The organism is Alcanivorax xiamenensis, from assembly GCF_009846745.1.
GTDB classification, from domain to species: domain Bacteria; phylum Pseudomonadota; class Gammaproteobacteria; order Pseudomonadales; family Alcanivoracaceae; genus Alloalcanivorax; species Alloalcanivorax xiamenensis.
Map to the genome: position 1 here is coordinate 115,344 of NZ_AQPF01000002.1, position 178,322 is coordinate 293,665.

The following is a 178,322-nucleotide window of genomic DNA, read 5'->3' on the forward strand; positions in this document are numbered from 1 at the left end:
CAGTAATGTCGCCCTGCTGACGTGCCTGCCACAGATCATACTGAATCTGCTCGCGGAGCCATGTTTCAGCACGCGCTCCACGCTCCAGGCCGCCGAGCCAGACCTCAAGGCGACGGGCCAGCTCGATGGAAATGGCAGCCTTGCCGTTGAGAACACGAGACAGAGCTACCCGGGATACGCCGAGTTGGCGAGCCGCTTCACTGACGCTGAGCCCCAAAGCCGGGAGTACATCCTCACGCAGGGTTTCCCCGGGGTGAGGAGGATTGAACATCTCCATAGCGACCTCCTAATGGTAGTCCTGATAATCCACGAGAATGGCATCGCCGTCCTCGAATGCGAAAGTGAGTCGCCAGTTACCATTCACCCACACGGAATAGTGACCGGCCAAGTCACCTTTGAGGGGATGAAACTTCCAACCGGGGACGTCCATCTCCTGAGGTGAAGCGCAGGCGTTGAGTCGGCTCAACTGACGGCGAAGTTTCGGCACATGGGGCGACTGAATACCGGCGGTGCTGCCGGTAGTGAAGAACTTCTTCAGCCCCTTATGGCAAAAACTTTTAATCACTGGCCGCCCCCACTTGCTGCTTGCGAAAATTGTATCGCGTATCGCATCACGATACAAGCCTTGATTATACCCGCCTCGAGCAGGGCTGGAGCCGCCCAAGTGTGCCATCACGGTATTACTATTTGATATCATATATCGCAAGCAGCGCAGCACCCTGAAGGCCATCTACTCCAGTAAGAGCCGTATCAGGTACGTGACGCACGGGCCTTCCTTGAGCAAGCAGGAGTTACCCCATGAATGCAATGACCTACAAGGGCTATGCAGCCCGCATCAATTACAGTGACGAAGACAATCTATTCGTGGGACACATCGCAGGCATTCGTGATGTGGTGGGCTTTCATGGCGAGTCCGTTCAGGAATTGCGCGCCGCCTTCGAGGAAGCCGTCGATGACTATCTCGATACCTGCGCCAAGCTGAATCGCCAGCCGCAAAAGCCTTACTCCGGCAAGCTCAGCCTGCGACTGGAGCCAGAGTTGCACGCAACGGTTGCGGTCAGAGCTGAACTCGCTCACAAGAGCATCAACCAATGGGTCGCTGATGTGCTGAGCCGGGAAACTCGCACATAACAGTCCAGCAATAAAGCCATCCCACCTAAGGACGCACCGAAGGTGGGGAGAAGTGCTCGTGCGGCTCCGGTCGGTATTGGAACGCTTCCGGCGATGCCGGGAAGGCCATTGGCGTCGCACATTCAGGGCCACTGGACGTGAATGCCACGTCCGCGCATAACGGCTCCGGAGTGAGGCTTTCCAGGTAGGCGCGGATGGCCGGCGCCTGCTCGGGATAGATCCAGTCCAGCACATAGTCCGCCCGCGCCTTTACCCCGGTTTGCGCGATGCGATGCCGCCAGCCCTGGCGCACCCTGTAGTCGGTGTCGGTGACGGCAAGATCCCGTTGGTATCCCAGACGAAACCCGCTCAGGGCCTCTTCGAACAGCATGGCCAGGTCTTCGCGGGGCGTGGTGTAGGCGTAGAAGTCGTTGGTGACGTCGGCGAAGAACCAGTCCGCCACCCGATCCGGGTCCAGTTGCTTTTGCGCTTCGGTGATGGGGTCGCCGTAATAGCGGACCCGGGCCAGTTGTGTCAGGTTGGTGTCCCGGGGGCCACCGGGCAGGGTCGCCGACACCGGCGAGCGGCGATTGACCTCGTCGACGATACGCAGCTCAGCGTCCAGAAAGGGAAGCACCGAGGGCGGCAGATAATCGTTGGCGTGGGCCAGTTCGTGATAAAGGGTGTTGGTCAGTCGGGGGCGCAACCGATCTTCGCTGATCACCACCCGCTCGCCAGCGGCGGGCGAAGCGGGCATGGGCCCGTCATCGGAGAGAAAACGGCTGACGATCCGGAACGGCAGGTCTTCACCGAAACCACTACGGGCATCCGGCTGTTCGTTGATCAGATCCCGCTCCTCCGGGGTGAGCCACAGGTAGCGGGGATCCAGGTAGATGGCGCCGGTGAGCGCCCAGTAAAACGAGGGGCGCAGGTCGCTGGAGATCACCACGGCGGTCACTGGCCGCAGCAGGTGGCGCAAATCCGCTTGCGTCTCAGGGTCGCGTAATAGCGCTTCGAGACGCTCGCCCATCCAGTCGTGGCTGACCAGCACCCGATCCATGATCCGGTCCACCGTGGGCAAATCCCCCTGCCCTCCCAATGGCGGCAGTTCCGACACCCGGCACAGCCGGGCGCCATCCAGTTGATTGTCATAGACACAACGTTCCAGTACCGGCCGATAGGTGGAATCCCGCCGATAGGCTCGCACTTCTTGCAGCGGTGTCGTCGTGGCGCAGTTCGCGCCATCTCCGGCACAGAAGTAGGGGCTGGTCACCGGCGGACGATTGCGTACCACTACCCGCGCCTGGTCAGTGAAGGTGCCTTCGGCGGTATCGACACTGGCTTCGAACATCAATACCCGATCGCCGGGCACATCCGGCGCGGTCAGGTACACGACCGCCGGGTCGCTGCCGTAGGCGAGGGAGGCGGCGGGTCCGCTCACTTGACGAAATCGGGGTGCCGAGACCGGCGCCTGGTCATCCAGCCAGAAACGCAGGGAGGTGCGCCCACCGGCACTGACCGAGCGATCCGCGCGCAGAGCAGCCCTGGCCGGCTCACCATCATCAGCCACGGTGACGACAAACTCATCGCTGATGCTGCCCTGGTCCGAGCCGGCCTGGAAATGAAATCGATAACGCCCGGGGTCGCTGACCCGGAAGCTGATCGCCGGACCGTGGCGATCTGGTAATACCACCGGCGTGCCTTCCAGCTGAGTCCATTGGTATCGGTCGTACCGATCCGGCAAAACCGCGACGATACCCACCACCTGATCGACACCGGCAACGCTGTCGCCATGCAAGGTCAGTTCGGTGATGTCATCTTGAAGCCGTGGCTCGCCACCGCTGGAGCCACAACCCGCCAGCGGTATCAATAACAGCAGAACTATCGCGACTCTGAACATGATCCCACCCGGTCCGTATCAAGCACAGCCTGGAGCAAGGAGGGCGGGAAAAACAATAGGGTTTACGTTAACGGGAGGAGAGGTTGAAACAAAAACGGCGCGGCCGAAGCCGCGCCGTCGGGATCGTCCAGAGAGGCGATCAGAAGGTGTAGTTGAGCTGCGCGCCCACTACGTTGGCATCCAGTTCGTAGGTGCCGGACAGGGGCGGCTTGGTGCCGTCCTGACGGGTGATATCCGCGTCGCTGACGAAGATATGCGCGTAGCCTACATCGATGCTCATGTTGTCCGTGGGCTTGAAGCCCGCACCGAGGGTAACCCAAACACGATCGGAGTCCGGAGACGCCGCGGACCGGTTGGAGGTACCTTGGGTGGAGTCTTCCTTGGCCACGCCGAAGCGCAACACGGTGTCGTTGGTCAGGGTATGGCGCAGCCCCAGGGAGTAACGCACGGTGTTCTCCCAGTCGAAGTTTTCCACCGCGGGGTTCGGCAATGGAGCCGGGCCATTGTGTTTGACGTCCAGTGTGCTCAGATCGCTCCACTCCATCCATTCGACGCCCAGCAGCAACTGGGTACGCTCGGTCATGTTACCGGCGTAAGAGAGCTGCAGGCTGGCCGGCAGATCAATGTCGGCTTTGCCGGAATATTTTCCTGCCAGGGGGCCGGCCGCCGCCGGGTGGAAAGTAATATCACCGTCCACGGTGTATTCCATCTTGGAGCGGTAAGCGATACCAAAGCGGTTGTTGTCGTCCGCCTGGTAGGTCAGGCCGACATTCCAGCCCACGGCGTCATCGTCGCCTTCCAGACGGGTGGCGGCGTTTTGCAGATCCGCGTCGATGCGCTGGTAGCTGACGCCCACGCCCACGTTCAGCTTGTCGGTGACCTGAATGCCCAGGGACGGGTTGATATTCACTGTCTTGACGTCGGATTCCTGCGCGTAGAAGTCACCGGAGGTGATGCCCGGAGCCACGGCATTACCCCAGCCGTTCTGGTACTCGATCTTGGTGCCAAAAGGCGCGGTCAGGCCAAGACCGAAGGTCATGGTGTCATTGATCGGCACCGCCAGGAACGCGCTGCCCACGAACGGTTCAACATCCTTGAAGTTGCCCGGACCGGAGGCACTGTCCGCTTTGAAGTCGGTATCGATCCAGACCTGATGACCGGTCACGGTGACCTGGGCCTTCTTCAGGCCGGCCAGCGTTGCCGGGTTGTACCATTGGTTAGAGGCGTCTTCACTGAGCACCCCGGAACCGGCATAGGCGGTACCCAGGGCGGAAACGGATTGATAAGAGACAGAGAACCCGGAACCCATTGCCGAACTCACCGCCAGTGACAGCGCCGATCCTACCAGAATCGCACCTTTTATTTTCATGATTTTCTCCATCGTCCTGCGAGCTGAATAAAGGCGTCCTTGGGCGAGACTCATACGAGCCTCAAATCCCTTATACACCTGATAAAAGCACCCGCCTAGCCACCCCATGGGCCAAAATCACCGCTCCGGAAGGCGGCCTTCCGATATGGCCGTCACGGCGTCGCTCCGACGTTCCCGGAACCCGGGTTCCTTTTATTTCTCCCCTCCCCCGTCACGAGTTCATGGACCCGGTTCCGGAGTAGTCGGCCCGTTCGTACCTTCCTTCCCGGCGGATGATTGGCACACGCCGCCACCGGAACGGGCCTGGGACGTCTCAGCGAGCACTTCTGGGCAAAGGTTATACAGAGATATACATTTGGGGAAGATTTGTATTGTAAAACCGCACCCGCGTACCGAATCATCCGGAGACGACCCGGTACGCGGCGGAACAGGCGTGGAGGAGCGGGTCAGCCGGCGAGCAAGGCCCGGCTGATGATGGTCTTCATGATTTCATTGGTGCCGCCATAGATACGCTGCACCCGCGAGTCAGCGAACATGCGCGCCACCGGATATTCCCACATATAGCCGTAACCGCCGTGCAGCTGCACGCATTCATCGACGATCTCGCACTGCAAATCGGACACGTAATACTTGGCACCGGCGGCGGTGGGAACATCCAGCTCCTTCTTCAGGTGCAGTTCCAGGCAGCGGTCCACGTAGGCGCGGGCCACTTCCAGCCGGGTGTGCATCTCCGCCAGTTTGAACTGGGTGTTCTGGAAATCGGCGACGCGACGGCCAAAGGCGGTGCGCTCCTTCACATAGTTGAGGGTGTGCTCGAAGGCGCTTTCCGCCATGGCCAGACCGTTAATGGCGATGCCCAGGCGTTCCTGCGGCAACTCCTGCATCAGGTAGATGAAGCCCATGCCTTCCTCGCCGATCAGGTTCTCCGCCGGTACTTTCACATCCTGGAAGAACAGTTCGGAGGTGTCCTGGGCCTTCATGCCCACCTTCTTCAGGTTCTTGCCCTTCTCGAAACCCGCCGTGCCCGCGTCCACCAGCAGCAGGCTGATGCCCTTGGCCCCCTTATCCGGATCGGTCTTGGCCACGACGATGACGATATCGGCGTTTTGACCATTGGTGATAAAGGTTTTGGAGCCGTTGAGGATGTAGTGATCGCCCTGCTTCACCGCATTGGTCTTGACCCCTTGCAGGTCCGAGCCGGCACCGGGCTCGCTCATGGCGATGGCGCCGATCAGTTCACCGGTCACCATCTTCGGCAGATACTTCTGCTTGAGCGTCTCCGAGCCATAGTGCTCGATATAAGGGGCGACGATCTCGGTATGCAGCCCCCAGCCAATACCGGTCAGCCCCGCCCGGGAAACTTCCTCGCTGACCACCACGCTATATAGAAAATCCGCGCCAATGCCGCCGTAGGCTTCGCTGACCATGGGGCACAGAAACCCTTGTTCCCCCGCTTTGCGCCACAGTTCACGAGGCACCTGGCCCTCCTCTTCCCACTGTTCATGGTGAGGCACGGCTTCATTTTCCAGAAAACGACGGACGGTATCGCGGAACGCTTCGTGGTCGGAACTGAACAGGGTACGGGGGATCATGATGTTCTCCGGTTATTGTTGGCAGAACCGGCGCTCGGCCGGCGAAACAGTCAACCAGAGTGAAACAAGTGGTGCGGGGGGACAATGACCAAAACGATCAGGCCAGGTGCTCTCTCGCCAGGTATTCTTGCGATTGCATTTCCAGCAAACGACTGCGGGTGCGCTCGAACTCGAACTCCAGGCGCCCGCCCGCGTAGAGGTCCTCGATCGGCACTTCCGCGGTGATCACCAGTTTGACCCCACGGTCATAGAATTCATCGACCATGTTGATGAAACGGCGGGCGCGGTCATCGGTGGCCACCCCCATGCGTTCCACGCCGGACACCAGGACGGTGTGGAATTCCCGCGCGATTTCAATGTAATCGTTCTGGCTCCGCGGGCCGTCACAGAGGGCCTCGAACCGGAACCAGACCACATCGTCGGCGGATTTCACGGTGGCGATCTTGCGCCCTTCCACCAGAATGTTGCCCTGCTCCCGACGCCGACCATGGTCACCGGACAGCGCTTCGAAGCGTTCGCGAATAAAGCGGTCCGCCTCCGGTCCCAGAGGGCAATGGTACAGCTCGGCTTGCTCCAGCAACCGCAACCGGTAATCCTTACCGCCGTCCACGTTAAGCACCTTGGTGTGCTGTTTGATCAACGCGATGGCCGGCAGGAAGCGGGCCCGCTGCAAACCGTCCCTGTAAAGCCCGTCCGGTTCAATATTGGATGTGGCCACCAGCGTCACGCCCTCATCGAACAGCGTTTCCATGATGGTGCCGAGGATCATGGCGTCGGTGATGTCAGTGACGAAGAACTCGTCGAAACACAGCACCCGATAGCGCTGGGCGAATTCGCGGGCGATGCTGGTAAGCGGGTTTTTCTCCCCCTGGCGGGCACGCATTTCCCGATGGATTCGTTGCATGAAACGGTGGAAGTGCATGCGCCGCTTTTCCTCGAACGGCAATGCTTCGAAGAACACGTCCATCAGGTAGGTCTTGCCGCGCCCGACCCCGCCCCACATATACAGGCCGGTTTCCGGCGTAGGCTTGCGCTTGCGCAGCCGACCCAGAAAACCACCGCCATGACGCGGCTTCAATAACCGGTGATAGAGCGCGTCCAGAGCCCGCACGGCCTCTTCCTGGGCGGCGTCATGCAGGAACTCCGGGCTGGCCAGATCGGCCTGGTACTTCTCTAGCGGCGTCATCGGTTGAACAAACTCAAACGGCCAGTGGACGGCGGCTCAATGTAGCGTTCTCATTGCCGGGAGACAAGCAACACGGGCGGCGATTCACGGCAACCGTGAGGCGGCGACGTCACGTAATTCCAACAGATGGCCGTGGAAGAAGTGGCCACTTTCGGGGAAACGGATCAGGTCCGGCGCCAGCGGTGTGGTCTCGACCCAGCGGAACACCTTCTCCACCGGAACCACTTCGTCGTCCTCGCCCTGCACCACCGTCACCGGGCAACCGACCGATTCGATCTCGTCGAAGGGGTAGTTGTGCACCGCCGGCGCCACCAGGAACAATGCCTTGGGCCCGCTGCCGTTGGCGGCCAGGATCTCGGCGCCACGGGCGGCCACGAAAGTGCCAAAGGAAAACCCGGCCAGCCAGAACGGTAATCCCGGGTAACGCTTGCTCAGCCAGTTGTGCACCGCCATCAGGTCCTCGGTTTCGCCAATGCCTTCACTGTAGGCTCCCTGACTGGCGCCGACACCGCGGAAATTGAACCGTACCACGGCGGCCTCCGCCTCGCGGGCGGCGCGGCTCAGCGTGGTGACGACCTTGTTGTCCATGGTGCCACCGAACAACGGATGAGGATGACAGATAATGGCGATCATCTTCGGGTTATCGATGGTCCCTTCTAGCACGGCCTCGAGTTTGCCTTCCGGCCCGTCCAGCAACAGCCGTTCCGAGCTCATGATTATCCTCCCGAATTCCTGGTGTAACGCGTGTGTTCACGCCGGTCCCTGAGACTGATCCGGCTCATGTTTTTAAATACCGGCGGCCGTTTACAGTTGGCGCCCGGGCGATGTCTGTGCTGCAATACGGCTTGATCCGGGTACGGCACCAAACCGCGCGGTCGTGGTTGTATGGTGCATGACAATGGTGGACGGCGCGAGCCGTGTGGAACGGAGCCGGTCCACCGGGTATCTGGTGCGCCATCCGGGTAGTAGGACCTGTTCAGGGTCGCTAGGAGTATGACATGGATATGCTGACAACCAATCTGATCTCATTCGTGGTGGGCCTGGTGCTGGGCGCCGGCCTGCTCTATTGGCTGCTGCCCGCGCGGCGCCAGTCCAGCCGCGTGCTGCGCGATCGTGATGACGCCCGTCAGGCGCTCAATCACTACCGGGATCAGGTGGATCATCATTTCCTGCGTACCGCCGAGTTGGTCAACGAACTGACCAACGCCTACCGAGCGGTGCATCAGCAATTGTCCGAGGGTGCCAGTGAATTGTGCAGTGAAGCGGGCCGTCAACGGGCCGCCGCCAAATCCCTGGATGCCGCCGGTGAACAGAACATGCCGGTATCACAGCCGCTGGATTACGCGCCCAAGGCCAAAGGAACCCTGGCCGAGGACTTCGGATTGCGCGCCAATCCGGACGGCCCGTTCGAGCCGGTCAACGTGGACGACAACGCCAAGCCGGCGAACTTCGTCGAGCCGCCGCGGGATTACGCGGACGTGGACAGCGAAAGCGATGACAAGAAAGCCTGAAACCCTTCGCGGCCGAGGCCACTTCCCACAGCAGCCTGGTAGCTCCTCCGTGGGAAGCGGCCTCGGCCGCGAATCAATTCTCGATAGCCTTCAAGCAGCCGATCAGCGGGCGGAATGCCCTGTCAGTTCCACCTTCACCTTCTCGTGGTCCTGCAGCCCTTCGTAGTAACGGCGCAGCACTTCCAGTACTTCCGGGCGGCTGAAGTTGTCCGGCACGTCGCCCCCTTCGCTCAGCAGCTTGCGCAGCTTGGTGCCGGAAACCAACACGCGGTCTTCCGCTTCGTGCGGACAGGTACGCATGGAAGCCATGGTGCCGCACTTGTCGCACCAGAAGGTCCAGTCGATTTTCAGCGGTTGGGTGATCAGCGCGTCATCGGCGATTTCATCGAAAATGTGATGAGCGTCAAACGGACCGTAGTAATCGCCCACACCAGCGTGGTCGCGGCCAACAATCAGATGGGAGCAGCCGTAGTTCTGACGGAACAGGGCGTGCAACAGCGCCTCGCGAGGCCCGGCGTAACGCATGTCCAGCGGGTAACCGGATTGCACCACGGTATTCTTCACGAAGTACTTGTCGATCAGGGTGCCGATGGCTTCCTGACGCACCTCGGCGGGGATATCACCGGGTTTCAGGTTACCCAGCAGGGAATGCACCATGACACCGTCACAGATCTCGATGGCGATTTTCGCCAGGTGCTCATGGGAGCGGTGCATCGGGTTGCGGGTTTGGAAAGCGGCCACGGTTTTCCAGCCTTTTTCCTCGAACATGGCGCGGGTTTCAGTGGGCGTCATGTAAATGCCGGCGTATTTGGTGGGGAATTCGCCCTGGCTGAATACCTTGACCGGACCGGCCAGATTGACCTCGCCCTGGGCCATCACCATCTTCACGCCCGGGTGCTCTTCATCGGTGGTCTTGAACACCTGCTGGCATTCGTGGGCCTTGTCGATGCCGTACTTCTCGGTCAGCGTCAGCACGCCCATGATCTCACCGGACTCGTCCACCAACGCCACGTCCTGCCCTTCATTGAGGCCTTCGGCGGTGGCCGCGTCAGTGGACAGGGTGATCGGGATCGGCCAGAACACACCGTTCGCCAGCGTCATGTTGTCACACACGCTCTGCCAGTCGGCTTTGCCCATGAAGCCGTCCAGGGGGGTGAAACCACCGATGCCGAACATGATCAGGTCACCCCGCTCCCGCGAGCTGAGTGTGATTTTCGGCAGGGTTTCAGCGGCTTGCAGTGCCTGCTCCCGCTCGGAGCCTTCCAGCAGCAGGATCTTCAGCGTATCGCTGCCATGCGGTTTCACCAGTTGTGACATGTTCACTCCCTAGAGGTCATTTTTTGGGCATTAACGGGCGCGGATTATACCGGCCAGCGGCGACGATCCTCCACCACTACTAAGAATATTACGTTTGAGTCTTATTCTATGGGGGCCAGGGATCATGATGACAGCCGTGGGAGGCCAGCTTGCTGGCGAAGAGGTTACGGACCTTCGCCAGCAAGCTGGCCTCCCACAGCGGCTAAAGAGCCGCGTGCTTTGTCTTTTCTCCGCCAACCGCCCACTGTCAATTATCAACTACCGCGGCACCCGGACCGGCACCGCCTGATTCTCCAGCAGGATTTCCGCCGGCAACCAGCCAGCGGGGTCGCCATCCGCCTGGATCGGCTCCGGGCCCAGTTTCGGCCAAGCCACCTCGCCCACCGGCCGGACGTCACTACCAGCCAGGTGCCGGGACACCTCCACGGTGACTTTCTCCGCGCTCACCGAAGCCACGCCGTCACGCCGTTCCAGCCGCCCCATCATCAGCGCCACCAAGCACCCCAACAGAAACCACACCCCGGAGCGCTGAAACAGCAGCACCTGCAGTTTGGCACGGGCGATGTTGGCCTGCCGGCTGAGGACGAAGCTGCCGCCGTAGTAGCGGCCATTGGTGATCACCGCGGAGAAACAGTCCAAAGGCCGGCCATCCACCGACACCCGGTAGCTCACTTTTCCGTAACGAGCCAGTTGCCGGATCATGCTGAGGGCATAAGCCAGCTTGCCGATCCGACGTTTCAGGATCAGGTCCACCTGATCGACCACCCAGGCGTCGTAACCCACTCCGCACATGACCATAAAGCGGCGACCGTTGAGCGTCGCCGGCGTCACCGGCAGGGATTGGCCAGCCAGCACCACTTCCGCCGCTGCTTCCGGACGGCGCGGCAACCCCAGTTCCTTGGCCAGCACATTGGCGGTGCCAATCGGGAACAAGCCCAGCGCCACGCCTGGGCGCAGCCCATTGAGGACCTCGTTGACGGTACCGTCGCCGCCGGCGGCGACCACGCAATCCCCCTGGTCTTCCAGCTCCCGCAGATAGCGAATCGCGTCCCCGGGGGCGCGGGTGTGATAGAGGCGAACGCGCGCGCCGCCCTGTTCCAGGGTGCGGATAAAATGCCGCAGCCGGCGGTCCCGGCCGCCGCCGGCGGTGGGGTTGAAAATGACGGTTATGTTCATGCTGTCCTGTACTGCATGCGCCCGGCGGGAATGGCACGCCATGACGAATCAGAAGGGGGCCTCAAACCGGATTGTCGATGTCAATGAAGGTGTGTTCCAGGCCGTATTCGTCCGCCAGCCATTCCCCCACGGCCAGCACTCCGTAGCGCTCGGTGGCGTGATGGCCGCAAGCAAAGTAATGAATGCCGGTCTCGCGGGCGAAATGGGTGGTCGGCTCGGAAATCTCGCCGCTCAGGTAGGCGTCCACACCCAGCGCCTGAGCCTGATCGATAAAGCCCTGGGCGGCACCGGTGCACCAGGCCAGGGTCTCGATCTCATCCTGGGTATCGCCGATATGCAGCACCTGGCGCCCCAGCACCGATTCCACGTGAGAGGCGAACTCGTCGGCGGTCATCGGCCCGTCCAGACGCCCCACGTTGCCGATCGGAAAACTGTCCCGTGGCTGCAGTCCGCCTTCCACCACCAGGCCCAGACGCCGCGCCAACTGCGCATTGTTGCCCAACTCGGGGTGGGCATCCAGTGGCAAATGATAGGCGAACAGGCTGATGTCATGGCGCAGCAGGCTCTGCAGACGCTGCTTCTTCATGCCGCGTACCCGGGCGTCCTCGTTCTTCCAGAAGTAGCCGTGATGCACCAGAATCGCGTCCGCTTCCTCGACAATGGCGGCATCGATCAGTGCCTGACAGGCGGTGACACCGGTGACCAGATGGCGCACCTGCTCGCGACCCTCCACTTGCAGGCCGTTGGGGCAGTAGTCCTTGAACCGGTGACTTTGCAGCTCGGTGTCCAGCACCGACAACAGACGGTCTCGTTTCAGCATGGGGCACCCTCCCGGGGATCGATTGGCGGCTTTTCCAGCAGCGACGCAGTGGCGCGCGGATCATCAACAGGCTCCAAAACAAGCTCATTCTACCGTTGATCTGCTACCATGAGCGCTTTATGGAACCAGCGCGGCGGCCCGCTCAGCCCGGCAAACTAGCCGGTTCGCCGGACCGGAGCAAGTTTCTCTCCGTTTCTCCACAACCGGTGCGCGCACCGAGGCAAAGAACGAGGCATTTTCATGGGGGCTGTAACTCGACTGATCCGTTTCCTCGCCTTACCGGTGCTCGCCGGTCTGCTGGTGGGATTCGGTGTGCTCTGGTGGCATCAGCAGGGCCCGGGCTCCGCGCGCGGCCAGGGCGCCCCCAGCCCGGACAGCTACGCCAGCGCGGTCAACCAGGCGGCGCCGGCGGTGGTGAACATCTACACCACGCAGATCGTCTCCACCGGTGCCATTACCCAAGACCCTCTGTTCAACCGTTTCATGGAACGGCCCCGCCGGGAACGCGCCCTGGCCAGCCTGGGTTCCGGTGTAATCGTCGCCGATGACGGCTACATCCTCACCAGTTATCACGTGATCCGGGATGCCGACGAGATCCTGGTGTCGCTGCGCGACGGCCGGGATGCCCCGGCCCGGGTGGTCGGCACGGATCCCGAAACGGATCTGGCGCTGCTGCAGATCGCTCTGGAGGATTTGCCGAAAATCGAACTGAACGGGCCGGACCAGGTGACCGTCGGCGATGTGGTGCTGGCCATCGGCAACCCGCTGGGGGTGGGCCAAACCGTGTCCATGGGTATCGTCAGCGCCACCGGCCGCAGTCATCTGGGTATCGCCACATTCGAGAACTTCATTCAGACCGACGCCGCCATTAACCGCGGCAACTCCGGTGGCGCGCTGATCGATACGCGCGGCCACCTGATCGGCATCAACACGGCGATTCTGTCCTCCACTGGCGGCTGGCAGGGTATCGGTTTCGCCACTCCCGCGTCCATTGCCCGCGAGGTAATGTCGGATCTGATCGAACATGGCCGGGTGATTCGTGGCTATCTCGGCGTCACGGTACAGGACATCACCCCCAATCTGGCGGAGACCTTCGGCATGGACCGGGTAGCCGGCGGCGTGATCACCCAGGTAGTGGTGGACAGTCCGGCCAATCAGGGGGGGCTGCAACCCGGTGACGTGCTGATCGGCATCGACGGTGAGACCATGAAGGACGGCTACGAGGCCATGAACCGCATCGCCGGTACCGCTCCGGACACCAAGGTGACGCTCAACGTGATCCGCAACCGCACTCGCATGGATGTGGACGTCACCATCGGCACCCGGCCGGCGGCGGAGGGCTAACACCGATTCGCTGCCAAGGCAGCTTCCCACAGCGGCTCCGTAGCGCCCTCTGTGGGAAGATGTCCGGGCGGCGCTCCGCTTGGCAGCGAATCCGCCCCCTAGCATTCCCACCTGCCGCCTAGCGCGGCAGGCCTTCCACTCCGAGCAAATCCATATCGGTGGGATAACGCAGCTGGAAGCCATGCTCCAGGCGCGTCTCCTTGTCCGCGGACACGGTGCGTTCCCAGGCCATCAGCCCCTTGATATCGCGGACGTTGCTCTGATCCGGTTCGGCCCCGGTGGCCTCCAGCTTGATGCGATCGTCATTGGGCACCGGTTGACGGTCGTACAACACCACGTCCACGGGCCTATCGTAGCTCGAGGACACGGTGATGCCGCGCGTCACCGTAAGCGTGTTCTCCTTGCTGATCAGGCCGGCTTCGCCCCGGCTGGCGGGTTCGGTGACCACTTCCACCCGCAACCGGGGGTCGTCACCAAAACTCATCCGCACCGTTTCTCCGAGTTGAATGCCTGCCGCGCGGCCGTAGCTGGAGAGTCGCTGCCCGTCACGCAGCACCGTCACCTGACCGCTCAGCCAGGGCACGCCGCTGCTGTTTTTCCACTCCCCCACCAACAGCACCGCGGGTTGTTGCCACAGGTAGCTTTCGCGGCTCAGGGTCACCGGTACCACCGCATCCTGATAGGCGATACGGGCGGTGCTGCCATCGCTGGCCAGGGACAGCGGCGCGTCCAGTGGCACCCGCATATCAAACCCGTGGGCCACCGGCTGCGGTGTCGGGGCCGGGGCCGCGGCGCCCTTCTTAAGGCTGGAACTCGCCATATCCGCCATTTCCGCCACGGGCTCCGCCATCACCGCCCGTGCGAAACGGTCGCGCTCCGGGCGCGGCCGGGCCAGACCGACAATCCACGGCGTCGGCTCCGGTAATGACCGGTATCCCGACGGCAGCAGCCCCAGAGTGGCTTTGACATCACGCCAATCCTCGCCGGTGCCATTGCGAACCTCGGCGTAGGCGTTCAGGGCGATCTGTTCGGCACCACTGTTCAGGTTGGCTTGCAGTTGATTGCTCCAGCCGGCCTGGTGGGTGTAGTAGCGCAAGGCCAGATCGGCGGTGCCGGCCTGCTCGGCGACCAGATCCACCACCAGCACCTGGCGTTGCTGCTGTTGCTGGCCCAATTGTAAGCGTTGCTGTTGCAGCGCTTGCAGTTGCCGTTGCCAGTCCGGCCGTTGCGCCGCCCGCTCATTGATCGCGGTCTGGCGCTGATTCACCGCTTCACGGATCTGGGCCCAGGCACTGGACCACTTTTCCACCGGTACTTCGCCGTACAGCGCTGGCCCTTGCGGCGCCTGTCCGAGCAGGGATTGCAACTGCTGAATCTGCTCCTGATCGAGTCGGTCGGCGGTGCCGGCTTCCTGGAGGCGGCGCTCCAGCGCGGCGATTTGTTCATCCAATGCCTGGCGGCGCTCGGAAACATCCTCGGCGTTACTTTCCCGGCGGCGCTGGACGCCTTCAAGCAGTGCCCCGTTGACCTCGAGTTGCAGGCGGTCCAGATCCAGTTCCGGCAAGCCGGAAATGATCAGTTGATGCTGTCCGGCCGGCAATGACTGGCGTAACGAACGGGTCAGTTCGGCCTGAGCGGGAAACAACACCACCTCGGTAACCGGAGCGGTGACGGGGAAGACCGCGGCAAGCGCCGCGGGAGGACACAGGCCCGCGACCAACGCGGGCAACAGCAGGCGTCTCATCATGGCGTCCTTGTATGACTAAACGAGAGTATGACTAAACGAGAGTATGGCTAAACGTCTCTATGACCAAACAGGGTGATGTCTGGCAGGTTATAGCAACCGGTCCAGCGCGGCCACCAGTGTCTGGTTCTGCTTCGCGTTGCCGATGGTGATGCGCAGATAATCGGCGATGCGCTCGGGCTTGCCGAAGTGCCGCACGATCACACCCTGCTCGCGCAGGCCGCGGGCCAGATCGGCGCCGCGATGATCGGGGTGGCGGGTAAAGACAAAGTTGGCGGCGGAAGGCAGGGTGTCGAAGCCACGCTCGGCCAACTGTCCAGTCAACCAGTCGCGCTGCTCCATCACCTGGTCCCGCCCCTGGCGGAACCAGGCGTCGTCCTCGAAAGCCGCCTTGCCGGCGGCGACCGCCAACCGGTCCAGCGGATAGGAATTGAAGCTGTCCTTGATGCGGGTAAGCCCTTCGATCAGTGCTTCGTCCCCCACCGCCAGGCCGATACGCAAGCCGGCCAGGGAGCGTGACTTGGACAGGGTCTGGGTCACCAGCAGATTCGGATAGCGATCGATCAAGGCGATGGCACTGTCACCACCGAAGTCGATATAGGCTTCGTCCACCACCACCACCGACTCGGTGTTGCGCCGCAGCAGCGCCTCGATGTCCGCCAGCGGCAGCAAGCGGCCGGTGGGCGCATTGGGGTTGGGGAAGATGATACCGCCATTAACGGCATCGTAATCGGTCAACCGGATGGACAGGTCACCCTGGCCCAACGGCACGGTTTGGTAATCAATGCCATACAACCCGCAATAGACCTTGTAAAAGCTGTAGGTAATGTCGGGGAACAGCAACGGCCGGGACTGGCGAAACAGCCCCATGAATATGTGCGCGAGCACTTCGTCGGAGCCGTTACCGACAAACACCTGCTCCGGCTTGACCCGATAATAGTCGGCAATGGCCTCGCACAGCTCGGTGCTGCGCGGATCCGGGTACAGGCGCAGACGATCATCCGCTTGCGCCCGGATAGCGTCCAGCACTTTCGGCGAGGGCCCCAGCGGGTGCTCGTTGGTGTTCAGCTTGACCAGATTGGCCATCTTCGGCTGTTCACCGGGCACATAGGGCGCGAGATCGCGAACGAACGGACTCCAGAATTTGCTCATAACCCATCGCGGTCGCTGGACCGCTCCTACGGTGCGTTGATCCTGTCATGGGAGCGGACCGGGCCACTCCCCACGACGTTAATCCTTCTTGATGCGGTATTCGGCGCTGCGCGCGTGAGCGGTCAGACTCTCGCCGCGAGCCAGAGCGGAAGCAATGCGCCCCAACTCGTTGGCGCCCTCCGGCGAGCAGCCGATCAACGAACTGCGCTTCTGGAAATCGTACACGCCCAGCGGTGAGGAGAACCGGGCGGTGGCGCTGGTCGGCAGCACGTGATTGGGGCCGGCGCAGTAGTCCCCCAATGCCTCCGGCGTATGACGGCCGAGAAAAATGGCGCCGGCATGGCGCACCTTGCGCGCCCAGCTCTCGGCATCGTCCATGGACAATTCCAGGTGCTCGGGACTGACGCGATTGACCACGTCCAGGGCCTGATCCAGATCCGCCACCTGAATCAGGGCGCCCCGATTGGCCATGGAAGTGCGGATGATGCCTTCCCGCTCCAGGGTCGGCGCCAGGCGATCCATGGCGGCGTCCACCCGCTTGAGGAATTCCGCGTCCGGGCTGACCAGAATCGACTGCGCTTCCTCGTCGTGTTCGGCCTGGGAAAACAGATCCATGGCGATCCACTCGGGATCGGTTTTGCCGTCGCACACCACCAGAATCTCGGACGGGCCGGCGATCATGTCGATGCCCACCTTGCCGAATACCTGGCGCTTGGCTTCCGCCACATAAATGTTGCCAGGCCCGACGATCTTGTCCACCGCCGGCACCGTTTCCGTGCCGTGGGCCAGGGCCGCCACGGCCTGGGCGCCGCCCAGGGAAAAGAAGCGCTCGACGCCGGCCACCGCCGCCGCCGCCAGCACCACATCGTTCAACTCGCCATCCGGCGCCGGGCTGACCATGACGATCTCGCCCACTCCGGCCACATGGGCCGGCAGCGCATTCATCAGCACCGAGCTGGGATAGGCGGCCTTGCCGCCGGGCACATAAATGCCGACCCGGTCCAACGGCGTGACTTGCTGACCCAGCAGGGAACCGTGCTCGTCCCGATACTGCCAGGAGTCCTGCTTCTGCTTTTCGTGGTAGGCGCGCACCCGATCGGCGGCGGCCCGCAGAGCGTCCCGCAGTTCGGCGGGAATGCGCTCCAGGGCGGCCAGCAACTGCTCCCGATCCACGGTCAGTTCGGCCATGGACGTCACCTGCCGGCGGTCGAACCGGTTGGTGTACTCGATCACCGCTTCGTCGCCACGCCGGGCCACATCCCCGAGGATGCCACGCACACGCTCGGCGACTTCCTCGTCGCGTTCGTCCGACCAGGCGGTGAGCGCGGTCAGGCGCTCGACGAAATCGCTGTCGCCGGCGTCCAGCCAGTTGGTTTTCATGTCATTACTCCCGTCGCGCCGCCACCGCTTTCGCCACCTGATCCAGGATCTCCTGAATCTGGCCGTGGCGGGTCTTCATGCTGGCCCGGTTGACCACCACCCGGGAAGAAATAGTGGCGATCATTTCAGTGGGTTCAAGGCCATTGGCGCGCAGGGTGTTGCCGGTATCGACGATGTCCACGATACGGTCCGCCAGCCCCACCAGCGGCGCCAGTTCCATGGCACCGTACAGTTTGATCACCTCCGCCTGGCGGCCCTGCTGGGCAAAGTAGCTTTTCGCCACATTGACGAACTTGGTCGCCACTCGCAGGCGGCCGCTCACTGGCGGCGCGTCCTTGAGTGCCGCCACCATCAGCTTGCAGCGGGCGATCTCCAGGTCCAGTGGCTCGAACAGACCGTCCGCGCCGTGCTCCATCAACACGTCCTTGCCGGCCACGCCGATGTCGGCGCCGCCATGCTGCACGTAGGGCGGCACGTCGGTGGCGCGAATAACGATGATCTTCACGTCTTCGCGGGTGGTGTCGAAGATCAGTTTGCGCGAGGCGGACGGATCCTCGGTCATTTCAATGCCCGCCTCTTTCAGCAGAGGCAGCGTGTCTTTGAGGATACGGCCCTTGGAAAGGGCAATGATCAGCGGTTTCTGGCTCATGGCTTCACGGTCAGGAGGGGACACGACGAATGGTCGCCCCCAGGGATTGCAGTTTTTCCTCGATGCACTCATAGCCCCGGTCGACGTGGTAGATCCGGTCCACCAGGGTATCGCCCTTGGCCACCAGGCCGGCGATCACCAGGGAAGCAGAGGCGCGCAGGTCGGTGGCCATCACCGGAGCACCGGTCAGCGACTCGACACCACGACAAATGGCGGTATTACCCTGCACTTCGATATGGGCGCCCATGCGATTCAGTTCCTGCACGTGCATGAAGCGGTTCTCGAACACCGTCTCGACGATGGTGCCGGTGCCTTCGGCCACCGTGTTCATGGCCATGAACTGGGCCTGCATATCGGTGGGCATGGCCGGATAAGGCGCGGTGCGCAGACTGATCGCTTGCGGCCGCCGGCCCTCCATATCAAGGCTGATCCAGTCCTCCCCCGTTTCGATCAAGGCGCCGGCCTCACGCAGTTTCTGCAACACCGAATCCAGCAGGGCCGGATCGGTGTTCTTGGTCTTGATCCGGCCACCGGTGATGGCGGCGGCGATCAGGTAGGTGCCGGTCTCGATACGGTCGGAGATCACGTCATGGTGACAGGCGCCCAGCGAGGCAACCCCTTCCACCACGATGGTATCGGTACCCGCGCCGGTGATCTTGCCACCCATGCGGTTGATGAAATTGGCCAGATCCACCACTTCCGGCTCCCGCGCGGCATTCTCCAGCACCGTGGTGCCTTCGGCCAGGGCGGCGGCCATCAGCAGGTTCTCGGTGCCGGTCACGGTCACCGTATCCATGACGATGCGGGCGCCCTTGAGGCGGCCCTGAACCTGGGCGGAGATGTAGCCGTTCATCACCTCGATCTCAGCGCCCATGGCTTCGAGCCCCTTGAGATGAATGTCCACCGGCCGCGAGCCGATGGCACAACCGCCGGGCAGGGACACCTCGGCGCGACCGAAGTGCGCCACCAACGGTCCCAGTACCAGAATCGAGGCGCGCATGGTTTTCACCAGCTCATAGGGCGCGGTGAATTCGCGGATACCGGTGGGGTTCACCGCCACGTTCATGTGGTCATCCAGCACCACATGCACTCCCATCCGGCCAAGCAGCTCGATCAGGGTAGTGACGTCCTGCAAATGCGGCAGGTTACCTACGGTGACGGTCTCGTCGGCCAGCAAGGTGGCGGCAAGAATCGGCAACGATGAGTTCTTGGAGCCGGAAATGCGGATCTCGCCGTCCAGGCGCTGTCCACCGGTAATCTTCAGTTTGTCCATGCGGATCTCTTAGAGCCTGTTGATAAAGGCAAATGGCGGGCCGCCCGGGGCTCAGGCCAACCCCATCTTCTGGGCTTTTTCCCACTCGGCCCGGGTATAGGTCTGGATGCTTACGGCGTGAATGGTGCCGTCGGCGATTGCCTGGTTAATGCAGCCATAGACCAGTTGCTGCTTTTTCACCGGCATCAGGCCTTCGAAGGCATCGGACACCACGCGGATCAGGAAGCGGTCACCGCCGCCGTCCACCGCCACCTCGGCATCGTCGAAGCCGGCTTCCACCAGCGCCTTCACGTCTTCCGGATTCATGGGAGCTCCTCATTCGAATGAACCGGCAATAATACGCGACGGCGCGGGGCCTTGCCATGCCGGCCCCGCGGCGGTAGACAATCAGAAAGGCGGGAATCAGTTGACGTTGGCCTTGTTCTCGACCTCGTCGGCCACATCGGCGGCGGACCAGTTGGCGATGACCGTGTCCATATCATTGTGCTGTTGCATGGACTGGGCGAACTGCTGCTTGTAGACCTGGCTCAGATCAAGCCCATTGACATAAACATTGACCACACGCCACTGGCCACCGTCCAGGAACAGGGTAAAGAAGATCGGCACCACCTGGCCTGAGTTGGTGGAGAACTCCATGCGCACGCGCGCATAGTTGCCACGGCGGTCTTCCTCGCGCAAAGGCAGGACTTTCATCTTCTGGCCGTCGTACAGTGTTACCCCGGAGGCGTAAGTGTTCACCAGACTGTTCTCGAACACCTCCAGGAAACGGTACTTCTGATCCCGGGAGGCCTGGTCGAAATAATCCCCCATCACCACTCGGGTAATCCGCTTGAAGTCCACCAGATCGCCCAGTTCCTCGCGCACCAGTTCGCGGGCGTACTGGGGGTCGTTGTTGAGCTTCTGGCGCTCCCCATCGATGCGCTTGGTCATGCGCTCGACAGTTTGCTCCACCAATTTGCGCGGATCCTGCTCCGCTTGCGCCAGGCTGGCGGTCAACAGCAGCAACAAGGCCGCCATCATGGAAAACAGTTGTTTAGGATAAGTCATGCGCTCGCTCCCTGGTCATTCGGTGATCCGGCATTGATGGTCCCGGCAAACTCACCGCATCCTACACGCGCGGGTTCCGCGCGCGCCACGGCTCTTGCTCGATTTGACGGCTTTTGACAACGGAGGTTCCATGCTTACTGCCCTTTTGGCCAGCCTGATCGCCCTGGCAGTACTTTCCTGGAGCGCCGACCGTTTTGTCACCGGCGCCGCCGGCCTGGCCCAGGCTTTCGGGCTGTCCCGGGCACTGGTGGGTCTGACGCTGGTCGCCTTCGGCACCTCGGCGCCGGAAGTCCTGGTCTCCGCCACCGCCGCCCTGAGCGGAAGTTCCGCCCTTGGCGTGGCCAATGCGCTGGGTTCAAACATCGCCAATCTGGGACTGGTGCTCGCACTGACTCTGCTGTGGCGCCCCGTGCCCTGCCCCGACCACAGCCGCCGGCAGGTGCTGAGCGCTTGCTTGCTGGTCACGGCCCTGGCCGGAGTGGTGCTGATCGACGGCCACCTGACCCGCACCGACGGCGTGGTCCTGCTCCTTGGCCTGGCGACGCTGGCACTGATAACGTGGCACCGCAAAACATCACCACCACAGCCGCCACCGTCACAACGGGATCGGAGCCGGCGTCACGACTTGCTGCTGTTTCTTGGTGGTTTGGTGCTGCTTCTGATCAGCGCCCGGACACTGGTCTGGGGCGCCACGGAAGTAGCCCGGCAGATGGATGTCGGCGAAGCCCTGATCGGCCTGACCCTGGTGGCGCTTGGCACCAGCCTGCCGGAACTGGCCACCTGCCTGGCGGCCACCCGTCGCGGGCACGGCGATCTGGCCCTGGGCAATGTGCTCGGCTCCAACATTCTCAATTTGCTGATGGTACTGCCGATGCCCGCCCTGCTTGGCCCCGGCGCACTGGCCGATCCCGCTCTGCTGGATCGCGACTACACGACACTGGTACTGCTGACCCTGATCATGACCTTCGGCATGGCGCTGGCGGTGCGCCGCCCTCTGGGGCGTGGCACCGGTCTGGCACTGTTCGGCGGATACGCGGTCTATTTGACGGTGCTCTGGCGCAGCCTGATGGATGCCGGTGTATAATCGGCGGCTTCATCAGGCTCCGCCGACAAATCCTGGCAGCGGACCGGGCCGCGACCGTGAAGGGAGATTCCATGCCTTACAACTTCATCGCCACCGCGCGCCGTGTACTGGACGAGGAAGCCCAGGCGGTGGCCGCGCTCAGTGCGCGCGTGGATAAGGATTTCGAAAACGCCTGCGAGCGCCTGCTCGCCTGCACCGGTCGCATCATCGTCACCGGCATGGGCAAAAGTGGCCATATCGGCACCAAGCTGGCGGCCACCCTGGCCAGCACTGGCAGCCCGTCGTTTTTCGTGCATCCGGGCGAAGCATCCCATGGCGATCTGGGCATGATCACCAGTGAAGACGTGGTGCTGGCACTCTCCAACTCCGGCGAGACCCAGGAAGTGCTGACCATCATCCCGGTGATCAAGCGCAAAGGCAGCGGGCTGATCAGCATGACCGGCCGCCCGGAATCCTCCCTGGCCCAGTTATCCGATGTTCATTTGAACGTGGCGGTTAAGGAAGAGGCCTGCCCGCACAATCTGGCGCCCACCTCCTCCACCACCGCCGCTCTTGCCATGGGCGATGCCCTGGCCATAGCGCTGCTGGAGGCGCGCGGGTTCACCCCGGAGGATTTCGCCCTCAGCCATCCCGGCGGCAGCCTGGGACGCCGGTTGCTGCTCAAAGTGGACGATGTCATGCACGGCGAGGAACAGTTGCCGGTGGTCAACGCCAGCACCCCACTGACCGATGCGCTGCTGGAAATGACCCGCAAGGGCCTGGGCATGACCACGGTGGTGAACGACGACGGCAAACTGATTGGCATCTTTACCGATGGCGATCTGCGCCGCACTCTGGAGAAAGGCGTCGATGTCCGTGTCGCCGGCATTCGCGACGTCATGTCACCACGCCCGGTCACCATCCAGCCTGGCCGTCTGGCGGCGGAGGCATTGCAACTGATGGAGACGCGCAAGGTGAACGGTCTGATCATTTGTGATGACCAGCAGCGTCCGATCGGCGCACTCAACACCCAGGATCTGCTGCGCGCGGGGGTAATGTAATGACGCTCGGGGTAAAACCGGAACAGGCTCTGCGCCTGCGCCTGATGGCTTTCGACGTGGATGGCGTGATGACCGATGGCCGCCTCTATTACGGTCCGGATGGCGAGATACTGAAAACCTTCAGCACCCTGGATGGCCATGGGCTGAAAAAACTGGCGGCCAGTGGCGTGACCCTGGCCATCATCACCGGCCGCGACTCCGCCATGGTGGCCCGCCGCGCCCGGGACCTGGGCATCAAGCACGTGATCCAGGGCCGCGAGGACAAAGGCGTGGCCCTGTCCGCGCTGGCACAACAGCTCGGCCTGAGCGCCGCCGAGATCGGTTACATGGGCGACGATGAACCCGACGTGCCGGCACTGGAATGGGCCGGACTGGGCTTCGCCCCGGCCAACGCCCACGCGGTGGCCCGCACCGAAGCCCGTGGTGGCGAAGGGGCGGTGCGGGAAGTGTGTGACAGCCTGCTGCGACTGCGGGAGGGGCAGTGAGACGGCCCGGCCTGCTCAGCGCCAGCGGCGTCATTCTGCTGGGATTGATCGTGATGATGACGCTGCATGAGTGGGGCAACCCGCTGGAGGGCGACAACGAAGCGTTCCTCAGCGCGCCGGCCATCACCGCCGAAAACATCGTTGCCCGCCAGTTCAATCGCGACAGCGGCGAGGTGGAATACCGGCTTCTCGCCGACAACCTGGAACAATACGAACGTGAAGCGCTGACGCTGCTCACCGGCCCGGACCTGAGTCTGAACAACGGCAACAACCAGTGGACCATCCAGGCGGACAATGGTGAAGTACGCGACAACGGTGACCTGATCGTGTTCGAAAACAATGTCGAGGCGGTCAGCAAGAACAACGGCGTCACCCTCGACACCCGGGAGCTGCACTACCTGAGCCGCGATCGCCAGGTTTCCGCCCCGGACACCGTCACCATGCGACACAGCGAAGGCAGCACCCGGGCGGGCAGCATGGACGCGGATCTGGATACCGGGCGCATGACTCTCAAGCAAGGAGTAGTAAGTGAATTCAAAGGACCCAAGCCCTAACGGTCCGGTGCACGGCCCACTGCGCCGCCTGCGCGTGGTCATGGCCGCCGCCCTCCTGGTCCCGGCACTGGCCGTGGCCCAGTCCGGCGCCGAAGGCCCGGTGGAGGTCAGTGCCAACCAGGCCGTGTTCGAACGGGACGCCGGCACTGGCGTATACCGGGGCGACGCCGAACTGATTCAGGGCAACCGCAAACTCAACGCCGACGTCTTGCGCCTGTTCACCGAGAATGAGCAACTGGTGCGAGTGGAAGCCACCGGCAGTCCAGTGCGCATGCGCGAAGGCAAGGACCTGAACGCCCACGCCGACAAGCTGGTTTACGACCTCAAACGCCGCCGCCTGATCCTCACTGGCAACGCCTATGTGCAGCATCAGGGCAATACCTTCGAGGGCGCACGGGTGGAATACGACCTCAACTCCCGGCGCATGGACGCCAGCAGCGAGGGCGACAAACGGGTGCGGCTGGTGATTCCGGCCACGAACGCCTCCCAGGCACAGAATGGCGACGACGAAACGTCGCAAAGCAAGCAGACCGGCCAGGATCAGGGCGATGACAATACCCAATCGCCCACCAGCGAAACCCCGGCCTCCACGCCGGCGAGCCCCCCCAGCAACACGGAGAGCCCCTGACCATGGCGAAACTGAATGCCCGCCAACTGGCCAAAAGCTACAAGGGGCGCCGGGTCATCGAGGACGTCTCCCTGGAGGTGGAAGCGGGCCAGATCGTCGGCCTGCTGGGCCCAAACGGTGCCGGCAAGACTACCTGTTTCTATATGATCGTCGGGCTGGTGGAAGCGGACGCCGGGCGCATCGAGATCAATGGTGAGGACATCACCCACCTGCCCATGCACGGACGCGCCAAGCGTGGCATCGGCTATCTGCCCCAGGAGGCGAGCATCTTCCGCCGCCTGACCGTCGAGCAGAACATCATGGCGATCCTCGAAACCCGCAAGGAACTGAGCAAAACCGAGCGCGAGCAGGAACTGAACAACCTGCTCGAGGAATTTCACATTACCCATATCCGCGACAGCATGGGCATGAGCCTGTCCGGCGGTGAGCGGCGGCGGGCGGAAATCGCCCGTGGCCTGGCCACGGACCCGGCGTTCATTTTGCTGGATGAGCCGTTCGCCGGGGTGGACCCGATCTCGGTGAATGACATCAAGGGCATTATCCGCCACCTCAAGGATCGCGGCATCGGCGTGCTGATCACCGACCACAACGTGCGCGAAACGCTGGATATCTGTGATACCGCCTATATCTGCAGCGCCGGCCACATCATCGCCGAGGGCGATTCCCAGACCATCCTCGGCAACCAGCAGGTCCGCGACGTCTATCTGGGTGCGGACTTCCGGCTTTGACTTATCAGGAGAACCGCTGGCGCCCCATAAATTGCTGGCACGCTTACACGCAACACGCTGGCACGCCAAGTCCAAGACCTGAAAATGTCATGCCGGACTTGATCCGGCATCGCCCTCCGGCAACACCCGGCATTTGGAGCCGCCATCCATGGCGGCCGCCCCCACAATCGCGGGACACCAGTGACTCTCTTCATACTGGAAGGAACCACGATTCTCCTTACTCTTTTTCAATTGCAATTTCAACATTGGCATACATATTGCTTAAATGGATTGCTAAGCGTTGAAAGACGCTGCTATTCTGCCGCCTTGGCGATTCACCAGACCACCAAGGCAGTATGAAACCGAGTCTACAACTCCAGATCGGCCAGCAACTCACCATGACGCCGCAGCTGCAACAGGCGATTCGCTTGCTGCAGCTGTCGACGCTGGACCTGCGCCAGGAAATCCAGCAGGCCGTGGAAACCAACCCCCTGCTGGAACTCGAGGAGGGAGGCGAAACCTATACCGAGGATGACTCCCCCGCCGACGAGGATTGGGAAGCGGAGGAAATGGACCTCGAACGGGACCAGGCCCTGGACGATCTGGTGGAAGGGCCGGTGGAGAGCGACAGCGAATGGGACGACCTCTATGTGGGGCAGTCCGGTTCCGGCTCGGGCAGCGGCGAAGACGATGACGCCGACGCCTGGCAGCAGCGCCACGTCGCTCCGGTCACCCTGCAGGACCATCTGCTCTGGCAACTCAATCTCAGCCCGATGAGCGACCGGGACCGCGTCATCGCCGGTATCCTCATCGACGCCCTCGACCACCGCGGCTACCTGTCCCTGCCCCTGGATGATGTGATCGGCACCGCCGAGCGGCAAATCGCCGACGCCGATGATCCGGTGGAGGAAGACGAAGTGGTGGCGGTCCTGCATCGGCTGCAACAATTCGACCCGGTCGGTGTGGCCTGCCGTGACCTGGCCGAGTGCCTGGGCGTGCAACTGCGACAGCAGGCCGCCGACACGCCACACCTGGACACCGCCACTGCCCTGCTTGAGCACCTCACGCTATTGGAGAAGCACGACTATGCCGGGCTACGCCGGGCCATGGGGGTGACGGAAGGCGAACTCCTCGATGCCCTGGCGCTGCTGCGCACCCTGGACCCCGCCCCGGGCGAACACATCGGCGGCGAAGTGGCGGAATACGCGGTGCCCGACGTGGTGGTGCGCCCTTTCCGTGGCGGCTGGCGGGTGGAACTGAACGAGGAGGTACTGCCCAAGGTCAACCTGAACGCCCAATACGCCCGTCTGGCCCGCCGCACCGAGGGCGAGGACGGCCAGTACCTGCGCAACTGCATGCAGGAGGCACGCTGGTTCCTGAAAAGCCTGCAGAGCCGTAACGACACTTTGCTGAAGGTGGCGCGCCGCATCGTCGAGGTGCAGCAGGACTTCTTCCACTATGGCGAGGAAGCCATGAAACCGCTGGTGCTGGCCGATATCGCCGAGGCGGTGGAAATGCACGAATCCACCATCAGCCGGGTCACCAATCAGAAGTTCATGCTCACCCCCCGCGGGGTGTTCGAGCTTAAATATTTCTTTTCCAGTCACGTGGACACGGAAGGCGGCGGTGAATGTTCTTCCACCGCCATTCGTGCCATCATTAAGAAGCTGGTCGCCGCCGAGAACCCTCGCAAGCCGCTCAGCGACAATAAGCTGGCCAGTTTGCTTAATGAGCAAGGGATCAAGGTGGCGCGCCGGACCGTCGCCAAGTATCGAGAGGCGATGCGAATCCCGTCTTCCAGCGCTCGCAAACGCCTGGTTTGACGACGCGGGAAACGGCTTGTAACCCGGGCCTGGGGCCAGGGTTAAATAACGAGGCAAAGGAGCCAGCTATGCAAATCAACATCAGTGGCCATCACCTGGATATCACCGAAGCCCTTCGTGACTATGTGGACGACAAGTTTTCCAAGTTGGAACGGCACTTCGACCAGATCACCAGTATTCAGGTGATTCTGTCTCCGGAGCCGAAGACCCACAAGGCGGAATCCACCATCCACATTTCCGGCGCCGAAGTCTTCGCCACCGCCGAGGCTGGTGACATGTACGCGGCTATTGATGCCCTGACCAGCAAGCTGGATCGTCAGATTCTCAAACACAAGGAGAAGACCGTGAGCCGCAAGCACGGTCACTAAGCGGATCTATGCGAGTACGAGAACTCCTCACCGAGGACCGCACCCATAACGGTATCGAGGTGGGTAGCAAAAAACGTCTTCTGGATCAGGTTGCCGAACTGGCCGCGGCCAGTTGCGGCGACCTCGGAGCCCAGGAGGTGTTCGATGCACTGGTGGCCCGGGAGCGCCTGGGCTCCACCGGTATCGGTGAAGGTATCGCCATTCCCCACTGCCGACTCGGACGCTGCGAGCAGGCGGTGGGCCTGCTGCTGAAACTGGCCGAACCGGTGGACTTCGATGCCGTGGACGGCCGACCGGTGGATCTGGTGTTCGTTCTGCTGGTGCCTGAACAAAATCCCGAGCAGCACCTCAAGACCCTGAGCCACCTGGCCAACCTGTTCAACGACGAGGATTATCGGCGTGAACTGCGCCAGGCAATGGACGATCACCAGCTTTACATTACCGCCGTGGAGTCCGAGGCCGAATTGCGCCTGGCTTCATAAGCTACGACAGGGCCCGCGCGGCCGGTTTTCCCCGGCCCGGGCGTCTTTTGGGGGAAGAAAGCGGCAATCGCCATGAAACTGACCATTCTCAGCGGCCGGTCCGGATCCGGTAAAACCACAGCCCTACAGGCACTGGAAGACCATGGCTATTATTGCGTGGACAATCTGCCATTGGGTCTGCTGCCGCAACTGGCCGGGCAGTTGGATGATGAAGACCGGGTACTGGAGCGGGTCGCCGTCGGGGTCGATGCCCGCAACCTGCCGAGACAACTGCTGGCGTTCCCCTCCACCCTGGCGGAGTTACGCAAGCTGCAGGTGGAAACGGAAATCATCTTTCTCGACGCCGATCACGGCACCCTGCTCAAACGCTTCAGCGCCACTCGCCGCCCCCACCCGCTCAGCGGCGATGATCGCACCCTGGCCGACGCCATCGCCTATGAAGCCGAACTGCTCGCCGACATCCGTATGCGCGCGGACCTGGTGATCGACACCAGCACCCTGGATGTCCATTCCCTGCGCAACCAGATCCGTCAGCGGGTCGCCGGCCGCAATGTCCGCCTCTCGTTGCTGATCCAGTCGTTCGGTTTTAAGAATGGCTTACCCAACGACGCCGATTTGGTCTATGACGTGCGCATGCTGCCCAATCCCCACTGGCACGGTGATCTGCGCGCTCTGACCGGTCGCGACGACGAGGTGGCGGCCTTCCTGCAATCTCATCAGGAAACCGAAGATTTGATCGACGATATTTTCCAGTTCCTGGTTCGCTGGCTGCCCAGCTACGCCGCCAACGACCGCAGTTACGTTACCGTTGCCATCGGCTGCACCGGTGGCCGCCATCGCTCCGTGTATCTGGCCGAACAGCTGGCCCAGCGCCTGCGCAATAAAGCCATTCCCTTGCATGTGCGGCACCGGGAGTTGGAGGGATGATCGAGAAGGAACTCACCATCATCAACAAACTGGGGCTGCATGCGCGCGCCGCCGCCAAGGTGGTCAGTGTGGCGTCACGTTACAGCTGCACCATTCAAGTGCTTCATAACGAACGCCGGATCGATGCCAAGAGCATCATGGGCCTGCTCACCCTCGGCGCCGCCAAGGGCACCAGCCTCACGGTGCGGGTGGACGGCGATGATGAACAGCCGGCCATGGAGGAACTGACCGACCTGTTCGCCCGCCGCTTTGACGAAGCGGAATAAGTTCGCGGGAGCGGTCCACAGACCAGTGGCGTGCCATCTATTGGTCTTGGAGATATGAAATCGCGCTGTATTCGCTGCCAAGGCAGCTTCCCACAGAGAGCGCGACGGAGTTGCTGTGGGAAGCTGCCTTGGCAGCGAACAGGACGTCATTTCGCGTCTTTCTCCTCCCTCTGACTGCGCGCCCAGTTGATGACATAACTGCGGCTGACGCGATCGTGCAGAAGGTATCCTTTCAGGAACAGGTTCACCAGGATCACCACCTTGCTGGTCAGCGCATTGACCACCACGAACGCTATGACCCGCCATAAATTGTGCAGGAAGGGCAGCCGCTGAAACTCCCGATTCGTCACCCTGAGCCCGAGCATCCGTTTCCCCGGCGTCGCCTGCCTGGGCCCGGCCTCCATTACCAGCGCCATCAGCAAATAGGCCGGCACGACGAGCACCAGAAAGAAGCTCATGAACGACTCAATACGGATATCACCACCTGTTCCGTTGAAATCCGCCACCATGATGCTCACCACCCATATCGGCATGACCAGAAGCGCCGCCAGGACCAGCAGGTCGATGACGAGGGCGACCATGCGTAAGGTCATGCCGGTGAAATAAAGGGTTTCGGGTTTCGGCTCGGCGTTTGCCTGACGCGCCGGCGGCACCGTCTCCTTGCCGCCACGCAGCCCCCGCAATAACGCCTGGTCGCCGGAAGAGCTCGCGTCCAGGGGCGCCAACACCCGCTCCATGGCGGCATCACCAAAACGGGCCGCCAACAAACCACGACGCCCCTCCCAATCGAACAGGCTGTTCAAATAACCGAGAGTGGCCGCATCCAGAGGAGGTGTGCCCTCTTGCTGCCGCGACCGCTCCACCAGCCGGGCCATCAGGGCATCGCCCAAACCATGATGAAAGGCGCTGTCCAACATCCAGGGATTGCTGGCCAGAAAACGCCATTCCGTTTCCGCCGCCGGCTGCCCCTCCCGGTCCAGAAGAGCCTGGCACTGAATCAGCAGCCGTTCGTGCTCACGACTGGCCGCCAGCCGCTCGTCTTCTTCCGGCTCCCGTTCTTCCAGCTCCCGTGCCGCGGTCCAGGCCGGCTCCGGGTCCCGCGCCGGCGGGGGAGGCTGATCCAGGAACGCCGGCTCGGATTCCTCCGGTGCCACCAGCGGATCATCTGGAACCACCGACGCTGGCCATTCCGGCCTCTCTGGCGAAGGCGGCAGAGTCTCGGCGGCGGTGGCAACGGGCTTCCTTTCCGCTTGCTCCCCGGTTGCCGTTTCCGGCCCCGCATCAGCGGCACGGGCATGTTGCTCGGCAAGGCTCAGGGCACGTTTGTAGGCGGCGTGCAAAGCCTGGAATTGCCGTGGATGCTCATCCGGGCGCGTACTTTTCAGCAAGCGCGCGTAGGCACGCTTGATCGCCCGGGTATCCCCGGTGGCCTCGAGCCCCAGGACATGCCAGGGATCCATCAGAACCAGTCCTCACCTTCCAGACTGTCCAAGGCCTCCCTGAACTTCTTTTGAGCCCGGGCAATGTCCAGCGGATTCTGCCGATCCAGCACCTGCTCGAATCGGCCCATCAAGTCGGCGACCCACTCCCTGCGCTCCCCGAGGCTGGACTCATAAAGCCGCTCGCCACGGGCCAGCAGCGCCCGGTTCTCCTCACCGTCTCGAGGGTGGAACTTCAAGGCGGCCAGACGTTCCAGGGATCTCGCCTTGTCGTCCTCGCTCAAGGCTCCGGGCGTATGTTCGATCAACTGATAATAGGTCTTGCCGGTGGATTCAACTTTCACGTCCACCTCCAGAAGACCATTCATGTCGTAGCTGTAGCGGACGGTCACGCTTTCCTGTCCTCGTGGTCCTTTCGGCACGGCGACGCCCAACTCTCCCAGGTAGACATTCTTCTCCACCAGACGATTTTCGCCTTGATAGATGAGAATCTTCATCTTGGTCTGGTTGTCGGATGCGGTGGACAACTGCCGCTCGACGCTGATCGGTACCACGCTATTGCGTTCGATGATCGGCAGAAAGTAATCCCCCAGCTTGGGGTTGTCCTCGTTGACCACCCCCGTGCCGAGCGTGTAGGGGCAGACATCGGTAAGCACCACGTCATCCAGGCCCTCTCCCCGCTCCAGCAGACCGGCCTGAATAGCCGCCCCCATCGCCACGACCGTATCCGGGTCCAGATGACAGGATGGCAGCCGGCCGAACATCTTGCCGACGGTGGAGCGGAACAGGGCCAGGCGGGTGGACCCGCCCACCAGGACCACATCATCCACCTTGTCCGGGTGCAGACTGGCATCACGCAACGCCCGCTCAATCGGGTGCTTCACCCTCAGCAGCAGTGGCGTGACCACACCGGCGAACCATTCCGGCGTGACCTCATGAATCACTTCCCGGTCCCCCAGCTTGAGAGTGAGCGTCTGGGTATTACCCAGCCGGCGCTTGGCGCCTTCCATCTGCAAATACAGATTCTGCATGACACTGGCGGGCAGGCTGTCCCGACTCAGTTCATGCCGGGCCAGCACATCGTCGATCATGGCATCGACGAAATCCTCTCCGCCGAGAAAGTTGTCACCGGCGCTGGCGTGCACTTCCATCACACCATCGAAGAATTCCAGCAACGATACATCGAAAGTGCCGCCGCCCAGGTCGAGAATCAAAAACAGGCCTTCCTGCTTCTCGTGCAGGCCATAGGCCATGGCCGCGGCGGTGGGCTCATTGATCAGCCGTCGCACCGTCAACCCCGCCAGCTCCGCCGCCTGTTTGGTGGCGTGGCGCTGATTGTCGTTGAAATAGGCCGGCACACTGATCACTGCTTCCGTCACCGGCTCCCCCAAGTGCGCCTCGGCGTCTTCCTTGAGCGAACGCAATACCAGGGAAGACAGCTCCGTCGCACTGAAACGCTGATTGCCGAGAGTCACCTTGTGGTCGGTGCCCATGAGGCGTTTGAACGCGGCCACCGTTCGGTCGCTATGATGAATCAGCCGCTGACGGGCGGTGCGACCAACCATGATCTCTCCACTGGCATCCACGCCCACCACGGACGGTGTCAGCACGTCCCCCAGCCGATTGGATATCAACTCCACGCCTTGTCCGGTCCACACACCGCAGGCGCTGTTGGTGGTACCCAGATCAATTCCGACGATCGCCATGGCTGCTCCTTTCGCCATTCACGGCCTCAAACGAACGCCGGGCGGTATCAAACCGCCCGGCGAGAATCCCGGTGGCCAGCACCGGGCAATGTCATGCAGAGCGAATCAGACAGCGTCAGGCTGCCGCGGCGTGGCTTCGCCCAGTTCGAAGATATCGCGGAACGAACAGTAGATGGTGGCGGAATACAGCGCCATCAGTACCAACATCACCAACAGCATCACCACACCAAAGACGAACATCAGGATACCGCTGATCACGCCTTGTCCGAGCACTCCGGTAATCACTCCGACAATAATCGCCACCGCGATACCCAGCACCAGGAAAATCAGGAAGCCGATGATGCCGTACCACAGCAGGGGCAAAAAGTTGCGGAATACCGCGGTGAAGCTTTCCACCATGGCCGCGAACGCATTGCGGTGCCCGAAGAACACCAAAGGCACCTGGAACCAGATCGCCGCCATGTAGGGGATGATCAACAACAGAGAGACCAGGCCGAACAGAATCATCTTGGCGAAGCCAAAGGCCGGGTTCATCATGGGCGCGGCGTAGGGGTCGGAGAAGGAACTGAACATCATCATCAGTTCACTGCCATAGAACAGTGCGCCAAGAATGCCAATCAAAACAACGAAGACCAGCATCGCCACGATCTGCGCCAGACCGGCCATGAACAGCGGCCCGGTCTGATTGGAAAAGCCGACGAAAAGATCGCCGAAGGAAAACGTGTTTTGCTCAAGTACCCTGTGGGCAATGAAATACAAACCGACGATGAATACCGGCGCGAACAGGGTGGGAATGAACGTGCCGATAAACGGAATGAACGCGGTAATCAGACCAATGGCCATGAAAATCAGCATGAAGACAAAGGTGGCCAGTGCCCACATCAGCTTGTTCTGACTCACGATCCCCCAAGCCTGCGCCCACCAGGCGCCGCCGTTCCCCACCGGCCGCTTCCGTGCCTGCCCTACCGTTCCCGATCCCGCCTGTGTCACCAGCACGTCCGCGCTGGGTCCCTGGTATGGATTATTGGATTCCATAATGTATGCTCCTTGTCCTTGGTTAAGCCAAACAGTCAATAGTCATTCTGAAAGACGAAAAACTAGCGCCCGGCAACTTTCATGGGCGACAACAGTAACGAACCACAGTGGATATTCCCCCTTCGATCCACATCCGTGCCACTGCCCAGAATACCTCCGAACATGTCCTTCAGATTTCCGGCAATAGTAAACTCTTGCAGTGGTCTCTGTATAACACCGTTTTCCACCCAAAAACCCGCGGCGCCACGAGAATAGTCTCCTGTGACGAGGTTCACACCTTGTCCCATCACCTCGGTGATCAGAATTCCCGTTCCCAAACGGCGCAACAAGGCTTCCCGGCTTTCCCCGGTGTCGCTCAGAATGACGTTATGTACTCCTCCTCCGTTACCGGTAGGTGACATTCCCAGCCGGCGGGCCGCATACAGCCCCAGCGCATAGCCTTTAAGCTCACCGTCCTCGATGAAATCCTGATCCCGGGTGGGCAGACCGTCGCCGTCGAAGGGGGTGGAACCATTACCCGCCGGCATCAACGGCCGTTCTCCCAAACGGAATCCTTCCGGCAGCACCCGGGAACCGAGCGCGTCACACAGAAAAGAGGCGCGCCGATACAGCGAGCCTCCGCTGATAGCGCCAATTAAATGGCTGATCAGGCCACTGGCCATTTCCGGAGAGAACAGCAGCGGGAATTCCCCGGTGGCGGGCACATCGGCTCCCAGACGGGCCAGCGTGCGCTCACGGGCCTTTGCCCCCACTTGCTCCGGGCTTGCCAGCAACTCCGCCCGGCGGCCGCTATCGTACCAGAATTGCCGCTGCATGCCGGCCTCGTCCTGAGCCACCACCGCGCAGCTGCGGCTGTGATGGGTGCCGGCGAACCCTTCCAGAAAGCCCGCGCTGGTCCCCAATACATACAAGCTGGCGCCGGTATTGAGCGAAGCGCCCTCTGAATTGACGATACGCGCGTCGTCGCGAGCCACCGCCTCACACTGCTGAGCCTGTTCAATGGCCTGGTCGGTGGTCAGCGCCCAGGGATGATACAGGTCCAGATCCGGCACCCGCGGCGCCAACAAACCGGCATCGGCGATCCCGGCATGAGGATCCTCCTCGGTATGACGGGCAATGGCGCAGGCCGCGCGTACCGCGTCGCGGAGGCTTTCGCGGCGGTCATCCGAAGTGCTGGCCTGCCCCTTGCGCTGGCCGAAGTACACCGTCACCGAGACACCCCGGTCACGGTGGAACTCGACTGTTTCCACCTCGCCAAGGCGCACATCCACCGACAACCCCTGGGACAGGGACAAGCCGACTTCCGCATTGCTGGCGCCCTGCCGGCGCGCTTCTTCCAGTACAAAAGCCACGGTGTCCTTGGCCGCATTCAGCTGGTTTGGGCCGAGATCGGCTGACGGACGGGGGTGATCGGACATAAACTAGGGTTTCCTTCAGCTTGATGGCGGAGCGTTCGTGTCGTGGCGGACCGGCTCCCATAAACAATGACCGAGTATAACGAGCCCTTACCTCCCAGCAAAACGCAGCTCAAACAGGAAATGACGGACCTGCAGCAGACCGGGCTGGACATCATGGCGTTGAAACCGGCGCAACAGGCGCGGCTGCCGCTCAACGATCCATTGCGGCGGGCGCTGGAAGAAGCCCGCCGCATCACCAATGCCGACGCTCAACGCCGCCACGCCCTGTACGTCGGACGTTTGATTCGCGATGCCGAAACCGATGCCATTCTCTCCGCCCTGGCCGCGCTCAAGGATCCGTTACGCCAGCAGCGCCTGCAGCAGTGGACCGAACGGATCGTGACCGCCGCTTCAGCCAAGGAAGTGGAGCCTGTGATTCAGCAAATTCTTGAGTTCTATCCGCAGGCGGATCGTCAGGCCCTGCGTAATCAGGCGCGCAATCTGATCAAGGCTCGCCTGGACGATCCCGGCGCCGCTGAACAGGAGCAACGTGAACGCTTCAAGCGCGAGCGCAAGCGCTTTCTCGGCGTGCTCAACGATCTGGAAAGAAACGCGCCTTTGTATTGATTGGCTACACTGATTCGCTGCCAAGGCAGCTTCCCACAGCGGCTGCGTAGCTACTTTTGTGGGAAGCTGCCTTGGCAGCGAACGGTTGAGGCCAACGCTAGCCGATCGGATCGCCGTCAGCGGACAGCACACCGGCAATAAACTGCACCAGCAGCAAGGCCGACAACAGCGCCAGCGGTATTCGCCAGTTACCGGCGGCATCATGAAGCAGTCCCAGGGTCACCGGCCCCAGGGCCGCCAGCAGATAGCCGACGGACTGGCACAATCCCGAAAGGCCAGCAGCGGCCCGGGCATCCGCGCCACGCAGGGCAATCAGCGTCAAACCGGTACTGATCATCGAACCTTGCCCGAGGCCGAGCAGCACCACCCACAGTACCGGCTGGCTGGTTGGCGCGATCATCAACGCCGGGACACTGATCAGCAGCGGCACGTGTAATAACATCATGGCCAGACGCCGGTTAGGCATCCGGGCAAAAAACAGCGGCGCGCAAAAATTGGCGGGCATGCCGGACAGATTGAACAGCGTCAGCAGTTCCCCCGCCCGGGCCTCGCTCATGCCGGCATCGACGAACACCGTCGCCAGCCACGCGGTGAGGCTGTAATACAACAGGCTTTGCAAACCGAAGAAGACACTGAACACCCAGGCGCGGGGATTGCGCCACAATCCCAATGACGGCGCTTTGCCGGATGCGGCGGGAGTCCGGTATGGCAGCATGAAGCACCAGCCGATACCACCGGCCAGGGCCACCAGAGCGCAGCCCGCCAATGGATAACGCCAGTCGCCGCCGAAGGCATCCCGTATCGGCACCGCCATGCCAGCGGCGGAAGCCGCCCCCAGAGTCATGGTGACCGAATAGAGCGCGGTCAGCGCCGCCACTTTGTGGGGAAACCGGCCGCGCACCAGGCTCGGAATCAGCACATTCATCACCGCGATGGCGGCACCCAGTAACACCGTGCCCGCCAGCAGCCAGAAGTAGCTGCCGAACAGCCGCAACACCAACCCCAGGAACAGCAGCCACAGCGCGGTCAGCAGCACCGTCTCCAGCCCCCAGCGCTCGGCGAAACGAGGCGAGAAGATCGACAGCACGCCAAAGCACAGCAACGGCAACGTGGTCAGTAGTCCCAAAGCACCACCACTGAGCGCCAGGTCTTCCCCCATGCCATTGGCCAGGGGCCCGATCACGACGATGCCCACGCGCAGATTCAGCGCGATCAGCAACAGGGCGATGAGAAACAACGGTAACGGCAAACGCCGCGCCTGCAGGGTATTCAGCACGCTCCTAACCCAATGGCGGCATGAAGCGCGCCAGCCGGGACGAGGTCTGACGCAGATGAGTGCACAGCACCAAGGCGATGTTCTCCATGACCACCGCCGCCGCCCGGGGGCGGCGGCGGCGCAGTTGTTCAAACCCTTTGCGGGTCAGCACCACCAAAGCGGCGTTCTCCACCGCCCGCACGGTGGCGGAGCGGGGTTGTTGATCCACCAGGGCCATCTCACCCAGCGAATCACCGGGCTTGAGCCGTGCGATGACCACCTCGCCCTGCTCCGCGTGATGCTTGATGATGTCGAGATGACCGCTGGCGACGAAGCAGACAAAGTCGCTGTGATCTCCTTCCCGGCAGGCGGTTTCCCCCGCCTTGACCCGATTCACGAACACCAGTTTTTCCACCACGGCCAGTTCTTCGGCTTCCAGACCATCGAACAGCCGCATATGAGACAGCAATTGCGACAACGGAATGCTCCGCATTCCCGTCCTCCCTGCAATACAACTCCACCAGCCCGGACGGGCTTCCCCCTCGTTTTTTCTCTCAGGCGGTCCCGCCGACCGTCAGGGAGTCCACCCGCAAGGTCGGCTGCCCCACGCCCACCGGCACCGACTGGCCCTCCTTGCCACAAACGCCGATGCCCGTGTCCAGAGCCAGATCGTTGCCCACCATGGAAATCCGGCTCATGACCTCCGCGCCACTGCCAATCAACGTGGCCCCCTTCACCGGGCAAACGATTTTTCCTTTTTCCACCAGGTACGCCTCGCTGGTGGAGAACACAAACCGGCCGGAAGTGATGTCCACCTGACCGCCGCCGAAGTTCACCGCGTAAATGCCGCGGTCCAGGCTGGCCAGTATTTCCTCGGGATCGGATTCACCCGGCAGCATATAGGTGTTGGTCATGCGCGGCATCGGCAGATGAGCGTAGGATTCCCGGCGGCCGTTGCCGGTGGGCGCCACACCCATCAGACGGGCGTTGGTTTTATCCTGCATGTAGCCGGTGAGCACCCCTTTCTCGATCAGTACGTTATAGCCGCTGGGCGTGCCTTCGTCGTCCACGGTGAGCGAGCCGCGGCGATCCGGCAAAGTACCATCATCCACCACCGTACACAGATCCGACGCCACTTTTTGTCCCATTTGGCTGGCGAACATGGACGTTCCCTTACGGTTGAAATCCCCTTCCAAACCGTGCCCCACCGCCTCGTGCAGCAACACTCCGGGCCAGCCAGGACCCAGCACCACCGGCATGGCGCCAGCCGGCGCCGGCGCCGCTTCCAAATTGACCAGCGCCTGCCGTACCGCGTCACGAGTCCAGGACGCCATACGACCGTCCTGTTCCAGCCATTGGTAGGACACCCGGCCACCGCCGCCGGCGCTGCCCCGTTCGCGCCGGCCGTTGCGCTCGGCAATCACGGAAATATTGAAACGTACCAGCGGCCGGACATCGGCAGCCAGGGTGCCATCGGTGGCGGCCACCAGAATCACATCCTGAACACCGCTGAGACTGACCGTGACTTCCTTCACCGCCGGGTCCAGCGACCGCGCCAGCCGATCCATCTCCTGCAATACCGCCACCTTGCGTTCACTGCTCCATACCGGCAACGGATCCAGCGGTGCGTAACGTTCAGGCATGGCCCGGCCGCCTTGCACACGCACCGCCTTGCTGCTGCCTTGGCGTCCTATCGCGGCGGCGGCGTTGCCCGCCTGGGTCAGAGTATCCAGGGAAATGTCGTCGCTATAGGCGAAGCCGGTTTTATCGCCACTGACGATACGCACGCCAGCACCACGCTCCAGGTTGAAACTGGCGTCGCGTACCAGCCCGTCCTCCAGCACCCAAGCCTCATGACGGCTGTGCTGAAAGTAGATGTCGGCGTAATCCGCCTGTCCGGCCAGCTTGCCGCCCAACAGGGTCTGCAACTGGTCCGGGGCCAGCTCCGCCGGCGTCAGCAGAATATCCGCCGCCAGAGTAAAGCGCTCATCGGAGATCATAGAAACTGTCCACTGTGAATCGTTGATGCTGGTGCACCGGCAACGCGGAACGCACCTGCGTAAGGGTCGCGCGGTCCACGTCACCGAGAACCACCGAAGGCTCGCCGCCAGCCTGGGCGACCACCCTACCCCATGGGTCCACCAGCATGGAATGACCAAAACTCGCCCGTTTCTCGCTGTGTTGTCCGCATTGATTAGCGCCCAGCACGTAGCAACCGTTTTGCACCGCGCAAGCGCGCATCAGCAATTCCCAGTGCGCGGCACCGGTGGTGGCGGTGAACGCACTGGGGTAAATCAATAATTCGGCGCCGCGTGCCACCAGGGCACGGGCCAGAAGCGGGAAGCGCAGGTCGTAACAGATCGCCATGCCCAGGGTCAGACCGGCCGCTGGCGCGGTGACCACGGCATCGCCGGGCTCGAATACCGCCGACTCCCGATACCGTCCCTGGCTGTCCTGCACATCCACATCGAAAAGGTGCAGCTTGTCGTAACCGGCGAGCACCTCGCCCTCCGGATCCAGCAACACGCTGCGGGTGCGCACCCGCGGTGCCGGCACTTCACTGCCGTCCGGGCGGTAACGCGCCGGTAGACTGCCGGCCACCAGATACAATTGATACCGCCGCGCCTGATCCGCCAGCCACGCCAGCAGGTCATCATATCGTGCCGCCAGTTCACGGTAATCCACGCCATAACCAGCGAAGTTTTCCGGCAGCAGCGCCAGCCGGGCGCCGCCCGCGGCGGCCCGCTCCAGGCCGGCTTCCGCTTCACGCAGGTTGTCCGCCAACACCTTGCCGCTGTTCATCTGCACCGCGGCCACGGTGATCAGGTCGCTCATCACCTCACTCCGCTTCCGTCACCCGGGGTTCCTTCCACGGCCCCGAGACCTGGTATTCCATGGTGGTGGTCTTGTCCAGCTTATCACCCCATAGCCGCTCCACCACGAAAACCCCGGCACAAACCGCCGGACCGGCCAGGCAACCGGCATACAGATTGCTGGAAATAGGCAAGGTCATGGCGACCCGGTTGTTCAACGTCTGCTCAGCCAGGTTCACCTGACCGGATACCTGAAACGCGGCTGATGGAGAATCGATATGCAAATTCTGGGTTGTAACCCGGGCCCCCTGGAACTGGAAGTCGCCCGTCAGGGCGTCGCAGCTGAGGCCCTTTTTATAGAGGTCGGAGAAATCCAGCCGCAGACGGCGCTGCAGCGTACCGATATTCAGAATACCCAGCACACGCAAAATAGAGGTGCGCGAATCGGTGTCCGGGATCCGGCATTCACCGATATCGAGGTTCACCTGGCCTTGCAGCCCCAGCAGCGGCGGAGCCAACGGCCAGCCGTTCCAGGACAGGTTCAGCGAAGCGCGGGCGTCCTTACTCTCCACCAGTGGCGGCAGCCCCCAGGCGGACAACGCCTTACCCAGGTCCTCTGAAGCCAACGCACCCTGGAAGCGCGTGTGCTGAGTACGGTCATCGCCGGTCCAGGTCAGGGCACCGTCCAGGCTGATACGGCGCCAACCGCCGCGCAAACCGCTGATGTGCACGCCGCCGTCCACCGGGCGCAGGTTGCCGCTCCATTCGCCCAGTTGCTGATCCCCCAGCCGCAAATCGCTGATCGTGGCGTCCAGCGGTGGCAGCACGGAAGGAACAATCGGGGCCTTGTCCGTGCCACCCTCACTTCCACCGGCGGCGCCCTCGGGAAGGTACAGACGGGACACCGTCAGCAGCAGCGGTCTCTGCCCGCGCGCCTGAAAGCCGCCGGGAACCTGCAGCGATGCCGCCACCTGATCCCCCAGTAACCCCAGTTCCCAGCCGGAACCCGCCGGCATGGCGGAAAAACGTACCCGCTGGAAGCGCTGCCCCGCCAACGTCAACTCGCCCACATTGAACACCGCCCGGTTGACCAGAGCATTCTGATCACCGCCGGAGCCATTACCCGAGAGGCCACCGATGAACGCCATCCAGGCATTGGCGTCCGCCCTGTCCACATGCCCGAGAAACGTCAGCCCCCTGGATGGCATGTTGGGCAGATCCCCCTCGCCCAGCCGGATCACGCCGGCCACCGGATCACCGATGCGGACCCGCCCTCGACCAACACCGGCGTATTCCAGGCGCAGGTCCTGCCGGTCCGGATCCAGACTCAGCCATAGCCGGCGGCGGCTATCCGCCGATTTACCCAACGGCGCCGGTGCGTTCACGGCCACCCCCTGCAACGACGACGACGCCTCCAGGTGGAAACTCCGCCCGCGCCAGGGCATGCTCATGGTGATATCCACCGGCACGGTTCCGGATACCGGAGAGAGCCAGTCGAATCCGAGCCATTGTCGTAACCGCGACGCCGGTACCCCGCCACTCAATACCAGACGGCTGTCGGCATCACGGGTGGTCCAGGCGCCAGTGAAGCGCCCCCCCAACCCTTCTCCCTTGAGGTCCGGCAGATTCAAGCCATTGCGGCTGTGAAAATGCACCGGCGAGGCCACCCCGGTCAGGGTCAGCCGGCGCGCCTCATTGGCCACGGTGACGCCACTCGCACTGCCATCCGCGACCACCGTTACCTGCCGCCCTTTGCCTTTTCCGAGCGGCACATCCAGCAGCAGATGCCCTTGCATCCGGCCCTCACGGAAACGCCAATCCAGTAGTTCCTTCGGCAGGGTTCCGGCCAGCGGCGTGTCATGAAAAATGCGATCCACATCCGCGGCCGGCCCGCTGACCTTGCCCTGCACCACCAGTTGACCGCCCTGCTCGGGAATATCCACCGCGACCTGGCTGATCTGGCTGTCGAGCAGAGTACCGCTGCCGGCGGTGGCCACGAGGCGCCGCCCGTCCACCAGCACTTCCGCGTCCGCGGCGGTGGCCACCGGCCAGTCAGGCAGGAATGACAGAGCCACATCGTGAGCCTGATAGCGCATTTGGAAGGTGCGGTCCTGTTGGCGTTCGCGATCGATTTTCACCGGCCCCTGATAAAGGAACTGCCCATGATCCAGATGGCCGCCCTGGAACGCCTGGCCCAGCCAGTCACCAAGACCGTCGGGCAGGCGCCTGAGCGGTATATAATGACTGGCGCGCGCACCGTCCCCATCGAATAGATCCGCCAGCAGACGCAACTCCGGGATTTGCTCCGCCCCGCCCCGCACCCGGGCCATGGCCACGCCCCGGGCATCCGGATTGCGGGCACGTATCGCGCCGCTATCCAGCGTCCAGGACTGACCGTCCAGCGACCAGCGCACCGCGCCGGTAAAAGCCGCTTCCAGGGCATGGTCGTAGAATTCCGGCAGCATCAGGGCAAGCGTCTCTCCCCGCAAGTCCGCCAGCCCACCCTCCGGCGTGGCCGCCAGCCAACCGTTGAGGCCCGAGACACCCGGCAGCTTGCCCTCCGGCTGAACCGCCAGATCACTGAAACGGGCCTGGAGCGAACGCCAGTCCGCCCCCTCGCCGGTCAGATACAGGCTCCGTAACTGGCCGTGGGGTTGAAATACCTCGAGCTTCTGCTGAATCGGCGAGATCGATGCCGGCCACGCGAATGGCCATTGCGCCAGTTGCCGGGCCAACGCCTGTAAACGCAGCCGCTCGCCCCGGGCCGCCCACAACAGCGCCTGGCCCTCTCCGGGCTCGTGCCAGGACGCCGCCAGAGGCCCCGGGGCCAGATCGCCGGCCGGCGTTTGCCCCCGCACATTGGACAGCACCACCTCCCCGCCCTTTTCCGGGTCATAACGGAAGCGCGCGTCCAGATTCAGGTCACTGATCGCCCAGGGCGTTTCCCCATCTGTGAGCACCACCCGTGGCGCCGTCAGGCGGGCGCTACCGCTGGCGGGGCGGCCGTCCCTGACATCCAGCCACAGTTGTGTCCTGCCCTTCAGGTTCTCCAGGTCCAGCGGCCATTCACGGGTATCCGGCAGCCACTCTTCCAGTCGCTCTCCATCCAGTGACACATAGGCACCGGCATTCACCTGCTCCCAGCGCAACGGGTTGCCGTCCAGACGCAGCCGTCCGTCCACGGAAAACGGCCGGTCGCGGGCTTCCAGCTTCACCGCCAGACGATGCTGGTCGCCGTGATTCACCAGCGCCAACCGCAAGGACGACGCCAGCGGCGGCAAATCCGGCCATTCCAGGGAGAAGCGGGCGTCGTCAATGACGATACGGTATTGGTGATAGAGCAAGGACAGCCAGCGATCCCATTGCGGCTCGCCACCCTCAAACGCCTCCAGGCCGCGCAGGTGAATCCGCCCCTGCTCGTCGCGAACCAGATGCAGATCCACGCCTTCGACACGCAGTTCGTTGAGGCGGGGTTCACGGGTCAGTAGCGAAGCCAGGACCCGAACGCTGACTTCCACCCGACCCAGGGTCAGCGGGGAGTCACCCTCCACCGTGGGCAGACTCAGCCCGGACAGGCGGATGCGCGGCGACAGCCCCTCCATCTCGCCTTCGAGCCGGTCAATCTCGATGTCGGTGCCGAAGCGCTCCGCCACCAGCGTTTCCAGTTGTGCCCGGTATTCCGGCAGTACCGCCATGAACTGCCGCATGGCGACCACGTACACCGCCAGCAATACCAATGGGATGGCCACCAGCCACCATAACCGGTCGCGCCAGAAGGCATGTCCGTGCCTGTCGTTTTTTCTGCTCACCTTGGCCTCGTCACCCACCTGCGCACCCTATTCAGCGGGCACGAAGATACCGTAGGGAACCCCTGCCCATTCCAGCAGAGGAAGGGTCTGCTCCAGGGGCAGCCCCACCACCCCACTGTAACTGCCGGCCAGGGACGCCACCAGAGCGGCGCCCAGGCCTTGTATGCCATAAGCGCCGGCCTTGTCCCGGCCTTCTCCACAAGCCACATAGGCACGCCGCTGGGCCGCGGTGAGTGCCCGGAACCTTACCCGGGTCGTCGACATGGCTGTGCGTGTCTCCTGCTGATACAAGACGCAGACCCCGCTGAGCACCCGGTGTTCCCGAGCGCACAGGGCATCGATCATGGCCAGGGCATCCTCATCGTCCACCGGCTTGCCAAGAATGCGCCCCTCCAACACCACCGCGGTATCCGCTCCCAGGACGGCGCCGGGAGAGGGCCGCTGACCCTCACCGGCGGCGGCCTTGGCGCGGGCCAGGCGGATCACGTATTGCTCGGGGGATTCCCCAGACAAAGGCGTTTCATCCACGCCAGGAGCCGGCAGGCGGGTGAAGCCCGCGCCCACCTGGGTCAAAAGTTCGGCCCGCCGGGGTGAACCGGAAGCGAGAAACAGCGGCGTCCCCCGCTGAGGTAAAACAACGTCCGTCATGTCGTTCCGCCATCGGTCTGATCGGTCAGAGTGCCGTTTTCATGAGGTCCCGGACAGGGTCCGGAACCTCAACCGCTTTCAGCGCACCAGAAAACGCAATTGCACCCAACGCAGCGCCGCCACAACCGGGCGCCATAGCACCGCGCTGGCCAGCGTGCCGTAAAGGATCGTATAGGGAGGATAGTAAGTGCGCCCCACGGATTCCTGCACCAGATAGGCTAGCAGATTCGAGGAACCGACCAACAGGAACACCACCGCGGTTTGCTGCAATGCCGGAAAAACACGCATGCGTTTGTAGGCGGCCAGCATGAAGTAAGCCCCCAGGCTATAGGCCAGTGCCCATTGTCCCAGCGTGGTCCCCACCAGCACGTCATGATACAAACCGACCACGAAGCCCCACAGCACACCAACCCGATGCGGCAACGCCAGCACCCAGTACATCAGCACCAGCAGCAGCCAGTCCGGACGCAACCAGTTGAGGTCCTCGGGCAGCGGCACCACTTCCAGCAGACCGGCAAGGAACAACGTCACCAGAATCACGCCGGTGCCAGCCGGTTTTTCCTTGCTCATTGGCCGTCCTCCTCCGTCACATCCGGCGACGCTTGCCCTGTTTCGCCCTCATCGACGGCGGCGGACTCCACCGATTCGGATTCCACCAGCAGCACGTGACTGGCACGATCGATCTGCGCCTTGGGTCGGGCCACGATATCGGCGAAGGCGGCGCCGGACCGGTGATCCACACTGACCACCTCGGCCACCGGGTAGCCACGGGGATAGAGCTGGCCCAGGCCGGTACTCACCAACAGGTCTCCCTGCTGCACGTCGGCGGTATCCGGCACGTACAGCAGGCGCAGGGTGTTACCCTGGCCGGTACCAGCCAGAATCGCGCGCACCCCGTTGCGGTTGACCTGCACACTCATGGCGTGGCTGGCGTCGGTGATCAGCAGCACCCGGGAAGCCAGCGGCCCCACTTCCACCACCTGGCCGATCAGGCCCTGGGCCTCCAGCACGCCCTGACCTCGGCGCACGCCCTCGCGAGCCCCCTTGTTGATCACGATCTCCTGGCGGTTGGGGTCCGGATCCAGACCGATGATCTCCGCCACCAGCACCGATCCTTCCAGGCTCGCCGAGGAGTTCAGCAGCTCACGCAAGCGGGTGTTTTCCGCCTCCAGCACCGCCAGCTTCTGCACCCGCTGTTCCAGGATCAGCACCTGGCGGTTGAGACGTTCCTGATCTTCCAGCAACTCACCGCGGCTCTGGGTCTGGCGCGAAACAAAACGGGCGGTGTCCACTGGCAAGTGGGCCAGATACTGAGCCGGCGCGGTGAGGTAGCCGAACACATAACGGATCGGCTGCGCCCAGGGGGTGCGCTGGTCGAGCACCATCAGCACCACGGCGAGGACCAGCGCGATGAGAAGACGGTAAGTGGGATTGGAGGATGACATGGCCGTCGGTTACCAGGACACTGGCGCCTTGGCGGCGCCGGTCGATTAACCCATGGCCAGCATATCAAGCCCGTGGGTATCCATCATTTCCAGGGCCTTGCCGCCGCCACGCGCCACGCAGGTCAGCGGATCGTCGGCGATGATCACCGGAAGGCCGGTTTCCTCGCTCAGCAGCCGGTCAATGTCACGCAGCAGCGCACCGCCGCCGGTGATCACCAGGCCCCGTTCAGCGATATCGGAAGCCAGTTCAGGAGGCGACGCCTCCAGGGCATTGCGCACCACATTGACGATGGCGGCCAGCGGTTCCTTGAGCGCTTCCAGGATTTCCTCGGAGTTGAGGGTGAACTGTCGCGGCACCCCTTCCGCCAGATTGCGCCCGCGAACGTCAATTTCCAGCACTTCGCCACCGGGGTAGGCGGTGCCGATTTCGTGCTTGATGCGTTCCGCGGTGGATTCGCCGATCAGGGACCCGTATTCCTTGCGCACGTAGGCGACGATGGCTTCGTCGAAGCGGTCACCGCCAATACGCACGGACTCGGAATAAACCACACCATTCAGGGAGATAAGAGCGATTTCGGTGGTGCCCCCGCCGATATCCACCACCATGGAACCACGCGCTTCTTCCACCGGCAGGCCGGCACCGATGGCGGCGGCCATCGGCTCTTCGATCAGGAACACGTCGCGGGCCCCGGCGCCATAGGCGGAATCCTGGATTGCCCGGCGTTCCACTTGCGTGGATTTGCAAGGCACACACACCAGTACCCGGGGCGCCGGCGGGAAAAAGCCGGTGTCATGTACCTTCTTGATAAAGTACTGGAGCATTTTCTCGGTGACGTCGAAATCGGCGATCACCCCGTCCTTCATCGGACGAATAGCGGTAATGTTGCCGGGAGTACGACCCAACATCCGTTTTGCGTCGGCGCCAACCGCGGCCACGCTCTTTTGGGCACCGTGATGGCGGATCGCCACCACCGAGGGCTCATCGAGGACAATACCCCGACCACGCACATAGATCAGCGTGTTGGCGGTCCCCAAATCAATGGAAAGATCGGTGGAAAACATCCCCCGAATACGTTTGATAACGGACATCCTGGCCAGTTTCCTGAAGTCTCGTCGAGAGGAAGGCGCCGTCCTGATCCCGTTTTCACAGGCGACGGCAAGATGGCGCAACTCTAGCAACGGCGGGCCCATCCGGCAAGGCCGGCGGAGCAGCGGCAACGCTCCCGGAGCCTCTCTTTTTCCCGTACCGGGAAGCGATCCTTCATAATCCCCCGGGGAAGCGCCCGGATTTGCCCATCTCCGATGCCGGTTCAGTGGCTCCCGGAGGCCGGTCTGTGGTACTTTTTGCGCCTTCCTGAAGCCGATTTCCGATCCCGTGCCGACGCCACGGCGTACTGACGTCACGGGGCGTGCCGATTCTTGCGGAGAGAACTACGGAGAGAACCATGGCTATTGATTCCAAGGTGGTCGCTCAAGTCGCCCACCTGGCGTGTCTGCAAGTGGACGACAACGAGACCGCGGCGTTGAGCGAACGGCTCAACGATATTCTCGCCATGGTGGACCAGTTGCAGCAGGCCGATGTGGACGGCGTAGCGCCCCTGGCCCATCCCCTGGATGTGAGTCAGCCGCTACGCGACGACCAAGTTACCGAACCGGACGTGCGTGAACGGGTCATGCCCATCGCCCCGGCCACCGAAGCGGGCTGTTTCCTGGTCCCCCGAGTCATTGAATAAGACGCCATGCATACCAAGACCCTGACCGAACTCAGAGCCGGCCTGGCCGCCCGGGAATTCTCCTCCCGCGAGCTGACCGAGCACTTTCTGCGCCGCATCCGGCAATTCGACGGCGAGATCAACAGCCTGATCACCGTTACCGAGGAGCAGGCCCTGGCCCAGGCCGATGCCGCCGACGCCACCCTCGCCCGGGGCGAGGGCGGCCTGCTTACCGGCCTGCCCGTGGCCCACAAGGACATCTTCTGTACCGAAGGCGTCCGCACCAGTTGCGGTTCACGCATGCTGGACAACTTCATCGCCCCCTACACCGCCACCGTGGTGGAAAAGATGGCGGCGCAAGGCGCGGTGATGCTGGGCAAGACCAATATGGACGAGTTCGCCATGGGCTCCTCCAACGAAACCAGCTTTTATGGCCCGGTGAAGAACCCCTGGGACCAGGAGCGGGTGCCCGGCGGTTCCTCCGGCGGCGCCGCCGCCACTCTGGCCGCGCGCCTGGCTCCGGCCGCCACCGGCACCGACACCGGCGGTTCCATCCGCCAGCCGGCGGCACTGAACGGCGTCACCGGCCTGAAACCCACTTATGGCCGGGTATCGCGCTGGGGCATGATCGCTTTCGCCTCCAGCCTCGATCAGGCCGGCCCCATGGGGCTGAGCGCCGCCGACTGCGCGCTGATGCTGGCCGCCATGGCCGGCCACGACGACAAGGATTCCACCAGCCTGGACGAGCCGGTGGGCGACTATCTCAGCGACCTGAACCAGAATCTGGAGGGTCTCAGGATCGGCGTTCCGGAAGAATTTTTCCCGGACACCCTGGATGGCGCCATCGCCGACAGCAGCCGCGACGCGCTGCGTGAGCTGGAAAAGCAAGGCGCTAAGCTGGTGCCGCTATCGCTGCCGAGTATCAACCTGTCGGTGCCGGCCTACTACGTGATCGCGCCGGCGGAGGCCAGTTCCAACCTGTCCCGCTTTGATGGCGTGCGCTACGGCCACCGCTGCGATGATCCGGTGGATCTGCTGGATCTGTACAAACGTTCCCGTTCCGAAGGCTTTGGTGAGGAGGTCAAACGCCGCATTCTGGTCGGCACTTACGCCCTGTCCGCCGGCTACTACGACGCCTATTACCGCCGCGCCCAGCAGGTCCGCCGCCTGATCCGTGACGATTTCGCCCGTGCCTTCGCCGAGGTGGACGTGATCATGGGGCCGACCAGCCCGGAAACCGCGTTCAAGATCGGCGCCAAGGTGGATGACCCGATCAACATGTACATGGCCGACGTCTTCACCATCGCCGTCAACCTGGCGGGACTGCCGGCGCTGTCCATGCCCAGCGGTTTCGTTAACGGCTTGCCGGTGGGCACTCAGGTTATCGGTAACTACTTCCAGGAGGGCCGCATCCTCAACGTGGCCCATCGTTATCAACTGGCCACCGACTGGCATCAACGGATTCCGGGAGCGTTCGCATGAGTTGGGAAACCGTTATCGGCCTGGAAGTGCACGTGCAACTGGCCACCGCCTCCAAACTGTTCTCCGCCAGCAGCACCCGCACCGGCGACGAACCGAACAGCAACGCCAGTCTGATTGATCTGGCCATGCCCGGCACTCTGCCGGTGGTTAACCGTGAAGCCATCCGTCACGCAATCCGTTTCGGTCTGGCTATCGATGCGGAAATCGGCCGCCGTTCCGTGTTCGAGCGGAAGAATTATTTTTACCCGGATTTGCCCAAGGGCTATCAGACCACCCAACTGGCCGAGCCCATCGTCGGCGCTGGCGTGGTCGAGCTGCAACTGGAGGACGGTACTCGCAAGAGCGTGCGCATCCACCACGCTCACCTGGAGGAAGACGCCGGCAAATCCCTGCATGAAGCGTTCTCCGACGACATGGGACGGGCCATGACCGGCATCGACCTGAACCGGGCCGGCACGCCGCTGATCGAAATCGTCTCCGAACCGGACATGAGCAACGCGGAAGAGGCCGTGGCCTTCGCCCGCAAGCTGCATGCCATCGTCACCTCCCTGGGCATCAGCGACGGTGATATGTCCCAGGGCAACATGCGCTTTGATGTGAACATCTCCGTGCGTCGCCCGGGTGAGCCGTTGGGCACGCGCACCGAAACCAAGAACCTGAACTCGTTCCGGTTCATGGAAAAAGCCATCAAGCTGGAAGTGGAACGGCAGATCGATGTGCTTGAGGACGGCGGCGAAGTGGTACAGGAAACCCGCCTGTACAACGGCGACACCAACACCGCCCGCGCCATGCGCAGCAAGGAAGACGCCAACGATTACCGCTACTTCCCCTGCCCCGACTTGCTGCCGGTACTGGTCAGCGAAGAGGAAATCAACGAACTGCGCGATGCGCTGCCGGAGCTGCCGGACGCCCGCAAGGCGCGCTTCGTTGAGGCCTATGCTCTGTCCGAGTACGACGCCGACCTGCTCTCCGCCGACCTCGCCACCGCCGCCTACTTCGAAGCGGCGGCCAAACAGGGCAGCGACGCCAAGCTGGCGGCCAACTGGGTCATGGGCGAACTGACCGCGCGCCTCAACGCCGACGATATCGGTATCGCGCGAAGCCCGGTGAGCGCCGAACATCTCGGCGAGTTGATCCTGCGCATCAAGGACGGCACCATCAGTTCCAAGATCGCCAAACAGGTCTTCGACGCCTGCTGGGCCGGCGAGGGCAGCCCGGATCAAATCATCGAGAGCAAAGGTCTCAAGCAGATGAGCGACACTGGCGAGCTGGAAAAGATCGTCGACGACATCATCGCCAACCACCCGGCTCAGGTAGAGGACTATCGCGGCTCCGATGACGCCAAACGGAAGAAAAAGATTGGTTTCTTTGTCGGCCAGGCGATGAAGGCCACCCAGGGCAAGGCCAATCCGCAGCAACTGAACCAACTGCTGCAACAAAAGCTGAACGGCTAGGGAACCGCTGAAAAACGTCATGCCGGACTCGATCCGGCATCTCCCTCCACGAAGCCATGCACCCTGTAGAGGGAAGTCCCGGGGTAGAGAGTTCCATGGTCTTAAGCCATGGAACTCTCTACCCCGGGATGACGGAGTGTTTTTCAGAGGTTCCTTAATCAAACCGTCACGGGAACCGGCTTACGCTGCGGCCTGGGAAGGACCGCCCCGGCGCCCGAACAACAACGCGATAACAAGGAAATTACCATGGATGGTTTTCGCCACACCCTGCTCCTGTCCGCCCTCGCCCTTCTCTGCGCATGCGGTGGGGGCGGGGGTGGCGGCTCAAGTACTCCCGCGCCCACCTGGCAAGCCGGGCAGTTCGCCGACGCCAGGCAATTCGCCAATCAGTGCCTGAGACCACGCACTGGCAGCCAGTACCCCGATGTGGCGGGCTCGGTGCTGGATGAAAACAACTGGCTACGCTCCTGGAGCCACGAAACCTACCTCTGGTACGACGAGATCCAGGATCGCAATCCCGCCAACCATGATGAGTCGCTCGCTTACTTCGACCTGCTGAAAACCGAAGCCATCACCGCCAGCGGTGCGCCGAAGGACCAATTCCATTTCGCCATGCCCAGCGGCGAATGGAACGCGCAATCCCAATCCGGCGTGGCCGTGGGTTACGGCCTGCAATGGGTGATCATCGAGTCTCTCCCGCCCCGGGACGTGCGGGTGGCCTATCATGACCAGCAAGACCGCTCCGATTTGCCACCACGTGGCACCCGGCTTTTGTCCGTCGACGGCGTCAGCATGGTGTCGAGCAACGACATCGATACGCTGAACGCCGGGCTTTACCCTGGCGAGAACGGCGAGCAACACAGGTTGGAGTTCGAATATCCGGGTGGCACGCGGCAGACCCTCACTCTCAGCGCGGGAACCGTCACCTCCGAACCGGTGCAGCGGGTACGGGTCCTGACCAGCACTGGCGGCACACAGGTGGGCTACATGCTGTTCAACGACCATATCGCCACCGCGGAGGGGGCCCTGCGGGACGCCGTGGCGCAGCTCAGCCAAGGCAATGGTATCGACGACCTGGTTTTGGATCTGCGCTACAACGGCGGTGGTTACCTGGCGCTGGCCAGTCAACTGGCTTACATGATCGCCGGCCCTGAACGGACCGCCGGTCAGAGCTTCGAGATCGCCCGGTTTAACGATCAGCACCCGACGACCAACCCGGTCACCGGTCAGCCCCTGGCTCCGACGCCATTCTACAACACCACGCTGGGCTTCTCGGTTCCGGCCAACGAACCGTTGCCCAATCTGAACCTTTCTCGGGTGTTTGTGCTTACCGGCGCCACCACCTGCTCCGCCAGTGAGTCCATCATCAACGGGTTACGCGGCATCGGTGTGGAAGTGATCCAGATTGGCAACCGCACCTGTGGCAAGCCCTACGGCTTCTATCCCACGGACAATTGCGGCACCACCTATTTCACAATCCAGTTCCAGGGCGTCAATGCCCAGGGGTTCGGCGATTACCCGGACGGCTTCGTTCCCGGCACCGACGACGGCCAGGCCGGCGTGCGGGGCTGTCAGGTGGCGGACGATTACGATCATGATCTGGGCGACGTCGATGAAGCACGCTTGTCCTCGGCTCTGCACTACATCGACAATGGATACTGCCCACCGTCGACAAGCCGCCATACCTTACACCGCCGATCGTTGGCCGCGCCGCCCGCCGTTGATGGCCGCGTCCACAAAGCCCCATGGCGGGAAAACCGCATAATGACCCCGACCCGGTGACACCATGAGCCCGGCAAAAACAGCAGCAACGCTCGGCCTTCTGGTACTGCTCGGCGCCTGCCAGTCGCAACCGGCGGACGGCGATACCCCGGCGCTGCTGTCCGGCACGGAAGCGGGCCGGCTGGAACTGCGGGAAAAAATCCGTACCGCCCTGTCCGCCAACGGCCCCGTTCTGCTGGCCGATGACGCGCTCACGCGGGACAGTCTGCTGGTGATCGAGCGCGCCCAACACCGGGACCTGAGACGTCCACCACTCAATGGCCGGGACCCGCGACGGCCGGAGACTTTCCGGCTGTTGCTCAATAACCAACGCTGCTGGTTGGAACGGCTTGGCGATGGCAAACGATGGGAGATGATGGAAGCCTCCTGCATCCCTGCCCCCGGCCACTGACCCGCGACAGGAGAGCACTATCATGACTGACACTTTTCGGGATCGTCTGACCCTTGATATCGCCGATCACATCGCCACCGTCACCCTGACACGGGCGGAAAAATACAACGGCCTGGATCTGGAGATGCTTCAGGCCCTGGTCGATTGCGCGAAAAAACTGAGGAAGAACCGCCAGGTGCGGGTGGTCATTCTGAAGGGGGATGGCAAAGCGTTCTGCGCCGGCCTGGATTTTGGCCGCGTCACCAAGACCCCGATGAAGATGCTGCTTGCCTTCACCCGCTTCGGCATCAAGAAAACCAATCTGTTCCAGCAAGCCTGCTGGGCCTGGCGGCAATTACCCATGCCGGTCATCGCGGTAACGCATGGCTACTGCTACGGCGGCGGCCTGCAACTGGCGCTGGCCGCGGACTTCCGTATCGCCACGCCGGATTGCGAATTCTCGGTAATGGAAATCAAATGGGGACTGATCCCGGACATGACCGGCACCGTTACCCTGCGCGAATTGCTACCTCTGGACGTGGCCAAGGAACTGACCATGACCGGCCGCCGCTTCGACGCCCGTGAAGCGGAACGTTTGCACCTGGTCACCCGGGTGTCCGAGACGCCCGAGCAGGCCGCCCGGGAACTGGCCGGCGCGCTGCTGGAACGGTCGCCAGATGCGATCAGTGCCGCCAAGGCGCTGTTCCATGACACCTGGAATGCCCCGGAGGAACAGGCATTTCTGCGCGAATCCCGGCTGCAATTCAAACTGCTGCGCAGCCGTAATCAGCGAGAGGCAATGAACGCCAACTTCAACAAGGAAGCTCCGCGGTTCGGACCACGGCAGCGGGATTATTGAGTCGATTCGGAGGTCGGTGATCACACGGTGACGGAAACCACCGCGCGGGCGACCGCGTCGATGACGAAGTGACGGACATCATCGCTACCGTAACTGCCCTGGTGGTCGTGTCCTGCCGTCACGCAAAGGACCTTTGGGTTGGCCCTGGACACACCGGCGGCCCCCTCATCAGCGGGCACGGTACCATCACCCGGGTCGGCGGCGGGCATAATTTCGCACCGGACCTGTTCATTGAGCCCGTCATCCACACTGCGAGTTGGCCGGCCGCCCCACTGATACGTCACCGACCACCCGGCGGGATCACCCGCGATCGGTTGCGCCGGGCGTTTTTGCCAAGCCTGGGCGAGATTGCCCGGGCCACCCCGCATGGCCTCCATGGCGGTCGCCGTCCAGGTTATCGTGCCCCAGATTTTTTGCCCGCCGTCACGCCCATAGTGGGCATAGGTTTGGGGATGGAAGCCGGTATTTCCCAGTGTGGCGTGGTAGCCCTGCGCCTTGGCCAGCGCTTTGACATGATTGGCCAGTGAATCCGACACTTGGGCGGGATTCAGCCAATCCGGATTGATGGCCCGCCACCATTCCCTGCCTGCCCGATAGATATCGTTATAGGGGTTTCCCGACTCCGGCAGGCTTTTCAGGGTGCCCCCGGCGGCGGCTTTGATGAACAGCCAGGGACGCCCGCCGTTGTATAGTTGGTTGGGAGCCAGCTCCAACGGGCCGGGGGCATGCCCCAGAACCGGGGTGGTTTCCTGTGCCGTCGCCCCCAGGACCTGGGCCGTCATATATCCCATGGCCTTACCCTTGAAGCCTTCACCTTCACCAAACCCGCCGCCGACGAGTCGCTTGTAGAACAAGGCCGCGCCATCGGTGGGCATGACACCGTGAATAACGGCAAGAATCTTGTCTCTGGCGCCGGAGGCCTCCGATGCCGCGCGGGCCACCAGCCCTCCCATGGAATGGGTCACCACGATCACTTTTTCACAAGTGTGGTGTTCCTGATACCGCCGGATGATGGCTTCAATTCCCTGTGCGACCTCCTCACCAGAATCCAGGTTGGAATTAAGCCAGTTGTAGCCCAGGGCATGGACGGGGAAATAAATATCGAGCAGTTTCCTGACCTGGTCTTCCTGCAGGGCACTGACGTTACCCGCGGTGCCCGGAGGAACGGCACCACATAGTTGCAGCAGTTCATTTAACACCGCATTGGGGCTGCCGGCTTCCATGGCCCCACCATTCAACTGTTCCTCGAGCCAGTCCACGAATGGTCCGTACGAGTACCAGCTAATCTGTCCCCAGCCGCGCGCACGCGCTTTCGCCAGCGGCAATTCAGAGAGCTCCGTTCGTCCTGAAGGCGTCGAATGGACGGATCCCATCGCACCCGGGTGATGATTCTGCCCTTCGGCGATCAGCCCTCCATCATCAACTTCCACATTTTCACGGTTCAGCAAAAGCTGTCGTTCCGCGGCCCCCCTCCCCAGCCAGTCCAGGGGCCCTTCGCTCAGGCTGATCTTGACCGCCTTATCCACGTCCCAAACGCGATCCCCCGCCCGGGCCAGTTGCCGTCTGACCGGCTTCCCCCTGACCACGGCATTCAACTGGATATCCCGCTTGGCGCGCAGGTTGGATCCCATGACACCGGGTAAAAAGACAATGGGTACGGCCACGGCCGGAGGCGCCACCACCTCATCGGCGGTGTCATCCGATGCGGAGGACATGGAATGGGACGATGACGTTACGCCATCCTCATCCAGAGAAGTATGAACCCGACGCGTTTTTACCATACTCAACATTCCCTGTTTTCAGTACAAATCAGCATGCAGCCGTCAATGCCCGCGAAATTCCACGGACGCCAGCACGGCATCCCACAGTGCGAACATCCGTTCTTCCGATGACGCCGTCTGTTCCTCGTCCCTGGTGTTCATCTCCACCATCGCGCTCTGACCTGATAGCGACTCATCCATCCAAAGAAAAGTGTAGAGCACGCCCCCATTATTCAGCTCTTTCTTCCAAGCCGCTTCCCCTCCTTTCACCCCGGCCAGCTCACGGCTGCCTTTCCTCAGCACCTCGAAATGCTTCGGGTAATCCGGCTCTTTTCCAATACCCGGGTAGGCTTCAGCCTGACGCCGGTACTTCTCTTGCTCCAGCTCCAGACTGCCGGTCGCGGTAGCAAGGCGTTCGTCCAGGCCTTCCGTGTCCTGAACGTCATGAGGACTACCCAGTTTCGCGTAGCTCACATACAGGTCCCAACCCGGCTGTCCAGGAAGGGACACCGTCACGTCCGCCGCCACATCAATACCATCATCGGCGAGAGAAGCACCATCGATGCAGAACCCGTTCGAGGTGGATTCCCCGGGTTGTCGCAAGGAAAATTTCGCGAACACCCGGGAGAAACTTTCCAGGTCCTGCTCCACCTTTCCGAAGTGAGAGCCTGAATCGAGAAAATACCCCCTCCCCGCTCCTTCATCGCTCCCCACCCAGAGGTAGCGCTCCATCTCCACCACTTCCGTTTGGAACGCATCCTCCCTGTACAGCAGGATAGTGCCTTTGTCTCCGAACGAACGGAACGTTACCAGACGGTTGGGTTCGACGTTATGAGGCAACGCGGCAAACTTCTCTTTTCTACTTTCCACGTAGGTGTCGAAGGCCGTTCGGTCGAGCCCTTTCAAAAGCGCCAATCCGGCACCATCCACCGTTGCGCTCCAGGCTCGGCGCCCTTTGTCCGGCAATCCGATACGCATATACCCGACACACTCGGCGGTCAGGGGGATCTGGTTCATAAGCGCGTAATCCTTTGTGTCGTTCCCGGGTGAATCACAACCGATCGATATCAAAGCCAGGGCAGCCAATGCCAGCGAAAAAAGGGTTCTAGTCACGGCTCCTCCGCGCATTCCGCCTCCCTTGCCGCCCCCTCCGGACATCAGCCTTTGTCCGGGCCAAGAAGACGCATGCTGTATTTTTCAAGCGCATTCGCACTCTGCACCTCGGCCCAGCCATCCGCATCGGTCACGCCCTGTATTCTGGCGCCGTCGGCGCGCACTATTTCGTAGCGGTAGTTCTTCGCCGGAGCACCACTGGGCATGCTGACACGCACTTTCTTGTTAAATTGGTTACTTGGCCAGCTGTTCATTTCCCGGCTTAATTGGGTGCCCCCCAGGAACGACTTCTTGCCGGCTTCCACCTTGATTTCGCCGGGGCAACTGACGATCAGGTCGCCGCCTTCCAGGGTCAGCCGGGCACCGGCGCTGGTGGCCAGGTGCAGGGACTGCCCGGCGGCCAGTTCCAGCGGGCCGTTGGCGCTGGTGATGTTGAGGTCATCACGGCTTTGCACGCGCAGGCGTTCATGCTGGGCTTCGAAGCGGACCTCCCCTTCGGCGCTGACCAGGGTCAGGGCGTCACCATCGGTGTTCTCGGCGGCGGCCAGCAGCCCCAGGGACTGGCCGCTGTGCAGGCGCAAATCACCGCCCACCGCCAGATTGCTGTCCTGGCCGCTGGCCAGGGCGAGGGTTTCGGCGCTACTCCAGGTCAGGCTCTGGCCCGCCAGCAACCCGATGCCGGCGGGGGCCGTCAATCCCAGCAAGGCGTGGCTGCTGTGAGGCACCCGGTCATTACCGCCATCGGTATTGTGCTGGGACGCTTCTCCCAGAGCCGCGCCGCAATCGGCGCCGGTCACCCGGGTTGAAGTGCTTGTGTAGAAGGCGTTCAGAGGCGCTTCCTGATCGATCAGCCAGGAGGCGCCGGATCGGTCGGAGCCTTCGGCGGCGGCCAGCACCGGCGTGCCGTGACGGGCACAGGCCTGGGACAGGGTTTGTCCGAGTTGCCGCAGATGATCGAGCAGAGCGGCGGCTTCTTCCATATCACCGGCGGGCGCGTCGGGATCATCCCGCCCCCAGGCACTGAGCCACAATCCCTGCTCGGCCCGGACCGCCCCCCATTCATCGGTCCTCAATTCCACCCCTTCACCCCGGAAGCTGCCGCGATAGTTCCCAGCCTGGTGGATCAGGTGGCCGAGATTGAGCTGACTGTCGCCATGGCTGCTGGCCAGTTGCAACCGCAGCTGGTCGTCACTGTCGTCGAACACCAGCCGGTTGTAGCCGTCTCCGCCCCACTCCTTGGACTGCACACCCCACAAGGCGGCGGCGTTACCGTGGCCGGCGGTATCGGGACTGGCGCCATGCCAGGGCGGCGCGGCACCGCCGCCGCGATTGGCACGGGCGCTGGCGGCCTGATCGTGGGCGTGGGCGAAAACCTCCGTGCTGCTCTCTCCCGCCCCGGTTCCGCCAGGTGTCGGCGCGATACCGCCTTCGCCCTGGCCGTTATAAAGCGCGCCGAGAATCACCGGCCGATCGATGTCACCGCCAATGAAACCCACCATCACTTCCTGGCCAATGCGCGGCACGAACTGTACGCCGGCGCCGGGGCCTGCCTGCCATTGGCCCACCCGGAGCCAACAGCTACCGCGATCATCCACGCTATCACCACGCTGCCAATGGAAACGCACTTTGACCCGCCCGAGGCCGTCACTGAACACCTCTTCGCCGCCGCTCACCCGGGGCTCACCTTCCGGTCCCACTACCAGGGCGGTCTGATACCCCCGCGCCACCGGGCGGCCACGCCAGCGGCCCTGCTCATCGGTGGCCTGGGGCCGCCAGGGACGTCGCTGATCCTGGGCCTCAAAAAGGTTCGCGTAACCCAGGTGCGCGGCCCGTTCCGCCAGACGCTCGCTGGCCTCTTCGGCCTGGGCGTCGGGCCAGGGAGGTGCGTCTCCCAGGGTGTGCGCCACCTGCTCCTGGGCCGTGGCCGGCAGATTGTTGATGCCCAGGTGCCGGACCCGGGTCAGCAGCAAGGCCTCCGGCACCGCCAGCCCTTGCGGCGGCTGCCGCGCGGCAGGTGCGCACGGCGCCTTCGCCTTGCCAGTAATCACGCACGCTTTCGGCGTGGGCCGCACGTAATTCGGCGTAATGGCGGGCTTCGTCCGTGTCTTTCCAGGCGTACTGCCCCACGCTGTCGTATTGTTCCACCGGCCGGTCGCGCTCACCACCGGCGGCGAGCGTCACTTGTACCGGGGTGGCCTGACGGGTTTTGTAGTCCTCGCTGAGCAGTGTCAGTCGCTGAGCCCCGGCGCGGCGGCGGCGACCCAGACGGTGCAAGCCATCGCCTTCCTCGCTGGCATCACCGCGATGGACCAGCACGCCGCCCTGGGCCTCGGAGGTGGCATCTTCCGGTAACAGGCGGCTGTCGGCGAACAGTTCCAGGTGATGGCCGGCGGCCGCATCCTGGGCTTCGACCAGACGGAACCCCAGACCTTCCTCAGCGAGCAGACGCCGAACAAAGTCGCCGTCCATTTCCCGGTACTGAGTGCAGTAGCTGCGCGGCCTGACGGTCCGCAGGAAAGGCGCCACGTCATCCCGTTGCCGCCAACTGGCCCGCTCACCGTAACGCTCGAATACGGCGCCGATGATATCGACCACGCTCCTGCCCTGGAATACTTGACTATGACGGCCGTGGCTGAGCTGCCAGCTCCAGGGCCTCAGGGTGAAGCGGTAGCGGGCCAGACCGCCATCGGCACCGAGCAGGGCCACTTCTTCCACCAGGCCAGTGCGGGGCGTTTCACTGCCATCGCCGAGACGGGTGAACAGGGTTGCCTTACGGCCCAACCACTCGCCCAGCGGGCACTGGGCATTACCGGTGAGGACATCCACCCACCACACCGGATGCGCGGACAGGGCTTCATCACCGCACCAGCGTTCCACCAGCAAGGGGGTAGCGTCGTCGTCGAGGACAAAGCGATAAAGACGGCGATGGTCTTTCAGCGACAGCGTGGACGCCAACAGGTCCCGCAGCTCGTCAAAGGGGGGCATGGTCTGACTCCATTCAGTCTCAGAGCCTGTCCTGGGGCTCTTACATCCTTGATGACGGCCAAAATCATGGCACAGGCACGGTTTCAATGCCAGACAGGCCCCTGCATGGGGCCGCCGGGTGCGTATAATGTCAGGCTGGTTACCGGGGGAACGTTATCCGTGAAATCGCAATCCATCGCCATTATCGGCGCCGGCACCGCCGGACTGGCCAGCGCCCGGGTATTGGCCGCCCAGGGGCATCAGGTCACCTTGCTGGAGCAGGCGCCGGCACTGGCGCCGGTGGGAGCCGGCATTTTACTGCAGCCCACCGGCCTGTCGGTTCTTCGGCAACTGGGTTGTTATCAGGCCCTTGCCGAACTGGGGGCCCCGATGGATGGGCTCCATGGGGTGACCCGATCCGGACGGGTGCTGATGGATACCCGCTATCACTTGCTGGGTTCGGGAATGCAAGGCCTCGGTGTACACCGGGCCAGCCTGTGCCACGTTCTGAGCGACAGTCTGAACGCCTACGCCCATCAACGCTGGCTGGGCAGCCGGGTGGACGCCCTGCGCCACGATCCTCAGGGCGTCACGGTGGTCGTGGGCGCCGGCGTCCACCAGGGCGAGCACCGCTTCGACGCGGCGTTGATCGCCAATGGCAGCAACAGCCATTTGCGCCCCGCCGACTGGGTGCGCTATGACCGCCAATACCCGTGGGGCGCACTGTGGGCGATTATGCCAATGGAGGCCGGCTTCGACGGCGCCTGGCTGCGCCAGTGCTACGAGGGCGCCCACCGCATGGCCGGGGTTTTGCCTACCGGCCGCACTCCTGACGCCCCCGGCACCCCGCTGCTGAGCTTTTTCTGGAGCCTGCCGGTGGCCGATATGCCCCACTGGCGCGATGGCGCCCATCCGTTCGAGCAGTGGAAACAAGAGACCGCCGCGTTCTGGCCGGACCTGACGCCACTGCTGGCCCATTTGTCTTCTTCCAGGGACCTGCTCCAGGCCACCTATCGTGATGTGATTCTGAGCCATTGGGGCGAGGGCCGGCTGGGCATCATTGGTGACGCCGCCCATGCCATGAGCCCGCAACTGGGTCAGGGCGGCACCATGGCGCTGCTGGATGCCCAGGCTCTGGGCCAGGCGATGGCGGAGGCGGATCAATGGCCCCAGGTGTGGGCCGGTTTCCAGCGGCGCCGGGCCGGCTCAATCCGCTTCTACCAGAACATGAGTCGCTGGCTGACGCCGTTCTTCCAATCCCATGGGAAGTGGATTCCGGCGTTACGTGACGTTGCCTTTCCGTTGATGTGTCGCATGCCCTGGCTGCCGCGACAGATGGCGCTGACCGTGGCCGGCGCGAAACGGGGGCTGTTGCGTTGATAGCCTATCCCCGGGGTGGTTTTTTGCGGGCTAAACAAGGGCTGCCTATACTTTAACCATGCATGGCAGGATCACCATGCCAATAAAACTGCAAAGGATGTACTCATGAGTATCAACGGAGACCTGCTCCGGCCCGTGTGCTTTTATCTGGGGTCGATACTGGCAATGAGCGGCTGCGCGGATCGTGCCCCCCGGCTGGATCTGGCTGAACTGGACAGCGGCACCGCCATCGCCCAGGCCCTCGATAAAACCAGCATCCCCTACACGCAGATCCCCTCCGACAAGATCAGAAATTTTGAGGTTCTTCTGTTCGGCGAGAAATATCAGGCCCGGGATGTTCTGCAAACCGCCTTCACCATTGACTGGGAAGCGGAAACGGCCCTCCCCAATGTCTACTTCCACGATATTCCACTGCGGGCGCCGTCCTTTCTGACCGATGAAGACAACACCTTGTATATCGTTACCTCCCGCATCGGCAACGCCGATGGTGTAAAAGGGGAAGTGGCGATGGGCGCCTTCGACGACGATCAGATCATGGCCCTCAAGGCCAGATTCGAGGACGACTACGGCCCCGCCACCGCAAGCAAAGAGGATTTCCGCGGCAAGGTTTATTTCTGGCGTGTACCGGATGGCGCCGTGCGACTGGCCATTGAGAACGAGTGTCTGTGCGCCCCCGCGGCCCGATGGTCGGACGATGAGCGCCCCGAAGGCGGGCGGGGTGGCACCCTCGCACGGTACTACGACCCCGCATTGCCGAGTTTCCATGATGACGACCACGAATACTGAAACCGCGACCCGTCTCTGTCTGCTGGCGGCATTAATCACGGCACCGGGCATCGTCCTGGCGGAAAAAAGCTATTGGCAAGTGCGAGGCCCCGACGACACCAAGTTCGTCCTCGAAACCGCCATGCTATCCCCCCTCTCCCTGGCGGGACTCGGCAAGTCCAGCTTCTTCGTCCATGACGACGAAGACGGAAGTCTGGTTGCCTATGACGCCAAAGAACCGGACAAGCCACTCGCCCTGCTGCCCGAGCCGGACGACAAGCGCATGAAGCGTTTGAAAACGAAACTGACGGCGAAGCTGCTGGACGGCCAACTAAAGCTGCTGATGTCCGATGGCCGTGAGAACATTTTCTTCGTAAAACCCCAACCGTTGGCTGACGAAGCGGCGTTCCAAAGTGCCTTGAACGAGCGCCACCAGCATATCGAGACGATGAAACGGGAGGTGGCGAAAAAACACGCCGACATAGACATTCCCACTCAGGATGACGACAACGAGACCGTTGTTTTCCCCGACGCCTTTAGTCTGGACTTGCCACCGGGGAATAGCGGCTTTTATATCCACCAGGAGAGCCCGACGCGCTGGTTCTTGTTCAGTCTGGCCGACCCGGGGGCCGACCAACCCTTGTTCAATCAGGTGAATCCGGACTTGACGTTGACGATCAAGGGCGCGCCTCCGGAGGAGGTCGCGGAAGAAAACCGCTGGCCCGGAACCCATCGCCTCCATGAACAGGACGGCCTGTTTGTCGACGCCTTCATCGAGTACGACGAAGCCGGGGATGAGGCCTATCTCGCCGGCTATGACCTGTACCGAACCGTGCCATTAAACCAGGGGCGGACCCTGCTGATCACCACCCGCACCCTGAAAAGCTCCGATGAAACCAAACGATTCGCTGTTCTCGCCAACAGCGCCCGCCCCACCAACCCCGGCGATACCGCCAACGTTGATGATTACATGAACAACACCCTCGGACTGTTCTCGCCGGCGCAATCGGTCTCCCTGTTCGAGGGCGCGAAAATGAATCTGCCTCTGAATTACACGGCCGAACGCTGGTCCGGAGGTGGCTATTTCGTGCTTTCCCTCGGGCCAAACATGATTTTCGAAAGCGGCGATGGGGAAAGCGACTACATTGGAGTGGAAGGCGCCCTGAAACCAGGGGAATCGGAGTTCGAACGTCCATCCGGCGGCATTTATATGCGCGATGACGACGGCTTCGTATTCGATGCCGACAAAGTGGCCGGAGATCAAAGCATCCTGGTCGCCGACGACAGCGGGCTGGTGTTTGAGTCCAAACAAAACTGGCATCTGGCACGCTACGTCCGGCTAGGCCAAACCCACGTGGTCTACTATATGAACTACAGAGAGAAGCGCACCGAAGCACTGGAAGACTTCTATAGCTCCCGCCATGCTATCCGTTTTGAGCCATGACCCCTGGTCACCCGGCCTCCAAAGCGTGCCCTGAGTTTTCCTGGTATTACGCGGGCTTCTGGCGGCTGGTTTTTTTTGTCGCATTGGGCGGTTGCGGCGGCTTTATTCTGAGCACCATCATTGTTATCGGCTTGGCGCTCTATACCGACACATCCCTCAACGGCTTGGATCTGTTCCTGGCCTGGCCGCTCCCCGTTGTCACGGCATTGCTCTGGCTAGCGCACCGCCTCTTTGACGACGGCAAGCGGCTACTTTGCAAGAACGGCCGCCTGACGCTGTCATCCGACCGCAATGGGTTGCTCTACGACATTCCCGTTGCGCGGATAGAGCGAATCACCGTTCAGGACAATACCCTCAGCTACAGAGCGCTGCCCATCCGGCCCAACAAGCTGATCGTGACCACCCGTGACCGCGAGCATGTGATGAATATGTGGGGCGACTTCGTCTGGAACTTCGCCAAACTGAGCAGGCACGCTCAAAGTCTGAATACCTTTTTACTGGAATCTTCTCGGAAGCGTCGGCGCTGATCTCCGCGACAGCGCCTCAATGCAATCGAACAAGGACCGAAGACATGGTCATTCGCCCCAAGAAAGTCACAAGGACGACTTACCACCTCGGGCCTCTCTGGTGCTTGAGCCTGACGTGGCTGATGCTCGCCATCTTCCAGCCTCCGGAAGCCATGGCGGACACACCGCGCCCTCTGGAACCCGGAGAAGGCATTGAGGACACCTTGACCGCCGATGCCCCGAGAAACTTCAACGACGGCAGTTATTACCATCTCTATCGTGTCGACCTGGAAGCGGATCAGGTGGCCCGGTTCGATATCACCGGTGAGCCGAACAGTTATCTCTCTTTGTTCGCTCCCAACGGCAAACTGCTCAGGCATGAAAAGAACGACCAGAGCGAAACCGCCCAGCACAGCTACCATGGACAGCTGAGTTACAAAATTGAAGAAAGCGGTTCTTATCTCCTGGCGGTGGGTAGCAATTCAAGCCGCGCGCTGGGACGATACCACGTGAGCCTCAAGACCATCGAACTGGAGATCGTTGATCCGCTGGTGCCCGGCGCCGCCATCAAGGGCTGGCTGCAGGGGTTCAAAACAACTCATACGCTTCGTGTCGATACCATCGGCCAATACCGAATCCGATTCGGTTCCGACGATTTCAGCGCGTATCTTATGGTCGATCAGGGCAGCCACTACCAGTCGATCGACAGTGGTGACGATACCAACGAAAAATTGGACGTCTTTTTCAGAGCCCCCGGTGACTATGAGCTTATCATTCGCGACTCGGATGACAGGTGGAAAAATGGCTTGTACACCCTTGAAGTCGAAGCGCTTGCCTGCTGTCAGATCAAAACGCCCTGACCAACGCCGCACCGCGCGTTTCGGGATTTCGCGGGGGCTGATTCTGACCCTTGTCCTGGCTACCGCATCCACTCTTTCCGCCGCTCCGGAAGCGCCTTGGCGGCCACGGTTGTCCGTTGCGACGATCACCGCCACCCATCCTGATCTCGAGACGCCCTTTCGTTTCCCCTGGATCGCGGGCTCTTCCTGCGGACCGACCGCGCGCTGCAATATCTGGCAGGTCACATGGCGGATCAACACCTGGCTCCAGGCCACCGCTCTCAATCAGCTGCCGGTTCAGGACCGCATCTTGTTCGAAAAAGTCTGGCCCACCCCGGGCGACTCCCACGGTATCACCAGCCTGGATTACACCGTCCTCGCCAATACTTCCGCCTTTGTTTCACTCACTCTCCATGGCAACCATTCCGGCGGCTATCCCACCCCCTTTACCTGGGCCTACAGCTTCGACAGCGCCACTGGCCTGCCGTTGACCCTGGATGATCTGTTCAGCAACGAAGGACGGCAAGCACTGAATCAGGACGTGCGCCGACAATGGAAGCCCATGCTCATGGCCGCGCTGGCGAACGAGACAATGGACTTTCTCAATGATGACGAGAAGGCATCGCGACGCGACTATTACTCTCAGTGTCTGGAAGCAATACTCAACGATGAAAACGCCGCGGACACCATGGTCCTGGAACCAGGGCGGTTGATACTGACACGCGATTGCCCGTTTCCCAGGGTGGTCCGCGCCCTGAACGATTTGGGACAGCTGTCCGTGAGTTACTCCGGCGAAGCGCTGAAGCCCTGGCTGAACGACTACGGCCACTGTCTGTTTGAACATGAACCGGATTCGTTCTGTCCCCTCCCCCAACGAACCTCCCCTCATCCCGGCGCCTATCGGGGACGAGTTCATCAGGGGGAAATGATCAGCCTGATTATCGGCATGGGCCCCGATGCCGACCAGGCCGCCTACTCGATATCCGATAACCGCTCTCTACTGCCCCTTGAAGGGCAGCTGACAACTCCCCTGGAGTTGATCGGGCCGGACGGCCAGGGGCGCTTTCTGCTGGAACCGGATCACAACGGCACCCTCCGGGGCTCCTGGAAGAATCCGCGGGGGGGCACCCGTCCCGTGCACTTCAGCAATTGACCCGCGCCGCGCCTGAGGCATAAGTGATATCGCGGTTAACGGTTATCCAATTTGCGCAGCAAACCCACCGCCATGACGACCACCAGGACCGCACCGAGGATCAGGACGCCCCACAACACGATACGCCGTGCGGGTATCGGTTCCGGCAGTGGTTGCAAGACCGCCTTCCCGCCCAGTTCTCGCCGCTGCTCCATCTCCGCCCGCGCCGGTGCCGGCTCCACCCCCAGCGCGTCACAGTCCAACACCTGAGCGGGAGGCACCCGGCGGCTGCCGTAGGCGAGCAGGAAAGGCCCTTCACCCTGGGCCAGGAAGCCCAGTTGTAGCGGCGGGTACCCCAGGTGCAACGATACCGGCTCTCCCGCCAACGACTCACCTCCGGACAACACTTGCACCCGCCATAACGGGTCCGTGGTCGGTGTCATGTTCCGCGCTTCGATTTCACCGCTGCCGGCAGCGGAAGCAACGGAGCCCAGATAGCGCTCGCGCCAGGCGGCGGTGTCATCGGCACGGGAACTGAGGCGGACGCTGAGAACCCGGTTCGGCCCCGGCAAAGTCAGACGCCACTGTCGGGCAAACGCCGGACGGGCGCTACGGAACACGCTTTCAAGCGGTCCTTCCCCTGAGCCTGTCCGCTCCACTTCGCTCCATATCAACGGCACCGCATCCACTTCGGTATGTGTGGTCAACACTCGCGCCTGCCGCAACCAGTCCCTGGCGCGTTCATCCTCGGGAATCAGGCGCAAGAAACGATAACGCTGTTCCGGCAAGGCGACGGCGGCGGTTTCCAGCTTTTCGCCATCCAGCCGTAATAGCGTGGTGCGCGTCACCACTGTATGCCATTGATCCAGATCCTCGCTGGCGGCGATCCGTATTGGCAATTCTTCCCGCCCTTCCGGAGAGCGCCATTGCCAGTCCAGCCGGATGCCGCTCAACGGTTGCTCCACCTCGCGCGCATCCACTATGTACTCGAAAGCGCCGGAGGCGGGTATGTCCTGGTTCGGATCCGATCGTTGCCAGCGCATGCTGAGGCCGTCCGCGGTATCGATGGCCAACTGCCCGCCAAGCTGCTCATCGGGCCGACGCCCCGGAGGCAGGCCATGCAGCACCACCGGATGGGACACCGTATTCTCCTGATGCTGATCCCGAGGGTGGCAGAACGCATGTTGCACCACGTCACCGGCGCGGCTGAACAGTCTCAAGTCGCCAAAATCGGCGCGGGTACTGACACCATACACCGGCTCCGGCAACGGCAGTTGATAGGCACGCCCTTCGCGTACCGGCACGATGGGAATCCCTTCGGCGAAATCATCCGGCATCGGTGCCGCGCCGGACCCGAGACTGAATCCCAAGGCCATGATAAAACAGGCCGCTCTCCAAGCAGGACTCCACACAAGCTTCCATACAGGATTCCATGCACGCATCAGGCAGACTCCTTTGCTCGAGGTGGCAACGGCGAAAAATAGCCCACCACCAGCAGTATCAATCCCACGCCCAGGAAGGACACGATACGGGCCAGGGTTTCCGTGCCCGCCATATCGATGAGAAACAGTTTCACCACCACAACCCCCAGCAACGCCACGCCAAGAATCCAGACGGAGCGCCAGCCACGACGGGTAGCGGAGATCATGGCGGCCAGCCCCAGCAAGGCCCAGAACAGGGACAGCGCCATCTGCACGGTAGTCGATTGCACCATCCCGGCAGCGTCCAACGGCGTCCCCAGCCCGTGGTGCAAAGCGCGTACCAGAGCGGCACTCAACCACAGGAAAGTCAACGCCACCAGCACCGGAACACCACGGAGCCGATACCGCTCCGCCGTGGCCCACCACCAGCCGATGCCGCACAACATGACCAGGGCCACGCTGATATCCAGCGGATTGAGCAGAGGCCAATAAGGCAGCGGAGCAGCGTTTCCATCACTGGCAAGGTTGACCCAGACCAGCCAACACGCCGCCACCACCCCCAGCGGCACGCCTCCTTGCCAACGATAGGCCCGCGCATGTCCTCGCCAGGGCCAGTATTCCGGTGCGCGAGCCGCCAGCACCAACAACGCCGCCGGGACCAATCCCCAACCGAGCACCGGCCAGACGCCATCAAGCGCCCCGTCAATACGCCAGGCAAGCTCCGGCATCAGCACCAGGGCCAGAGCCCACATACCCAGCGCATGCAACCAGGGCGTCAGACCTGGAAGCAACACGTCATCCTCACGATCACGCCACCACAGGGTTCCGTGGAACGTCAGCCACAGAACCGGCCATCCCCACCAGGCGCCCCGATCCAGCGGGTGAGGGAATGCCAGCAACGACCCGCTGGCGATGGCGACAAAAACCGCCCCCAGCAAGGGCGCGACCAGATAGCTCGCGTTCCAGCGCAGCCGCTTTCCCAGCACCGCCAACAGCATGATGATCAGGGTCGGCACCAACAGCAGCCAACCCGCCTCGCCATGGGCGGGAGCGTATTCGCCGGTATCGGCGAAACCGGCGAACAGCGCCCAGAATATGGCCCAGGCCAGCATCACCTGGGCAGCGCCCCGCTCGTAGGAGGCCCGTGCCTGCCCCAGGCGGAATAAAAACAAGCCGCTCGAATAACCGGCCACGGCCAATCCGAACGCTGCCATGAACAAACGATTGAAGACCGGTATGGTGGGAGTGAGGTAGTCCGGCATGGCGTGAAGCAATTGCCCCGCCGCCAGCACTTGTAGCAGCACGCCGAAGGCACGGGCCAGACGCCGGCTCTGGCGAGCGCCCAACCACAACAGCCCGGCCCCTTCCACGGCCCAGATCGCGGCCGTGGCGCCTCCGGACAGGGCCAGGGGTACCGTCAAGCTCGCAAAAATAACCCCCAGGGCGGCAAACGCCTCCGCCAACAAACGCCAGGTCTGCCCCTTCAGACGGAACAGAAGCAACGCCAGCGCCAGATAGAAAACGGCGAACGCCAGCGCGCTCCAGGCCAGCCCGTATTCAATATCCGCCACCAGCGAGCCATGCAGTGTAAACACCACCACCGGCAAACCGAATACCAGGGTACCGGACACATAATCCATTCGCCTGGTGTTCTGACGCCGGGCGAACAACAGCGCCACCGCCACGTACATCAGGAAGAACAGGATCAGAAAGCCGTCGGTGCTGACCAGATCAGCCGGCGAATAGCCGCCTCCGCGCCATAGCGCACTGACGCCGAAAGTAAACAGAAAGCCCACAAGATTGAGCGGCCGCCAGGCACGGAACCAGGCCACCGCGAACACCCCCAGGTTGAGAACCGTGTAGTAGCTGAACAAAGCAATGTGGCTGCCCCCACCGCTGGATGTCAGTAGCGGCGCCACGAAACCGCCGGCGAACCCGATCACCGCCAACACCAAAGCGTTCTGCGCCACCGCCAATACCGCCGCGGCCAGCGCCACCACCACCATCAACATGAAGGCCAGACCGGCGGGCAGCAGTCCGAACAGGCGGAAAGCGGCGTACAGGGTCAGATACAGTATGGCCACGCCGCCGCCTTGCAGGCTCAATGCGTAACCAAGGTGCCGCTCGCGCAGCCACCAGCCCAATCCCAGCAAGCCGATTCCGAGCAGCCCCACCGCGGCCAGCCGCACTTCCAGGGGAAACAGCCCGCTTTCCGCGGCGTATTTGGCCAGCAGCGCGGCGCCAATGAACAGCACCAGAACACCAACGCGGGCGATGGTGTTGCCTCCTTTCAGCCAGGCCCTGGCGCGTCGCAAGAAGCGGAAAAATGGCGAGGGCGCGGCCGGAGCCCGGGGCGGCGGCGTAATCGCCTGCTCAGGCGCCGCTACCCTGTGAGGCGAGTCGGCGGTGGCACCAGACGTCCGCACCTGCGCTGGTGGCGGAGGGGCGGGTCGCGAGAGGGGCGGAGCGCTGTCCTCGGCCATGGACTCTGCGGGCGGCGATCCTTGCTCCACGGACGCCAGCAATGCCCGGATTCGTTGTTCGCTGGCCGTCACCCGGTCCCGGATCAGCACTAAAAGAACAATGGCGAATCCGGTCAGAGCTCCCAGTGTCCCCAATACCCCCAACAGAATACCCACCGCTATCCAGGAGCCACTCAAGGCCCCCAGTAACATCGCCACGAAGGCCATCACGGCGCCACCCGCCAGCGCTCCGGCCAGTGCCATGAGCACCATCGAAGCAAGCGGCCAGCGGGGTACGGGGTTCAGGCTCATGGCATCCTCATCCTTTGTGGTCATTCCGTTTACGAGCTTCAGCCCTTAGACCCCACCTCCGGGGCACTACGGGAATTTTTGTCCGCATTCGTCAAGGATGTCACCGACCAAAGCCTCCGCCGTCACATCCTCGCCCTCACCGGTCAGATATTCAGGATTGGCGGGCAGTTCGTAAACCCGGCGGACCATCTTCTCGAACAGCCCGCGCTCCTCCGGCGACTCCGTATTTTCCTTGTCGAGTTCCTTCAACACCCATTCCAGCGACCGATCTTCCTCATAACGTAGCGAGGCCACAATAAAGAAACTCATTTCCAGCCGATCACACACTGGCCACGCGCCGCCCCCGGGAGGCGGTCTGGTGGCCTGAACAGGCGAACTCAGAAGCGCGATTACCGAGAAAAGAAGTGCTGTTTTCACCATCACATCCCTGCTCCCTGGTTTTCTGTTCCATCCGTCAGCTCCATCGTACTGGACCAGGGCGCTTTCCGCCGGGCCACACGGCATCACGCCCACAGTCCCCGGGAGAGCCTCTGCCGACGATTCTACAAAACCACGACCATGCCAAGACCGCACAATATGAGGTTACAAACTATTGCCTCCGGGTTCTCTCTTTACCCACCGGCCCGCGACACCTCACCACCTCATTCTTCCCACTGATTGCCGGGCAAACGTTGCAGATGCATATGGCCGCACAGGCGGATCGTGGGCCGGATCAGGAACTGGAAACTGCCTACCAAGGACAACCAGGCCGCCGGTGTTTCCATGCTGGGATACAGAAAGAAGATACTGCCCAGTAGAAACCAGATAGCGATAAGGCAGTCGTTGGCGATACTGAGCGTTTCATAACGACGGCGGCTCACCAGTTCCTCATGCCCAAGATGTTTGGCCGCGCCGCTGAGGGTCAGCCCGCCACGAAGAAAACCATCAGCAACAACGGCAACAGCAGTGGCGTCAGCGCCCACCAGGAGGGCCAGCGCCAAAGCCACAGCGCGGTGACCAGCAACGCCAGTGACGTGGGCAACCAGATGATAACGCCCAGCATCCGCCAGGCCAGACAATCGGAACGGGACGGGCAATCGTCCATTGTCGCCATCCCCACTACAACCAACCCCAGCCCCAGCAGGCCCAGGATGGCCAGTAACACCACGGTCATCATGCGGATCCCGTATCCCACGGTACTCCTCCCTGACTTTTTTTGTCACTTTGCACAGTATTGTGCCTGTGTTCACGTCTATCCATAGCGCCCAGAGGCGATGATTAAAGACGCCCGGGAATGGCACGACCCCTGCTTGGTCAACGCCACCTTACTTTTCGGCTACCGCGGACGACAAAACACCATGATGACACTTGGCGACCCTCTCCCCGGCTTTGCCGCGCTGGCACGGGACTACAAGCGACTGGGCAGTGAACTGACCGTGGCTCTGGCGGACCTGGCCATCTCTCGCCCACAGCCGCCGGCGGACAGGCTACCGCTCCACGAAGACTGTCTGCACGTGGTACGGGGCGGCATGGTGGTGGCCCGTCACGGCGAAAGCCCCCTGTTTCTGTGTGATGAAGGGGATGTACTGCCACAGTATACGGAACTGAGCTACAAGGCGGATAGCGCCGTGCTGCTGGCCGCCTATCCGTGGAAAATTGTGCTTCAGAGAGTGCGAAAAGAGCCTCATCTCACTGCTCTATGGGAGCACCTGCGGAACCAGAGGGAGCGCTTGCTGTTGCACATGCTGGCGGCCAGGGCCGGCGAGGATCATCACGCTCACTCCGCCTTTGTCTACTTTCAGCCCGGTGAAATACTGATCCGTCAGGGAGAATACGCAACCGATGTCTATCATTTATTCGAAGGCGAAGCGGATGTACTGGTGGATGAGGTGGCCGTCGGCCAGGTCGGCGAGGGTGAGGTGCTGGGCGCCATTGCCGTGCTAACCGGCGCCCCACGCAGCGCCACGGTGAGGGCGCGGACACGCTGTTCCGCGGTGCGGGTGCCCGGCAGCCAGTTCCATCAGCTGATCCGGGCTCATCCCACTCTGATTCAAAGGCTGATGACCGACATGGCACGGCAAATCACCCGGCTCAATCATCGTGTGGTGGCTCTATCCGGCTGACCCGGAGCGATCACTTTCGGCGGCCGCCTCCGTCGGTTCCAGCCATTGTGACAATACCGCGTGCAGTTGTGGCGGCTGCAAAGGTTTACGCAACACCAGATAACCGTCCCGTTCCGCCTGCTCCAGTACAGGGGAATGAAATTCACCGCTGACCATCGCACCACCGGACTCCGGGCACGCCTCCAACAGCGCCTGGAAGACTTCAAAGCCACTCTCCCCGGAGCGCAGCCTTTGGTCGCAAAGAATCGCCTGAGGCTGAAACCCTCCCCGTAACACCTCAAATGCCTCGGCACCGGAAGCGGCGCAATGGACCTCCACTCCCCAGGCTTCCATCAAACTTTGCCAGGCCTTGGCCACCAGAGGATCATCATCGATGACCAGACAGCTCCCACTCAGCGGCACCAGCCGGGTCAACGACATAGTCGTGGCGTTATTCGAGCCTGTGTGACCGGTTTTCAAGTGTTTCATGGCCGGCAATGATAACCAGAACCGGGAGCCACGCCCTTCCACCGAGTCCAGACCATAGCCGGCCTCCATGATCTTGGCGCTGCGAGCCACCATCGCCAGCCCGAGGCCATGGCCGGCACTGTCGATCCCCCAGGAATAAGCATTGCGGTAAAACGGAGTATAAATATTTTTCTGTTCTTCCAGCGCCACTCCGATTCCGGTATCCCAGACTTCCAGCAGCCAGCTTCCCCGACGGCGGCGTACCGACAGCAGGACACCGCCATGGGGGGTATACCGCAGAGCATTGTGAGTGAGGTTGATCAAGCAACGGCGAATCAGGCTGGCGTCCCCCAGAACCACCGCCTCCCGCCGGGCGATACGGATACGCAAATCCAGACCACGACTGTTGGCTTCCTCGCGAAACATAGTCGCCACATCCTTGATGATCGCGTCCAACAGCACCGGGGTGCGCTGCGCGATCACCGCACCGGCTTCCATCTTGGAAAGATCCAGCAACGAGTTGAACATCAGGTCCACCGAACGCACGCTCTGCTGCAAATCCCGCAACGGGCCATTCAGCGTTTCATCACGATTACGGTGGGCGATGGCCTGAATCAAAAAACCCATGGCATGCACCGGTTGGCGCAGATCATGACTGGCGGTGGTCAGAAACCGGTTCTTGTCCTGCAGGGCCTGCTCCGCTTCTTCCTTGGCGGCACGGAAACGTTTAGCCAAAGCAGCACTGTCCTCTTCCAGTTTCATTTGCTGCACAAAGAAGCGGTGGGAGGTAATGCCATGGCGATACATGGCAACGCCGAACAATACCCCCATCAGCAACACGAAATGCCAATGCTCGGGAACCGTCCAGGGCATCATTAAAACCACCGGCCCCCAGCAACACAGGAAAAAGCGCAGAAACACACCCCACACCGGGGTCTGATGTGTTGCGTTGGCGGCGATGGTACCCGCGTAGGTAATGTGCAGCACGGCGGCAAACTCGAACGTCACCTTGCCCGCCGTCAGAAACACGACCAGGGCCAGTCCAAAACCATGCAGAACGGCGATGCGCTTGACGATCGGCAGCCATTTTTCAAGCACCGTCTCACTATCGAGGGACGCCCTGTCCGCCAGGTAACGCTGGCGCAGAACGAACAGCCGCCAGACGCCCAGCAGGTACGCGGCCAGTTCCACGAGCAACCAGGAAATATCCTGCCCCTGAAGATAAAACCAGACGATGAAGGCCATGCCCGCGAATGGCGTTACCGAAGCGCTATAAAACAGCCTGACACGAGTAATGTCCAACAAGCGGGCGCGACCATCGGCGCTCAGATCGGCCATGGCGGGCGCCGCGGCGTTACCTCTGGCAGGGGGAGAGTTCATAGCCGCAGGCGCCGCCCGTGCAGTAACGCGATCACTTCCACCCGATTACTGGCGCCGAGTTTCTGCAGGATGGACGACACGTGTTCCTTCACCGTCTGCTCCGTGACGTTGAGAGCGGTGGCGATCCGTTTATTCGGCAACCCTTTAAGCATCATCGCCAATACCTCGCCCTGGCGCCGGGTCAATCCCAGATCCGCCGGGCTGATCAGCAGTTCCCGGCGGGACCGGAGTATTGCCGCCGACGCCGGGTCGGCATCCGCGAACCAGGTTTTCCCCCGGCGCAAAGCCGCCACCGCCCGGGCAAACGTCTCCGGTGATTCATTCTTATGAATAAAGCCGTGGGCACCGGCGTCCCGTGCCTGGGCGTCGATACCAACGCCATCATCACCGCTCATGACCAGCAGACGGGTTGAGGGGCAATGATCGGACAAGGCCTTCACCAACGGCGGCGCGGCACCATCGGCAAGCCAGAAATCGATAATGACCAGGTTGGGCGCTCCGTTATCGGTGATAAATGCCATGCAGGCGTCACCATCCGCAACGCTGTGCACTGAACGGTAACCGCAGTGTGACACCAGGTACTCCACCACACCGCGTACTACCAAAGGATGGTCGTCCACCACCAGGGCATACTCAGCGTTTCCCTTCCTTTCTTCCGGTTTCCCGTGAAGCCCCTCTTCCTCACTCATTCGCCATTCCATCCTAGGTCGTTGGCGACGGCTGAAAACCCTACCACGGTAGGGTGGTTCAGACCGGGCACCGGCGATAGCTTTCATTTAACCGGGTGACAACACTCCGGAAGCTGCGCCGGGAACACATCGATACCCGTGTTCCCCTCCCAAGAGCCATGGCTATGCACTCCGGCATTATTGTCCCCTATTTTACGACACCCGACGTCGGAATCGGTATGGGTTCTCCACGTCGGTGACTACTTTTGCCAATTGTCCGGAGGGCGCGACCATTCCGGGCCTCTTCCATGAACAACGGTTAACCGTACGGAGACCGACAATGACACTTAAACCCCTGCTCATCGCCTCCTCCGCCGCCTGCGCACTGGCTTTCTCCGTGAACGCCCAGGCCGGCTTCCTCGACAAGATGAATGACGCCCTGGACAAGACCTCCAACGCCATCAACAAGGTGCAGGAAACTTCCGACAAGGCCACCAACGCCGTGAACGGCACGGTTAAATCCGTGCAGGACACCGGCCAGGCGGTCCAGGACACAAAGGATGACATGACTTCCATCGGCAAGAACGACGACTGATTGCCAAATCCGGCAAATCGCTATTCGACCGACCCTCCCGGGAGCGCCGGATCGGGGAGCATCGTTGATTACTGATTCTTTACCTGGCGCCCCTGGTTTGACGACAGGGGGTGCCCAACACGATGCATGAACAAGGATGCTGTTATGTTCAAACGTACCTTTACATTCCTTTTCGTTTCGTTGTTTTCCATCACCCTGGTCGCCTGTGGTGGCGGAGGCGGAAGCAGCGGTGGCGGCGACAATAACGGTGGAGGGGACAACGGTGGGGGAGATGGTGACGGCGGTGGCGATGGCGACGCCAGCACATACCACTATGAATTTCTGCCTGGAACCCAGTTCAGCGAAACGCAATTCATCAATATGGGCGCCGAAGGCTATGTTTTCCTGGGGCCAGTGAAATTTGGTTCCGACGTGGATGTGGGGGGGCTGCTGTTCGGCCGCCAACAGGATGCCACCCATGAGTACCGGATCAGTCCGCAACAACCCACGCTGGATCAGTTGGTGGCCGAGGCCAATGCTCAAGGGCAAGAGGGTTTCTCCCTGAACGCTCCTTACATCAGCCTGCATGGCGACACGACCATTCAAACCGTTTACATGCGCCAGCAGGGCACCAGTGCCACTTACGAAACCAAGGTGACGCCGGGTCTTGCAACCAGCGCCTCGGCACTCATTGACGCGGCCAATGAGGAAGGAGAGGACGGTTACCTGCTCCTGGGACCGATCACGGATGGCAGCGGCAATGCCGGTTACCTTTGGCAGCGCTCCGTTAATGGCACGGCCCGTTACAGCTACCGTTCCACTCCAGCCGACCGTGAAGAGACCGAGGAAGAGTTCCTTACCGCCGTCTCTGAGCAAGGCAATCAGGGTTACCTGTGGATTTACCCCTTCGCGTTCGTCAATACCAACGGTGCGGCGGAATACGCCAATCTCTACATCAAGGATGAAAACAGCCAGGCTACTTTCAGCTATGAACTGGCGGAGTCGGCGGGCACCTACACGGAAGTGGTGGCGGATGCCAATGCCAAGGGTGCGGAAGGGATTTACTTCTTCGGCTTCGTGGCCTTCGTCAGCGATGATCCGGTCAACGATCCCACCGGTGAACGGCTGCTGTTCGTCACTCCGGAAAACTGCTCCGGCAGTCCGCTGTGCGCCTTTCCAACCAAGGTGCTCTGATCCGTAATCGTTGAGCAACCGCTCCATTCGCGGCCAGAGCCGCTCCCCACGGTGACTTTGTGGTTACTGCCGTGGGAAGCGGCCTTGGCGGCGAAGACTACGCCAATCCATGTCTCCTGAGCCTGATCATCCGTCTTCCCTGGCGACGGGATCACCGCACACCGGGCAATGCGGGTCCTTGCGCAGTGCCAATTGCCGCCAGCTCAGGGCGCGCCCATCGAAGACGTGAAGTTTCGGAGCCACCGGTTTGCCGGTGAGCAGGTGCATGGCCAGCAGTGCCTGCAAGGTACCCACGGTACCCACCACCGGCCCCAGGATCCCCGCCTCACTGCAGAGCAGATCGCCCTCGGTACCGTCGCCAAACAAACAGGCATAGCAGGGGCTGTCGATTCGGCGCAGATCGAAAGCAGCGATCTGACCTTCCAGACGAATGGCCGCGCCGCTTACCAGCGGCTTGCGGTGACGCACACAGGCGGCGTTGACCGCTTGCCGGGTAGCGAAGTTGTCGGTGCAATCCAGCACCAGATCCACTTCCGGCAGCTGATGATCGAGCCAGTCAGCGCCGACTCGGGCCACCACTGGCGTGATCGACACATCGGGATTCAACGAACGCAATTGCGCCGCCAGGGCCAGGGCTTTGTCCTCCCCCACCTGATCGGCGCGGAAAGCCACCTGCCGATGCAGGTTGGACGCCTCCACGCGGTCGTCATCCACCAGCAACAACCCACCGACACCGGCGCCGGCCAGATACAGGGCCGCCGGATTGGCCAGACCGCCACATCCCACCAATAACACCCGGGCACGGCTCAACGCCTCCTGACCGTCCAGATCGAAGTCCGCCAGCAGCAACTGCCGGCTGTAACGCATTAGCTGGTCGTCGTTGAACATGGTGTCTCCGCCTGTCGTCGGCACCGATTATCTTTGCCCGAAAGTGACGCGATCCTGCCCTCCCAGATCGCGGAGCGTCTCCACTCCTCGATACTCTCGCTCCGTCAACAGAGTGCGTACCGCCTCGCCCTGATCATAACCGTGCTCCAACATCAGCCAACCCCCTTCCACCAGGCGCGTCATGGCCTGATCGGCAAGCACACGAATATCCGCCAGCCCCTGTTCCGCCGACACCAGGGCGGTACGCGGCTCATGGCGAACATCGCCCTGCTCCAGATGCGGGTCTTCGGGATCCACATAAGGCGGGTTGGATACGATCAGTTCAAACGGGCCCGACAGCGCCGCCAGCCAGGTTCCGCCAACCATCTCGACCGTCGCCCCAAGAGTCCGGGCATTGTCCTTCGCCACCTGTAGAGCCGCCTCACTGATATCCACCAACAACACCGACCAGGCCGGCCTTTCCAGCGCCAAAGTGATGCCGATGGCGCCGGTGCCGGTGCCCAGATCCACCGCTCGTAACGGCGATTCAGGCATCCGTTCCAGCACGGCGTCAATCAGGGTCTCGGTGTCCGGTCGCGGAATCAGGGTGTCCGGCGAGACCCGAAACCGCCGGCCATAGAACTCCCGCTCACCGATCAGATAAGCCACCGGCTCACCGGCTTCACGGCGCGCCAGCAGTTCCAGGAAATGCCGCTGCTGGGACTCATTCAGGGTCCGTTCCGGCCAGGTGAACAGATAGGTGCGCGATTGGGCCAGCACGTGGGCAAGCAGACACTCCGCATCCAACGCCGCGCTGGGCGAGGCCCGCAGACGGGAGCGGGCTTCTCGCAGTGCCTGGTCGATGCGCACCGGTTACTCCGCGCCGCCGGCGTCCGCCAGCGCCGCCAGCTGTTCCGCCTGATGTTCGGCGAGCAGAGCGTCCAACACTTCGTCCATGTCACCGGCGACGATTTCGTTGAGGCGGTAGAGGGTCAGATTGATGCGATGATCGGTGAGGCGGCCCTGAGGGAAGTTATAGGTGCGGATACGCTCGGAGCGATCACCGGAGCCCACCAGGGACTTACGCTGGGCGGCCTGTTCCGCATGGGCGGCGCTTTCGCGGGCGTCCAGCAAACGTGCTTTCAGCAGGGACATGGCCTTGGCCTTGTTCTTGTGCTGACTGCGTTCGTCCTGACACTCCACCACCACGCCGGTGGGCAAGTGGGTGATGCGTACCGCCGAGTCGGTGGTGTTGACGTGCTGCCCACCGGCACCGGAGGAACGATAAGTGTCGATGCGCAAATCCTCGTTGCGAATCTCGATATCGCCGGCATCCTCGGCCTCCGCCATCACCGCCACGGTACAGGCCGAAGTATGAATACGGCCCTGGGATTCGGTGGCGGGCACACGTTGCACCCGGTGGGCACCGGATTCGAACTTGAGGCGGGAATACACACCATCGCCCATCACCCGCGCGATCACTTCCTTATAGCCACCGTGTTCGCCTTCGCTGGCGCTCACCGTCTCCACCTTCCAGCCGCGCTGATCAGCGTAACGGGAATACATGCGAAACAGGTCACCGGCGAACAGCGCCGCTTCGTCACCGCCGGTGCCGGCGCGGATTTCCAGGTAAACCCCGGCATTATCGCGGGGGTCCTTGGGCAGCATGGCCCGTTGCAGGTCGCTTTCCAGTTGCTCCAGACGCGCCTGCCCCTCGCGCAGTTCCTCCTGCCCCATGGCACGCATTTCCGGATCGCTGTCCTCGGCAAGCGCACGGGCTGCGTCCATATCCTTCTCGGTGGAGCGATACTCCCGGAATCCCCGCACCACCGGTTCCAGCTCCGCGTACTCCTTGGAAAAAGCACGGAAGCGCTTCTGCTCGGCAATCACGTCCGGATCGGACAGCAGGCCGCTCAGTTCCTCGAAACGTTCCGTCAATTTCTCGAGCTTGGCGCTCAGCGAAGCTTTCATAGAGGTTTCCGATGTTGAAAAAGAGGGACCGGGCGACGCGGCGTCAGGTCTGATCAGGCTCGTCGCCGAGCAGCAGTTCCCGGGCGGTGCGCAGATCCTCCACACGACCTTCGGCGGCCATCCGCCGCAGTGACACGCTGGGCTGGTGCAGCCATTTGTTAACCAGGTTGTGCTTGAAGCGGCGCAGGACATCCTCCGGATCCACGCCGTTCCGCAGCTGCGACAGTGCGCGCTCCAGCTCCTGGTCCGCCAGCAGCACACGCTGCTGCCGGTAATCCCGCAACACACCGGCGGCGCGCTGCTCACGGCGCGAACGGCGATGACGGTGCACCGCCTCCCGGATCAACTCACCGGCCTCGCGGGCCGCCTCCTGGCGGGCGCGAACATTCTCCTCGATGGCTTCCTGAAGGTGATCCACCGTATATAGATAGACGTCGTCCAATTTACCCACTTCCGGCTCGATATCCCGGGGCACGGCGATATCCACCATGAACACGGGGCGGTGCCGGCGCCGCTTCAGCGCCCGTTCCACCGTGCCCTTACCCAGCACCGGCAGCGGTGAAGCGGTGCAGGAAATAACGATGTCCGCGTGCTCCAGCGCCACCGGCAATTCTTCCAGGGCGATGGCACGTCCCGCCACCTCGGACGCCAGCTCACTGGCCCGTTCCAGTGTCCGGTTGGCAATGACGATTTCCCGCACCTGCTGTTCATGCAGATGCCGGGCCACCAACTGGATCATCTCCCCGGCTCCGACCAGCAATGCACGGCTTTTCTTCAGGTCAGAGAAAATATGCCGGGCAAAGGAGACCGCCGCATAGGCCACCGATACCGGATTGGCGCCGATACCGGTTTCCGTGCGAATGCGCTTGGCCACCGAGAAGACGTCCTGGAACACCCGCCCCAGTTCGCTGTTGAGCAGGCCAGCCTCATGGGCACGGGCATAGGCTTCACGCATCTGCCCGAGAATCTGGGGTTCTCCCAGCACCAGGGAATCGAGCCCACCAGCCACCCGCATCATATGTTCCAGCGCTTGCTCATCACGATACTGGTAGACCACGTCACGCAACCGCTGCGAGGACATACGCCGGGCACGGGCCAGCCAATCACTGAAATCGGGGATGGGGCCGTCCACCAGGCAATACAATTCGGTACGGTTACAGGTGGACAACAGCGCGGCTTCGCGAACGCCGGGCAGCTCATCGCGCAAGACGGCCAGCACCTGGTCGGCCTGATCCGCTGAAAACGCCAGTTGCTCACGCAACTCCACGTCCGCGGTGGTGTGATTGACCCCGACTGCGAAGAGATTCATATGGACAGGACGACCCGGCATGGGTCACGCATTTTGCTCGAAAGCGCCCGCGGAAACAATGAGAGCCTGTTTATAGTCTGTACGGCACCGCGCCACCAGGCCCGGGAGCAGCAGCGGGAGCCCCGTGGCGCGGCCCCTTGGGTGACGCAAATGTCTGTGCCATGATAGCCGCTCACCCGTGCCGTGACAGCGAGTTCGATGAAACCACGTTCGCCGTTTTATGCCGCGATCCCGCCACTGATCGCCAGTTTATTGCTTGGCGGTTGCGCCAGTCCGGCCCCCAAGGTCGAGGATCCCGCCACCGCCTCCGAGCCCACGCCCACCATTCCGCCAGTCAAGTACGATGGTACCGATATCGGTGACCTGTTGGTGGCGGAAGCCGCCGCCCAGCGTCAGGCGCTGGATCTGACCCTGGATTACTACGCCCCGGTGGCGGAGCGCACCGGCGATCCCAAGGTGATTGGCCAGGCCACCCAGTTGGCCGCCTACCTCGGCCACTTCGACCAGGCCCGGGCACTGTCCAACCAATGGCTGGCGCAGTCTCCTCGGGACCCCGACGCCCTGCGTCTGGCCGCGCTCGCCGACATCCACCTGGGGGACGGTGATGCCGCCGCCGATCATGTGGATCGATTGGTGGCCCATCACGGCACCGAAGCTCTCGTGCCTCTGGTAGCGGAGGCCCAGAATCTGGATCAGCAGGGCAACCGGGAATTGCTGCATGCACTGTCCAGCCTCGCCACCCGTTACCCGGAGCACGCTCCGCTGTGGTATGCACGGGCTCTGGACTTGCGTGAACAAGGCGATCTGGAAGGAGCCATGGAAGCCACCGACGAGACCCTCAAACGCAACCCGGATCACAACGAAGCTCTGCTGCTGAAAGCCCAGCTCTGGCATGACATGGGGAAGCAGAAACGCGCCCAGCGCCACCTGCGCAAGATGGTGAATAAGGCACCGGAGCAGCGCCGTTACCGCCTCGCCTATATTCGTGTGCTGCTGGCCGATGGCGAGCACGAACGCGCCGAGGAACAGCTGGAAATTCTCGCCGCTCAGGACCCCGACGATCTGGATCTGCAATATTCCCTGGCCCTGATGGCGCTGGAGTCCGGTGCCGCCGAGGTCGCGCAGGAGCGGCTCCAGGCCTTGCTCGATCAGGGCTACCGCCCGGATGAGGTGCGCATGCAGCTGGCTCAGGCGGCGGAGCAGCAGGGCGTGCCCAGCCAGGCCATCGACCTTTATATGCAGGTGCAGGGTCCTCAGACTCTGCCCGCCCGGGTCCAGGCGGTACGGCTGATGTACGAGCGCGGCCAGACCGCCAAGGGGCACGCCTTGATGACCAGTCTGATGCAACAGCACCCGGCCCATACCTCACTGCTGTACGTTACCGAGGCGGAGATCCGCACCGACATCGGTGACACTCCCGGGGCCATGGCCCTGTTGGATGAAGCGGTCAGCGAGCTACCCGACGACCCCGATCTGCTCTATGCCCGCGCCATGACCGCCACGCTGCTCAAGGACTGGGACCGGGCCACCGGCGATCTGCGCAAAGTGCTGGCCTTGCGCCCGGGCAATACCGATGCTCTTAACGCCCTGGGCTACACCTGGGCGGATATGGGGATCAATCTGGATCAGGCCCACGACATGATTCGCCAGGCTCTGGAGCAGGAGCCGGACCATCCCGCCATTCTCGACTCCATGGGCTGGGTGCTGTTCCGGTTGGGACGCCCCCAGCCAGCTCTGGACTATCTGCAGCGGGCCTACGCCCAGTATCCGGATGCCGAGGTCGCCGCTCATCTGGGTGAGGTATTGTGGAATCTGGGTCAGCGCGACGAAGCTCGCACGGTCTGGCGCGACGCCCTCGCCGACGACCCGGAAAGCGAGCTGCTGCGCGACACCCTGCAACGTCTGGGAGTGTCATTATGATGCGCATCGCCGCCCTGGCACTGGCCCTTTTTCTGGCCGCCTGTCAGCAGCAACCGGTGAGCACCGATTTCACCCGTCCCGACCAGATTCTGAAGTGGCGCATGTCCGGCAAACTGGGCTACCGCACCGACGCCGACGGCGGCTCCGCCACTTTTGACTGGCATCAGACGCCGCGCCAGGGCGAGATCCAGTTCTCCGGTCCCCTGGGTTTCGGCAGTGCCGAACTGCGCTGGGACCCGGGCCTGGCCCATCTGCGCACCGCCAAGGGGGAATGGCAGGCCCGCACTCCCGGAGAGCTGGCCTGGCACCTGACCGGATTCTGGCTGCCGGTCTCGGCACTGGAATACTGGAGTCGCGGCCTGGTCTGGCCGGGCGCCCCGGCGCGGAGTGACCGCGACCAGGCCGGCAATCTGACCACATTGAATCAGCTCGGCTGGCATCTGCAATTTGACCGCTATGAACCAGTCGGCCGGGTCACGCTGCCCCATCGCATCAAGGCGGAGCAGGACGGCAACCGGTTCACTCTGTTGATCCGCGACTGGCAACCGCTGCCATGACCCCCTTCGATCTACCGGCGCCGGCCAAGCTGAATCTCTTTTTGCATATCACTGGCCGCCGCCCGAACGGCTACCATGAGCTGCAAACCCTGTTCGTGATCCTGGACCATGGCGATCGCCTCTACTTTGAGCCGGGCGACGATCTCCACCTCCAATGTGACACCCCCGACTTGCCCATCGATGACGACAACCTGGTACTGCGGGCCGCCCGGCTTCTGCGCGAGCACACCGGATGCCGCCAGGGCGCGCGTCTGCGTTTGCAAAAACGGCTACCCGCCGGGGGCGGGGTCGGCGGCGGCTCTTCCGACGCCGCCACCGCTCTGTGCGGTCTGAACCTGCTTTGGGATCTGAACCTGGAAGAGTCGGAACTGATGGCTCTGGGGCTGAAGCTGGGTGCCGACGTCCCGGTATTCGTGGCCGGCCACAGCGCCTGGGCTGAAGGCGTCGGCGAACGCCTGACTCCGGTGTTCATGCCCGAAGAATGGTTTCTGGTGGTGCACCCCGGCATTGCCGTTCCGACCGCTCGAATTTTCGGCGACAAGGAATTGACAAGGCACACACCCCCCATTACAGTACCGGCCTCGCTGGACAGGGGCATCCTGGACAGTCTGCAAAATGACTGTGAAAGCGTGGCCAAACGGCACTTTCCGCCCATAGCGGAAGCCCTGGACTGGCTCCAGCGAGAAGCGGGCAACGCCCGCATGACCGGCACTGGCGCCTGCTGTTTCGCACGCCTTGCCGGTGAGCAAGCAGCCCGGCAATTACTGCCGAGGTTGCCACAGCACTGGACAGGTTTTGTGGCACGAAGCAAACAAATCTCCCCACTCCGGGAGGCACTGGCAACGCTTCGGGCCAGACAGAATTCAGGAACGTCCTGAGCAAGTTAGTGTTGGGGTATCGCCAAGTTGGTAAGGCAACGGGTTTTGATCCCGTCATTCCCAGGTTCGAGTCCTGGTACCCCAGCCATCTTTCCTGTAGTACTTCAAAACAGTACTTTCAACATCCTAGGGGACGCCAGTGTCCAAACTCGTCATCTTTTCCGGTAACGCCAACCCGGTTCTCGCCGAGGCCATGTCCCGGCATCTCAGCATTCCCCTGGGCGATGCCGAAGTCGGCACCTTCAGCGACGGCGAAGTCGCCGTGGACATCCAGGAGAATGTACGCGGCAAGGACGTGTTCATCGTCCAGTCCACCTGCAACCCCACCAATAACAACCTGATGGAAGTGCTGGTGATGGCGGATGCCCTGCGCCGCTCCTCCGCCGGCCGCATCACCGCCGTCATGCCCTACTTCGGCTATGCCCGTCAAGACCGCCGGGTTCGCTCCGCGCGGGTGCCCATCACCGCCAAGGTGGTGGCCGACATGATTACCGCGGTGGGTATCGACCGGGTGGTGACGGTGGACCTGCACGCCGACCAGATTCAAGGCTTCTTCGATATCCCGGTGGACAACGTCTACGCCACGCCTCTGTTCGTGGCCGATATCGAGCGCCAGAAGTATGACGACGCCATGGTGGTGAGCCCGGACGTGGGCGGCGTGGTCCGCGCCCGTGCCCTGGCCAAGCAGCTCAATGACCTGGATCTGGCGATCATCGACAAGCGCCGCCCGAAAGCCAACGAATCCCAGGTCATGCACATCATCGGTGAAGTCGAGGGCCGCACCTGTATCCTGGTGGACGATATCGTCGACACCGCCGGCACCCTGTGCAAAGCCGCCCAGGCCCTGAAAGACCACGGAGCCGCCAAGGTCTACGCCTACTGTACCCACGCGGTACTCTCCGGCCCGGCCATCGACAACATCCGCAACAGCCCGCTGGATCAGCTGGTGGTCACCGACAGCATCCCGCTGTCCCTGGAAGGCGAAGCCTGCCCCAACATCCGCGTCCTCAGCCTGGCACCGATTCTGGCTGAAACGGTACGCCGGGTGAACAACGAGGAATCCCTGTCCGCCATGTTCGACCGCCTCGAGCTGGTGTAACGCCGGACGCCTGACGCTGGATGCCTGACGCTTTCCAAAACCCCGCCTCGGCGGGCTTTTTGCTTTTCGTCCGGCGTCCGGCGTCTAGCGTCTAGCGTTCTTTTCCGGCATAATCCGCCCCCTTCCGGCCTGGTTGCCGGTTCCATTCGATTGATCCCTCCCGGTGCGCCTGGTCGCGGGGCGCCGTGGAGCTTTACCGGAGAATACTCATGAGCAATGAGTTTGTACTGAACGCTGAAGCACGCAGCGACAAGGGGAAAGGTGCGAGCCGCCGCCTGCGTCGTCTGCAAGACCGGGTTCCCGCCGTTCTCTACGGTGGTACCGACGAGCCCGCCATGCTGTCCCTGGAAATGCGTGAGCTGCGCAAAGCCCTGGAAAACGAAGCCTTCTACAGCCACGTGCTGACCCTGAAACTGGAAGGCAAGGAGCACCAGGCGGTACTGCGTGATCTGCAGCGCCATCCGTCCAGCGGCTTCCCGATCCACGCCGACTTCCTGCGCGTGGACACCAGCCATGCCATCACCATGACCGTTCCGCTGCACTTCATTAACGAAGAAACCAGCGTGGGCGTGAAGAAGGAAGGCGGTGAGGTCCACCACAACATCTCCGAGGTTCAGGTCAGCTGTCTGCCGCAGGACCTGCCGGAATTCATCGAAGTGGACATGGCCGATGTTGCCCTTGAGCAAGTGGTTCACCTGTCCGACCTGGTACTACCGAAAGGCGTGACCCTGGTCGAGCTGAGCCACGGCGAAAGCCACGACCAGCCGGTTGCCGCGGTGCACAAGCCGAAAGTGCGTGGCGGTGGCGACGACGCCGAGGAAGGTGGCGAAGCGGAAGGCGAAGGCCAGGAATAATTGGCCCGAGACGAAACGGGGGCCTCGGCCCCCGTTTTTTATGACTTCAGGATAGCGACATGGCACCGGTCCGACTGATTGTCGGCCTCGGTAACCCGGGGCAGGAGTACGAGCAGACCCGCCACAATGCCGGCATCTGGTATGTGGACGCGCTGGCCCGTGCTCACGGGGTTCACCTCAACGAGGAAAAGAAGTACTTCGGTGTCACCGGGACGTTCACCTTCGAAGGCGAAACCATCCGCTTGCTGGTGCCCACCACTTTTATGAACCGCAGTGGCCAGTCCACCGCTGCTCTGGCCAACTTCTTCAAGATTCCCACCGAGGAAATTCTGGTCGCCCATGACGAGCTGGATCTGCCACCCGGCACCGCCCGGTTCAAGCAAGGCGGCGGGCACGGAGGCCATAATGGCCTCAAGGACATCATCAGCCGCCACGGCAACAACCGGAACTTTTACCGGCTGCGCATCGGCATCGGCCACCCGGGCAGCGCCCAACTGGTCACACCCCATGTGCTCAACAAACCGTCCACCGCCGACCGTACGCTCATCGAACATGCCATCGACGAAGCGGTGCGTTATACCCCCGATTTGCTGCGCGGCGACCTTAACACCGCCATGAACCACCTGAACGGCTTTCGCGCCTGACCGCCACGCCTTCTACCGGTCACTCAGGTAACGCTCCTTCACCCATTGCCCGGCGGGCCGTTCGCGGTTGGCCTGGAATTGCTGCTGGACCGGCTCCGGCAAACTGGCGATCTCAATCCCTTCCCAAGGGGTGCCGGCAATCCCCATCATCGGCGCCAGCAGACTGGCGGCGGTAATGTCCGCCAGCGTCAGGCTTTCTCCCACCAGGTAATCGCCCCCGTTCCGGGCTAACAGATTCTCCACCAGCGTCAGCCCTTCCTCGACCCGTTCGCTGGCATAAACCACCGATTTCGGCTCGATGGCGTACTTGCGACGGATCACCTGACGCAGGGGCGACGCCAGCAACCGCGTCAACCAAGGGGCCATTGCCGCCGGCGACAGCAACAGTTCCATGGTTTCCGGGCGATCCAGCACCTGTCCGTACATCCAGGTCCGTAAATGAACCCCCAGGCGGTCGAACTGTTGCTCCAGTTCAATGACCCGATGACGCAAGGCCGGCGCCTCGGGAATCAGGGAACGCTCGGGATAGTACTTCTCCAGGTAATAGGCAATTCTGGTCGAGTCCCCCACCCTGCGCTCACCGTCACGCAGCACCGGCACGGTACCGATCCGGGCCAGCCAGCGCGTTCGCGGCCAGTGCGCTCCGGGCAGCAGGTCGCGGGTCTCGTACGCCAGCCCCTTGTGCTCCAATTGCCAACGGCTCTTCTCGCAGTAATGGGAAATGGGAAACTGGTAAAGGATACGCATGATCATCGGACTCTTGGTTTTCTGACCAGCCAGTCTAGCCGCGCCCCGGCGCCGTCATATCGGCGCCAGCGCCTGTTCGCCACGGCTCCCTGGCAACCCCGCCATGGCGGTCGCTTTTTGCCGGCGGCTTGAGTAGCATTGCGCCCTCGAACGTGGAGGTATGGTTATGGGTATTCAGTGCGGCATCGTGGGACTCCCCAACGTGGGCAAGTCCACTCTTTTCAACGCCTTGACCAAGGCGGGCATCGACGCCGAGAACTTCCCTTTCTGCACCATTGAGCCGAACACCGGCGTGGTGCCCATCCCCGACCCACGGCAGGACAAGCTGGCCGCCATCGTCAACCCGGAGCGGGTGCTGCCGGCCACCATGGAATTCGTCGATATCGCCGGTCTGGTGGCCGGCGCTTCCAAAGGCGAGGGCCTGGGCAACCAGTTCCTGGCCAACATTCGCGAAACCGACGCCATCGCTCATGTGGTGCGCTGTTTCGATGACGAGAACGTGATCCACGTGGCCGGCAAGGTGTCCCCCCTGGACGACATCGCCGTCATCAACACCGAACTGGCGCTGGCCGATCTGGACACCGTGGAACGCGCCCATCAGCGCGCCACCAAGGCCGCCAAGGGCCAGAACAAGGAAGCCCAGGCGCTGTTACCGGTGTTGGACAAAGTGCTGCCGTTACTGAACGAAGGCGAACCGGCCCGGGCCGCCGAACTGAGTGACGACGAACGCAAACAACTGCGCAGCCTCAACCTGCTCACCCTCAAACCCACCATGTACATCGCCAACGTGGACGAGGACGGCTTCGACAACAACCCGCTGCTGGGCGCGGTACGGGAACTGGCGGAAAAGGAAAACGCTTCGGTGGTGCCGATCTGCGCCAAGATCGAAGCGGAAATCGCCGAGCTGGACGACGATGAAAAAGCCGACTTCCTGGCTGACCTGGGCATGGAAGAGCCTGGCCTGAACCGGGTGATCCGCGCCGGCTACAATCTGCTCGGTCTGCACACCTACTTCACCGCCGGCAAAAAAGAAGTGCGCGCCTGGACCGTCAAGATCGGCGCCACCGCCCCGCAAGCCGCTGGCGTCATCCACACCGACTTCGAGAAAGGCTTTATTCGCGCCGAGGTCACCGCCTACGACGATTACGTCGCCTACAACGGCGAACAGGGCGCCAAGGACGCCGGCAAATGGCGCCTGGAAGGCAAGGAGTACGTGGTCAAGGACGGCGACGTGGTGCACTTCCGCTTCAACGTCTGATCCCGCTTGCCCCTCGCCCCAGGCGACCAGGGCCAACCCGCCCGTCAGGCGGAAACCGGCCCCACCGGTTTCCGCCCATGAACCTTTCAGCCCACCTTCAATCCGATAGCAGCCAGCTTACGGATAGACGCCGTTTCACTTTCAATGGGACGGCGCCATACTGCCTTTCCTGAATACGGATAAGAGGGCTATCGGTGCCAGGCAGGAAGATCACGGTCGCTGGTTTGTTGCTCGCCGCCGGTGAGGCCCGCCGCATGGGATCACACCATAAATTGCTGGCCGAATTCGACGGCTGTCCGCTGGTAAGACGATCAGCGCAAACCTTGTTGTCGTCCCGCCTTTGCCCGGTCATCGCGGTCACCGGACATCAGCACTCACAAGTCGAGTCGGCACTGCGTGAACTCGAGGTGGAACCGCAATTCAATCCCGCCCATGGCACCGGCATCGGCAGTTCCCTGGCTTGCGGGTTTGCTCATCCGGCGATCATGAAAACCGGCGGCACTCTGGTGATGCTGGCCGACATGCCGGCGATCACCCCGGATCATGTCCACCGGCTGGTCCAGGCATTTCGCCAGCACGGCGGTAACGTGATCGTGCGCGCAAGCTGCGACGGGCAACGCGGCAATCCCGTCATCATTCCCGAGGCCCTTTACAACGACATGCGGCAGCTGTCTGGCGATACCGGAGCTCGATCATTGATCGAGCGGTCGGAGTTGCCGGTCCTCGACGTGGAAACCGGCCCGGCCGCGCTTCTTGATGTGGACACGCCAGAAGCGGTCATCCGGGCGGGCGGCGTGCTGAAAATCTGACACCCCGCCAGCACCGGGCACGATCCACCTTACCGGGATTCAGACAAAGGTCACCAAGCGCGTCGCGGCGACATCGGCGAGCACCGAAATGGCCAGGGACGACGCCTCTCGCGCCGGCCCGAACAGGCCAATCGGCGCCTTGATCCGGGCCACGTCCTCATCACTGAAACCGAGGCCGTGCAAACGTTCGATGCGTTTACGGTGGGTTCGGGTACTGCCCAGGGCGCCGAGATAAAAGCCCGGAGCGTTCAGCGCCTTTTCCAGGAACGGCAGTTCCACATCCAGATCGTGATGCAGAAGCACAATGGCGCTATGGGCATCAGCCACCCCGTCCAACCCTTCCCTGGCCCGCGACGGGTCGAGAACGACGGCATCGTAGCCCGAGCATTCCGCCAGCAGGGCGACGCGTTCCGCTTCAATGCCGCCCCCGGATATCACCACCCGCGTCACCGGACGATAGACCGACACAAAGGTGTCATCGCGCCACCCCGCCTGTTCCGGTGACGCGACGCACCTCAACGTTTGCTGTTGCGGAGAGTAAGCCAGCCCGGCCGGACCGCGCTTGTCGAGACACGCGATAACCTGATCGATGGCGTCGATGTCTCTGAGTACATGAATGGCGACGGTGATGCCGCCTCCGCAGGGCAGCACGATGTCAAAAAATGGCGAGCCCTCGCCGTAGAGCACGGAGCGATCACGGCCCTCGGCCAGCGCGAGAAGCGCCTCGGCGGCGACGGCCGCTTCCACACAGCCGCCGGAAACAAAGCCGGCGAATTCGCCCTCCTCGGTGACCACGACCTGCGAGCCGAGCGAGCGCGCCGCCCCTCCTCTTATGTCAACGAGCATGGCGATCGCCACACCGCCTCCGCGGAAGCTGGCCCGCGCGAATTTCAGCAGTTCGAGCGGGTCATCGGTCCGCAGCGTTCGGACCGGCGATGCGTGAACCCAATGGTGTTCCTTCAAGACCGACTCCGAAACAGATCAATCCGCGATCCGACTTGCCACATTCAGGTCACCGTCCCCACCGGCAAGCTGCGCACGCGCTTACCGGTGGCGGCGAAGATGGCATTGCACAGGGCCGGAGCCACCGGTGGCACCGGCGGCTCGCCCACGCCGCCCGGCGGCAAATCATGGTCATCGTTGAGCAAATGAGTACGTATCACCCGCGGCGAGGCGTTGTGGCGCAGCACCTGGTAGTCGTGGAAATTGCTCTGTTTTACACGCCCTTTCTCGAAGGTAATCTCGCTGGTGAGGGCCAGACTCAACCCCATGACCGCGCCGCCTTCCATCTGGGCACGAATGCGCTCGGGGTTGATCTGTGGGCCACAGTCCATGGCCATGTCCACCGCCAGCACCCGGACCGCGCCCTTCTCGTCCACGGCCACCTCGACCACGGTGGCGGTGTAGCTCATGAAGCTGTAACAGAAGGCCAGGCCCAGACCATGCCCCTTGGGAAGCTCCCGCCCCCATTTGGCGCCTTGGCAGGCGGCCTCGATGACGCCACGCAAACGGCCCGTGTCGTAAGGATAGCGTTCCGGTGACTCGGTGTAGTTCCAGGTGTCAGCCATGTCGCCGGGATCGATGCGGCGTGGCGGACCAATCAGATCGAGCGCGAACTGCCGGTGGTCCTTGCCGGCGCGGTGCGCCAGTTCGGCGATGAAACATTGCGCCGCGAAAGCATGAGGAATGTTGGCCACCGACCGGAACCAGCCGATGCGCGCGTGGGCGGCGACCTCCGCGGTTTCGACCCGTACATTCGGAATCCGGTAAGGCATGTTGATGGCCGACATGGCCGACTCGAAAAGCTGCTGCCCCTTGGCGCCCTCGGCGAACAACGAGGCAATAGTGGGGGCGGCGCTGCGATGCAGCCAGGACTGAACCTTTCCGGCCTGGTCGATGACTGCTTCCAGCCGTTCCGCCGAAACGGTGTGCAGGTAGTCGTGGTGGATGTCGTCTTCGCGGGTCCATACCAGCTTGACCGGCGTCCCTTCGGGCATGGCCCGGGCAACGATGGCCGCTTCGTCAACATAATCCGGTTTGGATTTCCGGCCGAAGCCGCCGCCCAGCAGCAGCACGTTGACCTTGACGTCCTCGGGTTTGAGTTTCAGTCGTGCCGCGACCGCCTGTTGCGCCGCCGCCGGATTCTGCACCGAGGTCCAGACCTCGGCGCGCCCCTCCTTGATCAGCACCGTGGCTACCGGCGGTTCCATCGACGCATGCGCCAAATGCGGGATGTAGTAGTCAGCGGCGAACCGCTCCGTCTCGGCGGCGTCGTTCCACACGCTCACGGCATCACCGTTATCACGAATGGTTTTACCCGTTGCACGCAAGGCCTGCGCCAGTGTCTCGCGGAAGTCGGCGGAGTGGTAGCCACCGTTGGGGCCGTCGTCCCACTCTATCTCCAGAGCTTCGCGGCCCTTGATCGCGGCCCAGGTGTTGCGCGCCACCACGGCGACACCGCCCAGCGGCTGGAATGCCGGCGCCCCCTGGAAAGCGGGAATCTCCACCACCTTCACGACACCGGGCACGGCCAGAGCTTTCTCACTGTCGAAACGGCGCGGCTTGCCGCCCACCACGGGCGGGCGCGCCACCACGGCGTAAACCATGCCAGGCAGACGCATATCCATGCCATAGGTGGCCTGGCCCTTGCCAATGGCCTCCAGGTCGACCAGGCGCACCTGGTCCTTACCTATGTAACGATAGTCGTCACGCGTCTTGAGTTTGAGCTGCTCCGTTCCGGGCACCGGTTGCCGGGCCGCGTCGGCCGCCAGCTCACCATAGCCCAGACGTCGCCCGGAGCTTTGGTGAATCACCTCATGCCGCACCGCCCTGACCTCGGACACCGGCACCGACCAGTGGACGGCGGCCGCCGCTTCCAACATCTGTCGGGCCGCCGCGCCCACACGTCGCATCGGCATCAGAAAATGGCGCATGCTACGCGAGCCGTCCACATTCTGGTTGCCATAACGGGCCTCGTTGGCTTCCGCTTGCACCACCCGCACGCGATCCCAGTCGGCCTCCATTTCATCGGCCACCACCATGGGCAGACTGGTACGCACGCCGGTTCCCATTTCGGCACGATGCGCCACTATGGTGACCGTGCCGTCCTCGGCGATGGACACGAAAACCAGAGGATCGTCCACCGTACCGCCCGGCATGGAGTCGGCACCGTATTTCTTGGCATCCGCATCCGCGGCTCTGGCGATGGTAACCAGCCCCCCCGAGGTCACCGCCAACGTCAATGCCCCCAGGCTGCCCTGGAGGAAACGGCGCCGGGAAAGTTGTAAGGTCGTCGACATTATTCGCCTCCTTGCGCCAGACGGCCCGCCGCCTGCTTGATCGCGGCACGAATACGCGGGTAGGTGCCACAACGGCAAATATTGCCGCCCATGGCGCCATCAATCTGCTCTTCCGTGGGCGCCGGCGTCTTCTTAAGCAACCCCACCGCCGTCATGATCTGCCCGGCCTGGCAATAGCCACACTGGGCCACGTTGTGCTCAACCCAGGCCTGCTGCACTACCTGGCCGACACGGTCGGATGCCATACCCTCAATGGTCGAAATTTCACGCCCCGACGCCGCGGAAGCCGGTGTGACGCATGAACGAATGGGGGCGCCATCAAGGTGCACGGTGCAGGCACCACATAACGCCATGCCACAACCGAATTTTGTACCGGTCATACCGAGTTCATCGCGCAACACCCACAACAGGGGCATCTCCTCGGCAACCTCAACGTCCCTGGTTTTGCCATTGATTTTCAGTTGCGTCATGACGAACTCCTTCGCGTTGCAAATTGGCGTGGCAGCCCCTGAATAAGGGCCTGAGTTCATACCGCAAATCAAGAGCCGTGCAAAAAAACACGCATCCGGCCACTACGGTTCCATGGCTTGTTTGCGACATTCGTCACCGAATGATGTTTATCAACATCCGACAAAAAGCAATGTCAGGTCAATACCGCACTGTTGCCTGTTCCTGCCGGAATGATCCCGCCGTGGAGCGATGCCGGATCAAGTCCGGCATGCCGTTTTCAGACTTTTGGTTTGAACCCACTTCATGCCGTCACCAACGAGACAACCGGTCCAGCCAGGGCGCCGAGTGCAGCACGCCCATCAGAACATACATCGCCGCCATTCCCGTCAACCAGGACAAGTCATGCGCCGAATGATGAGAGCCGGCCAGCCCGGTCATCAATGCCATCATGATACACAGAGGGGTGGCCGCGAAGGCGAGAAAGCCGGCCACACCGGAAGTGGGCCGCCTTTCAGCTCCATTATTCATCGCTGTTTCTCCCATGCCAGCCGGTTATCTACACAGGCTCATAGGCGTCACGGTGCCGCCACCAGACACCACCGCTTTCGTTGCGCCCTTTGGGAGCCCGGTCAAGCCATTGGTAAGCTCCCCAAAGGCCATCGAGGCCGCGGGCGTAAGTGGAGTAGGTGTGATAGACCACGCCGTCTTCGAGTATAAAGGCGCTCATGCCCGGCCGATCCCGTTCAAAGGTCGGTGCATCCACGCCACACATAGCCGCGAACGTGGCTTCCGCTTCCTCGCCGCCACCTTCCTTATTCGCGCGCCAGGGCCGTTCCGGTTCGCGATGGAAGTTATATTCAATGCCTTCGCTTTGTTGCTGTTTGGTGTACGAGGCGGAAAAGTCGAAATTGAAATCGCTGTGTTGCGAAGAGGCCCAGGAAAAATCCCAACCCATACGCTGCTTGAAAGAGCACAGCTTCTGTAATGGTGCCCGGGAGACGGCCCACAACATGACATCGTGCCGCGCCAAATGCGTGACGAAACCATTGAAGCCATCAGCGATCATCGAACAGGATGGACACCCCGCCTTCCAATCGGGGCCGAACATGAAATGGTAGATCAGCAGTTGGGATCGCCCCTCGAACAGATCGGCCAGGGAAGCATTGCCCCTATCGGTTTCAAACACATAGCTCTTGTCCACCGGCACCCAAGGCAGAGCCTGCCGCCGCCGTGCCAACTCATCGCCGCGCCGTGTCAGTTCCTTTTCCTCCCGCAACAGTTGTAACCGCGCCTTCAACCATTCTTCATGGGTTCCAATAACGTGGCTTGTCATGATGATGCCCTCCAAGTGATTGTTGGTCATGGGCTATGCTAGGTATCAACCAGCGGGCAGTGTGAGTAACAAAGATGGCGGGATTCCGATGGATTCATTGATCACGGCGGCGGCTCGTGCTCTCGCGGCGGGCGATCCGCTGGCCGCGCTCAACCAGGTCGCCCTGCGTGATGACGCCGCCGCGCTGGCCATGCGCGGCATTGCGCTGGCGCAACTCGGGGACTTGACTCGGGCCGGTGCTCTGCTGAAAGACGCGGCTCGGGCCTTCGGAAAAAAAGAGGCTCTGGCTCGGGCCCGCTGCATCGTCGCCCAAGCCGAGGTCGCGCTGGCGTCACGCGATCTGGGTTGGTCCGAGCAGCCTCTTGAGTTGGCAAGATCAACGCTGGAAAAGCACGGCGAGCGGATCAACGCCGCCCATGCCCGACATATCCGAATCCGGCGCCAACTGCTGCTTGGCCGTCTTGACGACGCGGAGCTGGGACTGTCCGGAATCGACGCCTCGTTCTACCCTCCTCCCTTACAAGCCGCCCATGAATTGGTGATCGCCGGCATCGCCCTGCGTCGTCTGCGAACACGGCGGGCCCGAAGGCGGCACGCCAAAGCGGCATTCCAGCTCTGATCGCGGAGGTGGAACAGGTCGCGATCACGCTGACGGTGCCAGCGGCGCGATTGATTCATGCAGGCCGGCAACGAACTCTACTGCTGGAGGAAGTGGAAACGCTGTTCGCTTCCGACACGCTGATCGTGGATGAATGCCGGCATCTGGTCCGTCGCGGTCGCATCACGGTTCCGCTCATGGGACGCCCGGTACTGCTCGCGCTGGCCCGCATGCTGGCCGAGGCCTGGCCGCAAGACGTATCCAGAGACGCCCTCATTGAAAGGGTATTCCGAACCCGCTTCGCCGACGATTCCCACCGCGCCCGGCTGCGGGTGGAAATCGGGCGCCTGCGTCAGCACCTGCGAGGCCACGTCGGCATAAAAGCAACCCGCCGGGGTTTCACCCTGGCTCCCGGGCCCGGCATGGAGGTGGCCGTGCTCGCCCCTCCGGTGGACGGAAAACACGCCGCCATGCTGGCCCTGCTTGCCGACGGCGAGGCCTGGTCCAGTTCGGCTCTGGCGCTGGCATTGGGCGCCAGTCAACGTACCGTGCAAAGAGCGTTGGAATCGCTGGCTCGGGCGGAAAAGGTGCAATGTTTTGGTCAAGGCCGCGCTCGCCGCTGGCTGCTTCCTCCGATTCCCGGATTCACGACAACCTTGTTACTCCCTGCCCCGCTGCCGGGTGGTTAGGATGAAAACACCTAGAGCAGCAACGAGGACAACCTCATGAAGACATCAGCAGCCGATCTGCTCCGTGAATACGGACCTTTCCCCGACATCGACGCCGTCCACGGCGTGTCCTTCGACGGCCGGCACGTCTGGCTTGCCACCGGGGAGACGCTCACCTCCTTGGATCCCGAGAGCGCTGAAACCGTGCGCTCATTGAACGTCCCCGCGGATGCGGGAACCGCTTTCGACGGGCAATATTTATTTCAGATCAGCGGCGACCGGATACAGAAGATCGACCCGCGAAGTGGCACGGTCATCGCCACACTCCCCGCGCCCGAAGGCGGCAACTCGGGTCTCGCCTGGGGCGAAGGCGTACTCTGGGTTGGACAGCATCGCAGTCGCAAGATCCATCAGGTCGACCCGGACACCGGGGCGATTCTCCGTACTCTTGAGTCCAACCGCTTCGTCACCGGAGTAACCTGGGCGGAAGGCGAGTTGTGGCACGGCACCTGGGAAAACGATGAAAGTGAACTACGACGTATCGACGCCACCAGCGGAGAACTTCTGGAGCGCATTGAGATGCCGGCCGGAATGGGCGTATCAGGGCTCGAATCCGATGGCCGGGAGCGTTTCTTCTGTGGTGGCGGTGGCAGCGGAAAGCTGCGAGCCGTACGCCGCCCTGAATGACGCAAGCGAACCAACAATATAAGAGGGAAGCGCCCGGCATAAACCGCCGGGACCGCTTCCCTCCATTCTTCTTTTTTTGGGATTATGGCTTTCTCACCTTGCTACTCGGTAGGCACCCGCTCCCGCCGGCCATGCACCACCGCCAGCCCGGCCAGGATCGCGATCATCCCGGCCAACGACATGACCGACAGAGCGTTGCCAAACACCAGGTAATCCAGCACTACCGTCACCACTGGAACCAGATAGAACAGGCTGGTCACATTGACCAGATTACCGGAGCGAATCATTCGATAAAGCAGCAACTGCGCCGCCACCGAGACGCCCAGCCCCATCCAGACCACCGGCACCAGGAACCCCACACTCCATTGCCAATGAAAAGGCTGGAACGGGATCAGCAACGCGCATAACACGAGAGTCACCGCGTACTGTAATGGCAGCACCTCACTCGGCGGCAGCGCGATACGTTTCTGCCAAAGCGCGCCCACGGTGACACAAAGCAAGGCACCCAGGGCAAACGCCATACCAGTCCAGGACAACCTGGCCAACACCAGACTCTGGTAGACCACCAGAGTCAGCCCCAGCAAAGCCAGCAGCAGCCCAGCCAGACGCCACGGAGAAAAACGCCGCTCGGTGAGAACCAGAGTAAGGATCGGCTGAGCCCCCAGCACCGTGGCCAATAGTCCCGGTGTGACCTCATACTCCAAAGCCAGGAAGTAACACAGGGTATAAAAACCAATCAGCAACAAGCCGACGCCAGCCACGGGCAGACGCTGTCCTCGAGGAGGCAGCAAGCGCCCACCCCGGATCAGCAGCAAGACGCCCAGCGCCAGAGCAAAACGCAGGATCAAGAGGGCAAGAACCGAGCCGTGGTCCAACCCCCAACGAGTAACGATGGCGGCACTGCCCCACAGCAACACGAATGTGGCCATGGCGCCCTGGGCCGCCCAGAAGTTATTTTCCGTTTTCATGAAACACTCATCCATCAAATACGAACGGACCCCGACCTGGCGGCCGCGAGAACAAAAGACGGCGAAGCCGTTAAAACAGATCGGGGAGAGAAATCAGCGGTATCAGCCGCGAACGACTTGGCGTACTACGGCGACGGATGTCCGCGCCACCGCGGCGAACAAGAAAACCGGAGGGGACATGCCATGATCACGCACGCGGTCGCCGGGGAGGCGGACAACGACAGCAACCAAGCACGCGACGACATTCATGAGGGATAGATCCGTTCGTTCAGGATTAGACGGCGTCCATGTTAATACGGGAGCCGCTCATGCACCAGCATGATGCATGAGCGCTCCCGCCAGCCTGACCTGTGCGACAACCAGTGGACCACTGTCAAATTGCCGGTTGGGCCATCGGTGCCACCGGAAACACCCGGTCATAAGCCCAGTTGAAACCGAAGGCATAGAACAAATAGAACACCACCATGGCCAGGTCCATCATCAGCGCCTGCATCAAACCGATCCCCAGATACCAGGCCACCATCGGCAGCAGCATTACCAGCAAGCCCCCCTCGAACAGCAGCGCATGCCCTACCCGCATGCGCAGGGTCTTCCTGGTATGGCCCAGCCAACGGAACATGGCGTGGTCGAATCCCAGGTTGAATACGAAATTCCACACGGTGGCGATGGTGGCACCGGCCACTCCCAACACGCCCATGTGGGCAGCCGGCAACTGGAATAGGTAAGCGCCGACCGGGATCATGATGGCCAACCCGATGACCTCGAACAAAACCGCGTGACGAACCCGGTCCTGAGCCGTACGCAATGCCATGATGGAGCACTCCTTGATGATTTGACGTGCGTCTAATCTATCGCCAAGATCGCATTAATAAAGTTAGCAACCATCTAATATTCAGATAGATGAGTGTTTCTCTAGACCAGTTACAGGCCTTCGTCGTCGCCGCCGAGACCGGTTCGTTCTCCGCCGCCGCCCGGCGACTGCGCAAGGCCCAATCCGCCGTCAGCACCCAGATCTCCAACCTGGAAGAGGACCTGGGGCTGGCGTTGTTCAGCCGCGCCGGGCGCAGCCCCACCCTGACCCCGGCCGGGGAACGGTTGCTGCTGGAGGCCCGGGTGATCCTCGACCGGCGCGAACACCTGATCGGCGTGGCCCGCAGCTTCGAAGCCCATGTGGAACAGCGGCTGGTGGTGGCGATTGACGAGATTTATCCGGAACAGGCCATGGCCGAGGTGTTCGCCGAATTCGCCCGGCACTTCCCCCACGTGGAACTGGAGCTGCTGTTCCCGATGATGGAGGACGTCAGCCGTCTGGTGCTGACCGGCCAGGCCGACATCGGTGTGATGTGGCGTCAGGAAATCCTGCCCACCGAGTTGGGCTTCCAAACCCTTGGCTGGGTGCCGATCAAAATGGTCTGCGGTAACCAACACCCATTAGCCAACGTACGGGTGGACTGGGAGGATCTGAAACGCCATCGCCAGATTCTGGTGGCCGCGCGCAACGACGGCCCCGAGAAACAGCGTTTACGAGTGGCACCGGAAGTGTGGTGGGTGGAAAGCCACTGGGTGATCCTGCAACTGGTGCGTCAGGGTATCGGCTGGGCCTTTGTCTCCAGCCATGTGATCAAGGCGTCACCGGTGGCGGCGGATCTGGCGATCCCGGAACTGCAGTTCGACGATTTTGATCTGCCGGTGGCGGTGGAGCTGGTCTGGCACAAACAGCGCCCCTGTGGTCCAGCGGCCAAATGGCTGCGGGAACGCTTCGCCGCCATCCGAATCTGAGGCCGTTTTTCTTCAGCGAAACACCAGCTCCGTTCTCACCATAGAAATAGAATCCACCACTGTCTGCGTATCACTCTCCTCAACCGGCCCGCTTCCGGCATGGTGAAAGAGAGTCAGGCCGGCGCGTCGGCTTCACCGGCATCGGGAAAACGCCGCGCCCAGGGCTCCGGCGCCAGTCGGGCGGTGTTAGCGATGAAACTGACGGTGGAATAGAACCCGCACAAAGCCAGCACTTCCAACTGCTGCCCGGTTTCCCAATGCCGGACAAACAACGAGTGCGCCTCCTCACTCAAGTTGCCATCGTCATGCAGTTCATCAACCACCCGGATCAAGGCTTGTTGCTGTTCGGTCCAGCATGGTGCTTCCGCGGTCCCGTGCCGAGTGGCAACCAATTGTGCGTCATCCAGCCCCGCCGCCTTGGCGAACACCTTGGCGTGCACTCCCCATTCGTACTCGCATCCGTGATGCGCCGTGGTACGCAGAATGACGATTTCTCTGTCCCGCAACGGCAGGGGGCTGGCCTCGTCCAGCAACCCCGCCGCGCCGAGTTTGCGTAACAGACGGGGACTGCGGGCGAAGACCCGGAACAGACTCAACACCTCACCCTCCCGTTGTGGGTAATACTTGTCCAGAATCGCTTGCGTCTCGGCATCGAAGGGCGGCCCCGAAAGGGGCTTCAAGTCGTGTGTCATTGTCGTCTCCCGGTCGCTACAATATGTGTAGCACATCTTCAGTCTCTGCTACTTCTTATGTAGCGGTCAAGTTATTCGACAAGGAATCACCATGGCCAGGAAGACCGTCAGCCAACCCGTCCGGGGATCGACCTCCGGCCGCCCGATCATGGTATTGCTGGATATTCTCGGGCAACGCTGGACGCTCCGTATTTTGTGGGAACTGCGGGATGCCCCCCTGTCCTTCAGAGCCTTGCGTCAACGCTGCGACCAGGTGTCACCCACGGTCCTGAATGATCGATTGAAAACCCTGCGCGAGCTGGATCTGGTTCAACGGGAAGACGGAACCGGTTATCGTCTCAGTCAGGCCGGGGAGGAACTGGAGAGCACGCTGCTGGCGCTCAACCGCTGGGCCGAACAGCACTGGGCCGGGCACTGAGCCCCCTCTGCTTTGCCCCATCCGGCACCGGAAGGAAGCCTTCGTTGAAGGTTGGACCGTTGTACTGTTCAGTCGCCTGCTGGGCGCCCTGATCGGCCTGCCATTCGCCGTGCCGACGCTGACGTCGCCCGATTGGCCGCAATGGGGATTGTTCGTGGGCCTGGTTGGTCCTCGGCCAACCCCTGGGGCTTCACCATTTGCTTGGTGCCCCACTGATGCTGGCCGGGGTTTATCTGACGTTGCCACGGGCCTCTTCGCCGGCCTGAGTGGCTTTGGCGGACTCCTCCCGGCGCCGCCAATACCAGGCCAGCACGGCGCCAGAGAGGTTGTGCCAGACGCTGAACAAGGCGCCGGGCAAGGCGGCCATGGCGGTGAAGTGTTTTACCGCCAGCGCCACGCCGAGACCGGAATTCTGCATGCCCACCTCAATGGCGAGGGTGCGGGCGCGACGCGGGTCGAAGCGGAACAGCCGGGCAACACCATAGCCGGCGGCCAGACCAATGCTGTTGTGCAGCACCACCGCCAGCATCACGAGAACGCCACCACTGGCGATCCGGGACTGGTTCAGAGCCACGATGATACCGATCACCAGAACAATGGCGGCCACGGAAATCAAGGGGAAGGCATCACGCACCCGGTCCAGTCGGGCGCCCAGGAAAGAGTTGATCAGAGTGCCGCCGATCACTGGCAATAAAACGATCTTCACCAGGGACGCCAGCATCGCCGCCACCGGCACGGGCAAGGTTTCGCCCAGGTACAGCCAGACCAAAGCCGGTGTGGCCAACACCGCCACCAGGGTGGAGACCGCGGTCATGGCGATGGAGAGCGCCACATCAGCGCGGGCCAGATAGCAAATCACGTTGGAAGCGGTGCCGCCGGGACAGGCGCCGACGATCACCAGACCGACCATCACCTCCGTGGGCAACGCCAGGATCTTGGCCACCAGCAACGCGGCCAGCGGCATGACCAAGTATTGAAGAACCACGCCCAGGCCAATCACCCCGGGCGCCTTGAACACGCGCAGAAAGTCATCCCAGGTCAGCGTCAGTCCCATACCGAACATGATCACCATCAGCAACGGCACGATCCAGTCGGACAGCGCCGCCAGCGGCGCCGGCATGAAATAGGCAAAGATGGAAAACAAAATCGCCCACAGCGGAAACAGTCTCGCGATCATGCCCTGCCCTCGTTTCTGATGTTGTTATTCTGGGTAACGCCACGCCGGGAGTCAGTCAGTGCCCTCGCGCGCCTTGATCGACGCGAAATCCTCGTCGTTCAATTCCGGCAGTTGCTCGTCGCAGCCCTGAATCCCCTGGCGCCGCAGGTTCTCGCAAACCCGGTCCAGCTTGCCGTCCACCGCGTGCATATGATCCAGCAGCGTGCCAATGGCTTCCGCCACCGGGTCGGGCATGTCGTTGCTGACGCCATAAGCCTGGAAGCCGATTTTCTCCGCCATTTCCCGGCGGTTACGCTCCTGCTCATTAGCCGGCTGGCGAATCACCCGGCCGGGAATACCGATCACCGTGGCCCCCTCCGGCACCTCTTTGGTGACCACCGAGTTGGAACCGATCTTGGCGTTCTTGTGCACAATGAAAGGGCCCAGCACCTTGGCACCGGCACCGACCACCACGCCGTCTTCCAGAGTCGGGTGGCGCTTGCCCTTGTTCCAGCTGGTGCCCCCCAGGGTGACGCCGTGATAGAGCGTGACGTCGTCGCCGATTTCCGCGGTTTCGCCAATCACCACCCCCATGCCGTGATCGATGAAGAAGCGCCGGCCAATGCGCGCTCCGGGATGAATCTCGATGCCGGTCAGCCAGCGGCTGAAAGTGGAGATCAACCGAGCGAGCAGTTTCAGACCACGCCGCCAGCACCAGTGCGCCAGCCGATGGAACAAGACGGCGTGCAGCCCCGGATAATTCAGCAATACCTCAAGGGTGTTACGCGCCGCCGGGTCACGGTGAAAGACGGATTGGATGTCCTCTTTGATCTGCTCGAACATAGTTACCTCTGAGAGCCTGTTTGCCTGCTCTATGAGCGGTCATCCAGGGCCTTCTCAATGGCCACCAGGGTGCCGCGCAGGATATTGATTTCCATTCTGTCGGGGCGTGCGCGCAGGAACAATCGCCGCATGCGGGTCATCACCTGGGCCGGTTTCTCCGGGTCCAGGAAGTCACTGCGCACCATGATCCGCTCCAGATGATCGAGGAAGTGCTGGACCGCGTCGTTGCTGGCCGCCGGCTCGTCCCAGTACATCCGGGGTGGCGTCATGGTGGCGCGATTGGCCCGCGCAGCCTTCGGCACGGTGTCGTCGTCAGCCAGTACCAAACGCAGTTCATAGGCAATCAACTGCACCGCCGACGCCACGTTCAGCACACCATACTCCGGGTTGGTGGGCACGGAAACATGCAGGTTACAGCGGTGCAGTTCTTCGTTGGTCAGGCCACGATCCTCACGCCCGAACAGCACCGCGATACGAGCATCGGCGGGCTCCTGTTCCAGTTGCTGGCCAAGCTCACGTGGCGTCAGGCAGGGCCAGGGGATACGGCGGCGGCGGGCACTGGTGCCCACCACCAGAGTGGCGCCTTCCAGGGCTTCGTCCAGGCTCTCGCAAACCCGGGCCGCGGCGAGAATGTCACCAGCGCCGGAGGCACGGGACGTGGCTTCGGCACTGGGGTAGATCTTGGGCGTCACCAGGCGCAGGTCGCTCAGCCCCATGGTCTTCATGGCACGGGCCGCCGCGCCGATATTGCCCGGGTGGGTGGTCCCCACCATCACCACGCGCACGTTATCTAACATGATGTATCCAGATCACGGGAAAGAAGGGAGTTTAACAGATTCTCACCTGCCCACGGTCCTCCGCCTCTGCTAAACTTCGCGGCAACACGGCCGTTGGCCGAATCGCTCTTTTAAACCGACAGGATACCGGCATGCACGCGCCGCAAGTGAACATTGCTCTGCGAGCCGCCCGCCAGGCGGGCAATCTGATCCGCCGCGCGGCGGAGAACAACGATCCCCTGACCGTGGATCAAAAGGGCATGAACGACTTCGTCACCCAGGTGGACCGGGCGGCGGAAGCTCGCATCATCGAGGTGATTCGCAAAGCCTATCCGCAACACGGCATCCTCGCCGAAGAAGGCGGCGAAATCGCCGGCACCGGTGAAGGTGTCGATTATCAATGGATCATTGATCCTCTGGACGGCACCACCAACTTCATCCACGATTTTCCGCAATATTGCGTTTCCATTGCCCTGGCCATCAAAGGCCGGGTCGAGCACGCGGTGGTCTACGATCCGCTGCGGGACGAGGAATTCACCGCCAGCCGCGGTCGCGGCGCGGCCCTCAACGGCCGCCGCATCCGGGTCAGCAAGCGCGCCGGCCTGTCCGGCGCCCTGATCGGCACCGGCTTTCCGTTCCGCGCCGACCAGGTCCAGCATCTGGACGCTTATCTCGGCATGTTCAAGTCCATCGCCGAATCCGCCGCCGGCCTGCGCCGTCCCGGCTCCGCCGCCCTTGATCTGGCCTGGGTCGCCGCCGGACGCATGGACGGTTTCTTCGAGATCGGCCTGGCGCCCTGGGATATGGCCGCGGGCACGCTGCTGATCACCGAAGCCGGCGGCCTGGTGGGCGATCTCGCCGGCGGCCACGGACACCTGGACTTCGGCCATGTGGTGGCCGGAGCACCCAAGGTCTTCAAGGGCCTGCTGCAAAAAATCCAGCCTCATCTCACCGCCGCTCTACGCCGCCAGTAAGTCCTTGGCGGACCCGCTCCCAACGGGGCCGCCACCTACCTGTTTTTCTCGATCACGCCGATTTGTAAATCCGATTTACCGGGGGATGGGATTGCAGGCCGGGCTCTGCTAGCGTAACCCTATACCTCTATTCTCACGGGCGCGGCCGCACTTGATGCGCTTTCAGGAGAGCCACGCCATGACCCAGCACAACCTCAAGGACTCTGATCTGTTCCGCCAGCAGTGTTTCATCAACGGGCAGTGGTGTGATGCCGAGGGTGGCGCCACCCTGGACGTGGACAATCCCGCCACCGGAGAGATCATCGGCACCGTGCCGCGCATGGTGGAAGAGGGAACCCGGCAGGCCATCGCCGCCGCCGACAATGCCCTGCCCGCCTGGCGTGACAAAACCGCCGAGGAGCGCGGCAAGTTGCTCTACGCCTGGTATGAGTTGATGATGGCGCACCAGGACGACCTGGCCACCATCATGACCCTGGAACAAGGCAAGCCGTTCGCCGAATCCAAGGGCGAGATCGCTTATGCCGCCTCCTTCCTGAAATGGTTCGCCGAGGAAGCCCGGCGCGCCTATGGCGACACCATTCCCGGAGCCCGTCCCGGCCAGCGTATCGTGGTGATCAAGCAACCCATCGGCGTCACCGCCGCGATCACTCCCTGGAACTTCCCCTCGTCCATGATCACCCGCAAGGCCGGCGCCGCCCTGGCCGCCGGCTGCACCATGGTGGTCAAACCGGCCAGCGCCACTCCCTACTCCGCGCTGGCACTGGGTGAACTGGCTATCCGGGCCGGCATTCCCGCCGGTGTGATCAACGTGATCACCGGTTCCGCCGCCGCCATTTCCACCACCATCACCCAGTCTCCGGTGGTGCGCAAAGTCAGCTTCACCGGCTCCACCGAAGTGGGTAGCCAGTTGATGGCGCAGTGCGCCGAGCACATCCAGAAGGTGTCCCTGGAACTGGGCGGCAACGCGCCGTTCATCGTCTTCGACGACGCCGATCTGGACAAAGCGGTGGAAGGCGCCATCGCCAGCAAATTCCGCAACACCGGGCAAACCTGTGTATGCGTGAACCGGTTCCTGGTACAGGATGGCGTGCACGATGCCTTCGTGGAAAAACTGGCGGCGGCGATCAACCAACTGAAAGTGGGCGATGGCTTCGAGGACGGCGTCACCCAGGCACCGCTGATCAATGGTGGCGCGGTGAAAAAAGTGCTTGAACACATCGAGGACGCCAAGTCCAAGGGCGCCAAGGTGGTGGTCGGCGGCGCCGCCCATGAACGTGGTGGCAACTTCGTGCAGCCAACGCTCATCACCGGCGCCACTCAGGACATGGAGTTCTGCCACGAGGAAACCTTCGGGCCGCTGGCCGCGGTGATCCGCTTCCAGGACGAGCAGGAAGCGATCCAACTGGCCAACGACACCCCATTCGGCCTTGCTTCCTATTTCTACAGCGAAAACATCCATCGCGTGTGGCGCGTGGCGGAAGCGCTGGAAGCCGGCATGGTGGGTATCAACGAAGGTCTGATCTCCAACGCCGCCGCCCCGTTCGGTGGCGTCAAGGAATCCGGCCTGGGCCGTGAAGGCTCCCATTACGGCATGGAAGAGTATCTGGAAGCGAAATACCTCTGCATGGGCTGATAAATGACCATGGTTTCCATCGCGTTACTGCCCGGTGACGGTATCGGCGGCGAGGTGATGGCCGCCACCGTGCCGGTCCTCGATACACTGATCCAGCGGCACCGGTTGCCGCTGGATTACCGGATCCTCCCCTGGCCCGCCACCGAATGGCACCGGCAACACGGCAGCATGATGCCGGACGACGCGCTCGACCAGTTGCTCGGCTACGATGCCTTGCTGCTGGGGGCGCTGGGGGATCCGGGTCCCCTGGAGCAAGCGGACCGCTATCGCCTGCCCGACAGCATTTCCCTGGCCCCTTTGCTGGCACTGCGCAAATCGCTCAATCTCTGGGCCTGCGAGCGCCCCGCCCGTTATCACCCCGGCGTTCCCTGCTACCTGTCCGATCCGCGCGCCAAGGAACTGGACATGCTGGTGATCCGGGAAAACAGCGAAGGCGAATACGCCGGCCAGGGCGGCCGGCTGCGCGCCGGCACCGAAGACGAGGTCGCCACCCAACTGGAAGTGTTCACCTACGCCGCCACCGAACGGCTGATCCGCCATGCTTTCGAACGGGCCCGGCAACGGGCGCGGGAGCGCCGCGATGAAAAACGCGTGCGCGCTTTCACCGGCCCCGAGGGCGAAACCCGGGAATCCCAGGTTTGCCTGATCACCAAACGGAACGCCCAGGCCTTCTGGGGCGGTCTCTATGACCGCGTTTTCCAGCAGGTGGCGAAGGAATACGCGGATGTCGCCACCCACCACGAACTGGTGGACGCGGCGGCGATGAAATTCGTGCAATGCCCCTGGCGCTTCGATGTGGTGGTGGCCAGCAACCTGCATGGCGACATTCTTACCGATCTGGCCGCGGTCCTGGCCGGTGGTCTGGGGGTGGCGCCTTCCGCCAATATCAACCCCGCCGATCTCAGTGTGCCAGCGTTGTTTGAACCGACCCATGGCTCGGCACCGGATATCGCCGGCCGTAATCTGGCCGACCCGCGCGCCACTTTGTTCAGTCTGGCGCTGCTGTTGCAATGGTTAGGAGAACGGTTAGGAAAACGGTTGGGGCAGCGCTCGGATGCCACCGCCGATATTAAGAACTCGAATGAAAAAAGTCGGCTTTTTTATAGCGCCGCACACCAATTGCATGAGACGCTGATTACGGATCTCGCTGCCGGACATCCGGTCAGTGGCACCGATGCCGTGGGCCGACGCATAGCCAACGCTCTACGGTAAGCCGAACGGCATCGGCGCTGGCCCCCGGGGCTTAGAAGCCTGTTCAAGGGCTCTACGACACGGAGGAGAGAGCGATGCATCATCTGTCTCCATTGCTGGTGCAATCCAGCGGCATCTGCGCGGAGCGCGGCGAAGGAAGCTGGTTGTTCGATGCCGAGGGGCATCGCTGGCTGGATTTCACCTCCGGCATCGGCGTCACCGCCACCGGCCATTGCCACCCCAAGGTGGTGGCCGCCGCCCAGGAACAGGTGGCCCGCCTGGTCCACGCCCAGTACACCACCGTCACCCACCCCAACATGCTGCGCCTCACCGACCGGCTCAGTGAGCATCTGCCCGCCGGCCTCGATGCCGTGGCATTCTCCAACTCCGGCAGCGAAGCCGTGGAAACCGCCATCCGGCTGGCGCGGCATGCCACCGGCCGCCCTAATCTGATCGCCTTTCAAGGCGGCTTTCACGGCCGCACCCTGGCGGCGGCCTCGCTGACCAGTTCCACCACCAAGGTGCGCAGCGGGTGGGGGCCAATGATGGCAGGAGTGTTCTTCGCGCCGTTCCCGCACACCTACTTGTACGGTTGGGATGAAGAAGCCACCAGCGCCTTTTGTCTGCGTCAGCTCGACGAACTGTTGTTGACCCAGAGTCCGCCGCACGATACCGCCGCGCTGATCATCGAACCAGTACAGGGGGAGTTCGGTTACTACCCGGCACCGGCCTCGTTCCTGGCCGGTCTGCGCGAGCGCTGCGACCGCCATGGCATCCTGCTGATCGCTGATGAGATTCAGGCCGGTTACGGCCGTACCGGCCGCTTCTGGAGCCACGAGCATGCCCGGATCCAGCCGGACATAGTGGTCACCGCCAAGGGGTTAGCCAGCGGCTATCCACTATCCGCCGTGGCCGCCGCCAAGGGCTTGATGGCCCAGGGACGCCCCGGTTCCCAGGGCGGCACCTACGGTGCCAACGCGGTGTCCTGCGCCGCCGCTCTCGCCACCCTGGAGGTGATCGAGGAAGAGGATCTGGTCAACCAGGCCGCCGGGCACGGCCGCTATCTGCGTGAACGCCTGGAGGCACTGGCTCGCAAACACGACGACATCGACGAGGTGCGCGGCAAGGGCCTGATGCTGGGCGTCGAGATGGTCCGCGCCCCCGGCCAGCCCGACGGCGAACGCGCCCAAACGCTGCTGTCCCGGTGCGAACAGGCCGGCCTGTTGCTGCTGCGCTGCGGCACCCATGGTCAGGTGGTGCGCTGGCTGCCGCCCTTGACGGCAAGCCGTCAGGAAATCGATCTGGCGGTGGATACCTTCGAAGACGCGCTGGAGAACACGGCATGACGTTGCCGCGGGTTACCGTATTGCTGGCCGAGGACGAGCCCGATCTGCCCGGCCTGGAAAGCCTGGAAGGCCTGGCCCGGATCCACCAGCACCGTGGCGTCGATGGTCTGGCGCCCCGGCTGGCGGAAACCGATGTGCTGGTGGTCACCGACTTTCGCGTCGACGCGCTGGAACGGGCCTGGCCCTCCCCCTGTCCGATTCGTTGGGTGCATGCCACCAGCGCCGGCGTCGACGCACTGATGATTCCGCCTCTGCGGGACAGCGATATTCCGGTCACCAACGCCGCCGGCATCTTCGATCGCGGTATCGCCGAATACGTGCTGGGCGCGCTGCTGCTGTTCGCCAAGGACACCCTGGGCAATCTGCGCTATCAGCGGCAACGGCAGTGGCGGCACCGGGAAACCAAAATGCTGCGCCAGCAAAGCGCGCTGGTGGTCGGCGCGGGTTCCATCGGCCGGGAAGTGGCAACCCTGCTCGGCGCCCTGGGCATGGAAGTGATCGGCACCGCGCGGCGGGCGCGACAACATGACGACGCCTTTGCCCGGGTCCATGCCCAGGAGGATCTGCCGGCACTGCTGGGTGATGCCGACTACGTGATCATTACCGCGCCGCTGACCCGCCAGACCGAGGGGTTGTTCAATAGCGACACCTTCGCGCGGATGAAACCCGGCGCGGTATTGGTCAATGTGGGCCGCGGTGCCATTGTGGACACCCGCGCTCTGCTCGCCGCTCTTGATGGCGGCCACCTGGGTGGCGCCGCCCTGGACGTATTCGAGCAGGAGCCGCTGCCCACCGATCACCCGCTCTGGGACTACCCCAATGTGATGATTTCCGCCCACATGGCCGGCGACGCCCAAGGCTGGCGTGCCGCCCTGGGCCACCAGTTCGTGGACAACTTTGAGCGCTGGCGCCGGGGGCAGCCCCTGCGCAATCCGGTGGATACGCAGCGGGGTTACGGTCAACGCTGACCTCGCCTCGCGCCGTTCCTCCACCCCCGTGCCGGCACCGCCACCAGCGGAGGAGGCCATCCATGAGCGAGGATATACGCGCCCTGAGCGCGCGGGCATTGCGGCAAGCCTACCAAAGCCGGGCATTGTCCCCGGTGGAGGTGACCGAAACCCTGCTCGATCAGATCGAGCAACAGGACCCGGCATTGAATGCCTGGTGTCTGATTGATCGTGATACCACTCTGACCTCCGCCCGGGAGGCCGAGCAACGCTATCTGCGCGATGATAGCCAGGGCTTGCTGGACGGCGTTCCGGTGGCGATCAAGGATGTTTTCCTCACCCCGATGTGGCCCACCCTGAAAGGCTCGCGCACCGTCGACCCGGTCAAGACACTGGGCAAGCGCGCCCCGGCGGTGGCCGCTCTGGAACGTCACGGCTATGTGCCATTGGGCAAGACCACGACGCCGGAGTTTGGCTGGAAAGGGGTTACCGACAGCCCGATGTGCGGCGCCACCAACAACCCCTGGGACCCAGCCAAAACCGCCGGCGGCTCCAGTGGCGGATCGGCGGCGGCGGTGGCCGCCGGCATGGCGCCACTGGCGCTGGGCACCGACGCTGGCGGCTCCATTCGCATTCCCGCCGCCTTCTGCGGCATCGTCGGGCACAAACCGACCTTCGGCGAAGTGCCGCACTGGCCCGCCAGTCCGTTCGGCACGCTGGCCCACGCCGGACCGATGACGCGCACGGTGGAGGACTGTGCATTGATGATGCAGGTGCTGAGCGAGGCGGACCCGCGCGACGCCCAGGCCGCACCGCGCCGTCCACAGGATTACCTGGCCGCCCTGGACGGCGACCTCAAAGGACTGCGTATCGCCTACAGCCGCAATCTGGGCTACGTGGACGTGGCCGCCGACATTGAACAGGCCTGTGACGAAGCGGTGGAGATGTTACGGGACCTGGGCGCCGAAGTGGTGGAAGCCGACCCGGGCTTTCGCAGTCCGCTGGCCGCCTTCGGCCACCTGTTCTACGGCGGCGCGGCCAACACCTGCCGGGAGCTTGGCGCGCGTCAACGCTCACTGATGGACCCGGCCCTGATGGAAGTGGTCAGCAAGGCGGAGCGGCTGTCGATGCTGGACTATCTGGGCGCGGTGAACGAACGGCTGGCGCTGTCGGAGCGCATGGCGCTGTTCCACGAGAAGTACGATCTTCTGGTAACACCCACGTTGCCGATCACCGCCTTCGACACCGCCCGGGAAGTACCCGTGGACTGGCCCAGCACCCGCTGGCCCACCTGGACGCCGTTCACCTATCCCTTCAACCTCACCGGCCAACCGGCGCTGTCACTGCCTCTCGGCCTGGATCGCGCCGGACTGCCGATGGGACTGCAGATCGTCGGCCGCCGTTTCGATGACGCCCTGGTGTTGCGCACCGGGCATCAGTTCGAACAGCAACGGCCCTGGCGACGGTTTCCCCCGCTGGCCGGGGTCGACTGACCGGAGGCACTCTCAATGGGTAAGCACCGTCGACAGGAGGCATCGTGAGCGAACTGGACATCGACTTCTACGAATCAGAGGACCCGATCTGGAATCCGGCGCTGCACACCATGCCAGTGCCGGGAATCCGCCGCATGGTGAACCTGGCCGCCACCATGGACGACGTTATTCACCTGTCCATTGGACAGCCGGATTTCAAACCACCGGACCATGTGGTGCAGGCGGCGGTGGAGGCACTGCAGGCGGGGCAAACCGGTTACACCATGGACGCCGGACTGCCGGAACTGCTGGACGCCCTGGCGGACTACTACCGGAACCGTTATCAACGGCCGCTGGTGCCGGAAAACATCATGGTCACCACCGGTGCCACCGAGGCCATTTACCTGGCACTTACCGCCACGTCGGCCCCGGGCCGGGAATTCATCGTGCCGGAACCGGCCTTTATGCTTTACGCCCCCCTGATCCGCATGAATGGCGGCGTTGTCAAAGCCATTCCCACCCATGCCGAACAACACCATCAGCTGGACCCCGAAGCGGTCATCGACGCCATCGACAATAACACCTGCGCCATCGTGCTCAACTCCCCGAGCAACCCCACCGGTACGCTTTATCCCCGGGAAACCGTGGAGGCCATCGTCCAGGAAGCGGCCTACCGTGGCGTCTACGTGATCAGCGACGAGGTCTACGATCACCTGGTCTACGACGGGCGCGAATACCCCAGCGTACTGTCGTGCTGTGCCGACCTCGACCATGTCATGGTGGTATCCAGCTTTTCCAAGACGTTCAGCATGGCGGGGATGCGCATCGGCTGGTTGATGGCCAGCCAAGGCGCGATCAAGAAGCTGCGCCGCTATCACATGTTCACTACCACCGTGGCCAATACACCCTGTCAGTGGGCGGGGGTGGCGGCCTTGAACGGCGACCGCTCATTCGTGGACACCATGCTGGCCGAATATCAGCGGCGGCGGGATCGATTGGTGGCACTGGTGGAGCGGACACCGCACCTGACCGGCTACCGGCCCGAGGGGGCCTTCTATCTGTTTCCGTCGCTTCCGGAAGGCGTCAACGGCGGCAATGTGGCGCTGAAGCTGCTGCGAGAGACCGGTGTCTGCACGGTGGCAGGGGACACCTTTGGCGAATCCTGTGCCAACGCCATACGGATCAGTTACTCCACCTCGCTGGAGCAGATCGAGGCGGCGTTCGAGCGCATTATTCCGTGGATGGCCAGGCAAGACTTCTAGGGCCGCTTACACGCAACACGCTGGCACGCTAACACGCTTTGAAAACACCCGGTCATGCCGGGCTTTGCTCTGAAGGCATATCTCCAAGGCCCGCAAGCGGGCCTTGGGTTTAGCGTGTTGCGTGTTGCGTGTTGCGTGTTGCGTGTAAGCGTGCCAGCGATGTGGGACACCACTGGTCCACGGACCGCGATTATGGTATTGGTTTGCGGATTCCAACCCGCCGTCAGGGCATATCGTCCACTTCCTTCTTCTCCGGAATGATGAAGTCCTGCTTATCCACTTTCATCAGGAACAGCATGTTGGTGACCACGTATATGGACGAGTAGGTACCCACCGCGATCCCCACCAGCAGCGCTTCGGAGAAGGCACGCATCACTTCACCGCCAAAGAAGAACAGGGCAATCAATACCAGCAACGTCGTGAAGGAGGTGTTGATGGTCCGACTCAGGGTTTCATTGAGAGAGCCATTGATGATCTTCTCCGCGTCGGTTTCCCGGGTATCGCGGAAGTTCTCCCGGATCCGGTCCGCCACCACGATGGAGTCGTTCAGCGAGTAGCCGATCAACGCCAGCACCGCCGCCAGCACCGTCAGATCGAAAGTCCAGCGCGTCAGCGAGAACAGACCCAGGACGATGATCACGTCGTGCAGCAAGGCCACCACGGTGGCGACACCAAACTTGTTGGTGAAGCGGAACCACACGTAAACCAACATCAGGCCCAGCGCCATCAGCAGCGCGAGGCCGGACTCGTCGCGCAGTTCGTCGCCGACTTGCGGACCAACAAATTCCACCTGCAGAACCTTCAGCCCGGGCAGCTTGCTTTCCACCACCTCTGTAAGCCGCGGCCCTACCTGATCCGCGGGCATATCGTTCAGGGTGGGCACCCGGATACTGATATCCCGGGGCGATCCGTAACGCACCACGGTGGCCTCTTCGAACGGAGTGCCTTCCAGCGCGGAACGCACATCGTCGATGATCACTTCATTTTCGCCCTTGGCCACCACCGAGGTGCCACCGGTGAAATCCATCCCCAGATTCAGCCCCTGGGTCGCCAGCAGCCCGATGGAGCCGATCACCAGAATGATCGACAGCGCCGCGAATACCCGCCGGATGCCCAGGAAATTGATGGAGAAAGGAGCCTTGTTACTCATAAGCACCTCAAATACTCAGTTTGGCCGGCGGACGGGCGCCGCGGCCGTAGACCATTTCCACCATGGCGCGGGTGCCCACGATGGCGGTAAACATGGAGGAGAGGATGCCGATAAACAGAGTCACCGCGAACCCCTGCACCGAGCCGGTGCCGGCGGAGAACAGGATCACCGCGACGATCATGGTGGTGATGTTGGCATCAAGAATGGTGCTGAACGCCTTGGCGTACCCTTCATCGATGGCCTGCCGTGGACGCACGCCTTTCTTTAATTCTTCCCGGATACGTTCATAGATCAGCACGTTGGCGTCCACCGCCATGCCCACTGTCAGGACGATACCAGCGATGCCCGGCAGGGTCAGGGTGGCGCCGGGAATCAGCGACATGATACCGACAATGATCAACAGGTTACCGACCAGCGCCACATTGGCGAAGATACCGAACACCTTGTACCAGACCAGCATGAACACCAGCACCAGAACCATGCCCAGCGCCATGGATTTGAGGCCGGCCTCGATATTTTCCGCCCCCAGGCTGGGACCGATGGTGCGCTCTTCGATGATGGTCACAGGCGCGGCCAGGGAACCGGCACGCAGCAGCAGCGCCAGCTCGGACGCTTCCGCCGGGCTGTCCAGACCTGTAATCCGGAAGCGGCTGCCCAGAGTGTCCTGGATAGTGGCCACGTTGATCACGTAACGGTCGGTGGTGCTCACCGGTACTTGCTCGGTCTCACCGTTCTCATTGGTACGCGAGCGCATCTCGGTCTTGGTTTCGATGAACAGCACCGCCATCGGATTGCCGACGTTCTGTGAGGTCACCCGCTGCATCCGGCGGGCACCGGCGGAATCCAGGGACACGTTCACCTGCGGGGTACCGTTTTGCGGATCGAACCCCATCTGCGCGTTGGTGACTTCGTCACCGGTGGCGATCTTGGCGCGATCCAGAATCACCGGACGATCCCCCTGACCGCGGAAGGGGAAAATCTCGGTGCCCGGCGGCGCCACGCCGGTGGCGGCACGGCTGGCCGGATAGTCCTGATTGACCAGCCGGAATTCCAGGGTGGCGGTACGGCCGAGAATACGGCGGGCCTGGGCCGCGTCCTGTACCCCGGGCAGTTGCACGACGATGCGGTCCGCCCCCTGCCGTTGCACCACCGGCTCGGCCACGCCCAGTTCGTTGACCCGGTTATTCAGCGCGGTGCGGTTCTGATCCACCGCGTAATCCTGCATGTCCTTGAGGGCGGTCGGGTTCAGGTTGAACACCAGCACCCGCTGCTCGGGATCGGAGTCCAGCGAGAATTCCGGCAGCGCGTTACGCAGCAGAGTGCGGGCCGAGTCGGCGTCTTCGGAGTTGGCGAACTGCACGCGCAACTGCTGGCCGTCTTGCCGCACGTCGCGGTAACGAATGCCTTCGTTTTTCAGCGCCAGTTTGATCTGACCGGCCCAGGCTTCCATGCGCTGGTTCACCACCGCGTCCATATCCACCTGCAACAGGAAATGCACACCACCGCGCAAGTCCAGCCCCAGGTTCATCGGCGAAGCGCCGATGGCACGCAGCCAGCCTGGAGTGGTGGGCGCCAGGTTCAGGGCCACCACGTACTCATCGCCGAGGGAGCCGGCGAGAAGCTCTCGGGCACGGAGCTGGCTGTCGTTATCGCTGAAGCGCACCAGCCAGGAGCCGCCGTCGATGTGTTCGCCGGGCCCGTGTTGCAGACCCGCCTGATCCAATTGCCGCAGCACGCGCTGGCTGGCGCTGTCGGACACCTCGCCACCGGCCTTGGCACTGCTGATCTGTACGGCCGGCGCATCGGGGAACAGGTTGGGAAGAGCATAGAGGCCGCAAACAAACAGCACGGCCATGAGCAGGAAGAATTTCCAGCGCGGGTAGCGGGTCATAATCGTCTTCCGGTATTGCCGGGAGGCGGCGGCCCGGAGCGACCGGGCCGGACACACCTCTTTTTATATGGATTTGATGGTGCCCTTCGGCAACGTGGCCTGGACACTCTGTTTTTGCAGTTTGATTTCCAGATTGTCGCTGATTTCCACCACCACGAATTCGTCGGTGACTTTGGTCACCCGGCCGAGAATGCCGCCGGCGGTTACTACCTCGTCACCTTTGTTCAGGTTCTGCACCAGATTGCGGTGTTCCTTGGCGCGCTTCTGCTGCGGGCGGATCAGGAAGAAATAGAACACCGCGATCATCACCACCAGCATGATCAGTTCGATGCCACCGCCCGGACCTCCGGCGGCTTGTGCATAAGCGGGCGAAATCAACCAGTTCATCTCAATTCTCCACGTTTTCGCGTTAAAGAGCGGGCACATCGCGGCCCATGGCCGCATAGAAGTCGCCGACAAAGGCGCTCAATGTACCCGCTTCAATGGCCCCCCGCAATCCAGCCATCAGCCGTTGGTAATAGCGTAGATTGTGGATGGTGTTCAGCTGCGCGCCGAGCATTTCACCACAGCGATCCAGGTGATGCAGATAGCTGCGGGAAAACTGGCGGCAGGTGTAGCAATCGCAGCCCTCCTCCAGCGGTGACAGGTCGCCGCGGTGGCGGGCATTACGAATCTTGATCACCCCTTCACGGGTAAACAGATGACCGTTGCGCGCATTGCGGGTGGGCATCACGCAATCGAACATATCCACCCCGCGGCGCACCCCTTCGACAATGTCCTCCGGCCGCCCCACGCCCATCAGATAGCGAGGCCGGTCAGTGGGCATATGCGGCGTGATCCCGGCCAGAGTACGCCGCATTTCCTCCTGCGGCTCGCCGACACTGAGCCCGCCGATGGCATAGCCGTCAAACCCGATGTCGGTCAGACCGGCCAGGGATTCGCGGCGCAGATTATCGTACATGCCCCCCTGTACGATCCCGAAACAAGCCGCATCGTTCCCTTCATCGGCTACATGGGCCGCTTTCGAGCGGCCCGCCCAACGCAGCGACAGCCGCATGGACTCGGCGGCCTGGGTCTCGGTGGCCGGGTACGGGGTGCATTCGTCGAAGATCATGCAGATGTCACTGCCCAGAGAACGCTGTACCTGCATGGCCCGTTCCGGCGTCAGTTCCACCCGATCGCCATTGATCGGGTTCTTGAACACCACGCCCTGCTCGGAAATCTTGCGCAACTCCCCCAGGCTGAACACCTGGAAACCGCCTGAATCGGTGAGGATCGGCTTGTCCCATTGCATGAAGCCGTGCAACGAACCATGACGTTCAATGATTTCGGTGCCCGGACGCAACATCAGGTGAAAGGTGTTGCCCAGGCAGATTTGCGCGCCAGTATCGGCCAGGTCCCTCGGCAACATGGCCTTGACCGTGCCGTAGGTGCCCACCGGCATGAACGCCGGGGTCTCCACCTCGCCACGGGGGAAGGTCAAGCGGCCACGGCGCGCCGCGCCGTCGGTGGTCAGCAGATCAAAGCTCATTCGGGACATGGATAAACACTCGCTGGCACGCGACACGCTTCACGCTCGCACGCTAAAAAAAAAGAAAAACGCCACAACATCAGACATCGCCTCCGTCTTGAGCGTGCTGCGCGCTGCGTGCTGCGTGTTGCGTTCCCTCAATGAACATGGCATCGCCGTAACTGAAAAAGCGGTAGCCTTCACGGACTGCTTCCCGGTAAGCCGCCAGCACCCGTTCCCGGCCGGCAAAGGCGCTGATCAGCATCAGCAGGGTGGAACGCGGCAGATGGAAGTTGGTGACCAGGGCGTCCACCTGACGAAAACGGTAACCGGGATAGATGAAGATATCGGTTTCCGCCTCCCCCTGGGTCAACGCACCGTCAGCGCTGGCGGCTTCCAGAGCCCGCAGCGCCGTGGTACCCACCGCCACCACCCGTCCGCCACGGGCTCGCGTCGCCAGTACCTGCTCCACCAGGGCTTCACTGATACGAAAGCGCTCACTGTGCATGTGATGCTCTTCCACCTTATCCACGCGCACCGGCTGGAACGTGCCCGCGCCCACATGCAAGGTGACGAAGCCCGTGTCCACGCCCTGCTCCCGCAGCTGCTCGATGAAGGCCTCGTCGAAATGCAAACCGGCGGTGGGCGCCGCCACCGCGCCCGGCTCCCGGGCATACACGGTCTGATAGCGCTGCAAGTCGGTGTCTTCGTCCGGGCGGTCGATGTAAGGCGGCAACGGCACGTGGCCAATGCGCTCCAGAGCATCCAGCACCTGCTGACACCCGGTGAACACCAGGTGGAACAATTCGCCACGCCGACCGCGAACCTCCGCCGCCACGCCGTGGTCAAATTCCAGCCAGCCGCCGGCCTTGGGCGACTTGGAAGCCCGCACATGGGCCAGCGCCTCACGACCGCCGAGCAGACGCTCGATCAGCACTTCCACCCGCCCGCCGGTTTGCTTGCGGCCGAACAGGCGGGCCGGGATCACGCGAGTGTCGTTGAACACCAACAGATCGCCGGGCTTCAGCCAGGCGGACAGATCCGGAAACCGGCCATGCCCCATCCCCGCCCCGGTCAGCGTCAGCAAACGCGCATCACGCCTCCGCGCTGGCGGATAGCGGGCGATCAGTTGGTCCGGTAACTCAAAATCAAAATCGTCGACTTGCACGTATCACCCGTGTTCAGCTCACATGTGTTCAGGAGCGACCTTTGCCGTTCTTCGGCATTTCCACCGTGGCGGTGAGGGACAATCGATCATGCAGAGTTTGATGAGGATGCACCAACACCACCAGATAACCGGCCCCCAGCATCAACCAGGACACACCGGCGGCGGCGAAACGGGCCAGGGTCTGCCAGAATTTCACCGGCCCGCCACGATAGCCACGAATTTGCAGCCGCCAGGCGCGCATTCCCAGAGTCTGGCCACCATGCAGCCAGAACCAGGCATAGAAAGCCCAGGTCTCCACCAGCAGCAGGGGGAACAGCACCCCCTTCAGCACCATCGGATCGGCCCGGGTGACACCGTTGATCTCCTGGGTCGGCAATCCCGTGTGGTTATAAACGATGACGAAGAGCCCGGCGGTTATAAACCATAACGCCAACACCAGAAAGCCATCGTAGACCAGCGCCATCAGCCGTTTGATCAGGCCCGCGGGTCTGGCATCTTCGATCATCGCTGCTCCATACGAGTTACCCGGGCGACGGCCCGCGGAGTGACCGCCACTGAGGGCGCCCCATCACGGATGGTGGTCACAAATAAATCGTCCGGAACGATTTTTGACGTCGCTCCGGCGACGGCCCGTAAGGTGACCATCATGAATGATGGTCACAAACAAATCGCCGGGAGCGATTTTTGACGTCACCCCAGGGACGGCCCGCCGGGTGACCACCATGGACGGTGGTCACAAAAAAACCCGCTCGGCGCGGGCCTTTTGAATCATCGGCGGCGCGGTCGGTTCGGCGACCGGCCCAAACGGCGGCTATTCTAGCAAACCCGGGCCCCCCTGTCCCGCCGTGGACCGGCGTCACAGCCCGTCATCATGGTTGTTGCGGGGCGCCCCTCGGCGGCGGTACAAGGGCACTATGACCCCGGTCACCGGGGTGCCACCCGGAGGGAGTCCCATGTCCGGCTTCCGCCTGTACGCCCTGCTCGTTCTGGCTGCCCTGTCGACACTCCTGACTGGCGCCATCGCCACCGCTTCACCGCCTTCCGCGCCATCTCTCGGCGAACAGATCCGGGACCGCTATGAGACCGTGCTGCCGTCCCTGCCACCGGACAAGCAGCGCCACTACGCCCTACGCCTGTACCGTCTGACCGGCGACGACGTTTATCTGGCACCGATCCGCGACGAGGTTCTGGCCATTCTGCCGCGCTGGCGGCAAGCCATGCAGGCCCTCGACTCCGCGGACCAGCGGCAGGCCCTGGCCAGCCAATTGGTGGACGACTACCGCGACGACACCCTCAAGTATCAACGCCGCAAGGCCTTGCTGCGCCGCAGTGGCGAGCTGCCCTTCGCCAAACGGTTACTGTACCGCGTCAATCAACTTGAGGAGTTGCATCTTGCCGGCAAACCGCCGTTTCAGGGCACCGGCCGCGCCCTGGCCTATCTGAGGGAATTCGACTTCCGCTCCTTCGTACTCGATCCCGAGGTCATCACGGTGTACTCGGCGCAGACCGCGAACCTGGTCTACTACCTGTACCGGCTCGGATTACAGGATTTGCGCGAGCCCTACCAACAGGCCTTTCGGCGCGTCTACCCACCCGACACCCGGCACCAGGGGCTCGAATTGCAGGAAAAGGTCTATGGCATGACCCATCTGGTGATCGCCGCCAGCGGCTATTACCAACATGCCGTGGCGCGCAAGGACTTTGCCTGGATTTTCGATTATTTCGAGCACCGGGCCGGCCACGTCATCCAAGGCACCAAGCCGGATGTGTATACCGAGATGGCGCTGTGTTTCCTGCTCGCGGAAGAGCCGGACAACCCGGTCATCGGCAAGGTCAAAGCGGCGCTGGAACGGGAGTTTGATGACAAGGCGGACATGATTCCGGCCACCGACGGCAGCACCGACCCCGCCCGCGGCGAGCACCGCAACACCCTGGCGGTGATGCTCTATTACTGGCCGGAGAAGCTTCACACGGGTCCGGACCTGTCCCGGACCCGCCCCTTCCAGCAAGCGCCGTCCATACCCAAAGACACCACAACAGGGCGGAAAAGTATCGATGGCGCCCCGTCTCAAGCCTCCCGCACACGGTTCATGGATTGATAAACGGCACCTTCAAAATCCAGATAGCCCGCGAACGAGGAGGGGTCGCCGAAGGGCAGGATCTGGGTCGCCCAGTAGCCACCGATGCCGTTGCGACGATCAATCCAATAGAACAGGTTAGCCAGCCCCGCCCAACCGATAGCGCCTTTAGGGCGACCGGTGGGAGCGTCTTCCTCCACCGTCATGAAGGTGAAAGACCACCCCTTCTTCAACCCCGGAAAGAACTCCGCGTCATTGGATAACGGCGCGATGACGCCCGGCAACATACCCACTTTCTGATGGGGTTCGAGTTGGTTGGTCACCGCCATGGCGACAGTCTCGGGCTTCAGCACCTGGCCGTTCGATCCGGCGCCGTCGTTGAGCCACATACGAATGAACTTCATATATTCCGGCACGCTGGCATACAGACCATGTCCGCCGCAGTCGACTTCCGGTTCATCCGGCAGAAAGAAATTCATATCCTCGAGTGCACCATCAGCCTGGCGCGCGTAGACAGCGGCGGTACGATCCCGCATGGCGGCGGTGCGGGTAAACCCGACGTCTTCCATGCCCAGTGGCGCAAAAACGCGTTCACGCAAGACCGTGCCCAGACGCTGGCCACGGATGCTCTCGACGATCTGGCCGACCCAATCAATGTTCGTGCCGTATTCCCATCGGGTCCCGGGGTCGAACAACAAGGGTGTCTCAAGACTCGCTCGAGAGCAGGTTATCGCGCCGGGCTGGCCATGCTCCGCCGCCATGCGCGAATAGTTTTCGTTGAAAAAGTCATAGCCAAAACCGGCGGTGTGGGTCAGTAGTTGGCGGGTGGTAATGTCGGATTCCGGTGCTCTCAATACCGGCTGGCCACGGGCATCAAAGCCATCCAGCACCGGCAATTCGCCAATGACGGGTACATATTCCCTGGCTGGTGCGTCCAGATCCAGCAGTCCCTCCTCGACACATTGCAGCGCGGCGGTTCCCGCGATGGCCTTGGTGGTGGAAAAGATCGCGAAGACAGTGTCCTCTGTCATTGGCATTCCGTCCGGCCCTCGCTCTCCGGCTGCGCCGGAATACAAATCACGCTCCCGATCCGTGACCATGGCGACGACGCCGGGTACACGCGGGCTTTCCGTGACAACTCGATGAAGGATGCTGTCAATGGACGCTCTCAAGTCGGTCATGTCATTGTCCTTTTATTGAATGTTGTGGGATGACGGACAGTGAAGCGTGCGTCGGCATGAGGCTACGCGCCATTCGAAATCGGCGGGCTGCATTCCGAATCGGAAGATATTTTGTATTACGTTTGTTTCGCGGCGGCCAAAGTGTGTGAGGGCAGTTCGCCGAAACGGCGCCTGTAAATGCGCGCCAAGGCCCCCAGGTTGACGTACCCCCAATCAGCGGCGATCGAAGTCACGGTTTCTCCCAGCGATGGGTTTTGCAAGGCCTTGCGCAAGCCCTCCAATCGGCGGGCACGTAAAAAGTCGTACGGGGTAACGCCACGGGAGCGCCGAAATCCATCGGACAGTGCCCGAGCGGAAACCCCCACCATTCGTGCGATTTCGCCGATGGTGGGTGGGTTATCGGCCTGCTCGGACATGATTTCCTCGGCCTGACGAACATAGCGTGGCGTCACCGGCATGGTTTCCTTGCGCATTGCCAGGCCCACGCCATCCCCCCATGTTTGCAACAGCTCCAGGCATAGCAGTTCCTCCAGGTGCCGGGCCATCACCGGCTCCGCCTTGAGGCGGCCGCAGGCCTCGACGGACCGGACCACATAGCACAGCAAGGCATACCACCGCGAGCCGTTCCCTCCGAAAGCCAATCGTCGGGTCCACAGCGTGTCGTCCGGCACGAACCCCAACCAATGCATGGCGACATCGGCCATCGCTTGATGGGGGATCGTCAGGTTTAACTGCATATGATGGCTGTCGGCATCGAGCCAATAGTCGGTTCTTGAACAATCGACCACGAAGCTTTCCCCCGCTCCGGTGCTAACGTCAGAGACCTCGTCCTGCTTATGGCGCAACGCACCTTTAATGGTGTTCAGGACCAGAATATTCCCCGCCGCCGGATCGAAATTATCCAGATGAACGGGAACGCCATAAGAAAATCGCGTCATCGTGATGCGTTGGACTTCCACCGAACGCATGGTGGCGGAAGGAAGCAACCGCGGTGTAGCCGGCCTTACGCGATAGGGCATATAGACCCTGCGGCAGAATTCCTGAACCTCGTCCCAATCTCTGGATGACGTGGGGCCATCTTGTGCGATGGGGCGGCCCGACATGTCAGTCAATAGTGCCTGCTCCAGCATTTGCCTCTCCACCACCTGCTTTCAGGAAATCCGGACATCACTTCTGTCATAAAATGTCCAGTGCCGCCATACAACTTTGGTGCGATCAACAGTGCGGATATGGAGCCCGGCGCCGGGTCCGATATCCGATACTCGAGCCATTCAGAACCGTTCGTGGCAAGAAGGCAGGCGGCGTGATGATATCGCAGGCAAAAAAGCCGGAGAACAGCGCCCCGGCCTATGATTCGCCAAGTTTAAGGTGTCTTGGCGCACCACGAATTTGGTACAGAGGCCGGACTTGAACCGGCACGCCCATCTCCCGCTGCCAAGACGGTCATCGTGGTCCCTTGCCGCTTGCGGCATGACGCCCTGTCGGATCGAGAATCAGGGCGGCCTCCGGACTCCGATCCTGCCCTCCCGCCTATAACGACACTATAACGGCACCCCCACGAAGGAGGCGCTCAACCACGCGCCAGTGGCCGCTCCTGTCCCTAATCGGACGGAGAGGTCGCCCAGCTGAGCACTGTTTTTAAAGGCGCCTATTGCCCAATAGGATTCTCTACTCGTCGATATGAATAGACGTCGTGCAAGCCGCCACCATATCGGGAAAGCTATAACCACATGGGGATCTCATGGGGTCAGATATTCCATCTTTCTTCGATTGATTGCCTTTCCATACTTCCAAAGTTCGCCCTATATTGCCGTGGAGACACACCGAGACGGCGCAGAAACACAGAACGCATAAGTTGCGCATCACGTAATCCGCATTCGGCCGCAATGGTCTTCAATGGCAATCTTCCACATTCTAACAGCCCGCGGGCCGCATCAACCCTGACCATCTCAACAAACTCAGCCGGACTCATTCTGGTTTCCCGCGAGAATACACGGGAGAAATTCCTCGGACTCATTCCGAGCATATCCGCAAGCGCCTTCACCCTGAGGTCCGCAGTCAGGTTTGACAAGACATACTCTTGCACCTGCGCGACTGGCGAATCTGAGTCGATGAACGGCATCAAATAAGGACTGAACTGCGATTGCCCTCCCGATCGCTGGGTATAGACAACGAGCCGCTTTGCCACATTGAGCGCCACATCCTGACCTTGATCGCGAGCCACAAGAAAGAGAGCGAGATCAATGCCCGCAGTAACCCCGGCGGAGGTGTACAGATTACCATCGCTGATATAGAGGCGATCCGGCTGGACTTTGGCGTCGGGGCATAACTCAGCCAATGCGTCAGCATCGTTCCAATGCGTTGTGACCATGCGGCCAGCCAAAAGGCCTGCTCTGGCAAGAATGAACGCTCCGTTGCAAATCGAGCCAAACCGCTGAGCCCGGGCCGATGCTTGGCCCAACCAAAGCGCAAACGCCCTCGATACCTCAAGCCCAGGGATCGAGGGCCCACCAGCCACCAGTAATAGGCTGAACGCATCCTTTACATCCATGTAGTGACAGTGAGGTCGAAGTAAGGCTCCGTTTGAGCATCGGATCGAGTGCGGCTCCATCCCGATAACGGTCAGATGATACTGAGCGTCCGGCAGTAAAAACCGATTGGCTTCGGCAAAGACATCAAGCGGTCCAAATATATCCAGAGCCTGTGAGTCCTGAGGGGCGACGATACCCACATGATGGACCATAGCGAGCGACTCCTACGTAACGCAACGGGGACATTGCGCACTCTACAACCCGCTGCTCGCCCAACGAAGCCGACAGCATGATTGTTGGCACAAAACACATTCGGGTTGTCCTAGATCATGCCCAAACGCCACTGGGTGGAACAGGCCCCTTGCTACGACAATAACCACTCCCTCATCCCGATCATCAAGGAGTTGTTTCATGGACAAAACGACCGTACATGCCGCCGAACGTGTGGGCCCGGCCTTTTCGACAGACGGCATGCTATTGGCACGCAGAAAAACACGGCAAGCCATTCACGACATCGCTAGCCGTGTCACTCCAGGAATGGTGGAAGAAGAAGCCGTCACCATGGCAAAACAGGTTTTGATCGACAGCGGAATGGCTCTTAGCTGGCACCCCACCCGTGTGCGCTTTGGCCGAAACACGATCAAACCGATGAAACGCAAGTCTGAGCCTGGCGTGATGCTGCAGGAGAACGACATTTTCTTCATCGACATCGCACCTCGCGTGAACGCCTGGGAAGGCGATGGCGGCGCCAGCTTTATCGTCGGCGAACACCCCGACTATTCACGCTGTGCGGCCGATGCGGAGCGTCTTTTCCACGACGCGCGAGAAGTCTGGAGCTCCCAGAATCTGACCGGCCAAGCGCTGTACGCATACGCGGAAAGCACCGCCCGAAAAATGGGTTGGGAACTGAATCTTGACCTTCCGGGACACCGAATATCGGACTTTCCGCATGCGGCTATCCATGCAGGGGCATTAGCCGACCTTGACGTCCCGCCATCGGCAATGCGTTGGATCCTGGAGATACATCTGTGTGACCCTCAGCGACGTTTCGGCGCGTTCCACGAAGACATGCTGCTGGACGACGAACACTACAACTGAGTTTTCTCTTTAGGTTTAGGAGGCCCCTCCCAAGCCAGAACTTATGAGCCCCAGGGCAGCAAGCACTATGGATCAACGTTGCGCCCTCTCGCGGTCACCAACCGGCGAGAGAGTTCGACCTCGATCCCGCGGATCAGACCCGTCGCTTGTTCTTGACCGTTGCCTATCAGAAAGCTCAGCACCTGTGACGGCACCAACAGAAAACTTTCCACCAGTTACCTCAGAAATCGTGCCGCTACTCAACGCCTTGAAGACAGCTCTGTCTTTGTTTGCTGCGGCACTGTGCCCGGCGAGCCACTTCACGCCAACCCCTGGTCGGCACAATCAGCGGCGGCGCCACTCCAGGCAGAATCCAAGACCGATCAGCAGCAGCGCGCCCCCCAGAAACAGCATGGTGGCCGGCTGGCCGACGGTATTGGCCGACACCGCGGGACGCGCCACGGTTTCCATGACACGACCTGTCACCTCGGCCGGGGCGCCGCCACTCCGCCCCGGCGACGCGGCCGTCAACGCGGGAGCTGTGCCAGTGGCCATCCGCACTGCCTGACGGTAACGGCGTGCCAGCGCCTTGCCACCCGGTGCCTGTTCCAATGCCACCTCAATGGAGCGGGTCAGCGTCTCGTTGCGGCAAAGGTTGGCGTTACAGGCGCTACCATGGGCCAGGGCACTCTCCACCAACCTCGTGGCCACCTGGCGCTTATCCGCGTCGCTGGCGTCCCATTGGCCACGCTCCGCGGCTCCAAGCAGATTGGCCAACAACCCCTGCTCCGCGTAGGGGTTATGACGATCCAGGAAATCGCGCATATCCAGGCCGTATTCGTCATCCACGTAGACCGCCTTCACCTTGGCCCAGTCAGCGCTGCCCACCACTTGGTCGGTGGTGCTATTCCAAAGATCAAGCTGATCGGTGAGAAACATGAATGCGCGCGCGCCGTCGTAGCCGTGATCCTGCATCCGCTGAATCCAACGCGGATTGAAATAACGGGTGAAGAGTTCCTCCTGGACCGCCTTGGCCGCGCTTTGCAGAGATCCGCCGCCAGCTCTTTCCGGGCGGCTTACATAAAGTTCCGCGCCCTGGCCTCCGGCGGCGCGGGCGGCCATATCCAAACCACCCAGAAAAGCAGCCGACATGGGGTGATCAAGCATGCCATTGACGTCGCTGGAGCGTGGTAAGACTGCGCCCTGCAGATCCTTCACAGTGTCCGAGAACAGCGCCGGCATGGCATCGCCGTCCCGGCCGCCACCATACACATGCCCCATGCGATCACGATACAGCGCCGCCATGTCCGCCTGGCCACCACGGTGGTCTCCGGAACGGGCCAGGAACTGGATGTTCGGCGAGTATGCCCCCGGCGCCGCGGAAAACACCCGGGCCGTGGATAAGGCATCCGCCTCGGAGGCGGATGCGCCAGAGGCTTTGAGCCGCTCTGCTCTTTGGCGACTGGAGGCGGCCACGGGATTATCGTCCTCCGGCGCGGCGGCGGCCAAACGTACTGCCCGGTCGATCAGATCCATAAGTCCGGCATAATGATCCCGGTAGGTACCGCTGGCGGTGACCGTGACGTCCACGCGAGGGCGTCCCAATTGTTCCCGGGAAAGGCGCCGAAGACCCGAGACACGGCCCTGGCTGTCCCGCTCGACGTGTACGCCCAGCAGAGCCAGGATGTGCGCTTCATTGACCCCCTGGTTGCGGGTTGTTTCGCTGGAAAACAACACGAAGGCGAGATGTTTCGGAGGTTGGCCCTGGTGCTTTTCCTGAAAGGTGGCCACCGTGTCCTCGGCCAGTTGCCAGCCAGTGGCTTCCGCCTCCGGTGTTGGCATGATCGCCGGGTCGAAGGTGTAGAGGTTGCGGCCCACCGGCAGGCTGTCAGCGCGGCGCAACGGTGAAAACATGGGCCCTGGCTCAATCCAGCGCCCTTCCAGGGCATCCAGGATGGCGCTGACCTCCCGGGGCGCTCCGCGCAAACCGTCAGCGTAGTCCCGGGCCTGTTGTACCGTTTGCCGCCGGGTATCGGACAGGGGCCCGTCGTTGGCGGCGATCAGTGCCTTTTCGTTGGCCCCGTTCAGGGCGGCATCAAGCAGGGCCGGGGGCAGGAGCTCCTGGCCATTGCCTGTGAGCATGGCCGTGACCATGCCAGCCAGGGCGTCTCCGGTGGGTGCCCGACCGAGTACCCGAGTGCCGTAAGGCATACTCTGCTGTTCCAGATTGGCAATATGGCCAACCACCTCTTCGCGCAGGCGCTCGAAGGGCACGTTGCTGGCGTCCCAGGACAATGCTCGATCCAGGCCCAGGGCCGCGACCTCGTCGCGAATTGCCCGGCGTGCCCCGCTGCGAAGCTGATCATGGCCGACCAGATCATCGTAGCGTTGTAACAGCGTCTTCAAGGTTGTCAGAGTGGTCAATTCGCCGGTGGGCACCACCAGGTTGTACCAGCCGGGAGTGAGCGCCAGCGCTTTTCGCTTATTGGCCAGACCGCCGGCTCCTCCCAGGCGTTCCGGGTGGATGTGGGGAGTGGCCCCCAGCAGCTGGCCAATGGCATCGTCCACCAGCGGGCCCTCGCTTTTGCCGGGTTGCAGGACGATGTTGCTGAACAGGCTGACCCAGGCGTCCGCCTTGAAGTCGTTCCGCAGCCAGAGGAAGAAGGCGGCGTATTGATGATGAGGCGGCAGGGCGTCCGGCGACTTCAGCGCTGCGTCGTTCTCCAGGTAACCCCAGGCAGGATGCGCGGCGATCAGAATGTTACCGAAGCGCAACGCCGGTAGCAGCAAGACACGTTCGTCGCCGTCGCCGGCCACCATGACGTTCCCCGGAGGCGCGCCCCAGACTGACCCCATGCGCTCTCGTAGCCGGGCGGGCAGCGCCCCGAACCATTCCTGGTAACGCGCCAGAGGCACACGAATGGCGTCTGTCCTTGCCGCACGTTGTTGGATCGACGCCGGAGCCCAACCACCGATATTGGACGCTTCGTCCACCAGTTGGCGGCTCAGTTGGTCCCGGGACGGCAAGGGGGCGTCGCCCAGATCATAGCCGCGTGCCTTCATCGCCTTGAGCACCTCAATCAGAGTGCCGGGCACGTCCAGAAAATCGTCGGGATCGGCACCCAGATCCGCCTTACCGCCGCTTTCGCTCCAGAAGGTGAACACCACTTTCTTTTCGGCGTTGGCCCGGCGGTGCAGATGCGCCCAGGCCACCGCCCGGGCGGCACGCCAACGGGTTTGTTCTACCATGGGGAGAACGTCGCGCCGACCGAACCCGCGCTCCCCGGCAGCGGATACCGCCAGCGGTTCGAATATGCCCGCCCGTTCCCCCCGGGCGATGTCTCCCGAGTTACGTGGCGCCAGACCATGAGCTGATTGCCGGTACGCTTCGCCACTCTGGTGACGAATATGCAACGCGGAAAGCACGGGAACACCCAGGGCCCGGGCCCGTTCAATGCCCTGATTCAGGTCGTCACGATCAAGAACGGTGCCCTGAAAGATTACTGCGTCCACCCTGGGAATACCCTGATCGTCCAGCAAAAGATCGAGGCGGGCGTCACCAGTGCCAGCCAGCGCCACCGGTTCGCCACCTTCCACCCGGACGGCTTCGATCAGGGCGTCCACACCGGCCAGGTCTTCCTGCAGATAGTGGTTGCGATGGAACAGGATGCCGATGCGCGGTGTAGCCTCGTCCACCTCGGCGCCCGCGCGCTGGTAGCTCCGCCAGTCGGCGAACAGATCGGGCTCCCCCGGCCGGTAAAAGCCCTGCTCCGGATAGGAACGGGGCGCCGGTACCGGCGCCCCGTCGTTACCACCGGCCAACACCGCGAGATAAGCGATCAGTCCCCGGTAATTGACCTGCGACGGCATGCGCCAGTAACCGGTCAGATCCGGATGTTGATGGACATCCACATTGCCATTCAGGTCAGCGCCCGGCGAGACCACCACCAATCGGGTATGCTCGCCGGCCCTCCGGAGCAATCGGGCATGAGTACGGGCATTATCCGAGTCGCCATCCACGAATAGCAGATCCAACCCGGCCAGTTCCGCCTCTATACCGGCCTGATCCAAAGAATGACCACCATCCCCCGAGGCGTAAACGATGACCGTGGCACGATCATCCAGCCCCTGGGCGGCGCGTAGAATTTCGCCAGCCCCGGTACTTTCTCCACCGTCGTACACCAGGCCGATACGTGGCGTATCGGCCCATGCCGTTACCGTAACAAGCAGGCTGCCCAGCACCATCAACAGCGATACCGGAGTCCGTTGCCATGTCATCATCAGGGAGACACCCCATCTTCCGGCACATAGACCACCTGCCCGTCAGGCAACCGGTACGCGGTGCCCAATCGTGTGCCAGCACCACTCAACTCCCGGTCGGAGACTTTCTGTACCTTGATGCTTTCCCGGTCCTTGGTAATCAGAGTGGTTTCACCGTCCCGGTTCTGGGTCATCACCGTCATCTGGCTGTCCGGGTCGATAAAATCCTGCAGTGAAAACAGAGAGAACAGCGCCAGAATCAAGGCCACAATGAAAGCCAGACTGACATCGAAAAGATTCGCGATACCGGCGAGAGGGTCATCATCCAAGCTGCTCTCAGCGAACAGGCGATGGCGCCGCAGCAACCGATGTTCACTCATGGGACCCCTCATTATCGCGAGCCAGCAGACGTTCGGCGTACAAAGCCAACTCGGCGCCATCGCGACGAGCCCAGCGTTCCTGCGTGGTCGCCAACAGATAGGCCACCACACTGATCGCCAGCCCCAGCACAGTGGCCGCGAACGCGGTGACCATATTGCCCGCCAGCGCCGGCATCTGGCCTTCCGCCAACCCCTGCAGTGCATGGGCCATGGGAATCAATGTACCCATCAGTCCCAGGGCAGGACCGATGCGCACCAACAGCCGCAGCCGTGACACGGAACGCCAGGCACGTTGCTCGGTGTCCATCAGGATATGTTCCAGACGCAGGGACAGTGGGTCATCCGTGCTCCCTTGCCGGGCCTGATCAAGACGCTCAATGGCACTTGCCGGGCGCGGTTGTCGACGGCGAACCAAGGCCAGGCGCAGAGTGCCGCCCAGCGCGACCAGGGTGACCGCCGCGGCGAGCAGCAACCCGATCATCACCGGCCAGGCCAGCAGGTCGGCGATGCCGTGTAGGATCAGTCGAAGGCCGTTCAGGCTCGTCATGGCAGGGCTCTCCTAGAAGTCATAGCGGTAGTTGGCCAGGACCAGGCGCCCGGGACCGGGATAGTCGCCTTTCTCGTAGTAATAACGATTGAACAGATTCTCCACTTGCACGCCGACGGTATGGTGCGGCGTGATATACCAGCGCAGATCGGCGTCGACCAGGGTGGTGCTGTCGAACTCGAACAACCGGTCCTGCCTGTCGGAGAAATAGCGGCCGCTGCTGTAGTCACTATCGAGCATGCCATCCACATGGCGGGCGGCGAGGCGCGCACCAAAGCGGCTGCCTTCATAGTCGAGCGCCGCGTTGATCTTAAAGCGCGCCACATTGCGCAAAGGTTCCCGACCATCCGGGAGGTCCTGTTCACGTTCCATGTAATAGGTACTGGTGGTAGTAAAACGCAAGCTTCCCGGCAGCCGTGGCAGCCAGTAGTCCAGATCAATACCCAGCGTCGCCTCGAAACCTTCCGCCCGGGCCCGGCTGGCATTGACGTAAGTGGTCTCACGGAGGTCATCGGTGCTGGTCAGAATCACCGTCTCGATCTTGTCTTTTACTCGGGTCAGGAACCAGGTCAGGTCGGCATCCCAGGCTTCAGCCTGGTATCCCACGCCAAAGTCGTAAGTGGTGCTGGTTTCCGGATCCAGATCCGGATTACCGTAGGCGATCTGCAGCCGCTGTCCGACGATTTCCTCGGTACGGCCCGAAGTCTCGCGGGTGAGCGGGGCCACGAAGCCGCGCCCGGCGCTGGCATGCAGGCGCCAGCGCCGTTCCTGTTCGGGGAAGAACACCACACCAACGCGTGGATTGAAGGTATCAAAGCGAGAACTGCCCGGAATCAAATCCTCCCGATGAGGCGTGGATCTGGCTTTGTTCTCGATCTCGTCGTAGCGCGCGCCCAGATTGACGATAAGCCGGTCATCCAGCCATTTGCTGGTAAGTTCGGAGTAAACCCCCAGCGTTTCACGTTCATCGTCCGGAGAGTAGGGCCCTTGACGCTGACCCTCGGTGTCGTAGCGACGGCTGGTATTGCTGACTTCCTCGTAATCGAGGCCATAAACCCACAACCAACGCTCATTGAGGCTCCAGGCATCACGCAGTTGCAAACCGTGGAAACGAGTATCCCGGTTACTGTCGTTATAAAGCAATTGGCCCTCCGCGGCTTTATGGCTGTCGTAGGCCTCGCGGGTGGTATAGGCCCGGGCCAGAGGCTGATGATTCCCCATTGTTCCAGTCAGCGAGAGATCCAGTCCGAAGGCATCGACATCGGAGAGCCCCTGGTTCAACTGGCCATCGGACTCGGCCCCGGGAGACTCAACGTCGTTGCCGCGCAACACCTGACCGCGCGCGTCCACACGCCACTCCGGTGACAGCCGATAACCAAAGCGGGCATAACCGGAGCGTGTCTCGAACCCGGTAAAGGGGCGCCGCACGCCACCGCCCTGGCGGAAGCCATCCTCGAAGCGACGGGACTGACGGCCCAGATCGTAGTCATCAAACTGGCTACGCTCATCAAAAGCGACATCGAAATCCAGATTAGGCGTCAAACTACCGCCGGCATGGGCATCCGCACGCAAGGTATCGTAGCTACCGGCGGCGATGCCGAACCCTCCGGAAACCGAGCCGCGGGAATCCCGGGTAATGAAATTGATCACCCCGCCCATGGCGGAGGAACCGTATACCGCCGAGGCGGAACCCTTCAGCACCTCCACCCGTTCAACCCCCGCCATGGGCAGATTACCGAGGCTGGTGATCCCAGCGGGACGGCCGTCAATCAGTATCAACACCCGCTGGTTGGTGCCGGAAAACTCCGGGCGGAAACCACGCAGGCCCACCCCGGAGCGGCCGCCGGGATACTGAATCACATCCACGGAGGTGCTTTTTTTAAGGAAATCGGTGGCAAACATCGCTGGCGTTTGTGTGAGTTCCTCCAGGTCAATGACCTCGACATTGGCGGCGACTTCCCGCCGCTCCGTGGCAATTCGATTGGGGGTGACCACCACCGTATCCAGGTCGGCGGCGGAAGAAGCGTCGGCATTGGCTACGACGGGGGCAAGGCAGGACGCGGTAACGACCAGGAGAACAGGAGCTTTAATCATTGATGTCCCATGTGTAGCGCAAACGAAAATCTGGAACGGGCAATCATCAATGTCCTTACCGATACCCCGCGCCCGAAATCGACGATCCATGATCGGCCCTGAATGCTACATTATATCATAACATTAACAAAATAATTCTCTGGCGACCGCGTAACGGAAAGCCTCATGATCAATCGTGGCTTTTAAAGAATGCGTTGAGGAGTGATTTCGTGACCGCCAGGACATCAGGTTCTATCGCTAACAAGCGCTCTGCACATGCAAGACAACTTAAGGCTGGTCTCTCCGTATTCATGTTCAGGCTCCGAATCCCCCACCAAACCACACCCCGCAAACAGGTGGCACTCCTTGCCGCTGATCAAGGCGGACCGTAGCGCTACCACGAAGTCGCCATTACCTGCGCCGTCAATCCATCCCAGGGGACCTGCATACCAGCCACGATCGAAGCGTTCGTGGACGCGGATGCAAGCCAGAGCCTCGTGCCGCGGATAGCCCGCCACGGCGGGGGTGGGTTGCATGGCCTGCACCAAGTCAAGAACACCGGATCCCGCGGCGATGCGACCTTCGATGCGGGTACTCAAATGCTGCATCAGCGGCAGGCGATGCAACACCGGTTCCGGGGAGATCGTGAGCTCATCAAGCAGCGGACGCAGCGCATCACGGATAGCCTGAACCACCAGCTCGTGCTCGTGCTGGTCCTTGTCCGAGGCCAGCAGTTGCTCGCCAAGACGTTGGTCGTCCTCAGCATTGTCACCACGCCGTATGGTGCCCGCCAGAGCATGTGTCTCCACCCTGCCGTGATGTACGCGGACCAAACGCTCCGGCGTCGCCCCGAGAAAACAGAGGCCACCACGATGAACGGCAAAGAGATGAGAGCACGGGTCGGCGTCACGCAAACGGCACAGCACGGCAGCCGCGGACAACGGCGCCGAGTAGGTCTGGTGCAGGTGCCGCGCCAGCACCACCTTGCTCAACCGGCCCGCCCGGATCGCGTCAATCAGAGCTTCTGCCTTCGCCTGCCATTGCCGAGCGCCGATCCCCTGCTCCCGCACCAAAGTCGAAGCCGGCGGAGACGACAACACCGCCTGTTCACTGGAAAGCAGCGTCTCGATATCACGTCGATAGCGATGACTTTCGGTCACCGGGTCGTCGTCCTGTCGCACCAGCTTATGGCAGATCAAATAACTTCCCCGCGCCGTGCACTCCAGCAGCAGACGCGGCACCGTCAGACAGGCAGCGGGAAAGCATTGCCACGGCCACTGTTGATTCGCTGTCCGATCAAAACGAAGCCCGCCAATGGCGCGCGCTACCTCCGCGCCCTCCACTACAGCGTCATCATTGAGCCGCCGCCAACGGTGTTGCAGACCAGTCAGACCGGAATCCGGGTCGGGCACGCACTCCAATGCCTGACCGATCCCCAGCAGCACCCGTTGCGGCTCCCGGGTTTCCCAGTACAGACAGTCCACCCCCGCGGCGTCCAACCGTTGGTATAACGCCATCGGGTCCGCGCCGGACCAGGGAAGGCTCACAACCGCCAATACCGGCTGGCCGGATTGCCGGGCCTGTTTCCGTGCCTTGGCGAACACGGATTCCAAATCGCCCATCCGCGTCATCTTCATCGCTGCCCCCTCTGCTCACGCCAATATTCCACCTGGCGGGCGATAAACCAGGGAATGATCTGCTCAAAGAGGGATTCGACGAAGTCGCTGTCCAGGTCGTTTTCTCGCGCCCAGAGGCGGCGCTCCACCAGCATCGCCGCTACCCGGTCCGGCGCCGGGATACTCGCTTCATCCGGTTTGAACCGTGACGCGGCCAACACGTACCCCATCCGCTTGCCCAGGAGCCCCACCAGTTCATGATCCAGCGTATCGATCGCCTGGCGGATATCGGCAAGGCCGGTGCACTCGTCAGGATGTAACATGCTCTCTATCTCCTTGTCCGATCGGGGAGTCCAGTTGTTTCAGCACTCTGTCGACCACATCCCGATACTGCTCGCGCAGATAGAAGTGACCGCCGCGAAAAGGCAGCACCCCTAGCGTCCAGGGCGTGACATCCTGCCAGGCGCGCACCTCGTCTCCGCTAATTTCGTCGTCATCAACGGGAAAACACACATCCACGGGCACGTCGATCTCGTCGGGAAAATCTCGCCTGTAACGTTCGATCAGCCGGTAGTCGTTACGCAGCATGGGCATGAACAGTTCACGCATGGCCGGTTCATCAAGCGGGGTACTGCCGCCGGAAAGGCGTCGTATGTCGTCCAGCAGCGCCGTGTCGCCCTGTTGATGGAGCGCGCTCTCGCGTTGCCGGTGAGGAGCTGGGTGGGCGGACACCACCAGACGTTTCAGTGACAGATTCCGTCGTCGCAGCCGCAGCGCCACTTCATAAGCCAAAGCGGCGCCGAGGCTGTGCCCGAACAATACCAGCGGCACCTCGGCGAACAGCGTCAAAGCCTCGGTGATTTCATCGGCCAGCGCTTCCAGGGAGTCCGCGAACGGTTCCGGGTAGCGCTCCTCCCGCCCTGGATATTGCACCGCCAGCAGATCGAGGTGATCAGGCAAAGCTTTGCCCCAGTCGCGGTAACAGCTGGCGCTGCCACCGGCATGCGGCAGGCACACCAGACGCGCCGACGGCTGTTCGCTGAGACGAAAGCAGCGAACAGCCGGGTGCCTCACCTTTGCGCTCATCACGAGACCTCCTCGGCGACAAGCAGCTCGACCAACTGCCGCCGATTGATCTTGCCTAGCCGAGTCAACGGAAAGCCATCCACGATTTCGAGCCGATCCAGCAACTTGTAGGCAGCCATCCCCGCAGCGGAGAGATGCGCATTCAACTCCGACAATCGCGGCGCTTCGCCCTTGACGACAATGCACGCGCAGCTGCATTCGCCCAATGTCTCGTGGGGCAGGCCCACCAGCGCCACATCGGCGACCGCCGGATGCGACAGCAGGTGGTTCTCCACATCCTCCACCGGGACCTTTTCCCCGCCACGATTAATGACGTCCTTGTCCCGGCCTTCCACCACCAGATAGCCTCCCTCCAAACGCCTCACCCGGTCGCCACTGCGGTAATACCCCTGCTCGGTAAAGGCCCGCCGGTTGTGTGTCTCCGCCCGGTAGTAGCCGCGCAGAGTGTAGGGCCCGCGGACCAGCAGCTCGCCCACTTCCCCATCCGGCAGGTCCTGGCCCTGCTCGTCCACCACCCGGATCTCGTCGTCCTCGGCAAGGGGGCGGCCCTGGGTATCAAGGATCCGTGACGGCGGATCATCCGGCGCGGTCATGCACAACAGACCCTCCGCCATGCCGTAAACCTGCTGCAAACCGCAACCCAGGACCTTGCCGACCTGCGCCGCCACCTCGGCTTTGAGACGGAAGCCGCCCACCTGTAACAGACTCAGACTGCTCAGATCAGCATCGGCATGGAGCGCGAACTCCAGCCACACACGCACCAGTGTCGGGATCAGAGCGGTCACCGTTATCCGTTCGCGCTCCACCAGTTCGAAGGCGGTATCGGGGCTGGGATCGGGGCACAGCACCACCGTGCCCCCGACCTCGAACGTGCCCAGCAACCCCGGGCACGCCAGGGGGAAATTGTGCGCCACCGGCAATGCCGCCAGATAGCGGGTATCACCGGAGAATCCGGTCCGTTCGGCGCTGGCGCGGGCGTTATACAGATAATCGTTGTGCGTGCGGGGAATCAGTTTGGGCAAGCCGGTGGTGCCGCCGGACAATAGCAACACGGCAACGTCATCGGCAGCGGGCACGGCGATCGGACGCGGCTCGGCGTCCAGGGAGGCAAAGCGTTGGAAGCCGCCGGCGTCTCCGACCACGAACACCGAACGCAGGGTATCGACCTGCTCCAATAACGTCCGCGCCATCGGACGATAATCGAAGCCCAGATGGGTATCGGCGATCACATAGGCCCGGGCCGCCGAAAGCCGTGCCAAATGGCGGATTTCATTTTCCCGGTGCGCCGGCAACGCCAGTACGGGAATCACCCCGACACGGAACAGCGCCAGGCTCAACGCGACAAATTCCGCCCGGTTGGGCAGTTGCAGCAGCATTCGTTCACCGGCCTTGAATCCCGTCGCCAGTATTCCCGCCGCCAGCCGTTCTACCCAGTCATCCAGTTCCCGGTAGCTCCAGCGCCGCTCACCGTCCACCAGCGCGGGGTGATCGGCGAACTCAGCAGCGCGTCGCCGCCACCAGCTGCCCAGATCGAGATCACGCCAATAGCCTTCACGCCGATAGCGCTCCGCCAATTCCGGCGGCCAGGGTACGCAGCCTTCCAACATGGTTGCCTCCTTTGCAGTCAACAGAGGTACGGGTCACCCCATCGCTCCAGCCGACACCGCGGCAGGTCGAATCGAGGCGCCGTGTGTCAAAGTCCCGTCCAGTGCATGGGACAGGCCCTCCAGCTCGATCCACAGCACACTGGTTCGCTCCGCCGATTCGACCGAGAACACCGGGTCGTCGCTCACCAGATTGTTCAACAGCACGCGGTCCTCCACCCGCGCCCCCAGACGCACTCGCCGCAGCGCCGTGGCGCCGTTGTCGTGGCACACGGTGGCCGGGTGCTGCGGCGGATCATAGGGCGTCACCAAAAAGGGAAGCCGGCCATGACGCGGGTAGGCGAAGCGGAAGCGGGTACGCTGGCCGTCTGGACGGGTACGCCGCCAGGGCACGAAACGGCCGAGGGTGATGCCGCAGCGTTTCAGTCTGGCCGTCACCGCCTTGGGGTCATCATTGGTCACCACCGCGACATCGCAAAACCCTTCCCCGCCCTCCCCCCAGCGCACCATGCGCTCGCCGGCACCACGCCCGGCCATCAGATCGATGGGCCATTTGAAATAACGGGCATTGGCCGGTGTGGTCAGTAATTCGATCACCGGCCCGCGTCGAAACCAGATGTGCGCGTGCTGGGCTTTTTCCGGGTCGGTGGCGTAGTCCACTTGAAACCCGAGAGCCCGGAAATCCACCACCGCCTGATGGAGATCGCGCACCCAGAGCAGCACATGGCTGCAGGACAGACTCATCTCACCCCTCCTCTTCCATCGCCGCCGCCCGCAGCGCGTCGAGACACACTTCCCGGGGTTCGTCCGGACGGATCAGTTCCGGCATCCCCACCTGCGCCGTCATATCCTTCCATGCTTGTGATACGGCCAACGCCCATTGGCCGCTGGCCGCCCGCCGCGCCGGATCCTCGATATCCCGGCACAGGCGCAACAGCGCGGACACCACCGCCTCCGGCCAGACGTCGGCGAACACGCGGTGATAATCCGTCGCCACCGGGTCGCTCAACGTCACGGTACTGGGAACCGCCAGACGCCCGGTGCCAAGTCCCGCCATCAGCAAGCGACCGGTGTCATCACGAGGCGCGTGCAGGCGCGGATTCCACAGCACCGGTCCATGGGTTTCGGCCAATGTCAGCACGCCGCCTTCCCAGCCCAACGTAATGCGGTGCATCAGGTAGGAATGGTTGTCCGGATCGTCGGGATGCACCTGATTCTGGATGCGCAACGTGGTCGGCACGCCGCCAATGATCGCGTTCAGGGAACGAAATGGCGTCGATGCAATGCCGGCCGGCTCCGGCCCGGCCCGAAACGACCAGGGCCGCAACCCACCAGCCGCGCGTCCAAGGATGTCGATCAACGGATACGCCACCTGGCTGTTGCAAGCGGCGTCAATAAAAGCCAGCGGCTGCTGCTGACGCAGATGAGCCGCGACGGCCAGCATCCTCCGAATCGGCTTGATAGTCGGGTACAGTGTATTCACCCCATAGGCGGTGCCACCGGCCCGGGCGGCGCGCAGGCAGTCGACGATTTCCGTACCGTGCACCGGATGTTCCTGCAACACATGGAAACCCCGCTTCAGCAATCCGCACGCCAGTTCAGCCCCATCGCCACCGAGGGCGCCGGAGCGCACCACCACGCAGACGATATCGACGTCATCGGGAACCTGTTCCGGATCGGTAAACAACGGCACGCCCCGGCGCTCCGCCAAGGCGAGGGAATATTCGCTGCCCTTGGCGAGCAAGCCCGCCAATTGAAAACAATCCGGGCGGGACAACACCGCATCAATGTAAATGCGACCGAAAGCGGTGCCCGCCACCACCACGCGGCGTCGCCCACCGCCGTGCCGGCTCACCATGCCACCGGCATCCGCAGCGGGCCGCGAAAGAACGTCTTGGTCTTCCATTCGATCTCTCCGCGAATATGGATCTCCGGAAATCTCCGCAGCAAAGCCCCCAGCGCTTCCTGCAGCTCCACCCGGGCGAGCCCGGCGCCAATGCAATGGTGCATGCCGTGGCCGAAAGCAAAGTGCCCTGACGCATCCCGGTCGATGTCCAGACGGTCCGGCCGAGGGAAACGGCGCGGGTCCCGATTAGCCGCGCCAACCGACGCGAATACCGCCTCCCCGGCGCGCACCAGGGTGTCCCCCACTTGCACGTCCTCACGGGCGAAATGCACGAACATCGCCGCCGAAGCGAGCGGGATGAGACGCAGCAGTTCCTCCACCGCGTCAGCAATACGGGCCGGATCCGAACGCAGCCGGTCCAGGGTTTCCGGCTGCGACAGCAGGGTGTAAAGAAAGTTGGGAATATGGGAGGAAACCCCTTCGTAGCCCGCCACCAGAATGGCGATGCACAGTAGCACCAGTTCCCCCTGGGACAGACGGTCGTCCTGATCCCGGGCCTGGATCATGGCGGAAATCAGATCGTCCCTGGGCTGCTCCCGTCGCTCGTTGATCAGTCCCATGATGTATTGGGACAGTTCACCCAGGTTTTTTTGGGTCTCTTCCGCGGACAGCGCATTGGTGGACAACAGGGAATCGTTCCAGATCTTGAAACGGGGCTGATCCGCCAACGGCACCCCCAACAACTGGCAGATCACCGACATCGGGATCGGCAAGGCGTAATCCGCCACCAGATCCGCCGGTGCGCCACGGCGGAGCATATCGTCGATCAGGCCGTCGGCGACTTCCCGCACATGGGGCCGCAGGCCCTCCACGCGGCGTACCGTGAACGCCTGCAGAGCCAGTTTACGCAAACGGGTAAGCTCCGGCGGATCCATGATCACGATCCCGCCAGCGACACGGGGAAAGGCCCGTGGCACCCGTTCCCGCTGCGTCGCTTCCGCCCGGCTGAGACGGCGGTCCGAAAGCACCAGACGGACATCCTCATAGCGTGTCGCCAGCCAGGCGTCGCCATCGAACGGCAGCGTGATGCGGGTCAATCCGGTCCGGCTCAGCGCCCGGGTGTACTGCTCCGAAAGCTCCAGGCCGTCGAAGCGATTGAACGGATAAGATAGCGGCGGTTCCACAGTGCTTGTCATTTCACCTCCCCAACGGTGCGGGCCCAATCAAAGTTCCCGTCTTCGCCCGGTTCGGGAAGCCGGTCGACAATCTCCACCCGGGATACGATCGTTCCCAGCGCCCGTTGGCAGTGGTGTCGCACCTCGTCGGGCCGGACATCGGCACGGTCGGCCCTGGTCCGGGCGGCGAAGATCCGGTGTCCCAACGCCGCTAATGGATGGTCTTCCGGCGGCAAATCGAGTACCCGGTCGAGACCTGCCCGGTCGAGCACCCGCAGCCACTGCCCCCGATCCAGGAAGGTCCGTCCAGAGCGCGCACGCTCGTCGTCGGCGTCCGCCAACATGAACGCCTGGGACGCCATCACCCAGAATTCCTCCCGCGTCGGTTCGGTGATCACCAGCCAGCCTCCCGGCCGCAGCAGCTGTCGCAGCCAGCCCACGGAGGCGTCGGTGTCGCGGGCCGCGTTCAACACGCCGCCACCGATGACCACATCGAATTGATGGGATGAAAATCCCTGTTGTCGTGGCGGGCGGTCGATATCGTAGAGCGCGAAAGTTACCCGCGGGTCCCGGTCCAGGCGCTCGGCGGCCTGATCCAGAAAAAAGCGCGAAACATCGGTATAAACATAGTGGAGCGGCTTGCCCGCCAGGGCCGGCAGAACCACCTCGGACGTTGCCCCGGTGCCGGCGCCGACTTCCAGAACGCGCAGCGGGTCGTTGGCGTCACGGGGCGCGGCGATCTCCGCCAGCAGCGCGGCCACGGCGCGATGCTGATAACGGGCCGCCGGGCTTTCCCGGTACAGGGCTGCCGCCCGTTCGGTACGCCCTGCCGGGAAAAGCACCTCGACGGCCTTGCGTTCCCCGGCCAGCAATTGGGCCAGCACGGCGCTGTTTTCCCGCGCGTAGTCGATGGTGCCGGAAGCGCCGGTCACGGTTCGCCAGAGCACCGCCATCTCGTCCCAGGCCAACGCCAGGGCCGCGTCGTCGTAGCGCCCGGTCCGCGCCACCACCGCCAGTTGACCACCATCACGGCGGAGCAGTCCCTGGTGCTCCAGCACCGCCAGCCAGCGGCGCAATAGAGGACGATGGCGTTCAGCGGCGCAGGCCAGCACCTGCTCTTCCGAATAGCCCGCCTCCGGCGTGTTGAAGACGCCTCGGTGGGACAGCGCATTCAACATGGAGCGCAAGGCGATATCCGCCAGGCGCTCGGTCGCCGCCACGCCGCCACGCCAATCGGCGTCGGCGAAATGCCCACCCAGCGAGGTCAAAACGCGGTCTCGCCAGAGTGCCTCCCGCACCGGCACGGGCGTACATTCCGCCGCCACTACCGCCAAGACCCAGATGCCCGCGTCATCCTCCAGCGCTCTCGCCTCACTCACCCCCGGATGGGCGATGGCGGCCAGTTCCAGATCCCGTCCCTGTTGGCGACGCCGCGAGCGGGCCTCTTCCAACGTCAGTAGTTGCTGGTCGGAAGACACCAGAAAGTGGGTCCTACGCGCCTGGAAAGGGCCCTCGGCAAGCAGTGCCATCAACTCCCGTTGATCGGTGCCGACATGACTTTCTATGAACAAGGATTGCAAGGACACGGGACCCGCCAGCAACGCTGCCGGATGCGCCGATAGAGACCGGAGCCGGGCCTCCGACAGCACCAGCGAGTCAACCTCGGCGGATTCCAGGAAGGCAAAGACTCCGGCGGCTTGCCCAACATCGCAGTACCGCACCATGGCCGGCACGCCCCAGGCGGCCAGGGACAGATCACCGCCAACCCCGGACAAAGGAGACAGCACCGCCAGACGGCGAGCGCCTTCCAACTTTTGCCGCAGTGTAACCAAGGTGACATCGTGGTCCGTTGATCTGAGCGTTTTCCCAGCGCTGCCACCATCCATGGCTTTTTCGGCAAAAAGAACCGGGGATATTGCAATCGCCAGACCTTCACCCGCACGACCCGCCCCCGTATAGGATGAACCGCCGGGGAAAAAGCGGCAGCCGTGGGCCATGGCGGCGATACGCAATGCCAGCACCTCTCCCCCTTCGTCGCCGGACCAGATCAGCCGATCTCCGGGCTCCAGGGCATGCTGGTTCAGCAAGGCCTGATACGTCCGCACCGCTTCCAGTAATCGCGCCCCGTGCCACCCGCCATTCCCATCATGTAGCACGATGTCGTCCCGTGACCTTGCCAGCCGATCAAGAAGGCACTGATAAAAAGGCGTCGTCATACGGCCCCCATGTCCATGTCATCATCCACCCGGGCCAGAAACAGGTACTGGCCGGCGGCGGCCAAGGGCGATGCCGTTTCCGGCAAAATCAGCAGCGGTGCGAATCCCGCCTGCCGCAAGGTGTCCCGCCAGCCAGTTAGGTTCAGAAACGGGCTGCCGGACACCCCGCGCCGATCCGACCAGCCCGGCGCCGCGGCACCGGACGCCGGCGACAGCAGGAACTGCATACAAGTCAGCACGGCATGGTTGTCACGGCAGGATTCGGTGAATAACAGCCACCCTCCCGGCGCCAGGACCTGACGGATATGCGCGAGGGTAGCGCGCAGATCACGGGCGTTGTGCAGCACATTGCCGGCCACCACCAGATCGACGCTGTCGGCGGCGACATCCTGCGTGGTGAAGGCCGTGTTGATGTCCAGCAGGCCATACCGCATTCCCGGCCTCGCGGAAAACCGGTCCCGGGCGGCGACGGTAAACAACCGCGACAGATCCGAAAACAGATAGTCCACCTCGATGCCGTGCAATTCCCGCAGCACGGAGGCAGAGGTCAGACCGGCGCCACCACCCAGTTCCACGATCTTCAGCGAACGGGTTGAACGTGACTCGGCCAGGCGCCTCGCCAGATGGGCGCAGGCGCTGTTGAGGTAGGTGGTGAACAAGTTGTCCTGATAGGCCGCCAGCGCTTGCAGAACCCGACCGTCGGCAAACAGCACCTGCTCAATACTGAGCATGTCTCGAATCAGATCCGGCAGAGACTCGAGGGCACGCCCATGCACCCTCGCCATGATCGGCGGGAAGCCCAGGTCGGCGTAGGCCCATTCCAGTTCACTTGGGGCGCTAACGTTGAAGTCCGGTGATGGCGCCTTGCCTCGCCAACCGAGAGAGCCGCCTGTCTCCTCCAGCATTCCGGCCGACATCAAAGCCGAAAGCCACGACCGCAGCAGTCCGGCATGCCGGTGCGCCACGCCGAGTCTGGCCGTCAGATCCCGACGCGGCAGACGCTCACCGTGATGCCAGCCACACCGATGCAAACCGTCGCGGATGGCCAGGCGCCCGACCGCCTCCAGATGTTCCATCACCCGCGGAATCCGCTCGGGCTCGACAACCGGACGCCCATGGCGGCGTACACCGGCAACACCAGCCAAATGGGCCTCGGCGGGCTCGATGATCACAGCACCCCCTCCTCGGCTTCGTTGAGCGCTTCCAACGGGCCTTCGATAACGGACAGTCCGGCGGTCATCCCGGTGGCCAGCAGCGTTTCCACCGCGGCCCCGGGGTCCAATACCATGGCTGCGAAATGACGGCCGGCGGGAACATCGACTCGTGCCAGCGCGTCAACCGCCACCGCCGCCAGGGCACCGGTCAGGTCGGCGTTGCGATGCCCCCGCAACGCCAACGAACAAGTTCTCTCCTTGCCCTCCCGGTGCCCGGTCATCCGCAGCAAAAGCGTCACGAACGGCGCCCTGCCGGCCAGGTCCAGCCGGCTCATACGCTGCAGCTGCATACAGGCGTCTTCGCGTGAACAGGTATGAAGCCGGTCGAACACCGAGCGCATTGGACCGTCGGCCAGCGCCGTGTACCAGTCCCCGTGTTCCAGCTCGAGAGCAGCGGCCACCCGTTCGGCCTCCTGATTCAAATACGGCATGACCGTTACCGGGCCGGGGAAGAACGGCAAGCCCACGCCCTTCTTACGGATCAGCACCCCGGTCCGCACACCACCGTTCCGCCAGGCCGCCCGTGGCTGACCGATACCATCCTCGACGCTCTGCCGGTAGTCCTCGGCGGCCACCGCGGTGAAAAGGTCCCGTAGCCCGAAATAGCTGGTCAGCGATGTCACCCGATCAAATCCGGTGTGCGCCAGCCACAATGGTAATAAGGCGGTCAGCCCTGGCTGCAAACCCGCCGAGAGCAGTGCCCGACGGCCCTGTTCCCGCCAGGCCCGATCATCCAGCCGGGCGTGCAAACGCTCATCACCGGCCACGTCCAGGTAATCCGCGCCGGCGCGCAAGGCGGTTAAAGCCGGCCCCTCACCGATCCGGTGGGAAGGGCCGGCGCAGTTCACCAGGACAGTGCAGCCGTGGACGAAACGCTCCAGAGAGCCCGCATCGTTGATATCCACCGTCACGACTTCCACCGGTCCCTGATCCAGGGTGCGTACGAATGCCTCGGCGGAAACCGGATCCCGGCCGCCAATCCGCAAAGGCCCCGACCTCAGCGCCAGCAGCGCACGCACCACCGCTTTACCGACTTCGCCATAACCACCCAACACCGCGATCATGCCGAGGTCTCCACGTCGGTGAGACGCCAGCCCCGGGCGCGCTGACGTTCGCGCCAGAATTCCGCGTACCTGGGTTCGTTGGTACTCAACTGCGGGTGCGTGCCGGTGGCGACCACTGCCCCGTGTTCGAGCATGACGATTTGGTCCGCCGAACGGATCGTCGACAACTGATGGGCCACCACGATCAGGGTGGAGCGCGCGCGCAGGGTACGAAGGGCGTTTTGCACATGACGTTCGTTCTCGGCGTCCAGGGCGGCGGTGGCCTCGTCGAGAATCACGATAGGGGCCTTTTTCAACAGCGCCCGAGCCAGGGAGATGCGTTGCCGTTCACCGCCGGACAAGGCGCCACCGCCCTCGCCCACCGGCGAGCGCCAGCCTTGCGGCAGCCTTTTCACAATTTCATCGACACCGGCCAGGCGGGCGGCCTCATGGACATCCTGATCGCTGGCGCCGGGCGCGCCGATGCGGATATTCGCTTCCAAGGTATCGTCGAACAGATAGACGTCCTGCATCACCGGCGCGATCTGCGCCATCAGATCCGCACTGGTCAGACCACGGACATCGGCACCGCCGACCTGTACCGCGCCACTGTCAACATCATGGAATCGCATGATCAGCCGGGTCAGGGTGGTCTTGCCGGATCCGGATGGGCCAATGATGGCGGTCATGCTGCCCGCCGGCACCCGCAGCGAGACGCCGTCGATGATGGGCTGTTCCGGCCGATAGCCAAACACCACGTTGGAGAGGCACACCGTCCCCGGGTCGCTGATCGGCAAGGAGCGCGCCGGCTCCGGCAGCGGCGGCTGATCGAAGATATCGGCCAGGCGCCGCAGATCATTGGCCGCCATGCGCAATTGGCCACTGCGCGCCGCCGCTTCCGCCAACGGTCCCGCCAGGCGGGCGGATAACGCCAGCAGCGCCACCAGTTCCACGGTGTCAATGGCATGAGCAAGTGCCAGCATCAGCCCCACCACCAGCAGGGCGGCAAAGGCCAGATGCACGCTCAGGCCCGCCATCAGCAAGCGGGGAAAAGTGGCGCTGAGCCGGTCGCCGCCCGCTTGCTGCTGTGCGTCAATGGCCTGGTCCAGCGGCGGGTACCCTTCGCGGGTGCGGCCAAACGCCCTCAACACCGGTTGCAGACGGGCGAACTCCACTACCCGGTTACTGGCTTCAACGCCCGCGGCATCAACCCGTTGCTCGGTGCGTGCGATCCAGGACGCCGACCAATGATGCAAAACATAAATAAATGGCGCCGCCAGCAGCACGGTCAGTCCCAGGCGCCAGTCAAAAAACAACAACGCCAGAGCCGTGGTGGCCGGTGTCAGCACCCCGGTCACCACCGGCGTCAGCAAATGCGCGAACACGTTAGTCACCATCATGGTGCCACCAGTGGCGCTGCGTGACAGGCGCCCCACCCGTTCAGAGGAAAACCACCCCAATGGCAGCGAGACCAGTTTCGCGCCGAGCCGGTCATGCAAGGTGGTCAACACCACCAGCGCCAGGGAGAACCCTTTCATGGCCTGGCGATAATGGGCCACCGCCACCAGCAGCACGGTCAATGCCAGAGCGATCAGGCCGTAAGCGGCCCGTTGCCCATCACCGTGGATCATGGCCGCCAGTACCGGCACGAGAAAGGCGGTGGCCACACCTTGAAGGACCGCGTAAGCCCCCAGCCACAGCAAATAGCGACGCAAATCCCCGGCGTGCTTGGGGCCTAGTATTTTCAGAAGGTCACTGATCATGCCCGTGCCTCCCGTTCCCATTCACTGGCTTCCTCCGCCGGCCCGGTCTGCAATCGCCACAGGTGCGCGTACAGACCATCGTGCCGCAGCAACGCTTCATGGCCGCCCAGCTCGGTAATCCGCCCACCGTCGAGCACGGCGATGTGATCCGCGGTCATCACCGACGCCAGGCGGTGGGCGATCACCAGCACGGTCCGCCCCTTCGCCAGCACCGACAAGGCGTCCTGGATCCGCGCCTCGGATTCCGGATCGGCATGAGCGGTGGCTTCATCCAGGATCAGAATCGGCGTGTCCGCGAGCAGCATTCGCGCGATCGACAGCCGTTGCGTTTCGCCGCCGGAGAACACCGCGTCCTCCCCGATGACACTGTCATAGCCGCGCGGCAGTGCCACGATACGATCGTGAATCCGGGCGGCACGGGCGGCTTCGATGATCGCCGAGTCCTCGGCGTCGGGTCGGCCCAAACAGAGGTTGTCGCGAACCGTGCCGCGCACCAGCTGCGCGTTCTGCAGCACGAACCCCACTTTTCGATACAGCACCTCGGGGGCGATTTCCCGCACATCGACCCCACCTATACGCACCGTTCCAGCACCGACGTCGTGAAACCGGGGCACCAGAGTGGCCAGAGTGGACTTGCCGGCCCCGGAACGGCCCACCAGGGCGGTCACCGTGCCAGGCCGGCAATGCAGCGAAATATCGGACAGCACCTCATGGCCATCGCCGTAACGGAACGACACCTGTTCGAACTCCACCGCGCTACCTGCAGGCTGGCGTGGGTGCCGGCTTTCCGGTAGTAGTTCCGTCGAGAGCAACGACGCAATACGCTTCGCCGCGGCCTGGGCGTTGCGCTGCGCCACCATGCCCTGATTAAACGTCAACAACGTTTGCGGCAGGGCCATGCCCACCAGGGCCGCGGCCATCACATCCAGCGGCCCGACCCAGCCCCGGGACAGGAACCAGGCGCCACCAGCGAGCGTGGCCAACAGGATCACCGGCGCCGACAACGCCAGGGACGACAGGGCTTCCAACCGCAACAGGGGGCGTACCCAGCCGGCATACCGTTCACTGAAATCATGGACCGCTTCCCGGTAGCCTTGATAAGCCCGCCCGGTCTGTCCGAAGGCCTTGACCACGGTAATGCCATGAACGAACTCGACGATGGCGGCGCTGACCCGAGAAAAGCTGGCGTCAAGTTGCACCATCTTGTCGCCGAACCCCCGCATCATCCAGACGTAGGCCACCGCGTACACCGGAAAAGTCACCACCGCCAGCACCATCAGACGCCAGTCGAGCCAGCATAGATAGAGCAGCCCCGACGCGGGCAATACCAAGGCGGCGATCCGTTCCACGTCGTGGTGCGCCACCAAGTGATGCAGATCCTCAAGATCGTTCTGCACTGCCTTGCGAATGGCGCCGGATGTCTTATCCGAGTACCAGCCCAAAGGCACGCGCCCCAGTACCCGCACCAGATCACGGCGCAACGCCGCCTGCATGCGGTGATCGGCCACATGGGTGGCCCACAGCGCCAGCCCGGTGCACAACCAGCCCAGCACCAATGCCAGCGCGATCACCAACGCCGTGATTGCCACCCGTTCGATATCCAGCGGCCCAGGCGACAACAGCACCCGACCCAGCTCGACGATGGCGACAAACGGCAGCAGCGATGTCAGTGCACCCACGCCACCCAGCAGTACACCGAGACGGATCAGCCCCGCCACCGGATACCGCAACTGGTACAAGGGCTCATTGGTCTTTCGACTCACAGTGCTCTCCGTAAAGTCTCGGCAAGGTGAGCGGCCACGGTCTCCACGTGGGGCGGCTCGATCACGCTGAAGTGGTTGCCCGGCACATCGATCAGGTTGAACACGCCCAGGCAGGCGTTTTGCCAGAACGGCGCGGCGTAATGGCCCACACCGGCGGTAATGCCAAAGGATTGCTGTTCCTTGCAACGCAGGTAGTTGATGTCACCGACATAGGGCGCGGGGTCGAAACAGGCTGCCCGCATACTGTGCCGGCATACCCGGAACAAGGCGGGAATAAGCTCCGGCCCCACCGGCACGCCGGCTTTACCGGCGGCCACGCGGGCGTATTCGGCAAGGCGCTGGTCCTGGGGAATCATCGAGCGACGTCGCACCGCCCCGGCCACCGCCCGCAGCCCGTCATCGCCATCCAACGCCGCCATCGCGCCGGCGGGAATATGCCGCTCATGGCGTTGCATCAGCGTTTCAATGGCGCGATAAACATCCGCCTCGTTCAGCCCCTCGCCAAACACATCCTTGACCGGATCAAGATTGAGGTTCGGCGCGAAAATCGCCTCGAAGGCGAGTTCCTCATCGGTATTGATGAACATGGGGATGCTGTCCACCAGCGTCAGGTCGATGACCTCCACGCCCCGCTCCAGTAAGCGGCGGGACACTTCCATGGCGAGCAACCCGCCCAGGCAATAACCGATCAGTTGAAAGCGGTGATAGCCCTCATCCAGCAAACGCCGTGCGTAGTCGTCGGCGACCCGGCCAATCAACTCCTGATGGGGAATGGAGACATACTGCTCGGCGTCCGCCACCGCCAATCCGATCACCGGGCCGACCTGTTGGGCGGCCAGCGCCCGGCCGAGATGCTGAAAATAATCCATGGTGCCGAGCGCGGCGTGGAACAGTACCCGTACCGGCCCTTCACCACCGCCGAATGGCACGATCAGCGCGTTACTCCCTGCACGTGTTTGTGCCGTTCCCACTTCGGCGGGCGCGCCGCCATCCACCGGCGTGGCCGTGTCACCCTCCGCCGCCGAGCGCAAGACCGCGGCAAGCGCCGCCACCGTCGGCTCATTGAGCATTTGCCGGAGCAAGGCGTCATAGGTGAAATCCCCCGCCGCCGGCACGGTGTCACGGATCTGTCCGGCCACTCTTGCCAGCACCAGGGAATCGGCGCCCTGATCATAAAAGTTGTCATCGCGACCGATGGCGGGCAGACCCAGAGCCGCCGCCCATAGCGCCCCGAGGCTGTCCTCCAGAGGGTCGTCCGAGGGCGTCTCGGCGAGGGTGTCTTCTCCCATCAGCGGCGCTGGCAGCCAGCGGCTCAGGATGCTGCGGTCCACCTTGCCATTGGCGGTGAGCGGCAGACGATCAAGCACCTGCAGATGGGAGGGGATCATGTACCTGGGCAATCGCTCAGCCAGAAACTGGCGGATTGATTCGCAAGACAGCGGCGCGCGATCCGCTTTGAAACGGGCGGCCATCATATTCATGCCCCAAACCGACAGGGGGTGCGAGGCATCCGGCAAACAGACGACATCCTCGCCTCCCTGGCCGGCCAACAGGTCGCGCCAGCCGTCTTGGGACAGGAACGGGGCGGCACCGGTTTCCCGATCACCGGCCGGCTCCATCATGAAACCCTGGGTGAGCATGATATGCGGATGTTCCCGGGTCGGCTCGGTGAGGATCAACCAGCCTCCCGGTGCCAGCAATTCAGCGATGCGGCCCACCGCCGCGTCGGGATCGCGGGTGCTGCTGAGCACCCCCGCGCAAATCACCACGTCCATGGAGTTCGGCGCCAGGCCCTGCGCCCGGTAATTCTGGTCCAGATTGAACAGACCAAAACGCATCCAGGACAGCGCCCGCCAACGCTGCCGGGCGGCGGAGAGAAAGAACGGACTCAGGTCGGTGAACAGATATTCCACCCGGCACCCGTCGAGCATCGGCACCACCGCTTCGGTGGTGGCGCCGGTACCGGCGCCAATCTCCAGAACGCGCAGCGGCTCCGTCCGCTCATTGGCCACCGCCACCCGATTCACGAACGCCGCCACCGCGTGGTTGTTGTAGCGCGCGATCAGATCATCACGGTACAAGGCCAGGGCCGGCTCCTGGGAGCCTTCGGGAAACAGCAGTTCAAACGGATTCTGTTCACCGCTCAACAGCCGTGGCAGGCGCGCCACATGGTCTTCATGGTAGGCGACAAAGGCGCTGCCACCCTCTCGTCCCGCCGCCCTCTCCGCCACAATGCGCCATGACCGCTCCATGTCATCAGCCGCCAGCTCCGTGGCAAGGTGGTAGCCGCCAGCGTCATCACCGGTGAGCCACCCATGCGCCACCAACAACGCCAACCAGCGGCGCACCAACCAATGGTGGCGTGGCGCCACCGTCAGGGCCTGCAACACTTGATCCGGGGTGACACCCTTTTCCCGGTCGGAGAACAACCCATGTTCCCTCAGGAGCCAAAGCATCGAAACCAAAGCGGCACGATGCAGGGCATCGACCTGATCCGCCGCGTGTTCGGTGTCCGTATCCTTCAGTTGGTGCCCGGCCAGGCGTCGCGCCGCATCGACCGGCGGGGACGCGGCATGTGGCGTGGTCCCCCGCTTCGCTTCGACAAACCCCAACAGGGTCCGATCCCCTTTATCGTTCCCGGCGGCGACCGCCACGGCGGCGGCCACGCCGGGATATGCCGATAGCGCCGCCTCCACTTCACCGAGTTCCACACGATGCCCCCGGATCTTGACCTGGCCGTCATCGCGACCAAGAAACTCCAACTCGCCGGACGGCAGATATCGGGCCATATCACCGGTTCGATACAGGCGCTGTCCGTCCACCGGATGGTGAAAAAAGCGTGTTTCGGTCAACGCCGCGTCGCCCAGGTAGCCGGTGGCCAATCCCATTCCAGTGATATAGAGCTCGCCGGGCACCCACACCGGGCGGTCACGAAGGCCCGCGTCAAGCACCCGAAACCCCTGATTGGCCAGCGGTAGTCCATAGGGAACGCTGGTCCATTCCGGGTCCACCGTCGCCACCCGATGGTAGTTGGACCAGATCGCCGCTTCCGTGGCGCCGCCCAAGGCCACCAGGTCCGCCGCCGGGGCGTGGCGGTGAAGATTCGCTTTCAGCGACAGCGGTACCCAGTCCCCCGACACCAGAGCAAGACGCAGGCTGGGCATGGCGGCCGGTTCCGCATCAAGGTAATGGGTCAGCATCTGCAATTGTGCCGGCACCGAATTCCAAAGCGTGACGCCATGTCCGATAACACATTCCGCCCAATGAGACGGATCAGCCCCGCGTTGAGCGTCCGGTAGCACCAACCCGCCGCCGCGTGAAAGCGGGCCGAAGATATCGTAGACGGAAAGATCAAAGTTCAAATTCGCCAGCCCCAGCACACGATCGGTGCCGGTGACGTCGAATCGGCGATTAATGTCCTCGATGGTATTGAGCGCGGCGCGATGCGTGATCATCACGCCTTTCGGATCGCCGGTGGAGCCCGAGGTATAGATCAGATACGCCAGGGAGTCCGGGTCACCGCCAGCGACCTCCGGCATGCCTTCCGTGGCGTCGAGCCGGTCGACCTCGATGACCGGCAGCCCTTCGGGCAGATCCCGGGGCCGGTTTGATGATTGCACCAACACCGCCGCGACGGCGGCATCGGCAAGCACTTTATCGCGACGTTTCGCGGGCTGAGTAACATCCAGAGGCAGGTAGGCGGCGCCGGCCAGCAACACGCCGAGGACGCCCACCACCTGCTCCACGCCCTTGCTCATCACGATCGCGACGTGATCGCCGGCGCGGCAGCCCTGGTCACGCAAGGCGCCGGCCACGGCCCCGGCACGGCGAACCAGATCGCCATAGCAAAGCGTTTCTCCGGGGGCCACCACCGCGTCAGCGTCGGGCGTCCGCGCGGCCTGCTCCAGCACGGCCTGGTGCAGCAGCCGGTCCGGCACCGGCGCCTCGGTATCATTCACCCTGGCCCGGGTCGACGTCTGCCAGGCGGGCAATACCACGGGCTCCGTGGCCGTCCAGTGCTCGCCGCCGGCCAGGTCGAGCAGCAGGGTCTGGAAGGCCTCCCACATATCGTCGACCAGCCCGGCAGGAAACACGCCCTGACGAACATCCCAGTTCACCTCGAGGCCGCCCTCGTCGTCGCGGACCTGGCAATCCAGGAAGACCTGGGGCGTCTGGGTAACACCGTTCTCCAGGCGGCAGCCGATCTCCGCCTCGCCGGTGCCACCCAGCCCGATGGCGCTGGTGAACACCACCGGCATTAACGCGGCGTCTTGCCCGTGCCGCCGGCCGATCTCCCGAATCACTTCCACCCCTGAGAACAACCGGTGATCCAAGTCGGCGAAAAGCTGCTCCCCCAATGCCGCCGCCCGTCGATGGAAGGGCAAATCATCAGCGGCGCGGACCGCCAGGAGGCTCACCGAAGTGAAGTCTCCCACCAAGGCATGGACCTGTGGATGAAGCGCCTGGCGATTGAGTAAGGTGAGGTTCAGGGAAAAGTCCGGGCTTCGGCTCCAGCGCCGCAGTACCGCGACGTAAGCGGTCAACACCACATTGGAGGCCGTCAGCCCGTACCCGGTGGCCTGCTGGCGCAAGGCCCGCCAATGCCCGGCCGGTAACCGCCAGTGATGCCGATGAAAGCAGGCCTTGTCCGCGGCAGCCGATGACAAAACCGGCAATTGAGGTGCCGGCGGCAGGTCATCCAGTCGCGCCAGCCAATAGTCACGGGCCTGCCGATAAGCGCTCCCCTCACGCATGCGCCGCTGCGCCAGGACATAATCGCGGAAGCTGATTTCCAGTTCGGACAAGGTATCGCCATGCCCCTGGATCAACTGATTCAGTTCGGAGAACAGAATCCCCGCGCTGGCCCAGTCAGCAATCAACGCATCCAGAGAAAAATGCAGGATGTCGGCCCCTTGCGTGCGGGTCAGACGCAGTTCGAACATGGGCCATTGCCCGATTGGATAGAGCCGATGATCCATTTCCGAGCGGGTTGCCTGTAAATGCCGCTCCAATTCGGACGGCAACCAGCCACGTCCATCCGCGATGGCGATCCGGTAGTGCGGGACCTCCGGCAATATCCGTTGGTAACCGTCCGCGCTGACCTCCGCACGCAGCATGTCATGGCGGGTGATCAGCCGATTCCAGGCGTCCTCCAACACTTGCGGTTCCAAAGCCGGATACACCGCTTCCAGATAACCGTGGCAGGCCACCCCGCCAAAGCCGAAGGATTCGTTGCGCCCCAACAGATAGGCTTCCTGCACCTCGGTCAAAGGGAAAGGCTCATGGCGGCCTTCGCTGTCGGCGGTCACCGCGTCGAAGGCCGCGCCGCGAAGCAATTCGACCACTTGCGTCTTGAGCGAGCGTAACGTGGCAAGCCGCTCCTCGGTAAGCACCCCCCTGGGCGCACGGAACCGTAATTGTTCCTGCTCCGCCCAGAGTTCCACTCCGAGCCCCTGCAGTTCCTCGATCAAGGCATTGGCGTTCATAACGTCCCTCTCCGGATGTCGTGCTGGGTCGTAAGCCGGGGCCACGGATTCATAACGCACCCTCTTCCATATCCGCGGTTCGCGCGCTCTCCGTTTGCAGCGCCGCCGCCACATCCGCCAGAACGGGATGGGCGAACAAATGACGAAGCGACAGGGCTACACCATGGCGGCGGCGAACGCTTTCACTGAATCGGGTCGCCAACAGACTGTCCCCGCCCAGCTCAAAGAAGCTCTGCTGCCGTTGGGGCGCGCTGATCTCCAGCAGCTCCGCCCACAATGCCGCCACCCGCGCTTCCCATTGGCCTCGCGGTGGTCCGGCTCGCTCCTCCTCACCACCAGGCGCCGCGAAATGTTCGGCCAGCGCGGCGCGGTCCACCTTTCCATTAGCGGTTAACGGCAGTGTCTCCAGAGCATCGATTCGTTCGGGAATCATCGGCACCGGCAGCAACCCCGCCAGATGCGAGCGCAACTGCTCGGCATCAGGTTGTCCGGCCGGCGCCACGACGGCGGCAACCAGTTTCATCGCCGAAGCCGGACCACGCCGCACCAGAGCCACGGCCCGTTCGACACCGGCAAACGCCGACAGCGCCGCTTCAACTTCGCCCAGTTCAATGCGATGTCCTCGAATCTTCACCTGGCCGTCGATGCGGCCGAGAAACTCCAGCAGTCCGCCTGGCCGATAGCGCGCCCGGTCGCCAGTGCGATACCAGCGGCCGTCCCACCGCGCTTCCCCGGTTTCAGCCATTACAAAGTGGGCGGCACTGCGTTCCGGATCAGCCCGGTAACCGAGCGCCAGGCCGTCGCCACCGATCCACAATTCGCCAGCGACCCAGTCCGGACAGTCACGTCCCTCGTCATCGACCACCCGGAAGCGCTGATTGGTCAACGGCCACCCGTAGGGGATCGAGCACCAGTCCGGCGCCCGTTCTGCCACCGGTTCTTCCACCGGATAGAAGTTCGACCAGATCGATGCCTCGGTGGCACCGCCCAGCGCCACGAAACGGCATCCCGGAGAGCATTCGGCCACCCGCGCCGGCAAATCCAGCGCGACCCAGTCGCCAGAGGCAAGCGCCAGCCGCAACAGACCCGGCGGCTCCGCCGGATCACTGACGGCCATCAGCATCTCCAACAACGCCGGGGCGCTGTTCCAGATGGTGGCGCCGTATCGCCGCATCAGGGCCAGCCAGTTCCGTGCCTCGCGGCGCTCCTGCTCGTCGACGAGAATCAAGGCGCCGCCGGCACCCAGCAGCCCGAAGATGTCGTACACCGACAGATCAAAATCCAGAGCGGACACGGCCAGGACCCGGTCGCCCGGCCCCACCTCGAAACGGCGATTGATGTCGAGTACCGTGTTCAAAGCGGCACGATGAGTGATCTCCACGCCTTTGGGTTCACCGGAAGAGCCGGAGGTGAAGATCACATAGGCCAATTGGTCGGCGGCCACCGGCAGCGGCCCGGACAGCGGCGCCATGGACCGGGCATCCTCAAGGAAACAGGGTGTTACTGATCCGGGCCAGTTGTGCTCCGAAGCCGTCACCACCCACCGTACCGCGGCGCGCTTCAATACCCGGTCGCGCCGCGCCGGCGGCTGCTCCATGCCGAGCGGCAGATAAGCGGCGCCGGCGGCCAGCACCCCCAGAACCGCGGCGATCTGATCCGGCCCCTTGGGCAATTGCACCGCCACCACGTCCCCCGGTGACACCCCGACCCGTCGCAGCCGAGCGGCGATCCGCAAGGCGTGGTCCGCCAGTTCGCCATAGCTCAGCGCACCGTCCTGCCCCCAATACAGAGCCACTCGCTCACCCTGGTCGCCGGCGTGCTGAAAGAAGGCCTGGTGAAGGGTGCCGCTTGGTAACGGCGCGCGGGTGTCGTTGATCTGATCGCGCACGGTGCGCTGCGACGCGGGCATCACGTCCGGTACCGGCGCTCGCCAGTCCATCCCGGCAAGTTCGTGAAGCAAGTCCATATAGGCTTGGAACATGTCAGTGATCAGGCCATCGGGGAACAACGCCTCCACCACGTCCCAGTTCAAGGCAATACCGCCATCCGCCTCCACCACCTGATGATCGATCCAGACCTGGGGCGTCTGGGTGAGGCCCCAGACCTGGCGGCTGAACGGTCCCTCCTTCGGCGCGGCGGTACCCCCCGGAACCCCGAGGGCGCTGGTGAACACCACCGGCATCGACGCCAGGCCTTCCCCGGAATCGCGGGCCAGTTCGCGCAACAGTGTCACGCTGGACCAGGCGCGATGATCCAGCGCCTCGCCCAACGCTTTTTGCGTGCGCCGCAAACGATCAAGCCATGAATCGCCAGGATCCGGCCGATAGCCAAGCAGCATCAGGGAGGTGAAATCCCCCATCACCCGATGAATATCCGGGTGAACCTCCTGACGGTCGAACAAGGTCAGGTTCAGGGTCAGTCGGGACTGCGCGCTCCAGCGTCCCAGCACCTCGGCGAACGCGGTCAGCAGTAGTGCCGAGGGCGTCACCCGTTCGTTTTGCGCCCGCGCGATCAGACGCGACCAGGTGTCCGCGTCCAACGCCCCCTGATGCCGAACGAAGCACGGCCGGCTAATGTCTTCCGGACGACAGGCCAGCGGCAGTTGCGGCGCCGGCGGTAATTGCGGCAGCTGCTTCCGCCAGAATGCCCGGGCCTGATCCCGTTCCTGTTCCGTGGGAGCACTGTTGAGCCGGTAATCGCGAAACGACAAGGACACTGGTGGCAGTTCGGCGCGCGGCTCCCGGTAGAGAAGATCCCATTCCTGGTAGAACAGCAAAATGCTCAAGGCATCAAGGATCAGGTTATCCAGACTGATCGCCAGACGGATTCGACTCCCCGAACGGATCCCTCGGACATCGAACAACGGCCACAGCGTGGGATCGAATACCCGGTGCGCGGCCGCCTCCCGCAGTCGCTCACAGGCCGCGTCCCAATCGCCTTCCACGTCTTCCACCGGAATGGAAAAGCATGCCACATCCGGCAAGATTCGCTGGTGCCCCTGATCATCGAACACCGCCCGCAACATCTCATGACGATCGATCAACCGGTTCAGTGCGTCCTGCAGACGCGCGACGTCCAGATCCACCACGTCGTATTCCCGGTAAAAGTGGCAGCTCACCCCGCCCAGTGGCAGCCCCGGATCCCGCCCTATCCAATAGGCGCGTTGCACTTCCGTGGGCGGGAACGGCTGGTAGCGGTTTTCGATATCCGCGTGCCATCGCCGCCGTGGGGTGGGGTCGTCTCTGAGTCCCAGAGTAGCGGCAAACTCCGACAGGACCGGATGCTCGAACAGCGCCGCCAGACGTACGCCAGTGAGCCCCTCTTCACCCAAGCGGCGAACCATTCGGGTGGCCAGCAGGGAATCGCCGCCCAAGGAAAAGAAATTCTCCTCGCGCCCCACCCGCGGCAATTCGAGAAGACGGCGCCAGACCACGGCGACCCGGCGTTCCACTTCACCCTGGGGCGGCGTCACGGCGGCGGGCTCCCGCCGTCTTTCCTGCTCCTCGACATGGCGGGCGAGGGTTTTGCGGTCGATCTTGCCGTTGGCGGTGAGCGGCAGCGCGGCGCAGACATAGAGACGCACCGGAATCATCACCGAGGGCAAGGTCGCTTCGAGATGATCACGTAATGATTCGAACACCGCCGGCAGCGCTCGCAGATCGACCCACTCCTCGTCATGGTTGCGCGGCGAGGCAACCAGGGCCACCACCGCCACCAGTCCCGGCTTACCCACCACCGCCGCCGCCTGCCGCACGCCCGGCGCGCCGGCCAGGGCCGCTTCCACCTCGCCCAGTTCGATGCGGTGACCACGCACCTTGATCTGATGGTCCAGGCGCCCGAGAAACTCCACGTTGCCGTCCGGCCGATAGCGGGCCTGATCACCGGTGCGGTACCAGCGTATGCCATCACGCTCAACAAACCGGCTCGCTGTTTTGCTCGGATCGCCGCGGTATCCCCGGGCCACGCCGTCCCCGCCGATCCACAGTTCACCAGCGACGAAATCCGGGCAATCGCGCCCCAGGGCATCCACTACCCGAAGATGTACATTCGCCAATGGCGTTCCGTACGGCGCGGAATGCCAGCGCGGCCGAGTTTCCTTAACCTCAAAAAAAGTGGAATGGATGGCGGTTTCCGTAGTGCCGCCCAAAGCGATAAAACGGCAATCCGGGACCTGGCGGGCCAGTCTGCCGGGCAGCTCGGGGGGAATCCGGTCGCCGCCCAGCAACACCGCTCTGAGTGTCATCAGTGTCTCGGCGTCCGCCGCGCTCAATATCATATCCAGCAGCGCCGGCACGCAATTGAGCACGGTGACCCGGTGGCGCCGGATCAGACGGTTCCAGACCATGGCATCACGCCGCTCGCTTTCCCTCACGCACACCACGGCGGCACCAACGGACAGCGCGGCGAACATATCGAACACCGACAGATCGAACTCAAGCGCGGACAGCGCCAGGATCCGGTCTTCGCCACTCAGGTCCAATCGATCGATCAGATCCTCGATGGTGTTCATGGCCGCCCGATGCGGCACTTCCACACCCTTGGGCTCACCGGTGGAACCGGAGGTATAGAGAATGTAGGCGAGATCCCGGTCATTGCCCGGCACCGGTGCCGACAAGGGCGCCGACACCTCGGGCAGCGCGTCCAGCGTCAGGCGCGCACCGGAAGCGCCGAGGATACGCCGGCGGCGGGCCTCGGGTTGGTCCACGCCGATCGGCAGATACACTGCCCCGGCCGCCAGCACCCCAAGCACCGCGATGATTTGCCCGGGCCCTTTGGGCAACGACACCGCCACCACGTCATTCGGTTGCACGCCCTCGCCCACCAGATAGCCGGCCACACTCATCACCCGCCGCCGCAGTTCGCCATAGGACAGCGTTTCGTGTGTCTCCCACAGCAGGGCGGGGGCATCCGGGTTGGTGTCGGCGATGTGGAAGAAGCCTTCATGGAGCCGGCGGCCGGACAACGGTCGGGAAACGCCATTGATGGAGGCCCGGCGCGCCAGCGCGCTGTCCGGCAACAGGGCGGGCACCGGCCGGCACCACGCGTCCGGGCAATCAATCAACACCGACAGCAATCGCTCATGGGCTTCGAACAGGGCATCCAGAACACCTGGCTCGAAAGCGTCCTCGCGCGCATCCATATTCACCAGCAGGCCGTTGTCGAGCTCCGTCACCTGCGCGTCCAGCCAGACCTGAGGCCCCTGGGAGATAATCCAGCTCGGTCGCCCAAGGCAGGTCTGCACGGTGTCGGAAAACAGCGGCCCCAACCCCAAGGCACTGGTGTACACCACTGGTGCCAACCGTTTTTCACCATGATGACGGGACAGTTCCCGCAGGACGTCAACGCCGGTGAAGGTGCCGTGCTGGACGTCGGAGTGAAAACGGTCTTGCAGAGCAAGTGCCCGGTCGACAAAGGAGCCCGGCGCACCGCCCCGCCATGCCAACAACACCGAGGAGGTGAAATCACCGACCAGCTGGTCCACATCGGAGTGCAGCGGTTCCCGGTTGAACAACGGCAGGTTGATCAGGAAATCCGGCTCGGCGCTCCAGGCCGTGAGCACTTCGGCGAACACCGCCGCCAGCGCCATGGCCGGCGTCAGCCCATGCGCACGCGCCATCGTCGTAAACGCCGCGACCCGCTCGGGAGGCAGCCAGCCGTGACGCCGGATCACACGGGTCGCCTGTTGCGCTCCGCCCCCACCCGTGATCGGCAAGCGCGGCGCTGCCGGCAGATCGGCGAGTCGGTCACGCCAATAATCCCGGTCTCGATGCCAGCCGGCACGACGCCCCTCCCCGGCCATGGACGCGTCATGATCGGCGCGGTAGCGGGGATAGCTGTACTCGATGGGGGGCAACACCTCACCGCGATACAGGTCGGCCAAATCCTTCAACAATACGCGCAAACTCAGAGCATCAGCGGCGACCATATCGAGGTTTAAGTGGACACGGGTACCGTCCACGCGCATCGCATCCGGCAGCAACGACAGCTGAACATCAAAAACCTCTCCGGCCGCCAGGTTCATGCACCGATGAGATAACGCTTGGCGCAGCCGTTCCAGGGCCTGCTCGGCACCTTCCACCGTCATCGACCGCAGGTCATGCACCTTCAGGCCAAGCCAGGTGCTGTCCGCGTGAATACGCTGACGACCGTCATCAGTGAGACGCACCCGCAGCATGCCATGACGCTCGATAAGCGCTTTAACCGCCCGCTCCAGCCGGTCTCCATCCACGCCGGCGCCATCGAATTCGTTATAGAAATGCGCGGCTACGCCGCCCAGTTGTTGGTCACCAGACCGCCCGATCCAATACGCATGCTGCATCGGAGCCAGTTCGAAGGGTGCCCGCTCATCCAGACAACGGCCCATCGTTTCCGGTGCCGATGTCTCCGTTTTATCGGTATCCACACAGGTACCAAGCAGAGAGCACCAGGCAGACAACCTGGGATTGGAAACCATCTGGGCAAAAGAAATGTCATGCCCCCGCCGGCGCCACTCGCTGGCCAGGCGCATCATGGTGATCGAGTCGACCCCCATTTCAATGAGATTGCCGTCGTCGCTGACGGCATCTACGGGGAGCTCCAGCACCGCCGCGACACACGCACGCACGCCGGGCACATCAGTGATGTCATCCATGGTTCACCGTCAGTCATAGGATCATTTATAAATGCAAATGATATCCAACTGCGGTATCGGCTCTACCCGAATCAGGATGACTTGAGCCCGGATCCGTTCACCATGCCGGAACCGGGTCGTGTCGCGTCACCGGCGTTTCAGCGCCGACGGCTTGACGCCAAACTCCTTATGAAACGCGGCGGCAAAGTGACTGGCGTTGGTATAGCCCAATTCCGCGGCCACCTGGAGCACCGACTGCCCGCCAGAACCAAGACGACGACGCGCTTCATGCATCCGCTCACGTTGAAACAATCCGTAAACGCTGTTGTTGAACAGTTGCCGAAAGCCGCGCTTGAGTTTGATCACACTCAAGCCAGAAGCCCGGGCCAGCTCTTCAATGGTCGGAGCCTGACAAAGGTCCGCCAGCAGACAATCCCGGGCTCGAAGCAACTTTTCCCGGTCCGGAATCGACAGATCACAGGCACAATGCGAACCGGGATCCAGGCTTTCCAGCAACAAGCCGACAAACACCAGACTGGTTCCGAACAACCATAAGAGTCCCCGGTTAGTGCCATCGTCCGGACACAGATCAGCGACTCGCAACGCTTTGCTGAGTGTCTGGGCCGTGGCCTTCAGTTCCGCATCGCAGTGCAAACAGTTAGCAAAACAGCGCCCCGAGTCGAACAGGCGTTTGAGCACCATGTCAGGTTCGCCAACCCATTGATACAAAGTGTCCGGCCGGATCATGACGATGACACTTTCAAAATCCCCATGCTGACGAAAACCACCAGCACGCCCCGGATTGTAGTTAATACAACCCGCGCCTTCGTGAACGGTATGAACGTGATCCGGACCACCATCATCGAACCAACTCTGAAAATGGCCGTGCAACGAATAGGAAAAGTGAATGCGCTCACTGTCATCCCGGACATTCATGGTCACCGGCTCAGCAAAGTGCCCCCGCCATACCGCCAGTTCCATGCCCTCCAGTAACGGCACCCGAAGTAACCGGCACCGTGAGAAAGGTGCCAGTTCAATCACCGAAGTATCGGAAAGCAACGCGAGCGCGGATAGCTCCTTATGCTCCAGGATCGACTGATACACCGACATACCTGCCCTCCATTCCATGGTCCTGCGAGGAACCCGATTCGGGCATAAATGGAACCGATTCGGGCGGATTCACAAATGAGAACCATTATCTTTTATACGGTTTCGTTCTTCTTGTCGACTTCAAGGCCTTGCCACCCATCAAGGCTTCCTATTCTGGGGACCCACGTTATGGCGAACTCCACCGGCCTGGTCATCGAAGACCTGGCGAAAACCTATGGCAATGGCGTGCGTGCTCTGGACAGCGTCTCACTGCGAGTCCCCCCCGGGATGTACGGACTGCTGGGCCCCAACGGCGCCGGAAAAAGCACACTGATGCGAACACTGGCCACTTTACAGGAGCCGGACCGCGGTCGCCTCTTTCTCGACGGCGAGGATGTTCTCGCCGCACCAGATCATCTGCGTCAACGACTTGGCTATCTGCCACAACAGATCGGTGCCTATGCCGGTGTTCCGGCCCGTGATTTACTGAATCGTTTTGCCTGGCTGAAGGGGCGCCACCGCCGCTCGGAACGCCAGGAGGAAGTAGAAATTCTGTTGGAGAAAGTCAACCTGCGGGAGGTGGCGCATCGTCCCGCCTCAACGTTTTCCGGCGGCATGTTGCGGCGTTTCGGCATTGCCCTGGCCTTGATCGGCTCACCGCGTCTATTGATCGTGGATGAGCCCACCGCCGGGCTGGACCCGGCGGAACGCAACCAATTCCACCGGGTTCTGGCTGACACCGCCAACAACAGCGTAGTGCTGCTGTCCACCCATATTGTCGAGGATGTGGAAAACCTGTGCGACCGTCTGGCCATTCTCGCCAACGGCAGGTTATTGGCCGAAGGCACGCCCGCCGCTCTGACCCGCCCTTATCAGGGCATGCTCTGGGAAGCTTCGTTCGAACGAGATGAACCGGTACCTGAAGAGGCTCTACGTGTCTTGCCTCAACCCGGTGGCCGCCGTGTTATCCGCCATGCGGAACGGGCTCCCGATGACCGCTTCGTTTCACGCCCACCGCGTCTTGAGGACGTCTACTACCTGGCGCTGGAAAACGCCGGGCGAGGGACGGCCGCGTGAACCCAATGCGTCTGATGCTTCATGAGATCGCCGGCGAACTGCGCGCGGGCCTGCGCAGCGGCATTGTCTCGCTGGTGTTTCTGGGACTGACGCTGTACCTGCTGATGTCCCTCACCAACGCCGAGTACATGGAAAAGATGGGGGCCACGGATATTCCGCGCAACGCCCCCAGCCTGATTTATCTGATGGCTACCGGCTGCATGTTCTTCCTGTTCTTCGCCTGGGCCTGGGTGTTCGCACAACCTGTACTTCGCGACCGCCATGCCAATCTCCACGAGGTAATACTGTCAGCACCGATTTCCCTGCCCGCCCTGCTACTGGGGCGATTTCTTGGCGCCGCACTGCTGGCCTCCCTGCTTGGCGCCTCGGTCATGGTCGGGTTTCTCTGCACGCCCGCCCTCTCCTGGCTGGGTCTGGTGCCCCCTGACGCCATCGCGCCGCCCGCTTGGCACGCCCTGGCATTCAGTTGGTTGTGGCTGGTGTTTCCGATCGCTTTCGGCGTCGGCGCCCTGTACTTCATGGTGACGCTAAAAACCCGCAGCGTGGCCGCGGCCTTCGCACTGTCCGCGTTGCTGATGCTGCTGTGGATGGTGGCGGTGGTAGTACTGGAAGGTGGTCATATCAATCCCGTTCTCTCGGCGACCCTTGATCCGTCCCTGTTTACCTTCGCCCACGCCCAGGTCGAGGATTGGACGCCCGCACAAAAAAGCCAGGCCCTGTTACCGATTAATCGGGAGTTCCTGCTGAACCGGGGCCTGTGGTGCGTGCTGCCAATGTCCGGTCTGGTATGGATGGTCACACGGGTACGACGGGAAAGCCTGATCCGGGAAAGCGCCCGGAAGCCTTCCCGCAAGACCGCCCCCTCCCTCCCGGAAACAGTGCTTCCACACACCCTGCCCGGACCGGTCACCGCCTTTCGATGGTGGCGAACGGTCACCGCTGAAACCGGCTGGCGGTTGCGCCGGACAGTACGGACTCGCGCTTTCCTGGTTGGCACTGTCCTGTTAGTGGCGGTCGGCGTGATGGCCGCGTTCGTACATGTGATCTGGCACGCGGAGGGACCGTTCCTGCCCCATCCGGATCGGTTGTTGCCATTGCTGATGACGACCCTGTATCTGGTGATCGCCTTTGTGGTGGCGGCCAGTGCCGGACTGATGTCACGCCAGGACGATGTGGAAGGGTTCAGGGATATGCTCGACGCGGCGCCGGCACCGCTATTCGTACGCCTGTTCGCTCTCGCTCTGGCGCTACTGGCAGTAACCCTGATTCTGGCACTGCTTCCCGGCGTCTCCGTGTTGATCGTCACCGCTCTGGTGATGCCGGACAGCCTCGCGCCGGTCACCGTCCTGCTTTACCAAATCCTGGTGATGGCGCCGGCGCTGCTGGAACTGGCCATGCTGGCACTGCTGATTCACGCCCTGATACGACGCCCCGGGCTGGCCTATGCCGCCTCCATGTTCGTGACCTTCGTGCTGGTACTCAATAACGAACTGGCGCTGGTCACCTACCCACCGTACAAGCTCGGCATTCCCGTTCAGATTTCCCTTTCAAGCCTCACTGGCTGGGCACCCTGGCGTAATTACCTGCTGACCCTGGACGGCTACAAGCTGGGCGTCGCGCTGCTCTGTGTCGCGGTGGCGGGTCTGGTTCTGCCGCGTGGCCATTTGCGGCGGCTGCGTGAAATGGTCGCCCGACTGCCCGGCCCCTTCGGCGGAGGGGCCCTGATCGCGGTGGCAGGAATAATCGGTAGCGGTGCTCTGTTGCACCAGAAGCTGATCTCGGCAGGCAGTTACCGTACCGCCGAAAGTGAACGTCTGGAGCAGGTCGACTGGGAACGCGACACCGTCGCCAACGCCGGCGCCTTTTCCGTGAAGGGCGGAGAGCTGACTCTTAACCTCAATACCGATCAGCGTGAAGCCACCGGCCAATGGTTGCTGAAAACCGTGCGGACCGACACTGGAGTGCTCCACGCCGAATTGCCCCCCGGCTTTGTATTGCTGTCCTCACGGGTCGACGGCCAGGCGGTCCAGGCCGATCAGGCCAACGATCATTTGACCCTGCTTCTGGACCATTGCACCGCTGATGGCTGCGACGTCGAGCTGACCTGGCGCCTGTCTTTTGCCTCCTGGCCGGCGGACGCCTCTCCGCCAGCGCTGGCGGATAACGGCGTCTGGCTGCGGGCCTACCAGGCCGCCCCCCGGCTCGGCATCGATCCGGACCGGGCGTTACGCGGCGCGAACGCCAGAACCCGCTACGGCCTGCCCGCGGACTATGCCGTGCCACCGGGCGAAGCGGCGGCCTCCGTCAAAGGTATTGCCCCAGCCGGGCTCTGGCGCTGGCGGCTGAGCAGGGATCTCGCCAAAGGCGGGTACTCCGAACAAGGCGCAACCTCCGGTGCGCTTGATTTCAGCCTGTATTTACCGCATCGAGCCCACGAACAGGCCCTGGAGGGTCTGACCGTCATCAGTGATCCGGGGCGCACCGCCGCCGCACGGAGCATCGCCGACGACGTACGACGGATGCGGGCCTGCGTGTCGCGCCGGCTGGGGCGCGATATCCAGGTCAATAGCGTACAGCAGTGGCCGCGAGGACAGCAGGTCACGGGCTTCTCCCGAGGCGTGCTAAGGCTGGCGGAGGATCCGGATTGGGACGTGGCCGATCAAGGCGTGGGCCGCTGGCGGCGACAAGCCCACATTGCCACGGCCCTGGCCCGAGGGCACCTGGTCGAGGCCGCCGAACTGCGGCGCGGCCCCGGCGCCGCGTGGCTGAGCGAGGGGGTGGCCGGTGCCATCGGCCTGCTGTGCGTGGGCGACGCAAACGGCATGGATGCTTTGCAAGCGGCGGTCGAGCGCCAGGCGCAGGATACCACTCAACGCCTCGCCAACAGTGATATCCCCATTACCTCGCTGCGGGCGGCGCCCAGCGAAGGCTGGGTATCCCTTTACGCGCCCCTGGCCAACCTCGGCTGGGTGGCCCGGCAAAGCGCTTCCGACCTGACCGCCCTGCTCGCTGACATTCGCCAGCAACGGGACGTGGAACACGTACTGTCCACACGCCTGGGATCCCACGCCACACAGCGCCTGCTCGGCCCGCCCTTGGCGTTTGGCGCCGAAGGCGAACGCTGGCATTGGCGCGACGGCGGCTGGCAGCCGCTGACCACCCCCGCCCGCTATCAAAGCCTGGTGCGTCACGATGGCCAGATCGTTTCAAGGCCCGACTCCGTCGATGAGCCAGGTCTGTTACTCGATCGCTGGCCCGCCTATCCCCGGTTTACACAACACCACGATAACGAATGACCCGTCATCCACAGGAGACACCGATGTTAGAAAAAGGATTGCCCAAGACCGTGGGGAGCTTCGGCAAGGCCGGGAAGGCCGCGACATTCTCCATGCTGTTCCTGCTTTCCCCTTTGGTTGCCGCAAAGGAAGATCCCGATCACGAATTGGAGGGCGTCACCGTGACCGCCCGTCAAAGCGAGGAGCGAGCCAAGGATGTGCCTTTCGCGATCAGCGTGGTCGACGGCGGCACGCTTGCCGACCAACGACTCGACAATGTGGAGGACGCTTTGCGATCGGTGCCCGGCGTCAACATCAATTCCTCCGCCGGTGCCAACGATTCCAATGTTTATATTCGCGGGGTCGGATCCTTGTACCAGATGAACATGGACGACAACTCGGTGGCCCTGATCATGGATGGTGTGACCTTGTCGCCCCGCTCAATCTCCCTTGGCACTCTGGATGTGGAACGGGTGGAGGTACTGAAAGGCCCCCAGGGTACTCTGTTCGGCGGTAACGCCGAAGCCGGCGCCATCAATGTGGTTAGCCGCCGCCCCACCCGTCACCGGGAAGGGTATCTGCGACTGGAAGGCGGACAGGATGAGCAGTGGCTGCAGGAAGGGGTAATCAGCGGGCCACTCAGTGATCAGTTCAGCGGCCGCTTCGCTCTTCGTCATGCCACCGCCGATAACTGGGTGGACAATAAACAAACCGGTGATCCGCTGACCGACCAGAAGGATCTGGCCTTCCGCGGCAGCCTGCTCTGGGACAATCACGACGCCACCACCGCACTGTTCATCGCCGAACGTCAGAAAGTGGAGGGCCGTACCAGCGTGCTGGTGTTACGGCCCTATGGCGATGATCCGGCCAACGATCTGACCCCGGGCCTGTTCGACGACAACGAGAAAACCATGGAGCGCTATTCCATGGAGATCAACCATGATCTGGCCAGCAGCCGGGTCACATCGGTGACCGCCATGACCCGCATGGATCTCACCGACCCGGTGGTCTACGACCGCGACATCATGGAAGCCATGTATGGCTCTCCCATGGTCGCCTGGTTAAAAAAAGAAGCCGATGAACGAACCTACAGCCAGGACCTGCGCATCGGTTCGCTACCTTCCAGTCCGCTGTTCTGGACCACCGGTATAAGTGTGTCCCATTCGGAACGAGGCTACGACACCACCTACGACTCCCGTGACCCCTCCAGCGCCAAGTTTCGTGATTTCACCACCGAACAATACGGCCTCTACGGTGAGGTCACCTACCCATTGTTCGACGCTCTCAAATTGACGGCGGGGATACGCCATTCCTGGGATCGTAAGGAATACGATGCGGTGTACCGTTCCAGCGCCGGGGTCGTGCGGGACCAGAGGGATCTGGATGATGACTTCACCACCGGCCGCCTGGCACTGACCTATGTACTGACACCCAGCACCAATCTCTACACCCAGATCGGGCGCGGCTACAATCCTGGAGGGTTCAACGATTATGCTTCACAGAAAGCGGACAGCGAGCCCTACGACGCCGCCACCGCCCACTCCTGGGAAGTCGGCTTCAAAACCGAAACAGAGCGGCTGATGCTCAACGGCAGCGTCTTCCTGACCCGGGTGAAGGACGCGCACCTGATTGATTATGACGTCATTACCTGGGCCTCCCGTGCGGTTAACGCGGACACCCGCAGCCGCGGTGCCGAATTGGAAGGCCGTTACCGGCTCGGCCGGGGTGTGTCCATCGCGGGCGCCATCAGCTACCTGGACGCGGAAATCAGTGACGATGTAACCGGTATCAGCGGCGGTGATGTCCAGTCCGGCAATCAGGTTCCTGATGTTTCGGAGTGGAGCGGCTACGCCGCCATCCATTACGACCGTCCACTGCCGGATAATTTTATCGGCCTGTACGCGCCAGCCCTGAACGCCCGGATCAGCTACCAGTACGTGGGTGAGCGCCCCGCCGATCCACAAAACCATTTTGACCTGGATGACTACGGCATGCTGGATGCGCGCCTGGGCATCACCAGTGGCGCGGTGGAGCTTTATCTGTGGGGGGAAAACTTGCTGGATGAAACCTATGACCTTTACGGGTACTACGAATCCAGCACCGTAACCTACGGCGCACCTGGCCGCGGGCGCACCGTTGGCGCGGGCCTGAGCTACTACTTCTGACGATCCGGCCTGGCCGCCGTGCGCTCGGCGGCCAGGCCCCGCGCCGCTCGCATTTTATATTTTTGTGTCAATCTCTTAATGTTACGTTATAACGTATTTGGAGCTATCAGACATGTTTCCCTTACGTCGTCATCCTACGGTCGTCGCCCTGCTGGTGGGGCTTGCCCTGCCCCCCTTGTCGTCACACGCCGACACCCGGAAGGACGGTGCGGAATCCTTTGCCCCTCACGAGTTGGAAAGCGTCACGGTTACCGCCCGTCGCGGCGAGGAACAGGCCAAGGAGGTCCCCTTCGGCCTCAGCGTGATCGACGCCGGGACACTGGAGTCCAAGGGAAACGCCGATCTGGAAGCGGTCCTGAGGGATACCGCCGGCGTCAACATCAGTTCGTCCGGCCCCTACGATGCCAATGTGCTGATCCGTGGCGTGGGGTCGCTCAATCAGATCAGCCAGGAGGACGGTTCCGTAGTGCTGAATGTGGACGGTGTCGCTCTGTCCGCCCGTCAGATTTCCCTGGCGACCCTGGATATGGAACGGGTGGAAGTGCTGAAAGGACCACAGGGCACCTTGTTTGGCCGCAACAGTGAGGCCGGCGCGATCAATGTGATCAGCCGTGGCCCCACCGATTATCGTGAGGGTTATCTGCGCGGAGAATACGGCCAGGACAACCAATACCGCCTTGAAGGCGCGCTCAGCGGCCCGCTCGGTGAACGGCTCAGCGGCCGTCTGGCGGTACGGCAAAGCGGAGAGGATCACTGGGTGGAAAACGTCAACGACGGCGACCCGATTTCCAAGCCTCGTTCCCTGGCGTTTCGCGGCAGCCTGCTCTGGGATGTGGGCGAGCGCACCTCCGCGTTATTCATCGCCGAGCGGCAGCGAATACAGCACGATGCCAGCGTCCAGGTGCTTTACCCGTTCGGAGATCCCCCCGGGATCGATATGACGCCGGGGCGCTTCGACGATAACCAGAACACCGTGGAACGCTACTCCTCCGAGGTCCAACACGACTTCGCCGGCAGCCGCCTTACGTCCACCACGGCTCTTACCCGGACCGACATGAGTCTGGTCACTGGCTATGGACGCCGAATCTCCGAAATACTTTACGGCGCCCCCATGGAGTTCATGAAAGAGGACGACTCCGACCAGCGTGTGCTCAGCCAGGATCTGAATGTGTCCTCACTGCCCGGTGCCCGGGTCTTCTGGGTTGCCGGTCTCTACGCCTCCGATTCCCGGCGCAACTTCGATTCATTCTTCGAAACCACCGGCAACCGGCAAGACCGCGACTACGAGACCCGCGCTTACGCACTCTATGGCGAAGCGACCTATCCCCTCACGGGTCGTCTGGACTGGACCTTCGGCCTGCGCCACACCTGGGACCGGAAAACCTACGAAGCGGACTATTTCAGTGGCGCTTGGCAACACGACGAGCGCGATCTGGACGATGACTACACCACCGGACGTACCGGTCTGTCCTTCGCCGTCATGCCGGACTTGAACCTGTACGCCATGTTGGCGCGGGGCTACAAATCCGGGCTGTTCAGCGACTACGCCACTCAGGTCGAGGACAGCAGCCCCACTGATGCCGCCAAGGTCAACAGCCTCGAAATCGGCTTCAAGCTGGAACCCACACATCAGCGCTACGCGGTCAACGGCGCCGTGTTCATCAGCCGTATCAAGGACGATCATTTGTTGGGATACGACGTTGCCACCCAGGCCACCAGCGCCATCAACGCGGACACCCGCAGCCAGGGCGCGGAGCTGGAAGGCTCTCTGTCGCTGAGCCAGGATCTGGCACTGTCCGCCTCGGTGACCTACATCGACGCGGAAATCACTAGTGACGCCCCCGGTGTGCAGGGCGGTGATGTGGAATCCGGTAACAGGGTTCCTCAAGCCGCCCGCTGGAGTGGCGATCTGGTGCTCACCTACCAACGCGAACTGCCGGACTTTCCGGGCCTGCCCTATCCGATGCTGAAAGCCCGCGCGGGTTACCACCATGTGGGCGCGCGCCCCGCCGATCCACAGAATCATTTCGACCTCGATCACTATGATCTGGTGGACACGCGGGTGACGTTATTGACCGGGAACGCCGAGTTTTATGTCTATGGCGACAACCTTCTCAATGAGCGATACGAGCTGTCCGGCTATCAACTGGCCCCGGGCGTGCGCACCGGCGCCATGCACCGGGGCCGAACCATCGGTGTTGGCGCCGGTTACTATTTCTAGCAGCACCTTCCAGCCGATCGGTATCAACCCTGCTCCAAGGATCGCCAGCCCGCTCAAGCGGGCTCCGGCGGCAGCTTCCCGCCCGGGAATGCCCCCCTGGTTATTCAGCCTGGTGGTTCCGAACCGCCGCCAAAGCGGCCCACATTCTCTATGGTCCTGGGAAAGAGCGGATACATGATCCAAACTACAAGCTCGACCTGCGGCCAGGAAAAGTGAAACGGGGTCTATGAATCACACACGTGATTGACTGGCGCAGCCGGCTGCTAACACGGATTGCGCGCACTGCCTGGAACAAGGAGCGTCGCCACCTTCGAGCCATCGCCAATTATGCGCTGAAACAGGCCCTGATCGAGGCAACCCCGAGCCAGGTCGCCGCGGTGGTTCTGGGGTATCGTTGTCAGAACGTTCTATTTCACCGGAATCAGGCGGTCACAATTTCGGCATACCATGGCCACCCACCTGGCCCTGACAGGGCAGATTCGGAGCCTTCGGGAAATCCTGGGACGCACCAACGTCAAAACCACGATGATCTATGTGCATCCCGATCTGGAGCAATTGAACGCCTTCCTGGGCCACCTGCCCGGGTTGGGTTCCGTGGGAAGGCATGCCAAAAGCGTTTCTGTTGGGCTTTTCCAACACACGAAATGGTGTTTGATACGTGAACGATCAGAGCCGTTCGTAGGAACGCACGATAGCGCCAAAACATCGCAGGCAAAAGAAAGCCGGGGAGGATGAGTCCCCGGCGGCAAATTGCCAAGATTTAAAGGTGTCTTGGCGCACCTACGAATTTGGTACCAGAGGCCGGACTTGAACCGGCACGCCCGCGAAGGCAACGGATTTTGAATCCGTCGTGTCTACCAATTCCACCACTCTGGCAAGGGATGGCGACAACCTGCATCAAGTCGTCGGCCGGCGAGTATACCAATCTCGCCGGACAATGCCAGCCATTATGCCGTGGATATGGTGGTTACCGCACCCGTAACAATAACCAGACGCCCAGTATCAGACAGAGCACCGGAGGCAGGCCGGCGGCGAGCAGCGGCTCGGTGCGGAACACCAGGGACAAATGACCGAAGAACTGTTGCCCGTAATGGAAAATCAGGCCGGCCACAACCCCGGCGGCCACCCGCAGCCCCATGGTCACTTCCCGCAACGGGCCGAAGACAAAGGAAATGGCGATCAGCACCATGCCGATGGTGGCGGCGGGCATCAGCAGCTTCTGCCAGAATGACAACATGTAGTCCGCCGTTTCCAGCCCCTGCCGCTTCAGATAGGAAGCGTACTCCAGCAGCTTGGCCATCCCCAACCGGGCCGGGTCCAGCACCACGATACTGAGCAATTGCGGTTTGAGGCTGGTCTCCCAGATGCCATGCTCCTCACGGTATGTCTCGGTGCGCTCCCCCTGAAAGCGGGTCCCCTGCACACCTTCCAGAGCCCAGGAATCCCCCTGGTAGATGGCCCGCGCCACATACAGACTTTCCGCCAGTTTGTGCTCCTCGTCGAAGCGGTAGCGGGTCAGGCCGTACAGCACGCCGTTGGGTTGCACCGCGTTAATGTGGATGAACTCATCCCCTTCGCGGTGCCAATAGCCGTATTTGCTGCGAATGGTTTCACCGCCGCCTTCCTGCAACGAGCGATTACTCTGCGCCACCTGCTCCGAGTATGGAGCCAGGTATTCCCCCACCGGCACCGACAGCAGCATCAGGAAGATCACCGGCCGCAGTACCATCCAGGCGATTCGCAGGGTGGAGATGCCCGCGGCACGGATCACCGCCAGTTCGCCGTTGTTGGCCATCAGCCCGAGGCCGATCAGGGTGCCCAGCAGAATCGCCAGCGGCAGGTATTCGTTGAAACGGCGCGGCACCGTGGTGAGCACGAATTGCAACGCCTGCAGCGCCTGATAGCCGCCACGCAGAAACTCCAGTTCGTACACGAAGCTGAACAAGCAGTCCAGGGCGATGATAATGGCGACAATGGCCAGCGACGGAATCAAAACTACCCGCCAGAAATAGCCTCTCAGCAATTTCATGAGTGCCTCCCGCGGCGCCACAACCGATCACCGTAATAAAGGAAGAACACCGCCACCGCCGCTAGCGCGTGGATCCAGATCATCGAGTAATACCAGGGTCGCTCGCCGCCGCTGTCCGCCATCCAGCTTCGCATGGTGAGCAGCAGGCCGACGTACAGCATGTACCCCAGCACCGCCGGGATCATCCGCAGGAAACGTCCCTGACGCGGGTTCACCTTGGCCAACGGGATAGCCGCAAGGCACATGATCGGGACCGTCAATACCAGTGACCAGCGCCATTGCAGCTCGGCCACCGCCTGACTGTCGTTCGGGCTCTCCAGCAATTCACCAGTGGTGCGCCCTCTCACCTTGGGCGGCCGGCTCGAGGTGTTTTCACTGCCGATACGGACCCGTGCCTTCTCGAACGCGACTTCCTGATAATCCGCGTCACCGGGTTTGCCCTGGTATTGGTAGCCGTCGCGCAACTCCAGGTAGTTGATACCGTTCTCATCCTGCACCAACCGCCCGGTATGGGCCCAGACGGTGAGTACGCGCCCGGCCTGGGAATCATCGAACCGGGCATCGGCGACGAACACGTTCTCCAGATAACCGTCCTCGCGATTCAGGCTCTCGGCATAGGTGGCACGCTGACTGCCGTCCGAACCGCGCACCAGGAACCGCCCCGGTGTCAGCAGTTCCAGCACCGAACGCCCTTTTTGCTCCTCGAAGATACGGTTGACTTCGGCATCGCCCCGAGGCGTGACGTACAGTGAAAACAGCGCCACCACGCTGACCGCCACCAATATCGGCGCCACCAGCGAGCGGACGATGCGGCCGTGCCCCTGGCCACCGGCCTGCAACACCACCATCTCGTTGTCCATGTGCATACGTCCCAGCACTAGCAACAAAGAGATGTACAAACTCAACGGCAAAATCATTTGCAGGAATTCCGGCAACCGGAACGCCATCACCAGAAACAGAGCGTCCGCCGCGATCTGACCGGCGGCGGCCTCTGCCAAATACTTGATAAAGCGACCACTGACCAGCACCATCACCAAAATGAAGGTCACCAGCACCGTGGTCACGAATACCTGACGATTTATGTAGCGGTGTAGTATCAACGTTGGTCCCGCCCGCACCTGTTCCATCTTTGCAGTGTGCGGCATTGTAACTCAGGAGAGAGCATGGAGTACGCAATTAGCCACTCGGCCCTGCCGAAACTGAAAGCAGATTGTCTGGTTCTGCCACTCGGTAGCGCTTCCACCCTACCGGAAGCCCTGCCCGATGAGACCCGCGCATCGGTGCAGGCGTTCATCAAAGCCGGGGATTTTTCCGGCAAACAGGGTCAGGTCAGCTGGTTGCACAATCCACCGGGCGTCGCAGCCCGCCGTTTGCTGCTGGTGGGCTGCGGTGACAAGACCGAACTCGACGGCCAGGCTTGGCAGCGTTTGGTCACTGGCGCCACCAGGCAATTGCTCGCTTCTCCGGTGAAACAAGCAGTGTTGATGCTGAACACCGTCAAGGTTGCCCGTGAACTGGGCTGGCGGGTACGAGAAGGAGCCCGGGTAGCGGAAGAAGCCTGCTATCGGTTCGACGACTACCGCAGCAAACCGGCCCAGGCTGCCACCCTGCGTAAGCTGACATTCTGGCACGCGCAACGCGATGCCGCCCTGCGCCAGGCCCTCAAGCAAGGCCGGGCCGTGGCCGTCGGCACCGCTCTGGCACGCGATCTGGGCAATATGCCCCCCAATGACTGCTATCCGGAATATCTGGCCGAGCGCGCCAAGGCGTTGGGTAAGGAATACGACAAGCTGACGGTGAAGATCGTCACTCAGGCCCAGGCGGAGAAGATGGGCATGGGGGCTTTCCACGCGGTGGCCAAGGGCAGCACCCGGGAAGGGTGCCTCATCGTGATGGAGTACAAAGGCGCCGCCGGCAAGCCGGTGTCCCTGGTTGGCAAGGGGATCACCTTCGATACCGGCGGCATCTCCCTGAAACCGGGCGCCAACATGGACGAAATGAAATACGACATGGGCGGCGCGGCAAGCGTTTTCGGTACCGTCAAAACCGTCTGTGAGCTGGGCCTGCCTATCCATCTCGTGGCCGTGGTGGCCGCGGCGGAAAACATGCCCGACGGCGGCGCCACCCGTCCCGGCGATATCGTCAAAACGCTGTCCGGACAAACCGTGGAAATCCTCAACACCGACGCCGAAGGCCGCCTGGTGCTGTGCGACGCCCTCACCTATGTGCAGCAGAAGTACAAGCCGCACACCGTCATCGACATCGCCACCCTCACCGGCGCCTGCGTGGTCGCGCTGGGCAGTCATGCCCAAGCGGTGTACGCCAACGACGATGTGCTGCGCGAGTCACTGCTGGAGGCGGGCCAGGATACCGGCGACCGGGGCTGGCCGATGCCGCTGTGGGAGGACTACCAAAGCCAGTTGGACAGCCCCTTCGCCGACATGCAGAACATCGGCGGCCCGAAGGGCGGCTCGATCACCGCGGCCTGTTTCCTGCATCGTTTTGCCCGGGACGTGAATTGGGCGCATCTGGACATCGCCGGCACCGCCTGGATCAGCGGCGGCAAGGACAAAGGGGCCACCGGCCGTCCGGTACCGATGCTGACCCGCTATCTGATCAATCTGGCCGGCAAGGGCTGAGACATTGACCGAGGTTTTGTTTTACATCACCGAGCAAGCCGGAACGGGGGTGCGTGACGCCCTCGCCTGGCGCATCGCGGAAAAGGCCTGGCGCCAGGGGCGCCAGATCTACGTCCACTGCCAGGACGAGACCCATGCCCAGGCGTTGGATCAGCAATTCTGGGCGCAACCCGCTTCGGGCTTCCTGCCCCATTCCCTGCTCGGGGAGGGCCCGGCACCGGTGGTGCTGGGCTTTGGCGACGACCCGGGCAGTCACCACGACGTGCTGATCAATCTGGCGGCGGCGGTACCGGATTTCGTCACCCGCTTTGAACGGGCCGCCGAGATGATCACCGGCGACCCGCGGCAGCGCGAGGGCGGCCGTGAGCGGTTCCGTTTTTATCGGGAAAGGGGCTTTCCACTGAAAACCCACAACCTCTGACGGCAGGCCCCGGTTCCGGTATAATCCGCCTTTCGTTTTTGCGATGAAAGACAGCGGAGATCATGGACAAGACCTACCAACCCGATCGTATCGAGCAGGCCTGGTACAACACCTGGGAGGATGCGGGCTATTTCCGCCCTTCCGGCCAGGGTGATGCCTATTCCATCATGATCCCGCCGCCCAATGTGACCGGCAGTCTGCATATGGGCCACGCGTTCCAGGACACCATCATGGACACCCTGATCCGGTTCCGCCGGATGCAGGGACGCAACACGCTGTGGCAGGTGGGCTCCGACCACGCCGGCATCGCCACTCAAATGGTGGTGGAACGGCGTCTGGCCGCCGAGGGCAAGAACCGCCACGATCTCGGCCGCGATGCTTTCATCGAGAAAATCTGGGAATGGAAGGCGGAGTCCGGCGGCACCATCACCCGCCAATTGCGCCGCATGGGTGCCAGCGTGGACTGGACCCGCGAGCGCTTCACCATGGACGAAGGCCTGTCCAACGCAGTACGCGAAGTGTTCGTGCGCCTCTATGAGGAAGGCCTGATCTACCGGGGCAAACGTCTGGTGAACTGGGACCCGGCCCTGCATACCGCCATCTCCGATCTGGAAGTGGAAAACAAGGAAGAGCAGGGTCATCTGTGGCACTTCCGCTACCCGCTCTCCGATGGCTCCGGCCATCTGGTGGTGGCCACCACCCGCCCGGAAACCATGCTCGGCGATACCGCCGTGGCGGTGCACCCGGAGGATCCGCGCTACAAGGACCTGGTTGGCCAGACCATCCGCTTGCCGCTGGCCGACCGCGAGATTCCAATCATCGCCGACGACTACGTGGATCCGGACTTCGGCTCCGGCTGCGTGAAGATCACCCCGGCCCACGACTTCAACGACTATGAAATGGGCAAACGGCACGATCTGCCGATGATCAATATCCTCACCATCGACGCCCACCTCAACGACCAGGTGCCGGAAGCCTATCGCGGCCTGGATCGATACGAGGCGCGCAAGAAAGTGGTGGATGACCTGGATGTCCTGGGCCTGCTGGAAAAAGTTGACGATCACACGCTGCAAGTACCGCGCGGCGATCGTTCCGGCGTGGTCATTGAGCCCTATCTCACCGATCAATGGTTCGTGGCGGTGGAAAGCCTGGCCAAACCGGCCATCACGGCGGTGGAAAATGGCGATATCCAGTTCGTGCCAAAGAACTACGAGAACATGTACTTTTCCTGGATGCGTGACCTGCAGGACTGGTGCATTTCCCGGCAGCTGTGGTGGGGACATCGCATCCCCGCCTGGTACGACGAGGACGGCAATGTCTATGTGGGACGCAGCGAGGAGGAAGTCCGCGCCGCCCATGATCTCGATGATCGCCTGCTCAGCCAGGACGAGGATGTACTGGATACCTGGTTCAGTTCCGCGTTGTGGACATTCTCCACCCTGGGCTGGCCGGAGCAGACCGAGGAATTGAGCACCTTCCATCCCAGCAGCGTGCTGGTTACCGGTTTCGACATCATTTTCTTCTGGGTCGCGCGGATGATCATGATGACGCTGAAGTTCACCGGTGAGGTGCCCTTCAAAAAGGTCTACGTGCACGGCCTGGTACGGGATGCCGAAGGCCAGAAGATGTCCAAGTCCAAGGGCAATGTGCTCGATCCGCTGGATTTGATCGATGGCATCGATCTGGACAGTCTGGTGGAGAAACGCACCCGCGGGCTGATGCAGCCACAGAAAGAAAAGCAGATCGGCAAACGTACCCGGGCGGAATTCCCCGAAGGCATCAACAGCTACGGTACCGATGCGCTGCGTTTCACCTTCTTGTCACTGGCCTCCACCGGCCGTGACATCAAGTGGGACATGGGCCGCATCGAAGGCTACCGTAACTTCTGCAACAAGATCTGGAACGCCGCCCGTTATGTGATGATGAACACCGAGGGCCAGGACTGTGCTATCGATGCAACGGAGGGCGAAACCACCTTGTCACTGGCGGACCGCTGGATCATCTCCGCTTTGCAGCGGGCCGAGCGCGAAGTGACCGAGGCGCTGGATCAGTTCCGTTTCGATGTCGCCTCCCACGCCGCTTATGAATTCATCTGGAACGAGTACTGCGACTGGTATCTGGAATTGTCCAAGCCGGTGCTCTACAGCGACGATTATTCTGAAGCGGAAAAGCGCGGTACCCGCCGCACTCTGGTGCGGGTACTGGAAGCGATTTTGCGTCTGGCGCATCCGTTCATGCCCTTCATTACCGAGGAAATCTGGCAGAAGGTGGCACCGCTGGCCGGCAAGGCACCCGCCGCGGGCGGGAAGGAGAAGGACTCCACCATCATGCTGCAACCCTACCCCCGGCCCGAACAGGACAAGGTGGATGAGCAAGCGGAGCAGGATATCGAGTGGATCAAGGCGGTGATCACCGCGATCCGCAACATCCGCGGCGAAATGCGCATTCCTCCCAGCCGCACTCTGGATGTGTACCTGCACAACGGCAAGGACGAAGACCTGCGTCGCCTGCAAGCCAACCACAACTTCCTCTGCCGCCTGGCCAGGTTGGACAGCATCAACTGGCTCAACGCCGACGATTCCGCGCCGGCCTCCGCCACCAGCCTGGTCGGCGACATGGAAATCCTGGTGCCGATGGCTGGTCTGATCGACAAGGACGCGGAAATCGACCGCCTCACCAAGGAGGTGGACAAACTGCGCAAGGAAGTGGGGCGCGCGGAAGGCAAACTGAAAAACCCGGCCTTTGTCGACAAGGCGCCGGAAGCCGTGGTCGCCAAGGAGAAAGCCAAACTCGACGACTACCGCTCCCAGCTCGCCCGTCTGGAAGAGCAATTGGAGAAGATCAAGTACCTGTAACAGCCGGTGCCGGGTCAGGGCTGCCGCTTCAGCGTCCCTGGAGTGGCCTCCTGGCCCAGGATCACCGATTCCGCGATCCCGATCATGGTGCGCTGGCAAAGATGCAGGCGCTCCTCACTGAACTCCCCGCCCTCAAAAACATATAGCGAATAGCTTTCCAGAATCCACAGCATGGTCCGCATCACCAGGGGGTCGAAATCGCGGCCGGTAAGCCGATTGATTTCGGCGGTGAGCACTTCCGCGGCGATGGTCTGAGCGCGGTCCCGGTGCGGCGCCAACGCCGAATTGGAGCTGCGCGCTTCCTCCATCATCAACTTGATCACAGGCCCCATGCTGATGTGGTAATCAAAGTAGACTTTGGTGGTGTTATGGATGATTTGCTGCACTGAGCGGGCCTGGCGCATTTCATGATGGAAATGCAGCAGCATATTGTCGATGAAGATGCGGTAGATATTCTCCAACACATCTACCTTGTTACGGAAGTACTTATAGAAAGTGCGCCGTGACACCTTCGCCGCACTCAACAGATGTTGCACCGTGGTGCGCTCCACACCGCGCAGGGCGAATACCTGCACGGAATGAATCAGAATTTCCGCCCGCGCCGGCGAGCGGGAGCCCCCTTCGTCCTCGGCATGAGCGTCCAGCACCTGATTAACCACCTGGCGGATGGCGTCCAGATCATCCCCTTGATTCCACACAGTAACTTATCCTTTGTTTTTGTTTACCGGGGCGTAGCTTAAACCAAGCCCCGGAACCCAGTAAACAAAGGGTCTATCAAGCAGCCAGAGCGGCCGTTTCCTCTTCCCGAGGGGCCCGGCGGCGCTGCCAGCGTTTCCAGATCTTCTCGTGGAAGTGGTAGGCCACCGTGTTCACACAAGGTTCCACCAACGCCGTGGCGCCACCAATGCGCCAGTCACCAGTCATGGCCCACACCACAAGAAACGCAACACTGATATGCATAATGCCGAAACTGAATGTCTTCACCATGGGACACCTCCACCATCATTTGTATATGATAACCATTCTCATAAATGAAAAAAGGAAGATGATGTTATTTTCCCAATAGCTTTAAGCTATTGGCGGGCAGGCGTCATGGTGAGACCCACGGTTCCGTATAAACCAATCTGGAATAGAATGAGTGGCGGGCCATCCGGCGATCCGGTGGCTGTTTTTTGTCCATTGCAAGGAGTGCCCATGGCAAGCGCTAGAGCGGTTTTGATCCTTCACGGTAAACAAGCCACCAATGATGAGGTGCGTCAGGCGGTCTTGGCCCGTCGTGAACAAGGATACCAACTTGATGTTCGGGTCACCTGGGAAGGCGGAGACGCCGAAAGGTATGTAGAGGAAGCATTGAAAGCCGGTTACGACACCGTCATCGCCGGTGGTGGCGATGGTTCGGTGCGCGACATCACCGATGCTCTGATGAAAAACGGCGGCGGGGCCAATCTGGCCATTCTACCGCTCGGAACCGCCAACGACTTCGCCACCGCCGCGAACATTCCCGTGCCTCCGGAGGATGCGCTGGCGCTGCTTGATCTGCCCGCTAGCGCCATCGATGTGCTCGAAGTCAACGGCCATTACTTTCTCAATATGGCCACCGGTGGCTTCGGCACGGAAGTGACCACGGAAACCTCGGAGGAGTTGAAATCCATGCTGGGTGGTGCCGCCTACCTGCTCACTGGTCTCACCCGCTTTACCGAGATCCGGACCGCGCAGGGCCACTTCCAGGGCCAGGACTTTGAATGGGAAGGCGAGTTCATGGCCCTCGGGGTCGGTAACGGCCGGCAGGCGGGAGGTGGCCAGAAGTTGTGTCCGGACGCCATGATTAACGACGGTCTGATGGATGTGGCCATCCTGCCAGCACAGATGGATCTGATGTCCGGACTCCGGGGCCTATTCAGTTCCGGCAACGGCACCAACGGAAACGGTGACCAGGAAGGCCTGTTCGTCCGCGCTCGCCTGGCGTCGATGGAAATCCGCACCCCCGAAGCAATGTATCTGAATTTGGATGGCGAGCCGCTGGAAGACACCCGCTTTGATATAAAGGTACATGCTGGCGCGCTCCGGGTTCACCTGCCCCCCGACACGTCATTGCTTTCGTAATCAGGGTTTGGGACGTCGCAGCGCCTCCAACTGCACATTAAGCGCATTGGTGGAAATAAGAACTTCCCAAAGCGAGAAGATCAACGACAGTGACAGGCTGATCAGACTGGCTCCGAACAGCACCACCCCCGGCATGTCCTGATGCAGATAGAGCGCGAACATCGACAGTGTGCACAGAAGAAAACTGAGCACCCCGGCCACCTGCATTCGCTGGGTCAACACCACTCGCCTGTGCAACAACTCAATCTGACGCGTGGCGACTTCCTCGTGGTGCGTCTTTTCCTCATCCGCCAGCTTGCGAATCAACTGCGCCAAAACCAGGAAGCGGTTGGTGTAAGCCAGCAATAGCAACGAAATGGCGGGGAAGAGAAGCGCGGGCGTGGTCAGAGACATGAGCGACTCTTTGTAGTTGTCATGGAATTTACTTTAACGGATCCGCGGGAAATCCGTCAGCCTTCCCGGGCTGGCACGAAAATCCCAGTCAGCCGGCTTTGGATCAGGCGAGTTGCAGCGAAAGAGGGCGCACGGCAAAACGCCCTGTCAGG

Annotated in this window: 151 protein-coding genes and 2 tRNA genes (1 of these 153 only partly in view); 62 read left to right on the top strand and 91 right to left on the bottom strand. The window is 62.5% G+C overall.

Going from position 1 to position 178,322, the window contains the following annotated elements:
* Positions 1 to 277: the 5' portion of a HigA family addiction module antitoxin gene (locus A6D6_RS02070; protein WP_159659778.1), read on the bottom strand. 20 nt of this gene lie to the left of the window's left edge; only the first 277 of its 297 coding nucleotides appear in the window; it begins with the start codon at positions 275 to 277; its stop codon lies beyond the left edge, outside the window.
* A gap of 9 nt (positions 278 to 286) precedes the next feature.
* Positions 287 to 565, bottom strand: a complete 279-nt coding sequence (locus tag A6D6_RS02075; RefSeq protein WP_159659779.1) for a type II toxin-antitoxin system RelE/ParE family toxin — start codon at positions 563 to 565, stop codon at positions 287 to 289.
* Between the two features lie 233 nt (positions 566 to 798).
* On the opposite strand from A6D6_RS02075, the gene A6D6_RS02080 reads away from it, so the two are divergent.
* Complete coding sequence (locus A6D6_RS02080; RefSeq protein ID WP_159659780.1) at positions 799 to 1,131, top strand: type II toxin-antitoxin system HicB family antitoxin; 333 nt, start codon at positions 799 to 801, stop codon at positions 1,129 to 1,131.
* A 25-nt stretch (positions 1,132 to 1,156) separates the two neighbouring features.
* On the opposite strand, the gene A6D6_RS02085 is transcribed toward A6D6_RS02080, so the two are convergent.
* The 5 genes from A6D6_RS02085 to A6D6_RS02105 form a co-directional block, all read right to left on the bottom strand.
* Positions 1,157 to 3,010, bottom strand: a complete 1,854-nt coding sequence (locus tag A6D6_RS02085; RefSeq protein ID WP_159659781.1) for a hypothetical protein — start codon at positions 3,008 to 3,010, stop codon at positions 1,157 to 1,159.
* 139 nt (positions 3,011 to 3,149) lie between these two features.
* Positions 3,150 to 4,379, bottom strand: coding sequence for an OmpP1/FadL family transporter (locus A6D6_RS02090; protein WP_133491519.1), 1,230 nt, complete (start codon positions 4,377 to 4,379; stop codon positions 3,150 to 3,152).
* 446 nt (positions 4,380 to 4,825) lie between these two features.
* Complete coding sequence (locus A6D6_RS02095; protein ID WP_133491520.1) at positions 4,826 to 5,971, bottom strand: acyl-CoA dehydrogenase family protein; 1,146 nt, start codon at positions 5,969 to 5,971, stop codon at positions 4,826 to 4,828.
* 97 nt (positions 5,972 to 6,068) lie between these two features.
* The gene (gene zapE, locus A6D6_RS02100; protein ID WP_159659782.1) at positions 6,069 to 7,157 is read right to left on the bottom strand and encodes a cell division protein ZapE; all 1,089 of its coding nucleotides are present in this window, start codon (positions 7,155 to 7,157) and stop codon (positions 6,069 to 6,071) included.
* An 84-nt stretch (positions 7,158 to 7,241) separates the two neighbouring features.
* Positions 7,242 to 7,871 carry an alpha/beta hydrolase gene (locus tag A6D6_RS02105; protein WP_133491522.1) on the bottom strand — a complete coding sequence of 210 codons (630 nt, stop codon included), beginning with the start codon at positions 7,869 to 7,871 and terminating at the stop codon, positions 7,242 to 7,244.
* A gap of 284 nt (positions 7,872 to 8,155) precedes the next feature.
* Between A6D6_RS02105 and A6D6_RS02110 the strand changes: the two genes are divergently transcribed.
* Complete coding sequence (locus A6D6_RS02110; RefSeq protein ID WP_014995886.1) at positions 8,156 to 8,668, top strand: Z-ring associated ZapG family protein; 513 nt, start codon at positions 8,156 to 8,158, stop codon at positions 8,666 to 8,668.
* A gap of 102 nt (positions 8,669 to 8,770) precedes the next feature.
* On the opposite strand, the gene sat is transcribed toward A6D6_RS02110, so the two are convergent.
* The 3 genes from sat to A6D6_RS02125 all read right to left on the bottom strand — a co-directional run bounded on the left by sat (position 8,771) and on the right by A6D6_RS02125 (position 11,981).
* Positions 8,771 to 9,985 (bottom strand): sulfate adenylyltransferase, encoded by a 1,215-nt coding sequence (sat, locus tag A6D6_RS02115; RefSeq protein WP_133491523.1) that lies wholly within the window; start codon positions 9,983 to 9,985, stop codon positions 8,771 to 8,773.
* Between the two features lie 258 nt (positions 9,986 to 10,243).
* A complete protein-coding gene (locus tag A6D6_RS02120; protein WP_159659783.1) occupies positions 10,244 to 11,161 on the bottom strand; it encodes a diacylglycerol/lipid kinase family protein in 918 nt (305 codons plus the stop codon).
* A 61-nt stretch (positions 11,162 to 11,222) separates the two neighbouring features.
* A complete protein-coding gene (locus A6D6_RS02125; RefSeq protein WP_133491525.1) occupies positions 11,223 to 11,981 on the bottom strand; it encodes a Nif3-like dinuclear metal center hexameric protein in 759 nt (252 codons plus the stop codon).
* A 240-nt stretch (positions 11,982 to 12,221) separates the two neighbouring features.
* Here A6D6_RS02125 and A6D6_RS02130 point away from each other — a divergent pair, with 240 nt between their 5' ends.
* Positions 12,222 to 13,325, top strand: a complete 1,104-nt coding sequence (locus A6D6_RS02130; protein WP_133491526.1) for a trypsin-like peptidase domain-containing protein — start codon at positions 12,222 to 12,224, stop codon at positions 13,323 to 13,325.
* Positions 13,326 to 13,443: 118 nt separating this feature from the next.
* Here the strand turns inward: A6D6_RS02130 and A6D6_RS02135 are convergent, their stop codons facing one another.
* The 7 genes from A6D6_RS02135 to A6D6_RS02165 form a co-directional block, all read right to left on the bottom strand.
* Positions 13,444 to 15,072, bottom strand: coding sequence for a DUF4139 domain-containing protein (locus tag A6D6_RS02135; RefSeq protein WP_236563947.1), 1,629 nt, complete (start codon positions 15,070 to 15,072; stop codon positions 13,444 to 13,446).
* Positions 15,073 to 15,159: 87 nt separating this feature from the next.
* On the bottom strand, positions 15,160 to 16,221 hold the full coding sequence (gene hisC, locus A6D6_RS02140) for a histidinol-phosphate transaminase (protein WP_159659784.1): 1,062 nt from the start codon (positions 16,219 to 16,221) through the stop codon (positions 15,160 to 15,162).
* A 78-nt stretch (positions 16,222 to 16,299) separates the two neighbouring features.
* A complete protein-coding gene (gene hisD, locus A6D6_RS02145) occupies positions 16,300 to 17,601 on the bottom strand; it encodes a histidinol dehydrogenase (RefSeq protein WP_133492447.1) in 1,302 nt (433 codons plus the stop codon).
* Positions 17,602 to 17,605: 4 nt separating this feature from the next.
* Complete coding sequence (gene hisG, locus A6D6_RS02150) at positions 17,606 to 18,250, bottom strand: ATP phosphoribosyltransferase (protein ID WP_133492446.1); 645 nt, start codon at positions 18,248 to 18,250, stop codon at positions 17,606 to 17,608.
* 10 nt (positions 18,251 to 18,260) lie between these two features.
* Entirely contained in the window at positions 18,261 to 19,523 is a 1,263-nt protein-coding gene (murA, locus tag A6D6_RS02155) for a UDP-N-acetylglucosamine 1-carboxyvinyltransferase (protein WP_159659785.1), read from the bottom strand.
* Positions 19,524 to 19,574: 51 nt separating this feature from the next.
* Positions 19,575 to 19,829, bottom strand: coding sequence for a BolA family protein (locus A6D6_RS02160; protein WP_014995896.1), 255 nt, complete (start codon positions 19,827 to 19,829; stop codon positions 19,575 to 19,577).
* 96 nt (positions 19,830 to 19,925) lie between these two features.
* The gene (locus A6D6_RS02165) at positions 19,926 to 20,570 is read right to left on the bottom strand and encodes an MlaC/ttg2D family ABC transporter substrate-binding protein (protein ID WP_159659786.1); all 645 of its coding nucleotides are present in this window, start codon (positions 20,568 to 20,570) and stop codon (positions 19,926 to 19,928) included.
* 130 nt (positions 20,571 to 20,700) lie between these two features.
* On the opposite strand from A6D6_RS02165, the gene A6D6_RS02170 reads away from it, so the two are divergent.
* The 11 genes from A6D6_RS02170 to A6D6_RS02220 all read left to right on the top strand — a co-directional run bounded on the left by A6D6_RS02170 (position 20,701) and on the right by A6D6_RS02220 (position 28,934).
* On the top strand, positions 20,701 to 21,654 hold the full coding sequence (locus A6D6_RS02170) for a calcium/sodium antiporter (RefSeq protein WP_159659787.1): 954 nt from the start codon (positions 20,701 to 20,703) through the stop codon (positions 21,652 to 21,654).
* 71 nt (positions 21,655 to 21,725) lie between these two features.
* Entirely contained in the window at positions 21,726 to 22,694 is a 969-nt protein-coding gene (locus tag A6D6_RS02175; RefSeq protein WP_159659788.1) for a KpsF/GutQ family sugar-phosphate isomerase, read from the top strand.
* Positions 22,694 to 23,179 carry a KdsC family phosphatase gene (locus A6D6_RS02180; protein ID WP_159659789.1) on the top strand — a complete coding sequence of 162 codons (486 nt, stop codon included), beginning with the start codon at positions 22,694 to 22,696 and terminating at the stop codon, positions 23,177 to 23,179. The genes A6D6_RS02175 and A6D6_RS02180 overlap by 1 nt, the downstream gene beginning before the upstream one ends.
* A complete protein-coding gene (gene lptC / locus A6D6_RS02185; protein WP_133492440.1) occupies positions 23,176 to 23,733 on the top strand; it encodes an LPS export ABC transporter periplasmic protein LptC in 558 nt (185 codons plus the stop codon). The genes A6D6_RS02180 and lptC overlap by 4 nt, the downstream gene beginning before the upstream one ends.
* Positions 23,708 to 24,361 carry a lipopolysaccharide transport periplasmic protein LptA gene (lptA, locus tag A6D6_RS02190; RefSeq protein ID WP_236563948.1) on the top strand — a complete coding sequence of 218 codons (654 nt, stop codon included), beginning with the start codon at positions 23,708 to 23,710 and terminating at the stop codon, positions 24,359 to 24,361. Before lptC ends, lptA begins: the two co-directional genes overlap by 26 nt.
* A 2-nt stretch (positions 24,362 to 24,363) precedes the next feature.
* The gene (gene lptB, locus A6D6_RS02195) at positions 24,364 to 25,089 is read left to right on the top strand and encodes an LPS export ABC transporter ATP-binding protein (protein WP_133492439.1); all 726 of its coding nucleotides are present in this window, start codon (positions 24,364 to 24,366) and stop codon (positions 25,087 to 25,089) included.
* A gap of 335 nt (positions 25,090 to 25,424) precedes the next feature.
* Positions 25,425 to 26,891: an RNA polymerase factor sigma-54 gene (locus tag A6D6_RS02200; RefSeq protein WP_159659790.1), complete on the top strand. Its 1,467-nt coding sequence runs from the start codon at positions 25,425 to 25,427 to the stop codon at positions 26,889 to 26,891.
* 68 nt (positions 26,892 to 26,959) lie between these two features.
* Positions 26,960 to 27,259: a ribosome hibernation-promoting factor, HPF/YfiA family gene (hpf, locus tag A6D6_RS02205; protein ID WP_133492437.1), complete on the top strand. Its 300-nt coding sequence runs from the start codon at positions 26,960 to 26,962 to the stop codon at positions 27,257 to 27,259.
* Between the two features lie 8 nt (positions 27,260 to 27,267).
* Positions 27,268 to 27,741 carry a PTS IIA-like nitrogen regulatory protein PtsN gene (gene ptsN, locus A6D6_RS02210; RefSeq protein WP_159659791.1) on the top strand — a complete coding sequence of 158 codons (474 nt, stop codon included), beginning with the start codon at positions 27,268 to 27,270 and terminating at the stop codon, positions 27,739 to 27,741.
* A gap of 72 nt (positions 27,742 to 27,813) precedes the next feature.
* Positions 27,814 to 28,668: an RNase adapter RapZ gene (gene rapZ / locus A6D6_RS02215; RefSeq protein WP_133492435.1), complete on the top strand. Its 855-nt coding sequence runs from the start codon at positions 27,814 to 27,816 to the stop codon at positions 28,666 to 28,668.
* Complete coding sequence (locus A6D6_RS02220; RefSeq protein WP_159659792.1) at positions 28,665 to 28,934, top strand: HPr family phosphocarrier protein; 270 nt, start codon at positions 28,665 to 28,667, stop codon at positions 28,932 to 28,934. The genes rapZ and A6D6_RS02220 overlap by 4 nt, the downstream gene beginning before the upstream one ends.
* Positions 28,935 to 29,080: 146 nt before the next feature.
* On the opposite strand, the gene A6D6_RS02225 is transcribed toward A6D6_RS02220, so the two are convergent.
* The 4 genes from A6D6_RS02225 to pmbA all read right to left on the bottom strand — a co-directional run bounded on the left by A6D6_RS02225 (position 29,081) and on the right by pmbA (position 34,532).
* Complete coding sequence (locus tag A6D6_RS02225; RefSeq protein ID WP_159659793.1) at positions 29,081 to 30,394, bottom strand: RDD family protein; 1,314 nt, start codon at positions 30,392 to 30,394, stop codon at positions 29,081 to 29,083.
* Positions 30,394 to 32,079: a molecular chaperone HscC gene (locus A6D6_RS02230; RefSeq protein ID WP_133492432.1), complete on the bottom strand. Its 1,686-nt coding sequence runs from the start codon at positions 32,077 to 32,079 to the stop codon at positions 30,394 to 30,396. Before A6D6_RS02230 ends, A6D6_RS02225 begins: the two co-directional genes overlap by 1 nt.
* A gap of 105 nt (positions 32,080 to 32,184) precedes the next feature.
* A complete protein-coding gene (locus A6D6_RS02235) occupies positions 32,185 to 33,114 on the bottom strand; it encodes a BPSS1780 family membrane protein (RefSeq protein ID WP_133492431.1) in 930 nt (309 codons plus the stop codon).
* 62 nt (positions 33,115 to 33,176) lie between these two features.
* Positions 33,177 to 34,532 carry a metalloprotease PmbA gene (gene pmbA, locus A6D6_RS02240; RefSeq protein ID WP_159659794.1) on the bottom strand — a complete coding sequence of 452 codons (1,356 nt, stop codon included), beginning with the start codon at positions 34,530 to 34,532 and terminating at the stop codon, positions 33,177 to 33,179.
* A 66-nt stretch (positions 34,533 to 34,598) separates the two neighbouring features.
* Here pmbA and yjgA point away from each other — a divergent pair, with 66 nt between their 5' ends.
* On the top strand, positions 34,599 to 35,138 hold the full coding sequence (gene yjgA / locus A6D6_RS02245) for a ribosome biogenesis factor YjgA (RefSeq protein ID WP_133492429.1): 540 nt from the start codon (positions 34,599 to 34,601) through the stop codon (positions 35,136 to 35,138).
* 97 nt (positions 35,139 to 35,235) lie between these two features.
* Here yjgA and A6D6_RS02250 read toward each other — a convergent pair whose 3' ends face one another.
* The 9 genes from A6D6_RS02250 to A6D6_RS02290 form a co-directional block, all read right to left on the bottom strand.
* Complete coding sequence (locus tag A6D6_RS02250) at positions 35,236 to 36,414, bottom strand: MFS transporter (RefSeq protein ID WP_159659795.1); 1,179 nt, start codon at positions 36,412 to 36,414, stop codon at positions 35,236 to 35,238.
* A 4-nt stretch (positions 36,415 to 36,418) separates the two neighbouring features.
* On the bottom strand, positions 36,419 to 36,886 hold the full coding sequence (locus tag A6D6_RS02255) for a cyclic nucleotide-binding domain-containing protein (RefSeq protein WP_201303683.1): 468 nt from the start codon (positions 36,884 to 36,886) through the stop codon (positions 36,419 to 36,421).
* A gap of 61 nt (positions 36,887 to 36,947) precedes the next feature.
* Positions 36,948 to 38,393: a metalloprotease TldD gene (gene tldD, locus A6D6_RS02260; protein WP_159659796.1), complete on the bottom strand. Its 1,446-nt coding sequence runs from the start codon at positions 38,391 to 38,393 to the stop codon at positions 36,948 to 36,950.
* Positions 38,380 to 39,228, bottom strand: coding sequence for a carbon-nitrogen hydrolase family protein (locus A6D6_RS02265; RefSeq protein ID WP_159659797.1), 849 nt, complete (start codon positions 39,226 to 39,228; stop codon positions 38,380 to 38,382). Before A6D6_RS02265 ends, tldD begins: the two co-directional genes overlap by 14 nt.
* Positions 39,229 to 39,232: 4 nt before the next feature.
* Complete coding sequence (locus A6D6_RS02270; protein ID WP_159659798.1) at positions 39,233 to 43,015, bottom strand: YhdP family protein; 3,783 nt, start codon at positions 43,013 to 43,015, stop codon at positions 39,233 to 39,235.
* A 27-nt stretch (positions 43,016 to 43,042) separates the two neighbouring features.
* Positions 43,043 to 43,663: a Maf family protein gene (locus A6D6_RS02275; RefSeq protein WP_159659799.1), complete on the bottom strand. Its 621-nt coding sequence runs from the start codon at positions 43,661 to 43,663 to the stop codon at positions 43,043 to 43,045.
* 78 nt (positions 43,664 to 43,741) lie between these two features.
* Complete coding sequence (gene mreD / locus A6D6_RS02280; protein ID WP_133492423.1) at positions 43,742 to 44,233, bottom strand: rod shape-determining protein MreD; 492 nt, start codon at positions 44,231 to 44,233, stop codon at positions 43,742 to 43,744.
* On the bottom strand, positions 44,230 to 45,108 hold the full coding sequence (mreC, locus tag A6D6_RS02285) for a rod shape-determining protein MreC (RefSeq protein ID WP_133492422.1): 879 nt from the start codon (positions 45,106 to 45,108) through the stop codon (positions 44,230 to 44,232). Before mreC ends, mreD begins: the two co-directional genes overlap by 4 nt.
* Positions 45,109 to 45,153: 45 nt before the next feature.
* Entirely contained in the window at positions 45,154 to 46,197 is a 1,044-nt protein-coding gene (locus tag A6D6_RS02290) for a rod shape-determining protein (RefSeq protein ID WP_014995922.1), read from the bottom strand.
* A gap of 356 nt (positions 46,198 to 46,553) precedes the next feature.
* On the opposite strand from A6D6_RS02290, the gene gatC reads away from it, so the two are divergent.
* The 6 genes from gatC to A6D6_RS02320 all read left to right on the top strand — a co-directional run bounded on the left by gatC (position 46,554) and on the right by A6D6_RS02320 (position 52,767).
* Entirely contained in the window at positions 46,554 to 46,841 is a 288-nt protein-coding gene (gatC, locus tag A6D6_RS02295; RefSeq protein WP_133492421.1) for an Asp-tRNA(Asn)/Glu-tRNA(Gln) amidotransferase subunit GatC, read from the top strand.
* A gap of 6 nt (positions 46,842 to 46,847) precedes the next feature.
* On the top strand, positions 46,848 to 48,302 hold the full coding sequence (gene gatA / locus A6D6_RS02300) for an Asp-tRNA(Asn)/Glu-tRNA(Gln) amidotransferase subunit GatA (protein ID WP_133492420.1): 1,455 nt from the start codon (positions 46,848 to 46,850) through the stop codon (positions 48,300 to 48,302).
* The gene (gene gatB, locus A6D6_RS02305; RefSeq protein WP_159659800.1) at positions 48,299 to 49,756 is read left to right on the top strand and encodes an Asp-tRNA(Asn)/Glu-tRNA(Gln) amidotransferase subunit GatB; all 1,458 of its coding nucleotides are present in this window, start codon (positions 48,299 to 48,301) and stop codon (positions 49,754 to 49,756) included. Before gatA ends, gatB begins: the two co-directional genes overlap by 4 nt.
* A 246-nt stretch (positions 49,757 to 50,002) precedes the next feature.
* Entirely contained in the window at positions 50,003 to 51,538 is a 1,536-nt protein-coding gene (locus tag A6D6_RS02310; protein WP_159659801.1) for a S41 family peptidase, read from the top strand.
* 4 nt (positions 51,539 to 51,542) lie between these two features.
* On the top strand, positions 51,543 to 51,929 hold the full coding sequence (locus A6D6_RS02315) for a hypothetical protein (RefSeq protein WP_133492417.1): 387 nt from the start codon (positions 51,543 to 51,545) through the stop codon (positions 51,927 to 51,929).
* 22 nt (positions 51,930 to 51,951) lie between these two features.
* Positions 51,952 to 52,767 carry a crotonase/enoyl-CoA hydratase family protein gene (locus tag A6D6_RS02320; RefSeq protein WP_159659802.1) on the top strand — a complete coding sequence of 272 codons (816 nt, stop codon included), beginning with the start codon at positions 51,952 to 51,954 and terminating at the stop codon, positions 52,765 to 52,767.
* Between the two features lie 20 nt (positions 52,768 to 52,787).
* Here the strand turns inward: A6D6_RS02320 and A6D6_RS02325 are convergent, their stop codons facing one another.
* The 4 genes from A6D6_RS02325 to A6D6_RS21785 form a co-directional block, all read right to left on the bottom strand.
* Entirely contained in the window at positions 52,788 to 54,215 is a 1,428-nt protein-coding gene (locus tag A6D6_RS02325; protein WP_159659803.1) for an esterase/lipase family protein, read from the bottom strand.
* 375 nt (positions 54,216 to 54,590) lie between these two features.
* A complete protein-coding gene (locus A6D6_RS02330; protein WP_159659804.1) occupies positions 54,591 to 55,640 on the bottom strand; it encodes a T6SS immunity protein Tli4 family protein in 1,050 nt (349 codons plus the stop codon).
* 44 nt (positions 55,641 to 55,684) lie between these two features.
* Positions 55,685 to 57,547 (bottom strand): type VI secretion system Vgr family protein, encoded by a 1,863-nt coding sequence (locus A6D6_RS02335; RefSeq protein ID WP_369412806.1) that lies wholly within the window; start codon positions 57,545 to 57,547, stop codon positions 55,685 to 55,687.
* Complete coding sequence (locus A6D6_RS21785) at positions 57,438 to 58,625, bottom strand: type VI secretion system Vgr family protein (protein ID WP_159659806.1); 1,188 nt, start codon at positions 58,623 to 58,625, stop codon at positions 57,438 to 57,440. The genes A6D6_RS02335 and A6D6_RS21785 overlap by 110 nt, the downstream gene beginning before the upstream one ends.
* Before the next feature lie 159 nt (positions 58,626 to 58,784).
* On the opposite strand from A6D6_RS21785, the gene A6D6_RS02345 reads away from it, so the two are divergent.
* The 6 genes from A6D6_RS02345 (at position 58,785) to A6D6_RS02370 (ending at position 64,691) form a co-directional block, all read left to right on the top strand.
* Positions 58,785 to 59,984 (top strand): FAD-dependent oxidoreductase, encoded by a 1,200-nt coding sequence (locus A6D6_RS02345; RefSeq protein ID WP_159659807.1) that lies wholly within the window; start codon positions 58,785 to 58,787, stop codon positions 59,982 to 59,984.
* A 105-nt stretch (positions 59,985 to 60,089) separates the two neighbouring features.
* Positions 60,090 to 60,770 carry a hypothetical protein gene (locus tag A6D6_RS02350; RefSeq protein ID WP_159659808.1) on the top strand — a complete coding sequence of 227 codons (681 nt, stop codon included), beginning with the start codon at positions 60,090 to 60,092 and terminating at the stop codon, positions 60,768 to 60,770.
* Entirely contained in the window at positions 60,748 to 62,193 is a 1,446-nt protein-coding gene (locus A6D6_RS02355) for a hypothetical protein (RefSeq protein ID WP_159659809.1), read from the top strand. Before A6D6_RS02350 ends, A6D6_RS02355 begins: the two co-directional genes overlap by 23 nt.
* Complete coding sequence (locus tag A6D6_RS02360) at positions 62,190 to 62,720, top strand: hypothetical protein (protein ID WP_159659810.1); 531 nt, start codon at positions 62,190 to 62,192, stop codon at positions 62,718 to 62,720. The genes A6D6_RS02355 and A6D6_RS02360 overlap by 4 nt, the downstream gene beginning before the upstream one ends.
* A gap of 44 nt (positions 62,721 to 62,764) precedes the next feature.
* Positions 62,765 to 63,559, top strand: coding sequence for a hypothetical protein (locus A6D6_RS02365; protein WP_159659811.1), 795 nt, complete (start codon positions 62,765 to 62,767; stop codon positions 63,557 to 63,559).
* A 109-nt stretch (positions 63,560 to 63,668) separates the two neighbouring features.
* Positions 63,669 to 64,691, top strand: a complete 1,023-nt coding sequence (locus tag A6D6_RS02370) for a hypothetical protein (RefSeq protein WP_159659812.1) — start codon at positions 63,669 to 63,671, stop codon at positions 64,689 to 64,691.
* Between the two features lie 35 nt (positions 64,692 to 64,726).
* On the opposite strand, the gene A6D6_RS02375 is transcribed toward A6D6_RS02370, so the two are convergent.
* From A6D6_RS02375 to A6D6_RS02395, 5 genes are all read right to left on the bottom strand, one after another.
* Entirely contained in the window at positions 64,727 to 66,046 is a 1,320-nt protein-coding gene (locus tag A6D6_RS02375) for a DUF3999 domain-containing protein (RefSeq protein WP_159659813.1), read from the bottom strand.
* 65 nt (positions 66,047 to 66,111) lie between these two features.
* Entirely contained in the window at positions 66,112 to 68,865 is a 2,754-nt protein-coding gene (locus A6D6_RS02380) for a DUF2339 domain-containing protein (RefSeq protein ID WP_159659814.1), read from the bottom strand.
* A 66-nt stretch (positions 68,866 to 68,931) separates the two neighbouring features.
* Positions 68,932 to 69,288 (bottom strand): hypothetical protein, encoded by a 357-nt coding sequence (locus tag A6D6_RS02385; protein WP_159659815.1) that lies wholly within the window; start codon positions 69,286 to 69,288, stop codon positions 68,932 to 68,934.
* A gap of 218 nt (positions 69,289 to 69,506) precedes the next feature.
* The gene (locus tag A6D6_RS02390) at positions 69,507 to 69,725 is read right to left on the bottom strand and encodes a YrhK family protein (RefSeq protein ID WP_236563949.1); all 219 of its coding nucleotides are present in this window, start codon (positions 69,723 to 69,725) and stop codon (positions 69,507 to 69,509) included.
* A gap of 41 nt (positions 69,726 to 69,766) precedes the next feature.
* Positions 69,767 to 70,039 (bottom strand): hypothetical protein, encoded by a 273-nt coding sequence (locus A6D6_RS02395; protein ID WP_133492403.1) that lies wholly within the window; start codon positions 70,037 to 70,039, stop codon positions 69,767 to 69,769.
* A 163-nt stretch (positions 70,040 to 70,202) separates the two neighbouring features.
* Between A6D6_RS02395 and A6D6_RS02400 the strand changes: the two genes are divergently transcribed.
* Positions 70,203 to 70,967, top strand: a complete 765-nt coding sequence (locus A6D6_RS02400) for a Crp/Fnr family transcriptional regulator (RefSeq protein ID WP_133492402.1) — start codon at positions 70,203 to 70,205, stop codon at positions 70,965 to 70,967.
* Here the strand turns inward: A6D6_RS02400 and A6D6_RS02405 are convergent.
* Positions 70,956 to 72,794 (bottom strand): hybrid sensor histidine kinase/response regulator, encoded by a 1,839-nt coding sequence (locus A6D6_RS02405; protein ID WP_201303684.1) that lies wholly within the window; start codon positions 72,792 to 72,794, stop codon positions 70,956 to 70,958. The two genes, A6D6_RS02400 and A6D6_RS02405, sit on opposite strands and share 12 nt — an antisense overlap.
* On the bottom strand, positions 72,791 to 73,483 hold the full coding sequence (locus tag A6D6_RS02410) for a LuxR C-terminal-related transcriptional regulator (RefSeq protein ID WP_159659816.1): 693 nt from the start codon (positions 73,481 to 73,483) through the stop codon (positions 72,791 to 72,793). The genes A6D6_RS02405 and A6D6_RS02410 overlap by 4 nt, the downstream gene beginning before the upstream one ends.
* Positions 73,484 to 73,802: 319 nt before the next feature.
* On the opposite strand from A6D6_RS02410, the gene A6D6_RS02415 reads away from it, so the two are divergent.
* Entirely contained in the window at positions 73,803 to 74,057 is a 255-nt protein-coding gene (locus A6D6_RS02415) for a hypothetical protein (RefSeq protein ID WP_133492400.1), read from the top strand.
* A gap of 144 nt (positions 74,058 to 74,201) precedes the next feature.
* On the top strand, positions 74,202 to 75,230 hold the full coding sequence (locus A6D6_RS02420; protein WP_159659817.1) for a hypothetical protein: 1,029 nt from the start codon (positions 74,202 to 74,204) through the stop codon (positions 75,228 to 75,230).
* A 126-nt stretch (positions 75,231 to 75,356) separates the two neighbouring features.
* Here A6D6_RS02420 and A6D6_RS02425 read toward each other — a convergent pair whose 3' ends face one another.
* From A6D6_RS02425 to hemA, 4 genes are read right to left on the bottom strand one after another with little or no spacing between them, the layout of a single operon-like run.
* The gene (locus tag A6D6_RS02425; protein WP_159659818.1) at positions 75,357 to 76,118 is read right to left on the bottom strand and encodes a HesA/MoeB/ThiF family protein; all 762 of its coding nucleotides are present in this window, start codon (positions 76,116 to 76,118) and stop codon (positions 75,357 to 75,359) included.
* Between the two features lie 27 nt (positions 76,119 to 76,145).
* The gene (prmC, locus tag A6D6_RS02430) at positions 76,146 to 76,967 is read right to left on the bottom strand and encodes a peptide chain release factor N(5)-glutamine methyltransferase (RefSeq protein WP_159659819.1); all 822 of its coding nucleotides are present in this window, start codon (positions 76,965 to 76,967) and stop codon (positions 76,146 to 76,148) included.
* A gap of 3 nt (positions 76,968 to 76,970) precedes the next feature.
* Positions 76,971 to 78,068: a peptide chain release factor 1 gene (gene prfA / locus A6D6_RS02435; RefSeq protein WP_159659820.1), complete on the bottom strand. Its 1,098-nt coding sequence runs from the start codon at positions 78,066 to 78,068 to the stop codon at positions 76,971 to 76,973.
* Between the two features lie 43 nt (positions 78,069 to 78,111).
* The gene (hemA, locus tag A6D6_RS02440) at positions 78,112 to 79,377 is read right to left on the bottom strand and encodes a glutamyl-tRNA reductase (protein ID WP_133492394.1); all 1,266 of its coding nucleotides are present in this window, start codon (positions 79,375 to 79,377) and stop codon (positions 78,112 to 78,114) included.
* Between the two features lie 198 nt (positions 79,378 to 79,575).
* Between hemA and A6D6_RS02445 the strand changes: the two genes are divergently transcribed.
* From A6D6_RS02445 to pth, 7 genes are all read left to right on the top strand, one after another.
* A complete protein-coding gene (locus A6D6_RS02445) occupies positions 79,576 to 81,297 on the top strand; it encodes a tetratricopeptide repeat protein (protein ID WP_159659821.1) in 1,722 nt (573 codons plus the stop codon).
* Positions 81,294 to 81,854, top strand: coding sequence for a lipoprotein insertase outer membrane protein LolB (lolB, locus tag A6D6_RS02450; protein WP_133492392.1), 561 nt, complete (start codon positions 81,294 to 81,296; stop codon positions 81,852 to 81,854). Before A6D6_RS02445 ends, lolB begins: the two co-directional genes overlap by 4 nt.
* Positions 81,851 to 82,732 carry a 4-(cytidine 5'-diphospho)-2-C-methyl-D-erythritol kinase gene (gene ispE, locus A6D6_RS02455; protein WP_159659822.1) on the top strand — a complete coding sequence of 294 codons (882 nt, stop codon included), beginning with the start codon at positions 81,851 to 81,853 and terminating at the stop codon, positions 82,730 to 82,732. The genes lolB and ispE overlap by 4 nt, the downstream gene beginning before the upstream one ends.
* Positions 82,733 to 82,744: 12 nt before the next feature.
* Positions 82,745 to 82,820: transfer RNA gene (locus A6D6_RS02460), tRNA-Gln, on the top strand.
* A gap of 51 nt (positions 82,821 to 82,871) precedes the next feature.
* On the top strand, positions 82,872 to 83,831 hold the full coding sequence (locus A6D6_RS02465) for a ribose-phosphate pyrophosphokinase (protein WP_133492390.1): 960 nt from the start codon (positions 82,872 to 82,874) through the stop codon (positions 83,829 to 83,831).
* Between the two features lie 209 nt (positions 83,832 to 84,040).
* Positions 84,041 to 84,685: a 50S ribosomal protein L25/general stress protein Ctc gene (locus tag A6D6_RS02470; protein ID WP_133492389.1), complete on the top strand. Its 645-nt coding sequence runs from the start codon at positions 84,041 to 84,043 to the stop codon at positions 84,683 to 84,685.
* A 59-nt stretch (positions 84,686 to 84,744) separates the two neighbouring features.
* Complete coding sequence (gene pth / locus A6D6_RS02475) at positions 84,745 to 85,329, top strand: aminoacyl-tRNA hydrolase (protein WP_133492388.1); 585 nt, start codon at positions 84,745 to 84,747, stop codon at positions 85,327 to 85,329.
* Between the two features lie 12 nt (positions 85,330 to 85,341).
* On the opposite strand, the gene A6D6_RS02480 is transcribed toward pth, so the two are convergent.
* Entirely contained in the window at positions 85,342 to 86,076 is a 735-nt protein-coding gene (locus tag A6D6_RS02480; protein WP_236563950.1) for a glutathione S-transferase family protein, read from the bottom strand.
* A gap of 166 nt (positions 86,077 to 86,242) precedes the next feature.
* Here A6D6_RS02480 and ychF point away from each other — a divergent pair, with 166 nt between their 5' ends.
* Both ychF and A6D6_RS02490 read left to right on the top strand, forming a co-directional pair.
* Positions 86,243 to 87,334 (top strand): redox-regulated ATPase YchF, encoded by a 1,092-nt coding sequence (gene ychF, locus A6D6_RS02485; protein ID WP_159659823.1) that lies wholly within the window; start codon positions 86,243 to 86,245, stop codon positions 87,332 to 87,334.
* Between the two features lie 194 nt (positions 87,335 to 87,528).
* A complete protein-coding gene (locus A6D6_RS02490; RefSeq protein ID WP_159659824.1) occupies positions 87,529 to 88,143 on the top strand; it encodes a nucleotidyltransferase family protein in 615 nt (204 codons plus the stop codon).
* 39 nt (positions 88,144 to 88,182) lie between these two features.
* Here the strand turns inward: A6D6_RS02490 and A6D6_RS02495 are convergent, their stop codons facing one another.
* The 5 genes from A6D6_RS02495 to A6D6_RS02515 form a co-directional block, all read right to left on the bottom strand.
* The gene (locus A6D6_RS02495) at positions 88,183 to 89,106 is read right to left on the bottom strand and encodes an XdhC family protein (RefSeq protein WP_159659825.1); all 924 of its coding nucleotides are present in this window, start codon (positions 89,104 to 89,106) and stop codon (positions 88,183 to 88,185) included.
* A 44-nt stretch (positions 89,107 to 89,150) separates the two neighbouring features.
* Positions 89,151 to 91,442 (bottom strand): xanthine dehydrogenase family protein molybdopterin-binding subunit, encoded by a 2,292-nt coding sequence (locus A6D6_RS02500; RefSeq protein WP_159659826.1) that lies wholly within the window; start codon positions 91,440 to 91,442, stop codon positions 89,151 to 89,153.
* On the bottom strand, positions 91,442 to 91,912 hold the full coding sequence (locus A6D6_RS02505) for a (2Fe-2S)-binding protein (protein ID WP_159659827.1): 471 nt from the start codon (positions 91,910 to 91,912) through the stop codon (positions 91,442 to 91,444). Before A6D6_RS02505 ends, A6D6_RS02500 begins: the two co-directional genes overlap by 1 nt.
* A gap of 289 nt (positions 91,913 to 92,201) precedes the next feature.
* Complete coding sequence (locus A6D6_RS02510) at positions 92,202 to 92,420, bottom strand: hypothetical protein (RefSeq protein ID WP_133492381.1); 219 nt, start codon at positions 92,418 to 92,420, stop codon at positions 92,202 to 92,204.
* A gap of 28 nt (positions 92,421 to 92,448) precedes the next feature.
* Positions 92,449 to 93,225: a DUF899 domain-containing protein gene (locus A6D6_RS02515; protein WP_133492380.1), complete on the bottom strand. Its 777-nt coding sequence runs from the start codon at positions 93,223 to 93,225 to the stop codon at positions 92,449 to 92,451.
* 88 nt (positions 93,226 to 93,313) lie between these two features.
* Here A6D6_RS02515 and A6D6_RS21790 point away from each other — a divergent pair, with 88 nt between their 5' ends.
* From A6D6_RS21790 to A6D6_RS02525, 3 genes are read left to right on the top strand one after another with little or no spacing between them, the layout of a single operon-like run.
* Positions 93,314 to 93,844, top strand: coding sequence for a hypothetical protein (locus A6D6_RS21790; protein WP_236563952.1), 531 nt, complete (start codon positions 93,314 to 93,316; stop codon positions 93,842 to 93,844).
* Positions 93,845 to 93,852: 8 nt separating this feature from the next.
* Positions 93,853 to 94,512, top strand: coding sequence for a winged helix-turn-helix domain-containing protein (locus A6D6_RS21795; RefSeq protein WP_236563953.1), 660 nt, complete (start codon positions 93,853 to 93,855; stop codon positions 94,510 to 94,512).
* A gap of 36 nt (positions 94,513 to 94,548) precedes the next feature.
* A complete protein-coding gene (locus A6D6_RS02525; RefSeq protein ID WP_159659828.1) occupies positions 94,549 to 95,178 on the top strand; it encodes a Vgb family protein in 630 nt (209 codons plus the stop codon).
* Between the two features lie 101 nt (positions 95,179 to 95,279).
* Here A6D6_RS02525 and A6D6_RS02530 read toward each other — a convergent pair whose 3' ends face one another.
* Both A6D6_RS02530 and A6D6_RS02535 read right to left on the bottom strand, forming a co-directional pair.
* Positions 95,280 to 96,146 (bottom strand): DMT family transporter, encoded by an 867-nt coding sequence (locus A6D6_RS02530; RefSeq protein WP_159659829.1) that lies wholly within the window; start codon positions 96,144 to 96,146, stop codon positions 95,280 to 95,282.
* 373 nt (positions 96,147 to 96,519) lie between these two features.
* Positions 96,520 to 96,957: a PACE efflux transporter gene (locus A6D6_RS02535; protein WP_159659830.1), complete on the bottom strand. Its 438-nt coding sequence runs from the start codon at positions 96,955 to 96,957 to the stop codon at positions 96,520 to 96,522.
* A gap of 89 nt (positions 96,958 to 97,046) precedes the next feature.
* On the opposite strand from A6D6_RS02535, the gene A6D6_RS02540 reads away from it, so the two are divergent.
* Complete coding sequence (locus tag A6D6_RS02540) at positions 97,047 to 97,925, top strand: LysR family transcriptional regulator (RefSeq protein WP_159659831.1); 879 nt, start codon at positions 97,047 to 97,049, stop codon at positions 97,923 to 97,925.
* Between the two features lie 113 nt (positions 97,926 to 98,038).
* On the opposite strand, the gene A6D6_RS02545 is transcribed toward A6D6_RS02540, so the two are convergent.
* Positions 98,039 to 98,617, bottom strand: a complete 579-nt coding sequence (locus A6D6_RS02545) for a carboxymuconolactone decarboxylase family protein (protein WP_159659832.1) — start codon at positions 98,615 to 98,617, stop codon at positions 98,039 to 98,041.
* 91 nt (positions 98,618 to 98,708) lie between these two features.
* On the opposite strand from A6D6_RS02545, the gene A6D6_RS02550 reads away from it, so the two are divergent.
* Positions 98,709 to 99,035 (top strand): winged helix-turn-helix transcriptional regulator, encoded by a 327-nt coding sequence (locus tag A6D6_RS02550; RefSeq protein WP_159659833.1) that lies wholly within the window; start codon positions 98,709 to 98,711, stop codon positions 99,033 to 99,035.
* A 229-nt stretch (positions 99,036 to 99,264) separates the two neighbouring features.
* On the opposite strand, the gene A6D6_RS02555 is transcribed toward A6D6_RS02550, so the two are convergent.
* From A6D6_RS02555 to A6D6_RS02565, 3 genes are read right to left on the bottom strand one after another with little or no spacing between them, the layout of a single operon-like run.
* On the bottom strand, positions 99,265 to 100,212 hold the full coding sequence (locus A6D6_RS02555) for a bile acid:sodium symporter family protein (protein WP_159659834.1): 948 nt from the start codon (positions 100,210 to 100,212) through the stop codon (positions 99,265 to 99,267).
* Between the two features lie 51 nt (positions 100,213 to 100,263).
* Positions 100,264 to 101,034: a serine O-acetyltransferase gene (cysE, locus tag A6D6_RS02560; protein ID WP_159659835.1), complete on the bottom strand. Its 771-nt coding sequence runs from the start codon at positions 101,032 to 101,034 to the stop codon at positions 100,264 to 100,266.
* A 29-nt stretch (positions 101,035 to 101,063) separates the two neighbouring features.
* Positions 101,064 to 101,831 carry an RNA methyltransferase gene (locus tag A6D6_RS02565; protein WP_133492369.1) on the bottom strand — a complete coding sequence of 256 codons (768 nt, stop codon included), beginning with the start codon at positions 101,829 to 101,831 and terminating at the stop codon, positions 101,064 to 101,066.
* Positions 101,832 to 101,962: 131 nt separating this feature from the next.
* On the opposite strand from A6D6_RS02565, the gene suhB reads away from it, so the two are divergent.
* From suhB to A6D6_RS02600, 7 genes are all read left to right on the top strand, one after another.
* A complete protein-coding gene (suhB, locus tag A6D6_RS02570; RefSeq protein ID WP_159659836.1) occupies positions 101,963 to 102,784 on the top strand; it encodes an inositol-1-monophosphatase in 822 nt (273 codons plus the stop codon).
* Positions 102,785 to 102,962: 178 nt separating this feature from the next.
* Complete coding sequence (locus A6D6_RS02575; RefSeq protein WP_159659837.1) at positions 102,963 to 104,417, top strand: NAD-dependent succinate-semialdehyde dehydrogenase; 1,455 nt, start codon at positions 102,963 to 102,965, stop codon at positions 104,415 to 104,417.
* A gap of 3 nt (positions 104,418 to 104,420) precedes the next feature.
* A complete protein-coding gene (locus A6D6_RS02580) occupies positions 104,421 to 105,629 on the top strand; it encodes an isocitrate/isopropylmalate dehydrogenase family protein (protein ID WP_159659838.1) in 1,209 nt (402 codons plus the stop codon).
* Positions 105,630 to 105,703: 74 nt separating this feature from the next.
* On the top strand, positions 105,704 to 106,954 hold the full coding sequence (locus A6D6_RS02585) for an aspartate aminotransferase family protein (RefSeq protein WP_133492365.1): 1,251 nt from the start codon (positions 105,704 to 105,706) through the stop codon (positions 106,952 to 106,954).
* Positions 106,951 to 107,922, top strand: coding sequence for a D-2-hydroxyacid dehydrogenase (locus tag A6D6_RS02590; RefSeq protein WP_133492364.1), 972 nt, complete (start codon positions 106,951 to 106,953; stop codon positions 107,920 to 107,922). The genes A6D6_RS02585 and A6D6_RS02590 overlap by 4 nt, the downstream gene beginning before the upstream one ends.
* Before the next feature lie 62 nt (positions 107,923 to 107,984).
* A complete protein-coding gene (locus A6D6_RS02595) occupies positions 107,985 to 109,394 on the top strand; it encodes an amidase (RefSeq protein WP_159659839.1) in 1,410 nt (469 codons plus the stop codon).
* A 44-nt stretch (positions 109,395 to 109,438) separates the two neighbouring features.
* Positions 109,439 to 110,635 (top strand): pyridoxal phosphate-dependent aminotransferase, encoded by a 1,197-nt coding sequence (locus tag A6D6_RS02600; protein ID WP_159659840.1) that lies wholly within the window; start codon positions 109,439 to 109,441, stop codon positions 110,633 to 110,635.
* Between the two features lie 223 nt (positions 110,636 to 110,858).
* Here the strand turns inward: A6D6_RS02600 and secF are convergent, their stop codons facing one another.
* From secF to A6D6_RS02630, 6 genes are all read right to left on the bottom strand, one after another.
* Complete coding sequence (gene secF, locus A6D6_RS02605) at positions 110,859 to 111,785, bottom strand: protein translocase subunit SecF (protein ID WP_133492361.1); 927 nt, start codon at positions 111,783 to 111,785, stop codon at positions 110,859 to 110,861.
* Between the two features lie 7 nt (positions 111,786 to 111,792).
* Positions 111,793 to 113,676 carry a protein translocase subunit SecD gene (gene secD, locus A6D6_RS02610; RefSeq protein WP_201303685.1) on the bottom strand — a complete coding sequence of 628 codons (1,884 nt, stop codon included), beginning with the start codon at positions 113,674 to 113,676 and terminating at the stop codon, positions 111,793 to 111,795.
* Positions 113,677 to 113,739: 63 nt separating this feature from the next.
* Positions 113,740 to 114,063 (bottom strand): preprotein translocase subunit YajC, encoded by a 324-nt coding sequence (gene yajC / locus A6D6_RS02615; RefSeq protein WP_014995999.1) that lies wholly within the window; start codon positions 114,061 to 114,063, stop codon positions 113,740 to 113,742.
* A 22-nt stretch (positions 114,064 to 114,085) separates the two neighbouring features.
* Entirely contained in the window at positions 114,086 to 115,207 is a 1,122-nt protein-coding gene (tgt, locus tag A6D6_RS02620; RefSeq protein ID WP_133492451.1) for a tRNA guanosine(34) transglycosylase Tgt, read from the bottom strand.
* Positions 115,208 to 115,286: 79 nt separating this feature from the next.
* A complete protein-coding gene (gene queA / locus A6D6_RS02625) occupies positions 115,287 to 116,354 on the bottom strand; it encodes a tRNA preQ1(34) S-adenosylmethionine ribosyltransferase-isomerase QueA (protein ID WP_159659841.1) in 1,068 nt (355 codons plus the stop codon).
* A gap of 28 nt (positions 116,355 to 116,382) precedes the next feature.
* The gene (locus A6D6_RS02630; RefSeq protein ID WP_159659842.1) at positions 116,383 to 116,859 is read right to left on the bottom strand and encodes an RDD family protein; all 477 of its coding nucleotides are present in this window, start codon (positions 116,857 to 116,859) and stop codon (positions 116,383 to 116,385) included.
* 448 nt (positions 116,860 to 117,307) lie between these two features.
* Here A6D6_RS02630 and A6D6_RS02635 point away from each other — a divergent pair, with 448 nt between their 5' ends.
* Positions 117,308 to 118,453, top strand: a complete 1,146-nt coding sequence (locus A6D6_RS02635) for a DUF3541 domain-containing protein (protein ID WP_159659843.1) — start codon at positions 117,308 to 117,310, stop codon at positions 118,451 to 118,453.
* Here A6D6_RS02635 and acmB read toward each other — a convergent pair.
* The 3 genes from acmB to A6D6_RS02650 all read right to left on the bottom strand — a co-directional run bounded on the left by acmB (position 118,423) and on the right by A6D6_RS02650 (position 122,356).
* Positions 118,423 to 119,613: a methyl acetate hydrolase AcmB gene (acmB, locus tag A6D6_RS02640; protein WP_133492357.1), complete on the bottom strand. Its 1,191-nt coding sequence runs from the start codon at positions 119,611 to 119,613 to the stop codon at positions 118,423 to 118,425. The two genes, A6D6_RS02635 and acmB, sit on opposite strands and share 31 nt — an antisense overlap.
* A gap of 116 nt (positions 119,614 to 119,729) precedes the next feature.
* The gene (locus A6D6_RS02645) at positions 119,730 to 120,743 is read right to left on the bottom strand and encodes an AraC family transcriptional regulator (RefSeq protein ID WP_133492356.1); all 1,014 of its coding nucleotides are present in this window, start codon (positions 120,741 to 120,743) and stop codon (positions 119,730 to 119,732) included.
* A 617-nt stretch (positions 120,744 to 121,360) separates the two neighbouring features.
* Positions 121,361 to 122,356, bottom strand: coding sequence for a GlxA family transcriptional regulator (locus A6D6_RS02650; RefSeq protein ID WP_159659844.1), 996 nt, complete (start codon positions 122,354 to 122,356; stop codon positions 121,361 to 121,363).
* A 199-nt stretch (positions 122,357 to 122,555) separates the two neighbouring features.
* On the opposite strand from A6D6_RS02650, the gene A6D6_RS02655 reads away from it, so the two are divergent.
* Positions 122,556 to 123,242, top strand: a complete 687-nt coding sequence (locus A6D6_RS02655) for a M24 family metallopeptidase (RefSeq protein ID WP_159659845.1) — start codon at positions 122,556 to 122,558, stop codon at positions 123,240 to 123,242.
* 324 nt (positions 123,243 to 123,566) lie between these two features.
* Here A6D6_RS02655 and A6D6_RS02660 read toward each other — a convergent pair whose 3' ends face one another.
* The 19 genes from A6D6_RS02660 to A6D6_RS02750 all read right to left on the bottom strand — a co-directional run bounded on the left by A6D6_RS02660 (position 123,567) and on the right by A6D6_RS02750 (position 159,013).
* Positions 123,567 to 127,502, bottom strand: coding sequence for a cobaltochelatase subunit CobN (locus A6D6_RS02660; protein ID WP_159659846.1), 3,936 nt, complete (start codon positions 127,500 to 127,502; stop codon positions 123,567 to 123,569).
* Entirely contained in the window at positions 127,502 to 127,861 is a 360-nt protein-coding gene (locus tag A6D6_RS02665; RefSeq protein WP_133492352.1) for a DUF2149 domain-containing protein, read from the bottom strand. The genes A6D6_RS02660 and A6D6_RS02665 overlap by 1 nt, the downstream gene beginning before the upstream one ends.
* Positions 127,854 to 128,408 carry a MotA/TolQ/ExbB proton channel family protein gene (locus A6D6_RS02670; RefSeq protein WP_133492351.1) on the bottom strand — a complete coding sequence of 185 codons (555 nt, stop codon included), beginning with the start codon at positions 128,406 to 128,408 and terminating at the stop codon, positions 127,854 to 127,856. Before A6D6_RS02670 ends, A6D6_RS02665 begins: the two co-directional genes overlap by 8 nt.
* A gap of 12 nt (positions 128,409 to 128,420) precedes the next feature.
* Positions 128,421 to 130,502 carry a TonB-dependent receptor plug domain-containing protein gene (locus tag A6D6_RS02675; RefSeq protein WP_159659847.1) on the bottom strand — a complete coding sequence of 694 codons (2,082 nt, stop codon included), beginning with the start codon at positions 130,500 to 130,502 and terminating at the stop codon, positions 128,421 to 128,423.
* Positions 130,503 to 130,726: 224 nt separating this feature from the next.
* On the bottom strand, positions 130,727 to 132,118 hold the full coding sequence (locus A6D6_RS02680; protein ID WP_133492349.1) for an isochorismate synthase: 1,392 nt from the start codon (positions 132,116 to 132,118) through the stop codon (positions 130,727 to 130,729).
* Positions 132,115 to 132,420 carry an isochorismate lyase gene (locus tag A6D6_RS02685; protein WP_133492348.1) on the bottom strand — a complete coding sequence of 102 codons (306 nt, stop codon included), beginning with the start codon at positions 132,418 to 132,420 and terminating at the stop codon, positions 132,115 to 132,117. Before A6D6_RS02685 ends, A6D6_RS02680 begins: the two co-directional genes overlap by 4 nt.
* Positions 132,407 to 133,183: a thioesterase II family protein gene (locus A6D6_RS02690; protein ID WP_159659848.1), complete on the bottom strand. Its 777-nt coding sequence runs from the start codon at positions 133,181 to 133,183 to the stop codon at positions 132,407 to 132,409. The genes A6D6_RS02685 and A6D6_RS02690 overlap by 14 nt, the downstream gene beginning before the upstream one ends.
* Positions 133,183 to 134,790 carry a (2,3-dihydroxybenzoyl)adenylate synthase gene (locus A6D6_RS02695; RefSeq protein WP_133492346.1) on the bottom strand — a complete coding sequence of 536 codons (1,608 nt, stop codon included), beginning with the start codon at positions 134,788 to 134,790 and terminating at the stop codon, positions 133,183 to 133,185. Before A6D6_RS02695 ends, A6D6_RS02690 begins: the two co-directional genes overlap by 1 nt.
* Positions 134,791 to 134,823: 33 nt before the next feature.
* Positions 134,824 to 135,531, bottom strand: a complete 708-nt coding sequence (locus A6D6_RS02700) for a VOC family protein (RefSeq protein WP_133492345.1) — start codon at positions 135,529 to 135,531, stop codon at positions 134,824 to 134,826.
* A gap of 1 nt (position 135,532) precedes the next feature.
* On the bottom strand, positions 135,533 to 136,693 hold the full coding sequence (locus A6D6_RS02705) for a Gfo/Idh/MocA family oxidoreductase (RefSeq protein WP_236563954.1): 1,161 nt from the start codon (positions 136,691 to 136,693) through the stop codon (positions 135,533 to 135,535).
* Positions 136,639 to 137,829, bottom strand: a complete 1,191-nt coding sequence (locus A6D6_RS02710; RefSeq protein ID WP_133492344.1) for a cytochrome P450 — start codon at positions 137,827 to 137,829, stop codon at positions 136,639 to 136,641. Before A6D6_RS02710 ends, A6D6_RS02705 begins: the two co-directional genes overlap by 55 nt.
* Positions 137,826 to 140,024, bottom strand: a complete 2,199-nt coding sequence (locus A6D6_RS02715) for a class I SAM-dependent methyltransferase (RefSeq protein WP_159659849.1) — start codon at positions 140,022 to 140,024, stop codon at positions 137,826 to 137,828. Before A6D6_RS02715 ends, A6D6_RS02710 begins: the two co-directional genes overlap by 4 nt.
* A complete protein-coding gene (locus A6D6_RS02720; protein ID WP_133492342.1) occupies positions 140,021 to 141,196 on the bottom strand; it encodes a class I SAM-dependent methyltransferase in 1,176 nt (391 codons plus the stop codon). Before A6D6_RS02720 ends, A6D6_RS02715 begins: the two co-directional genes overlap by 4 nt.
* Positions 141,193 to 142,302, bottom strand: coding sequence for a saccharopine dehydrogenase NADP-binding domain-containing protein (locus A6D6_RS02725; protein WP_133492341.1), 1,110 nt, complete (start codon positions 142,300 to 142,302; stop codon positions 141,193 to 141,195). Before A6D6_RS02725 ends, A6D6_RS02720 begins: the two co-directional genes overlap by 4 nt.
* On the bottom strand, positions 142,299 to 144,044 hold the full coding sequence (locus A6D6_RS02730; protein WP_159659850.1) for an ABC transporter ATP-binding protein: 1,746 nt from the start codon (positions 144,042 to 144,044) through the stop codon (positions 142,299 to 142,301). The genes A6D6_RS02725 and A6D6_RS02730 overlap by 4 nt, the downstream gene beginning before the upstream one ends.
* A complete protein-coding gene (locus A6D6_RS02735) occupies positions 144,041 to 145,807 on the bottom strand; it encodes an ABC transporter ATP-binding protein (RefSeq protein ID WP_159659851.1) in 1,767 nt (588 codons plus the stop codon). The genes A6D6_RS02730 and A6D6_RS02735 overlap by 4 nt, the downstream gene beginning before the upstream one ends.
* Positions 145,804 to 151,293 carry a non-ribosomal peptide synthetase gene (locus A6D6_RS02740; RefSeq protein WP_159659852.1) on the bottom strand — a complete coding sequence of 1,830 codons (5,490 nt, stop codon included), beginning with the start codon at positions 151,291 to 151,293 and terminating at the stop codon, positions 145,804 to 145,806. The genes A6D6_RS02735 and A6D6_RS02740 overlap by 4 nt, the downstream gene beginning before the upstream one ends.
* 49 nt (positions 151,294 to 151,342) lie before the next feature.
* Complete coding sequence (locus tag A6D6_RS02745) at positions 151,343 to 157,924, bottom strand: non-ribosomal peptide synthetase (protein ID WP_159659853.1); 6,582 nt, start codon at positions 157,922 to 157,924, stop codon at positions 151,343 to 151,345.
* 126 nt (positions 157,925 to 158,050) lie between these two features.
* Positions 158,051 to 159,013: a helix-turn-helix transcriptional regulator gene (locus tag A6D6_RS02750; protein WP_236563955.1), complete on the bottom strand. Its 963-nt coding sequence runs from the start codon at positions 159,011 to 159,013 to the stop codon at positions 158,051 to 158,053.
* Positions 159,014 to 159,181: 168 nt separating this feature from the next.
* On the opposite strand from A6D6_RS02750, the gene A6D6_RS02755 reads away from it, so the two are divergent.
* The 5 genes from A6D6_RS02755 (at position 159,182) to A6D6_RS22125 (ending at position 168,465) form a co-directional block, all read left to right on the top strand.
* Positions 159,182 to 160,069 carry an ABC transporter ATP-binding protein gene (locus A6D6_RS02755; protein ID WP_159659854.1) on the top strand — a complete coding sequence of 296 codons (888 nt, stop codon included), beginning with the start codon at positions 159,182 to 159,184 and terminating at the stop codon, positions 160,067 to 160,069.
* Positions 160,070 to 160,074: 5 nt separating this feature from the next.
* The gene (locus A6D6_RS02760; protein ID WP_236563960.1) at positions 160,075 to 163,365 is read left to right on the top strand and encodes an ABC transporter permease; all 3,291 of its coding nucleotides are present in this window, start codon (positions 160,075 to 160,077) and stop codon (positions 163,363 to 163,365) included.
* A 23-nt stretch (positions 163,366 to 163,388) separates the two neighbouring features.
* Entirely contained in the window at positions 163,389 to 165,509 is a 2,121-nt protein-coding gene (locus tag A6D6_RS02765) for a TonB-dependent receptor (protein ID WP_133492333.1), read from the top strand.
* Between the two features lie 112 nt (positions 165,510 to 165,621).
* Entirely contained in the window at positions 165,622 to 167,730 is a 2,109-nt protein-coding gene (locus A6D6_RS02770) for a TonB-dependent receptor (protein WP_159659856.1), read from the top strand.
* Positions 167,731 to 168,150: 420 nt separating this feature from the next.
* Complete coding sequence (locus tag A6D6_RS22125) at positions 168,151 to 168,465, top strand: hypothetical protein (RefSeq protein WP_369412807.1); 315 nt, start codon at positions 168,151 to 168,153, stop codon at positions 168,463 to 168,465.
* Between the two features lie 54 nt (positions 168,466 to 168,519).
* On the opposite strand, the gene A6D6_RS02780 is transcribed toward A6D6_RS22125, so the two are convergent.
* The 3 genes from A6D6_RS02780 to lptF all read right to left on the bottom strand — a co-directional run bounded on the left by A6D6_RS02780 (position 168,520) and on the right by lptF (position 170,904).
* Positions 168,520 to 168,606: transfer RNA gene (locus A6D6_RS02780), tRNA-Leu, on the bottom strand.
* A 91-nt stretch (positions 168,607 to 168,697) separates the two neighbouring features.
* Positions 168,698 to 169,759 (bottom strand): LPS export ABC transporter permease LptG, encoded by a 1,062-nt coding sequence (gene lptG / locus A6D6_RS02785; protein ID WP_133492322.1) that lies wholly within the window; start codon positions 169,757 to 169,759, stop codon positions 168,698 to 168,700.
* A complete protein-coding gene (gene lptF, locus A6D6_RS02790; RefSeq protein WP_236563956.1) occupies positions 169,756 to 170,904 on the bottom strand; it encodes an LPS export ABC transporter permease LptF in 1,149 nt (382 codons plus the stop codon). The genes lptG and lptF overlap by 4 nt, the downstream gene beginning before the upstream one ends.
* Positions 170,905 to 170,922: 18 nt before the next feature.
* On the opposite strand from lptF, the gene A6D6_RS02795 reads away from it, so the two are divergent.
* From A6D6_RS02795 to A6D6_RS02805, 3 genes are all read left to right on the top strand, one after another.
* Entirely contained in the window at positions 170,923 to 172,398 is a 1,476-nt protein-coding gene (locus A6D6_RS02795; RefSeq protein ID WP_159659858.1) for a leucyl aminopeptidase, read from the top strand.
* A 4-nt stretch (positions 172,399 to 172,402) separates the two neighbouring features.
* On the top strand, positions 172,403 to 172,819 hold the full coding sequence (locus A6D6_RS02800) for a DNA polymerase III subunit chi (RefSeq protein WP_159659859.1): 417 nt from the start codon (positions 172,403 to 172,405) through the stop codon (positions 172,817 to 172,819).
* A gap of 62 nt (positions 172,820 to 172,881) precedes the next feature.
* Positions 172,882 to 175,674, top strand: a complete 2,793-nt coding sequence (locus tag A6D6_RS02805; protein WP_133492319.1) for a valine--tRNA ligase — start codon at positions 172,882 to 172,884, stop codon at positions 175,672 to 175,674.
* Between the two features lie 14 nt (positions 175,675 to 175,688).
* Here the strand turns inward: A6D6_RS02805 and A6D6_RS02810 are convergent, their stop codons facing one another.
* Both A6D6_RS02810 and A6D6_RS02815 read right to left on the bottom strand, forming a co-directional pair.
* A complete protein-coding gene (locus A6D6_RS02810) occupies positions 175,689 to 176,372 on the bottom strand; it encodes a TetR/AcrR family transcriptional regulator (protein WP_133492318.1) in 684 nt (227 codons plus the stop codon).
* Between the two features lie 76 nt (positions 176,373 to 176,448).
* Positions 176,449 to 176,661 carry a DUF2061 domain-containing protein gene (locus tag A6D6_RS02815; protein ID WP_133492317.1) on the bottom strand — a complete coding sequence of 71 codons (213 nt, stop codon included), beginning with the start codon at positions 176,659 to 176,661 and terminating at the stop codon, positions 176,449 to 176,451.
* Between the two features lie 207 nt (positions 176,662 to 176,868).
* On the opposite strand from A6D6_RS02815, the gene yegS reads away from it, so the two are divergent.
* Positions 176,869 to 177,777 (top strand): lipid kinase YegS, encoded by a 909-nt coding sequence (gene yegS, locus A6D6_RS02820; RefSeq protein ID WP_133492316.1) that lies wholly within the window; start codon positions 176,869 to 176,871, stop codon positions 177,775 to 177,777.
* On the opposite strand, the gene A6D6_RS02825 is transcribed toward yegS, so the two are convergent.
* Positions 177,778 to 178,170 carry a DUF2721 domain-containing protein gene (locus tag A6D6_RS02825; protein ID WP_159659860.1) on the bottom strand — a complete coding sequence of 131 codons (393 nt, stop codon included), beginning with the start codon at positions 178,168 to 178,170 and terminating at the stop codon, positions 177,778 to 177,780.
* Between the last annotated feature and the right edge of the window lie 152 nt (positions 178,171 to 178,322).

Excerpts from the sequence above, each read along its gene's own strand:
- A6D6_RS02080 (WP_159659780.1), top strand. The coding sequence starts at position 799 with ATGAATGCAATGACCTACAAGGGCTATGCAGCCCGCATCAATTACAGT.
- A6D6_RS02085 (WP_159659781.1), bottom strand. The coding sequence starts at position 3,010 with ATGTTCAGAGTCGCGATAGTTCTGCTGTTATTGATACCGCTGGCGGGT.
- A6D6_RS02090 (WP_133491519.1), bottom strand. The coding sequence starts at position 4,379 with ATGAAAATAAAAGGTGCGATTCTGGTAGGATCGGCGCTGTCACTGGCG.
- A6D6_RS02095 (WP_133491520.1), bottom strand. The coding sequence starts at position 5,971 with ATGATCCCCCGTACCCTGTTCAGTTCCGACCACGAAGCGTTCCGCGAT.
- zapE (WP_159659782.1), bottom strand. The coding sequence starts at position 7,157 with ATGACGCCGCTAGAGAAGTACCAGGCCGATCTGGCCAGCCCGGAGTTC.
- A6D6_RS02105 (WP_133491522.1), bottom strand. The coding sequence starts at position 7,871 with ATGAGCTCGGAACGGCTGTTGCTGGACGGGCCGGAAGGCAAACTCGAG.
- A6D6_RS02110 (WP_014995886.1), top strand. The coding sequence starts at position 8,156 with ATGGATATGCTGACAACCAATCTGATCTCATTCGTGGTGGGCCTGGTG.
- sat (WP_133491523.1), bottom strand. The coding sequence starts at position 9,985 with ATGTCACAACTGGTGAAACCGCATGGCAGCGATACGCTGAAGATCCTG.
- A6D6_RS02120 (WP_159659783.1), bottom strand. The coding sequence starts at position 11,161 with ATGAACATAACCGTCATTTTCAACCCCACCGCCGGCGGCGGCCGGGAC.
- A6D6_RS02125 (WP_133491525.1), bottom strand. The coding sequence starts at position 11,981 with ATGCTGAAACGAGACCGTCTGTTGTCGGTGCTGGACACCGAGCTGCAA.
- A6D6_RS02130 (WP_133491526.1), top strand. The coding sequence starts at position 12,222 with ATGGGGGCTGTAACTCGACTGATCCGTTTCCTCGCCTTACCGGTGCTC.
- A6D6_RS02135 (WP_236563947.1), bottom strand. The coding sequence starts at position 15,072 with ATGATGAGACGCCTGCTGTTGCCCGCGTTGGTCGCGGGCCTGTGTCCT.
- hisC (WP_159659784.1), bottom strand. The coding sequence starts at position 16,221 with ATGAGCAAATTCTGGAGTCCGTTCGTTCGCGATCTCGCGCCCTATGTG.
- hisD (WP_133492447.1), bottom strand. The coding sequence starts at position 17,601 with ATGAAAACCAACTGGCTGGACGCCGGCGACAGCGATTTCGTCGAGCGC.
- hisG (WP_133492446.1), bottom strand. The coding sequence starts at position 18,250 with ATGAGCCAGAAACCGCTGATCATTGCCCTTTCCAAGGGCCGTATCCTC.
- murA (WP_159659785.1), bottom strand. The coding sequence starts at position 19,523 with ATGGACAAACTGAAGATTACCGGTGGACAGCGCCTGGACGGCGAGATC.
- A6D6_RS02160 (WP_014995896.1), bottom strand. The coding sequence starts at position 19,829 with ATGAATCCGGAAGACGTGAAGGCGCTGGTGGAAGCCGGCTTCGACGAT.
- A6D6_RS02165 (WP_159659786.1), bottom strand. The coding sequence starts at position 20,570 with ATGACTTATCCTAAACAACTGTTTTCCATGATGGCGGCCTTGTTGCTG.
- A6D6_RS02170 (WP_159659787.1), top strand. The coding sequence starts at position 20,701 with ATGCTTACTGCCCTTTTGGCCAGCCTGATCGCCCTGGCAGTACTTTCC.
- A6D6_RS02175 (WP_159659788.1), top strand. The coding sequence starts at position 21,726 with ATGCCTTACAACTTCATCGCCACCGCGCGCCGTGTACTGGACGAGGAA.
- A6D6_RS02180 (WP_159659789.1), top strand. The coding sequence starts at position 22,694 with ATGACGCTCGGGGTAAAACCGGAACAGGCTCTGCGCCTGCGCCTGATG.
- lptB (WP_133492439.1), top strand. The coding sequence starts at position 24,364 with ATGGCGAAACTGAATGCCCGCCAACTGGCCAAAAGCTACAAGGGGCGC.
- A6D6_RS02200 (WP_159659790.1), top strand. The coding sequence starts at position 25,425 with ATGAAACCGAGTCTACAACTCCAGATCGGCCAGCAACTCACCATGACG.
- hpf (WP_133492437.1), top strand. The coding sequence starts at position 26,960 with ATGCAAATCAACATCAGTGGCCATCACCTGGATATCACCGAAGCCCTT.
- ptsN (WP_159659791.1), top strand. The coding sequence starts at position 27,268 with ATGCGAGTACGAGAACTCCTCACCGAGGACCGCACCCATAACGGTATC.
- rapZ (WP_133492435.1), top strand. The coding sequence starts at position 27,814 with ATGAAACTGACCATTCTCAGCGGCCGGTCCGGATCCGGTAAAACCACA.
- A6D6_RS02220 (WP_159659792.1), top strand. The coding sequence starts at position 28,665 with ATGATCGAGAAGGAACTCACCATCATCAACAAACTGGGGCTGCATGCG.
- A6D6_RS02225 (WP_159659793.1), bottom strand. The coding sequence starts at position 30,394 with ATGGATCCCTGGCATGTCCTGGGGCTCGAGGCCACCGGGGATACCCGG.
- A6D6_RS02230 (WP_133492432.1), bottom strand. The coding sequence starts at position 32,079 with ATGGCGATCGTCGGAATTGATCTGGGTACCACCAACAGCGCCTGCGGT.
- A6D6_RS02235 (WP_133492431.1), bottom strand. The coding sequence starts at position 33,114 with ATGGAATCCAATAATCCATACCAGGGACCCAGCGCGGACGTGCTGGTG.
- pmbA (WP_159659794.1), bottom strand. The coding sequence starts at position 34,532 with ATGTCCGATCACCCCCGTCCGTCAGCCGATCTCGGCCCAAACCAGCTG.
- yjgA (WP_133492429.1), top strand. The coding sequence starts at position 34,599 with ATGACCGAGTATAACGAGCCCTTACCTCCCAGCAAAACGCAGCTCAAA.
- A6D6_RS02255 (WP_201303683.1), bottom strand. The coding sequence starts at position 36,886 with ATGCGGAGCATTCCGTTGTCGCAATTGCTGTCTCATATGCGGCTGTTC.
- tldD (WP_159659796.1), bottom strand. The coding sequence starts at position 38,393 with ATGATCTCCGATGAGCGCTTTACTCTGGCGGCGGATATTCTGCTGACG.
- A6D6_RS02265 (WP_159659797.1), bottom strand. The coding sequence starts at position 39,228 with ATGAGCGACCTGATCACCGTGGCCGCGGTGCAGATGAACAGCGGCAAG.
- A6D6_RS02275 (WP_159659799.1), bottom strand. The coding sequence starts at position 43,663 with ATGACGGACGTTGTTTTACCTCAGCGGGGGACGCCGCTGTTTCTCGCT.
- mreD (WP_133492423.1), bottom strand. The coding sequence starts at position 44,233 with ATGAGCAAGGAAAAACCGGCTGGCACCGGCGTGATTCTGGTGACGTTG.
- mreC (WP_133492422.1), bottom strand. The coding sequence starts at position 45,108 with ATGTCATCCTCCAATCCCACTTACCGTCTTCTCATCGCGCTGGTCCTC.
- A6D6_RS02290 (WP_014995922.1), bottom strand. The coding sequence starts at position 46,197 with ATGTCCGTTATCAAACGTATTCGGGGGATGTTTTCCACCGATCTTTCC.
- gatC (WP_133492421.1), top strand. The coding sequence starts at position 46,554 with ATGGCTATTGATTCCAAGGTGGTCGCTCAAGTCGCCCACCTGGCGTGT.
- gatA (WP_133492420.1), top strand. The coding sequence starts at position 46,848 with ATGCATACCAAGACCCTGACCGAACTCAGAGCCGGCCTGGCCGCCCGG.
- gatB (WP_159659800.1), top strand. The coding sequence starts at position 48,299 with ATGAGTTGGGAAACCGTTATCGGCCTGGAAGTGCACGTGCAACTGGCC.
- A6D6_RS02310 (WP_159659801.1), top strand. The coding sequence starts at position 50,003 with ATGGATGGTTTTCGCCACACCCTGCTCCTGTCCGCCCTCGCCCTTCTC.
- A6D6_RS02315 (WP_133492417.1), top strand. The coding sequence starts at position 51,543 with ATGAGCCCGGCAAAAACAGCAGCAACGCTCGGCCTTCTGGTACTGCTC.
- A6D6_RS02320 (WP_159659802.1), top strand. The coding sequence starts at position 51,952 with ATGACTGACACTTTTCGGGATCGTCTGACCCTTGATATCGCCGATCAC.
- A6D6_RS21785 (WP_159659806.1), bottom strand. The coding sequence starts at position 58,625 with ATGCCCCCCTTTGACGAGCTGCGGGACCTGTTGGCGTCCACGCTGTCG.
- A6D6_RS02350 (WP_159659808.1), top strand. The coding sequence starts at position 60,090 with ATGAGTATCAACGGAGACCTGCTCCGGCCCGTGTGCTTTTATCTGGGG.
- A6D6_RS02355 (WP_159659809.1), top strand. The coding sequence starts at position 60,748 with ATGATGACGACCACGAATACTGAAACCGCGACCCGTCTCTGTCTGCTG.
- A6D6_RS02360 (WP_159659810.1), top strand. The coding sequence starts at position 62,190 with ATGACCCCTGGTCACCCGGCCTCCAAAGCGTGCCCTGAGTTTTCCTGG.
- A6D6_RS02365 (WP_159659811.1), top strand. The coding sequence starts at position 62,765 with ATGGTCATTCGCCCCAAGAAAGTCACAAGGACGACTTACCACCTCGGG.
- A6D6_RS02375 (WP_159659813.1), bottom strand. The coding sequence starts at position 66,046 with ATGGCCTTGGGATTCAGTCTCGGGTCCGGCGCGGCACCGATGCCGGAT.
- A6D6_RS02380 (WP_159659814.1), bottom strand. The coding sequence starts at position 68,865 with ATGAGCCTGAACCCCGTACCCCGCTGGCCGCTTGCTTCGATGGTGCTC.
- A6D6_RS02400 (WP_133492402.1), top strand. The coding sequence starts at position 70,203 with ATGATGACACTTGGCGACCCTCTCCCCGGCTTTGCCGCGCTGGCACGG.
- A6D6_RS02405 (WP_201303684.1), bottom strand. The coding sequence starts at position 72,794 with ATGAACTCTCCCCCTGCCAGAGGTAACGCCGCGGCGCCCGCCATGGCC.
- A6D6_RS02410 (WP_159659816.1), bottom strand. The coding sequence starts at position 73,483 with ATGAGTGAGGAAGAGGGGCTTCACGGGAAACCGGAAGAAAGGAAGGGA.
- A6D6_RS02415 (WP_133492400.1), top strand. The coding sequence starts at position 73,803 with ATGACACTTAAACCCCTGCTCATCGCCTCCTCCGCCGCCTGCGCACTG.
- A6D6_RS02420 (WP_159659817.1), top strand. The coding sequence starts at position 74,202 with ATGTTCAAACGTACCTTTACATTCCTTTTCGTTTCGTTGTTTTCCATC.
- A6D6_RS02425 (WP_159659818.1), bottom strand. The coding sequence starts at position 76,118 with ATGTTCAACGACGACCAGCTAATGCGTTACAGCCGGCAGTTGCTGCTG.
- prfA (WP_159659820.1), bottom strand. The coding sequence starts at position 78,068 with ATGAAAGCTTCGCTGAGCGCCAAGCTCGAGAAATTGACGGAACGTTTC.
- hemA (WP_133492394.1), bottom strand. The coding sequence starts at position 79,377 with ATGAATCTCTTCGCAGTCGGGGTCAATCACACCACCGCGGACGTGGAG.
- A6D6_RS02445 (WP_159659821.1), top strand. The coding sequence starts at position 79,576 with ATGAAACCACGTTCGCCGTTTTATGCCGCGATCCCGCCACTGATCGCC.
- lolB (WP_133492392.1), top strand. The coding sequence starts at position 81,294 with ATGATGCGCATCGCCGCCCTGGCACTGGCCCTTTTTCTGGCCGCCTGT.
- ispE (WP_159659822.1), top strand. The coding sequence starts at position 81,851 with ATGACCCCCTTCGATCTACCGGCGCCGGCCAAGCTGAATCTCTTTTTG.
- A6D6_RS02470 (WP_133492389.1), top strand. The coding sequence starts at position 84,041 with ATGAGCAATGAGTTTGTACTGAACGCTGAAGCACGCAGCGACAAGGGG.
- pth (WP_133492388.1), top strand. The coding sequence starts at position 84,745 with ATGGCACCGGTCCGACTGATTGTCGGCCTCGGTAACCCGGGGCAGGAG.
- A6D6_RS02480 (WP_236563950.1), bottom strand. The coding sequence starts at position 86,076 with ATGCGTATCCTTTACCAGTTTCCCATTTCCCATTACTGCGAGAAGAGC.
- ychF (WP_159659823.1), top strand. The coding sequence starts at position 86,243 with ATGGGTATTCAGTGCGGCATCGTGGGACTCCCCAACGTGGGCAAGTCC.
- A6D6_RS02500 (WP_159659826.1), bottom strand. The coding sequence starts at position 91,442 with ATGTCGACGACCTTACAACTTTCCCGGCGCCGTTTCCTCCAGGGCAGC.
- A6D6_RS02505 (WP_159659827.1), bottom strand. The coding sequence starts at position 91,912 with ATGACGCAACTGAAAATCAATGGCAAAACCAGGGACGTTGAGGTTGCC.
- A6D6_RS02510 (WP_133492381.1), bottom strand. The coding sequence starts at position 92,420 with ATGAATAATGGAGCTGAAAGGCGGCCCACTTCCGGTGTGGCCGGCTTT.
- A6D6_RS02515 (WP_133492380.1), bottom strand. The coding sequence starts at position 93,225 with ATGACAAGCCACGTTATTGGAACCCATGAAGAATGGTTGAAGGCGCGG.
- A6D6_RS21790 (WP_236563952.1), top strand. The coding sequence starts at position 93,314 with ATGGATTCATTGATCACGGCGGCGGCTCGTGCTCTCGCGGCGGGCGAT.
- A6D6_RS02525 (WP_159659828.1), top strand. The coding sequence starts at position 94,549 with ATGAAGACATCAGCAGCCGATCTGCTCCGTGAATACGGACCTTTCCCC.
- A6D6_RS02530 (WP_159659829.1), bottom strand. The coding sequence starts at position 96,146 with ATGAAAACGGAAAATAACTTCTGGGCGGCCCAGGGCGCCATGGCCACA.
- A6D6_RS02535 (WP_159659830.1), bottom strand. The coding sequence starts at position 96,957 with ATGGCATTGCGTACGGCTCAGGACCGGGTTCGTCACGCGGTTTTGTTC.
- A6D6_RS02540 (WP_159659831.1), top strand. The coding sequence starts at position 97,047 with ATGAGTGTTTCTCTAGACCAGTTACAGGCCTTCGTCGTCGCCGCCGAG.
- A6D6_RS02545 (WP_159659832.1), bottom strand. The coding sequence starts at position 98,617 with ATGACACACGACTTGAAGCCCCTTTCGGGGCCGCCCTTCGATGCCGAG.
- A6D6_RS02550 (WP_159659833.1), top strand. The coding sequence starts at position 98,709 with ATGGCCAGGAAGACCGTCAGCCAACCCGTCCGGGGATCGACCTCCGGC.
- A6D6_RS02555 (WP_159659834.1), bottom strand. The coding sequence starts at position 100,212 with ATGATCGCGAGACTGTTTCCGCTGTGGGCGATTTTGTTTTCCATCTTT.
- cysE (WP_159659835.1), bottom strand. The coding sequence starts at position 101,034 with ATGTTCGAGCAGATCAAAGAGGACATCCAATCCGTCTTTCACCGTGAC.
- A6D6_RS02565 (WP_133492369.1), bottom strand. The coding sequence starts at position 101,831 with ATGTTAGATAACGTGCGCGTGGTGATGGTGGGGACCACCCACCCGGGC.
- suhB (WP_159659836.1), top strand. The coding sequence starts at position 101,963 with ATGCACGCGCCGCAAGTGAACATTGCTCTGCGAGCCGCCCGCCAGGCG.
- A6D6_RS02575 (WP_159659837.1), top strand. The coding sequence starts at position 102,963 with ATGACCCAGCACAACCTCAAGGACTCTGATCTGTTCCGCCAGCAGTGT.
- A6D6_RS02580 (WP_159659838.1), top strand. The coding sequence starts at position 104,421 with ATGACCATGGTTTCCATCGCGTTACTGCCCGGTGACGGTATCGGCGGC.
- A6D6_RS02585 (WP_133492365.1), top strand. The coding sequence starts at position 105,704 with ATGCATCATCTGTCTCCATTGCTGGTGCAATCCAGCGGCATCTGCGCG.
- A6D6_RS02590 (WP_133492364.1), top strand. The coding sequence starts at position 106,951 with ATGACGTTGCCGCGGGTTACCGTATTGCTGGCCGAGGACGAGCCCGAT.
- A6D6_RS02595 (WP_159659839.1), top strand. The coding sequence starts at position 107,985 with ATGAGCGAGGATATACGCGCCCTGAGCGCGCGGGCATTGCGGCAAGCC.
- secF (WP_133492361.1), bottom strand. The coding sequence starts at position 111,785 with ATGAGTAACAAGGCTCCTTTCTCCATCAATTTCCTGGGCATCCGGCGG.
- secD (WP_201303685.1), bottom strand. The coding sequence starts at position 113,676 with ATGACCCGCTACCCGCGCTGGAAATTCTTCCTGCTCATGGCCGTGCTG.
- yajC (WP_014995999.1), bottom strand. The coding sequence starts at position 114,063 with ATGAACTGGTTGATTTCGCCCGCTTATGCACAAGCCGCCGGAGGTCCG.
- tgt (WP_133492451.1), bottom strand. The coding sequence starts at position 115,207 with ATGAGCTTTGATCTGCTGACCACCGACGGCGCGGCGCGCCGTGGCCGC.
- A6D6_RS02630 (WP_159659842.1), bottom strand. The coding sequence starts at position 116,859 with ATGATCGAAGATGCCAGACCCGCGGGCCTGATCAAACGGCTGATGGCG.
- A6D6_RS02635 (WP_159659843.1), top strand. The coding sequence starts at position 117,308 with ATGTCCGGCTTCCGCCTGTACGCCCTGCTCGTTCTGGCTGCCCTGTCG.
- acmB (WP_133492357.1), bottom strand. The coding sequence starts at position 119,613 with ATGACCGACTTGAGAGCGTCCATTGACAGCATCCTTCATCGAGTTGTC.
- A6D6_RS02645 (WP_133492356.1), bottom strand. The coding sequence starts at position 120,743 with ATGCTGGAGCAGGCACTATTGACTGACATGTCGGGCCGCCCCATCGCA.
- A6D6_RS02650 (WP_159659844.1), bottom strand. The coding sequence starts at position 122,356 with ATGGTCCATCATGTGGGTATCGTCGCCCCTCAGGACTCACAGGCTCTG.
- A6D6_RS02655 (WP_159659845.1), top strand. The coding sequence starts at position 122,556 with ATGGACAAAACGACCGTACATGCCGCCGAACGTGTGGGCCCGGCCTTT.
- A6D6_RS02660 (WP_159659846.1), bottom strand. The coding sequence starts at position 127,502 with ATGATGACATGGCAACGGACTCCGGTATCGCTGTTGATGGTGCTGGGC.
- A6D6_RS02665 (WP_133492352.1), bottom strand. The coding sequence starts at position 127,861 with ATGAGTGAACATCGGTTGCTGCGGCGCCATCGCCTGTTCGCTGAGAGC.
- A6D6_RS02670 (WP_133492351.1), bottom strand. The coding sequence starts at position 128,408 with ATGACGAGCCTGAACGGCCTTCGACTGATCCTACACGGCATCGCCGAC.
- A6D6_RS02675 (WP_159659847.1), bottom strand. The coding sequence starts at position 130,502 with ATGATTAAAGCTCCTGTTCTCCTGGTCGTTACCGCGTCCTGCCTTGCC.
- A6D6_RS02680 (WP_133492349.1), bottom strand. The coding sequence starts at position 132,118 with ATGAAGATGACGCGGATGGGCGATTTGGAATCCGTGTTCGCCAAGGCA.
- A6D6_RS02685 (WP_133492348.1), bottom strand. The coding sequence starts at position 132,420 with ATGTTACATCCTGACGAGTGCACCGGCCTTGCCGATATCCGCCAGGCG.
- A6D6_RS02690 (WP_159659848.1), bottom strand. The coding sequence starts at position 133,183 with ATGAGCGCAAAGGTGAGGCACCCGGCTGTTCGCTGCTTTCGTCTCAGC.
- A6D6_RS02695 (WP_133492346.1), bottom strand. The coding sequence starts at position 134,790 with ATGTTGGAAGGCTGCGTACCCTGGCCGCCGGAATTGGCGGAGCGCTAT.
- A6D6_RS02700 (WP_133492345.1), bottom strand. The coding sequence starts at position 135,531 with ATGAGTCTGTCCTGCAGCCATGTGCTGCTCTGGGTGCGCGATCTCCAT.
- A6D6_RS02705 (WP_236563954.1), bottom strand. The coding sequence starts at position 136,693 with ATGGAAGACCAAGACGTTCTTTCGCGGCCCGCTGCGGATGCCGGTGGC.
- A6D6_RS02710 (WP_133492344.1), bottom strand. The coding sequence starts at position 137,829 with ATGACAAGCACTGTGGAACCGCCGCTATCTTATCCGTTCAATCGCTTC.
- A6D6_RS02715 (WP_159659849.1), bottom strand. The coding sequence starts at position 140,024 with ATGACGACGCCTTTTTATCAGTGCCTTCTTGATCGGCTGGCAAGGTCA.
- A6D6_RS02725 (WP_133492341.1), bottom strand. The coding sequence starts at position 142,302 with ATGATCGCGGTGTTGGGTGGTTATGGCGAAGTCGGTAAAGCGGTGGTG.
- A6D6_RS02730 (WP_159659850.1), bottom strand. The coding sequence starts at position 144,044 with ATGATCAGTGACCTTCTGAAAATACTAGGCCCCAAGCACGCCGGGGAT.
- A6D6_RS02740 (WP_159659852.1), bottom strand. The coding sequence starts at position 151,293 with ATGAACGCCAATGCCTTGATCGAGGAACTGCAGGGGCTCGGAGTGGAA.
- A6D6_RS02745 (WP_159659853.1), bottom strand. The coding sequence starts at position 157,924 with ATGGATGACATCACTGATGTGCCCGGCGTGCGTGCGTGTGTCGCGGCG.
- A6D6_RS02750 (WP_236563955.1), bottom strand. The coding sequence starts at position 159,013 with ATGTCGGTGTATCAGTCGATCCTGGAGCATAAGGAGCTATCCGCGCTC.
- A6D6_RS02755 (WP_159659854.1), top strand. The coding sequence starts at position 159,182 with ATGGCGAACTCCACCGGCCTGGTCATCGAAGACCTGGCGAAAACCTAT.
- A6D6_RS02760 (WP_236563960.1), top strand. The coding sequence starts at position 160,075 with ATGCGTCTGATGCTTCATGAGATCGCCGGCGAACTGCGCGCGGGCCTG.
- A6D6_RS02765 (WP_133492333.1), top strand. The coding sequence starts at position 163,389 with ATGTTAGAAAAAGGATTGCCCAAGACCGTGGGGAGCTTCGGCAAGGCC.
- A6D6_RS02770 (WP_159659856.1), top strand. The coding sequence starts at position 165,622 with ATGTTTCCCTTACGTCGTCATCCTACGGTCGTCGCCCTGCTGGTGGGG.
- lptG (WP_133492322.1), bottom strand. The coding sequence starts at position 169,759 with ATGAAATTGCTGAGAGGCTATTTCTGGCGGGTAGTTTTGATTCCGTCG.
- lptF (WP_236563956.1), bottom strand. The coding sequence starts at position 170,904 with ATGCCGCACACTGCAAAGATGGAACAGGTGCGGGCGGGACCAACGTTG.
- A6D6_RS02795 (WP_159659858.1), top strand. The coding sequence starts at position 170,923 with ATGGAGTACGCAATTAGCCACTCGGCCCTGCCGAAACTGAAAGCAGAT.
- A6D6_RS02805 (WP_133492319.1), top strand. The coding sequence starts at position 172,882 with ATGGACAAGACCTACCAACCCGATCGTATCGAGCAGGCCTGGTACAAC.
- A6D6_RS02815 (WP_133492317.1), bottom strand. The coding sequence starts at position 176,661 with ATGGTGAAGACATTCAGTTTCGGCATTATGCATATCAGTGTTGCGTTT.
- yegS (WP_133492316.1), top strand. The coding sequence starts at position 176,869 with ATGGCAAGCGCTAGAGCGGTTTTGATCCTTCACGGTAAACAAGCCACC.
- A6D6_RS02825 (WP_159659860.1), bottom strand. The coding sequence starts at position 178,170 with ATGTCTCTGACCACGCCCGCGCTTCTCTTCCCCGCCATTTCGTTGCTA.